This window comes from Paenibacillus aurantius (assembly GCF_032268605.1).
Taxonomy (GTDB): domain Bacteria; phylum Bacillota; class Bacilli; order Paenibacillales; family NBRC-103111; genus Paenibacillus_AO; species Paenibacillus_AO aurantius.
In genome coordinates this window covers 4,663,038-4,893,723 of sequence record NZ_CP130318.1, presented here as the reverse complement: position 1 = coordinate 4,893,723, position 230,686 = coordinate 4,663,038, and the positions used below count along the sequence as shown (strand labels likewise).

193 protein-coding genes, 2 tRNA genes, 1 pseudogene and 2 riboswitches (2 of these 198 only partly in view) are annotated in these 230,686 nt (G+C 57.6%); of the genes and pseudogenes, 158 read left to right on the top strand and 38 right to left on the bottom strand.

The features are described from left to right. Positions 1-1,010 carry the 5' portion of a 3-isopropylmalate dehydrogenase gene (gene leuB, locus MJA45_RS22125; RefSeq protein ID WP_315604064.1) on the bottom strand. It extends 85 nt beyond the left edge of the window, so only the first 1,010 of its 1,095 coding nucleotides appear in the window; the start codon lies at positions 1,008-1,010; its stop codon lies off the left edge, out of view. Positions 1,011-1,274: 264 nt separating this feature from the next. Between leuB and MJA45_RS22120 the strand changes: the two genes are divergently transcribed. From MJA45_RS22120 to MJA45_RS22105, 4 genes are read left to right on the top strand one after another with little or no spacing between them, the layout of a single operon-like run. After that, positions 1,275-1,955 carry an ABC transporter ATP-binding protein gene (locus MJA45_RS22120; protein WP_315604063.1) on the top strand — a complete coding sequence of 227 codons (681 nt, stop codon included), beginning with the start codon at positions 1,275-1,277 and terminating at the stop codon, positions 1,953-1,955. Continuing rightward, positions 1,930-2,973: an efflux RND transporter periplasmic adaptor subunit gene (locus tag MJA45_RS22115; protein ID WP_315604062.1), complete on the top strand. Its 1,044-nt coding sequence runs from the start codon at positions 1,930-1,932 to the stop codon at positions 2,971-2,973. The genes MJA45_RS22120 and MJA45_RS22115 overlap by 26 nt, the downstream gene beginning before the upstream one ends. A gap of 17 nt (positions 2,974-2,990) precedes the next feature. Beyond that, positions 2,991-5,888 carry an ABC transporter permease gene (locus MJA45_RS22110; protein ID WP_315604061.1) on the top strand — a complete coding sequence of 966 codons (2,898 nt, stop codon included), beginning with the start codon at positions 2,991-2,993 and terminating at the stop codon, positions 5,886-5,888. A gap of 8 nt (positions 5,889-5,896) precedes the next feature. Then, positions 5,897-6,838 (top strand): ABC transporter ATP-binding protein, encoded by a 942-nt coding sequence (locus tag MJA45_RS22105; RefSeq protein WP_315608081.1) that lies wholly within the window; start codon positions 5,897-5,899, stop codon positions 6,836-6,838. 44 nt (positions 6,839-6,882) lie between these two features. Here the strand turns inward: MJA45_RS22105 and MJA45_RS22100 are convergent, their stop codons facing one another. Continuing rightward, complete coding sequence (locus MJA45_RS22100; protein WP_315604060.1) at positions 6,883-7,407, bottom strand: YfiT family bacillithiol transferase; 525 nt, start codon at positions 7,405-7,407, stop codon at positions 6,883-6,885. Positions 7,408-7,539: 132 nt separating this feature from the next. On the opposite strand from MJA45_RS22100, the gene MJA45_RS22095 reads away from it, so the two are divergent. The 12 genes from MJA45_RS22095 (at position 7,540) to MJA45_RS22040 (ending at position 18,220) form a co-directional block, all read left to right on the top strand. Beyond that, complete coding sequence (locus tag MJA45_RS22095; RefSeq protein WP_315604059.1) at positions 7,540-7,674, top strand: hypothetical protein; 135 nt, start codon at positions 7,540-7,542, stop codon at positions 7,672-7,674. 19 nt (positions 7,675-7,693) lie between these two features. Next, positions 7,694-8,491, top strand: a complete 798-nt coding sequence (locus MJA45_RS22090; RefSeq protein WP_315604058.1) for an alpha/beta hydrolase — start codon at positions 7,694-7,696, stop codon at positions 8,489-8,491. Between the two features lie 584 nt (positions 8,492-9,075). Next, complete coding sequence (locus MJA45_RS22085; protein WP_315604057.1) at positions 9,076-9,366, top strand: CD3324 family protein; 291 nt, start codon at positions 9,076-9,078, stop codon at positions 9,364-9,366. Between the two features lie 916 nt (positions 9,367-10,282). Beyond that, a complete protein-coding gene (locus MJA45_RS22080; protein ID WP_315604056.1) occupies positions 10,283-11,383 on the top strand; it encodes a sulfate ABC transporter substrate-binding protein in 1,101 nt (366 codons plus the stop codon). A gap of 15 nt (positions 11,384-11,398) precedes the next feature. Next, the gene (gene cysT, locus MJA45_RS22075; RefSeq protein ID WP_315604055.1) at positions 11,399-12,235 is read left to right on the top strand and encodes a sulfate ABC transporter permease subunit CysT; all 837 of its coding nucleotides are present in this window, start codon (positions 11,399-11,401) and stop codon (positions 12,233-12,235) included. Between the two features lie 59 nt (positions 12,236-12,294). Further along, positions 12,295-13,170, top strand: a complete 876-nt coding sequence (gene cysW, locus MJA45_RS22070) for a sulfate ABC transporter permease subunit CysW (RefSeq protein ID WP_315604054.1) — start codon at positions 12,295-12,297, stop codon at positions 13,168-13,170. A gap of 13 nt (positions 13,171-13,183) precedes the next feature. Beyond that, positions 13,184-14,245: an ABC transporter ATP-binding protein gene (locus MJA45_RS22065; protein WP_315604053.1), complete on the top strand. Its 1,062-nt coding sequence runs from the start codon at positions 13,184-13,186 to the stop codon at positions 14,243-14,245. Positions 14,246-14,272: 27 nt separating this feature from the next. Continuing rightward, positions 14,273-14,452 (top strand): YezD family protein, encoded by a 180-nt coding sequence (locus tag MJA45_RS22060; RefSeq protein ID WP_315604052.1) that lies wholly within the window; start codon positions 14,273-14,275, stop codon positions 14,450-14,452. A 402-nt stretch (positions 14,453-14,854) separates the two neighbouring features. Further along, the gene (locus MJA45_RS22055; protein WP_315604051.1) at positions 14,855-15,070 is read left to right on the top strand and encodes a hypothetical protein; all 216 of its coding nucleotides are present in this window, start codon (positions 14,855-14,857) and stop codon (positions 15,068-15,070) included. 62 nt (positions 15,071-15,132) lie between these two features. After that, positions 15,133-15,510, top strand: a complete 378-nt coding sequence (locus MJA45_RS22050) for a response regulator (protein ID WP_315604050.1) — start codon at positions 15,133-15,135, stop codon at positions 15,508-15,510. Between the two features lie 18 nt (positions 15,511-15,528). Continuing rightward, positions 15,529-17,262: a response regulator gene (locus MJA45_RS22045; RefSeq protein ID WP_315604049.1), complete on the top strand. Its 1,734-nt coding sequence runs from the start codon at positions 15,529-15,531 to the stop codon at positions 17,260-17,262. Positions 17,263-17,287: 25 nt separating this feature from the next. After that, a complete protein-coding gene (locus tag MJA45_RS22040; RefSeq protein WP_315604048.1) occupies positions 17,288-18,220 on the top strand; it encodes an NAD-dependent epimerase/dehydratase family protein in 933 nt (310 codons plus the stop codon). A 39-nt stretch (positions 18,221-18,259) separates the two neighbouring features. Here the strand turns inward: MJA45_RS22040 and MJA45_RS22035 are convergent, their stop codons facing one another. Beyond that, the gene (locus MJA45_RS22035) at positions 18,260-19,093 is read right to left on the bottom strand and encodes a glycoside hydrolase family 191 protein (RefSeq protein ID WP_315604047.1); all 834 of its coding nucleotides are present in this window, start codon (positions 19,091-19,093) and stop codon (positions 18,260-18,262) included. A 111-nt stretch (positions 19,094-19,204) separates the two neighbouring features. Between MJA45_RS22035 and MJA45_RS22030 the strand changes: the two genes are divergently transcribed. The 16 genes from MJA45_RS22030 (at position 19,205) to MJA45_RS21955 (ending at position 38,067) form a co-directional block, all read left to right on the top strand. After that, positions 19,205-19,606, top strand: coding sequence for a response regulator transcription factor (locus tag MJA45_RS22030; RefSeq protein ID WP_315604046.1), 402 nt, complete (start codon positions 19,205-19,207; stop codon positions 19,604-19,606). Between the two features lie 17 nt (positions 19,607-19,623). Then, a complete protein-coding gene (locus tag MJA45_RS22025) occupies positions 19,624-20,862 on the top strand; it encodes a hypothetical protein (protein WP_315604045.1) in 1,239 nt (412 codons plus the stop codon). Then, complete coding sequence (locus MJA45_RS22020; protein ID WP_315604044.1) at positions 20,859-21,947, top strand: hypothetical protein; 1,089 nt, start codon at positions 20,859-20,861, stop codon at positions 21,945-21,947. The genes MJA45_RS22025 and MJA45_RS22020 overlap by 4 nt, the downstream gene beginning before the upstream one ends. Beyond that, a complete protein-coding gene (locus MJA45_RS22015) occupies positions 21,907-23,754 on the top strand; it encodes a DUF2194 domain-containing protein (RefSeq protein WP_315604043.1) in 1,848 nt (615 codons plus the stop codon). The genes MJA45_RS22020 and MJA45_RS22015 overlap by 41 nt, the downstream gene beginning before the upstream one ends. Beyond that, positions 23,751-25,160 (top strand): GT4 family glycosyltransferase PelF, encoded by a 1,410-nt coding sequence (gene pelF / locus MJA45_RS22010; RefSeq protein WP_315604042.1) that lies wholly within the window; start codon positions 23,751-23,753, stop codon positions 25,158-25,160. The genes MJA45_RS22015 and pelF overlap by 4 nt, the downstream gene beginning before the upstream one ends. Next, positions 25,160-26,617 carry an exopolysaccharide Pel transporter PelG gene (gene pelG / locus MJA45_RS22005; protein WP_315604041.1) on the top strand — a complete coding sequence of 486 codons (1,458 nt, stop codon included), beginning with the start codon at positions 25,160-25,162 and terminating at the stop codon, positions 26,615-26,617. The genes pelF and pelG overlap by 1 nt, the downstream gene beginning before the upstream one ends. Positions 26,618-26,706: 89 nt before the next feature. Further along, positions 26,707-27,108: a DUF2203 domain-containing protein gene (locus MJA45_RS22000; RefSeq protein WP_315604040.1), complete on the top strand. Its 402-nt coding sequence runs from the start codon at positions 26,707-26,709 to the stop codon at positions 27,106-27,108. A 37-nt stretch (positions 27,109-27,145) separates the two neighbouring features. Further along, positions 27,146-28,771, top strand: coding sequence for a copper resistance CopC/CopD family protein (locus MJA45_RS21995; RefSeq protein ID WP_315604039.1), 1,626 nt, complete (start codon positions 27,146-27,148; stop codon positions 28,769-28,771). Positions 28,772-29,133: 362 nt separating this feature from the next. Then, positions 29,134-30,876 (top strand): glycerol-3-phosphate dehydrogenase/oxidase, encoded by a 1,743-nt coding sequence (locus MJA45_RS21990; protein WP_315604038.1) that lies wholly within the window; start codon positions 29,134-29,136, stop codon positions 30,874-30,876. Between the two features lie 370 nt (positions 30,877-31,246). Next, the gene (locus MJA45_RS21985) at positions 31,247-32,560 is read left to right on the top strand and encodes an ABC transporter substrate-binding protein (RefSeq protein WP_315604037.1); all 1,314 of its coding nucleotides are present in this window, start codon (positions 31,247-31,249) and stop codon (positions 32,558-32,560) included. Positions 32,561-32,578: 18 nt separating this feature from the next. Further along, positions 32,579-33,514, top strand: a complete 936-nt coding sequence (locus MJA45_RS21980) for a carbohydrate ABC transporter permease (protein ID WP_407083065.1) — start codon at positions 32,579-32,581, stop codon at positions 33,512-33,514. Positions 33,515-33,587: 73 nt separating this feature from the next. Then, positions 33,588-34,358, top strand: coding sequence for a carbohydrate ABC transporter permease (locus MJA45_RS21975; RefSeq protein ID WP_315608080.1), 771 nt, complete (start codon positions 33,588-33,590; stop codon positions 34,356-34,358). Between the two features lie 15 nt (positions 34,359-34,373). Then, a complete protein-coding gene (locus MJA45_RS21970) occupies positions 34,374-35,111 on the top strand; it encodes a glycerophosphodiester phosphodiesterase (protein ID WP_315604035.1) in 738 nt (245 codons plus the stop codon). Further along, positions 35,108-36,259 carry a YncE family protein gene (locus MJA45_RS21965; RefSeq protein ID WP_315604034.1) on the top strand — a complete coding sequence of 384 codons (1,152 nt, stop codon included), beginning with the start codon at positions 35,108-35,110 and terminating at the stop codon, positions 36,257-36,259. Before MJA45_RS21970 ends, MJA45_RS21965 begins: the two co-directional genes overlap by 4 nt. Positions 36,260-36,463: 204 nt before the next feature. Beyond that, positions 36,464-37,687, top strand: a complete 1,224-nt coding sequence (locus MJA45_RS21960; protein WP_315608079.1) for an ATP-binding protein — start codon at positions 36,464-36,466, stop codon at positions 37,685-37,687. Between the two features lie 188 nt (positions 37,688-37,875). Next, on the top strand, positions 37,876-38,067 hold the full coding sequence (locus MJA45_RS21955; protein ID WP_315604033.1) for a hypothetical protein: 192 nt from the start codon (positions 37,876-37,878) through the stop codon (positions 38,065-38,067). 50 nt (positions 38,068-38,117) lie between these two features. On the opposite strand, the pseudogene MJA45_RS21950 reads toward MJA45_RS21955, so the two are convergent. Together MJA45_RS21950 and MJA45_RS21945 are read right to left on the bottom strand one after the other, a co-directional pair. Next, positions 38,118-38,302 (bottom strand): annotated as a pseudogene (locus MJA45_RS21950) (DUF2935 domain-containing protein); the annotation flags it as partial. A gap of 96 nt (positions 38,303-38,398) precedes the next feature. Further along, positions 38,399-39,322: an aldo/keto reductase gene (locus tag MJA45_RS21945; RefSeq protein WP_315604032.1), complete on the bottom strand. Its 924-nt coding sequence runs from the start codon at positions 39,320-39,322 to the stop codon at positions 38,399-38,401. Between the two features lie 124 nt (positions 39,323-39,446). Here MJA45_RS21945 and MJA45_RS21940 point away from each other — a divergent pair, with 124 nt between their 5' ends. The 4 genes from MJA45_RS21940 (at position 39,447) to MJA45_RS21925 (ending at position 43,939) form a co-directional block, all read left to right on the top strand. Then, positions 39,447-39,746, top strand: a complete 300-nt coding sequence (locus tag MJA45_RS21940) for a DUF1294 domain-containing protein (RefSeq protein ID WP_315604031.1) — start codon at positions 39,447-39,449, stop codon at positions 39,744-39,746. 79 nt (positions 39,747-39,825) lie between these two features. After that, positions 39,826-39,902 (top strand) — tRNA-Pro (locus MJA45_RS21935). Positions 39,903-39,922: 20 nt separating this feature from the next. Then, a tRNA-Gly gene (locus MJA45_RS21930) sits at positions 39,923-39,996 on the top strand. A gap of 199 nt (positions 39,997-40,195) precedes the next feature. Further along, the gene (locus MJA45_RS21925; protein WP_315604030.1) at positions 40,196-43,939 is read left to right on the top strand and encodes a heparinase II/III domain-containing protein; all 3,744 of its coding nucleotides are present in this window, start codon (positions 40,196-40,198) and stop codon (positions 43,937-43,939) included. A gap of 377 nt (positions 43,940-44,316) precedes the next feature. On the opposite strand, the gene MJA45_RS28675 is transcribed toward MJA45_RS21925, so the two are convergent. Further along, positions 44,317-44,400, bottom strand: coding sequence for a putative holin-like toxin (locus tag MJA45_RS28675; protein ID WP_407083170.1), 84 nt, complete (start codon positions 44,398-44,400; stop codon positions 44,317-44,319). A gap of 653 nt (positions 44,401-45,053) precedes the next feature. On the opposite strand from MJA45_RS28675, the gene pheS reads away from it, so the two are divergent. From pheS to MJA45_RS21905, 4 genes are all read left to right on the top strand, one after another. Beyond that, positions 45,054-46,088: a phenylalanine--tRNA ligase subunit alpha gene (gene pheS, locus MJA45_RS21920; RefSeq protein ID WP_315604029.1), complete on the top strand. Its 1,035-nt coding sequence runs from the start codon at positions 45,054-45,056 to the stop codon at positions 46,086-46,088. Positions 46,089-46,120: 32 nt separating this feature from the next. Then, complete coding sequence (gene pheT, locus MJA45_RS21915; RefSeq protein WP_315604028.1) at positions 46,121-48,571, top strand: phenylalanine--tRNA ligase subunit beta; 2,451 nt, start codon at positions 46,121-46,123, stop codon at positions 48,569-48,571. Positions 48,572-48,759: 188 nt separating this feature from the next. Then, a complete protein-coding gene (zapA, locus tag MJA45_RS21910; RefSeq protein ID WP_315604027.1) occupies positions 48,760-51,474 on the top strand; it encodes a cell division protein ZapA in 2,715 nt (904 codons plus the stop codon). Continuing rightward, positions 51,475-52,026, top strand: a complete 552-nt coding sequence (locus MJA45_RS21905) for a CvpA family protein (RefSeq protein WP_315604026.1) — start codon at positions 51,475-51,477, stop codon at positions 52,024-52,026. 152 nt (positions 52,027-52,178) lie between these two features. On the opposite strand, the gene MJA45_RS21900 is transcribed toward MJA45_RS21905, so the two are convergent. The 3 genes from MJA45_RS21900 to MJA45_RS21890 all read right to left on the bottom strand — a co-directional run bounded on the left by MJA45_RS21900 (position 52,179) and on the right by MJA45_RS21890 (position 54,061). Continuing rightward, a complete protein-coding gene (locus MJA45_RS21900; RefSeq protein ID WP_315604025.1) occupies positions 52,179-52,865 on the bottom strand; it encodes an SDR family NAD(P)-dependent oxidoreductase in 687 nt (228 codons plus the stop codon). Between the two features lie 168 nt (positions 52,866-53,033). Next, on the bottom strand, positions 53,034-53,399 hold the full coding sequence (locus tag MJA45_RS21895; protein WP_315604024.1) for a cupredoxin domain-containing protein: 366 nt from the start codon (positions 53,397-53,399) through the stop codon (positions 53,034-53,036). Positions 53,400-53,689: 290 nt separating this feature from the next. Beyond that, complete coding sequence (locus tag MJA45_RS21890; protein WP_315604023.1) at positions 53,690-54,061, bottom strand: phage holin family protein; 372 nt, start codon at positions 54,059-54,061, stop codon at positions 53,690-53,692. Positions 54,062-54,365: 304 nt separating this feature from the next. Between MJA45_RS21890 and MJA45_RS21885 the strand changes: the two genes are divergently transcribed. The 6 genes from MJA45_RS21885 to MJA45_RS21860 all read left to right on the top strand — a co-directional run bounded on the left by MJA45_RS21885 (position 54,366) and on the right by MJA45_RS21860 (position 61,831). Further along, complete coding sequence (locus tag MJA45_RS21885) at positions 54,366-56,738, top strand: endonuclease MutS2 (protein ID WP_315604022.1); 2,373 nt, start codon at positions 54,366-54,368, stop codon at positions 56,736-56,738. A 164-nt stretch (positions 56,739-56,902) separates the two neighbouring features. After that, positions 56,903-57,583: a PspA/IM30 family protein gene (locus MJA45_RS21880; RefSeq protein ID WP_315604021.1), complete on the top strand. Its 681-nt coding sequence runs from the start codon at positions 56,903-56,905 to the stop codon at positions 57,581-57,583. 100 nt (positions 57,584-57,683) lie between these two features. Beyond that, positions 57,684-58,103, top strand: coding sequence for a DUF350 domain-containing protein (locus MJA45_RS21875; protein ID WP_315604020.1), 420 nt, complete (start codon positions 57,684-57,686; stop codon positions 58,101-58,103). Between the two features lie 95 nt (positions 58,104-58,198). Next, positions 58,199-58,684: a hypothetical protein gene (locus MJA45_RS21870; RefSeq protein WP_315604019.1), complete on the top strand. Its 486-nt coding sequence runs from the start codon at positions 58,199-58,201 to the stop codon at positions 58,682-58,684. Between the two features lie 221 nt (positions 58,685-58,905). Further along, positions 58,906-60,354, top strand: a complete 1,449-nt coding sequence (locus tag MJA45_RS21865; protein WP_315604018.1) for an amidase family protein — start codon at positions 58,906-58,908, stop codon at positions 60,352-60,354. A 148-nt stretch (positions 60,355-60,502) separates the two neighbouring features. Further along, the gene (locus MJA45_RS21860; protein ID WP_315604017.1) at positions 60,503-61,831 is read left to right on the top strand and encodes an MFS transporter; all 1,329 of its coding nucleotides are present in this window, start codon (positions 60,503-60,505) and stop codon (positions 61,829-61,831) included. 854 nt (positions 61,832-62,685) lie between these two features. Here MJA45_RS21860 and MJA45_RS21855 read toward each other — a convergent pair. Then, positions 62,686-67,038 (bottom strand): CehA/McbA family metallohydrolase, encoded by a 4,353-nt coding sequence (locus tag MJA45_RS21855; protein WP_315604016.1) that lies wholly within the window; start codon positions 67,036-67,038, stop codon positions 62,686-62,688. Between the two features lie 309 nt (positions 67,039-67,347). Between MJA45_RS21855 and cysK the strand changes: the two genes are divergently transcribed. The 20 genes from cysK (at position 67,348) to MJA45_RS21755 (ending at position 85,906) form a co-directional block, all read left to right on the top strand. Further along, positions 67,348-68,268: a cysteine synthase A gene (gene cysK, locus MJA45_RS21850; RefSeq protein ID WP_315604015.1), complete on the top strand. Its 921-nt coding sequence runs from the start codon at positions 67,348-67,350 to the stop codon at positions 68,266-68,268. Between the two features lie 218 nt (positions 68,269-68,486). Next, positions 68,487-68,822, top strand: a complete 336-nt coding sequence (locus tag MJA45_RS21845) for a hypothetical protein (RefSeq protein ID WP_315604014.1) — start codon at positions 68,487-68,489, stop codon at positions 68,820-68,822. Between the two features lie 266 nt (positions 68,823-69,088). Next, positions 69,089-69,577, top strand: coding sequence for an Lrp/AsnC family transcriptional regulator (locus MJA45_RS21840; RefSeq protein ID WP_315604013.1), 489 nt, complete (start codon positions 69,089-69,091; stop codon positions 69,575-69,577). A gap of 12 nt (positions 69,578-69,589) precedes the next feature. Then, positions 69,590-70,771, top strand: coding sequence for an aminotransferase class I/II-fold pyridoxal phosphate-dependent enzyme (locus MJA45_RS21835; protein WP_315604012.1), 1,182 nt, complete (start codon positions 69,590-69,592; stop codon positions 70,769-70,771). 137 nt (positions 70,772-70,908) lie between these two features. Continuing rightward, the gene (locus MJA45_RS21830) at positions 70,909-71,175 is read left to right on the top strand and encodes an aspartyl-phosphate phosphatase Spo0E family protein (protein WP_315604011.1); all 267 of its coding nucleotides are present in this window, start codon (positions 70,909-70,911) and stop codon (positions 71,173-71,175) included. A gap of 154 nt (positions 71,176-71,329) precedes the next feature. Continuing rightward, the gene (locus MJA45_RS21825) at positions 71,330-71,863 is read left to right on the top strand and encodes a hypothetical protein (protein ID WP_315604010.1); all 534 of its coding nucleotides are present in this window, start codon (positions 71,330-71,332) and stop codon (positions 71,861-71,863) included. Positions 71,864-71,960: 97 nt separating this feature from the next. Next, a riboswitch (cobalamin riboswitch) is annotated at positions 71,961-72,159 on the top strand. Between the two features lie 171 nt (positions 72,160-72,330). Then, on the top strand, positions 72,331-73,341 hold the full coding sequence (locus tag MJA45_RS21820) for an ABC transporter substrate-binding protein (RefSeq protein WP_315604009.1): 1,011 nt from the start codon (positions 72,331-72,333) through the stop codon (positions 73,339-73,341). Then, positions 73,342-74,376, top strand: coding sequence for a FecCD family ABC transporter permease (locus tag MJA45_RS21815; RefSeq protein WP_315604008.1), 1,035 nt, complete (start codon positions 73,342-73,344; stop codon positions 74,374-74,376). It begins immediately after the preceding gene. A 4-nt stretch (positions 74,377-74,380) separates the two neighbouring features. Continuing rightward, positions 74,381-75,151, top strand: coding sequence for an ABC transporter ATP-binding protein (locus MJA45_RS21810; RefSeq protein WP_315604007.1), 771 nt, complete (start codon positions 74,381-74,383; stop codon positions 75,149-75,151). A 49-nt stretch (positions 75,152-75,200) separates the two neighbouring features. Beyond that, entirely contained in the window at positions 75,201-76,250 is a 1,050-nt protein-coding gene (cobT, locus tag MJA45_RS21805) for a nicotinate-nucleotide--dimethylbenzimidazole phosphoribosyltransferase (RefSeq protein WP_315604006.1), read from the top strand. A 16-nt stretch (positions 76,251-76,266) separates the two neighbouring features. Then, positions 76,267-76,962 (top strand): bifunctional adenosylcobinamide kinase/adenosylcobinamide-phosphate guanylyltransferase, encoded by a 696-nt coding sequence (locus MJA45_RS21800; RefSeq protein ID WP_315604005.1) that lies wholly within the window; start codon positions 76,267-76,269, stop codon positions 76,960-76,962. A 117-nt stretch (positions 76,963-77,079) separates the two neighbouring features. Continuing rightward, positions 77,080-78,117: an adenosylcobinamide-phosphate synthase CbiB gene (gene cbiB / locus MJA45_RS21795; RefSeq protein ID WP_315604004.1), complete on the top strand. Its 1,038-nt coding sequence runs from the start codon at positions 77,080-77,082 to the stop codon at positions 78,115-78,117. Next, positions 78,087-78,905 (top strand): adenosylcobinamide-GDP ribazoletransferase, encoded by an 819-nt coding sequence (gene cobS, locus MJA45_RS21790; RefSeq protein WP_315604003.1) that lies wholly within the window; start codon positions 78,087-78,089, stop codon positions 78,903-78,905. The genes cbiB and cobS overlap by 31 nt, the downstream gene beginning before the upstream one ends. A 20-nt stretch (positions 78,906-78,925) precedes the next feature. Next, on the top strand, positions 78,926-80,005 hold the full coding sequence (gene cobD / locus MJA45_RS21785; RefSeq protein WP_315604002.1) for a threonine-phosphate decarboxylase CobD: 1,080 nt from the start codon (positions 78,926-78,928) through the stop codon (positions 80,003-80,005). 23 nt (positions 80,006-80,028) lie between these two features. Further along, positions 80,029-81,630: a cobyric acid synthase gene (locus MJA45_RS21780; protein WP_315604001.1), complete on the top strand. Its 1,602-nt coding sequence runs from the start codon at positions 80,029-80,031 to the stop codon at positions 81,628-81,630. Further along, entirely contained in the window at positions 81,627-82,196 is a 570-nt protein-coding gene (locus MJA45_RS21775) for a cob(I)yrinic acid a,c-diamide adenosyltransferase (RefSeq protein ID WP_315604000.1), read from the top strand. Before MJA45_RS21780 ends, MJA45_RS21775 begins: the two co-directional genes overlap by 4 nt. Further along, on the top strand, positions 82,193-83,233 hold the full coding sequence (locus MJA45_RS21770; protein ID WP_315603999.1) for an RluA family pseudouridine synthase: 1,041 nt from the start codon (positions 82,193-82,195) through the stop codon (positions 83,231-83,233). The genes MJA45_RS21775 and MJA45_RS21770 overlap by 4 nt, the downstream gene beginning before the upstream one ends. Before the next feature lie 21 nt (positions 83,234-83,254). Further along, positions 83,255-83,614: an arsenate reductase family protein gene (locus MJA45_RS21765; protein WP_315603998.1), complete on the top strand. Its 360-nt coding sequence runs from the start codon at positions 83,255-83,257 to the stop codon at positions 83,612-83,614. Next, the gene (locus MJA45_RS21760) at positions 83,611-84,681 is read left to right on the top strand and encodes a site-2 protease family protein (protein ID WP_315603997.1); all 1,071 of its coding nucleotides are present in this window, start codon (positions 83,611-83,613) and stop codon (positions 84,679-84,681) included. Before MJA45_RS21765 ends, MJA45_RS21760 begins: the two co-directional genes overlap by 4 nt. Positions 84,682-84,724: 43 nt before the next feature. Further along, positions 84,725-85,906 (top strand): aminotransferase class I/II-fold pyridoxal phosphate-dependent enzyme, encoded by a 1,182-nt coding sequence (locus MJA45_RS21755; protein WP_315603996.1) that lies wholly within the window; start codon positions 84,725-84,727, stop codon positions 85,904-85,906. 102 nt (positions 85,907-86,008) lie between these two features. Here MJA45_RS21755 and MJA45_RS21750 read toward each other — a convergent pair whose 3' ends face one another. Both MJA45_RS21750 and MJA45_RS21745 read right to left on the bottom strand, forming a co-directional pair. Then, positions 86,009-87,007, bottom strand: coding sequence for a helix-turn-helix domain-containing protein (locus tag MJA45_RS21750; RefSeq protein ID WP_315603995.1), 999 nt, complete (start codon positions 87,005-87,007; stop codon positions 86,009-86,011). A 30-nt stretch (positions 87,008-87,037) separates the two neighbouring features. Then, positions 87,038-88,042, bottom strand: a complete 1,005-nt coding sequence (locus tag MJA45_RS21745) for a Gfo/Idh/MocA family protein (protein ID WP_315603994.1) — start codon at positions 88,040-88,042, stop codon at positions 87,038-87,040. Between the two features lie 267 nt (positions 88,043-88,309). Here MJA45_RS21745 and MJA45_RS21740 point away from each other — a divergent pair, with 267 nt between their 5' ends. Further along, on the top strand, positions 88,310-89,182 hold the full coding sequence (locus MJA45_RS21740; RefSeq protein ID WP_315608078.1) for a 5'-3' exonuclease: 873 nt from the start codon (positions 88,310-88,312) through the stop codon (positions 89,180-89,182). Positions 89,183-89,287: 105 nt separating this feature from the next. Continuing rightward, on the top strand, positions 89,288-89,968 hold the full coding sequence (locus tag MJA45_RS21735; protein WP_315603993.1) for a hypothetical protein: 681 nt from the start codon (positions 89,288-89,290) through the stop codon (positions 89,966-89,968). A 131-nt stretch (positions 89,969-90,099) separates the two neighbouring features. Here the strand turns inward: MJA45_RS21735 and MJA45_RS21730 are convergent, their stop codons facing one another. The 3 genes from MJA45_RS21730 to MJA45_RS21720 form a co-directional block, all read right to left on the bottom strand. Further along, positions 90,100-91,692 carry an extracellular solute-binding protein gene (locus MJA45_RS21730; RefSeq protein ID WP_315603992.1) on the bottom strand — a complete coding sequence of 531 codons (1,593 nt, stop codon included), beginning with the start codon at positions 91,690-91,692 and terminating at the stop codon, positions 90,100-90,102. A gap of 61 nt (positions 91,693-91,753) precedes the next feature. Continuing rightward, the gene (locus tag MJA45_RS21725; protein WP_315603991.1) at positions 91,754-92,632 is read right to left on the bottom strand and encodes a carbohydrate ABC transporter permease; all 879 of its coding nucleotides are present in this window, start codon (positions 92,630-92,632) and stop codon (positions 91,754-91,756) included. A gap of 20 nt (positions 92,633-92,652) precedes the next feature. Further along, the gene (locus MJA45_RS21720; RefSeq protein ID WP_315603990.1) at positions 92,653-93,609 is read right to left on the bottom strand and encodes an ABC transporter permease; all 957 of its coding nucleotides are present in this window, start codon (positions 93,607-93,609) and stop codon (positions 92,653-92,655) included. A gap of 282 nt (positions 93,610-93,891) precedes the next feature. Here MJA45_RS21720 and ilvD point away from each other — a divergent pair, with 282 nt between their 5' ends. Beyond that, a complete protein-coding gene (gene ilvD / locus MJA45_RS21715; RefSeq protein WP_315603989.1) occupies positions 93,892-95,577 on the top strand; it encodes a dihydroxy-acid dehydratase in 1,686 nt (561 codons plus the stop codon). 175 nt (positions 95,578-95,752) lie between these two features. On the opposite strand, the gene MJA45_RS21710 is transcribed toward ilvD, so the two are convergent. The 3 genes from MJA45_RS21710 to MJA45_RS21700 form a co-directional block, all read right to left on the bottom strand. Further along, a complete protein-coding gene (locus MJA45_RS21710) occupies positions 95,753-96,535 on the bottom strand; it encodes an alpha/beta hydrolase (RefSeq protein ID WP_315603988.1) in 783 nt (260 codons plus the stop codon). A gap of 220 nt (positions 96,536-96,755) precedes the next feature. After that, positions 96,756-97,019 carry a hypothetical protein gene (locus tag MJA45_RS21705; RefSeq protein WP_315603987.1) on the bottom strand — a complete coding sequence of 88 codons (264 nt, stop codon included), beginning with the start codon at positions 97,017-97,019 and terminating at the stop codon, positions 96,756-96,758. Positions 97,020-97,172: 153 nt separating this feature from the next. After that, on the bottom strand, positions 97,173-97,472 hold the full coding sequence (locus tag MJA45_RS21700; protein ID WP_315603986.1) for a DUF3055 domain-containing protein: 300 nt from the start codon (positions 97,470-97,472) through the stop codon (positions 97,173-97,175). 217 nt (positions 97,473-97,689) lie between these two features. On the opposite strand from MJA45_RS21700, the gene MJA45_RS21695 reads away from it, so the two are divergent. From MJA45_RS21695 to MJA45_RS21660, 8 genes are all read left to right on the top strand, one after another. Next, positions 97,690-98,679 (top strand): HRDC domain-containing protein, encoded by a 990-nt coding sequence (locus MJA45_RS21695; RefSeq protein WP_315603985.1) that lies wholly within the window; start codon positions 97,690-97,692, stop codon positions 98,677-98,679. A gap of 290 nt (positions 98,680-98,969) precedes the next feature. Next, the gene (locus MJA45_RS21690; protein WP_315603984.1) at positions 98,970-99,893 is read left to right on the top strand and encodes an ABC transporter permease; all 924 of its coding nucleotides are present in this window, start codon (positions 98,970-98,972) and stop codon (positions 99,891-99,893) included. Positions 99,894-99,923: 30 nt separating this feature from the next. Beyond that, entirely contained in the window at positions 99,924-100,817 is an 894-nt protein-coding gene (locus MJA45_RS21685) for a carbohydrate ABC transporter permease (protein ID WP_315603983.1), read from the top strand. Between the two features lie 24 nt (positions 100,818-100,841). After that, the gene (locus MJA45_RS21680) at positions 100,842-102,491 is read left to right on the top strand and encodes an ABC transporter substrate-binding protein (RefSeq protein WP_315603982.1); all 1,650 of its coding nucleotides are present in this window, start codon (positions 100,842-100,844) and stop codon (positions 102,489-102,491) included. Between the two features lie 20 nt (positions 102,492-102,511). Continuing rightward, positions 102,512-106,339, top strand: a complete 3,828-nt coding sequence (locus MJA45_RS21675; protein WP_315603981.1) for a family 43 glycosylhydrolase — start codon at positions 102,512-102,514, stop codon at positions 106,337-106,339. A gap of 34 nt (positions 106,340-106,373) precedes the next feature. After that, positions 106,374-107,810, top strand: a complete 1,437-nt coding sequence (locus MJA45_RS21670; RefSeq protein WP_315603980.1) for a sulfatase family protein — start codon at positions 106,374-106,376, stop codon at positions 107,808-107,810. A 115-nt stretch (positions 107,811-107,925) separates the two neighbouring features. Then, complete coding sequence (locus MJA45_RS21665) at positions 107,926-109,368, top strand: sulfatase family protein (protein WP_315603979.1); 1,443 nt, start codon at positions 107,926-107,928, stop codon at positions 109,366-109,368. A gap of 117 nt (positions 109,369-109,485) precedes the next feature. Beyond that, positions 109,486-111,810, top strand: coding sequence for a helix-turn-helix domain-containing protein (locus tag MJA45_RS21660; protein ID WP_315603978.1), 2,325 nt, complete (start codon positions 109,486-109,488; stop codon positions 111,808-111,810). Between the two features lie 177 nt (positions 111,811-111,987). Here the strand turns inward: MJA45_RS21660 and corA are convergent, their stop codons facing one another. Beyond that, on the bottom strand, positions 111,988-112,923 hold the full coding sequence (corA, locus tag MJA45_RS21655) for a magnesium/cobalt transporter CorA (protein WP_315603977.1): 936 nt from the start codon (positions 112,921-112,923) through the stop codon (positions 111,988-111,990). Positions 112,924-113,418: 495 nt separating this feature from the next. Next, a riboswitch (SAM riboswitch) is annotated at positions 113,419-113,534 on the top strand. A gap of 138 nt (positions 113,535-113,672) precedes the next feature. Here corA and metA point away from each other — a divergent pair. The 4 genes from metA (at position 113,673) to mqnC (ending at position 118,256) form a co-directional block, all read left to right on the top strand. Continuing rightward, positions 113,673-114,584, top strand: a complete 912-nt coding sequence (gene metA / locus MJA45_RS21650; RefSeq protein ID WP_315608077.1) for a homoserine O-acetyltransferase MetA — start codon at positions 113,673-113,675, stop codon at positions 114,582-114,584. A 31-nt stretch (positions 114,585-114,615) separates the two neighbouring features. Next, a complete protein-coding gene (locus tag MJA45_RS21645; protein ID WP_315603976.1) occupies positions 114,616-115,782 on the top strand; it encodes an aminotransferase class I/II-fold pyridoxal phosphate-dependent enzyme in 1,167 nt (388 codons plus the stop codon). Continuing rightward, positions 115,782-116,966: an aminotransferase class I/II-fold pyridoxal phosphate-dependent enzyme gene (locus MJA45_RS21640; protein ID WP_315603975.1), complete on the top strand. Its 1,185-nt coding sequence runs from the start codon at positions 115,782-115,784 to the stop codon at positions 116,964-116,966. Before MJA45_RS21645 ends, MJA45_RS21640 begins: the two co-directional genes overlap by 1 nt. Positions 116,967-117,122: 156 nt before the next feature. Continuing rightward, complete coding sequence (gene mqnC, locus MJA45_RS21635; RefSeq protein WP_315603974.1) at positions 117,123-118,256, top strand: cyclic dehypoxanthinyl futalosine synthase; 1,134 nt, start codon at positions 117,123-117,125, stop codon at positions 118,254-118,256. A 286-nt stretch (positions 118,257-118,542) separates the two neighbouring features. On the opposite strand, the gene MJA45_RS21630 is transcribed toward mqnC, so the two are convergent. Further along, positions 118,543-119,529, bottom strand: coding sequence for a hypothetical protein (locus MJA45_RS21630; RefSeq protein WP_315603973.1), 987 nt, complete (start codon positions 119,527-119,529; stop codon positions 118,543-118,545). A gap of 195 nt (positions 119,530-119,724) precedes the next feature. On the opposite strand from MJA45_RS21630, the gene MJA45_RS21625 reads away from it, so the two are divergent. From MJA45_RS21625 to MJA45_RS21605, 5 genes are all read left to right on the top strand, one after another. Next, positions 119,725-120,024, top strand: a complete 300-nt coding sequence (locus tag MJA45_RS21625; protein WP_315603972.1) for a hypothetical protein — start codon at positions 119,725-119,727, stop codon at positions 120,022-120,024. A 215-nt stretch (positions 120,025-120,239) separates the two neighbouring features. Further along, positions 120,240-121,163, top strand: a complete 924-nt coding sequence (locus MJA45_RS21620) for a putative sporulation protein YtxC (RefSeq protein ID WP_315603971.1) — start codon at positions 120,240-120,242, stop codon at positions 121,161-121,163. 342 nt (positions 121,164-121,505) lie between these two features. Continuing rightward, complete coding sequence (thrS, locus tag MJA45_RS21615) at positions 121,506-123,443, top strand: threonine--tRNA ligase (protein WP_315603970.1); 1,938 nt, start codon at positions 121,506-121,508, stop codon at positions 123,441-123,443. Between the two features lie 125 nt (positions 123,444-123,568). After that, positions 123,569-124,168 carry a 3D domain-containing protein gene (locus MJA45_RS21610; protein ID WP_315603969.1) on the top strand — a complete coding sequence of 200 codons (600 nt, stop codon included), beginning with the start codon at positions 123,569-123,571 and terminating at the stop codon, positions 124,166-124,168. A 173-nt stretch (positions 124,169-124,341) separates the two neighbouring features. Further along, positions 124,342-124,683 carry a thioredoxin domain-containing protein gene (locus tag MJA45_RS21605; protein ID WP_315603968.1) on the top strand — a complete coding sequence of 114 codons (342 nt, stop codon included), beginning with the start codon at positions 124,342-124,344 and terminating at the stop codon, positions 124,681-124,683. A gap of 138 nt (positions 124,684-124,821) precedes the next feature. Here MJA45_RS21605 and MJA45_RS21600 read toward each other — a convergent pair whose 3' ends face one another. Further along, positions 124,822-126,123, bottom strand: a complete 1,302-nt coding sequence (locus tag MJA45_RS21600) for an ammonium transporter (protein ID WP_315603967.1) — start codon at positions 126,121-126,123, stop codon at positions 124,822-124,824. Positions 126,124-126,347: 224 nt separating this feature from the next. Between MJA45_RS21600 and MJA45_RS21595 the strand changes: the two genes are divergently transcribed. From MJA45_RS21595 to glnA, 9 genes are all read left to right on the top strand, one after another. After that, complete coding sequence (locus MJA45_RS21595) at positions 126,348-126,764, top strand: YugN family protein (protein WP_315603966.1); 417 nt, start codon at positions 126,348-126,350, stop codon at positions 126,762-126,764. 160 nt (positions 126,765-126,924) lie between these two features. Further along, positions 126,925-128,472 carry a S1C family serine protease gene (locus tag MJA45_RS21590; RefSeq protein ID WP_315603965.1) on the top strand — a complete coding sequence of 516 codons (1,548 nt, stop codon included), beginning with the start codon at positions 126,925-126,927 and terminating at the stop codon, positions 128,470-128,472. 239 nt (positions 128,473-128,711) lie between these two features. After that, complete coding sequence (locus MJA45_RS21585) at positions 128,712-129,401, top strand: response regulator transcription factor (protein ID WP_315603964.1); 690 nt, start codon at positions 128,712-128,714, stop codon at positions 129,399-129,401. 1 nt (position 129,402) lies between these two features. Then, the gene (locus MJA45_RS21580; protein WP_315603963.1) at positions 129,403-130,851 is read left to right on the top strand and encodes a sensor histidine kinase; all 1,449 of its coding nucleotides are present in this window, start codon (positions 129,403-129,405) and stop codon (positions 130,849-130,851) included. Positions 130,852-130,911: 60 nt separating this feature from the next. Then, entirely contained in the window at positions 130,912-131,856 is a 945-nt protein-coding gene (locus MJA45_RS21575; protein ID WP_315603962.1) for a 4-hydroxy-3-methylbut-2-enyl diphosphate reductase, read from the top strand. 15 nt (positions 131,857-131,871) lie between these two features. Next, on the top strand, positions 131,872-132,411 hold the full coding sequence (locus MJA45_RS21570) for a DUF2062 domain-containing protein (protein ID WP_315603961.1): 540 nt from the start codon (positions 131,872-131,874) through the stop codon (positions 132,409-132,411). 184 nt (positions 132,412-132,595) lie between these two features. Next, the gene (locus tag MJA45_RS21565; protein WP_315603960.1) at positions 132,596-134,197 is read left to right on the top strand and encodes a glycosyl hydrolase family 18 protein; all 1,602 of its coding nucleotides are present in this window, start codon (positions 132,596-132,598) and stop codon (positions 134,195-134,197) included. A gap of 292 nt (positions 134,198-134,489) precedes the next feature. Then, positions 134,490-135,548 carry a 3-deoxy-7-phosphoheptulonate synthase gene (gene aroF / locus MJA45_RS21560; RefSeq protein WP_315603959.1) on the top strand — a complete coding sequence of 353 codons (1,059 nt, stop codon included), beginning with the start codon at positions 134,490-134,492 and terminating at the stop codon, positions 135,546-135,548. 270 nt (positions 135,549-135,818) lie between these two features. After that, positions 135,819-137,243 carry a type I glutamate--ammonia ligase gene (glnA, locus tag MJA45_RS21555; protein ID WP_315603958.1) on the top strand — a complete coding sequence of 475 codons (1,425 nt, stop codon included), beginning with the start codon at positions 135,819-135,821 and terminating at the stop codon, positions 137,241-137,243. A gap of 48 nt (positions 137,244-137,291) precedes the next feature. Here the strand turns inward: glnA and thpR are convergent, their stop codons facing one another. Then, positions 137,292-137,837 carry an RNA 2',3'-cyclic phosphodiesterase gene (gene thpR / locus MJA45_RS21550; RefSeq protein WP_315603957.1) on the bottom strand — a complete coding sequence of 182 codons (546 nt, stop codon included), beginning with the start codon at positions 137,835-137,837 and terminating at the stop codon, positions 137,292-137,294. A gap of 85 nt (positions 137,838-137,922) precedes the next feature. On the opposite strand from thpR, the gene serC reads away from it, so the two are divergent. After that, positions 137,923-139,011: a 3-phosphoserine/phosphohydroxythreonine transaminase gene (gene serC, locus MJA45_RS21545; RefSeq protein WP_315603956.1), complete on the top strand. Its 1,089-nt coding sequence runs from the start codon at positions 137,923-137,925 to the stop codon at positions 139,009-139,011. Positions 139,012-139,311: 300 nt separating this feature from the next. Here the strand turns inward: serC and MJA45_RS21540 are convergent, their stop codons facing one another. Beyond that, entirely contained in the window at positions 139,312-140,031 is a 720-nt protein-coding gene (locus MJA45_RS21540) for a response regulator transcription factor (protein ID WP_315603955.1), read from the bottom strand. Positions 140,032-140,204: 173 nt separating this feature from the next. On the opposite strand from MJA45_RS21540, the gene trmL reads away from it, so the two are divergent. Then, entirely contained in the window at positions 140,205-140,669 is a 465-nt protein-coding gene (trmL, locus tag MJA45_RS21535; protein ID WP_315603954.1) for a tRNA (uridine(34)/cytosine(34)/5-carboxymethylaminomethyluridine(34)-2'-O)-methyltransferase TrmL, read from the top strand. A gap of 106 nt (positions 140,670-140,775) precedes the next feature. Continuing rightward, a complete protein-coding gene (locus MJA45_RS21530) occupies positions 140,776-141,024 on the top strand; it encodes an AbrB/MazE/SpoVT family DNA-binding domain-containing protein (RefSeq protein ID WP_315603953.1) in 249 nt (82 codons plus the stop codon). A gap of 446 nt (positions 141,025-141,470) precedes the next feature. On the opposite strand, the gene MJA45_RS21525 is transcribed toward MJA45_RS21530, so the two are convergent. After that, complete coding sequence (locus MJA45_RS21525; RefSeq protein ID WP_315603952.1) at positions 141,471-143,105, bottom strand: response regulator; 1,635 nt, start codon at positions 143,103-143,105, stop codon at positions 141,471-141,473. Continuing rightward, complete coding sequence (locus MJA45_RS21520; RefSeq protein WP_315603951.1) at positions 143,102-144,898, bottom strand: cache domain-containing sensor histidine kinase; 1,797 nt, start codon at positions 144,896-144,898, stop codon at positions 143,102-143,104. The genes MJA45_RS21525 and MJA45_RS21520 overlap by 4 nt, the downstream gene beginning before the upstream one ends. Before the next feature lie 170 nt (positions 144,899-145,068). Here MJA45_RS21520 and MJA45_RS21515 point away from each other — a divergent pair, with 170 nt between their 5' ends. The 3 genes from MJA45_RS21515 (at position 145,069) to MJA45_RS21505 (ending at position 148,242) form a co-directional block, all read left to right on the top strand. Then, positions 145,069-145,944: a carbohydrate ABC transporter permease gene (locus tag MJA45_RS21515; protein ID WP_315603950.1), complete on the top strand. Its 876-nt coding sequence runs from the start codon at positions 145,069-145,071 to the stop codon at positions 145,942-145,944. Beyond that, positions 145,944-146,780, top strand: a complete 837-nt coding sequence (locus MJA45_RS21510; RefSeq protein ID WP_315603949.1) for a carbohydrate ABC transporter permease — start codon at positions 145,944-145,946, stop codon at positions 146,778-146,780. Before MJA45_RS21515 ends, MJA45_RS21510 begins: the two co-directional genes overlap by 1 nt. 157 nt (positions 146,781-146,937) lie before the next feature. Continuing rightward, entirely contained in the window at positions 146,938-148,242 is a 1,305-nt protein-coding gene (locus MJA45_RS21505) for an ABC transporter substrate-binding protein (protein WP_315603948.1), read from the top strand. Between the two features lie 74 nt (positions 148,243-148,316). On the opposite strand, the gene MJA45_RS21500 is transcribed toward MJA45_RS21505, so the two are convergent. Both MJA45_RS21500 and MJA45_RS21495 read right to left on the bottom strand, forming a co-directional pair. Beyond that, a complete protein-coding gene (locus tag MJA45_RS21500; RefSeq protein ID WP_315603947.1) occupies positions 148,317-148,943 on the bottom strand; it encodes a hypothetical protein in 627 nt (208 codons plus the stop codon). Between the two features lie 69 nt (positions 148,944-149,012). Continuing rightward, positions 149,013-149,153, bottom strand: a complete 141-nt coding sequence (locus MJA45_RS21495) for a hypothetical protein (RefSeq protein ID WP_315603946.1) — start codon at positions 149,151-149,153, stop codon at positions 149,013-149,015. Between the two features lie 85 nt (positions 149,154-149,238). On the opposite strand from MJA45_RS21495, the gene MJA45_RS21490 reads away from it, so the two are divergent. From MJA45_RS21490 to MJA45_RS21475, 4 genes are all read left to right on the top strand, one after another. Continuing rightward, entirely contained in the window at positions 149,239-150,966 is a 1,728-nt protein-coding gene (locus MJA45_RS21490) for an ABC transporter ATP-binding protein (RefSeq protein WP_315603945.1), read from the top strand. A gap of 110 nt (positions 150,967-151,076) precedes the next feature. Further along, positions 151,077-152,885, top strand: coding sequence for an ABC transporter ATP-binding protein (locus MJA45_RS21485; RefSeq protein WP_315608076.1), 1,809 nt, complete (start codon positions 151,077-151,079; stop codon positions 152,883-152,885). A gap of 210 nt (positions 152,886-153,095) precedes the next feature. Next, positions 153,096-153,860, top strand: a complete 765-nt coding sequence (locus MJA45_RS21480; RefSeq protein ID WP_315603944.1) for a sulfite exporter TauE/SafE family protein — start codon at positions 153,096-153,098, stop codon at positions 153,858-153,860. A gap of 152 nt (positions 153,861-154,012) precedes the next feature. Then, on the top strand, positions 154,013-154,924 hold the full coding sequence (locus MJA45_RS21475; protein WP_315603943.1) for an NAD(P)/FAD-dependent oxidoreductase: 912 nt from the start codon (positions 154,013-154,015) through the stop codon (positions 154,922-154,924). Positions 154,925-154,975: 51 nt separating this feature from the next. Here the strand turns inward: MJA45_RS21475 and MJA45_RS21470 are convergent, their stop codons facing one another. Further along, the gene (locus MJA45_RS21470; protein WP_315603942.1) at positions 154,976-155,782 is read right to left on the bottom strand and encodes a DUF2161 domain-containing phosphodiesterase; all 807 of its coding nucleotides are present in this window, start codon (positions 155,780-155,782) and stop codon (positions 154,976-154,978) included. Positions 155,783-156,160: 378 nt separating this feature from the next. On the opposite strand from MJA45_RS21470, the gene MJA45_RS21465 reads away from it, so the two are divergent. Further along, entirely contained in the window at positions 156,161-158,056 is a 1,896-nt protein-coding gene (locus tag MJA45_RS21465; RefSeq protein ID WP_315603941.1) for a PrkA family serine protein kinase, read from the top strand. Between the two features lie 155 nt (positions 158,057-158,211). Here MJA45_RS21465 and MJA45_RS21460 read toward each other — a convergent pair whose 3' ends face one another. After that, a complete protein-coding gene (locus MJA45_RS21460; RefSeq protein WP_315603940.1) occupies positions 158,212-159,390 on the bottom strand; it encodes an AraC family transcriptional regulator in 1,179 nt (392 codons plus the stop codon). Positions 159,391-159,563: 173 nt separating this feature from the next. Between MJA45_RS21460 and MJA45_RS21455 the strand changes: the two genes are divergently transcribed. The 11 genes from MJA45_RS21455 (at position 159,564) to MJA45_RS21405 (ending at position 173,174) form a co-directional block, all read left to right on the top strand. Next, positions 159,564-160,667, top strand: coding sequence for a Gfo/Idh/MocA family protein (locus tag MJA45_RS21455; protein ID WP_315603939.1), 1,104 nt, complete (start codon positions 159,564-159,566; stop codon positions 160,665-160,667). Positions 160,668-160,684: 17 nt separating this feature from the next. After that, positions 160,685-161,557: a DUF6807 domain-containing protein gene (locus tag MJA45_RS21450; protein WP_315603938.1), complete on the top strand. Its 873-nt coding sequence runs from the start codon at positions 160,685-160,687 to the stop codon at positions 161,555-161,557. Beyond that, positions 161,554-162,585 (top strand): NAD(P)-dependent oxidoreductase, encoded by a 1,032-nt coding sequence (locus tag MJA45_RS21445; protein WP_315603937.1) that lies wholly within the window; start codon positions 161,554-161,556, stop codon positions 162,583-162,585. Before MJA45_RS21450 ends, MJA45_RS21445 begins: the two co-directional genes overlap by 4 nt. A gap of 270 nt (positions 162,586-162,855) precedes the next feature. Continuing rightward, positions 162,856-164,181, top strand: coding sequence for an extracellular solute-binding protein (locus MJA45_RS21440; protein ID WP_315603936.1), 1,326 nt, complete (start codon positions 162,856-162,858; stop codon positions 164,179-164,181). Positions 164,182-164,249: 68 nt separating this feature from the next. Continuing rightward, entirely contained in the window at positions 164,250-165,128 is an 879-nt protein-coding gene (locus tag MJA45_RS21435) for a carbohydrate ABC transporter permease (RefSeq protein ID WP_315603935.1), read from the top strand. Between the two features lie 16 nt (positions 165,129-165,144). Further along, complete coding sequence (locus MJA45_RS21430) at positions 165,145-166,023, top strand: carbohydrate ABC transporter permease (RefSeq protein ID WP_315603934.1); 879 nt, start codon at positions 165,145-165,147, stop codon at positions 166,021-166,023. A gap of 52 nt (positions 166,024-166,075) precedes the next feature. Continuing rightward, a complete protein-coding gene (locus MJA45_RS21425) occupies positions 166,076-167,878 on the top strand; it encodes a sensor histidine kinase (RefSeq protein WP_315603933.1) in 1,803 nt (600 codons plus the stop codon). Continuing rightward, the gene (locus MJA45_RS21420) at positions 167,856-169,424 is read left to right on the top strand and encodes a helix-turn-helix domain-containing protein (RefSeq protein ID WP_315603932.1); all 1,569 of its coding nucleotides are present in this window, start codon (positions 167,856-167,858) and stop codon (positions 169,422-169,424) included. Before MJA45_RS21425 ends, MJA45_RS21420 begins: the two co-directional genes overlap by 23 nt. A 36-nt stretch (positions 169,425-169,460) precedes the next feature. Further along, positions 169,461-171,968, top strand: a complete 2,508-nt coding sequence (locus MJA45_RS21415) for a beta-mannosidase (protein ID WP_315603931.1) — start codon at positions 169,461-169,463, stop codon at positions 171,966-171,968. A gap of 274 nt (positions 171,969-172,242) precedes the next feature. Beyond that, entirely contained in the window at positions 172,243-172,947 is a 705-nt protein-coding gene (locus tag MJA45_RS21410) for a gamma-glutamyl-gamma-aminobutyrate hydrolase family protein (protein ID WP_315603930.1), read from the top strand. A 35-nt stretch (positions 172,948-172,982) separates the two neighbouring features. Next, positions 172,983-173,174, top strand: coding sequence for a hypothetical protein (locus MJA45_RS21405; protein ID WP_315603929.1), 192 nt, complete (start codon positions 172,983-172,985; stop codon positions 173,172-173,174). A 144-nt stretch (positions 173,175-173,318) separates the two neighbouring features. Here the strand turns inward: MJA45_RS21405 and MJA45_RS21400 are convergent, their stop codons facing one another. Beyond that, the gene (locus MJA45_RS21400; RefSeq protein WP_315603928.1) at positions 173,319-173,570 is read right to left on the bottom strand and encodes a hypothetical protein; all 252 of its coding nucleotides are present in this window, start codon (positions 173,568-173,570) and stop codon (positions 173,319-173,321) included. Between the two features lie 523 nt (positions 173,571-174,093). On the opposite strand from MJA45_RS21400, the gene MJA45_RS21395 reads away from it, so the two are divergent. The 15 genes from MJA45_RS21395 (at position 174,094) to MJA45_RS21325 (ending at position 192,718) form a co-directional block, all read left to right on the top strand. Continuing rightward, positions 174,094-176,391: a helix-turn-helix domain-containing protein gene (locus MJA45_RS21395; RefSeq protein WP_315603927.1), complete on the top strand. Its 2,298-nt coding sequence runs from the start codon at positions 174,094-174,096 to the stop codon at positions 176,389-176,391. A gap of 265 nt (positions 176,392-176,656) precedes the next feature. After that, a complete protein-coding gene (locus MJA45_RS21390) occupies positions 176,657-177,544 on the top strand; it encodes an ABC transporter permease (protein ID WP_407083169.1) in 888 nt (295 codons plus the stop codon). Between the two features lie 15 nt (positions 177,545-177,559). After that, positions 177,560-178,420, top strand: coding sequence for a carbohydrate ABC transporter permease (locus MJA45_RS21385; protein ID WP_315603926.1), 861 nt, complete (start codon positions 177,560-177,562; stop codon positions 178,418-178,420). Between the two features lie 118 nt (positions 178,421-178,538). Beyond that, positions 178,539-180,083 carry an extracellular solute-binding protein gene (locus tag MJA45_RS21380; RefSeq protein WP_315608074.1) on the top strand — a complete coding sequence of 515 codons (1,545 nt, stop codon included), beginning with the start codon at positions 178,539-178,541 and terminating at the stop codon, positions 180,081-180,083. Positions 180,084-180,116: 33 nt separating this feature from the next. Next, on the top strand, positions 180,117-181,214 hold the full coding sequence (locus MJA45_RS21375; RefSeq protein WP_315603925.1) for an amidohydrolase family protein: 1,098 nt from the start codon (positions 180,117-180,119) through the stop codon (positions 181,212-181,214). Next, on the top strand, positions 181,205-181,564 hold the full coding sequence (locus tag MJA45_RS21370; RefSeq protein ID WP_315603924.1) for a Rieske (2Fe-2S) protein: 360 nt from the start codon (positions 181,205-181,207) through the stop codon (positions 181,562-181,564). Before MJA45_RS21375 ends, MJA45_RS21370 begins: the two co-directional genes overlap by 10 nt. A 304-nt stretch (positions 181,565-181,868) precedes the next feature. After that, on the top strand, positions 181,869-183,416 hold the full coding sequence (locus MJA45_RS21365) for a response regulator transcription factor (protein ID WP_315603923.1): 1,548 nt from the start codon (positions 181,869-181,871) through the stop codon (positions 183,414-183,416). Positions 183,417-183,422: 6 nt separating this feature from the next. Beyond that, positions 183,423-185,204: a cache domain-containing sensor histidine kinase gene (locus MJA45_RS21360; RefSeq protein WP_315603922.1), complete on the top strand. Its 1,782-nt coding sequence runs from the start codon at positions 183,423-183,425 to the stop codon at positions 185,202-185,204. Positions 185,205-185,438: 234 nt separating this feature from the next. Further along, positions 185,439-186,341 (top strand): ABC transporter permease, encoded by a 903-nt coding sequence (locus tag MJA45_RS21355; RefSeq protein WP_315608073.1) that lies wholly within the window; start codon positions 185,439-185,441, stop codon positions 186,339-186,341. Further along, positions 186,335-187,195 carry a carbohydrate ABC transporter permease gene (locus MJA45_RS21350; protein ID WP_315603921.1) on the top strand — a complete coding sequence of 287 codons (861 nt, stop codon included), beginning with the start codon at positions 186,335-186,337 and terminating at the stop codon, positions 187,193-187,195. The genes MJA45_RS21355 and MJA45_RS21350 overlap by 7 nt, the downstream gene beginning before the upstream one ends. An 89-nt stretch (positions 187,196-187,284) precedes the next feature. After that, positions 187,285-188,811: an extracellular solute-binding protein gene (locus tag MJA45_RS21345; RefSeq protein WP_315603920.1), complete on the top strand. Its 1,527-nt coding sequence runs from the start codon at positions 187,285-187,287 to the stop codon at positions 188,809-188,811. 124 nt (positions 188,812-188,935) lie between these two features. Next, positions 188,936-191,338 (top strand): putative bifunctional diguanylate cyclase/phosphodiesterase, encoded by a 2,403-nt coding sequence (locus MJA45_RS21340; protein WP_315603919.1) that lies wholly within the window; start codon positions 188,936-188,938, stop codon positions 191,336-191,338. Positions 191,339-191,552: 214 nt separating this feature from the next. Continuing rightward, positions 191,553-191,816, top strand: a complete 264-nt coding sequence (locus MJA45_RS21335) for an HPr family phosphocarrier protein (protein WP_315603918.1) — start codon at positions 191,553-191,555, stop codon at positions 191,814-191,816. Positions 191,817-191,900: 84 nt separating this feature from the next. After that, positions 191,901-192,143: a hypothetical protein gene (locus MJA45_RS21330; RefSeq protein WP_315603917.1), complete on the top strand. Its 243-nt coding sequence runs from the start codon at positions 191,901-191,903 to the stop codon at positions 192,141-192,143. 167 nt (positions 192,144-192,310) lie between these two features. Beyond that, a complete protein-coding gene (locus MJA45_RS21325; RefSeq protein ID WP_407083064.1) occupies positions 192,311-192,718 on the top strand; it encodes a VOC family protein in 408 nt (135 codons plus the stop codon). A 97-nt stretch (positions 192,719-192,815) separates the two neighbouring features. Here the strand turns inward: MJA45_RS21325 and MJA45_RS21320 are convergent, their stop codons facing one another. Together MJA45_RS21320 and MJA45_RS21315 are read right to left on the bottom strand one after the other, a co-directional pair. Beyond that, positions 192,816-193,748, bottom strand: a complete 933-nt coding sequence (locus MJA45_RS21320; protein ID WP_315603916.1) for a manganese-dependent inorganic pyrophosphatase — start codon at positions 193,746-193,748, stop codon at positions 192,816-192,818. A gap of 115 nt (positions 193,749-193,863) precedes the next feature. Next, the gene (locus tag MJA45_RS21315) at positions 193,864-194,874 is read right to left on the bottom strand and encodes a GNAT family N-acetyltransferase (RefSeq protein WP_315603915.1); all 1,011 of its coding nucleotides are present in this window, start codon (positions 194,872-194,874) and stop codon (positions 193,864-193,866) included. 134 nt (positions 194,875-195,008) lie between these two features. Here MJA45_RS21315 and MJA45_RS21310 point away from each other — a divergent pair, with 134 nt between their 5' ends. The 13 genes from MJA45_RS21310 to MJA45_RS21250 all read left to right on the top strand — a co-directional run bounded on the left by MJA45_RS21310 (position 195,009) and on the right by MJA45_RS21250 (position 211,917). Beyond that, positions 195,009-196,751: a methyl-accepting chemotaxis protein gene (locus tag MJA45_RS21310; RefSeq protein ID WP_315603914.1), complete on the top strand. Its 1,743-nt coding sequence runs from the start codon at positions 195,009-195,011 to the stop codon at positions 196,749-196,751. Between the two features lie 137 nt (positions 196,752-196,888). Beyond that, a complete protein-coding gene (locus tag MJA45_RS21305; protein WP_315603913.1) occupies positions 196,889-197,587 on the top strand; it encodes a pirin family protein in 699 nt (232 codons plus the stop codon). Between the two features lie 49 nt (positions 197,588-197,636). Continuing rightward, positions 197,637-197,969, top strand: a complete 333-nt coding sequence (locus MJA45_RS21300; protein ID WP_315603912.1) for a hypothetical protein — start codon at positions 197,637-197,639, stop codon at positions 197,967-197,969. A 206-nt stretch (positions 197,970-198,175) separates the two neighbouring features. Further along, on the top strand, positions 198,176-199,207 hold the full coding sequence (locus MJA45_RS21295; RefSeq protein ID WP_315603911.1) for a LacI family DNA-binding transcriptional regulator: 1,032 nt from the start codon (positions 198,176-198,178) through the stop codon (positions 199,205-199,207). A 100-nt stretch (positions 199,208-199,307) separates the two neighbouring features. After that, positions 199,308-200,432 (top strand): glycoside hydrolase family 88 protein, encoded by a 1,125-nt coding sequence (locus tag MJA45_RS21290; protein WP_315603910.1) that lies wholly within the window; start codon positions 199,308-199,310, stop codon positions 200,430-200,432. A gap of 157 nt (positions 200,433-200,589) precedes the next feature. Next, positions 200,590-200,802, top strand: a complete 213-nt coding sequence (locus MJA45_RS21285; RefSeq protein ID WP_315603909.1) for a hypothetical protein — start codon at positions 200,590-200,592, stop codon at positions 200,800-200,802. A 141-nt stretch (positions 200,803-200,943) separates the two neighbouring features. Then, positions 200,944-201,723, top strand: a complete 780-nt coding sequence (locus MJA45_RS21280) for a class I SAM-dependent methyltransferase (RefSeq protein ID WP_315603908.1) — start codon at positions 200,944-200,946, stop codon at positions 201,721-201,723. A gap of 289 nt (positions 201,724-202,012) precedes the next feature. Continuing rightward, positions 202,013-203,914, top strand: coding sequence for a DUF2334 domain-containing protein (locus MJA45_RS21275; protein ID WP_315603907.1), 1,902 nt, complete (start codon positions 202,013-202,015; stop codon positions 203,912-203,914). 169 nt (positions 203,915-204,083) lie between these two features. Then, complete coding sequence (locus MJA45_RS21270; RefSeq protein ID WP_315603906.1) at positions 204,084-207,896, top strand: glycosyltransferase family 39 protein; 3,813 nt, start codon at positions 204,084-204,086, stop codon at positions 207,894-207,896. Positions 207,897-207,950: 54 nt separating this feature from the next. Beyond that, complete coding sequence (locus MJA45_RS21265; RefSeq protein ID WP_315603905.1) at positions 207,951-208,934, top strand: glycosyltransferase family 2 protein; 984 nt, start codon at positions 207,951-207,953, stop codon at positions 208,932-208,934. After that, positions 208,924-209,337 carry a GtrA family protein gene (locus MJA45_RS21260; RefSeq protein ID WP_315603904.1) on the top strand — a complete coding sequence of 138 codons (414 nt, stop codon included), beginning with the start codon at positions 208,924-208,926 and terminating at the stop codon, positions 209,335-209,337. Before MJA45_RS21265 ends, MJA45_RS21260 begins: the two co-directional genes overlap by 11 nt. Before the next feature lie 445 nt (positions 209,338-209,782). Continuing rightward, on the top strand, positions 209,783-210,703 hold the full coding sequence (locus tag MJA45_RS21255; RefSeq protein WP_315603903.1) for an ABC transporter ATP-binding protein: 921 nt from the start codon (positions 209,783-209,785) through the stop codon (positions 210,701-210,703). Continuing rightward, positions 210,700-211,917 carry an ABC transporter permease subunit gene (locus MJA45_RS21250; RefSeq protein WP_315603902.1) on the top strand — a complete coding sequence of 406 codons (1,218 nt, stop codon included), beginning with the start codon at positions 210,700-210,702 and terminating at the stop codon, positions 211,915-211,917. Before MJA45_RS21255 ends, MJA45_RS21250 begins: the two co-directional genes overlap by 4 nt. An 83-nt stretch (positions 211,918-212,000) precedes the next feature. Here MJA45_RS21250 and MJA45_RS21245 read toward each other — a convergent pair whose 3' ends face one another. Then, a complete protein-coding gene (locus tag MJA45_RS21245) occupies positions 212,001-212,324 on the bottom strand; it encodes a hypothetical protein (protein ID WP_315603901.1) in 324 nt (107 codons plus the stop codon). A 152-nt stretch (positions 212,325-212,476) separates the two neighbouring features. Here MJA45_RS21245 and MJA45_RS21240 point away from each other — a divergent pair, with 152 nt between their 5' ends. The 8 genes from MJA45_RS21240 to MJA45_RS21205 all read left to right on the top strand — a co-directional run bounded on the left by MJA45_RS21240 (position 212,477) and on the right by MJA45_RS21205 (position 220,689). Further along, positions 212,477-213,040 carry an SLOG family protein gene (locus tag MJA45_RS21240; protein ID WP_315603900.1) on the top strand — a complete coding sequence of 188 codons (564 nt, stop codon included), beginning with the start codon at positions 212,477-212,479 and terminating at the stop codon, positions 213,038-213,040. A gap of 3 nt (positions 213,041-213,043) precedes the next feature. Then, complete coding sequence (locus MJA45_RS21235) at positions 213,044-214,324, top strand: MFS transporter (RefSeq protein ID WP_315603899.1); 1,281 nt, start codon at positions 213,044-213,046, stop codon at positions 214,322-214,324. A 382-nt stretch (positions 214,325-214,706) separates the two neighbouring features. Continuing rightward, positions 214,707-215,486: an SDR family NAD(P)-dependent oxidoreductase gene (locus MJA45_RS21230; protein ID WP_315603898.1), complete on the top strand. Its 780-nt coding sequence runs from the start codon at positions 214,707-214,709 to the stop codon at positions 215,484-215,486. A gap of 29 nt (positions 215,487-215,515) precedes the next feature. Then, positions 215,516-215,821 carry an ArsR/SmtB family transcription factor gene (locus MJA45_RS21225; protein ID WP_315603897.1) on the top strand — a complete coding sequence of 102 codons (306 nt, stop codon included), beginning with the start codon at positions 215,516-215,518 and terminating at the stop codon, positions 215,819-215,821. A gap of 390 nt (positions 215,822-216,211) precedes the next feature. Then, on the top strand, positions 216,212-216,907 hold the full coding sequence (locus tag MJA45_RS21220; RefSeq protein WP_315603896.1) for a response regulator transcription factor: 696 nt from the start codon (positions 216,212-216,214) through the stop codon (positions 216,905-216,907). Continuing rightward, positions 216,900-217,904: a sensor histidine kinase gene (locus MJA45_RS21215; RefSeq protein ID WP_315603895.1), complete on the top strand. Its 1,005-nt coding sequence runs from the start codon at positions 216,900-216,902 to the stop codon at positions 217,902-217,904. Before MJA45_RS21220 ends, MJA45_RS21215 begins: the two co-directional genes overlap by 8 nt. 102 nt (positions 217,905-218,006) lie before the next feature. Then, positions 218,007-218,771, top strand: a complete 765-nt coding sequence (locus MJA45_RS21210) for an ABC transporter ATP-binding protein (RefSeq protein ID WP_315603894.1) — start codon at positions 218,007-218,009, stop codon at positions 218,769-218,771. Further along, positions 218,758-220,689, top strand: a complete 1,932-nt coding sequence (locus tag MJA45_RS21205; protein ID WP_315603893.1) for an FtsX-like permease family protein — start codon at positions 218,758-218,760, stop codon at positions 220,687-220,689. Before MJA45_RS21210 ends, MJA45_RS21205 begins: the two co-directional genes overlap by 14 nt. Before the next feature lie 407 nt (positions 220,690-221,096). On the opposite strand, the gene MJA45_RS21200 is transcribed toward MJA45_RS21205, so the two are convergent. The 3 genes from MJA45_RS21200 to MJA45_RS21190 all read right to left on the bottom strand — a co-directional run bounded on the left by MJA45_RS21200 (position 221,097) and on the right by MJA45_RS21190 (position 225,986). Next, the gene (locus MJA45_RS21200) at positions 221,097-222,500 is read right to left on the bottom strand and encodes an extracellular solute-binding protein (protein ID WP_315603892.1); all 1,404 of its coding nucleotides are present in this window, start codon (positions 222,498-222,500) and stop codon (positions 221,097-221,099) included. 127 nt (positions 222,501-222,627) lie between these two features. Next, positions 222,628-224,244: an ATP-binding protein gene (locus MJA45_RS21195; protein WP_315603891.1), complete on the bottom strand. Its 1,617-nt coding sequence runs from the start codon at positions 224,242-224,244 to the stop codon at positions 222,628-222,630. Positions 224,245-224,648: 404 nt separating this feature from the next. Beyond that, on the bottom strand, positions 224,649-225,986 hold the full coding sequence (locus tag MJA45_RS21190; protein WP_315603890.1) for an LLM class flavin-dependent oxidoreductase: 1,338 nt from the start codon (positions 225,984-225,986) through the stop codon (positions 224,649-224,651). Between the two features lie 376 nt (positions 225,987-226,362). Here MJA45_RS21190 and MJA45_RS21185 point away from each other — a divergent pair, with 376 nt between their 5' ends. Further along, on the top strand, positions 226,363-227,196 hold the full coding sequence (locus MJA45_RS21185) for an alpha/beta hydrolase (RefSeq protein WP_315603889.1): 834 nt from the start codon (positions 226,363-226,365) through the stop codon (positions 227,194-227,196). A gap of 10 nt (positions 227,197-227,206) precedes the next feature. Here MJA45_RS21185 and MJA45_RS21180 read toward each other — a convergent pair whose 3' ends face one another. Further along, positions 227,207-227,830 carry a GrpB family protein gene (locus MJA45_RS21180; RefSeq protein WP_315603888.1) on the bottom strand — a complete coding sequence of 208 codons (624 nt, stop codon included), beginning with the start codon at positions 227,828-227,830 and terminating at the stop codon, positions 227,207-227,209. A 167-nt stretch (positions 227,831-227,997) separates the two neighbouring features. Between MJA45_RS21180 and MJA45_RS21175 the strand changes: the two genes are divergently transcribed. Next, positions 227,998-228,279: a hypothetical protein gene (locus MJA45_RS21175; RefSeq protein WP_315603887.1), complete on the top strand. Its 282-nt coding sequence runs from the start codon at positions 227,998-228,000 to the stop codon at positions 228,277-228,279. Positions 228,280-228,345: 66 nt separating this feature from the next. Here MJA45_RS21175 and MJA45_RS21170 read toward each other — a convergent pair whose 3' ends face one another. Further along, positions 228,346-228,546: a hypothetical protein gene (locus MJA45_RS21170; protein WP_315603886.1), complete on the bottom strand. Its 201-nt coding sequence runs from the start codon at positions 228,544-228,546 to the stop codon at positions 228,346-228,348. A gap of 190 nt (positions 228,547-228,736) precedes the next feature. Between MJA45_RS21170 and MJA45_RS21165 the strand changes: the two genes are divergently transcribed. The 3 genes from MJA45_RS21165 to MJA45_RS21155 form a co-directional block, all read left to right on the top strand. After that, positions 228,737-229,501, top strand: coding sequence for a MerR family transcriptional regulator (locus tag MJA45_RS21165; RefSeq protein ID WP_315603885.1), 765 nt, complete (start codon positions 228,737-228,739; stop codon positions 229,499-229,501). A 149-nt stretch (positions 229,502-229,650) separates the two neighbouring features. Next, on the top strand, positions 229,651-230,379 hold the full coding sequence (locus tag MJA45_RS21160; RefSeq protein ID WP_315603884.1) for an ABC transporter ATP-binding protein: 729 nt from the start codon (positions 229,651-229,653) through the stop codon (positions 230,377-230,379). Next, a protein-coding gene (locus MJA45_RS21155; protein WP_315603883.1) for an ABC transporter permease crosses the window boundary here: on the top strand, positions 230,376-230,686 show its start. 532 nt of this gene lie beyond the right edge of the window; 311 of the gene's 843 nt are visible here — the first part of the coding sequence; its start codon is at positions 230,376-230,378; its stop codon lies beyond the right edge, outside the window. The genes MJA45_RS21160 and MJA45_RS21155 overlap by 4 nt, the downstream gene beginning before the upstream one ends.

The window sequence follows — 230,686 nt, the reverse complement described above, 5'->3', positions numbered from 1 at the left end:
AGATCCTTCGTGCGGTAGCCTTCCGCTAGGGCTCGGGCCACAGCGGCTTCCACTTCGTCCGCCTGCTCGGGCTTGTCGAGCGAGAAGCGGAGAAGCAGGGCGATGCACAGAATGGAAGAGATCGGGTTCGCGATGTTCTGCCCGGCGATGCTTGGGGCGGACCCGTGAATAGGCTCGTACAGACCGAACTTCGACTCCCCGAGGCTCGCCGACGGCAGCAGCCCAATGGAGCCCAGCAGGACGGAAGCTTCGTCGGAGAGGATGTCGCCGAACATGTTGCTCGTCAGGATGACGTCGAACTGGCCCGGGTTGAGAATAAGCTGCATGGCCGCATTGTCCACGTGCATATAATCGAGCGTCACGCCCGGATAGTCCTTGGCTACCTTGTTGACCACTTCCCGCCACAGAACGCTGCTCTTCAGAACGTTCGATTTGGCGACCAGGGTCACTTTGTTTCTTCTTTGCTGGGCGTATTCGAAGGACTTGATGGCGATCCGCTCGATCTCCGATTCCTTGTACGCCTCCACATCGAAGTATTCGCGTTCTCCGTCAACGGTACGCTCGCCCTTCTCCCCGAAGTAAATACCGGAGGTCAGCTCGCGCACGATCAGGATATCGATGCCGGCTACGACTTCCTTCTTGATGGGGGACAGATGAATGAGCGAATCGAACACTTTGGATTCCCGCAGGTTGGTAAACAGGTTGAAGTGCTTGCGCAACGGAAGAATGGCTCCCTGCTCTACGCCGGACCATTTGGGATGGTTCAGCTCCTCGGGAGGTCCGCCAAAAGGACCCTTCAGAAGGGCTGCGCATTCCGCCGCCTTGCGGAGCGTTTCCTCCGGCAGGTGGACGCCGTATTTGTCATAAGCTTCCCCGCTTGCCTCCAGATGAACGATGTCGAACTGCCAATCGTATTTCTTCTCGAGTGCGTTCAGCACCTTCAACGCTTCTTTCGTAATTTCAGGGCCTATGTAATCGCCCGGAAGCACGCCGATCTTGATTTCTTTCATGGGTTCGTTCCTTCCTACATTGGTATAGAATAAAAGACTCCCACCATTATACATGGCACGCGTTAAAGGAGTAAAGTTGATCATCCAGTAAGAAGCATACCACCCCAGGCCTCTATCATTGAAATATATAAAAGCTATATAGCTAATAGCCCGTGACTATAAAACGATCCCAGCATAAGAAAACGCCAAAAGTAACTCTTTTCTAAACGACTGAAAAGGGTTACAGTAAAAAAGACAATTTACCATAAGTTGGGTGGATGAAAGATGGAATGCATGGTAAGGGCCCAGGAAGTAACGAGGACGTTCGGGAGCGGAAGCGGCGCCGTGCATGCGCTGAAGGGAACCGACCTGGCCGTTCCCAGCGGGAAGCTGGTTGCGCTGAAGGGCCGCTCCGGCTCGGGCAAGACAACCCTGATCAACCTGCTCGGCGCCCTGGATCGTCCTACCGGCGGCAAGGTGTTCTACCGGGACCAGGAGCTGTCCGCCTTATCCGATAAGGAGCGGAGCCGGCTGAGAAGCAGGGAGATGGGCCTGATCTTCCAGTCCTTCGCGCTGCTTCCGCTGATGTCGGCCTTCGAGAATGTGGAGTTCGGCCTCCGGATCGCGGGCGTTCCCCGGGCTCATTACCGGGACTATACGGAACGGGCGCTTGAAGCGGTCGGCATGAAGGCCCGGATGAAGCACCGTCCCTTCGAGCTGTCCGGCGGAGAGCAGCAGCGCGTGGCGATCGCCCGGGCGATTGCGCACCGGCCCTCTCTGATTCTCGCCGACGAACCCACCGCCGAGCTCGACAGCCGGATGGGGCTGCAGGTGATGAAGGTGTTTCGGGACTTGGTACAGGATTTCGGCATGACGGTCATTCTGACGACTCACGACCCGGCGATCATGGAGATCGTGGATAAGGTTTATGCATTGGAGGATGGAAGAATTGTGGAAGAGGCTTAAGCCCGTAAGGGCGGTATGGATTGCCGTTTGCGGCGGCACGGTGCTGTTAGCGGGATGCTCCCTGCTCCCGCAGGAGGAGGCTCCTTTGGCACCCCCGCTCGTCAAACCGGTTAAGGAGAGCATGGACCTTTACGAGGTCAAGCCGGGCACGATCGTCAAGTCCGTAAGCGGGGTGGCGACGTTTGCCTCCCAGCAGATCCAGTATTTGTTCTTTCGCGACTCCGGAGGACGGCTCCAGTCGGTGGATGTTAACCTGGGGGATACGATAAAGCGGGGCACCACCGTGGCCAAGCTCGAAAGAGGCGACCTGGAGACCAAGATCAAGCTGCAGAGGCTGGCCGTGGAGAAGGCGCAGATCGCTCTGGAGCAGACGAGGCAGGACAAAAGCGGCGATTCGGCGGCGATTCGGCTGAAGCAGATAGATGTCGAGACGGTTCAGATTCAGCTGAATCAACTGACGGAGCAGCTAAACAAAGCGAACCTGGTTTCGGACATTGAAGGGGTGGTTACCTATATCGACTCCATCAAGCAGGGAGACGTCGTAACGGCGTACAAGCCGGTGGTGACCGTGGCCGATCCGAAGCAGATGAAGCTGGTCTACGAATTCTCCAACCCTAACGATTTGACCGGGATTCAGGTCGGCATGGAGGTGGAGTTGAAGATCGCGTCCAAGCCGTATAAAGGAAAAATCGTGCAGACGCCGTCCTCCGTTCCTCCGACGACGGACAAGGCCCAGGCCGAGAAGAATGCCAAGACGATCGTCATCGTCCCCGACGAGCTTCCGGATAAAGTCGCCTTGGGCTCTACGGCGGATTTCGTGGTAACCACGGAGAAGAAGGAGAATGTTCTCGTCATTCCGCGGGCCGGCCTGCGTTCTTATTTGGGGCGCGAATACGTGCAGGTGCTCGAAGGGGAAAGCCGCAAAGAGGTGGATGTGGAGAAGGGTCTGGCTTCCTCCACCCAGGTGGAAATCCGCAAAGGGCTGAAGGAAGGCCAGAAGGTCATTCTTAATAACTAACCGGGAGGCTCGGCAGCGTGGCTTTGTTCGTCATGATTTTGCGCAAAATGGCAAAAAACCGCTGGCTGGAGCTCAGCCTGCTTGGTGGGCTGATCCTCTCGGTGGCTCTTGTGAGCTCCATGCCCGTCTACATCAATGCCGTCCTCCAGAGGATGCTGGTCAAGGACCTGGAGATCCGGCAGCAGGCGGCAGGGGAATACCAGGGGAAGCTGTGGTCCTCGGTTTACCTGACCGATGAAGGGAAACCGGAGGATGGGGGACGACTCCTGCAGGGGGTCGACTCCTATCTTGCAAAGAAGCAGGATGATTTTCGGCTGCCCGTTAAGGAGTATGTGAGGGAGAGGTATACCGAGACGTACCGCTTGCAGCCGGCGGACCCTATGAAAGCGGATCCCTCGGTGGAGCGCAACGCGGCGTTGACGGCGCTGAGCGGCATGGAGGATCACATCCGGCTGGTGGACGGGCGTCTCCCGTCCCAGGAGCCGGTCGACGGTGTGTACGAGACGCTGGTTACCGAGAAGACTCTGCTTAAGTTCAAGATGGTGCTGGGGGTGGAATTCCGGGTGACGGATGACAAGGACCGCACCATCCTCCGGATTAAGCCCGTCGGGGTATTTGACCGCAAGGATTACGCGGATCTGTACTGGGCGAGCAGCATGAGCAGCTACGAGTCCTCATTCTTTCTCCCGTTTTCCTTATTCGAGCGGGATTTAACGGAGGGGCGTAAGCTGGTCCTCCGGGGAGGCGTCTGGTATTACGCGCTTGATTATACCAAGCTTAAGCTTGGCAATATCGACGCATTTACCGGAACGGCGAAGGACGTGCAGGGCTACCTGGCCGGCCGTTTCTCCAGCCAATCGGTCAGTGCTCCCGCCCTCGGCATCATCGAAGGGTATTTCGAGAAAGAAAAAAGGCTGCGCCTGATGCTCTGGTCCCTTAACGTGCCGGTGATGCTGATGCTCGCCTTCTACCTGTATATGGTCGCGAACCTCATTACGGAGAGACAGAAGACGGAGATCGCGGTGCTTCGCAGCCGGGGGGCCGGCCGCTGGCAGATTATGGCCGGCGGCCTGATCGAAGGGCTCGTGCTCGGGGCGGTCGCGCTTGCCGCGGGTCCCTACGCGGGGCTCCTGCTGACCAAAGCGCTGGGAGCCTCGAACGGCTTCCTGGAATTCGTCCAACGGGCGCCTCTTGACGTAGAGCTGAACGCTTCCGCTTACCGGTATGCCCTGGGGACGGTGGCCTGCTCCATCCTCATGACCCTGATTCCGATGTTCCTGGCCACCCGGGCTTCCATTGTCGGGCATAAGCGTCAGATGAGCCGGCTGGATAAGCCGTCATTCTGGCACCGGTATTTCATCGACGTCTTTCTGATCGCCTTCTCCGTCTACCAGCTTCAGAGCTTCCGCAGGAGAATGGACGACTTGGCCTCGATGGGACTCGATTCCCTCGATTTCAAGGTTGATCCGCTTCTGTTCTTCGTGCCTGCGCTTTTCATGCTTGGAACCGGGCTGCTGCTGCTCCGCCTGTACCCGTGGTTTATCCGGGCCGTCTACTGGAGCGGCCGGACCTTCTGGTCGCCGGCGCTTTATTCCACGCTGATCCAGGTCGGACGCTCGTCCACCCAGTACCTGTTCATCATGGTCTTCCTGATCATGACGCTGGCGATGGGGGCCTTCAGCGCAAGCGCAGCCCGTACCATTAACCAGAATTCCGATAACCAGATCCGTTATGCGGCGGGGGCGGACGTGACCATGAAGACCAACTGGGAGAACGATGCCCCGCCGCCCGCTGCAACGGAGGCAGGCGGGGAGGGAGCGGCTCCGCCGGCACAGGCTCCCGCGCCGGCCAAACGGATCCAGTACACGGAGCCGCCTTTTGCTCCGTTCGGAGAGCTGGAGGGGGTGGCGCAAACGGCCAAGGTGTTCGTTAAGAAGAATGCATTCGCGAACGCCGGCAAAACCCAGGCCGGGGTCCAGCTCATGGGGATCGATACGGATGAATTTGGCCGGACGGCATGGCTGCGGGATAACCTGCTCGATCACTCCTTCTACGATTATCTTAATTTGATTGCGTCGGACCCTTCCGCCGTCCTTATCTCACGGTCGCTCGCCGAGGAGGCGAATCTCAAGCCGGGGGATACCCTCCGGGTCGGCTGGGCCGGTCTGGAAGGAGCATCCTTCCTTGTGTACGGCATCATTGACTATTGGCCGGGCTGGAATCCGAACGGGGCTTCCCAAGCCTCCGGCGGCACGACGGCCAAAGCGGGGAACGCCAAGAAGCGGGATTTGCCCAAGCTCGTCGTCGGGCACCTTTCTTATATCCAGAACAACCTGGCGCTGGAGCCTTATGAGGTATGGCTCAAGCTTAAGCCGGGAACGACCAGCGCGGAGCTCTACCGGCAGCTGGAGGAGAAGGAGCTTCATCCGGTCGAGCTGACCGATACCAAGCAGCTGCTTATCCGGCAGAAGAACGATCCCTTTCAGCTCGCGATCAACGGAGTGTTGACGCTGGGCTTCCTGATTTCAATACTTATCAGCTTCTTCGGCTTTTTGCTGTACTGGCTGCTTTCGCTCTCGGCGAGAACGCTGCAGATCGGGATATTGCGGGCCATGGGCTTGTCGTTTCCGCAGCTGGCGGGCATGCTGGCGGCCGAGCAGCTTCTGACCTCCGGTGCCGCCGTTCTGATCGGGCTGTTCACAGGAACGCTGGCGAGCCGCTTGTTCGTGCCTATTTTCAAAATCTCCTTCAACACCGCCCAGCAGATGCTTCCGTTCCAGGTGGTCTTTGATCCGCGGGATCAGCTCCAGCTGTATCTCATCACCGGCGCCATGATCCTGATCGGTCTTGTCCTGCTCGGGTATATGTTGTCCCGCATCAAGATCCACCAAGCCGTCAAACTCGGGGAGGATTGACCATGAGCATGATCGAATGCGAGAACCTCGTCAAAATCTACAAGGCCGCCGAGCTCGAGGTGGTCGCCCTGCAGGGACTGGACCTTCAGGTCGAGGAGGGGGAGCTCATGGCCATCATCGGCAACAGCGGAAGCGGCAAATCAACGCTTCTGAACATGCTGGGAGGCTTGGACCGCCCTTCGGCCGGGCGGCTCATGGTGGACGGGCGGGACCTGCTGAAATTCACCGAAAGGGACCTCGTCCGGTACAAAAGGGAAAGCGTGGGTTTCGTCTGGCAGAACAACGCGCGCAACCTGATCCCTTATTTGACGGCCCAGGAGAACGTTGAGCTGCCGATTCTGCTGCAGGGCAGACGCAAGCGCCAGCGGGCGCTGGAGCTGCTCGAAGCCGTCGGCTTGTCCCACCGGACGAAGAACCGGCTGAACGAGCTGTCGGGCGGGGAGCAGCAGCGGGTGGCCATCGCCATTGCCTTGGCGAACCGCCCGCGCCTTCTGCTGGCGGACGAACCGACCGGCTCCGTCGATTCCCGGATGGCCGACCAGATTCTAGACCTGTTCCGCGAGCTGAACCGGAGCATGGGGCTGACGGTAGTCATCGTTACCCATGACCCGAAGCTCGCACGGAAGGTGGACCGCGTGGTGGCGATCCGGGACGGACGAACCTCCTCCGAGATGATCCGGCGCAAATCGTACGCCGACGAGCTGGCGGAGCTGGAGCGGGGAGAAGCCGAGGCGGCGACCGGGGAAGAGGAATCCCATATCGAGTATGCCGTCATGGACAAGGCGGGCCGCCTGCAGATCCCGGCTTCCTACCTGGAAGCCTTGGGCATCGCCAAGGCCAACAAGGTCAAGGTGGCTCTGGAAGACGGCCGGATTGTGCTCCTGCCGCCGGATCATCCGAACGGAGCGGCGGGTAAGTCAAGCTCCAGCCCTCAGCGGATAGGCGAATAAAATCAAACCCCTGGAACGAGGCGTCCCAGGGGTGCTTTATGCGGTTACCAGCTCATTCTTTCGCGCAGGGCAGCAATATGCGCGGTATGATTGCGCCCGTGCCAGGCATAGAGGCCGGTAGTCCGGGCGAGAGTGAGCGGCCCCGAATCCGGATGCACGAAGAGGCGGGCATAGTCCCCTTCCGTCATCGAACGGAGGAGCAGAACCCACCGCTCGTGCAGCTGCTGCAGCAGCTCGAGCGAAAGCCCGATGGGAGCCCGCGAAGTGTCGGGAAGCTCCGCCCACCGTTCTTCCCGGTAAGGCTTGATGACCGGCTCCGGCTCGGTTAGGGCCAGCTTGAAGCGGATGAAGCTGTTCATGTGGCTGTCCGCGACATGATGGATGACTTGGCGGACCGTCCAGCCGCCCGGGCGGTAAGGCGTATCGAGCTGCTCCTCGCTCAAGCCGGCGGCCGCCTCTCTGAGCCGGTTGGGAAGGCTCTCGATGTCGGAGATCCAGGCTTGGAGCTGTTCCGGAGGAATAGGCTCCTCCTGCTGAAAACGGCCGATGGGATACCGCAAATCGCTCATGGTTCTCTCTCCTTAAGGGAGAAACTAGTTCTCCTCTGCTTGGTAGGGTTCCCGGAAGACGGGAACGCCGATTCTTTTTGCATTGTAAGGCTTTATCGGCAGAGCGGGAAGGACCAATTTTCCGGGAAACCGGTGGACCGCTTAACGGAGAGGGGAACGGAATCAGCGGGGAACATCGCAGCGGGGAAGGAGACGGGCCGGGAAGCGGCGAAGCAGATAGAAGCGAAGAAAGCGAACGCGAAGGAAGATTGGGCAATAGAAGAATAGCAGAATCGGAGGAGAAGACATGACGGAACCATTATGGCCGCAAGGGGCACCGCTTGGGGCAGGCAGTGACATAGAGGACAGGCCCCGGCTGACGCCCTATTTGATCGACGCACAAGGGCCATCCGCCGCCGTAGTCGTCCTGCCCGGCGGCGGCTATGCCCACCGCGCCGCCCATGAAGGGGAGCCCGTGGCCCGCTGGCTGAACACGCTCGGAATCCACGCCTTCGTGCTGGATTACCGCATCAAGCCGTACCGGCATCCGGCTCCCCTGCTCGATGCGCAGAGGGCCATCCGGACCGTGAGGGCCCGGGCGGAGGAGTGGAGAGTCGATCCGGACCGGGTCGGCATTCTCGGCTTCTCGGCCGGCGGGCACCTGGCGGCGAGCGCCGGCACCCATTACGATGCAGGGAACCGGGAAGCGGAGGACCCCATCGAGCGGCAGGGCTGCCGGCCCGATGCCATGATTTTATGCTACCCGGTCGTTACGATGGAGTCGTTCACCCATCAAGGCTCCAGGGAGAATCTGCTCGGGCCGTCCCCCGACCCGGCTCTTGTCTCCTCCTTGTCTATCGAGACCAGAGTGACGGAGGATACGCCTCCCGCCTTTGTCTGGCACACGTCCGACGATGCCGCGGTTCCGGTGGAGAACAGCCTGCAGCTGGCGGGGGCGTTAAGCCGCTGCCGGGTTCCTTTTGAGCTGCACAGCTTCGAAAGCGGGAGACATGGAATCGGGCTCGCCGAGGATCACCCGGAGGCCTATGCCTGGACCTCCCTATGCGCCCGCTGGCTCCGCCGCCGGGGGTTCTGTACGCTTTGACAAGAAAGAATGATTTAACCGATTCTTTCCCTGTACCCCCGTCCGGAAATATGAGTTAATATAGGAGCCGGCAAATCTTTCGGAAAGGAGCGTGATCGATTTGATTACTTTACCTGAGGTGGTTTCCGCCTAAAGCGGAAGCCGGAAGGTTACGGGAGGCCCCAGGAGGGGTCTCCCCATATTCCTTTCGGAAGAAGAAGAGGACCGGCCATTTTATGGAATCGAAGCTTGATAGGCCCTATCGGTATCGGGTATACTGGATGAGGGAGCAGAAACTGCCCTATACATATTATTCAGGAAGGAGTGTTTTACAATGTTGATGATTTCCGTTACTTTTGCCGAGGTGCCGAATAACTGAATAGCTTTGTAACTATCCGATCCCTGAGCTTTTTACAATCTAGAGCAACGAGCAGGCACGATCGCGATATCGTGTTTTTTTATTTCCCAAAAAGCCAAAATTAACCATTTATTCCCATAAGGGAGCCCATTAAACGAAAGGAGTGTGCGTAAGATGAACTTGCCATTTGCAGGAAAGTCGGCCGGCCAAATCAGAGAAATGAACACAAACAAGGAGGAACTCAAGAATGAGTTACAAAAACGGAAAGGATATTCTTCCCCCTAGCCTGCTGAAACAGCTGCAGGACTACATCCAGGGAGAAATCGTCTATATCCCCAAGAAGGAACAGAAGCGAGCGGGATGGGGAGAAAATAACGGAACCCGGCAGATTATGGAACGGAGAAACCGGGAGATTTACAATATGTACAAAAGCGGCTCTACGATGATGGAGCTGATTCAGAAATTCCACCTGTCCGAGGACAGCATCCGCAAAATCATTGTCAAAACGCGGGTACTCGTTTCGGAAGCGGCCCGGTAAGACCATGCGGTTTCCCGATAAGCTAGTCCGGCGGAAGCCCAAGATCCCCCTAAGCGGCGAAAGCAGGCTTAGCGGGGATTTTCTTTGCCCGCGCACAGCAAGACCCCGCTTATTTATCGTGAAATAAGCGGGGTCTAGTCTTCATTTGACCTATTCAATTTTTAGAATAACCTCCTGCCGATCACATGCTTCGCATGCTGATAATAAACCTTTTTGAAACCAATGGGCCTTCTAAGGCATGCGCTGCATGCTTGTCCAGCATATGTCCGGTTCCCCGCATGTCCGCCCCTTACAGAGAAAGCTGTCACTTACCTTCTCTAACCGTAACGAGTTTACAACATGCTTCGCTATCGCTGTTCCATCGGTCTATCCCCTTTCCTTCGTTAAGATGGGCCGTTTGGAAACCACATTTGGGAAATTTTCTTTTGGTTGGTGCGTGAGCCGCTGGGGGCTGCACTTTTAACACCCGAACTTCCCAAACCGTTCCAACCCGGCGGAGATAAAGGTTGAACCGGAAAGCTTACCATTTGTTGCGTTTGTTATCGCTTTCCTTGTCTTAAATAATAGCTTAATATTGGAATATTGTAAATGTTCTGATAATTCTAAATACTTTGATTTGGGCTTATTTTCCTTAGGAAATCGGTGGAAATCCCGTTGGCTCTGCTTTTTTGGGCTTTTTTCTCATTTTTAGAGGGTTTTCGACTTCAGTCGGGAAACGTTACCGTGGAAAAAATGCCTAAAAAAAGAGTTGACGGGGACAAATCCGGGATGCTATAGTCACTTTAATCCACACTAAAACAATCGGAATAATTAAATAAAAGTCGACCGGACCGCCGGAGACACTGAAAACCTGACGATGGGATTTCTGTGTCTTTTTTTATACTCACGATTAGCCTAAGGAAGGGGAAAGAGACAAATGGCACTATTTCTTAAGAAGGCGGCGGCCGGACGGCCTTACAAAAGGGGGGCGGCTCTGTTGACCGCATTGGCATTAGCCTGGAGCTTGGCGGGCTGCGGGAGCTCCGATACCACCACCAATGCCTCCGCCACCGGGGGCGGATCCTCCCAGGCTTCGGCTCCGAAAGACGTTAAGCTGACGAACGTTTCGTACGATCCCACCCGGGAGCTGTACGACGCCTACAACAAAGCGTTCGCCAAGTATTGGAAGGACAAAACGGGCCAGAACGTAACCGTGGAGCAGTCTCACGGAGGCTCGGGCGCTCAGGCGAGGGCGGTCATCGACGGTCTGGAGGCGGATGTTACGACGCTGGCTCTCGCTTACGACATCGATTCCATCAGCGATAAAGGGCTGATCAACAAGGACTGGCAGACGAAGCTGAAGGACAACAGCTCGCCTTACACCTCCACGATCGTGTTCCTCGTGCGCAAAGGCAATCCGAAGGGAATCAAGGATTGGGAGGATTTGATCAAGCCGGATGTGAAGGTCATCACCCCGAATCCAAAGACCTCGGGCGGCGCCCGCTGGAGCTACCTCGCGGCTTGGGGCTATGCGCTCAAGAAGAATAACAACGACGAGGCCAAAGCCAAGGAGTACGTAGGCAAGCTGTTCAAGAACGTGCCCGTCCTCGATACCGGGGCGCGCGGCTCCACGACCACCTTCGTCGAGAAGGGAATCGGCGACGTCCTGCTCTCCTGGGAGAACGAAGCCTACCTGTCCCTGAACCAGCTGGGCAAGGATAGATTCGAAATCATCAATCCGTCGGTCAGCATTCTGGCGGAGCCTCCGGTTGCCGTTGTTGACAAGGTAGCCGACAAGCGGGGGACGCGGGAAGTGGCGCAGGCTTATCTGGAATATCTCTATTCGGAAGAGGGCCAGAAAATCGCGGCCGAGAATTACTACCGCCCCCGTCTGCAGTCGATTGCCGACCAGTTCAAAGACAAATTCCCTAAGATCGAACTGTTCGACATCAGCCTGTTCGGCGGATGGGCGAAAGCGCAGCAGACGCATTTCAGTGACGGAGGCGTCTTTGACCAGATCTATATCCCATCCAAATAAGCGGGGGGCTTTCCGATGACTCGAGTCAGGAAAAAACGCAGCGTGCTGCCGGGGTTCGGCCTTTCCATGGGCTTCACCCTGCTTTATCTAAGCTTGATTGTACTGGTTCCTCTGTCGGCCGCCTTCCTTAAGACGTCGGCCCTTTCCTGGGACCAGTTCTGGAAAATCATTCTCAACCCCCGCGTTATCGCTTCCTATAAGCTGAGCTTCTACACCAGCTTTGCAGCAGCACTGATCAATGCGGTGTTCGGCCTGCTGATCGCTTGGGTTCTGGTTCGGTACCGGTTTCCGGGCCGGCGGATCATCGACGGGATGATCGACATTCCGTTCGCTCTCCCAACGGCTGTGGCGGGGATTGCGCTGACGACCATCTACGCGGAGAAAGGCTGGATGGGGGGCCTTCTGAAAGAGCTCGGCATCAAGGTGGCCTTTACCCCGCTTGGCATTATGGTCGCCCTCACGTTCATCGGCCTTCCCTTCGTCGTCCGGACGCTGCAGCCGGTCATCGAGGAGATGGAGAAGGATGTGGAGGAGGCCGCCGCGAGCCTGGGAGCCTACCGCTGGACGACTTTCCGGCGGGTCATTCTCCCGGAGCTGCTCCCGCCGCTGCTGACCGGGTTCGCGCTTGCCTTCGCCAGGGGAATCGGGGAATACGGCTCCGTCGTCTTCATTTCGGGGAACATGCCTATGAAGACGGAAATCGCCCCGCTTCTGATCATGACGAAGCTGGAGCAGTTCGATTATACGGGAGCGACCGCCATTGCCGTCGTCATGCTCCTCATTTCGTTCCTCCTGCTGCTCGCCATTAACTTCATTCAATGGAAATCCAGCCGGGGGCTGCTGCCCCGTTAGCTGCTGGCTCCTTGCTGCTGCGGCAGCCGATCCCACCCCATACAAGGAGGAATCCCTATATGTCCGCTAACGTGGCTGCCCCGGCCGCCGCTCCAGTTAAGGCTCGCCGGCCCCGCCATTTGACGGAGCCGGGCTGGGTCCGGTGGACGCTGATCGGTCTCACCCTGCTTTTTCTCGGCGTTGTCCTGGTTCTGCCGCTGGTCTCGGTCTTCCTCGAAGGCTTCAAGAAGGGGGCCGACGTCTACTTCGCTTCCCTGGTCAAAAAGGACGCCCTGGCCGCGATCCGGCTGACGCTTCAGATAGCCGCCATCGCCGTGCCGTGCAACCTTGTTTTCGGCATAGCGGCCGCCTGGGCGATAACGAAATTCACCTTCCGCGGGAAGAATGTGCTGATCACTCTGATCGACCTGCCCTTTGCCGTTTCCCCGGTTATTGCCGGTCTTGTATTCGTGCTGCTGTTCGGGGCCCGCGGCTGGTTCGGCCCGTTCCTTGCGGAGCATGACCTGAAGATCATCTTCGCCGTTCCGGGTATCGCGCTCTCCACCATCTTCGTCACCTTCCCGTTCATCGCCCGCGAGCTGATTCCGCTCATGCAGGCGCAGGGCACGGGGGAGGAGGAAGCGGCGGCCAGCCTGGGCGCGAACGGATGGCAAATGTTCCGCCGGATCACGCTTCCGAATATCAAGTGGGGTCTCTTGTACGGCGTCATTCTCTGCAACGCCCGCGCCATGGGGGAGTTCGGCGCCGTTTCGGTCGTCTCCGGTCACATCCGCGGGAAGACGAACACCCTTCCGCTGTATGTGGAGATTCTGTACAACGAATACAATTTTGCCGCTTCTTATGCCGCTGCTTCCCTGCTCGTTCTGCTCGCCTTCGTGACGCTCGTCGCGAAGAGCGCCATCGAATGGAAGCATCTCAAGAAGCATACTACGTGACGGAGGGAACGCGATGAACCATATAACCGTTAACCGGCTGACCCGGCACTTCGGCAGGCAGGCCGCGGTGGATGACGTGAGCTTTCAAATCGAATCCGGCAAGCTCATCGGCCTGCTCGGCCCAAGCGGCGGCGGTAAGACGACGATCCTGCGGATGCTGGCCGGCCTGGAGCAGCCCGATTCGGGCGAGATCCGGTTCCACGGCCGGCGGGTAAACGAGGCTCCGCCGCAGGAGCGGGGCATCGGCTTTGTTTTTCAGAACTATGCCCTGTTCAAGCACATGTCCGTCTATGACAACATCGCCTTCGGGCTGACCCTGCGCAAGAAAGCCCGCAAGGAGATAGCGGCGCGCGTCGAGGAGCTCATCGAGCTGACAGGGCTCAGCGGCCTCGGCAAGCGGCTGCCGCACCAGCTGTCGGGCGGCCAGCGGCAGCGGGTGGCCTTCGCCCGCGCGATCGCCCCCGAGCCTCAGCTTCTGCTGCTCGACGAGCCCTTCGCGGCGATCGACGCCAAGGTGCGCAAGGAGCTGCGCACGTGGCTGAAGGAGATGATCGACCGTGTCAAGATCACGACCATCTTCGTTACCCACGACCAGGAGGAAGCCGTGGAGGTGGCTGACGAGATCATGGTCATCAACCAGGGGAAGCTGGAGCAGAAGGGCACCCCCTGGGAGATCTACAAGGAGCCCCAGTCCCCGTTCGTGGCGGCCTTCATCGGCGAATCGAGCGTCGTGGACGACGTCAGCCGGCTGAAGGGCTTCGAGATGGGGGCTCCGGGCAGCAAGGGCATGATCCGACCGGAATTCATCGACATCACGAAGGAGGGAGAGCCGGCCTACTCCTCCGCCGCCGATCGGGGTCTGGTGCGCAGCCTCTATTTCCGGGGAACGTCCTGGCAGGTGGAGGTCGAGACCGGGTCCCACCGGCTGCTCGCTTACCGCTCCCTGGAGCAGCCGGCGGTTGCGGTAGGGGAAGAGGTGGGGGTGCTCATTCACCGCATCTATGTGTTTGACGGCGAGACCGGGGCCATGCTGGAGAATGCGCGGAAAGCCGACCCCATGCCCGTCTATATTTAATCACCACCCGTGGAGGAGGATGCCATTATGAGCAAAGCCTTGGAGCTTGACGAGCTGTGGATCAGCCGTCTCTTGGAGCAGCTGAACGGTTTGGAGTACGGATCGCTTAACGTCATTGTGCATGACGGCCGGATCGTGCAGCTGGAGAAGACCGAGCGCAAGCGGTTCGACCCCCCGCGCAGCGGGGGAAAAGGCACGCAGGACTAGGGTCTGTCCGGCCCCTTTGTGACGGGGATGCTGACGTGTATGCACGAAGCTCAATAGGAAATTGCAGCACGGGAGCCGGAGGGCACGAACCAAGCGGTCGGTACGGACAGCGGGATTCGGGCGGCCGCCGTCAATAAGAGACAAGAGCTTCGACAGGAAGCCTCAACACGAGGCTTTTTTGTCGTGGCGGCCGGGTGAGCCGTTCTGACAAATTTTACGTATACAAGAAAGAGATTCTACCCTACAATGAAATACTGAGAAATTCGTCGAATTTGTATATAAACGTAACCTTTTGTCTGCAAAAGCTGTCTACAAATTGTATCCTTCTTCGGGTGCAGGGCCGGAGTCTTATCCGGTCTCTGTCGTCAAGAAGGCACTGGACTAGAGAACAGGAGGAAAAGAATGGATACCATTGTCACGACAAGGACGCTGACACCGTCCCGTTACCTGCTGACCGTTAAACACGAAACCGACGATAACAGCTTTATCGGCCATATTCTGAAGCTGGAGGAGGGTGAGGGCGGAGAAGGGGAAACGATCTACACTTCTTACCCCAAGGAAACGCCGGAGGAGGCCGAGAAAGCGGCGATGGATTATTTCGCCCAGCTGCGCAAATAAAGAGAACCCGGCCGGCTGCGGACAAGCGGACGGAGGACGACCCTACGAAAGGCGGGTGAATCATGACTAAAATTTTGTTGGCGGACGATGAAGCGGCGCTTCGCTTTCTCCTGACGGAAACGCTGGCCGACGAAGGCTTTGAGCTGACGGAGGCGGCGGATGGGAACGAGGCGGTGCGGGAGCTGCAGGCCCAGGCGTTCGGGCTGGTTATTCTGGATTACATGATGCCGGAGAAAACGGGCGTCGAGGTGTGCGAATGGCTGCGGGGCTCCGAATCGGCCAACCGGGAGGCTCCGGTCGTTCTTCTGACGGCCAAAGCGCTCGATAAGGACAAGGAACGGGCCAAGGCGGCAGGCGTGACGGCTTACATCGTGAAGCCTTTCAGCCCCATGCATTTGATCGATGTGGTCAACGGGCTTCTGGAAAGCCGGGAAAGCTGAACAAAGTAGGTGGGTAAGTTGAACGGAACCAATGATCAGCGGGAAACGGAGCGCTCCCGCCGCAGCCGGAAGCTGATGGAGGAGGGCCGGAGGCTGTATTTGGACGATCTGGCCAAGCAGCTGGACAGGCTCGGGGAGCTTCTGAAGGAGGAGGGGGATGAAGAGGCCCCGGCGGAAATTTACCGCACCCTTCATACGATGAAGGGGAGTGCCCCGATTTTTGGCTTCCGCCAGGCGGGGAAGGTGGCCGAGGAATGGCTTCCCCTGTGGGAATGGGCGGCCCCTGACCCGGACGATCCCCTTCCTCCCGATAAGCCGCAGGAGCGGAGCCTGCCCTTTCTGGAGCGGCTCGGCCTGGAGCTTGCGTATCACCGCCAGCAGCTGGAGCTGGGACGGCTCGAGACGTCAAGCCCCCACCCGGCGCCCCCTTCCCAGGGCCGTCTGCTGGTTGTGGACGACGATCCGTTCCTTCGGTCCTATCTGGCCCGGAGGCTCCGTCTCAGCGGTTACGAGGTGGATGAAGCCGCCAATGTGGAAACGGCCACTAGGCTCCTCCGGGAGAGGGCCTATGACCTGATCACGCTTGACCTGATCATGGAGCCCCAATCCGGATACGAATTGTTTCATTACTTGAAAGCCGATCCGACCTTGAAGTGGATTCCCCTTATCGTGCTTTCGGGCCGGGGGGAGCTTGGCGACAAAGTCCGCTGCTTCGAGCTCGGAGCGGATGATTATATCACGAAGCCTTTTCAATTTGAGGAAATGGCCGCAAGGCTCTCCCGGCTGCTCGCGCGGACGAAGAGCTTCGAGCACCTGGCGTTTCGCGATCCGCTGACGGGCGTCTACAACCGGCGCTATTTCGAGAGCCGGCTGCACCAGGAGCTGCGCCGTCTGGAATCCGAGCCGGGCCCGCTTAGTCTGGCGTTTCTCGATCTGGACCGCTTTAAGAGCATCAATGACACCTACGGTCATTCCATCGGGGACTTGATCCTGCAGGGAATGGCTTACCTGCTCCAGCAGAACGGGGGCCCCGGCGACCTTGTCGCCCGCTTCGGCGGAGAGGAATTCGTCGTGCTCTTTCCGGGGCTCGGACGGAAGGAAGCCCATGAACGGATCGAAGCGGTCCGTCGGCGCGTCCATGGCCAGCCGGTTTACCGGGACAAGGAGGGCCGTTCCCATTCCGTCACCTTTTCCGCGGGAATTGCGGAATGGAAGCCCGGCATGGGGGGCGACCGGCTTGTCCGCCTGGCGGATGAAGCCATGTACCGGGCCAAGGAAACGGGGCGGGACCGGATTATCGAAGCCGGTGATGCCGAAAACGTGACCGAGGCCGCAGCGGAAGCCGTCCGGCGTCGTAAACGGATCCTGATCGCGGATGACGACGAGCTGCTGCGATCCATTATCCGTTCCGAGCTCGAGGAGCTGGGGGCGGATCTGATCGAGGCCCGGGACGGCGAGGAAGCGTTCGCCCTGCTGCGCGACGAGAGCCCGGATCTGTGCATCCTGGACGGGCTTATGCCGAGGCTGGACGGCTTCGGGCTCCTTGCCCGATTGAAGGCCGAGCTTCCCGTGCAGGCAGAGCGGACACGAATTCTGATGCTGACCGGCCGCTCCCATGAGAAAGACCGGGCGGGGGGGCTTCGGTTAGGCATCCATGATTACATGACGAAGCCGTTCTCCCTCGTAGAATTGGAAATGAGGGTGAAGAGGCTGCTCCAGCTCGAAGAAGGCCCTCTTTCGATTTGTCCATAACTGTATCCAACAGGAGGAGATCCGAATGAATGTTTTGGTAACCGGCGGTGCCGGCTTTATTGCTTCCCATCTTGTAGACGAGCTCATCGCGCTTGGGCACGCCGTCCATGTGGTGGACAACCTGTCGACCGGACGGGAAGAGAACCTGAACCCCCATGCTGTGCTTCATCGCATGGACATCCGGGACGACCGGCTGGCGGACGTCTTCCGTGAGGTAAAGCCGGAGGCGGTGTTCCATCACGCCGCTCAAATCGACGTCCAGACTTCGCTCAAGCAACCGCTCCTCGATGCCGAGATCAACATTCTCGGAACGATCGCGATTCTTGAGCAGTGCAGGGATTACGGGGTCCGCAAGCTGATCTATGCCTCCTCGGCCGCCGTCTACGGAACGCCGGATTATTTGGGGGTCGACGAGAAGCACCCGGTACGGCCTCTTTCCTTCTATGGCATTTCCAAGCATACGCCGGAGCATTACATCCAGGCCTTTGCCGCCCTTTGCGGTTTGGATTATACGATTTTGCGCTATGCCAATGTGTACGGAATCCGCCAGGATCCGAAGGGGGAGGGCGGCGTCATCTCCATCTTCGTGGACAAGCTTTTGCGGGGGGAACGCCCCCTTATCTTCGGAAACGGGGAGCAGACGAGGGATTTTATTTATGTAAAAGATATCGTGCGCGCCAATCTCGCGGCCTTAACCCAAGGAAGCGGCGGCCTGTACAACGTCAGCTGGAACGAGCAGACGAGCGTGAACCGGCTTCTCGACGTCATGTGCGGGCTGAGCGGGCGTGACTTTAATCCGGTTTACGGCCCGGCTCGTCCGGGGGACATCGAACACAGCCGCCTCGACAACCAGGCCGCCTTGGACGGCCTGGGCTGGAAACCGGTGTATCCGCTGGAGGAGGGACTCAAGGAAACCCTGGCTTACTACGAGCGCTTGTACTCCCGCCAGGCGATGTAAGACCCGCGCACTGAGAAGATACGTTTTGTAGCAAGTTGGTTAATTAATTTTATTGAGGTAACCGCCTGCGGCATCGAGGTGTACGTAGTTCAGCTGCGAGGCCGCCTTGGCCGCTCCGGCATCCTTGCGGGTGCTGACCGAGAACACCTTCAGGCCTCCCTGCTGGGCGAGCTGAAGCTGTTGAACCCGCTGCTTCATCCATTCGTTCTGCTTCCAGGTGGACCTCCAGTCCTCCCACAGGAAACCGTCCAGATAGGGCAGCGAGTATGGCAAGGTATCGAAGCCCCGGTTCTGGATCAGGGTAAGCGCGGGAAACTTCGTGGACGTCTCCTGGAGGAAGCCCCGGTAAGCCTGGCGGATTTCGGTCTGCACCTTTTGGTCAGTCAGGCGGTCGTCCATGTCCCCCACCGTATCGAGAAAAATCCCGTCCAAGCCTTTACCGGCGATCGAGCTCCGGATTTCCTCAAGCAGGACGGTGCGGTAATGGCGGCTTCGCAGGTCCATCAGATAGGAGTTCCACTCCGCGAATCGGATTTTTTGACCGTTGTTGAGCAAATAATCGCCGGCTTGGAGCTTGGTCATGCGGGCTTGGTTCCACACGGGGGACTCCATCACGGAAAGATAGCCGATCACGAGGGTGCCGGCCTTCCGGATTTCCTGGATTTGGCCGGCGGTAAATTGATGAGGCTCGATAATGACGAGATTTTTACGCTTTAACTGGGCCATTCGCTCCGGGGTAGCCTCGCCGTAGTAGATGGTATAGGAGTTCACCTGCTGAAAAGGGCCGGAGCCGTAGGTTTTGCCCTCTCCGAGGGCCAAGGCGGCAAGCAGGGAGGAGATCAACAGGGCCGTTTTTAATCGTCTTGGGGTCATCCTTTCACGGGCCTTTCGCAATAGTTTAAGAAACCTGTAAAGAGATTATCGGCATTCCGATACTTATCATGTAGTCCATTCGAACCGCGATCGAATAAAAGGAGGAACACCATGAAGCGACTGGCGATTGTAGACGACGACGTCATCCTCCTGACCTTTCTTCAAAGCCTTTTTGAAGAGAGAGGGTATGAGGTAACGGTCTTTAGCGATTCCGAAGAGGCTCTGCAGTCCTTGGAGGACAACTGTCCTGATGCGGTCCTGACCGATGTGCTCATGCCGAAGCTGAGCGGCTTCGAGCTCTGCCGGAAGCTGAGGGCGGCGGAAGCCTTCGGCAAGGTGCCCATCTTCCTGATGAGTGCCAAGCATTCCATAGGCGAGCTGTCCAAATCGATGATGGCGGGGGCGGACGAGTATATCATCAAGCCCTTTCAGCCGGAGGAGCTCTGCCTCAAGCTGGAACAGGTCTATAAGCGAAAGAACAACCCGATCAGAATCAAGCCGAACGAAGGATAAGAGGTGGAGGGAGTTCATTGATTTACCGGCAGAACCGCAAATGGCTGGCCTGGGTCGAGGCTGCCGTTATTTACGGGGCGGCAGCCTTCTGGCTGATTACGTACGACGTGCCCTGGCTGCTCTGGTCGCCCAATCCGTTTCTCTTCGTCGTCCTCTACTTTGCGCTTCGTTACGGGAACCGGGTCGGCATCGCCGCCGCCGCAGGAGCTTCCGCCCTGCACCTGGCCTCCTTTCTCCAGGAAAACGGGGACTGGTACGGCCTGTTCGACCGCTGGGAGAACAGCAAATGGTTCATCTCCTACTGGGGGATCGCCTTGTTCGTGGGACACGTAGCGTCCGATCTGAGGTTCCGCTATGCGGTCCTTGCCGACGAGCAGGAGGAAACCAAGGAGCACCTCGCCAAGGTGGAAGAGAGCTATGGAGACCTGATGAAGGTCAAAACGGCGCTCGAAAACAAGGTCGTCGGCGCCCAGGAAAGCTTGTTTACCCTTTACAAAATAGCCAGAGCCCTCGATTCCGACAACTCTGAGATTATTTTCACCGATGCGGTCCGGCTGTTCAAGGATTTGATCAAAGCCGGCTCGATCGTCATCTACCGCATGAGTCCTTCCGGAGATCTCCTGAGGCGTAAAGTATATTTTGGCGGTGAGATTACATATCCCGCCACCGTCTTCCTGGACCGTCCTTCCGTCTATGCCCGTGTATGCTCGGAGCGAACGATTCAGCTCCGCATGGAGAACGAGCCCGCCGATTCCCCTATGCTCGCCGGACCGCTTCTGGACGAAGAAGGGAAGGTGATTGCGGTGATCGGGCTGAACGGCCTCGATTTCGCGGCGATGAACCGGCATACCGTGGATTTGTTTCGCCTTATCCTGGTGTGGATGGGGGAAAGCTGCGTCAAAGCGTTCCGCCACGAGCAGCTGGGCCATGGCGACCGGTATTTCCCAGGTACTCATGTCATGAGGCCGGAAGCCTTCTATGCGAAGCTTAACGAGGAAACGCTCAGGGCCGAGGACTTTGATCAGGAGTTCCTGCTGCTGCAAATCCCGGTTGATTTCGGTGCCATGGAGGAAATAGCGGCGGTCCGGGAAGTGGACCACCTGATGAAGCAGACGCTTCGCAGCGGGGATGAAATGGCGTACGACGCCTTTCGCCGGGAGCTGCTTTATTTGCTGCCCGCCACTTCTCCCGAGCTCGCCTCGCGGATTGAGGAGCGGATCCGCAGCCGGTTCAGCGAAGGAGGGCTTGCCCCATGAGGAGCTCCCGAAGGGAACGCTACCGCGAGCTCCCGAAGCGGAAATGGGCTCTGCCGGCAGCCAGCCTCGCGCTCGGCCTGCTGGACGGAGGACAGCTGGTCTTTTTCCTGAACCACTGGGACGGGGGCGCCGGATTGGCATTCGGACTGGCCGTTCATTTTCTGCTCAGCGGGCTGCATATGGCGATCTATCGTTCTTTTAAGCTCAAGCTCGCCGACCGGATCAGCTCTTCCTGGCTGCATACGGCCGTACTGTTTCTCCCGGGTGCGGGATTTCTGGCCGCGGCTCTCATCCTTACTCTTCTGTTTCTTACCCGCTACCGGGAGGATTTCTACGAGGAATACAAGGAGTACGTCTACCAGGAGGCGCATTCTCTTGAGACTTATTCCATCAATGTCGAGAAGGAATCCAACCGGGTTCCGTTCCGGGAGATTCTAATGAGCGGGGAGCATACAGGGAAGAAAGAAGCCCTCTTCTCGCTGCTCCAATACGAGGGCGAGAACAAGGTGCAGCTGATTCAGGAAGCGCTTCGTGACGACGATGCCGAGGTGGTCCATTATGCCGCCACTGGCTTGAACTATATGAATGAACAATTTGTGCGCCGGATCAAAATCGGCATCCGGCAGGTTCAAGGACCGGGCGGAAGCTCCTTGGAAAGCTGGAGGGATCTTCTGCAGACGTATCGGCAGTATCTTGAAAGCCGGCTTCTGACGGAGGAGCTGGCGCTGGAGGTCCGCGAGGCTTACCGCCAATGGATCCGGCTCGCCCGGGAGAAATATCCGCAGGAGACTTCCTTCCTGGCGGAGCAGTGTTATCTGCACCGCTCGGAGGGGCGCTTCTCCGACGCAACCCGGGAAGCCGCCAAGCTCGCGGACTCCAAGGAATACAGCTACCTGGCCCAGCTGACTAAGGCCGAGCAGCTGTTTGCCGAGGGCCGGTGGGAGGCTTTGAGGGAATTCTGCGGCGGCTGGTGGGAGTCCGGAGCCTCCATTCCGGAGGAACACCGCTCCGCCGTGGAATTTTGGAAGGAGTTGACCGATCAAGGTGTCCCGCAAAACGATTACCTTCTTAAGCGTTACCGTTAGCTTTCTTCTGCTCGGCATCTTTCTGCAGGCCGCCCGCATCTCGGACCTTCCCCATCTTTCCAAGGCCAAGCTGGTCTACAAGGAGACGGCGTTCCCGGTAACGGATGCGGTTTATGGGAGCCTTCCGGCCGGAAGTCCGCTTGGCCTGTACTTATACGGAGATCCGTCCGATGCGGAAAGCAGGAAGGCGATGGCCAACCTGGAAACGGCGCTTTCCCTGGCCAAGCTGGACCACAAGGAGATCGGAGCGGAGGGAATCCGGGAACTGAAGCCGGACCCTTGGACGGTGCTTCTGCTTATGGGCGAAGACATTTCCCGGGTGGACCGGGCCGCGGTCGAGTCCTTTGTCCGGCAAGGGGGGCGTCTTGTGGTCGGCACCCGCTTCTATGCGCCGGAGTGGGACCGTATGCTCGGTATCGCGGATAACCGCGGATTCCGGGAGGGGGCCATGCACGGCATCCGGTTCGACAAGCCCCTGTTCCCCGGCTATTTGGACCTTCCGTCCAACAATGTCGTCTTCTCCAACAGCGTGCTGGATGTGCAGCTGGCGCCGGAGTCGGTTCCTTACCTCTCGTCCGAGGGGACTCCTCTTCTTTGGACGCACGTTTACGGACAGGGCAAGGTGGTCTTCTGGAACTGGACGAGCAGCACCCAGAAGCTGGGACGGGGGCTTCTCGTCCAGTCGATCGGCCTTGCGTCGGAGAGCTTTGTGTCGGCCCAGGTGGCTTCGCGCAGCTTGAACATCGACGACTTTCCTTCTCCGGTTCCGGACAGCGACAACCCTTTGGTCCGCCAGGAATACGGCCTGAGCACCCAGGATTTCTACGAACGGGTGTGGTGGGAGGACATGACCCGGTTTGCCAAAGTATACGGCTGGAAATACACGGGGCTGCTCATCGGCAACTACCAGAACCAGACGGACTCTCCGCTGCCTGCTCTAACGGATGATTACGCGGAAACCATTCCCTACTTCGGAACGAAGCTGATCGGAATGGGCGGGGAGCTCGGGCTGCACGGGTACAACCATCAATCCTTGGTTACCCGTGGGGAGCCGGTCGATCCCGACCTGGGCTACCGGCCCTGGCAGAGCGAGCCGGCCATGGAAGAGGGGCTCGTTCACTTGAACGACCTCGCCAAGAAGCTGTTCCCGGGGCACGAGCTCAAAACCTACGTTCCCCCCTCCAATGTCTTGAACCGGACCGGTAAGGAGGCGTTGGCCCATGCCGTGCCGTCGCTTGCCATTCTAAGCTCCCTGTACGATGCGGACGGTCAGCCGGGCTACCTGGAACAGGAGTTCGGAAGAGATGCCGAATTTCCCCAATTGTTCAACTTTCCCCGGGTATCCTCGGGATATGCCATGGACCCCGCCATCCGGTTCTATATTGCCGATGTGGTCGCGAATTTCGGACTGGTGAATCATTTCGTCCATCCGGATGACGTCCTCGATGCCCACCGTTCCCAAGGCAAAGGGTGGAAGGCCTTGAGCGAGCCGTTCGAAAAATGGATGGCCACGCTAAACCAGACCTATCCTTATTTGCAGCCGCTCACGGTGAGGGACGCGGTCAAGAAATTTTCCCTGTACCAGGATGGCCGCGTAGAGGTCCGGTACAGTAACGGCACCATCGCCATCCAGGCGCGTCAAGAGCTTGTCCCCATGCATTATACCGTCCGGATCCCGGAAGGAAAGCGTCCCGAGGTGGCCAAAGAAGACGGCGTGCTGACCCGGCTCGAAGCCGGCAACGGCCTGTGGCATCTCGAGGCCCGCAAGCCTGCCGTGACCATTGCCTTAAAGGAAGGAAAGCCATGAAAATCGTTTTGTTGGTCGAAGGAAGCTACCCTTACGTATCGGGAGGAGTCGCAAGCTGGATCCAGATGCTGGTCTCTTCCATGCCGGAGCATGAATTCGAAATCGTAGCCGTTTCTTCTTCCCGCAAAGAGGTCTCGGGCTACAAATACAAGCTGCCCGGTAACCTGACACGGATTCACGATATCTTCCTGATGGATTACCTGGAGCTGGAGGAAGGGAAGCGGCCCCGCCTGACCAAGGAGGAGGCGCGCGCCTGTCTGGACTGGTTCGCTTTCCGGGAGGGATCCGAGGCGGCGCTTCCCCTGATCGGGGATCCCTCCCGTCTGGGAAGCCCGATAGCTTTCATGAAGAGCGAGATTTTCTGGGAATTTCTCGTGGATTCCTATACGAAAGAGATGCCCGGCTATTCCTTCAACGCTTATTTCTGGGCGTGGCGGTCCATGTATCTGCCCGCCGTTTTTCTTCTGCAGCAGGTTTACCCGACGGCCGATCTGTACCACTCCGTTTCCACCGGCTATGCCGGGCTGATCGCGTCAAGCCTTAGGATGAAGCACGGCACTCCCTTTCTGCTTACCGAGCACGGGGTCTATGCGAGGGAGAGGGAGGAAGAAATTCTGCAGTCGGCCTGGGTCGACCCGCCGTTCAAAAAAAGATGGATCGACTACTTCTATCATCTGTCCAAAGGGGCTTACCGGGCCGCCGACCGGACCATCTCCCTGTATGGCGGAACCCACCGGATCCAAAGGGAGCTTGGCGTGCCGGAGGAGCGGGCTCTCGTCATCCCGAACGGCATCGATTACGACCGGCTCTTCCGGCTGCCCCGTGAGACCGGTGAGAGCGGGAGGATGATCTTCGGGGCTCTGGTGAGGCTGGTGCCGATCAAGGACATTAAGACGCTCTTGTATGCGGCCCGTCTCGCCTGCCAGGATATCCCGCATATGCAGCTGTGGATTATGGGGCCGACGGACGAGGATCCGGATTATTACCAGGAATGCCTGGCACTAACGAGGAATCTGGGCCTCGAAGGAGTGGTCACCTATACGGGGAAGGTTCCGATCGACGAGTACCTGCCGAAGATCGACGTCCTCATCCTGAGCAGCATCAGCGAAGGGCAGCCGCTTGCCGTGCTGGAAGGCATGGCGGCGGGTGTTCCGTGGATCTGCACGGATGTCGGCAGCTGCCGGGAGCTCCTCGAGGGACGGGACGAGCACGATGCGGGCATCGCCGGCTACGTCGTACCTCCCGTTAATCCCGAAGCGATGGCCCGCATGATGATCAAGATGGAGAAATATCCGCAGGAGCGCCTCTACATGGGGCAAGCGGGCCGCCGCCGGGTCTCGTCCTTCTACCGGATCGATCAATTTATTGAGGCATATCGAAAGCTGTACAGCGAGGTGGTGACCTGATGGCGGGGATCGGCTTTACCCTTCAGAAGCTTTTTCGGGAGGATTATTTGTCCCTCCGGGTTCGCGCATACGCGTATGCCTCCTTTATTGCGGCAGGCCCTTGGATTCTGTCCGTCGGAAGCATCGCCCTGATCAATTTCCTGCTGCAGCGGCTTGGAGGCGTGGACGATGCCGAGCGGCAGCTTTTTGTCGTCACGGTGTCGTATTGCTTTATCTTCTCCCAGATTCTGTCCGGGGGATGGCAGCTCAGCGTCATCCGGTATTTGGCGGATCATTTCTACCTCAACCGGCTGGAGGTGGTGACCCCGACTTTTACGGGCATCTCCCGGCTGGTACTGGCGTTGTCGGCCGTGGCTTCCGTAATTTTCTTCTGGAATTCTCCGCTGCCGATGCTGTATAAGTTGGGAAGCGCAGCTGTCTTTATGCTGATCGGGCAAATTTGGCTCGCGATGATCTTCCTGACGGCGGCCAAGAGCTACAAGATCATCTCCCTCGCCTTTCTGGCGGGAGGAGCGGTTTCCGTCGGAGGGGTGCTCCTGCTTCTTCATCATCCCCTTCCTTTTGCCAGTCATGGACAAGCCACGAATCTTCTTCTCGGCTTCGGTCTCGGAATTGGCGTAACGGCCACAATGCTGGCGTTGGTCCTGCTTCGTTCCTTTCCGGCTCGGGAGGAGTCCAATCCGTACGGCTTTCTGCATTATGTCGACAAGTACCCTTCCTTGCTCGCCGTCGGCTTCTTCTATAACCTGGGGGTTTGGATGCACAACTTGATCATCTGGCTTGGGCCGTCGGGCGTGCGGATCGAGCGGACGTTCACTTACAGTCCCCTGTACGACAGCTCCGTTTTCCTGGCGAACCTGACGATCATTCCGTCCCTTGTGCTGTTCGTCGTATCCGTGGAGACCCAATTTTACGACAAATACAAGGTGTTCTACGGCTACGTTACGAACGGAGGGACGCTCGACATGATCAAACGGGCCAAGACCCGCATGACCGAGGTGCTGTGGAGGGAACTGTACCGGGTGACCAAAATCCAGGGCATCCTCACGCTGTTTTTCCTCATCGCCTGCCAGGCGCTGCTGGAACGGCTCGGGCTGCAGAAAACGATGATCGACATCGTCCGGATGTCCGCCCTGGGGGCGCTGCTCGGCTCCCTGATGCTCATCAACATCCTCATCATGCTCTATTTTGAGGACCGCAAGGGAGCGGCCTGGACGGCCGGGATCTATTTCGCACTCATAACGGTCCTTACCATCACCCTGCTTCCGCTCGGCATCGATTATTACGGCTTCAGCTATTTCCTCGGCGGGGCCGGGGCGTACGCGTGGAGCGGACTCCGGCTCTTGCGCTTCCTCGAGCGGATTGAGGTGCACACCTTCATCTCCCAAAGCATCCTGTACCGGGAGGTCCGGGGGTGGTTCACCCGGCTCGGCGAGAAGGCTTACCGCTGGTTCTAGACTTGAAGAGGAGAGAAAGCGCCTTGTCCGTTACCGATTGGAAAACGGGGGCGCTTTTTAGTACACTTTGAGAAAAGGAGGGATGCCGCATGACCCGCAAATATTTTACGCCCGAAGAGGCCAACGCTCTGCTCCCGTCCGTCAAGCAGGATTTGGAGAAGCTTCAGCAGACGAAACGGGAGTTCGAGCTTAAATACCGCGAGCTGCAGCAGCTGAAGGAGAACACGACCTACGCTTCGGTGACCGGCGAGGATTCATTTTTCGAGCAGGAATGCGAGCTTGAGTTTATGCAGATCGAGGCGAAGAGCCTAATCGACAGCCTGGGGATGAAGGGGGCGGAGATCAAGGACATCGACCGCGGGTTGATTGATTTTCCGGCCCGGATCGGCGGAGAGGACGTCCTTCTGTGCTGGATGCAGGGAGAGGAAAGCATCCGCTATTATCATGGGGTAAGCGACGGATTCGCGGGGCGGAAGCGGCTTGATTCCTAGAAGCCGCAGTCGTTTGGACGGGAAAGGAAGTGCAGGGTTGTCTAGGAAATTCGGGATTCGGAGCCGGATCCTTGGTCTAGTTGTGCTGCTCTTAGGTATAACGTTGGGGGCGTTTGCGTCCGAAGTGTCCGCCCATGCCGGGCTCACCAAGGCGGTTCCCGAGGCCGACAGCCAGATGGAGGAATCGCCGCCCCGGGTAGAGCTTACCTTTAACGAACGAATCGAAGAGAAGCTGTTTACCCTGAAGGTGATTGACGAGATAGGGCGCTCGGTCACCCCGAACAAGCCGGTTATCAACTCCACGCATACCTCCCTTACGCTGGATCTGCCCCAGCTGCACAAGGGCATCTATGTGGTGAGCTATCACGTGATCTCGGCGGACGGGCACCCGGTGGACGGCAGCTACGTGATCACCGTCGGCCCGCCGCGGGGCGCTTCCTCTCCGGACCATGCGGCTCACGAAGCCCATGAATTGAGCTGGTCCATGTCCCCCGGCGAGTTCTTCAAGATGGCTTCGCGCTTCTTTTATTACGCCGCCTTGCTTGCGATGACCGGATTCGTGCTGTGGATGACTCGGTTCCGCGAAGGAAGCCGGGAAATCCGGGACCGGATGCGGCAGTGGTCGCTTGGCCTGCAGCGCGTTCATCTGATTTCGCTCATGCTGCTCATCTATACCCACTATGCCGATCTGCTTGGGGAGGATGGAGGGCTTCAGGATCTTACGGGTCTCTTTACCGGAACGACGGTAGGGCTGTCCTGGCTGGCCTCGCTTGCCCTGTCTCTTCTGGGATTCGTGCTTCTTCACCGGAAGCCTTGGCTGAATTTATTGTGGGTGGCCGCCCTCATCGGAGTCAAAAGCGTCAACGGCCACGCCATGGCGTTCGAGCCGCAAGGCGTACTGGTGCTTCTGGACGCGGTGCACCTGGCGGCGGCCGCTCTTTGGGCGGGCGGACTCGTGGTCACGGTGGCCTTCTGGAAGCAGAAGGGGTTCCTGCTTCTGTTTCTGAAGCGCTTCTCCCGGGCCGCGCTGGGATCCATTCTGCTGCTGGCCCTTACGGGCGTTCTGTCGACGTTCCTGTTCCTGCCGAAGATCAGCTACGTGCTTTACTCGCAGTGGGGCATCCTGCTGCTGGTCAAAGCAGGGCTCGTGGTGATGATTGCCGTTACCGGTGCGCTGATCCGTTCCTCTCTTCGCAAGAGAGGAGTGAATGGGGCGGGGGTCTTGCTGAAGGTGGATCTTTCCTTGATGGCCGTCATTCTGGGAGTGGTCGCCCTGCTGACGTATCTCGCCCCCGTGCCGCCCAATGAACCGTTAGCGTGGCACGTAATGGGCACGAAGCAGCACATGAGCGCCAAGATCACGCCTAATATCCCGGGCACCAACACCTTCACGGTGAAGGTATGGCTTCCCGAGCAGATGGGCCCGCCCAAGCAGGTTATCCTGAGAATGATCAACAACGACGATCCTTCCATCGCCCCGATTGTAGTGCCGGTAAAGCCCTATGACGACAAGGAAATCGACACCTCCTTCGATATGAAGCGTTACAGCTACAAAGCCGAAGGTCCCTATCTTCCCTTCCCGGGAAGCTGGACCGTGCAGGTCCGTGTGCTCGACAGCCAGGACGACGAAATCCCCTACGAGAAGATTATGAGGGTTTATTGATTGCCCCCATGGGATTGACAGAGTCACCAACGCGTTATATACTGCTAAGCAGGTAGAAGTGAATCGGTTAGGCGGAGCCCAAGAGAAAGCCCTTACCCGTACTCGCAATTCTCCTTACCTGGGAGAAGTGTGTTTACTGCGGTGGAGGGCTTTTTGTATTCCGTCCGGCCGGCGCTGGAGGAAGCCGGAAAGTGGAGCGGCGTTCTGCAGCGGCTATTGGGTGACGAATTATAATGTTGGAAGCAGGCGGAGACGAGGAGAGCTTGCTTTGAAGCGGGGGTCCCTTTGGATAAGGGGGGCTTCTGATTCAAGGCAGGCTTTTTCCTTTTTCATTTTAACTAGTGAAGGAAAGAGGGAGAATCATGACAGCAGCATTTTCAGCAGAAAGCCGGGCCGTTAAGCTAAGGGAGATGGCATCGGAGCCGCTTGACCTGTTGGTGATCGGCGGGGGAATTACCGGGGCGGGCATCGCCCTGGACGCGGCCGAGCGCGGACTCCGGATCGGGCTTATCGAGAAGAATGATTTCGGATCGGGCACGAGCAGCCGTTCCACGAAGCTGATTCACGGAGGATTGAGGTACCTGAAGCAGGGCGAGGTCAAGCTAGTCCAGGAGGTGGGACGGGAACGGACCATCCTCTATAAGAACGCCCCGCATCTTGTCATTCCCGCCCCGATGCTTCTTCCCATCTACAAAGGGGGAACCTACGGCTATTTTATGTCGTCCATCGGGCTGTACATTTATGACTGGCTGGCGGGAGTGGCCCGCAAGGAACGCCGCAAGATGCTTAACCGCAGCGAAACGATCAAGAGCGAGCCGCTTCTCAAAACGGAAGGGTTAAAGGGCGGCGGCCTGTACTTCGAGTACCGGACCGATGATGCCCGGCTTACTCTCGAAATCATGAAAACGGCAACCCGGCGCGGAGCCCAAGCCGTCAATCACACGGAAGCGGTCCAGTTCCTTTACAAGGACGGCAAGGTGGTGGGAGTTGAGGTGCGGGACCGCATCAGCGGGGAAACCTGCGAGCTTTATGCCAAGCATATCGTCAACGCCGCCGGTCCTTGGGTCGACGATGTCCGCCGGCTGGACGGCTCCATGCAGGGCAAACGCCTGTTCCTGACAAAAGGCGTCCATTTGGTCATCGATCAGGCCAAGCTTCCGGTTAAGCAGGCGGCCTACTTCGATACGCCGGACGGCCGGATGGTCTTTGTCATCCCTCGCGGGACAAGCACCTATGTGGGAACGACGGATACCGCTTATGACAAAACCATCGAAACCCCAAGAACGACCGAAGAAGACAGGGATTACCTGCTCCGCGCCGTCAACAGCATGTTCCCGTCCGTGAAGCTGACGGTTAAGGACGTCGTCTCGCACTGGGCCGGCCTGCGTCCGTTAATTTACGAGGAAGGCAAAGGCCCTTCGGAGCTTTCGCGCAAGGATGAGATCTTCCATTCGCCTACCGGGCTGATTACCATTGCGGGCGGGAAGCTGACCGGCTTCCGCAAGATGGCCGAGAAAGTGGTCGATCTGGTGGGAGAGAGATTGTATGCGGCCGAAGGGAAACGGCTGCCGGGCTGCTCCACCGATAAGATCGTTATCAGCGGAGGAGAGAACCAAGGGAAAGGAAGCTTTGCCGACTGGAAGAAAGAAATGCTGGCTGTCGGGACCGGGAAAGGCGTCAGCCGGGAGACGATGCAGGAATGGATCGATACTTACGGAACCGGTGCTATGACGATCGTCGACAACTTCACCGCGGATGCCCCGAACGCCCGGTCCCAGGCCCATCGCGAGCTGTACGCGCTGATCAAGTACGCCATTGAGTGCGAAATGACGGTTACGGCTGTTGATTTTGTCCGGCTGCGCACCGGCTGGTCCTACTTCAAGCTTCCTAAGGCACAGAAGCTGCGCGGGGAGGTAGTCGCCATCATGACGGAGCAGCTCGGCTGGAGTGAGGCTCAAGCGGCGGAGCAGGAGCAGGAGCTGGATACCCTTTTCGGGAATATTCAAGAGCTGCCGGGCAGTGATAAGGAATTGGAAATGCACCGCGTGCCGGAGGCCAAGCAAGCTGGAAGAAGGAAACCGGCTGCAGCGGCAAAAAGAGCTTAAATAAGACGAGAACGACCAAACCCAACCGTTATATGCATGGGATCCCTGTGTGTGTAACGGTACTTTGGTCGGAAATTGCATGAATTTGTAAAATAAGTTAACGATATGGTATAATTATTAATTTTTCTTGACAGAAAAAGGGTCATGTGTAATACTTGGAAGAAGAAAGCGCTTCATTTGCAACCATTGATATAGGCCAAGTACCGGGTGGAGACTATGAGAAAACCCTGGAACACGGCAAAGCATCGCCTCCTGTAGGCTTGTTTTGCTTACGTTTCTCGGCTTTTTCCTAGTCTCCTTTTTGATGTGCGCAGGCAAGGAATGGCAGGCGGATGAGCTGCTGGGGCTTACTAAGAGAGGGGAAAAGGAAATGGCAATGAAGAAATGGTTTGCCGGCATGACGGCGGCCGCACTAGTGATGGTAACGGCCGGCTGCGGCGGCGGAGGAACGAAGGATACGGCAGCGGAGCCGTCTGCGGCTCCCGTTGTAGAAGATACGACACCGGTTACCATCCAATATTGGCACGCGCATGCGGAAGCCCAAATGGCCGGACTGAACTACATGATTGACGAGTTCCAGAAGAAATATCCTTACATCAAGGTAGAGCCGGTGTTCCAGGGGGCCTATACCGATCTGCAGAAGAAGCTGCAAGCGGCTATCGCGGCTAAAGATGTTCCTGCGGTCACCAACGTCGAGGTTTCGGCGGTAGCGAATTTTGCGGACAGCGGAGCGTTTGAGGAACTCACGCCTTACATCAAGCGTGACAAAATCGATATGAACGACTTCTCCAAAGGAATGCTTCAAGCTTACGCTTATAACAACAAGCAGTACGGATTCCCGCTTATCGTGAGCACGAGTGTAATGGTTTACAACAAGACGCTCTTTGACAAGCTCGGCGTCAAGCCGCCGGAGAAATGGAGTGATATCGAAGATTTCAACAAGAAGGTAACGGTGAAGGAAGGCGGCAAAACGACTCGTTACGCATTCTCCGTTCCAGGCTGGGATACCTGGTACTACGATCCTTGGATTTCGAACGGCGGCGGAGCCATTCTTACGCCGGACGGCGAGAAGACCGCTCTTGACCAGCCGGACAGCCAGCGCTGGATCCAGAACTTCAAGAAGTGGATCGACGACGGTTCGCTTATGATGGGCTACGGCAAAGGGGCTTCGGACACGATGCGCCAAATGTTCCTCGAAGAGAAGATCGGAATGGTTCAGCATACTTCCGCCGTTATCAAAACCTATCTGGAAAATGCGAAATTCGAAGTCGGCGTCTCCTTCATTCCCGGCGACAAAGAACGCAAGTCCCACATCGGCGGAGCGGGAATTGTCATGATGAGCGGGGCCAAGAAAGAGCAGAAGGAAGCCGCTTGGAAGTTTATCCAGTTTATGACCGAAGCCAAGAACAACGTAAAATGGGCCGAATCGACCGGCTACCTGCCGACTCATAAGTCCGTCGTGACGTCCGAAGAGGGCAAAGCTTTCTTCCAGAAATATCCGCAGTACAAAGCCGTATTCGACAACTTCGATAACGTAGGTCCTCGTCCTCAGCATCCGGGTTATCCGGAAATGAGCGCCGTCTACAAGGAAGTTGTTGGGGAAATGGCTTTGAACGGCAAAGACCCGGTTCCGCTTCTTAAAGATTCCATCAAGAAGATGAACGATATTCTGTCCGAGTACTAATCTTTTGACCAAAGGAGAATGGGAATGAATCAACCTGCAGCCAAGACTATTCCGGCGGTACGGACCTCCGGGAGCCTGCGCCGCCGCCTCGAAGGTTTTAAGGACTTCGCATTCGCGCTGCCGGCTTTGGCCTTCCTGTTCGCGTTCGTGTATTATCCGCTTGTCTATTCCGGGTACCTCAGCTTTACCAACTGGAACATGACCAAACCGACGAAGAAATTCGTCGGTTTGGAGAATTACACGAAGCTTCTTACGGATGAGCTGTTTTACAAGGTTTTGCGCATCACCTTTACGTACACGATCCTGGATGTTGCCTTGACCCTGATTCTGGGGTTGGCGCTGGCCCTCTTGTTCAATGTGGCTAGCCGAACCTTCAACTTCATGAGAGCCGTTATTTTTATGCCTTATTACATCTCTATGGTTATCGTCTCGATGGTCTTTCTATGGATCTTTAACACCCGGTACGGGCTTCTGAACGTTTTAGTGACGAAACTCGGCTTCGAACCGGTGCAGTGGCTCCAAAATCCGAAAACCGCCATGTGGGCGCTTGTCGTAGTAGCCGTGTGGAAAGGACTCGGATTCGCCATGCTGATTTTCGTGGCCGGCCTTAGAAGCATTCCTCTTGAATATTACGAGGCGTCGAGTATTGACGGGGCGAGCAAGTTCCGCCAGTTCCTGCAAATCACCCTGCCGCTTCTTTCGCCGACTACGCTGTTCCTTGTGGTGACTCATTTCATTTCGTCCATGCAGGTGTTCCAGTCAGTCGACATTCTGACCAACGGCGGACCTCTCGAATCCACAAAAGCGATGGTTTACTGGATTTACGAAATGGCGTTCGTCAACTTCAAGACCGGCCGCGCTTCGGCGCTGGTTATCATTTTCTTCTTTATCATTGTCGTGCTTACGATGCTGCAGATGTACGTATCCAACAAGAAAGTTCATTACGAAGGGTAGGGGAGACCGGTTGAATGCAAAATCGTTAGGAAAATCGACCCGTCTGCTCGCAGCCGCCATCGTGACGCTCATCATGTTCTTCCCGGTTTATTGGATGCTGGTGACTTCACTGAAAACCTCGGCGGAGCTGAGGCTTGCGGTGCCTACGTTCTGGCCGGAACAATTCATGTGGGGCAACTATCTGGACGCCTTGAAGGCGGCTCCCTTCGGACGGTATGCCGTAAACACCATTGTCCAAACCGCAGGCATTCTTCTCCTGCAGATCAATATTGCGATTCTTGCGGCTTACGCTTTTGCGAAGGGCCAGTTCTGGGGCCGCGACAAGCTGTTCATTCTGGTTCTGGCCGCGCTCATTGTGCCGGACCAAGTGACCTTCGTTCCGATTTACGTCATGATGTCGAAGCTGGGCTGGATCGATTCGTTTTACGCCCTGATCATTCCTCACGCGGCTTCCGCCTATGGCATTTTTCTATTAAGGCAGACCTTCAAGTCGTTGAATAACGACGTGCTCGAGGCGGCCCGCGTGGATGGAGCCAACCGGCTTCAGTCGCTGTACCGCATTCTGGTGCCGATGGCCATGCCTACGGTATCCACTCTTGTCGTGCTGAGCTTCATTCACAGCTGGAATTCTTACTTCTGGCCGCTGATCATGACGAACTCGAACGACATGCGCGTCTTGACGGTCGGGATTGCCATGATGAGAGACTCGATGGCGGGCAACGAAGCCCTTAATTTCCATCTTCTGATGGCGGCCAGTGTCATGATCATCAGCCCGATCGTTCTGGTTTTCATTTTCGCCCAGAAATACATTGTTGCCGCTATGGCCAACTCGACGTTCAAATAGGAGGATTTACGGATCATGAGCAAGACGAAACCGCTCGTCATCGCCCACCGGGGTGCGGCCGGCGAAGCGCCGGAGAATACGCTGGCCTCCTTCAAGCTGGCGTTGGAGCAAGGATGCGACGGGTTTGAGCTGGATGTTCACTTGTCGAAGGACGGGCAGATCGTCGTGATCCACGACCCCACGATCAAGCGCACCACGAACGGCCAAGGAGCGGTAGCCTCCCTGACCTTGGAAGAACTCCGGCAGGTTGACGCAGGCTCCTGGTACGGAGAAGCGTTCACCGGAGAACGGATTCCTACCCTGGAAGAGGTCTTTGATCTGGCACCAAGCGATCTACTGATCAACGTAGAGATCAAAGGGGGAATCGGGGAGGGCATGGAGGAAGCTCTTATAGAGCTGATGCGTCGCAAGAACCGGGTGGAATCGGTTGTGGTATCCTCCTTTGATTTCAAGACGCTGGCCGCTCTTAAGCGGCTGGAGCCGGCGGTTCGGGTCGGGCTGCTGTACAACAACCGGCTGAGTCATCATTGGAAGCTTCCGGAAGCGGCCGGGGTCGAAACCTACTCTCTGCACATGCACCTGCGCGGGCTGGATGCCGAGGATGCGCGGGATGCCCAGGAGCATGGCTACGCGCTTTACCCATGGACCGTGAACGAGGAAGAGAAGATGCGCCAGGCGGTTTCCTACGGAGTGGACGCCATCATTACGGATTATCCGGGAAGGCTTCGTACCATTCTGGAGGAGCAGGGATGAGACAATCGGTGAGAAGAGTCCGGAGTCAGACCTTGGTGCTGACAGCCGCTTTGATGATGTTGGCAGCGGGATGCGCATCGCAACCCTCCGCTCCAGCGGGTTCTGCTGCACCATCCGCCAAGGCAGCGGCCGCCGCTCCATCGGCGGCGGCCGTCTCCCCAAGCCCGGGAAGCGACGCCATTACCCAGCAGGAGGCGGGCATCAAGATCCGGGTGGAGATGAAGGAGATTGCTTCCTTTCTCTCCATGAGCAAAGAAGGACCTATCATCCCGGGACTGATGCAGAATGCCGTTCCTCAAGGATTGGCATACGTGCCGGCCCAGAAATGGCTGGTCGTTTCGTATTACCGGGACAAATCTAAGGCGAGCTTCTTGTCTATTCTGGATGAGACGACCGGCAAGCTGGTTAAGTCCGTCATGCTCCAAACAGAGCCAGGCAAGGCTTATACCGGCCACGCCGGAGGGGTAACGTTCAGCGGGAAGCATCTTTGGATCTCCTCCGACGGGTATCTGTATCAGCTTAAGCTCGAGGACGTCGTTAACGCGAAGGACGGCGATGCCGTCGTGTTTGCGGGAACGGTCAAAACGGAAGTCCGTTCGTCCTTCTCCGCTTATTCGGACGGCATTCTCTGGGCGGGGGAGTTCGCTTACGGCAAGGATTACCCGACGAGCGAGACGCATTATATGGACAATCGGGAAGGCAAGCAGCATAAAGCCTGGGTCGTCGGTTACAAGCTCGATCCCGCCACAGACCTGCTCCCGGCAGGGAAGAAGGCGGAGGCGAACGGAGTGGTGACGCCCGACTACATTCTGTCGATCCCGGATGCGGTTCAGGGAATGGAGATCAACAAGGACCGCGTGATCCTCAGCAGCTCCTATAACCGGAATAACCCGGGGGTGCTGCTGAAGTACGCGAATCCGCTAAGCGGCACTCCGCAAAAGAAGGTCAAAATTGGATCCGCCGAGGTTCCCGTATGGTTGTTGGACGGCCAAGCGAAGCAGGCGGAGCTGATTTCCCCGCCGATGACGGAAGGAGTGGCCCATACTCCGGCCGGCCTCTATGTCTTGTTTGAGTCGGGGGCGGCCGCTTACCGGTCGAACGGGGCTTACCCGCTGGACCATCTGTATCTTGTGAACTGGAAACAATAGTAGGGATGGGGAGCCGGCGGCTCCCCTTTTTGCGTTTTATTGGAGCCCGTCGTGTAAACGACGGGTTTTTTGGTGCAGCTATCCCTTTAGCAAGCAGGATATCGAGAGTTGAGGTCGAATAGGATTTTATTTAACTATGACTTGCCCGGGGGAATTACATAAACGGTGGCGACATTAAAAGAACTCTTACTTCAGCTGTTTGTTATGCTAATACCTTATGTTGCTTTTAACATTTTTTATCTAAGTAGTAACCAAGCGGATTTACGAAGGTTTGTCACCGTGATAAGTGTTCTTTGCTTATTTCTGTCGATGAGCATGCACAGTACCATCGATGACGGCATCTATTTGGATGGAAGATATGTGCTCATGTATTTCGGTCTTGTTTTTGGCGGGATACCGACCGGATTCATTCTGCTTTTGGAATTTATGGTTTTTCGCTTTTCCCTTGGTGGATCAGGTTTGTTGTCCGCCTTAATCTCCACATCACTAACATTTCCGCTCTCGATCTATTCCAGCCATCTCTACCACAAGATAAAGAACAAAGCCATTATTACGGTTACCACGGGTATACTTTGTTGTTTTATACCTACTTGTGTTCTTATCTCCATTTACCCCACGGCTGTTAAAGAAAACTTTCTCATTAAAATAGTATTTGTTGCTGTTCAAAATGGAGTGGGAATCTGGCTTCTTACGAGTCTGTTTGCAAAGTCCATATCCGATAGGGAAATGTCCTTTCGGTACGCCCAGACCGAAAAGATTGAAGCGGTCAGCCAGGTTGCCGCATCTTTGGTTCATGAAGTTCGTAACCCGCTAACAGCGGTTAAAGGCTTTTTAAAATTAATCTATGAGGCACCTCTCCCGAGAGAGAAGGTGATGCAGTACATTGACATAAGCATGGAGGAGATTGCTCGTACGGAAGCTATTTTATCCGATTACCTTTCGTTATCGAAGCCTCTCTCCCAAAATGTAGAAAAGTTTGACCTCTCTTCCCATCTTCAATCGGTTGTCGAAGTGCTTATGCCTTTTGCCAATATGAATAATGTTGTTTTGAAAATGGAGATTCATGTAAATGGCGTATGGATAAACGCGAACGGGGATAAGGTCAAACAGGCACTTCTTAATTTAATTAAAAACGCCCTTGAAGCGTGTACACCTAATGAAGACGGATTGGTCACCACAAAACTTACCGTGCAAAACGGAGAAGCCATATTAATCGTTAGCGATAACGGAGTGGGAATGACAAAGGAAGCGGTAGAACGGCTAGGATCGATCTATTATTCCACCAAATCAAACGGTACGGGACTCGGCTTAACCTTCTCCTATCAGGTTATTCACGACCTCGAAGGTACCGTCAAGGTAAACAGCGTACTTGGCGTTGGCACGTCATTTATTATTACAATACCGCTTAATTCAGACATAAACGACTAAGCATTAAAACCATCGAAACCTTGGGGGAAACCATAGCTTTCGATGGTTTTGTTTTTGCCAAATCACGTATTCAAGACGGTGTCCCACATCAAATGGTGTAACGCCACCAAAACCATGATGCCGTTAGTGATTGTTGCTTGCCCAAAAGAGTATGATAAAATAGACAATACAATAAGGAGATGGTCAAGATGACGTTGGGAAAAGCATTCCGATGCATGGTTGTCGGGTTTCTCTTTGCGGTGCTTGCCTTGGGTTTATTGCCTTTCCTTGCGGCTTATGAATTGTTTCAGCCTATTGGGTTAGGGGAAGGATTTCACGAGTATGTGCTTTCGCCATTGTATCAATTTGCAATTAATTTCATTGAACAGAGTAAGAGCTGATGCCAATACAAAACGCCTGTAATCCTTAAACGGATTACAGGCGTTTGTCTTTATTGAGCCGGTTTTCCTGTTAATGCTTGCTCAAACATACTGATAATAAATAAAAACCGCACTACTGTTCGGTATACGTGGTCGGCTAAGAGGGGGGATGTGTTGTCTTATTAAAATCACGAAGGCTGGCAACCGAAACACGGTCTTGGCCTAGAAATTGATCGAGAAGAGGCAAGGTTTGCGATCCTCGAGTCCGGCAAGCCGTCGCCCGCTTCCTTCCGCCCGGAGTTGACCCCGTACCCTAGCACAAAAAACGCCGTCCGAACCGGACGGCGTTTTCCTATTCTTCCTTCCAAGCCTGCGGATGATTGTCGCTAAGAAGCTCTACGGCGCTGGCATTGGCCTCGACCTGCGCCTCGTCCTTGCAGCCTGGAATGACCGCGGTGACCGCGTCATGCTTCAGGCACCAGGCGAGCGCCCACTGCGCCATGTTCGTGCCCTCCGGCACTTCGTTGCGCTGGATGTCCTCGACCTCCCGAAGCTTCTTGTCCACCTGCTCCGGGTCATGCCGGTGGCGGACGTCGCCCTCGCCGAATTTGGCGCCCGGCTTATACTTGCCGCTCAAGTAGCCGCTTGCGAGAGGGACGCGGGCGAGAACCCCCAGATCCTGCTCGATGCAGGAAGGGAAGACCCGTTCCTCCGGCTTGCGGTCCAGCCGGTTGTAAACCACCTGAATGGCCTCGGAGCCGATCTTCGAGGAAGCGGCGGTTTGATGCAGGTTGTCGTTGCTGCCGATGGATGTGCCGAGGTGGCGGATTTTGCCCGCCTGCACCTGCTTGTCCAGCAGCGTCCACAGCTCGTCGTTGTCAAAGGCGGCGTCCGGCCCCGAATGGAACTGATAGAGGTCGATGTAATCGGTCTGCAGCGCTTTCAAGGAGCCGTCGAGCTGCTTCAGCACCTGCTCGGGGGAATATTCATCGGTTCGCTTGAATTTGTCGTGAAAGTGATGCCCGAACTTCGTGGCCACTACCCAATCCTCGCGCTTGTCCTTCTGAAGGAAACCGCCGATCAGCGATTCGGACAGATGGTCCCCGTAGCATTCCGCCGTATCGATCAGGTTGATCCCGAGTTCCTTGGCGCGCCGGAGCACCCGGTCCGCCTCCTCCTGGGTAAAGGCCTTGCCCCATTCTCCTCCGAACTGCCAGGTGCCTACGCCTACAACCGACACCTTCATACCCGTTTTGCCAAGCCTGCGGTATTTCATGGATAGTCCCTCCTAGAAATATGGTTATGGTGATGGCATTTCCCTTTAACTTTAAACCTCGCGTCCCACCGGTGTCAAAAGGACCCATAGCCTTGTCTTGCCGCCGCCAGGCGGATGCCTTACAATGAGCCTGAGGAGAGTGAGGGAAGTGGCGGTTTGGATATGGGGGTACTTGGGCATACTGAATGCCGTGGCCTTCCTTATGATGTACAGCGATAAAAAGCGGGCCAAGCGCAAGAGGCGCCGCATCCCCGAGGCGAGACTGTTTCTGACGGCGGCCGTGGGCGGGGCGCTCGGGATCCTGCTCGGCATGAAGCAGTTCCGGCACAAAACGCTCCATGCTTCTTTCACGATAGGGGTGCCCCTGCTGCTATTCGTGAACGGAGTCGTCTTCGGTTATCTGCTCATGAAGCTGGCGGGCTGAGCGGCAGAAATTTCCGTCCAAATAAAGATTGCTTTTATAAAGAGAACGTGATATATTATCACTTGTCGCTAAAAGCCGTCGGGACGTAGCTCAGCTTGGTAGAGCACCTGGTTTGGGACCAGGGGGTCGCATGTTCAAATCGTGTCGTCCCGACCATTTTCAAGCCCTAGGCACATGCGGGTGTAGTTCAATGGTAGAACTCCAGCCTTCCAAGCTGGTAGCGTGGGTTCGATTCCCATCACCCGCTCCACTTTAAACTTAATAGCTCTACTTACGGAAGCTTCCTTCAGGGAGCTTTTTTGCTGTTTCCGGATTAATCTCCCGAGGCTTAGGAAACGAAGAGACAGGCCCATGTACCCATTCAACGGCAGAAAAATACAACTATAATACAACTAGACGCCCATAATCTGCAAACGCTTACCAATAGACGATAAAGGAGGAAGAAGAGGGTGCGAAAAAAGATTGCTTGGCCGCTCGCGGCCAGCCTGGCAGCCGCCTTGCTTGTCCAGGGTCCGTTCGACGTGACTTATGCCGGTTTAACGGGAGCCCCCGCGATCCCGGCTCAGGGACAGGAGAGGGGCAGCGCGCCGGACATCCGCCACTGGCTCAACCGGACGGCGGTGGTGCCGGAGGTGTCCGGCCCCCCGCAGGTCGACGGAAGGCTCGAGGAAGCGGTTTGGCAAACGGCGCCGGCGCTGGGGGATTTCGTCACGTTCTATGACAACCGTCCTGCCGGTCCCACTACCCAGGTTCAGGTCGCTTACGATTCCGGGAATCTGTATCTCGCGATAAAGGGGCAGGTATCCACGGATTCCACTCCCACACTTCTCGAGGAGATAGACGTTGTGGTTAAGCCGAGCGGCGATTCGGCGGACCTCTATCAAATTCCCATTCGTTTGGAGACCCAGAACGGAAAAAGTTATTTGACGGAGCTCGGTCCAGGTATCACCGTTCTGAAAGAGGAGGCGTTCTCTTGGGCGAAGGGCCAATCCGAAAAAGAATGGAAGGTGGAGGCCCGGATTCCGCTTTCCTCGCTCGGCGCTCCCGCCATTCAGCCCGGGGACGAATGGGGGTTCAATGTCCTCCGGTACCGCCATGGCTCCGAACCGGCCAGCTCCTGGGTTCCCGTGCGGCAGTCCTTCTTCGATGACCTGCCGGCCCGTTTTAAGCTCCAAGCGGCCGTCGGTGGCGAGAACCGGCTCGGCAGCCTGTCCTTCCGGGAGCTTCCGAAGCCAACTTCCTTCCTGCCGGAGCGAAAGAACGGCCCCTGGAAAGTAAGCCCCTGGAAGATGAGCAGCCTCCGCGTCCAGTATGACGGCTTCGCGGAGAAAACCTTGACGCTGCGCAAGGAGGAGGGAATCACCCCGGATTCCCTGGTTAAGATTCTTTGGCAGACCCCGAGCGGGAAAAGGACTGTTCTGGATACGCAATCAGAATTTTCTCAAGGGGAATGGGCCGTGCATTTCATTCATCCCGGAATGCTCGAGGCCGGGTTGTACCGGCTCGAAATCTGGGGAATCAACGAGACAAGCGGGCAGCTGCGCCGCGCCGTCCTGCTGCTTGACCGGGAGGATGCGATTGCCGCCGGGGAGAAGGCGGCGCGCCAGCCGGAGCCCGATAAGCAGGTAACGGAGGTGGTCTACGCGCCGGCCTCCGAGCCGGTTCAGAAGCTGATCGACCTTATTCCGGATAAGGTCGGGTTTATTTGGGCGGGCCTGCCCGACCATCCGGAGCTCCGTCCCTACCAGCTGTTCAATTGGAGCCCGGATAAACCGGATCAGCTGACGAGTCCCAAGAGTCCCCTTACTTACCCGAATCCGCTGTATCCAGAGGACAAGGTGTTAACCGCGGTGAACGCCCTTGGGCAAACCGTCGAATATCCCTACTACGAGGATTCGGAAGGAAGAAGGTATTTTCACACGGCCCACGTCTGGTTCAAGCAGAAGGAATATACGATGGCCCAGACCAAGGTCGTCGCGGCCAGCGATCCGCTTGGAGCCGCGCGCATGCTGTACCGGTTCGCCCAGGTTTATCCCGGCTATGTGCCGGTTCAGGACTATACCTGGTACAACTACCCCCTCGATGCCAAAGCGGGTCCTCCGAATCCGTATTGGGGCGGGGTGTGGACCCGCTGGTTCTACAATGACCTGGCCGCTTTGAGCAGCCTTTCGAACGCCTTCGCGGCCGTGGACCAAACGAATGCGTTTGCCCTTCTGTCCAAGGAGGTGGGAACGGATGTCCGGAAGCTGATTGTGGACAGCGTCTTCAAGCCCTCGGTTGATTTCAACCGGTCTTATGCCGTTCTGAATTCCAACGTCGATTACAACGTCTGGAAAGGACTTATTCAGATCGGCAATGACATTGGAGAACCGGATTACGTTCACGACGCCATCGAGCGTCTTGAAACCTATACCGCCAACAACCATTTGTTTGACGGGTTCTGGAAGGAAGTGACGGTTTCCTACCATAACCAAAGCACGAACGGGCTTCTCGCCAACCTGCAGCTGCTCGACGGGTGGAGCGATCCCGCCGGGTATATTCCTCCGAGAACCGGAACCGCCCTAAGCGAACTGGACGAAGCTTCCCGCTTCCCTATCCTCAACCGGTCGCGGGAAATCCCGAGGCTGACCGCCTACCCGAATGGCAGCACGCTTCCGATCCAGGACACGTGGGCTTCGGAGAAGGTCGCGAATCCCAATACGGGAGCCGGCTCGTTCCTGCTTCCGGCCTCCGGAATAGCCAGGCTGACGGCTGGCGAGGGAGTGAAGCAGTCGCAGCTCTATATGATGTTCGAGCCGAAGTACGGGCACGTTCATCACGATCCGCTGAACCTGACTCTTTTCGCGAACGGGCAGGAGCTGCTCCCGGATCTGGGGTATACCCATACGAAGTACCGGCAGTGGGCCACGTCGACCCTGTCTCATAACACGGTGGTGGTCGATGGCAAGGACGCGGTTTCCACCGATGCGGCCAAGCACGGCGGCAGCATCCGGACCTTCGCGGATTCGAAGAACGGGGTTCAAGTGATGCAGGCCAGTCAGGAGCCGGCGTACACCGGAGTTTCGCAATACATGCGGGAGCCCTGGTTCATTCCTTTCGCGGATGCCCCTGACGGGCAGGGATACGTCCTCGACCTGTTCCGGGTAAAAGGCGGCTCCCGCCACGAATACACGCTTCAGGGGGATGCCACGCGGGATGGCGAATTTACCACCTCTTTGCCCTTGAAGCCGTACGGCCCGTATCTGCTGCCTCCGGGAACCCCGGTCGTCGAACCGGAGCTCGAAACGGACAAAGGCTCGGCAGGCGGCGAGTATTACGGCTATCTATACGTGCGGGACGTCCAGAGCGCCAAGGTAGAAGACGGCCGATACGAGGTGGCGCTGAAGACGACGGCCAGCGGGCAGGAGACCGGGAGCCTGTTTATTCACGGGCTGACCGAGCCCGGGGAGAATGAACTCTTCCTCGGCCGTTCTCCCGACATTCGGAGCACCCGGCTGGATACGAAGAAAGACAGCAACGACCTCGTGGATAAGACCACCATGCCGAAGCTCGTGCTTCGGCGCGAGGGAACGAATCTGACCAGCACCTTCATCACGGCGCTGGAGCCGGCGGCGGCAGGAGCCCAAGGACGCATTCAGAGCGTCGAACGCCTCCAGGCGTCTCCTTCCGCGGAAGGAGATACCGCGGTAGCCGTTCATTACGGCGACACCACGGATATTATCCTCAGCTCGCCTCTTAATAACGGGAAACCTTTTGTCGTCGGCGATATGGAACTGACCGGTAAGCTGGGCTTCGTCCGCCTGGTGAATGGAGCCGTTACCGAGATGAAGCTCTTGGCTGGAACCACGCTGAAGAAGGGCAGCCGGATCGTGGAAGGCCAAGCCGCCAGCGGAACGATAGATGATGTCTGGCGGGCGGTGGAAGGAAAGCCCTATGACGCCTTCGTGACGAAGGCTGCCGTTCCTTCCTCCTTGGCGGGACGCACGCTCATCGTGACCCATCCCGACGGCACGGCACACGGCTACCGAGTGAAGGGAATCCGTAAGGAAGGGGAGGATACGCATCTGGTGCTCGACAACACGGATCCTGGCTTTACGATCACCAGCGAATCGGCCTCCCGCATGGTGTTCTATCCCTTTACCTCCTGGTCCGGCGAAACCCGTTTTGCCTTAACCGGACCTGCCGCACCATAAGTGAAAGCGGCCGCTATTTGCGGCGTGGTGTCAACGCCAATTGGATCAGCTATATGATTATCGCTTTTTCCCAAGACGAGGGGCGTTCTTCCTCAAGCAGGCGGCGGGTACCCCCGCCGCTTTATGCTTGAAGAGTGGCGGGGGAATCCCGTTCCTCCCAACCGCCTCTTTTTTTCACCAAATTTTCAGAAGCGGACCCGGTCATATTCGGAGGCGTCTCTCCGTACAATACAGAAGAGTGCGGTTCACCGGTGAGGAAAACACCGAAAAAGACCGCAGAGGAAGGAAACCCGCGGTCACTCCGAAAAGGAACAGTGATCGGCAATACGGGTACCGACCAGATAGCCCTCCCGGCTCGGCCAAAAGCGCAGGGGAGGCTATTTCTGTTTAGGGAACGAAAGAATCATCAGCACCAATGTCGCGAAAGAGATCATCAGTGTCAGAGCGTCTTTCACTTCCATCGGGCATCACCTCCTAGCGGAGAGGCTGACCGATCACCGTTTGGGAAATAGAGGGAGTAGTATAGTATATCCGGGGGTTATGACGTATAGTATATATCTTTAGATATATATTTTGATGGATCTTGTCCGCTGATTAGTCTATTTTGCAGAAGGGACAAACCGTGGTTATTCGACAGAGAGCGCCCGTATTCGCAGCTCCTGAACGGAGAGGGAAGGGGGCGGCTTCGCTGTTTTCTTTGCGGAAGGGGAGTGCGTGTTGCATCCCGCGTCTATTTCTCCTATAATAACGGATAACAACCAAGCCTCATGCAAGCTGACAACCAGCCAAATGCTTAGACGGAGATAAGTAAGCAGTGCTTCCTTACAGGGAAGGGACGCCGGAGATTGAGAGCGTTCCTACGGAACCAGGCTGCCGAAGTTCCCTCCCGAGCAGTCCCTTGAACCCGCGTGGCATGGAGCCGCACGACAGTAGGGGGCACCGGTTATCGAACCGTTATTCGACAGAGTGAAGCCGGGCGTGTGACCTTTAGTCATGCGACTATAGGCTTAACAAGGGTGGTACCACGGCGCGTCTTCGTCCCTTACGGGGGATGGGAGGCGCCTTTTTTGGTTTCGGCTTGAAGCTTCGAGCACTTATAAACGGAGGGAAAACGATGAAAGAACGTTTGGAAGCATTGAAGGAAGAGGCCCTGCGCGAGTTGTCCCAGGTGGAGAGCAGCCAGCAGCTCAACGACCTCCGGGTCAAATACCTCGGCAAAAAAGGCCCTCTCACCGAAATTTTGCGCGGCATGGGAGCCCTGAGCGCCGAAGAGCGGCCGGTGATCGGGCAGGTGGCGAACGAGGTCCGGTCCGCCATCGAAGAGGTCATCGAGGCGAAGCAGGCCGACTACCAGCGGAAGGAAACGGAGGAGCGCCTGCGCGGGGAAACGATCGACGTGACGCTGCCCGGCCGCCCGTCTCCGCAAGGAGCGGTTCATCCGCTGAGCAAGGTCATCCAGGAGATCGAGGATATTTTTGTCGGCATGGGCTACACCGTTGAAGAGGGTCCGGAGGTCGAACAGGATTATTATAACTTCGAAGCGCTGAACCTGCCGAAGGACCACCCGGCGCGCGACATGCAGGATTCCTTCTACATTACGGACGAGATTCTCATGCGCACCCATACGTCGCCGGTTCAGGTCCGGACGATGCAGCGGATGAAGGGCGAGGTGCCGGTCAAGATCATTTGCCCGGGCAAGGTGTACCGCCGCGATGACGACGACGCCACCCATTCCCATCTGTTTACGCAGATTGAAGGCCTTGTCATCGACCGCAGTATCCGCATGAGCGACCTGAAGGGAACGCTGCTGCAATTTGTGCAGGAGATGTTCGGCAAGGAGACCGAGATCCGGCTTCGCCCGAGCTTCTTCCCGTTCACGGAGCCCAGTGCGGAGGTGGACGTCACGTGCGTCATGTGCGGCGGCAGCGGCTGCCGGGTGTGCAAGCAGACGGGCTGGCTCGAGATTCTCGGCTCCGGGATGGTGCATCCCCGGGTGCTGGAGATGGCCGGCTACGATCCGGAGGAGTACAGCGGGTTCGCCTTCGGAATGGGTGTGGAGCGCATCGCCATGCTGAAGTACGGCGTGGACGACATCCGGCATTTCTACACGAACGACCTCCGGTTCCTGAAGCAGTTCGTTCATATTTAAACCATAGACTAGTAAAAGGACGTGTAAAATAGATGAAAGTCTCTTACCAATGGCTGTCCGATTATGTGGACGTATCCGGCTTCAGCGCGGCCGATCTGGCGGAGAAGCTGACCCGGAGCGGCATCGAGGTCGACACTGTCGAGGACCGCAACAAAGGCGTGGAGAAGGTGGTCGCGGGCTACGTCAAGTCGAAGGAGAAGCACCCGGATGCGGATAAGCTGAACGTATGTATCGTGGATGCGGGACAGGGCGAAGACCTGCAAATCGTCTGCGGGGCCAAAAATGTGGCGGCCGGGCAAAAAGTTCCCGTCGCCCTCGTGGGCGCGAAGCTGCCGGACGGGCTCCAGATCAAGCGCGCGAAGCTGCGCGGCGTGGAGTCGCAGGGCATGATCTGCTCGGCGAAGGAGCTCGGCTTGAACGACCGCCTGCTGCCGAAGGAAATCCAGGAGGGCATTCTCGTCCTGCCGGAGGACGTTCAAGTGGGCGAAAGCATCCTGGACGTGCTCGCCATCGGCGACCGCGTGCTGGAGCTGGACCTGACGCCGAACCGCTCGGACGCCCTTAGCATGCTCGGAACGGCCTATGAGATCGCCGCTATTCTCGGCCGTGAGGTTAAGCTTCCCTCTCCGGAGGAGGGGCTTGTCTCCTCCTCCGAACCGGCCGTCGACCGGCTGAGCGTCTCGATCACCGCTCAAGAGCAATGCACGCACTACGCCTCCCGTGTGATCGAGAATGTGCAGATCGGCCCGGCGCCGCTCTGGATCCAGAACCGGCTTATGGCCGCCGGTATCCGGCCGATTAACAACATCGTCGACATAACGAACTATGTGATGCTCGAATACGGGCAGCCGCTGCACGCGTTCGACGCGGACCGCCTCGAAGGCGGGCGCATCGACGTGCGGCTCGCGAACGAGGGCGAGACCATCGTGACGCTCGACGATGTGGAGCGCAAGCTGGAGCCGCATATGCTGCTTGTCACAGACGGCGCGAAGCCGATCGCCATTGCCGGTGTCATGGGCGGCGCGAACTCGGAGGTAACCGCCGGGACGAAGCGGATCGTGCTCGAATCCGCCAAGTTCTCCGGTTCCTCCGTGCGGCGCACGTCCCGGCAGCTGGGGCTCCGCTCGGAGGCGAGCCTGCGCTTCGAAAAAGAGGTCAATCCCGAAGCGGTGATCGACGCTTTGAACCGGGCCGCCTCTCTCATCTGCCGTTATGCCGGCGGACGCTCGGCCGAAGGCATCGTGGAGGCCGTTACGGCGGGCCGCGAGCCGGTCGACATCCGGCTCACCCTCGCCAAGGTAAACGGCTATCTCGGCACGGAGCTTGCCCTGGACGAGGTGAAAGCGATCCTCGACCGGCTGCACTTCACCTACGGGGAAGCGTCCGATGCCGAGGAAGCGCTGGATGTGCGAGTGCCGAGCCGGCGCGGGGACATTACCCGCAGCGTCGACCTGATTGAAGAGATCGCCCGTCTGCACGGGTACGACAAAATTCCGACAACCCTGATGACAGGAATTACCACACCGGGGTCCTTGACCCGGGGGCAGCAAATCCGCCGCAGCCTTCGAACGTTATTAACGGGCAGTGGTTTGCACGAGGTCATCTCTTACTCCTTCACCCATCCCGGCCAAATCGCCGCCTTCCCGGGCGCTTATACGGACTCCCTGCCGGTGAAGCTGGCCATGCCGATGAGCGAGGAACGCAGCACGCTTCGCACGAGCCTTATTCCGCATCTGCTCGAAACGGCTGTCTACAACCGTAACCGCAGCAATGAGGACGTGGCGGTATTCGAGATCGGCAAGGTGTTCCTCACGAAGGAGGAGCAGCTGACGAAGCTTCCGGAGGAGAAGATGATGCTCGGGATGCTTCTTACCGGTTCAAAGCAGCCGATCCACTGGACGGGCAAGCCGGCGAAGGCCGATTTCTATGACCTGAAGGGTGTTTTTGAGAAGGTCACGTCCTTCCTGGGCATCCAGGAGGTCCGGTACGAAGCTTCCCAGCCGGAGGGCTTCCATCCGGGAAGAACCGCCGACATCACCTTGATCACGAAGGACGGGGAGAAGTGGGCCGGCCGAATCGGCCAGCTTCATCCGGAGCTGCAGCGGGAGCATGATCTCGAGGAGACTTACCTGCTCGAGGTTGAGCTCGATACGCTGGCGGGGGCTGCCGATTTGGCCATCGACTATGCCTCCCTGCCTCGTTACCCGGCCATGACCCGCGACATCGCGGTGGTGGTCCGCCAGGAAACCCCGGTAGGCGCTCTTCAGGCGAAGGTGCGCGAGGTGGCGGGTTCCCTTCTCGAGTCCATCCAGGTGTTCGACATCTACACCGGCGAGCGGCTGGGAGCCGGGCGCAAGAGTGCGGCACTGTCGCTCGTGTACCGTCATCCCGAGCGCACGCTTACGGATGAAGAGGTAACAGAGCTTCATGGCAAGGTTGTGACAGCGCTCGAACAAACTTTTGAGGCGGAATTAAGAAAATAGCAGGAAACCGGGCCGGTTTTGCCGAAGTGGATACGTAAGGCTTTTTCCGACTGCTTTCGAAGAGTGATTCTTCCTTCCTTCTGGACCGAACGGTCGGGGAGAGACGGGAAGCGGCTTAACGAATGGGCGGCAGGGCCGATGTGTGTCGGTGAAACCGGCCTTTACGCATGGGAAGGAGGCACAGTAGAGTGAACTCTGAAGAAAGAACACGTCTAACGGTTGACATATACGGAACGAGCTATCGCCTAATGGGCAATCACAGCATCGGCTATATGAAGCGGGTGGCGGCCCATGTGAACGATCATATGCACCAGATTGCGAACCGCGACGGGCGCCTGGACACGACGAAAATTGCGGTTCTGGCGGCCGTAAACATGGCGGACGACCATTTGAAAATAAAAAACGACCTGGATCAGGCCATCGACGAGCTGATTGCCCTCCGGGAAATGGAAGAAAAACATATCAAGCTTACCGAAGAGCAGGAAAAGCTCAAGGAAACGGCCCGGGGACTCCGCGAGGAGATTGAGAAGTACCGCAAGGAGCAGGGGCGCTGGGCCGAAGAGCGGAAGCTTCTGGAGCAGCAGACGCAGGCCAAGGAAGCGGAGCTGGACCGGTCGATCGAGCGCGAGAAGGAAACGGAGCGCAAGCTGCGGATGCAGCTCGACGAGCAGGCGAAGCTGAACCAGCAGCTGACCACCGTCCGGCAGGAGCTGACCCAGCTGCAGAACGCCCGCAAGGCCGAGCAGGCCCGCTGGACGGAGGAACGGGCGAAGCTCGAGAAGCAGCACGCGGAGGGCTTGTCGGAGCTCGAACGCCGTCACGCGGAAGTGCTGGCCGAGCGGGACAAGGTGATCCACGAGCGGACCGAAGAGATGGAAGTGCTGCGCGAGCTGGAGCAGGAGAAATCCCGCGAGTACTCCGAGCTGACGGAGGAGCTGCACCGGCTGCAGGCGGAAACGGCGACGGCGCGGGAGAAGCTCGAGCAGGAGCAGGTGCGCCTTGTGGAGGAGCTCGCGAAGGAGCGGGCGGCCAGGGAAGAGGAACGCCGAGCGGCCCTTGTCCGTCTGGACGAGCTGCATGCGGAAGCGAGAGCCCGCCTGGACGAGGCCGTCCGCCAGGAGCAGGAGCGGTCGCAGCAGCTGCGGCTCGAGGACCAGACGCGGTTCGAGGACGAGCTCGAGATGGAGCGTCTGCGTCTAGGTGAGGAGCAGGAGATGCAGCTGAAGCTGGCCGCCGAGGAGAAGGAGCGCATGCGCCTGCAGCTGACCGACGGCTTCGAGCAGCAGCAGGGTAAGCTGATGGAGCAGCTCATGCAGGCGGAAGCCCGCCTTAATGAGGTGCGCCGGGAGACGGAGGCCCGCATCGCCGAGCTGCAAAGCCAAGCGGCCGCCCGTCTCGAGGAAGCGCTGAAGGGGGAGCGGGCAAGCCTCGCCAAGGAGCAGGAAGAGAAGCTCCGCGAGGCGGAGACGGTCCGCCTCCAGGAGAAGAAGCGGCTTATGGGCGAGCGCGAGCATGCCCTTCAAGTGCTTCGGGAGGAGCAGGCCCAGACGTTGCAGCGTCTTAGCGACGAGCATGCCGAGGCCCTTCGCCGCGCCAGGGAGGGGCAGGAGGATGCTCTCCGCCGTCTGAAGGACGAGCAGGAGCTGGCCCAGCTCGCCCTCATGGAAGAGGCGGAGGAGGAGCAGAAGCGCCTCGTGGCCGAGAAGGAGCAGGCGCTGAAGGAACGGGAGGAGCAGCTGGCCCAAGCCAGGGCGGCGCTGGAGTCGAGACTGGCGCAGGCGACGGCGGACGGCGACCGTGCACGGCGGCTCCATCAAGAGCAGCTGGCCCAGGTGCAGGCGGAGGCGGAGGATGCCCGCAAGGCTCTCGAAGCGAGGCTGTCGCAAGTCACAGCGGAGGGAGAAAAGGCCCGGGAGGCCTACGAGAAGCAGCTGGCTCTCGTGGAGGCCGAAGGGGAACAGACCCGCCGGGCTCTGCAGGACAAGCTGTCCCGCGTAGAAGCGGAAGCCGCCGAGCGGTCCGCCCGGGAGGCGGCAGCTTCGGCCGAGGCGCTGCGTGGGGCGGAAGCGAAGGCGACCGAGCGGATCACTCAGCTTGAAGCGGCCGCTGCCCGGGAGCTGGAGCAGGTGAAGGCCGAAGCGGCGGAGAAGGTCGCGCAGGCCGAGGCGGCCGCGACCGAGATGCTGACGCTCGCCGAGGAAGAAGCGGACGGCCGGCTGGCGGAGGAGGAAGCCCGCCGCCGTGCCGAGCTGGACCGCGTGAATGCGGAGCTCGAGCGCCGGGAGGAGCAGCTGCGTGAGGAGAAGCGTCGCTGGACGGAGGAGAAGGAGAGCATGGAATACGTCCTGCTCTCCCTCCGTTCCGAACGTGACCAGGCGCTGCAGCGGGAAGCGGCATCCGCTTCCCGTCTAGCCGAGGCGGCCGAGAAGGAAGAGACGCACGTGGCTCTTCTTACGGAGGCCGCTCAGCGGGAGCGCGCACACGCCGAGGAAAGCCGAAAGCTCCAAGCGCTCGAGCGGAGTCTTAAGGAAGAGCGGGAGAAGAACGAACGCCTCGCCCGGGAGCGGGAGGAAGAGCTCCGGACGGCGAAGCACCGGCTCAGCGAGCTGTCCGGTCAGCTGGAAGCCGCAGCCGGCCGCGCGGATTCGCTGGACAGCGAGTACCGCACCCTGCAGGAGCTGTACAGCGAACAGCAGGAGGAGCTGGAACGGCGGGAGCGTGAGGCCGAGCGGCTGGAGCTTGCGCTTCACCAGGAGAAGGAACGGTTCGATAGCCGGGAGCAGGCGGAGATGGGACTGGCGGAGAAATACAGCCGGCTGCAGAACGAGTATGAGCTTCTGAAGAAGGAATATAACGAATGGATCGAGCTTGTCATGGAAAGCGAAGAGCCGAGCCCCAAATAGATGCCGGCGATGACTACTCTTGATGTAGCCGTGACAGCGGGCTTCCTGTTCGCCCTCGTTGTCGGCTACAGGCGGGGACTGATCGGCCAGCTCGTTTCGCTGGCCGGTCTGATCCTGGCCTATTTGGCCGCCTACAAGTACGCCGGGGCCCTGGCGCCGGTGCTGGCGAAGTGGCTTCCTCTCGAAGCCTTCTTCTCCTACAAGAAGTATGAGTATGCCGTTCAGAGCCTGCGGCTCGAAGATTACATTCTGCGGGCGCTGGCCTTCGCCCTTATCTTCTTTGCGGTCAAAATCGCCCTGTCCGTCATAGGCCACGTCCTGAACGTGATAGCTCAGGTGCCGGGTTTGAACAGCTTAAACCGCTGGGGAGGCGCCGCGCTTTCCTTTCTGGAAGCCGCCCTGCTGTTCTGGGTGCTGGTGCACGTCTTGTCGGTCGTGCCCTCGGACCCGATCCAGCAGGCCATGACCCGCTCCCGCTTGGCCACGTTCGTGATGGAGAGCCTGCCGGGCCTGCTGGATACCCTTCCCATCTGGCCGGGAAGGAACCCTTGACCGAACTGCAATGCGAAAGATCGTCTGCAAGCCAAACGCCCCCTCTCTCGATAGGCATCTGGTGCCATGTCGGGAGAAGGGGCGTTTTTTGGATTCCGCGAAAAGCCCTCAAGTCGGCTGGTGCCTTATTCGTTAGAGCATTCGCATCCCTTTTAGGGGATCCTTACGGCGGCGTCCACCAGCCGGCCGGTGAAGCTGCGATCCGGCAGGTCGGCAAGACTGGCAAATTCTCCGACAACGGAATAGGGGTCCCGGCCGGTGGCGTGCATTTCCGTCTTGATGGTGCCGGGATTAAACAGATTAACCAGGATGTTGGAGCCGCTTTCCTCGTCGGCCGTTGTCCGGGTCAAGGACTCCAAGCCGGCCTTGCTGGCGCTGTAGGCCGCAAAGCCCCCGGCTCCGTTCTGGGCCATTCCCGAGGTGACGTTGATGATTCGTCCGTAGCCTTGGTTACGCATGAGGGGCAGGCAGGCCCGGGTCATCAGGAAAGCACCCGTCAGGTTCGTGAAGAGCTGCTCGTTCCAGTCCTCGAGTGTCGTTTCCGCGACCGAGCCGGGCCGGAAGACGGCGGCGTTATTGATCAGGACATCCACCCGTCCGCAGAGCCGCTCGGCTTCCCGGAACAGCCGGGTCACCTCGGCTTCCGAGGAGACGTCTGCGGCAAGTACATGCGCTCGTCCGCCTTGCTTTTCGATCCGGTCCCGGACCGCCTCCAGCCGGTCTTTTCTTCGTCCGCACAGCAGGACAACCGCTCCTTTGGCCGCCAGGGTTACCGCCGCCGCTTCCCCAAGCCCGCTTCCCGCTCCGCTGATCAATACCACTTTATCGAAAAGACCCATCATTCCTACCCCCTTGCTAAGATTATCTTCAGCATACCAAATCCAGGGAAGCAGCGGAACCCGCCGGCCCATAACACTATTTGAAGGTCCTTCCAAGAAATCCTTATAATAGCCCCCAAAGACAAAAGCCCTCCGGAAAAGCCGGAAGGCTAATCAATCCCCGTGGTCTTATTCCACGATAATTTTTGAGACCATGTTCCCATGGCCGGCTCCGCATATGATGGAGCACTTCAGGTTGAACGTTCCCGTTTTGTCGGCGGTAATGGTTTGACTCGATCCGCCCTTCACGTTCAGGCCGAGCTCCTTGGCCTCCATGCCGTGCATCCCTTCCTTGTTCTCCAGGGTGAATTTAACCGTTTCGCCCTTCTTGATGCGGATTTCCTTCTGGTCAAAATCGAAATTTTGAGCGGTGATTTTGATCTCCCGCGCGTTGGCGCTTGCCGCCGTATCCACCGCTTTCGGCTCTTCCTTGCCGCATGCCGCCAATGCGAGCATAAGCATGATCGCGGCCATGGCCAATCCCACTTTACGCATACCTTTTTCCCTCCAGCTGGTTAATGGTTCCGTTTCCGACGGCGGTAACTATCATGATGCTTCGGCCGTCTGCGGACCTCTTTGATTACCATTCTAAGGGAAAAAGGGCGTGCCGTGTGGTGACAATCCGGTGAAGGATTTTGGACCTATTCTCGGAGAAAAAAGCATCCCCGCTGCTGAAAAAGCACCGGGGGTGTGAGGATGATCATAGACGCCTGCGGTCGTCAGGACACCTGCCTTTTTAAGGGCCGTGTCAAGCCTGATTTTCGGTTGCGGCAGCATGAGCTTTCTTAAGTGCGGGCGTGCTCTTCGCCTTCCCCGTTCCGCCGTCCTATTCCCGATACCGGGATGAAAAGGTCAATGATTCCGATAACGAGAGCGGCCAGAATGGCCCCGATCAGCGTGGCGCGGACTCCGCCTACAATGAACTGGGACAGCCAGATAATAAAAGCACTGGAGAGAAAGCCGATAATTCCACGGCCGAAAGGAGTGATCCTTCTTCCGAAAATGCCTTCCAGGATCCAGCCGAGCACCGCAATGACAAGGGCGAGAAGAAGGGCGCTGCCGAAGCCTCCCACTCTAAAGCCCGGTACGAGCCATCCGGTAACCAGAAGCACCAGGGCGGAAACGATAAAGCGGACGATATGACCCAGAATGTGCACGTTTGATCCTCCTAAACGGTATTTTGGCCACGCCAGTACGAATTAGGTTGCCCCTCGGTCAAAGTTATATGAGGGAAGGGGAGGTGGAATTTTTAGGTATAACCCAACTCGCCGAATAGCGTATCCTGCAGGGGTTAGCTATAATAGAGGTAGCCTGCCCTATACACGCCCCCGGTCTGCAGGACCGAGGAGGCTTTGACCGATTCGGCTGGACAGGGCTTGTCGTAACCTGGAGAAGATTGCCGGGTGCCGCTTTCATCAGGAATGAACGAAGGCGGACTAAAGCTGGGAGAAGGTTGGAACGTTGGACGCGAAACTGTTGAAAACTTTGGAATTCACGAAAATTTTAAATACATTGGAAGGCTTGGCCGAAACCTCCCTTGGCAAAAGGAGAGCGGCCGCTCTCCAGCCTCATAGCGACCTCGAGGAAGTCAAGCGGAGGCTTCAGGCTACGGATGAAGCCTTTAAGGTCGACCGGCTGAAGGGAGGGGCTCCCTTCGGAGGAATCCGCGATGTGGAACCGGGGCTCCGACGCTCCAAAATCGGGGGGATGCTGAATCCGGCGGAGCTTCTGGACATCGCCAACACGATGTACGGGGCCCGAAGGCTGAAGCGCTTTCTTCTCGTCCTACACGAGGATGAGCCGATTCCGCTGCTGGCCGCTCTGGCCGAGGGATTGAACGAGGAACGCCAGACCGAGGAAAGAATCAAAGCCTGCATCGACGATAACGGCATGGTCGTGGACCAGGCGAGTCCGGAGCTGGGGCGGATCCGCCAGGAATTGAGAACCGGTGAAGCGCGCGTGAGGGAACGGCTCGAGCAGATGATCCGCAATCCTTCCACTCAGAAGATGCTCCAGGATAACCTGATTACGATCCGCAACGACCGGTATGTCATCCCGGTTAAGCAGGAGTACCGGTCGCACTTCGGCGGGATGATCCACGACCAATCCACCTCCGGGGCCACGCTCTTCATCGAGCCGGAGGTGATCGTGCAGATGAACAACCGGCTCCGGGAGCTGAAGCTGAAGGAAGAAACGGAGATCGAGAAAATTCTTCGGGAATTAACGGCGCTGGTGGCGGAAATCGCGGATTTCCTTCTGAGCGACCTGGATATTCTGGGCGAACTGGATTTTGCCTTTGCCAAGGCGGGGCTCGCCCGGGAATGGAAGGGAACCCTGCCGATGATGAACGACCGCGGGTTCCTCAAGCTGAAGAAGGGGCGTCATCCCCTCATTCCCCGGGACAAAGTGGTTCCCCTTGACGTGGAGCTCGGCAACTCATTCAGCAGCATCATCGTGACCGGACCGAACACCGGAGGAAAAACGGTTTCGCTCAAAACCATCGGGCTGCTCAGCCTGATGGCGATGTCCGGCTTGTTCGTGCCGGCTGAGGAAGGCAGCCAGCTTTGCGTGTTTGATTCCATCTACGCGGACATCGGCGACGAGCAGAGCATCGAGCAGAACCTCAGTACCTTCTCGAGCCATATGACAAACATCATCCGCATTCTCCGGAACATGACGCCGAAGAGCCTGGTCCTTCTGGATGAAGTGGGGGCGGGGACGGATCCGGCCGAAGGCTCGGCTCTGGCCATTGCCATTCTCGAGCATATTCACGCCAAAGGCTGCCGCATGGTGGCGACCACCCACTACAGCGAGCTGAAGGCGTACGCCTATGAGCGGAGCGGCGTCATCAACGCCAGCATGGAGTTCGACGTGAATACGCTCAGCCCGACCTACCGGCTGCTCGTCGGGGTGCCGGGGCGAAGCAACGCGTTCGCCATCGCCGAGCGGCTCGGGTTAGCTAAGCCGATCATCGAGCACGCGCGCGGCCAGGTCACCGAAGAGGACCAGCGCGTGGAAACGATGATCGCGACGCTCGAGGAGAACCGGCTCACGGCGGAGGCGGAGCGCCAGAGCGCCGAGCAGCTGCACCGCGAGGTCGAAGCGCTGAAGCGGCAGCTCGACGACCAGCAGCGGCGCTTCGAGGAGCAGCGCGGGCGGCTCCTGGCGAAGGCGGAGCAGGAGGCGGCCGACGCGGTGGCGAAGGCCCGCCGCGAAGCCGATGCGATCGTCGCCGACCTGCGACGGATGGCGCTCGAGGAGCGTTCGTCGATCAAGGAGCATCAGCTGATCGACGCGAAGCGCCGGCTGGACGAGGCGGCGCCGAAGCTGCGCAAGCCGGGAACCGGCGCCTCCCGCCAGCTTCCGCCGAAGAAGGAGCGGGCGATCCGTGCGGGCGATGAGGTTCGCGTAGGCAGTCTCGGCCAGAAAGGCCACGTCGTCGACTTGGCCGGAACCGAGGCCACCGTCCAGCTCGGGATCCTGAAGATGAAGGTCCCCGTGAGCGACCTGGAGCTGCTGAAATCGGCTCCCGAGAACCAGAAGCCTCAGCAGCAGGTCGTTACGGGCGTCAAGCGTTCGCGGGACGAGAACGCGCGGACGGAGCTGGATCTCCGCGGCTCCAACATTGAAGAAGCGATTATCGAGATCGACCGGTTCTTGGACGAATCCTTCCTCGCCAACTTCAGCCAGGTTTATTTGATCCATGGCAAGGGAACCGGGGCGCTCCGGACCGGCGTACAGGATTTTCTGCGCCGGCACAAGCACGTAAAGAGCTACCGGATCGGCAATTACGGGGAAGGCGGAACCGGGGTTACCGTTGTGGAACTGAAATAAGACAGGCGGGGTTTCAGAACCCGAAAGAAACGGGTAATTTCCCGGATAAAGAATTTTTTGCGGAAAGTGAAACTCTGTCTATCATGGCACGTAGAAATAGGTGTGAAACGCTCGAGCCAATCCAACCCAACCAAATAAATTACCTTTCCAGGAGGAACCAATCAATGGGAATTTTTAAAAGACTGCGTGACCTGACGGCGGCTTCGATTAACGATCTGCTCGACAAAGCGGAAGACCCGGTTAAGATGCTGAACCAGTTCCTGAGGGATATGGAGCAGGACATTATGGATGCCGAAGCGGCTGTCGCCAAGCAGATTGCCGTAGAGAAGAAGTTCAAGCAGCAGTATGAAGAAGCCGAAGAGATGGTGCAGAAGCGTCAGACCCAAGCCGAGAAGGCTCTGGAGCAGGGCAACGAAGATCTGGCCCGCCGCGCCCTGCAGGACAAGAAAGAGCACCAGACCCGCTATGATGAAATGAAGAACCAATACGCCATCGCGAAGGAGAACGCCGACCGTCTTCGCAGCCAGCTGTCTGAGATGAAGGACGAGTTCAACAAGATGAAGAACAAGAAGGATCTTCTGGTGGCCCGCGCCGAGGCGGCCAAAGCCCAGAAGTCCATCAACCAGGCGATGTCCGGCTTCGGGACCGACAACGCGGCCCGCGGCTTCGACCGCATGAGCGATAAGGTGGCCCAGCTGGAAGCGGAAGCCCAGGCGAGCAACGAGCTCCGCAGCTCCAACCGCTCCCTCGACGACGAGCTTTCCAAGCTGGATCAGAACGACGGGGTCGAAGATGAGCTCGCTGCGCTGAAAGCCAAAGTCGCGAACAAGAATCAGCAGCAGTAAACATTTTTGTGGTAAACTCACCATAAAGGACCGAAGAGACTGGAGGTAGCTTCAGTCTCTTCCAACGTTCATACATACCTTTTGAAGGGCGTGTATTTCTATGAATGAAGAGGTGGATCAATTAATGGCTAACCCGTACCTGGAAACACTCGCGTTCTTCTCGGTCGCGGCCGTGGCACTCATCGTGTTTATGGTTATCTTCAACTATGTCACCCGCTATAACGACTGGGAGGAAATCAAGAATGGAAACGTCGCCGTGGCGATGGCCACCGGGGGCAAAATTTTTGGAATCTGCAACATTTTTCGCTTTGCCATTCTGAATAACGATACATTGCTCGAATCGGTGATCTGGTCCTGCTATGGGTTTGTCCTGCTCTTGGTCGCTTATTTCGTCTTTGAAATGCTTACCCCGTATTTTAAAATCGACGAGCAGGTCAAGAATGATAATAAAGCGGTCGGCCTCATATCGATGATCATCTCGATTTCCGTCTCGTACGTCATTGGAGCGAGCGTGACATGAAGTATTTGTGGGGAACGCTGTTTGCGGTGGCTTTTGTCTTTCTGGCCATCGGCCTATATTATTTATCGACAACCTGGTAACGGGGGGGACAGACATTGGAATCGGAAGAGAAGCAAGTATGCCCGTGGTGCCATACGGAGATTGTCTGGGATCCCGAGCTTGGACCCGAAGAAGAGTGCCCGCACTGCTTCAATGAGCTGGGGGCCTACCGCAGCGTAACGTTCGGAGCGCCTGCGGAGGAGGAAGACGAGGAGGAGCTGGATGCCGCCCCGGTCGGGGAGCTGGACGATCTGGATGAGCTCGAGGAAGAGTACCGGGACGAATACAGCGAGAAGGTGGAGCAGGTGATCGACGGCCAGGAGGAAGCCCCGGAATGCACGAACTGCCGCGAGCTGATGCTGTTGGCCGGACAGAGGACCACCGGGAAGGAAGCCTGGAGCCCGCTTGTGCCGGAGGCTGTCGGAAAGCCTTTGCTCGCCGCGCTGGAAGAGAACGTCTATGTATGCCCTTCCTGCTTCAAGACGGAAAGCTATTTGACGGAGAAAGCCCGCCTCGCCCTCCTCAAGGCGGTTAAGGATTAAGGCGGCGGAAGAACCCCAGGCCCCGGGCCCGGGGTTCTTTGCCGTTGTCTTACTTTTTGAGTATAACGATTGTGTCCGTGGTGGAGCGGGCTTGTTTCCGTTAGGATGGAAGAAAGCCCTAGCCGGTAACTTGTTTGGCGGTAAGCCGCGTATGCACGGTTGGGTGATGGATTAAAGATATAACATGGGCGGATAAGACTGGGGAAGCAGGTAGAGAATTCATGACAAAAGGGCATTGGGAAGAAGCGGGCGTTACCGAGATCCATGCGGCCTACCGGGACGGTTCGCTGACGGCGGTAAAGCTGGTGATGTATTATTTGGACCGGATCGCCCGGCTCGATAAGGACGGGCCCGGTATTCAGTCGGTCCTGGAGGTGAACCCGGACGCGCTGTTTCAAGCGGAGGCGCTTGACCGGGCTTATCGAGACAGGGGCTTAACGGGGCCTCTTCACGGAATTCCTCTTCTCTTGAAGGACAATATCGATACCGGGGACCGTATGCCCACCAGCGCCGGATCGCTTGCGCTTAAGCACTCGTTCGCGTTGGAAGATGCCGCCTTGGTCGCCCGGCTGAGAAAGGCGGGCGCCATCCTGCTCGGCAAAGCCAACATGACCGAATTCGCCAACTTCATGACGGAAGGAATGCCGGCAGGCTACAGCTCGCGGGGAGGCCAGGTTCAGAATCCGTACAAGAGGGGGGCGCATCCGGGAGGTTCCAGCACCGGTTCGGCGGCCGCCGCGGCATCCGGCTTCTGCACGGCGGCCGTCGGTACGGAAACCTCCGGATCGATTCTCAGTCCGGCCAGCAAGCAGGCGTTGGTGGGCATCAAGCCGACAGTGGGGCTGATCAGCCGAAGGGGCATCATCCCCATCACCTATTCCCAGGACACGGCCGGTCCATTGGCCCGTTCGGTGGAGGATGCCGCCATTCTGCTCGGGGTTATGGCGGGCGAGGATGAGCGCGATCCGGCCACCCTCCACGTCGAACGCCCCGCCGATTACAACTCGTTTCTGGACCGGGACGGAATAAAGGGAGTCCGCCTCGGCATTCCGCGCCTGTCCTTCTGCGAAGGACTGACGGAGGAACAGCTCAACCTGTTCGAGCAGGCGATTGAGGAGCTGCGCCGCCAAGGGGCCGTTATCGTCGATCCGGCCGACCTGCCGTCCGCGGCGGAGATTGGACACTCTTCCGTCCTTATGCATGAGTTTAAATCGGCGCTTCAGAGCTACCTGGCGGGTCTTGGTCCCGGGGCTCCCGTCCGGACCCTGGCGGAGATCATTGCCTTCAACCAGGCGCATCCGGACGAAACGTTGCGGTACGGGCAGACGCTTCTGGAGCATGCCGAAGAGAGGACGAGCGGCACCTTAACGGAACCGGCTTATTTGGCCGACCGGGCCCGGGATCTGCGCCTTTGCCGGGAGGAAGGAATCGATGCCGTGTTGAAGGAGCACGGCCTGGATGCCATCCTATTTCCGGGAGACGAGGGAGAAGCCGTCGGGGCAAGAGCCGGGTATCCGTCCATCACGGTCCCGGGCGGTTTTACCTCAGAAGGGCTGCCTTACGGAATCACCTTCACGTCGACCGCCTTTAGTGAGCCTATTCTGCTGAAGCTGGCCTATGCCTTCGAACAGGCAACGCGGCACCGGAAGCCGCCTCGTCTTAGCAGGTGATGGCTGCCTTCAAGCGGGCGTCCCCCGGCAAGATGGGGAGATGGACCGGGGAAGGACGAATGTTTCCTTTTCCGGATAATCCGGTAAGGGGAGGGGAAAGGTAAACAGGCTGTTTTCTATTTCCCTTAACGGGTAACCGGGTGAGTGAATGAACGAATCGATACAAGACCGCAAAGCCCGGCGCATTGTCTTTGTGCCGGGCTTTGGCCGCCATCGGGAACATTCGTCCGAGGACGAAGAAGAACGGGAAGGACGGGAAGGGGCCGGTCTAACTCCCCAGACGCGTCTTCTGCTTCTCGTGAATGCTTTGTTCGGAACGGCCAATGCCTTGTCCGGCACGTTCGTGAGCATCTATTTGTGGAAGGCTCGAAACGATTTTGCCATGATTGCCTGGTTTGCCGTTTATCAGCAGGTGTTCATGGCGCTGACCTTCTGGATTGCAGGAAAGTGGGTCAAGGAACGCAACAAAATGAATTCGCTCCGCCTCGGCATCGCCCTCTCCGCCTTGTTCTACGTGCTGGTGCTCCTTCTTGGCGTACGCTCGGTGGATTACATTTTTTGGCTGGGGAGTGTGCAGGGCTTGGCCTCGGGATTCTTCTGGCTGGCCTTCAATGTCGTTTATTTCGAAGTCACCAATCCGGACAACCGGGACCGCTTTAACGGCTGGGCGGGCTTATGGGGATCGGTAGCCGGGATGGTGGCTCCCTGGGTTTCGGGCTTTCTTATCACGCACTGGAAAGGGACAGGAGGTTACCGTCTGATCTTTACGCTGTCGCTGGTGATCTTCCTGGTCGGCGTGGTCCTGAGCTTCTGGCTTCGCAAGCGTAAAGTTCAAACGTGCTATGACTGGTGGTTCCCCTTCCGCAAAATGGCCGACCGGAGCAGCCGGCGCGTCTTGTGGGGGCTAGCTGCTCAAGGAATCCGGGAAGGGGTATACTCGTTCCTTATCGGCCTTCTGGTCTACCTTGCGACGAAGAACGAAATGAAGCTCGGGAGCTTCTCCCTGATCACCTCAGGGGTTGCCCTCGTCAGCTTCTGGGCGGCGGGCCGCTGGTTTCGGCCCCGCTTCCGGAAATGGGGCATGCTGCTCGGCATCCTTGCCATGATGGGGGTTGTTCTTCCGCTCTTCTGGCGGGTCAGCTATGGAACCCTCCTCTTGTTCGGCATCGGCACCGCTCTGTTCATTCCGCTCTATACCCTGCCGGGAACCTCCGTGGTGTTCGATTGGATCGGCCGCCAGGAGGACGGGGGGAGCCGACGGGTGGAGTACGTGGCGACCCGGGAAATGGCGATCAACGCCGGGCGTCTGTTCGGGACGCTGCTCTTTATTGCGGTAATCTCCTGGAGCCGCTCGCCCCTCGTGATCAACAGCCTCCTCCTGTTTATCGGCAGCACCCCGCTGATCATGTGGGCATGTCTTCTGCCGCTTCTGGAGCGGCAGGCGCACACGGGGTCGGGTGGCGGCGGTAAGTCCTAGCCGCCGGGATAGGGCGGCCTCCCTCGCCCAATGCATCCGGACCTGCCAGACAGATCCGGATGAGTTGAACCATGGACGCATTCGAGAATACAGCAGGCAGCCAAGAACAAGGACCGGACAAGGATGGCCCCCCGTTTGGTAGAAACCCCTAACGTGGGGGTGCCGTCCAACAACCGGTCCTTTGTCATGGAGGCTCCAATTTTCCTGGAAAAGACCGATTTGCTTCAGTGGGAACCGTTTTGACTGCTCCCCTCGGGTGCCGAAAAAAATAGCGGAACGGAGGTGCGTTAATGCCCCTTTTTTCGATATTCCTCAAATAATAGAGGAATGCAGGTTCGCTATTTTTCGCGCCAACCATCTAAAGCGGCCTATCTTCGCCGCTCTGACGTATAATAGAGGAGTATAGTTCCTGTATCAAAACGTGAGAGCTCGAATTCTGACGAATAAGGTATCTCCGTTCCGCTAATTTTGGGGACTCCCCGGCTTCCCCGCGATTTCCACCGGATGTCTATGTCTAGGTGTCCAGAGGCGTTCAATGGGTAAGCGTCGGGTTCTAAGGTGTCCCACGGCGTCCGTTGGGTAACCGTTGGGTTCTCAGGTATCCCTGGGCGTTTCGTTATGTAATCGTCGGGTTCTAAGCTTTCCCGCGGCGTTTCGTCAGCTGGTGGTTCCCATCGGTCTTCCTGCCGATCCTGTTGAGGCTGCAGTCTCTCCTCCAGAGGAGAAGGGAGCCCACCGCGGCTAACCTTCCGCGATGGCGGTTCCACAGGGATTCAGTGCGATGGATGAGTAAAGGAAAAGGGAGGCCCGAGGGCCTCCCTTTTTCTGAACCGCGAATCTGATCCTGGACAGCCTTACACCGGAAGGCGCACGATCCGGAGGGTGTACGTGCTGCCGGCCCGGCCATCATCCTCGTTCACCGCGACTAGGATGGTGTTCAAGCCTGGTGCCAGGCTGACTTCGAACGGCTTCCCGCTAGCGGCTGCCGTCCCGTTGACCGTTAGGCTCGCCCGGCTGTCCGCTGCGACAGGGGTGATCTCCAGCCGGGATACGTCCTGGCGGACCGTTCCGGCATACGAGGTCTTTTCGGGCCGAAACGCCGGGACCAGCGAGGCCTCGCTCACCAGCAGGCTGGTGAGTTGGCCGGTGTCAGGGACCCGGCCCCCGGTATAGACCAGGTAGCGGAAGGTGCGCTCCGAGTCGTCTGCAGCCGTTACGGTCAGGTCCAGGATGCCCGCAGCCGTGGTGCTTCCAGCCAACGCGGTATATCGCTTGCCGGTAACCGAAGCTCCTTGGCTTACGACGGCATTCAGCTTATCCGGTTCAAACGTCTTCGGATGAACCGTAATCGTTCCGATCCCGAACCGTCCCGCTGTGTCGGCTAAGGGCACCTGGTTGTAGGACAGAGACTCGATGGCGGCGGCATTGCTCTTACCTGTCCCGGCGACCTCTACCCAGACCGGGTTAGAGAAAGCGAAGCCCGTGCCGGTTAACGGTCCGATGCCGGAGCTGTTCGGGTTCGATTTCTCGCTCATGACTTCCATCCGGTAAAATTCCTTGCCGCCTACCGGCAGGTTCAAGGTTCTGCTGTAGCGGCTGATGCCTTGGCCTGCCAGATTCTCATCCAGGACTACTTCGCGGCGCGAATAATCCGCCATATTGCCTGTGACGTAGTATTTGACGACCCGAACGCGGGTCAAAGCGGAATTGGGATCGTAAGCTTCGACCTGAACCGGGACCTTCCCGGCCTTTTCCAGCCTCAGCGTTCCACCCATCTCCACCCCGCCGACGCGAAAACGGAGATCGGGGCCGTTGGAGCCGTAATAGCCCCCGGTTTGGAGAAGCTCCAGCACGTTCCCTTCGGTCAGGCTTTTCATCCAGCCTTTGCTGTACGTGTCACCAACCTTGTCTTTCGTGTGACCGTCCGTGTTGGTGAGGCCATAATACTTGCCGTCCCCGCGGATGTTGATTTCGTCCCAGAAGCGGAAAGCGCGTTCGTTGACGTTGTTGTCGAGGGCATGCCACGTTCCGTTCCACACCTCGACACCGGTGAAGCCGGTCCATTCATAAGGCGTCTGGAAAGCATAGGTGCTCTCGAAGGGATGAGCGATGTACAAAAGACCGCCTTGGCCCGTCACCTCGTTGATGCTGTTCTGCCAGGTATAAGGAGTCCCGATATCGTACCGGGGAACATTATCGAGACCGTATACGAGTGCGTGGCCAACCGGGGTGGTGATCTCCGTACCCGACAAGCTGAGAAAACGTCCTCCGTAGCCCGCGGTTACGGCATCGGCGTCGGCCTGCTGGGAGTTCTTGTTATGCTCCTCGCTCCATACCCAAGAGAGCATCCGGCGGGTGTAAGCGCTGCCCGAGTTTTCCGCTACCGTATTAACTCCGTCGCTGTGCTTCGTATGGGAATGATTGTCTCCGGCATAATGACCCTGTCCTTGGACATCGAAGCTTACACTGGTAGCGAGCCGGAACTGGCGGGACGAAGCCGTGGCTTTGATTGCCGAGCGGCCCCCTTCAAGGGCGACGGCTTTGAACGTCAGCACCTTTTGCGTGTTCGCCTCGAGCTCGGGAAGAACGAAGGAGGATTCGCCCAACAGCTGGATGAGGGGAGGAGGGCTCACTTCAACCGCCACATCCCTTATCGGGCTGCCGGTGACATTCCGCATGGTAACCGTCAGGTCAAAAGGCGTATCCGCCGTCAGTCCGGAGGGAAGGGCGGCTTCCAACTCCGCATATTTCTTCATGACGAAAACGGCCGTTTGCCGGTCCCCACCCGCCACCGTCACGGAACGGGCTTCTACGGAGTAGGCGTCGTTAACCGGGGCTAGGGTATAGTCGCCTTTTGGCAGGTAGAGCTGGTACTTCCCATCAGGGGTCGTGGCGGCTCTCGCCCGGACGGCTCCGCTCCCGTCCTTAACGACCACTTCCGTTTGGGGCAGGGCTTTGCCGGCTTCATCCTTCACCGAGCCGGTCAGGCTGCCGTAATCTTTTGCCTCGGCATGGGTTTTGACGAAATTGGCCCATAACTCCGCATTGGCATAAGGCTGATCCGCCGGTCCGGCGACATGGGGAAGATGATACAGAACATAGCTGCGGCTCTGTCCGCTTGGAATCGACGCGTCGAACCAGGCTCCAGCAAAAATGCCTTCGTGAATAAGACTCTTCGGCTGCTGCTCTTCGGGCCAGATGATGGCATGAGCGGTTTTGCCCGTAAAAGTGTTGTTGACGCCGGTGAACAGGTAATTGTCCGTCCAGCCTTCCCGGATTGGGTTCTTCTCCTGGCTGTAGACCCAGTTTCGGCCCGGCAGGTACGTATGCTGCTCGCCCGGCTGGTCCGAGTCGATAATATAACCGAAGCTGCCGTTGAAATCGGCTCCCGTTCCATTGTTCAGCGTGATGTCCATGCGGATGAGAGGGGTTCCTTCCACGATCGAATAGCGGACGGAGGACTTCATTCTCTCGTTGCGGTCCCATTCTCCGGCCGCGGCTATCGTGTCCCCCTCCAGTTGGATGGATGGGAACTTCAGCTTATCCAGCGGATGAAACCACGACCACTCCATAGGCATGCCCGCCGCTTCGTCCTCGGGCGTTACCCCCAGGTTATCGCTCAGCACGAATTCCGAAAAATCGAGGTTCTCCTCCATCGTCAGCTTGGGGGCGGCGTCCATGATATGGCCCGGTGTCAAAGTTCCCCATTTGTTGTTGCCGGAGGCGTCGTTGCTCCAGTTAATCGGATCCTTGCCTGCCGTCCGGACCGTGCCTACCGTGAATTTGATGTCCGGGCTCTCCAGATAGTAATAGTCATTGGCGGGCCACCAGTCCCGGGATGTCCCTTCGTAAACATAGCCGGGATCTCCCTTCGTGACACCGGAGGTCACGGCTTTCGGAGGAGGCGGATCGAGGGTGAAATTCACCACCGTCTCCCTGTCCGGAGGCTCAGGCGGAAGGGCCTGTTCATACCTTTCCGTTCCATTGTTGGCTGTCAATCCATATACCGATCCGGTAACGGAATCCAGGCTGTAGCGGCCTCTGCTGTCTGTAGTGGCTTTCGCAACGGAGCCGCCGGAGGAAGAGGCCAGCTCCACTTCGATTCCGCCGGCAGGCTGGCCGGCGGAATCGGTCACGGTTCCGGACACCGTCCGAATGGACGTCACGTCCGTTCCGTTTCGAATCACCCCCGCCCAGAATTCCGAAGTCCGGTACGCTTCGTTAGCCGGACCCGGCTGATGGGGAAGATGGTACAGGATCAGCTCCTTGGTTCCTCCCGGAGCAAGGGCTACGGGAAACCACGCTCCGGTTATGTATCCTTCGGGAATAAGAGCGGAAGGCTTCTGGGCCTCGGGCCAGATGAGGGCATGGGCCGTATTCCCCGTGAACTTATCCTGGATTCCGTTGAAGATATAGTTCCGGTTCCAGCCGGAAGTAATGTACTCGCTGACTTGTCCGCCTCTCCAGCCCCAGCCGGGGACGTAGCTCTGCTGCTCGAGCGTCTCCTCCGGATCGATGACGTAAGCCAGGTTGCCGGTGAAGCTGGCCGTTCCCTCATTCTTCAGCTTCACCTTCATTTTAATAAGAGGGGAATTCTCCACAATCGAATAGGTCACCTGGGCCTTGATGCTGCCGTCCTTGTCCCAAGCTCCCTTGGCGGTAATGGTGCGGTCGCCGGGCTGAATGTCGGGCAGGCTCAGCTTCTCGGTCGGATACCACCAGGTTCGGCCCAAGCCCTTGCTCAGCACGAATTCCGTATAATCGAGGTTGTCCCGCATCGTCGTCTTCGGCACCGCATCCATGATATGGCCCGGCGTCAGCGACCCGGGCTTGTTGTTGCCGGAGGCGTTGTCGCCGTAATCGGACGTGCTGCCGGTCTCGAGCCTCGTGGTGCCGATGGTCAAGCTGACCTTGTCGTTCTCCATGGAATAATAAGGGGTCCCGCTGACCCAGTCCCTTGATGCGGGGGCATAGGTGTACCCCGGATCCCCGGTTCTTGCGGCTATCGTAACCGCCGAATCGGGGGGCTCCGGCTGTGCGGCCGCAAGGGACGTTTCCACCCTCGTCCCCAATGATAAGCTGGAATCCGGCCCTGCTGCTGCTTCCTCCGCCACTGCAACCGCACCCGCCCGCTGCCCGGGACCACCGGTCCATCCCCCGAGAAGCACAACGGCTGCGGCGGCTATCCGCCACCATCGTTTACCCATCGCTTTCCCTCCCTGCTCCTAGTCAGACAGGGTCCGTCAGACGATAGTTGGCCCTGTTGCTCTTATGATAAGCGAGGCGCTGGACGGGTAAAAGGATGCTTTGTTAACCTTCCGATAGCGTTTTGTTAACATGACCGGTCTTTTTGTAAGGGGAGAGGGATAATAAACGGGAGCCGATGGAGGGCTCCTGATTGTCCGCTTCCAGAAGGGAACACACCGGTTGGGGGACGAGCCTGCACGCCGGCGGGTTGACGTTAATTCCCATATACCGATAAAATAAATAGGTATAGACGGAAAGGGGAATGCAGCATGACGGCTAGACTGGTAAACAGCATAACCGAATTGATAGGGAATACGCCCGCTGTTAAAATAAACCGCCTGACGAGGGCAGGGGACGCAGAGGTTTATGTCAAGCTCGAATACTTCAATCCGAGCGGCAGCGTGAAGGACCGCGCCGCCTATAATCTCATTGCCCAGGCGGAGAAGGACGGAGTGCTTCAGCCGGGAGCTACGATCATTGAGCCGACCAGCGGCAACACGGGGATCGGACTTGCCATGAACGCCGCCGCCAAAGGCTACCGCGCGATTATGGTCATGCCCGACAACATGACCAAGGAACGAATTAATATTCTTAAAGCGTACGGGGCGGAGGTGGTCTTGACCCCTGCGGCCGAACGGATGCCGGGAGCCATCCGCAAGGCGAAGGAGCTGCAGGAGCAGATTCCGGGCAGCTTCATCCCTCAGCAGTTCGAGAACCACGCCAATCCGGATATCCACCGCGTGACGACCGCACTGGAAATCGTGGAGCAGACAGGCGGCCGGCTGGATGCGTTCGTGGCTTCCTCGGGAACCGGAGGAACGATTACCGGGACCGGCGAGGTGCTCCGGAAGAAAATCCCGGGCATCGAAATTCTCGTCGTGGAGCCGAAGGGCTCTCCGGTGCTGTCCGGCGGGCAGCCGGGTCCCCATAAGCTGGTGGGGACAAGCCCTGGCTTCGTTCCGCCCATTCTGAACACCGGTGTATACGACCGGATCGTTCAGGTGGCGGACGAGGACGCCATCCGGACGACCCGGGAACTGGCGGCCCGCGAAGGCATTCTCGTCGGCCCGTCGGCCGGAGCGACCGTTTGGGCCGCTCTGCAGGAGGCCCGCCGTCTCGGGGAAGGCAGGCGCGTGCTGTGCATTGCCCCCGATACCGGGGAGCGCTACCTCAGCATGGACATTTTTTAAGCTTTGCTCATAAGGAAATAGGGGGACAGTATCCGCCCCCCCTCCGCTCCAAAACCCTCAGGTACGTCCCTTTGGACGGACCCGGGGGTTTTTTTTTGCTTCTGATAAGCACATTGGATGAACGGCCCGTTGGACAGGTTGCCGTTAAATTGATTTGAATAATTATACACAATGCTGTATAATTATAATCATCAAATGAATCAAGCGGAGGGATAGCGATGAAAGTGGCGTTTCAGCTCGGCATGCCCGAGGCGCATATGCTGGAAGGGTTTTGGAAGACGGCGGGCCTTTCGGGGGAGACGGCTGTTCCCATCCGGGAAGGCGCGGGCCGTGTGGGGCTGCTGGATCAAGTGGTCGGGGTCTACGACCGTGACAGGCTGGTGGGCCTGGGAAGCCGCGTTGGCCTGGAGGCGGAGAATCCCTCCGCCTATGCCATCCTGCTCGATCCCGGCTACGAGAGCAAGGAAATCCGGGAGAATATTTGCAAGCTGCTTAAGCCAAGCGCAAGAGCCTCCGACATCAGCCGGATCTATACCCGGCAGCCGTCTGTCTAAATAAAGTTAGGAAGTGCTGTCTTAAGAGGAGAAGCCAGACCCTTGGCCGGCCTCCTGAATACCGGAAACGGCAGGCAGCCCCCATACGGGGAAGTTCCATCCCGCCGTTCGCAGATCACATACTCGATAACCGTCCCGCCTCAGGCGGGTTTTTTGCTGCTTGTGCCGGGTCTTTACCGCTTCGCATCTTTGCAGGATGCTTGTATTCGTTGTATAGTGGAATTATCGTGTTCTGCGATGCCAATCATCCCTTAGGAGGTTCTCCCATGAGTGAACTGAAGTTAAAAATCCTTGATCTGCTGAAGGAAGACGCCAGAAGAAGCGCGGAATTGATCGCGACGATGGTAGGCGCGGCCCAGGCGGAGGTGGAAGCGGCGATCGCGGAGCTGGAAGCGGACCATATCATTGTGAAGTATGCGACGGTGGTGAACTGGAGCAAGGTGGACGACAAGGTGACGGCGCTGATCGAGGTGCAGATTACCCCTGAGCGCGTGCACGGCTTCGACGCCATTGCCGAGCGCATTTATTTATATCCCGAAGTGAAATCGGTGTATCTGATGTCCGGTGCCTATGACCTGCTAGTTGAGATCGAAGGGCGTACCTTGAAGGAAGTCGCCTCTTTCGTCTCCAACAAGCTCTCCTCGATTGACCGGGTGCTTTCGACCAAGACCCATTTTATTCTCAAAAAATACAAGCAGGACGGCATCATCTTCGAAGAGCATGAAGAAGACCACCGCCTCCTGATTTCTCCGTAAGAGGTGGCGGCCATGATTAACCAGAAAACGATGCAGGATTACTTGTCGCCGCGGGTGCGCTCCATTCCCCCTTCGGGCATCCGCAAGTTTTTTGATTTGGTGAGCGGAAGCAAGGATGTCATTTCCCTCGGGGTGGGGGAACCGGATTTCGTCACGCCGTGGCACGTCCGCGAAGCTTGCGTTTATTCGCTGGAGCGGGGGCACACGCAGTATACGTCCAATGCGGGTCTTCCGGAGCTGCGGGAGGAAATCGGCGCTTATTTGAGCCGCAGCTTCCGCACCGACTACGATCCGGCTAACGAGATCCTGGTCACGGTCGGAGGCAGCGAAGCCATCGACCTGGCCCTGCGTGCCTTGATCGAGCCGGGCGATGAAATTCTCATTCCCGAGCCGTGCTATATCTCGTATTCCCCGATCGCCTCCATCGGAGGAGGCGTTCCGGTAGGCATCGAAACCTTCGCGAAAGATCAATTCAAGCTGACGGCCGAAGCGCTTAAGAGCAAGATCACGCCGAAATCGAAGATCCTCATTCTCTGCTACCCGAGCAACCCTACGGGCGGAATTATGACGTATGAGGACTGGCTGCCCATTGCCAAGCTGGTCGAAGAGAACGACCTGATCGTCATTTCCGACGAGATTTATGCCGAGCTGACTTATGGAAGCAAGCATGTCAGTTTTCCGTCGCTGCCGAAGATGAAGGACCGGACCATTCTGGTGAGCGGCTTCTCCAAGGCTTTTGCCATGACGGGTTGGAGAATGGGCTATGCGTGCGGGCACCGGGAGCTGATTTCGGCCATGCTCAAGATCCACCAATATACGGTAATGTGCGCACCTGTCATGGGCCAGATCGCGGCTCTGGAGGCTCTTAAGAACGGCATGGAAGAGAAGGACCGGATGATGGAGTCTTACAATCAGCGCCGCCGCCTGGTCGTGAAGGGCTTCCGGGAGATCGGACTGGATTGTCATGAGCCTCAAGGCGCATTTTATGCGTTCCCCTCCATCACGTCGACCGGGATGACTTCGGAGGAATTTGCCCAGGGGCTGCTGACCGAAGGCAAGGTGGCCGCCGTCCCCGGAAACGTATTCGGGCTGGGCGGAGAGGGCTTTATCCGGTGCTCCTACGCTACCTCGGTAGCCCAGCTGAATGAGGCGCTGGACCGGATCGGCAAATTCGTTTTGGCCCGGAAGGGTTGATAGCGCAAGGGACTTTTCTATCAATCTAGCAAAAAAAAGATTTCTTTTTATGTAAAATAATGTTATTGTATTATTAAGGTACTGTAAGGTTTACCCATTAGTCATTTTTTTACCTTTTAACTGAGGGAGGGATGGACGTGGCACTGGGGCACTTCGCTTTAGCTTCAACAGGCAAAAAGCTTATGCTTCGCGAGAAGGAATCGGGCAAGCGGTGGAAGTATCAGACGGCCAAGAACACCAGCCCTGCCGGCGGTTCCCTGGAAGAGGAAATCCGAATGCTGCGCATGCGGATGGAGCAGCTCTTCATCAAAGAACAGTCGTTAACGTCCCCCCCGGTTATCGAAGCCAGCTCCCTGCTGGACCTCAAAATAAACGAATATATGCTAATGATCAAGGGCCGCTGATGCGGCCCTTTTTTTCGGAGCGGTCATATTAGGAGGGAACTCGAAAAAAGCTGTCGGAATCGGGTGAATGGTCACGAAGGTTTCACTTCACTTTCGACCGATTTTTTTGCTATAGTGGAACAGACAAGAGAGCGAGAAAGGAACGGTTGGAGAGATGAAATGGAAGTGGCTGCTGTCCCTCGTCGTGCTGGTGGTTTTAGCGGGCTGCGGCGGAGGGCCCAAGAAGGATGTGTCGATCTTTATCCTGCCGTCGACCGGTCTGCCTCAGAATATAACCGAGAAGATGGAGACGGATCTGCAAGCGAAGGTGGGCGAAAGTCCTACCGTGGCTGTACACAGCTCGCCTATCTATAATGATGAGAAGCTGCTCGTGGAGATAGCGGCGGGCGATCACAGCCTTGTGATTCTGCCGAAGAAGAATTTTGAGGCCTTCGCCAGGCAGGGAAGCTTCGTGAGCCTGGACGATCTGTTTAAACCGGAGGATTATCCGAGCGGGGTGGTGGAAGCGCCGGTTGGCGACGAGAAGAACCCCAAGATGGAAAAGCATCTCTACGGCATTCCGCTCGGAGAGTCGAAATGGCTGAAGGACAGCGGCTACAAAGGAGAAGAGCTGTATGCCTTCGTGCATCCGCGGGCTCCGCAGATGGACAAGGCTAAGCAGGTTCTCCAAGTCCTTGCCTCCAAATAGGAAAACAGGGGAGCGGACCGGGCTCGGACGAAATTCCTTGTCAACCGCTTGGAATTGCCCTATAATCATGTGAGAGATTGGCAGCTTGATAGAATTGAATAGCCTTCTACCGATAGGTGCCCGCTGGCCGAATTCGTTCGCGCCCGGGTTAAAAGGGAAGCCGGTGCAAGTCCGGCACGGTCCCGCCACTGTAAATTGGGGAGCGCCTCATACGCCACTGTTCGTCCGACGAATGGGAAGGCGAGGCGGTCAGTCAACCCATAAGTCAGGAGACCTGCCTAACGGAAGTAGCTGACGAAATCCTTCGCGGAAAAGGATCCGGCTGATCGGGACGGTACCCCCCTGTGTGTGCCTATCACCCTGTATGCTGTACCCTCTGTCCGTTCTATAGGACAGGGGGTTTTTCGTTTGTGGCGTTCGAGAGGTCAAGCTCCATTCCGAAGCTACCTTAAAAGGAGAGAATGGAATTGGCAAAGACAGCGAAGTGGTTTAAGAGAATGGGAACGGGAGCGTTGGGACTGGTTCTGGCGGCCAGCCTGGCGGCTTGCGGATCAGGCAAGGAAGGAACGGGAGCGGCCACTTCAAGTACCCAGCCGACGGCGCAAAGCTCGGCCTCTCCGGGTGCATCAAGCCCGGCGGCTTCTCCGAAGACCGGCCAGACGGCTTACCCGCTGACGATCAAGGATGCGACCGGAACGGACGTCGTGTTCGAGAAAGCCCCGGAGAGGGTGACGACGCTGGTTCCGAGCGAAACCGAGATCGTATTTGCCATCGGAGCCGGGGATAAAATTGCGGGCGTCGACAAATTCAGCGATTATCCCGCCGAAGCTAAGAGCAAGCCGCAGATCGGCGACATGAACGCCAATCTGGAGGCGCTTCTCGCCACGAAGCCGGATCTCGTGCTCGCCTCAGCCTCCATGAACAAGAAGACGGTCGATCAGCTTCGGGAGCTGAAGATCAAAGTCTTCGCGAGTGATCCCAAGACGGTGGACGAGGTCATGGATAAGATCACGACGGTAGGCAAAATCATGAACATGGCCGACGGCGCCAAGAAGGTAACCGATAAGATGCGCGAGGAGAAGCAGAAGGTAACGGACGCCGTGAAGAACGCTCCGAAGAAGAAGGTTTACATGGAATTCTCTCCGGGCTGGACGGTAGGCAAGGGAGAATTCATGGATGAGCTTGTGTCGCTGGCGGGCGGAGACAACGTGGCCCATGAGCAGGCGGGCTGGAACAAGATCGACCCGGAGAAGATCATCAAATCGAATCCCGAGGTCATTCTGTACGCCAAAGGGGAGTCCGGCATGAGCTCCATTCTGGACGAGATCAAGAAGCGTCCGGGCTTTGAGGCGATCGATGCCATGAAGAACAACAAAGTCTATGCCATTGATTCGAACAAAGTGGCCCGCGTGGGCCCCCGGTTGACGGAAGCCCTGACCGACATGGCCAAGGCGATCCACCCGGATCTGGTCAAATAAATGAAACGGAAGCTGATTCTATACGGAGGAGGAGCCCTGCTGCTCCTTCTTTTTTCCATCGTGGTCAGCCTGTCGCTTGGAGCCGGGGCCGTGGCGCTGCCGGACGTCTGGCGGATTCTGCTCCATCATGTTCCCGGTTTGGGCGGGTTCGTAACCCCGGACTGGGCGCCGGCGGAGGAAGTTATCGTATGGAAGGTCCGCTTCTCCCGGGTCGTGCTGGCCATTCTCGTAGGGGCATCTCTCGCTCTCGCGGGAGCGGGCTTTCAAGGAGTGCTCCGCAATCCGCTGGCTGATCCCTACACGCTTGGGGTTGCCTCGGGGGCGTCGGTCGGAGCCGCCTTCCTTATTCTGTTCGGGCTGCAAATGGCTATCGGCGCGTTCACCGTACCGGCGGTTGCTTTCTTAACGGGGATTCTGACCTTGGCCGTGGTCTACCGGCTCGCGAGCCGGGAAGGGAAAGCCCAGACGGAAACCTTGATCCTGGCGGGGGTAGTGGTCCAGTCCTTTCTTGGGGCTTTCGTGTCGTTCATGGTTTCTCTATCCGAGAAGGTCATCAACGAGATTGTGTACTGGTTGATGGGAAGCTTGTCGATGAGGGGCTGGGATTACTCTCTCATTCTGACTCCGTATCTTCTCGTTGGCGCGGTGGTGCTGATCGGCTACGGGCGGTCTCTCAATTTGTTTGCGCTCGGCGAAAGGCAGGCTTCGCACATGGGAGTCCACGTGGAGCGGACGAAGCTGATCGTGCTGTCGGTCTCCACCCTGCTGACGGCGGCGGCCGTCTCCGTCTCCGGTGTCATCGGTTTCGTGGGATTGGTGGTTCCCCATCTCGTACGGCTCGTGGTCGGTCCGGATTACCGGCTGATCCTCCCCATTTCGGTTCTGACGGGCGGCATTTACGTGCTGTGGGCGGATACGATTGCGCGTCTGGCGCTCAGCCCAAAGGAGATTCCCCTTGGCGTGGTAACGGCTTTAATCGGGGCGCCGTTCTTTGCTTACTTACTGAACAAACGCAAGAAAGTGGGGAGGGGCTGAAGGCATGATCCAGGTGGAAGAGGCAAGCAAAGCGTACCAGGGCCAAGTCGTGCTTGACCGCGTAAACCTGCACGTGGAAGCCGGATGCTTCTACGGCATCATCGGCCCGAACGGCAGCGGCAAATCGACGCTTCTCAAGCTCATTTCCGGCGTGGAAAAGGCGGACGGCGGAAGCCTGCGGCTGGATGGCCGCGAACCGGGCGCCTACTCGCGCAAGGAGCTGGCCCGCTGGATGGCCGTGCTGCAGCAGGATGCGCCGGCTCCAGCCGGCTTTACGGTACGGGAGGTCATCGAAATGGGACGCTACCCTTACCAGAACTGGCTTGGCGAGGAGACCCGGGATGCGGCTCCGCTCATCGACCGGATTATGAGCCGGCTCGAGCTGGAGCCGTTCGCCGACCGGCCGGTGGAACATCTGAGCGGCGGGGAAAGGCAGCGGGTCGCGCTCGGCAAAACGATGGCCCAGGAGCCGCGGCTCCTGCTTTTGGATGAGCCGACGACCTTCCTCGACATCGGCCATCAAATCCAGATGATGAATTTCGTCCGCACCTGGCAGCAGGAGTGCGGCCTGACGGTCGTAGCCGTGCTGCACGACCTCAATCTGGCGGCCCAGTACTGCGAGCGGCTGCTCGTTCTTCACGAGGGAAGGATGGCGGGCACCGGATCGCCCGCGGAGATACTGACGGGCGAGCTCGTGGCCCGGGTGTACGGCACGGAGCCGATCGTGCTGCCGCATCCGGTCAGCGGAGTGCCGCAGATCCTGCTTCAGCCTTGAGCAAGCGGCTTGCCTGCCGCCATAACGTATTAGACGAGGAGAGATCAGCATGAAGCAGATAACCGAGACCATCCGCCGCATTAGACCGCTCGATCAAGAAGCGGTAGAAGCGGCGGAGAGGCATCTCGACCGCCTCACGAAGCCCCCGGGCAGCCTGGGCCGGCTCGAGGAGATCGCGAAGCAGGCCGCCGGCATAACCGGGGAGACGATTCCCGATCTTACGCGGAAGGCCGTCCTGGTCATGGCCGGCGATCATGGCGTGTGCGAGGAAGGAATCAGCGCCTTTCCGGCGGAGGTGACGCCGCAGATGGTGATGAACTTCCTGCAGGGAGGCGCTGCCGTGAATGTGCTGGCCCGGCAGGCCGGGGCCGACGTCATCTGCGTCGACATGGGCGTAAACGCCGAGCTGGCCCATCCCGGCCTCGTGTCGCGCAAGGTGCGGTACGGCACCGGCAACATCGCCAAAGGGCCGGCCATGACGCGGCAGGAAGCCGAGGCGGCGGTGCTGGCCGGCATCGCGCTGGTGGAGGAGTTCGCGGCCGAAGGCTGCCGCGTGTTCGCCACCGGCGAGATGGGCATCGGCAACACGACGCCGAGCGCCGCGCTCGCCGTCGCGCTGGCCGGGCTCGACGCCGAGGAGGCGGTCGGCCGCGGCACCGGCATCGACGAGGCCCGCCGGCTCCACAAGGTCGGCGTCGTGCGCCGGGCCATCGAGGCGAATGCGCCGGATGCGCTTGACCCGCTCGGCGTGCTGGCGAAGCTCGGCGGCCTGGAGATCGCGGGCCTCGCCGGCGTCATTCTCGGCGCTGCCGCGTGCCGCTGCCTCGTCGTCATCGACGGCTTCATCTCAACCGCCGCCGCGCTCGTCGCCGTTCGCCTTGCCCCGGAAAGCGCCGGGTTTCTCGTCGCTTCCCATCTATCGCAGGAGAAGGGGCATGCAGCGCTGCTCGAAGCGCTTCGCTTGAAGCCGGTCATCCAGCTTGACATGAGGCTTGGAGAAGGAACCGGCGCGGTGCTTGCGTTTCATTTTATCGATGCGGCGCTTAACGTGATGAAGGAAATGGCTACGTTTGAGAGCGCGGGAGTTTCCCGCGGGTAGACCGGGAGGGAACGGAATGCGGATCATGATAACCGGAGGAGCAAGGAGCGGCAAAAGCTCCTTCGCGGAGCAATATGCCGCCGCCCTGGGACAGGAGGGGGTGTACGTCGCCACCTCCCAGCTGTACGACGAGGAGATGAGGGAGCGGGCGGCCCTGCACCGGGAGCAGCGGGAAGCCTCCGGCTTCCGCTGGACCACAGTGGAGGAGCCTTACGATTTGGCCGGTGTGTTGAGCCGCTGGAGCCGTCCCGAGGCGGAGCCGCTTGCCACGTCAGCAGACGGCCATGCTCCGGCGAACCCGCCAAGCCGCCCGATGAGCCCGATTAGCCAGCCCGGCGGGCCCGATGAGGATCGCGCCAGCCGGCCCCCCGTTATTCTGGTGGACTGCCTGACCCTCTGGCTGTCCAACCAGATGCTTAAGGCGGGCGCCCCGGAGCCGGGCTGGGAGGACGCGGTCCGCCAGGAAACGGAGGGGCTGCTGGACGCCCTCTCCGCCTGCCGGGGGACGGTCCTCCTCGTGACCAACGAAGTCGGCGGCGGAATCGTCCCGGTCTACCCGCTCGGCCGGCGATTCCGGGATGAAGCGGGAAGGCTGAACCGGCAGGTGGCCGAGCGGTGCGACCAGGTGTTCCTGGTCACCGCGGGCATTCCGGTGGAGCTGAAGAGCCTTGCTTTCCGGCTCCCCGGTCCGGATGGGCCTACCGCCCGGTGAAGCCCCGGTCCTTCGGGCAGCTGACAAGCTGAACGGTGCCAACCAGGCGGTTCAAGTGCTTATCCGGTAACCGTACAACACTCACGGATAAAGCACCAGAGAGGAAGGAAGCGGAAAGTGCTGTTCTACACGTGGCAGGAAACGTTGGCGATGCTTATAGCCGCCATCTTGCTTGATCTGGTGATCGGGGACCCCCGCCGGCCGGTCCATCCGGTCATCCGCATCGGCGGCTTGATCCGGCGGCTGGAGGCCAGGCTGTATCCTTTGCCGCTGGCTGAGGAAAACGGCCCGGGCCATCATGGGCTTCCCGCTTCATCATCCGCCCCTATGCCCCAGGCCGTTCTAAGAAGGCGCGGGGTGCTGCTGACGCTGGTGACCTTGGCGGTATCTTTTCTGATTATGCTGGCGCTGCTGGCGGTCAGCCGCTGGGTGCACCCTTGGCTCGGGTATGCGGTGAATACCTGGTTCATCTCCACCACCATCGCCATCAAAGGCTTGAAGGACGCCGCCCTGCAGGTATACCGCCCGCTTACGGAAGGCAACCTGCCGGAAGCCCGCCGCTACACCGGCTACATTGTCGGCCGGGATACGGCCGGGCTGGAGGAGCCGGAGCTTACCCGCGCGGCGGTGGAGACGGTGGCGGAGAATACGGTGGACGCCGTGGTCTCCCCGCTTTTTTACGCCCTGCTGGGAGGGGCCCCCTTGGCCATGCTGTACCGGGCGGCCAATACGCTGGATTCGATGGTAGGCTACCGGAACGAGCGGTATGCCTACTTCGGCTGGGCCTCGGCCCGTCTGGACGACGGGCTGAACTGGCTACCGGCCCGCCTCACGGGGCTGCTGCTCATAGCGGCGGCGGCCTTATCGCCCGGTCTTTCCGGCCGGAGGGCGTTCCGCTCCATGATGGCCTTTGCTCACAAGCACCCGAGCCCGAACAGCGGCATCCCGGAATCGGCTGCCGCTGGAGCGATGGGCATCGAGCTCGGGGGACGCAACGTCTATGGAGGAACGGTGAGCGAACGGGCGCGGATGGGCTGGCCGCTGCGGCCTCTTCAGGCCGGAGATATCCAAACGACGGTGGGTCTTCTTTATAAGGCAAGCCTGGGACTAGGAGGAATCATGCTGTGCGTGCTCATACTGTTCGGGAGCAGTTGACCGGGGGCGTCCGGTCGTTGGCCGCCGCCTTCCAGTTTCTGACCCGCTTTCCGGTTCCTTATTCCTTCGAGTATACGGAACGGATCTTCCGGGGCAGCACCGTGTTCTACCCGATGGCCGGAGCGGCCATCGGGTTCGTGCTGTATGCGGGCGGCCTCTGGCTGCCGTCCGTCCTGCCGGGCCTTCCGGCCGCCGCGCTTCTGCTGGCCCTATGGGTGGCGCTCACGGGAGCGCTCCACCTCGACGGGCTGATGGACACGGCCGACGGCGTGCTGAGCGGCCGGCCCCGGGAGCAGATGCTGGACATTATGAAAGACAGCCGCGTAGGAGCGATGGGCGTCCTGGTCTGTGTGATCGCCATGCTCCTTAAATTTGCCCTGCTGGACAGCCTGCTCGGGCAGTGGGCAGCCGGCGGGAGCTTTCTGCTCTTTATTCCCGTTTGGAGCCGCTGGTTCATGACGGCCGCCATAGCCGGCTGGCCGTATGCCCGCCCGGGCCCCGGACTCGGCGCTTATTTTCGGGGAGTGGGGCCCCGGCATGCCGCCGGAGGCTGGCTCCTGGCCGGCTTCCTAACGGTCTCCGCCGCCCTTCTAACCGGCTCGTCCTGGACGGGAGCCGTCGGGCTCTTCGGCACCTTCACGATCGGGACGGCCGCCGCCGGCTGGGCGGGGGCCGCGTACTTGAACCGGAAGCTGGGCGGCCTCACGGGGGACACGTACGGAGCTTTAAATGAAGGAATCGAGCTGATCGGGCTCTTGGCTGTCATCATTTGGCTTAAGATCGGTTAAATAAGAGAGGAGGACATCTTATGCTGGAGCGCTACGGACATGGAGGAGATCTCCTTACCGCGGAGGAAACGTTCGGACGGGAGGCGGATACGTTTTTGGATTTCAGCTCGAATATGAATCCATTTGGCCCCCCCGAAGCGGTGAAAGTCTGCTGCTCCCGGTTTGCGGAGCAAATTCACCGCTACCCGGACCCGGCGGTCCGCAGGCTGAGGCGAAAGCTCTCGGACCTGCACCGCATTCCGGAGGAAAGCCTGCTGGTCGGCAATGGGGCGGCCGAGCTGATCGAGCTCGCCGTCCGTGTCCTCCAGCCGGAAAGGACGGCGCTTGCCCGGCCCTCCTTCTCGGAATATGAGGAGGCGGTAGAGAAAGCGGGGGGGCGCCTCCTCGAGCTCCCCCTGCGGGCGGATCGGGGATTCGTTCTGAGCCGTGAGGAAGCGGAGGCGGCCTTGCCTCATGCCGACGTTTTTTTCTTCGGGCATCCCAACAACCCGACAGGCCGTCTGCTCGATCCGGGCGTCATCCGGAGCTTACTGGACGGGGGCGCCACGGTCATCCTGGATGAAGCCTTTATCGATTTTCATCCGCGGCAGGAGGAGCTGACCTGGATCCGGGAAGCGGCGGAGTCCCGGAACCTCCTCGTCATCCGTTCGATGACGAAATTTTATGCCATTCCGGGCATCCGGCTCGGCTATATCGCTGCCCATCCGGATCGGATAACCGCCATGAAGCGCCTGCAGGTGCAGTGGAGCGTCAACGGGCTCGCCCAGGACATCGGAGAGGCGGTGCTTGAGGACCGGGAGTACGCCAGCAGAACCCTCGCCTGGCTGGCCGAGGAGCGCCCGCGGTTTATCCGCCGGCTGGAGGAAACCGGCCTCTCGGTCATCCCGAGCGATACCAATTTTGTGCTCTTTTCCCTCGGGCGGGGGCCGGGATGGCCGGACATTAAAGAGCTGCAAGGCCGTTTAGGGAAGGAAGGGATTCTCATCCGGGATGCCTCGCTGTTCCCAGGGCTGGACCGTTCTTACGGCCGTCTGGCCGTGAGGCGCAAGGAAGACAATGACCGGCTGGCCGACGCGCTGCAGCGCTGTCTATTACACTGACTATCCGGAAAGGAGATAGGCTTATGGCCCAACAACCGTACCACCCGGATTTGGCTCCGGCACCGGCCCGGACGCTCATGCTGCAAGGAACCGCCTCCGATGTGGGCAAAAGCCTCCTGACCGCCGCCCTGTGCCGCATCTTCATGCAGGACGGGCGGCGGGTGGCGCCTTTTAAATCGCAGAACATGTCCCTTAACTCTTATGTGACCCCGGACGGGAAGGAAATCGGACGCGCCCAGGGGATGCAGGCCGATGCGTGCCGCATTCCGGCGACGACGAACATGAATCCCATCCTCCTGAAGCCGAGCCGGGATATGGAAGCGCAGGTGGTCGTGCACGGCAAGCCGTTTCGCACCCTCGATGCCCGGACCTACCGCGAAAGCTATCTTCCGAAGGCGGAGCAAATCGTCAAGGAAGCCCTGCATCAGCTGAGAAGCGAATACGAGCTGGTTGTGCTCGAAGGGGCGGGCAGCCCGGCGGAGGTAAACCTGAAAGACCGCGATATCGTGAACATGCGGCTCGCCGGCTGGGCGGATGCTCCCGTACTGCTGGTCGCGGATATCGACCGGGGCGGGGTGTTCGCCTCCCTGGTCGGGACGATGGAGATTCTAACTCCCGAAGAAAGGGACCGGGTGGCGGGCTTCATCATCAACAAATTCCGCGGAGACGTTTCTCTTCTTCAGCCGGGCCTAGACTGGCTCGAGGAACGGACGGGCAAACCTGTGCTCGGCGTCATCCCTTTTCTTCCCAACCTGGCCCTGGAAGACGAAGATTCCGCTTCCCTTGACGCGATCCGAAGCCGCGGACGCAGCGGCCGGAAGGGAGACCCGGCCTTGGAGCTTGCCGTGATCCGGCTGCCGAGAATTTCGAACTTCACGGACTTCGACCCGCTCTGGGAGGAAGAGGACGTCCAGGTCCGATACATAAGCCGGGCAGAGGAATTCGGTTCGCCGGATGCCGTTCTGCTGCCCGGCAGCAAGAATACGGCCGAGGACCTCCGGTTTCTGAGGGAATCGGGTCTTGAGGAAGAGCTGCGCCGCTATGTGGCCGACGGGGGACGGCTCACCGGCCTATGCGGCGGATACCAGATGATGGGCACACGGCTGGTCGATACCGACTTCGTCGAATCGGAACACCGGGAAACCGAGGGACTCGGCTATTTTCCGATGGAGACCCATTTTGCCCTGGAGAAGAGAACCGAACGGGTCGTGGGCTTCGCCGAATGCTGGGACAGCGAGGCGGCTCTTCCAGTGGAAGGCTACGAGATTCATATGGGGGTTTCCCGGTTTATGGAAGCGGTGGAGCATCCTTTTATGATCCGCAACGAGCGCAACGGGGTGCTGCAGGATGATTTCTACCCCGAGGGGGCGATAACGCCTGACGGCAAGCTGTGGGGAACCTACATCCACGGCATTCTGCACAATGACGAATTCCGCCGCTGCTGGCTGAACGGCATCCGGGAGGAGAAGGGCTGGGTGCGCCGGGAGGGCACGCTGTTCTTCCGGCACCGCCGCGAATCGGCCTTCGACCGTCTGGCGGACCATGTCCGCGCGCACTTGGATATGCAAAGAATCTATGAGATGATAGGAACGACGAAACCAGAGGCAAGGAGAATGCCCTTATGAAAATCTATACGAGAACCGGAGACGCCGGTCAGACGGGAGTCATCGGCGGCCGCGTGGATAAAGACGATGCCCGGGTCGAGGCTTACGGTACCGTGGACGAGCTTAACTGCTTTGTGGGTCAGGCCATGAGCTTCCTGAACGGAGAAAGAGATAAGGACCTGCTCGCGGATCTGCTTCAGGTGCAGCACGAGCTGTTTGACTGCGGGCATGACCTGGCCATTCACAAGCCGGGCATCCGCGAGTTCAAGGTGACGGCGGACATGGCCGTCAACCTGGAGACGTGGATTGACAAGTACGACGCGGAAACCCCCGACTTGACGCGGTTCATTCTACCGGGAGGAAGCGCCGCCTCCGCCGCTCTGCATGTGTGCCGGACGGTATGCCGCCGTGCCGAGCGCCGGGTCGTGACGCTGGCCCGGTCCCAGGAGATCAACGAAGAGGTGCGCAAGTACTTAAATCGTTTGTCCGATCTGTTCTTCACCGTCGCCCGAACCGCCAATCACCGGGAAGGGATCCCGGATGTGGAGTACGTGCGCAGTGCCGAGGTATTCCGCAACCGCAAATGAGCTACTACGATCCGCTGGTTTATGTGGTCCCTCCCGAAGAGGAGGGAATGCTTCTGAAGACGATTCTCCAGAATCGTCTTCAGGTTTCCCGCAAGCTGCTTTCCCGTCTCAAGCTGACGGAGGAGGGCATAACGGTCAACGGCCGCCGGGAGTACATCAGCATCAAGGTCCGGGCCGGCGACCGGGTGGAGGTAAGGATGGCGCAGGAGGAGTCCGACGATATTCTTCCCGAGAAGCTTCCGCTCGCCATTCTCCACGAGGATGCCCATGTTCTCGTCGTCAACAAGCCGGCGGGGATGATCGTGCATCCTACCCACGGGCATTACACGGGAACGCTCGCTAATGCCGTCGTCCACCATTGGAAAGAGTTGGGGGAAACCGTCCGGTTTCGTCCCGTCCACCGGCTCGATCAGGAGACGTCGGGCGTACTCTGCATTGCCAAAAATCCGTACGTCCATCAGAACATCTCCGAGCAGATGAAGGCCAACCAGGTCAAAAAAGAATACCTCGCCCTCGTCTACGGCCTTATGAAAAAGGACGAGGGGACGGTGGACGCGCCGATTGACCGGAATCCGGAAGCCCCTCACATCCGCATCGTAACGCCGGCCGGCTACCGGGCGGTCACCCATTACCGGACGGAGCGGAGGTATGCGGGGGCTTCCTTGGTCCGTTTGTGGCTGGAGACCGGCCGGACGCATCAGATCCGCGTGCACATGAAGCATATCGGGCACGCGCTGCTCGGTGACAAAATGTATCTTCCGGGACCGGCCCTGGACAAGAGGGACCGTCGGGGAGCTTGCTCGGGCGAAGCCGCGGGGGGCGAGGCGTCCCAAGCGGGGCTCTCGGAAGCCTTCCCGGCACAGCGGGCCGGCTTGGCCGTCCCGGCAAGCCTGCCGGAGCTGCCTCTGGCGCGGCAGGCGCTGCACGCCGCCAAGCTGGGCTTCTATCACCCGGGCACCCGCCAATGGGTGGAATATGAAGCGCCCCTGCCCGAAGACATGACGGAAACGATCCGCCTCTTGGAGCGGCAAACATAGAATTAGGGGGAAGAAATCACCATGGGGCTGACCTTGTATGGATATGCCAAATGCGGCACGTGCCGCGAGGCCAAAAAGGAGCTGGAAGCGAAGGGGTACGACGTTCATTTCCACGATATCGTGGAAAGCCCGCCTCCGGTTGAAGAAATCCGCCGGCTGGTGGAGACGAGCGGCCTTCCGCTCTCGAAGTTTTTCAATGTTTCCGGCGAGGTTTACCGGGAATGGAAGCTGAAGGACCGGCTTCCCGGGATGAACGAGGAGGAGAAGCTGGAGCTCCTCGCCTCGAACGGCAAGCTGATCAAGCGCCCGATCGTTACGGACGGCAAGCGGGTGACCGTCGGCTTCAAGAAGCCCGACTTCGGGCAAGCCTGGGCCCCATGAAGCCTTCCGGCGCAGCCGGCCGCAAGGGCCCTTGGTGGATCGTGGGCGCCGCAGGCGCCTTCTTTCTGACGAAGCTTAAAGCGCTGTTCCCTCTTCTTAAGATGGGATCCGTCGGCGGAGCCGTTCTTACGATGCTCGTCTCCGTCTGGGCCTACGCCCTGGTCGCCCCGCTGGAGCTTGCGGTCGGGGTCGTAATTCTCGTGCTCGTTCACGAGATGGGGCATGTGGCGGCAGCCCGGATCAAGAAGCTGCCTACGTCGGCGCCTATTTTCATCCCTCTCGTAGGCGCGATCGTGAACATGAAGCGCCATCCCCGGGACGCGGCGACCGAGGCGTATATCGCCCTTGGGGGACCACTCCTCGGGTCCGCCGGTGCCGCCTTGGTTTTCCTGCTTGGGGAGAAGACGGGAAGTCCTCTGCTTCTGGCGGTGGCCTACATCGGCTTTCTGTTTAACCTGGTTAACCTGCTTCCCGTTTTTCCACTGGACGGAGGCAAAATTACAGGCGCTCTCAGCCGAAAGCTGTGGCCGGCGGGCCTGCTGCTCAGCCTGCTGCTGATCGTGCTTTTCCGCTGGTACTGGTTTCTAGCCCCTTGGGGATGGCTGGCCTGGGACTGGTACAGCAAGTGGCGGGCTTCTAAAGGGAACAGGCCGATCCGTTCCACTTGGGCGACCTTTGAGGTGCCGGTTCCCGAAGGAGCTTCATTCGCGCCGGGAAGCGAGGAGGGGGCTTCCGGACGTCCGCTGAACTACACGACCTATTCCGAGCTGGACGGCAAGCAGAAGGTGTACCTGCAGTGGGCGGAGGTCGGCTTGAAAGGACGGATGGCTCTTCCCGGACAGGGGCTGATCGCCGGCGTTCAAATTGTCCGAATGGACCGGCTCCGGAAATTCACCGGCTTGTATCGGGTTATCCGCTGCCGGGTGGATTATACGGAATACGAGAACGATGAGTATTACACCATTCCGGCCCGTTCCCGGCGGGGGATCTCGATCCTCTACGCCCTGTTGGTCCTATGTCTGGCTTTGCTGGTCTATACCTCTTCGCGGCAAGGGCTGTCCGGGTAGAGTTCCATAAATGAACATTCTTATCAACACGGGGGAAGCAAACATGAAGATTCAAGCATCGTCCCGCCTTCAACGCATGGGATCGGCCATTTTTTCCGAGGTGGCCGAGTGGAAGGAGGAGGCGCGCCGGAGGGGAAAGGACCTCATCGATCTGGGCATCGGAAGCCCGGATCGTCCGCCCTCTCCCGTGATTCTGGAGGCTATAAGCCGGGCCGTCGCCAACCCCTCCCATTACGCCTATCCATCCTCGGAAGGAACCCCTGCTTTTCGCGGGGCGGTAGCCCGCTGGTACAAGCACCGGTTCGGCGTGGAGCTTGATCCGGACCGTGAGGTGCTCGCCTTGATGGGCTCCCAGGATGGGCTGGCCCATCTGGCGCTCGCTCTCACCGATCCGGGGGACCTCGCGCTCGTTCCCGATCCCGGCTATCCGATCTACGCCGCCGGGCTGGTGCTCGCCGGGGTAGAGGCCTATCCGATGCCTCTTACTGCCGGCAACGGCTTCCTGCCCGATCTGACGGCCATCCCGGAAGACATCGCCAAGCGGGCGAAGTTCATGCTGTTGAACTTTCCCAGCAACCCGATGGCGTCCACCGCCGATGAAGGCTTCCTCCGGGAAGCCGTCGAATTTGCGAAGCAGCACGACCTGCTGCTGGTGCATGATTTTGCCTATTCGGAAATGGCGTTTGACGGCTACCGTCCGGTCAGCATTCTGCAGATTCCGGGAGCGAAGGAAACGGCCGTGGAGTTTCACTCCTTGTCGAAGAGCTTTAACATGGCCGGCTGCCGGATTGCCTTTCTGGTCGGCCATGAAGAAGCGGTGGGGGCGCTGCGCACCTTGAAGGCCAACATCGACTACGGGGTTTTCCTCGCCGTCCAGGAAGCCGGAACAGCAGCTCTGGAGGAGGACATCCGGAACCCGAACTCAACGGGCGACCTGTATGAGAGGCGCAGGGATGTCTTCCTGGGAGCGCTGGAGCGGTTCGGCTGGAACGTTCCCAAACCGAAAGCCACAATGTTTCTATGGGCGCCCATTCCGCAGGGGTGGACGTCTCGACAAATTTCCCGGGAAATTTTGCTAGAAACGGGAGTCGTGGTTATACCTGGTGACGCCTTCGGACGTCAGGGGGAAGGGTATGTGCGTATCGCGCTGGTCCAGGAGGAGGACCGCCTGGTGGAAGCGGCGGAACGGATCGGACGCTTCCTGAAGCAAGCGGGTGTACGCTGAAGGAACCGCCCAAGAGAATGGCCAAAAGGACTTCGGAAGCCGACACGGGTAAGTGTCGGAGCCGGAGTCCTTTTTTTATTGATCTATGCCGCCTCCAAGAGACTAAGTGGGCCGTGCTTTCAGGGAGTGCTCCTCCGCTTGCCGCCGGAACTGCATCAAGGTCACGCCCATCCGCTTCTTGAATACATAGTGCAGGTAATTGGGGCTCGAGAAGCCGTGCCGGCCGGCAATCTGCTCGATGGTCCGGGTTCCCTGCTTCAGCTCCGTACAGACCTGGGCCAGCCGGCAGTTCTCCACATATTCACTGAAGGAGACCCCCGCCTGATCGAGGAAGATACGCTGAAGGTGCCGGCCGCTGATGGACAGCCTTGCCGCCACTTCCTCCAGGGTCAGCGAGCGGGAGTAATTGTCCTGGATGTATTGGGCCGCCAGTGTGAACCGGTAATGGTTCATATTCCGGGCGGGCAGCGGGGTCGGCAGGCTGTCGGTCGAATAGGTGCGTGAGGCGCGCAGCAGAATCTGGATGATCGCCTGCTTGATGGACGAGTATTGGCCAAGCTGGTTCTCGGACCAGGACCGGTAAGCGGTCAGAAACCAGCTCATGGCGTTGAACCGGTCCAGCGCCGGAACCGCCGGCATCTCCTCGAGACGCTTGACGCACTGCTCCGCCTCCGCATCTTCCCACGAACCGCCCCATTGGTCTCCTTCCGGCGCTTCCTTCAGATTGACGATGTCGATATGGAGACAGAGCTCGTCCATTCCTTCTTCACCATCGGACGTCTGCTGATGAATGACCTGGGGACCGGTCAGGTAGAACATCCCCTCGCTGACTTCATAATCCCCGTCCTCAAGCGAGAGGATGCCTTTGCCGCGGGGGATAAAATGAAACTCAAATTCGGAATGCTTATGAAACCCGACCACCTTCCCCGGAGAGAAGCTTGTCCAATGACAGCGGAGGACCCGGAACCCGTATCCGCCCCAGCGGAATTTCAGATCGAGCCGGTCCAGGGCGTGCGGATTGACTTTCATGGCTTCAAAGGCGAAGGCCTTCTTAACCGGCTTAGGGGAAGCCGGAAAGAGGCCGCTTGAATCGCCGCTCATTCGGACTCCCCCTTGAGAAAAAGGATTAGATTAAGACGTAAGCTGGCTCAGTCGAACGGCCTGTCCGCGCGCCGCGGAGAGGTTCGAGGCCTCCATCAGCTTCGTCAGGTCGACGGCCAGCTGGATGTTTTCCGTCGCCACAGTGTCGTTCTTGATGTGGTCGACCCATTGGGAGAACGCGGAAGGGCGATTTTCGGACAGCTCGGTGTCCACCTGCCACTCCTTCGCTTTCTCTTCCCCGAGCTTCTTGGTACGCAGGAAAATTTTGCTTTCCGGCGTTCCGTAGAGCAGGCTTCCTTCCGTTCCGTGAATTTCGATGGTGAACGGGGAGAAGGAATTAACGAAGCCGGCTTCCACGACACCGATGGCACCGTTCGAATAATTCAGGACGGATACCGCATTGTCCTCCACTTCCTTGCCGGTCACATAGCCGAAGGTGGCTTGCACGCTCTCCGGAAGCCCGAGGAACAGGCGGGCGAGGTACATCGGATGGCAGCCCAGGTCAATCAGCGCTCCGCCGCCGCACTGCTCCTTGTTGAAGAAATGCCCGGGCAGCCAGCCGGCCGTCGCCCCGTTATGGGACAGGCGGGTTCTAACCAGCGTAAGGTCGCCGAGCAGGCCTTCCTTCAGGATCTTCTGGATGGCCAGCGTATAGCCGTCGTTCAGTCGCGGCAGGGAGACGGTCAGCTTAACGCCTGCTTCCTCCACCGCGCGGATAATTTCATTCACTTCCGCAAGGGTGGGAGCGATTACTTTTTCGGTGAAGATGTGTTTGCCCGCGCGCGCGGCCGCTACCATGACGTCGCGGTGCTGGTTCGTCGGCGTGTCGATGATAACGCCTTCAATCTCTTGGTCGGCAAGAAGCTCGTCCAGGTTGTCATAAAAACGGACATTGCGCTCTTCGGCTTCCTTCTTCCCGCGCTCGGGAATTTCGTCCCACACGGCCACGATTTCGGTGTCGGGGTGCTCGGTTGCCTGCTTCGCATAATCTCTTGCATGGACGTGCCAAAAGCTGATCATCGCTACTTTAATCATCAAGGATTCATCCCTTCGATATGAAATGGGGAAAAGCCGTCACGTACCATCTTAACACTTCGTCTCCTCTTTTGTAATCCAATTTAACGACATGGGAGGTATGAAATGACGACATTCATGCAAGGAAACGAAAGAGCCCGGCCGGTCTACGGAAGGTCTCCCCAAGATTCTCCATAGGAGGGGGCTCCGACCTATTTCATGTTTCTATGGTATAATGGAAGAGATAAATTATAGATTTGGGAGAGATTTCTTTTGATAGAAGATTGGATGGAAGAGAAGAAGGAAAGCGTCCTGCTGGTGGACGGGATGGCTCTTTTGTTCCGGGCCTACTACGCGTCCGCCGTCACCGGCTACATCAAACGGACCAGCGCGGGAGTACCGGTCAACGCGGTTTACGGCTTCGTCCGTTATTTCTGGGACGCGGTCCAAACCTTCGGACCGTCTCACGTCATCTGCTGCTGGGACATGGGAAGCCGGACGTTCCGGACGGAGCAGTTCGTCCACTACAAAGCCAACCGTTCGGAGCCGCCGCTCGAGATGCTTCCCCAGTTCGACCTCGTCAAGGAAGTGGTGAGCTCCTTCGGCGTGCCGAATGTGGGCATTCCCGGCTATGAGGCGGATGATTGCATCGGAACGCTGGCCCGCACCTTCAGCCCGGAACTAGACGTCTATGTGCTGACCGGGGACCACGATCTGCTGCAGCTGGTGGACGAACGGGTGAAGGTCGTCATTCTTAAGAAGGGCCACGGAAACTATGCCGTCTACGACGGTGCCCTGCTCCTGGAAGAGAAGAAGCTTACGCCAAAGCAGATCATCGACTTGAAGGGGCTGATCGGGGATACGAGCGACAATTACCCTGGCGTCAAGGGAATAGGTGAGAAGACGGCGGTTAAGCTGCTCAGCGAGTACGGATCGATCGAAGGCATTCTCGAGAATCTGGACAAGCTTCCGAAGGGCGTACGGGCGAAGATTGAGCAGGATCTCGAGATGCTGCACTTGTGCCGGGACCTCGCCACCATCCGCTGCGACGTTCCGCTTTCCTGTCTCCTGGAGGAATGCGTATGGGTCCCGGACCCGCATCTGGTCCGCAGCAAATTCGAGGAGCTCGAGTTCAAGGGCTTGATGAAGCTGATCGGCTGAGAAAGATTGGCAGCTGATTCAGCGGGGAATGCTAAGGGGAAGTAAGGGAGAGAGGAACCTTAGGAGATGATCCCCATCGGATTTCTATTTATATGCATTTATTTCGTGATTATTTTCATCGTCCTGGAAATCATGGTCACGCTCCTGATTATCACGGGCCTGGACAAAGAGATCGCCCGCTTTCAGGTCGTTTCCATGCTCACAGGGACCGGGTTCACCACGAAGGAATCGGAGCTTATCCTCCGGCACCCGGTTCGCCGCAAAATAGGGGTATTCCTTATTCTGTTCGGCGCCTTCTCTCTCGCCGTTATCATTTCGTCTATGTCCAACATCCTGGCGGAGAGCTTCCGGATTAAGCAGCTGTCCATCACGACCGGCGTTCTTGCGCTTATTCTGCTGGTGGTCAAATATCCCGGCTTCTCCCGAAGGATGTCCGCGAGGTATGAAGATCACCTGCAGAAGGAATTCGAGCTTCATGAGCTTCCCATCCAGGAAGTGCTTTACCTGGAGGAAGGAGATCTCATCACAGCCGTCGAAATTTTTGATGATTCGGAGTACCTCGGGCACAAGGTGTGCGATGTCTTTGAGTCCGAGGAGGACATCAACCTTCTCTTTCTCCACCGGGGAGATATCAAAATCCGCGGAAAGCGCTGGGACTGTGAAGTCCAGGAAGGCGATATCCTTTACCTCTATGGCAGCAAGGAAGCGATCGAAAAGAAGTTCGCCAAGGAGCTCGAAAGGCTTCAGGAAATCACAATCGACGAGAAGAACGCGGCTGCGCTCTAAGCACGGAAAGATCCTGCTGCCCTTTTGATTGAAGGGGGGCGGCTGGGGAAAGAGGACAGCCACATCCATAAACAGCCCGGAGCATCGAGAGATGCCCGGGCTTTTTCTGATGCACCCGCCTTAACCGAGGGTTACTGCCAGCCTTCCTTGGCATCCTTGATTTTGATGCCGGCGTTCGTTTCCTTGATGAGGGCTTCTCCGCCCTTCGCTTTCCATTCATCCACCATCTTATCCCAATCGGTAATCGGGCGCTGCCCGGCGATCATTTTGCTCTGCTCGTCAAGCAGGTACTTCTTCAGCTCGGCTCCTTTGGCGAGCTCCGTGTCGGAGACGACCGCATAATTCGGATTGCTGTAATATTTTATCGTAGAGTAGGTCTTGGAGATGCGGTCCGCGAGCTGAACCAGCTTCGGCAGGCTGTAATTCTTCGTGTAATCCACGTCGGAGTCCTTCTCCGGCCAGGCGGTCGTGTCGGTCAGATAGGTGCCGGGGGCGACGCCCAGCTGGGCGGCGTTGGATTTCAGCACCCCGATCCCATCCTTGATGTCGTACCCTTGGTTAACATTGCCGTTCAGCCAGTCGAAGTCCGGGTTCTTGTCATTCTTCTGGTCGTTCGGGAAGAACTTGCGGCCGTAATCCAGCAGGTCGAGGATCCGCTTCACCTTGGCCGGATCCTTGCCCGCCTCCGCCGAGATGGCCGTCATGCCGAGAAAGCCTCTTCCGGCCGTCATGCCTTGGGACCCGTCGGGCGCCTTGAACGGCTCCAGATGAACGAACTCGGCGTTCGGGTTAATCTGAAGCAGGCCTTCCATGTACAGCTGCGACATTCCCCTCGGGGTGCCGATGAAGATACCGGCCTTGCCGGAATAGAACTCTTTGTTCGTGGCCGTCCAGTCCAGGGAGGCGAAATCCCGGGTCAGGGCGCCTTCCTTATACAGATCGGCGAACCACTGGATCATTTCCTTCCGGGCGTTCGATACGATGCCGGGGATGAAACGTCCCTGGCCATCCTTGTGGTACCAGGCATCGGGGTCCCAGTAACTTCCCATCGGAATGGGATGGTTGATGTCCTTGCCGATGGCGAGTCCGTACGTATCGTTCTTGCCGTTGCGGTCGGGGTCGTTCTTCGTAAACGCAAGCGCCACCTGCTTCAGCTCGTCGTAGCTGGTTGGAACCTTCAGCCCGAGGGCGTCCAGCCAATCCTTTCGGAGGATGACCGTGAAGCCGAATTTCGGATAATAGCCGGGAATGGCATAGAGCTTGCCGTTAACTTTGAACTGGTCGAGCACGTAGGAAGGGATACGCTGGAAGGACGGATACTGCTTGACGTAATCGTCGAGCGGAAAGAAGGCTCCCTGCTTCGCGAATTTGTTGTAACGGTTCGTCAGGTCGCCGGACTGGAACATCACCATATCCGGGATTTTGCCGGAAGCGAGCACCGCGGTCAGCTTCTCGTCGTAAGTGGCCTGGGGAACGATGTTGACCGAATAGTCCACGTTGAACTTCTCGTTGATCATCTTGAGCCCGCGTCCGTCGGGTGGCGGAACGTCTCCGTAGATATACTTCATCGCCGAGATGCTGACCTTCTTGTTGGCGTCCGCCGTCTTATCTCCTCCTGCCGACGGAGCGGCGGAAGGCGAGCCTTCCTTGGTACTCGAGCATCCGACCGCGCTTCCCGCCAGCACGCCGGTCAACAGAATGTTCACCATTAGCTTTTTCTTCATGGGATCCCCTCTTTTCTTAGAAATGGACTTCTGCTTTCCCCTGCCATCAGCGAATAACCGGTTATCCTTTGACCGAGCCGACCATCACCCCTTTCACAAAATGCTTTTGCAGAAAAGGATAGACAAGAAGAATCGGCAGCGTGGCCAGGAGAATAGCGGCCATCTGAACCGTTTCCGGAGGAGGCGGATTCTCGAGCATCGCCATGACGTCGGAGGAACCGAACGCTTTGGAATCGTTCTGGACGACGATCTGACGCAGGATGACCTGGATCGGCCACATGCGCGGATCGTTCAGATAGAGAATGCCGGCAAAATAAGTATTCCAATGACCGACGGCATAGAAGAGGGCAAAGGCGGCGAGCACCGGCTTCGAGAGCGGCAGAATGAGCTTCCAGAAAATGACCAGGTCGTTAGCTCCGTCGACAATGGCCGCTTCGTACAGCTCTCCAGGGATATTCATGAAGAACTGCCGGACGATGATCAGGTTAAACGGGGCGATGGCAACGGGCAGGATTAGCGCCCAGATGGAATCGATCAGGCCCGTAGCTTGAACGATCAGGTAGGTCGGGACCATACCGGCGGAGAACAGCAGCGTGAACAGCACCGCAAACAGCAGGATCCGGGTTCCGTAGATCCGGCGGGAGAGCGAGAAGGCGAAGGTCGTCGTGAAGAAGAGATTGACGAGTGTGCCGGCCACCGTCAAATAAACGGTCATTCCCATGGACCGGAGAAAGGTCGGGGAACCGAGAATATACAGGTAGGCGTCGGCAACCCATTTCTTCGGCCAGAGCAGAAGTTCGCTGTGGAGAAATTCGTCGAGTGTCGTGAACGAGACCGCAAAGATATACAGGAAAGGAAAGAGCATCGAGGCCGCCAGCAGCGCGAGCAGAATGGCATTCGTCCAATCGAACCACCGGTCGGACGCCGTTTTATATTTCATGGGAGGTTCCTCCTTTGAACTCAATAAATGCCTTCTTCTCCGAAGCGCTTCGCGAGCCGGTTTGCCCCTAGGACGAGGACCAGGCCGATCAGCCCTTTAAAAAGCCCCACCGCCGTCGCAAAGCTGAAGTCCGACTGTTCGATGCCCATGTAGTAGACGTAGGTATCCAGGACGTTCGAGATTTCCTTGTTGAAGGAGTTCTGCATGAGGAAAATATGCTCGAAGCCGCTGTCCAGCACGTTCCCGAGGCGCAGAATGAGCAGGATGACGATGGTGCTGCGGATGCCCGGCAGGCTGACGTGCCAGATTTGTCGCCAGCGTCCGGCCCCATCAACAATCGAGGCTTCATACAGGTCCGGATTGATCCCGGCCAGGGCGGCAAGAAAGAGGATGGTTCCCCAGCCGACTTCCTTCCAGAGCACCTGAAGAATGATGAGCGGACGGAAGAAGGAGAGGTTAGTTAGAAAATCCACCGGCTGCCAGCCGAGCACGACCTCCAGGAAGTGGTTGATGAGTCCTTCTCCGCGCAGGAAGATGATGAAAATGCCGACCACAATGACCCACGACAGAAAGTGGGGGAGATAAACGACCGTTTGAATGAGCCGCTTGTACAGCTCGCTGCGGACTTCGTTGAGCATCAGGGCAAGCACGATGGGAGCGGGAAAGGCAAAGACGATTTGCAGGAAGGAAAGGTAAAGCGTGTTCCATAACACTTGAATGACTTCGGGAGCGGAGAGAATAGTCCGGAAATGCTTCCAGCCCACCCAGGGGCTGTCGCTGAAGCCCAGGAAGGGACTGTAATCCTGGAAGGCGATAACGGTGCCCAGCATGGGAATATACCGGTACACGAGGAAATAAAGAATACCGGGGATGGCCAGGAGGTACAGATACTTATCCCGGCTCAGCTTCATGGCGATTCGGCTGCTAACCTTGGCGGGGGCCCGAGAGACATTCGGATCGGCAGCGGTTTGGTTCATGCACATGCCTCCGTTTCTTAAAAGGGGGTTAAGTTAGTTTCATTATACATACAGGTCGTAGACATGTACATAATCGTATGTGCTTTTGAAAGCGTTGTCAATCCTTCTCTGTGATTTTTACCAAAGGGAGGGGAAGAGGGAAATGGTCTTTTTTGGCGGCATTTCAAGGAAAATATTATTTTTAGTGTGAATTCTCCCGTGAAAAATGATAGAATTTAATACATTGAGGCCCTAAAGCGTTCTGTAATTTGAACTTGTCTATATCTGGGAGGAGTAAGTGCAATGGCAAATGCAAAGAAGAGAAGCGACATGATCACGAAGGGCTTTGACCGAGCCCCTCACCGCAGTCTGCTGCGCGCGGCAGGCGTTAAGGAAGAAGATTTCGGCAAACCGTTCATCGCGGTCTGCAATTCTTATATCGATATCGTTCCGGGTCACGTGCACCTTCAGGAATTCGGTAAAATCGTCAAGGAAGCCATCCGCGAGGCGGGCGGCGTTCCGTTTGAGTTCAACACCATCGGCGTCGACGACGGAATCGCCATGGGACACATCGGCATGCGCTACTCATTGCCGAGCCGCGAAATCATCGCCGACTCGCTCGAGACGGTTGTTAATGCCCACTGGTTCGACGGCATGGTCTGCATCCCGAACTGCGACAAGATCACCCCGGGCATGATGATGGGCGCCCTGCGCGTCAACATCCCGACCATGTTCGTAAGCGGCGGGCCGATGAAAGCGGGCAAGGATAAGAACGGCCGCTCCATCTCCCTGACCTCCGTCTTCGAAGGCGTAGGCGCCTACCAAGCCGGCAAAATCGACGAGAAGAGCCTCGAGGAGCTGGAGCAGTACGGCTGCCCGACCTGCGGCTCGTGCTCCGGTATGTTCACCGCCAACTCGATGAACTGCCTCGCCGAGGTGCTCGGTCTGGCGATGCCGGGCAACGGAACGATTCTCGCGATCTGGGAAGAACGCAAGGAGTTCGTCCGCCAGTCCGCGAAGCAGCTGATGGAGCTGATCAAGGCCGACATCAAGCCGCGCGACATCGTGACGGCCGAAACGATCGACAACGCCTTCGCCCTCGACATGGCCATGGGCGGTTCGACGAATACCGTGCTTCACACGCTGGCTCTCGCCCATGAAGCGGAGATCGACTACCCGATCGAGCGCATCAACGAAGTGGCGAAGCGGGTGCCGTACCTAACGAAGCTCGCTCCGGCCTCCGACCACCATATCGAGGACCTTCATCATGCCGGCGGCGTCAGCGCCGTTATTAACGAGCTCTTCAAGAAAGAAGGAGCCCTTCACGGCGACCTGATCACGGTGACCGGCAAGACGCTCCGCGAGAACGTGGCGGGCCGCGAGATTCTTGACACGAACGTCATCCGTCCAATCGACAACCCGCACACCCCGGAGGGCGGCCTGTCCGTTCTGTTCGGCAACCTGGCGCCTAACGGAAGCATCATCAAGGTCGGCGCGGTCGACAAGGCCGTCGGCGACTTCTTCTCCGGTGAGGCGATCTGCTTTGATTCGCAGGAAGAGGCTCTGTCCGGCATCGCGAACGGCAAGGTCAAGGAAGGCCACGTGGTGGTTATCCGCTACGAAGGCCCGAAGGGCGGACCGGGGATGCCGGAAATGCTCGCCCCGACTTCGCAGATCGTGGGAATGGGCCTCGGCACGAAGGTCGGCCTGATCACCGACGGCCGTTTCTCGGGAGCTTCCCGCGGAATCAGCATCGGCCATATCTCGCCGGAAGCGGCGGAGGGCGGACCGATCGCCTTCGTTCAGAACGGCGACATCATCGAGCTGGATCTGAAGAACCGCACGATCGAGCTGAAGATCAGCGACGAGGAGATGGCGAAGCGCCGCTCTGAGTGGAAAGGCTTCGAGCCGAAGATCAAGACCGGCTACCTGGCCCGCTATTCCAAGCTGGTGACCTCGGCTAGCACCGGCGGGGTTATGAAAATCTAACACGGCATGCCAAAAACCGCTTGTTCCCGAGCCTAAGCTTGGGAGCAAGCGGTTTTTGTGTTGGCGGAAGCATGGGGGCAATCGGCTGGTGCCATGCCGGTCTGCCGCTGACGCGGGGCCTGCTACGGCCGGAACACGTTCCGCAGCCCAGCTTCCCGGGCGGAACACGGCCCGGTTACACGCCGGCTTCTCGGGCCGGCAGCGGAAGCCATTCCAGCACGCGTTGAATTTTGCGGTCCCAGTAGCCCCATTCGTGGCTTCCGGGCTCTTCCTCGTACGTAACGGGCAGCTGAAGCTCCTTCAAGTGATCCCGGAGGCGAAGATTTTCCCGGTACAGGAAATCCTCGGTTCCGCAGCATTGGAAGAGCTGCGGGGAAGCCTGGGAGGACCCGGGCAACCCCGACGCCAGGGCAAACAGGTCGTGGCGGCTGCCTTCGACCGGCTCCGAGCCGAAGATCGCCTCGAAGTCTTGCGGGAACCGGGTCTTGCCTCCCGCCACATCGGCGACGCCGGACAGGCTGGCCGCGGCGGCGAACCGGTTCGGGCAGCTCAGCCCGAGCTTGAACGCGCCGTACCCGCCCATGGACAAGCCGGCGACGTAGTTGTCCTCGCGGCGGTCAGACAGCGGAAAGAACGAGCGGGCGAGCGCCGGAAGCTCCTCGCTGACGAACGTCCAGTATTTGCCGCCGTAGGCCATGTCCGTATAGAAGCTGCGGTGAACGGCCGGCATGACCACGGCCAGTCCGAGCGGCGCCACGTAGCGTTCGATGGAGGTGCGCCGCAGCCAGATCGTATGGTCGTCGGACAGCCCGTGAAGCAGATACAGCGTCGGATGCTTGCTTCCGCCGGATAAGGTGTCCATGCCGATCTGCGCCCGGGTGGTCTGGGGCAGGATAACGGTCATGGAAGTGGTAAGGCCAAGGGCCTCAGAGAAAAAATTGCAAGAGAACAATGCCAAAGAAAAACGCCTCCTGGAATCGGCCTGCGTTGACAGGCGCTTAGAGTGACCAGCTGTGGCCTTGCCCCAGTTTCCATTCCATGGAGAAACAGGGGCAGGCTTCCGTTCCCAGTATAGCATAACGCAGGCGGGCTCTTCGCTTCCGATGGCCGGCACTATGCCAGCACAAAAAAAGAGGCCGGGGGTAATCCCCCGCCCGTCTGGTGCTTCTCCGGTACGCTTACGTCAAATCGGCTTCATTCGGTTCATGATCCGGCGGATAAGCCCGGTTGATTCCGTCGTGCAGCTCGCGGTTCTCATACGAGAACCGGTTCTGCGGGCGCTGATCGACCCTCCACGGGGTGCTTTTGCCCAAGGATTCGACCGGCAGGCTGGACCCGTAAGGTCCTTCCGGAAACTCCTCGGGAATGAGATCGTTACGCTGGGACTCTACCGTGGCCACATCCGTGTACTTTCGACGCTTCTCCCTGATAAACCCAAACATGGCTCCGACCTCCTTGAGCGTTATCCCGGTCCGGGCCATCCAAGGCAAGCTCCGGCCGCGGCCGGGGCGGTTTTACCGTGAATCCGACACGGCAGCCGCTTCCCTAGCGTGTCCCGACAAGGGCTGAGCCATGCGCCGCGGAAGCCTTTTTGCCTAAATGTCCGTAAAGTTCACGCTGCCGATAATGTTGACGAGAAAAGAGCCAAGCTCTTCGGCTTCCTCTTCCGTGATCTTGTAAACATGCTCGAGGTATCCCTCGGCCTCCAGATCGTCCGGTCCGAGAATGGCGGTTTTGCCCCCTTGCAGATCGGTCACCAGCTTCTTGCCGTAAAACCGGTTGGAGGAAGTGATGGCGAGGTCAAAGCGCCTCATCGATTCCCCCACGAAACAAACGAAGCGGGTCGTCGTGTCCTCCGTCATATCGTATAAATAATCAAATTCCTGTGCAGACATTCGGTTCTTCCTTTCCCTCAAGGCATCGCGCCTCTTTCCTGCTAGTGTAACAAATCTCCCGGACCCTGTAAAAAAAGATGTTGCCCGTTCTCGGACGGGCATGGTAAACTATGGGTAATTTCAGGAAAAGACGGGGAAGCACCTCTCTTGCTGCGGCAGGAGAGGTGCTTTTTGCTTTTCCCGAAAGGCGAGTCCATTCAGAAGAAGGAGTGAGTTAATGAATTTGATTTTCTTGAACAGCCTGGAATGGAAGACCGGGGACAACCGGGTGCGCACCGCCCAAGTCATGATTTCCGAGGAGAAGGGAACATGGCGGGTAGCGTGGAACGATCCCGGAGAGGAAGGAAAGCCGCAGGTGCAGTCGTGGTACGAAGGGATGGACTGGAACGAAATGCTGGAGATATTCCGTCTGAACATCAAGGAGAAGCTCCGTGAAGGCTACGTTCCTTTAATCGAAGGGTTTACGGAGAAGGCCCGGCCGCTGGTGTCCCCAGGAGGGGCTACCCAGCTTCTGCATTATTACAGCGAAACGTCCGCCCACGCGGAGACGCTGAGCCGGCTGAAGCAGTGGAGAAGGGAGCAGGCCGCCCAAGAAGGGCGATCGGCCTTTATCCTGGCGTCCAACCGGATTTTGCAGATGATCAGCGCGTACCTGCCGCATACGCTGGAGGAGCTGGCCGAAATTCCGGGAATGGGCGAGAACCGCATTCGGGCTTACGGCGATAGTATTCTGGCCATCACCCGGGAGACGGAAAGGGAAACGCCATTCCCGTTGGAATGGGTGAAGGAAGCGGTCGACCGCGACGAATTCGAGCTCTGGCTTGTCCAGCAGCACCTGGCGAAGGAGCAGTCGGAGCAGGAGAAGCAGCTGGTCAAGCGCCGCGTGCTGGAAGCCATCCCGCAAACGGGCAGCCTTGAAGCGCTTCAGCAGCTTCTGTCCATTAACCGCAGGGAACTGGTCCTGACGCTGGAGGAGCTGGACCGGGAGGGCTATGACATGAATGCCCTCATTGACGCCGAGCTGAGCGGGGTAAACGCCGAGGAGCGCGAGGAGGTGGAGCGCTTGTTCAGGGAGCTCGGGGACCGCTACCTGAAGCCGGTCGTGAACAAGCTCTACAGCGAGGAGGAACTGAAGGAGAAGGACCTGAACCGAGTCTATGAGTGGCTTCGTCTCTACCGTCTGAAGTTCCGCCGGCAGGCGGGATAACTTTTTCGGATTTTGCCCCCTTTTAACGTGTATTAGAGACAACCGGTACCGAGCAGGTGCCGGTTTTTTTCTGTTTTTAAGCGGCAACGAAAGGGAAATGTCATCCGCTGCACAATCGGCTACAGCTGCACCATAGGTCTGATCAAGCAAGGGGGAGCCGAATCATGAATATCCCCTTTACCCCGCTCTGGCCCGGTTCTACTATAAAGAAGCGCAAAAGCAAATGATCAGGAATCCTGCGAACCTTACGAAAGACCGGCTGCCGATTCTTGAAGAAAGGAGCATAAAGGATGCAGACCTCTCTGGCTCTCGCCATGAGGCGAATCAGCAAAGGCTGGCAGTTGTACGTCTTGATCCTGCTGCCGCTTGTTTATCTCATTGTGTTTCGTTATGTCCCCATGTACGGAGCCCAGATCGCCTTCAAGAAATTTGTCCTGACCAAGGGAATATGGGAAAGCGACTGGGTCGGCCTTCGGCATTTCAAGCGCTTCTGGAATACACCCGGCTTCTGGAGCATTCTTCGGAATACCCTGTGGCTCAGCCTGTACCAGCTTATCGTTTCCTTTCCCTGTCCGATTCTCCTCGCCTTGGGGCTGAATTACGTCAGAGGGAGGACCTTCAAGAGGACCGTGCAGATGGTCACCTACGCCCCTCATTTTATATCCGTGGTGGTGGTGGCCGGGATCACCATGCAGATGCTGGCCCCCCGGACGGGGGCGGTGAATAACGTGCTGGCCCTTCTCGGGTTTGAACGCATTAATTTCATGGGAGAGCCCGGCTATTTCATGTCCATCTTTGTCTGGTCGGACGTTTGGCAAAATATCGGCTTCGGCTGCATCGTTTATTTGGCAGCGCTTGCAGGAATCGATCCGACCCTTCACGAAGCCGCTATGATCGACGGCGCCTCCAAAAGGCAGCGGATGCTGAATATCGACCTTCCGGGCATTATGCCGGTGGCCATGATCATCCTCATTCTGAACATGGGCCATATCCTCGACCTCGGCTTCGAGAAAGCGCTGCTGCTGCAGAACCCGCTCAATATCGGGACCTCCGAGATCATCGACACCTATGTTTACAAAATCGGGCTGCAGTCCCAGGTGCCGAACTTTGATTACGCGGCCGCTATCGGCTTGTTCAAAAACGGAATCGCCTTCGTGCTGCTGCTAACGGCCAACAAGCTGGCCAAAACCTTTACCCGATCCAGTCTTTGGTAAACCAACGACGAAAGAAAGGAGGAATCCGCCGTGGAAACTTCGCTGCTTTCCCGGTCGAAGGGAGACCGCGTGTTCGACGCGGTCAACTATACATTCCTGACGCTGGTTCTGCTCGCTTCCCTTTATCCTCTGGTCAACATCATAAGCTCGTCGTTCAGCTCCAGCGATGCGGTGATTGCCGGGCGGGTGTGGCTGCTGCCGGTCGATCCTACGCTGGAAGGTTATGCTGCCGTTTTCAAGAATAAGGAGATCTGGCGGGGCTTCTCCAACTCCTTGTTCTATATGATCGTCGGCACGGTTATCAATGTCATCATCACGCTGATGGCCGCTTACCCTTTGTCGCGGCCCGACTTCTACGGCCGGAATCCGCTTATGTTTCTGTTCGTGTTCACCATGATGTTCAGCGGGGGGCTTATCCCGACTTATCTGGTGGTCCGGGACTTGGGGCTGCTCGATTCCCGATGGGCGATGATTCTGCCCGGGGCGCTCAGCATCTGGAACATGATCATCACCCGCACCTACTTCCAGACGACGATTCCCCAAGAGCTGCTGGAAGCGGCCCAGATGGACGGAAGCGACGATTTCACCTTCGTGCGGAAAGTGGTCCTGCCCGTTTCCGGTCCCATTATCGCGGTCATCTCGCTCTTCTACGCCGTCGGCCACTGGAACTCTTTCTTCAACGCGCTCCTGTATTTGAAGAGCGAGGACTTGTTTCCGCTGCAGCTCGTGCTGCGCAAAATCCTGATTCAGAATGAGATCAGCGGGGAGATGATCGACGCCGAGCAGGCGGCCGCCCTGGTGGGGCTCCGGGACTTGCTGAAATACTCCCTGATCGTGGTGGCCATTACCCCGATGCTCGTGGTGTATCCTTTTGTTCAGAAGTACTTTGTCAAAGGCATGATGATCGGTTCCTTGAAAGGCTAAGCTTAAACATTCAGGAGGGGTACGATGAGAAAGGCATTAACGATCCAACTGACCGCTGTCCTCGCGGCAGCGGCCGTCCTTAACGGATGCTCCAAGGAGTCCGCGGATACGCCGGCGGCCAAACCCAAAGGTACGGAAGTCAGCGCAGCCGGCCAGTTGCCGATCACCAAGGAGAAGACCACCTTGCGCATCATGGTGGCGGCCAAGAACGGCGTCGAGGATTACAAGACGAACGAGTTCACCAAATGGCTCGAGGAGAAAACGAACGTTCATATCGAATGGGAGATCGTTCAGCCCAAGGAAGCGGCGGAGAAGCTCAATCTATCTCTCGCCAGCGGCACCTATCCCGATGTCTACATGGGTTTCGCGATTTCTCCGACGAAGCAGATGGTATACGGCAGCCAGGGGGTCTTTCTTCCCTTGAACGGGATGATTGATCAATACGGCAGCGGGGCCAAGTGGATGTTCGATAACGTGGAAGGCGTCAAAGCGAACATTACTGCGCCGGACGGGAAAATTTACGGCCTTCCCCAGGTCGACCTCAATCCGCATTCCCTGCTTCCGCAAAGAATGTGGATCTACCAGCCTTGGCTCGATAAGCTGGGGCTGAAGATGCCGACGACGACCGATGAGTTCTACCAGGTGCTGAAGGCCTTCAAAACCCAGGATCCGAACGGCAACGGCAAGCCTGACGAAATCCCGCTCGCCGGGGCGATTACGGGCTGGCATATGTCCATCGATAACTTCCTGATGAACTCCTTTATCTTGAATGATAAAGAGTCGGGCATCGATCATCTTATGCTGAAGGACGGCAAGATCGACGTGGCCTTCAACAAGCCGGAATGGAAGGAAGGCCTGAAGTATCTGAACAAGCTGTACAGCGAAGGGCTGATCGCCCCGGAAACCTTCACCCAGGACGTCAACCAGATGAAGCAGATGGGGGAGAATCCGGAGGTTCCGATTCTCGGAGCGGCGGCGGGCGGCGTCCCGACCGATTTTACGAACATTGCCGGCAAGCGTTGGAACCAGTATGTCGCCGTGCCTCCGCTGAAAGGGCCGAACGGTCTGCAGATTACGCCTTACAAGCCGTATAACCTGGGGCAGGGGCAGTATGTCGTCACGAGCGCGGCCAAGGATCCCGAGGTGGCATTCCGGCTGGGGGATTACCTGCTGACCGAGGAGGCGACCCTGCGCAACGTCAACGGCCGCCAGGATGTGGAGTGGCGTTTTGCTAAGGATGACGAGAAAGGTGTCGACGGCAACAAAGGCATCTGGGCCAAAATCGTCGTTCCTCCGGTCCCGCAGAACGTTCACTGGGGCCAGACGGGACCGTCCATCCAAACGGCCAAGCTCCGCGGAGGCCTGGTGGTTAAGCCCGGCGAGCTGGCGGACATTCTCTTCAAGGAAACCAAAACCAAATACGACCCTTACAAGCAGCCGCTTGACACGGTGATCCCGCCGTTATTCTTCTCGGAAGCGCAGGCAAGCGAGCTGGCCGACCTGCAGAAATCAATCTATGACTATGTCAAACAGTCCGTTGCCACCTTCACCATTAAGAACGGGGCCCTTAACACCGAGTGGGACGCCTACTTGAAGCAGCTCGACAACCTGAACCTCAAGCGCTTTATCCAGCTGAACCAGGAAGCGTACGATGCCAAGTACAAGAAGAAGTAAGAAGAATAGGGGGATAGGGAATGAACCGATGGCTTGGTAAGTCACTGTCTTTAGCTCTCGTCCTGTCCTGCCTGGCGGGGCCCTTTCCGGCTGCCGGTCCCGCGCACGCCTCCCCGAAGGAGGAGGTGCTGCTTCAGGAGAGCTTCGACAAGCTCCAATTTACGGCTTTGGAGAGGATCGGCCAGGATGCCGCCGATCCCTCCAACAGCAAGCAGATCAGCGTCACCCCGTCGAGTATCGCTCTGACCGACAGGCGGAGTGCCGGCAATCTGCCCAGCACCTATGTGCAGCTGAAGATGAATGACGCCGTCTCGTTCAAGCCCGCCATCCGGGCCAGCAACTATACCCTGAACGTGGATCTGGTGGACGACCCGGTCACCGCCTCCCGGCCCAATAAGGTGCTCTGGGTCCGCAGCTCCAATAACGATGTTAACCGTCTGGTCGGCTTTGTTTTCAAGGAGCCGCAGAAGGGACGCATCGTCTACGAAGCGGACGTGTACAACCCGGGGAAGCAGGAAGTGAAGCTGTATCTGGAGGCCAACAGCCCCATCGCCCTCAGGGACGATATCCAGCAGGTCATCAGCGGGGTGGAGCCCTCCCTGAGGATTCAGCCGAACGGTAATGTCCGGCTTCCTAATGATCAGAGCATCGGGCAGGTGGAAAGCAGCCGCTGGTACCGGGTAAGGCTGACCGTGAATACGGAAACGGGCCTGTTCAAGACCCAGGTGTACGACAAAGAGACCGAGGTGCTGACGGCAAGCTATGAGTACAATGTGCCCGGGAAGCTGAGGGTTGATTTTGCCGAGAACGGCTTGCTCCACGTGGGGCTGGCCAACAAAATCTACGGACCCGAGGGCTTGTACCTCGATAACGTCAAGATCTACAAGGATTTGTCCGAGTCGAGTACCTTGGCCGCCAAGGAAGCGAGCTTCTACCTGGATTCCCCGGAGGATACTCCTGTGGAATTTAATTCTAACGGCAACCGGGTGACCGCCATCCGGCATGGGAGCGAGAAGCTGCAGGAGGGAGTGGATTATACGTTCGAGGGCAGCCGGGTCGTTTTGCATAAGGAAGCCCTGCAGGCCATCGAGCAGGCCGTGAGCGGCGATGTCGAGGACCTTTTCTACTCCAACGCCCATCCCTCGAGCTTCTCGGCCGATCCCTCCGTTCTGAAAGCATCCGACGGACGATACTATCTGTATCCGACGTCCGGCTTCAAAGTGTGGTCCTCCACCGATCTCTTTCATTGGGAGCTCGCTGGAAGCGTCTGGCCGGAGGGCACCTGGGGGAAATCCGCCTATTGGGCGCCCGAGGTGGTGGAGCATGACGGCAAGTATTACATGTATTACACGGCCAGCATCGGAGATTCCGCAGATAAAAAGTACGTCGGCGTCGCCATAGGCGATTCCCCGACAGGGCCTTTTAAGGATATCGGGCATCCCATTCATCAGCAGTTTCCGCATATCGACGGCCATCTTTTCCAGGATGACGACGGCCGGAAGTACCTGTACTTCTCGAGGGCGGCCTCCCACAACGAAGTCGACGGCTTGAAGCAGAGCTGGACCTATGTGGCGGAGCTGAACGACGACATGATCTCGCTGAAGAGCGATCCCATCTTCCTGATCAAGGCGGAGCAGGACTGGGAGCTTCAGTCTCTGCCGGAGAACATGATCTGGAACGAAGGCCCGGAGATGATCAAGCACAACGGGCTCTACTACCTCATGTACTCCGCCAACAGCTACGCAAGGCCGCAATACTCCGTCGGGTATGCGACCTCCACGAACCCCATGGGGCCATTCGTGAAGTACGGGAACAACCCCATCCTGAGCCGCGAGGAATGGGTGGGGATCATCTCGGGACCGGGGCATCACCATTTTGCCAAATCGCCGGACGGTCAAGAGCTGATCATGGTGTACCACACGCATGTCGATCCCATCCTGGCCGGAGGGAACCGGCAGATCTACATCGACCGCATGGGCTTCCGGGAGGACGGGACGATCTATGTCAACGGACCGACGCTGACGAACCAGCCGATGCCCTCGGGAGTAAGGGGGATTGCCAACATTGCCCCGCAAGCGGCGGTAACGGTCAGCTCGACCCAGGCGCCGTACCGGCCGGACGCCTTGACGGACGGGGAAATCGGCATTTACCAGCGGTTCGAGCAGTACGAATGGGCAAGCGGGGAAGGGCCGGGCGCCTGGGCGAAGCTGGAGTGGCAGCAGGCCCAGCCAATTTACGGCGTCAGCGTGTATGACAGCGCCGTTCCCAACCGCCGGATTCGTTTGGGCCACCTGTTGTTCGACGACGGGCAGGTTCTTCCGCTCACCTTCCCTTCGGAGCCGGGAGCGGCGGCCATCGCCACCTTCCCGGAGAAGAAAGTGAAATGGGTGAAAGTGATCGCTGACGAGCTTGAGGAAGCGGGAGGGAGTGCGGGAATTTCGGAAATTATGGTTCTCTCCAAAAACCAGGACGCTCAGCTGAATACCCAAACGGCCCTCACGTTCGAATTTGATGCGGGGGACGATGCTATCCTGACGCTTAATCTCACGAAGACGAGACCCGCCGTCCGGCTGACGGGCAGCGGAACGGTGGACGAAGGGCAGCCGCTTGAGGTAGGGGTTCAGCTAAGCAACCCGACAACCGGCTCCAGTCAAAGCATCCAGTCGGCGGAGATGACGCTGCGGTATGACCCGGCATGGCTGGAATACGATTCCTTTCAGAATTTGCACGGCGATACGGTGAGCGCTGCGGTTTACCGCATGGCTCCGGGAGAGCTGCGGCTTCAGGCATCGAGCCCCACCGGCCTGCTGGGATTGTCCGATCTGCTGAAGCTTCGCTTCCGGGCCAAGGAGGTGGCCCACACCCAGTCCGGCTCGATCGGCCTGGAAGAAGCAAGGCTCGTGACGGCGCTGGGAACAGCCATCCATGCGGCAGACTTTCTCTTGCCGATGGAGGTAAGGAATGTACCGAAGCTCGTGCAGGCCATAACCGTGACAGGGGAGAATGGGGCCTCCGTGATCAGCGGCGAGCGAAGAACCCTGCAGATGCAGGCGGCGGTTCTGCCGGAGGAGGCGGACGACAAGCGGGTCGCCTGGAGCGTGAATGACCCTGATGGCGGAGAGACGGGCCTGGCGGTCATCGATGACGCGGGCCTTCTGACCGGGCTTCGAGACGGGAAAGTGAAGGTGACCGCCCGGGCGCTGGACGGCTCGGGAATAACCGGCACAGCGGAAGTGACGATCGACCGGACGCCGCCTGTTACCAGAGGGGCAACCAGCCCTTCGGAGCCTGACGGCAAGAATGGCTGGTACACGTCGGAGGTCACCGTTACCTTATCGGCCGAGGACGGCCTTTCCGGTGTGGCCAAGACCGAGTATCAGGTGAACGGCGGGGAATGGAAGGAATGGACCGGCTCTCTTCCGGCGTTCGGAGAAGGGCGGTATACGCTCCGTTACCGCAGCACCGACCTCGCCGGCAATGTGGAGCCGGAGCAGACTCTGGCCTTCCAGGTGGATCTAACGGCACCGACGCTTGCTCTTCAGCTGGACACCACCCGGCTGTGGCCGGCTAATCATAAGCTGGTCACCGTCCGTGCCGTGCCGGCTGCCGGAGATTCCCTGTCGGGAGTCGAGTCGGTTAAGCTGACCTCGATCACAAGCAGCGAGCCGGACAGCGGGGAGGGAGATATCCGGGCAGAGCTGGATACGCCGGCAACGGAATTCCAGCTTCGCGCAGAAAGGCAAGGCACGGGTACGGGACGAATCTATACCGTCACCTACACGGTCACCGATGCTGCCGGCCATTCCGCGACGGCGGAAGCGATTGTGACCGTCCCGCATAACCCGTAAAGCTCGTGCATGTGGGAGAGAAGGAGGAAAAAGGTTGAGCAGGAAACCGAACATACTATGGATTTGTACCGATCAGCAGCGCTTTGATACCTTGGGCTGCTATGGAAATGAGGCGGTCCGCACGCCGAATATCGACCGTCTCGCCCGGCAGGGCGTGCTGTTCGAGCAGGCTTACTGCCAATCCACCGTTTGCGCACCGAGCCGGGGAAGCTTCCTGACCGGCCGCTACCCGCGGACGGTGGGGCTGCGAAAGAACGGGGCCAATATTCCGGAGACGGAGGTGCTGGTCACCAAGCTTCTTCACGACGGAGGGTATACGTGCGGGCTGGCCGGCAAGCTTCACTTGTCGACCTGCTTTCCGAAACACTGCCACGGGACCGAACGGCGGATCGAGGACGGCTACGACCAGTTCCACTGGTCCCATCATCCCGCCGATGACTGGCCGACCAATGCCTACAGCCAATGGCTGCGGTCAAAAGGAAAGGCTTATTCGACCCGGCCGGTGGATGGCTGCGAATACGTGGTGTACGGGCCGGATGCAGAGGACCATCAGGCGGCATGGTGCGCGGAGAAGGCGATCGAGTTCATCGACGCCCATGAGGGGAAGGACCAGTCTTGGCTGTTCTCGGTCAATATCTTCGCTCCCCATCACCCGTTCGACCCGCCGGAAGCTTATCTCCGGAAATACTTGGATAAGCTCGATCAGCTTCCAGCTCCCCGTTACGAGGAGGGGGAGCTGGCCTCGAAGACGAGCTACCAGCGCCTCGACCATGAGGGGGCTTACGGCAATCCCAAGCTGTATCCGTTTGCCCGCATGGCCCCTTCCGACCACGCCTTCTTGACGGCGGCGTACTGGGCGATGGTGGAGTTAATCGACGACCAGGTCGGGCGCATGCTGGACGCCCTCGAACGCTCCGGGCAGCTGGAGGACACGATCGTCATTTTCATGTCCGATCACGGGGAGCTGCTAGGAGACCACGGCGTCTACCTGAAAGGACCGCATTTCTACGAACCTTCCGTCCGCGTTCCGCTCATCGTTTCCTGGCCCGGGCGTTTCCCGGCTTCGACACGGGCACAGACGATGGTGGAGCTGATCGATCTGGCTCCGACCCTGCTGGAGGCGGCCGGCCTTCCGGTCTACCCTGGCATGCAGGGAAAATCGATGCTCGACCTGCTTAGCGGCCGGACCGAGGAGCACCGCGAGGATGTTTACTGCGAAGCCTATGAAACCGTCAAGGATTTTGCGGGACGAGGGTACAGCCTGATGGTCCGCAGTTCCTCCGCCAAAATCGTGCTGTACGATGGGGCCGGGGAAGGGGAGCTGTACGACCTGGAGAACGATCCGTGCGAGTTCGTGAACCTGTGGCATTCCCCGGACCGAGTGGCCCTTAAGCTCGGCATGCTGGAGCGTTTGTGCCACCGGCTGGCCGAGACGATGGACCCGCTGCCGCCGCGGATCGCCCCGTGGTGACGTCTTCGGCTCTAGAATTCGGCAGCTCGGCGGGCGGTGGGAAAGCCCGCCGCTCTTACTTACAGCCAGCCCTGCCTCCGTCGGGAGCGGGGCTTGCTTCTTCCAGGAGGTACTTATGAAACAACCTAACATTCTTTGGATATGTACGGATCAGCAGCGGACCGATACGCTCGGCTGCTATGGGAATAAAGACATCTCCACGCCTAATATCGACGGGCTGGCGGAGAAGGGCGTGCGGATGGAGAACGCCTTCTGCCAGTCGCCCGTCTGTACCCCGAGCCGGGCATCGTTCCTGACCGGGCGTTATCCGCGAACGACGCGATGCCGCCAGAACGGCCAGAACATTCCCGAAGACGAGAAGCTGGTGACCCGCCTTCTGGCGGACGCGGGCTATGTCTGCGGGCTGGCGGGGAAGCTCCATCTCTCCGCGTGCCATCCTTCCGCCGCGCCGGTGACCGAGCGCCGGATCGACGACGGGTATGTCCGGTTTCACTGGTCGCACGACCCTTTTCCGCAGTGGCCGATGAATGAATACCAGGCCTGGCTGAAAGCAAAGGGAAGGAAGTACCGCACCGTTCCTTCCGACGAGTCCGCTTATGTCCATTACGGCATGGATGCCGAAGACCACCAGACGGCCTGGTGCGCGGACAAGACGATCGAATTTATCAAGACGATGCAGGACAGCGGCCGGCCTTGGCTGTTCTCGCTCAATCTGTTCGATCCTCACCATCCGTTCGACCCGCCGAAGGAGGCTATGAAGCGGTATGTCAACCGGCTGGAGGACATGCCGCTGCCGAATTACCGGGAAGGGGAGCTCGCGGAGAAGAGCTATTTTCAGCAGTACGATCACAAAGGCGCCTACGGCAATCCGAGGGAATATCCGTATGCGGAGATGAAGGCGGAGGACCACCGGGCGATACGGGCCGCGTATCGGGCGATGGTGGAGCTGATCGACGAGCAGGTCGGGCGCATCCTCGAGGCGCTGGAACAGACAGGTCAAGCCGAGGATACGCTGGTGATTTTCATGTCCGATCACGGGGAGCTGCTGGGGGATCACGGAATGTACCTGAAAGGGCCGCACTTCTATGAGCCGTCGGTGAAGGTTCCTCTTATCGTGTCCATGCCCGGTCTAGTCCGGGAGAACGTCCGCGTCCCCGCTTTGGCGGAGCTCGTCGATCTGGCCCCTACCTTAATGGAAGCGGCAGGCCTGCCGGTTTACCCGGGGATGCAGGGGCGGTCCTTATGGCCTCTATTGACCGGCCGGCAGGACGGGGAAGAGCACCGCAAGAGCGTTTATTGCGAATACTATAACGCCAATTTCAAGCAGGGCGGTATCGGGGCGTTCGCGACCATGGTCCGAACCGAAACCCATAAGCTCGTGAAGTACCACCGGCGCGGAGAAGGGGAGCTGTATGACCTGATCCGCGATCCGCAGGAAACGGTCAACCGCTGGAAGGACCCGGCTTACCGGGAGACCAAAACGGAGCTGCTGGATCTGCTGTGCGACCGCATGGCCGAAACGGTAGACCCTCTCCCGGAGCGGATAGCTCCCTGGTAAGAAGGTTAAGTTGTAGTAACCCGATCGTAATGATCGGGTTTTTTGTTGTTACCAATTGACACCCAAAAAATGGGCCATTACTATTAAGGTACCTGCAAGCGCTTAACGGAGGTTGGAATGGCACGTTTAATGGTACGCAAGGGGAATCCTTCCGAAAGAGTCCGTCTGCTTCTTTCCTTCTTTTTTCCTTATTTCCTCATTCTTCTTTTTTCCCTGCTTGTCGGCTCCTTTATCTACCACCAGACGGTCACCATGCTGGAGACCGATTCGCGCAAATCGAACATGAGGCTGCTGGAGCAGAGCAAAGCCACGCTGGATATGCGTCTTACGGAAGTGCTCTCCATCGTCCGGCAGCTCGAAGAAAACCCCGAGGTGGCCCGCTTTCAGCATCTAGACCATCCTCTTCAAGGGGAGGACACGCTGAAGACCATCGAGCTGCGCAACCAGCTCTACAGCTTCGGCATCACCAACAATTTCATCCTGGGGTACTACGTCTTCTTCCACAAAAGCGGCATCGTCATGAACAACCAGCTGACGGCCACGGTAAAGGATTTCTACGCTCATACGCTTACCTATTCGGGGCAGACGTTCGAGCAATGGGAAGCGGGCTACCTGCGGACTTTCCGCCAGCAGCAATTTCTTCCGGTCGCCGATGCTTTGTACAACGGAAGGTCCACCTCTGTCGTTACCTTGATGCATTCCCTCGGTTACCCGAGAAACAGTCTTGCTTCCTTAGCCATTATTATCGATCACACCGAATTTCAAAAAATTCTGTCCGCCTTCGATCTCTCCAACGGCGGCTATGCGTATATCTCCAATCCTTTCGGGGAGATCATCAGCTATGTATCCAACAGCGGGACGCGCCCCGACTCCACCTTGACCCTTCCGTCGCCGGAAGGCGTGATGGAACGGTTCATCGACGGCCAGCCGATGATGGTTACGTATACGACGTCCTCCCGGAACGGCTGGTCCTACGTGGTGATCCAGCCGGAGCGCACCGTTCTCGAGAAGGTCTATTACATCAAACGGATGCAGTACCTCGTGGCGGGCATCACCTTGCTGATCGGCTGCCTGATCTCCCTGTTCCTGGCCTACCGCAACGCCAGGCCGATCCGGAGGCTGGTGGCGACGATCACCGAACGCTTCGGATCATCGCGGCCCGAGGCCTCCGATGCCTTCAGCTTGATTCATACCTCCTTCGCGCGGCTGTTTGACCGCAATGAGGAGCTGCAGGTCAAGCTTCAGCAGCAGATCCCTTTTCTCCAAGCCTCTTTCTTCAGCCGGCTGCTTAAGGGGGAATTCCTTAGCCCGGAGGAAATCGAAAGCGTTATGGAGCCTATCGGCATCCGGTTATCCGGAGATACCTATGCCGTTGCCGTTCTCCAGTTTCAGGAGCCGGACAAGGATTCCGGCCGGGACCGGTATGAGAAGCTCGGCATGGAAAGCCTGATTACGACGGAAACGATGCGGGGTATGCTTAACGGCACGGGGCATGTCCACCAGCTCGATGAACGGCATATGGCAGTTCTGTTTGCCCTGCCGGGGCGGGAGCTGTCCGCCTGCAAGGACCGGTTAAGCTTCTTTGTCGTCCGTCTGCTGGTGGAACTGAACAAAACCTTCTCCATCCATCCGGTGGTCGGGATCGGCCAGTTCGCCGAATCGCTGATGGAGGCTGCCCGGTCACGGGAGGAAGCGATGCAGGCCCTGACTTACTATGCCTGGAATCCGAGCTCTCCGGTTATCTGGTTCGAGCAGGTGCCGAAGTCCAACGACAGCTTCTCTTATCCGGCCGAAACGGAGCTGCGCCTCATGAACCTCGTGAAAGCGGGAGGAGAGGAGCCGTTGAAGGAGCTGCTGAAGGAGCTGTACGAGGAGAATTTTCGCGGCCGCAAGCTGGCCCAGCCTATGCTGCGGCTGTTCGTCTATGAGCTCTGGAGCACGACGGTCAAAATCCGGGACCAGATCGCCGCCGTGGAAGAGGCGGACGGCTTCGAATTCATTCAGTTCGACCGGATCGAAGCCGCGGTTCAGCAAGATCTCAAAGGAAGCTACGCTCACCTGGAGGACACGCTGGGACGCATGGCCGCGGCGGTTAACAAGCGGAAGAAGAGCGGCAACAACGAGCTGATTCAGCTCATCCTCGAGCACATTCAGCAGGCTTATGTCCAGCCGGACTTGTCCCTCGCGGGCATCTCGGACCGGTTTGAGCTGTCGGAGGCTTACCTGTCCCGGTTTTTCAAAGAGCAGACCGGGGTGACCTTCTCCGAGTATCTGGAATCCCTCCGCATGCAGAAGGCCAAAGAGCTGCTGTGCGAAGGGGATATGCCGGTCAGCGATATCGTGCAGGCGATCGGCTACCATTCCGCCAATACGTTCGGCCGGGCGTTCAAGCGCGTTCACGGCATCAGCGCGACGGCCTACCGGAGCTCATTCCGTGCCTAATCCCGGACGCAAAAAAGCAGCCGGCCTCTCGGTGAGGCGGGCTGCTTCTATTGCCTTATCCGCAAATGAAGTTCTGCTTTCCTAGTGAAATTCGCGCGCATAAAGGGGGTTCTCACCAACAGAGTTGCCGGATAAGGCATTATATACACCGCGGCAAGGACCGCGTCTTCGCCATGGTCACAGCCACTCCTTCTTCTTGAAGAAGAAGTACATGGCCGCTCCGAGGAAGAGCATCCCGCCCAGCACGAGATAGTCGCCTCCGGGTAGATGCTTGCCGGGCAGGTCGTCGAAGTTCATTCCATAGATCCCGGTGATGAACGTCAAGGGCATGAAGATGGTGGTCAGCGCGGTAAAGATCCGCATGATTTCGTTCGCCCGGTTGGACAGGGAGGACTGGTAAGCCTCTCTAAGGTTCGCCATCAGATCGCGGAACGTATCGAAGGTTTCGGAGATCTTGACCGCATTCTCGTAAATGTCCCCGAAATACTTCTGGAGCTGATCGTGGATAAGCCGCAGCTCCTTGCGGTTCAAGGTCGCGATCAGCTCCCTTTGGGGGCCGAGCGACTTCTTCAGCCACAGAATTTCACTCCGCAGCCCGATGATCTCGTTCAAGTGGGACTTCTTCGTGTTCATGAGGATGTCTTCCTCGAGCTTCTCGATCCGCGCCTCAATCCGGTCGCCGACGATGAAGTAATTATCGACCACCAGATCCACCAGGTGGTACATGAAGCGGTCGGGCGAGTTGACTTCCTCTTCCCACAGAACGGGCTTCAGCTTGCGGATTTCATTTATTTTCTGCTTCGTTACCGTAATGATGAAATGCTTCCCGAGGAACATGTTAAGCGAGCGGAGAAAAATTTCCTCGTCGTCGAAGCGGATGCTGTTGATGACAATAAAATAGTGCGAGTCGTAGAGCTCGATCTTCGGCCGCTGCTCCTCTTCGGTCAGGCAGTCCTCGACCGCCAGGTCGTGAAGATGGAACAACGGCTGGAGCACCTCGAGGTCCTCCACTTCGGCATCGATCCAGTAAAACCCGTTCTCCGGCGGGGTGACCGCCACGGTTACATCGTCGATAACCGTAAAAATTCCGTTCTGTACCAAACGTGCCTTCATCTGTTTCACTCTCCTTTTGTGCACAAGGATAAAAGCGCCCTCAACTCCTAAGCGAGTGGGCGTTTACCGTTGGAATCGCGAAGAAAGACCCTTTCTTCAGTCATCAAAGGGAAGAAACAGCCGGCGCGCACGGGATTCTACAGCATGTGCGGGTACCGGCTGTATTCGGTTTCTCGGTGATGGCTTGCGGAGCAGGTACTCCTCGGTCGGTCCCCTTCCATGTGTTAGCACCCCTTTTTTGGCCAAGTTGTCAATACTGTCTAAGTATAACGTGCCTCCCTGTTCCCTGCAAGATGGGCCGCGGCGGGCCTTTATCGGTTCTCCAAGGGGAGGAAAACCGGCCAGAACGGTCCCCCAAAAAGTAGGACGGCCCTATACCATATGGCGAAACCTATCCGAACGTTACTCTTGACGTGTCTATATTTTTCTTATACAGTAAAGATATTATCCGGGATCCAGACTGCAGCTGGTCCCGCCAATTGAATACTACGACTTTTCTTATCAAGAGTAGGTGGAGGGACTGGCCCGATGACACCCGGCAACCGGCAAACCTTGTTCGCAAGGGGCGCACGGTGCTAATTCTTGCAGGATGATTTCCTGAGAGATGAGAGAGGACATCGCTTTGTTTGCTATGACCTTTCTCGTCCGGGAAAGGTCTTTTCTATATTTCCCCCCGCCAGGCAAGCCCTGGCCCAACTTAAACGACTCCCTCCGGCCTAAGCCCGCGAGGAGAATGGAGAGTGACTTCGATGCCGATCAAAATACCGGATTCCCTGCCGGCCAAAGAAATTCTGAACAACGAGAACATCTTCGTAATGGACGAAACCGTGGCGTTCCATCAGGACATCCGCCCGCTCAAAATAGCCATCATGAACCTCATGCCGACGAAGGAGACGACGGAAACGCAAATTTTGCGTCTGATCGGAAATACGCCCCTCCAGGTGGAATTCGTGCTGCTGCACCCGAAAACCCACACGTCCAAGAACACCTCTCCGGAGCATCTGGCCGCCTTCTACAAAACGTTCGACGACATCCGCGACCAGCATTTCGACGGGATGATCATTACCGGAGCGCCAGTAGAGACCTACGAATTCGAGGATGTAACCTACTGGGAAGAGCTGAAGGACATCATGAGCTGGTCCCGCAGCAACGTAACCTCGACGCTGCATATCTGTTGGGCGGCCCAGGCCGGACTTTATCACCATTTCGGAGTGCGGAAGCAGCTGCTTGATCATAAGGTTTTCGGGGTATTCCCGCATTCGGTGTCCAAAAATAATGTCAAGCTGCTGAGAGGCTTCGACGACGTGTTCTACGTTCCGCAGTCCCGCCATACGGACATTGTCCGCGAGGACCTCGAGAAGTGCGGGGACCTGGAGATTCTCTCCGAGTCCGAGGAGTCCGGCGTCTACCTGGTCGCCTCGAAGGACGGCCGGCAGATCTTCGCCACAGGGCATGCCGAATACGATCCGAACACGCTTAAATGGGAGTACGACCGCGACATCAACAAAGGCATGAACATCGCGATTCCCAAAAACTATTACCCGAACGACGATCCGTCCAAGTCGCCGATGACCCTATGGAGGGGGCATGGGAATCTGCTGTTCTCCAACTGGCTGAACTACTACGTCTACCAAGCTACGCCGTTTGACTGGAGCATCTAATTCAACCCACGTTCAGGAGGATCCCATCCCTATGAAAATCGAAAGCCGTTTAGCCCAGATCGGCTCCGTCTCGGAGCCGGTCACGGGAGCTGTAAGCTTCCCGGTCTACCAAGCCACCGCCTTCCGTCACCCGAAGCTCGGCCAAAGCACCGGCTTCGACTATGCCCGGACCAAAAGCCCGACCCGTGCGGTTCTCGAAGAGGCCGCTGCCGGGCTTGAATCGGGGGACGCGGGGTTTGCCTGCAGCACGGGAATGGCCGCCCTTCAGGTCATTTTCGCTCTGTTCTCGCAAGGAGACCATCTTATCGTTTCCCTCGATCTGTATGGGGGAACCTACCGCCTGCTGGAGAAAATCATGAGCCGGTTCGGGGTTACGGCTTCTTATGTGGACACGAACGATCTGGAAGGGCTGGAGGCCAAGCGCCAGCCGAACACCAAGGCGGTGCTGATTGAGACACCGACGAATCCCTTAATGATGATCACGGATATTGCGCAGACCGCGGAGTGGGCGAAGAAGCATAACCTTCTCACGATCGTGGACAATACCCTCCTCACGCCGTTCTTCCAGCGTCCGCTGGAGCTTGGGGCGGATATCGTCATTCACAGCGCCACCAAATATTTGGGAGGGCACAATGACGTCCTCGCGGGGCTTATTGTTACGAAGGGCAAGGAGCTGTCCGAGCAGATCGGCTTCCTGCACAACTCCATCGGTGCGGTGCTAGGTCCGCAGGATTCATGGCTCCTCATGAGAGGCATGAAGACCCTCGCTCTCCGCATGGAGCGCCACCAGGAGAACGCGCTTCGCATCGCGTCCCATCTGGAGTCGCACCCGCTTGTGGCCGAGGTTTTTTACCCCGGTCTTGAGAGTCATCCGGCCTACAGCATCCAGCGCAAGCAGTCCTCGGGAAATACCGGCATCTTTTCCTTCAAAATGAAAAAGGCCGAGTACATAGAGCCGATTCTGCGCCACATCCAGCTGATCGCGTTTGCCGAGAGCCTGGGCGGCGTGGAGTCGCTGATGACGTATCCGGCGGTGCAGACGCACGCGGATATTCCGGAGGAAATCCGCCGTGAAGTGGGCGTCGATGACCGGCTTCTCCGCTTCTCCGTCGGGATCGAGCATGCGGACGACCTTATTGCCGATCTGGAGCAGGCCTTCGAGGCGGCCCGTCAAGAGATCGACGGGGGGGAAGCGTAATGGCCGGAAACGAAAACGGAAGCGGGAACGGGGCAGGCCCCGGCAAGCACAGGAAATTCGCCACCCGTCTCCTTCACTTCGGAGGAGAGATCGACAAGACCACGGGGGCGGCCAGCGTGCCGATCTATCAGGCCTCGACGTTCCATCATTTCTCGCTCGACAACCCTCCGGAATATGACTATACCCGGTCGGGCAATCCGACCCGCCAGGCGCTGGAGGATTACATCGCCGAGCTGGAGGGCGGGGCGAGAGGGTTTGCTTTTGCCTCGGGCATGGCGGCCATTTCGGCGGCATTCATGCTCCTGTCGGCGGGCGATCATGTCATCTGCACGGAGGACGTCTATGGGGGCACCTACCGGCTGCTCACGACGATCATGAACCGGATGAACGTGGAGACCACGTTCGTGGACATGACGGACTTCGAGGCGGTGAAGGTGGCGCTTAAGCCTAACACCAAAGCGGTGTTCATGGAAACGCCGTCCAACCCGACTTTGAAAATAACGGATATCGCCGAGATCACGGAATGGGCGAAATCCCATCAGCTTCTCACGATGCTCGACAATACGTTCATGACTCCTTATCACCAGCGTCCGCTGGAGCTAGGGGTGGACCTCGTGCTGCACAGCGCCACCAAATTCCTCGGGGGGCACAGCGACGTGCTGGCGGGACTCGCCGTAACGGCGGACGACAGCCTCGGCCTCCGGATGAAGCAGATCCAGAACGGGCTGGGGAACGTCCTCGGCATGCAGGATTCCTGGCTACTCATCCGCGGGATGAAGACGCTGCAGGCCCGGATGGAATTCTCGGAGAAGGGAGCCCGCCGTTTGGCCGAGTGGCTGTCGTCGCATCCCGCTGTGGAGAAGGTTTATTATCCGGGACTCGAGGGACACCCCCGCCGCGAGATTCATGAGAAGCAGTCCCAGGGTTATGGGGCGGTCGTGTCCTTTGACGTTGGCTCCGAGGAAAGGGCGAAACAGCTGCTCGGCAAGGTAACCATCCCGCTGGTGGCGGTAAGCTTGGGAGCGGTGGAGAGCATTCTGTCTTACCCGGCCAAAATGTCCCACGCCGCCATGCCAAAGGAAGTGCGGCACGAGAGAGGCATTGGCGACGGCCTGCTCCGCTATTCCGTCGGCCTGGAGGATATCGAAGACATCATCGCCGACCTGGAGCAGGCGCTCCGTTAGGAGCCGGCTGGACGGGGAAACGGGGCACAAGGGGATCCTTGTGCCTTTTTTCGTTCGCAAAGATGACATGACGGCCGGCTTCATTCTATGATACGATGAGGAGAGAAGCTGCGGACTTGTAAACGTAAGAGGATTTATTGACAGGAGGGAACGCGTTTGAGTACGATCGACGGTATTTTGGAGAAAGCGCTAGCCGGCCGGCGGGTAGACCTGGAGGAAGGGATTCGCCTGCTGGAATCGGATGAGATTGAGAAAATGGGCGATACCGCCAACCGGATTATGCAGAAGTGGCACCCGGAGCCGGTCACGACCTTCGTCATTGGACGTAATATCAACTATACGAACGTGTGCGACGTGTACTGCCGGTTCTGCGCCTTTTACCGGGCACCCGGCTCCAAAGAGGGCTACGTTCTGGAAGATGAGGCCATCTTCCGCAAAATCCAGGAGACGCTGGACGTAGGCGGCACGGAGATTCTCATGCAGGGGGGAACGAATCCCGACCTGCCGTTCTCCTACTACACGAACCTGCTTCGCGAAATCAAGAAGCGCTTCGATATTATCATGCACTCCTTCTCTCCGGCGGAGATCATGAAGATGGTGGATGTGTCCGGCCTAACCCTTGAGGAAGTGGTGCGCCAGCTGCACGAAGCGGGGCTCGATTCCCTGCCGGGCGGCGGGGCCGAGATTCTCGACGACCGCACCCGCTTCAAGGTGAGCAAGCTGAAGGGCTCGTGGCGCCAGTGGATGGACGTCATGGAGACGGCCCACCGGGTCGGCATGAACACGACGGCGACCATGGTGTACGGCTTCGGCGAATCGATGGAGGAGCGGGCGCTGCATATGATCCGGGTGCGCGAGTCCCAGGACAAGTGCCTCGCGGCGGGTTACTCTTCGAAGGGCTTCCTGGCGAATGCCCTATGGCCGCTGCAGCCGGACAACACGAACATGCGCGTGGAGAAGACGGGGCCGGAGGAATACCTCAAGATGCTGGCCGTCAGCCGGATCATGCTCGACAACGTGCCGAACTTCCAGTCCTCGTGGGTCACGATGGGGCCGGAGATCGGCAAGCTCTCGCTGCAGTACGGCTGCAACGATTTCGGCAGCACGATGATCGAGGAGAACGTCGTCTCGGCCGCCGGCACCACTCATAAGGTCAACATCGGCACGACGCTCCAGATGATCCGTGAAGCCGGCAAAATCCCGGCCCAGCGGAACACGCGCTACGAAATTCTGCGGGTTTTCGACGACGAGTCGGAAGCCGTCGACAAGGATTTCGTCATGCAGAACTAGCAGAACCAGGCCATTCTCCGGATCCCGAATTTCGGGGTCCGGTTTTTTTGTGCTTAATTAATTGTCTTAGCGGCAAATGCACGAGAACATAAGCGAGGTCCAGTGAATTGCATTTCACTGTTGATACTGCTCACGATATCATTTGTTTTATGGAAATAGTATTTAAGTCCATGACTAAATCTTAAACGCAATAAAGCCCTTCTAGCTTCTTGTAGAAGCAAAAAGGGCTGAGAAAACTTATCTATTAATTATTTTCTATCAATTAGAGCAACTTTTAAAATCTGGTTTAGTACCACTGTCCAATAATATAGGAATTTCTCCAAGTCCACTTATCACCAGGGGCCGATTCAAATTGAAATCCCAAATTTTGTAATATTATGTCTATAAGGTTGTTTGTCCATGAATGGGCATAAGCTGAAGCGAATTGACCAGTTGTCCCTTCGTTTCCACCCACAGGAATTTTTACGTTATCCTGTAACCAACCGACATGCTGACCATCTAAATAAACTATATCAACAGTAGCGGTAGTTCCAGATACGCTGCTTCTGTCTACATCCTTTAATCCGTAATAATAAGTGCCCGTAGGGTTACCGCTACTTGAGAAAGTATTTACCTTATACTCCCCAATAGTGTTGGTGCTAGTTGTATTCCCCTGCCAAGTTTGTGCAATTTTATCTTCGAAATACCATGCGGGACGTGCACTCCATGTAAACATTGTTTTATAGCTATAATTATATTCAATTCCATTTGACGATTTTCCTAAATATGTAACATATCCTCTTGCCGAGAATGAACCTTCTTGTACTGAGCCAAGTCCCGTCTCAAATGTTGTAATTTCTCCGGATTGAGCAGCTAAGGTTTTCATATCATTGGCTTTAATTGCGTCGATTTCTTCTTGGTTATTATCAGTAACAATATGATCTTGTCCATTTAAGTCAGTGTAGGTATGGATTAAATCACTTGCTGTAGTTTCTACCTTAACCCCGCCTTCTTTGAGTAACTGATTTTGTAACTCATCAGGGATTTGTGCTACATCATCTTCAGTAAATCGAATTACCTTTAAAATTTCCGCTTTTTGCGTCTTGCTAAGTTTTTCTGGTTTGTCTAATCCCTTAATCCTTCCATCACTTAGAAGCGTAATTGAAACATCAGAGACGTTTACTATTTTAGATTTCTTCTGATCAAAAGGTGAGTCAGCCAGGCAAGTAGTTTGAAAAATTGAGAATAGAGCGACAGCAGTTACCAAAGATCTTGATATTTTACTTTTAAACATAAAATTTCATTCCTTTCCTTTAAATGGAATATATTCTTAGGTTTCAATCATATACTATAATTTGTAAATATGCAATGCTATAATTAACTATAAATCGATAGTCTTATATAAATATTTATTTCAAATAAAAGGAGGATAAATTAGGAGGAAAACTTACGTTTAGTTAACCAAATTGTATATTGGAGGTTATTTATTATGAAAAAGATACCTTTGCTATTAGTAATAATAATCGTAATTGCCTTTGTGTTGGTTAAAACAAATCCTTCCAACAAATATCACAGATATTTAAATGAAGTCCATGGCGTGATGTGTCAACCAAATACAAACAATAGTTGCTTTCATAGAACTAGTGATATGTATAACGAAGGGATAAAAGATTATGGTCTGTTTATGGTGGCAAAGACCAATATTTTTGACGAACCAAGCAATTATATTCGGGTATTAGGCATTCTAGGACATTTTTTTGTAATGGAAAATAATCTCAACGGTCATTAAAATAGGGGACTATTGTCTATACCGCAGCGGATGCCTGTCATCCCGTGAAGGTCTCGACATCCGCTCGGCATAAAAAACTACCGCTAACCGCGGTCGCACTTCCCGAATCCACCCCGATATGGTTTTTTTTACGTCGTATATCCTCCTATCCCCGGCCATATACTTTATAAGAATAAAGGAATGGGGCTTTATAACAAGGGAGAGGAGTGAGGGGCATGAAATCCATAACAATCGTCCAGATGGCCGGGTCCTACGACGCAGCCGATAGGCTTTATGAGAGACTGGAGGAGCAGGCCAAAGCCGAAGCTTCCGGGTTCTCGGTTATCCGGCGGCCCTATTCCCGGTACCGGGAGCTGGTTTGTTTCCAGCCGGAAGGCCTTACCTGGCCCCAGGGCGACAAAAGAAAAATTATAAAAGCGGTTAGCTCCAGCCTGGCCAAATACATAGTCCAAGAGAAGGAGGACGGGCTGCTGCGGACGATGCTCACCCGTCTGTACAAGTATAAGGAAGCGGACGAGCATGAGCGGATCGTGGCCTACTGCCGGGAAATCCCGGATTTTCAGCCGGAGCCGGCGAAGGGCAAGGCCGAAGCGGTGACCCGTCGGGAAAAAGCTCTTGCAGCCGAGCTGGAGAAGCATATGAAGAAGAATCCGGACTTCAACCTGGACGGCCTTCTTCTGTTCCGGCTGCCGGAGTACCGGGAAGAGCTTCAGGAAATGCTGGAGTATGCGGTCGATGAGTACATGATGGATAAGCAGTACCAGGAATTCATTTCGCTGTTGAAGTATTTTGTGTTCATCCAGCAGGCCAAAATCATGTCCGTTCACCTGGTGCATACGGAAGGCAATGAGTTTACCCTCTACAACGAAGAGATGGAGCCGATCCAGGCCGATCTCGAGGACTCGGGCATTACGATCGAGACGCCGGACCGGGAGTTCAATTTTGAAGACTTGATCGTCAGTACCCTAATCACGGTAGCCCCCCGCAGCATTTTGATCCATACCCTTAACCCGGACTTCCAGGTGATCCAGACGATCCTCCAAATTTTTGACGAGAAAGCCAAGGTTTGCGACCAATGTGCCGCGGGAAAGTCCTGCCTGGACAACCGGCCGGTAAAATCCGGAAAGCTATCCCCTTGACCGGAGCCAGCCGGATCATTATAATTAAACAAAATCCTTAATAACCTGACTATGGCGATGACCAAAGACATGGATCCCCTGTGAAACGGCCCAGAGAGAGGAGCACCCGGTGCAAGCTCCTTGCGGATAGCAGCGGATTTACCCCTTTGCAGCCGCGGTCTGAACCCCGCCCTTCGCGGGAAAGTAAGAACCGCCGGTTCATTCCCGATATCGAATGCCTGAGGATTCGTATGGTGTGCCCTGCGGATCGAACAAGGGTGGAACCACGAGCCGAACGCACTCGTCCCTTTGAGGAGAGATGCGTTTTTTTGCGTTCAATAAAACCTAACGGAGGTAAGGAATATGGTAATCAAAGTAACGCTGCCGGATGGAGCGGTAAGAGAGTACGCCCAAGGGACTTCCATCGACCGGGTGGCGGAGTCCATCTCCCCGGGACTGAAGAAGAACGCCGTAGCCGGTAAAGTTAACGGGAAAGTAGTCGACCTCAGCACGGAGCTTATGGAAGACGCCCAGGTGGCGATTGTGACCCTCGACAGCGACGAAGGCCTCGAGGTCTACCGCCACAGCACGGCTCACCTGATGGCGCAGGCCATCAAGCGCCTCTACGGAGAGAAGGCCGTCAAGCTCGGGATCGGACCGGTCATCGAGGACGGCTTCTACTATGACATTGATCTGGAAACGCCGGTGTCTTCCGAGGATCTGGCCAAGATCGAGAAGGAAATGGAGAAGATCACGCAGGAGAATCTCCCCATCACGCGCCGCGTGGTGAGCCGGGAGGAAGCGATCCGCATCTTCACGCATATGGAAGACCCGCTGAAGCTGGAGCTCATCCGGGACCTGCCGGAGGAGGCCGTCATCACGATCTACGACCAGGGCGAATTCTTCGACCTGTGCCGGGGGCCGCATCTTCCGTCGACGGGCCGCATCAAGGCGTTTAAGCTGCTTAGTGTCGCCGGCGCCTACTGGCGGGGAGACTCGAAGAACAAGATGCTGCAGCGTATTTACGGAACGGCTTTCCCTAAAAAAGCCCAGCTGGACGAGCACCTGCACCTGCTCGAGGAGGCGAAGAAGCGGGACCACCGCAAGCTGGGGCGTGAGCTCAAAATCTTCGCATTCTCCCGTGAAGTGGGCCAAGGCCTGCCGATCTGGCTGCCGGCCGGAGCGAAGCTCCGCCGCACGATGGAACGGTACATCGTCGACTTGGAAGAGAAGCTCGGCTACCACCACGTGTATACGCCGGTTCTCGCGAATGTCGACCTGTACAAAATTTCCGGCCACTGGGACCACTACCACGAGGACATGTTCCCCAAGATGGTGATGGACAATGAGGAGCTCGTGCTTCGCCCGATGAACTGCCCGCACCACATGATGGTGTACAAGAGCGACATGCGCAGCTACCGCGACCTGCCGCTGCGGATCGCCGAGCTCGGCCAGATGCACCGCTACGAGATGTCCGGCGCTCTGACGGGGCTTCACCGGGTACGGGCGATGACGCTGAACGACGCTCATATCTTCTGCCGACCGGATCAGATCAAGGAGGAGTTCAGCCGCGTTATTGCCCTGATCCGCAAGGTGTACGAGGACTTCGGCATCAAGGACTACCGGTTCCGCTTGTCCTACCGGGATCCTAAGGATACGGAGAAATACTTCCCGAACGACGAGATGTGGGAAATGTCCCAGCGCATGCTGCGTGAGGTAGTGGAAGAGCTCGGCCTGCCTTACTACGAAGCCGAAGGAGAAGCCGCATTCTATGGACCGAAGCTCGACGTTCAGATCAAGACGGCCCTGAAGAAAGAAGAGACGCTGTCCACGGCTCAGCTCGATTTCCTTCTGCCGGAGCGCTTCGAGCTCGAGTATGTCGGAGAAGACGGCCAGAAGCACCGTCCGGTTGTCATTCACCGCGGCATCATCTCCACGATGGAGCGCATGACGGCTTACCTGCTGGAGAACTTCGCCGGGGCTCTGCCGACTTGGCTCGCACCCGTTCAGGCTCGCGTCATCCCGGTTTCGACGGCGTTCGAGGAGTATGTCTCGAAGGTGACGGAGAAGCTTCAGGAGGCGGGAATCCGCGCCGAAGCGGATCAGCGCAACGAGAAGCTCGGCTATAAGATCCGCGAGGCCCAGCTCGAGAAAATCCCTTATATGCTGGTCGTGGGCGAGAATGAAGTGAAGGCGGAAGCCTTCTCGGTCCGCAAACGCGGCGAGGGTGACATCGGGGTGAAGAGCGTGGAGGACACGATCGCCTTGATCAGCGAGGATATTCGCAGCAAAAGCCATTAAACGGAGCAGCTTCCCGCCGTTTGCATGAAATGTGCCGGATTTGGAAACCTTACCCTGTAGAAGCGCCGGCCGGTGACCCCTAAGGCATCGGCGGCTCTACCTGCAAGGGGAGGTTATATCCGACAATGAAAAAAGCAACACGTCCGTCCCGACCGGGAAGGCATCTGCTTCTGGCTGCGGCCATAGGCGCGGCCGTTCTGGCCGGCTGGTACGGGAAGGACTCCCAGGACCGCCCGGTATGGGCCGTTCCCCAGGACCGTCCCCCGGCCGGAGAAGGGCAGCTGGACCCGGACATCTACGCGCTGCTTGACTTGAAGCAGCTCGATTCGGTCGAGGTGGTCGCGACCGGCTATTATGCGGGCAAGGAGTCGACAGGCAAATCCCCGGGTCATCCGGAGTACGGCATCACGTTCTCGGGCGTTAAGGTCCGGAAGGATCTGTTCTCGACGATTGCAGCCGATCCGAGAGTCTTCCCGCTGGGGACCGTTCTGTACATTCCCGGTTACGGCTACGGCGTTGTGGCGGATACGGGCAACCTGATCAAAGGCTACAAGATCGATCTCTACTTCGATACCAAGCAGCAGGTATACGACCTGTGGGGCAAGAAGAAGGTCAAGGTTTCCGTGCTGAAGCGGGGAGACGGCAAAGTGACCGAAGCGATGATGGACCGGCTGAATGCCGTCAAAAAAGTCGTGAAACCGGAAGGCAAAGCCTCTCCGCTGTAAGAAGAACCTTCGCTGGAGTTTATCTCCGGCGGAGGTTTTTTGATGCCAGACGGGCCTTTGGGGTTTTCAAGAGGGGGAAAGTGTAGTACACTTTTGTAGTGTGAATATAGATAACATTACAAGACAGGTGATGTGTCATGGAGTATGCATTTCTTGCCGGGGGTTCGATGCCAATGGGAAAGAGAAAGGCCGCCGACGTGTATCCCTTCTTGGAAGCCTACCTGGCCCGCAAAGAAGAGCAGATAACCGAAATTTTGCAGATTGTGGAACGCTACGAGAAGAAGCGGATGATGGAAGAGCGTGCTTACCAGACCATGTCGCCGATCAAGCGGCTGCTGTCCGGCAAGAAGCCGGATCATCATTTGGCGGTCGAATACATTCATTATGTGAAGAAGCCGATGGAGCAGGTCAAAAGGCTCCGCAGGGAAATGGAGGAAGCGCGGGCCGTGCTGCTCCGTTCCCGTACGGAGGATTGGGTCGAGCTGCCGGAGGACATCGAGAAGGAGCTCCCTTAGCGCCCAAAGGATAAAACAAGAAGGAAGGAGCCGCACCGGAACAGGCCGGGCTCCTGCCGCGAAGAAGGCCCCGATCAAAGGAATCGGGGCCTTCTTCGTTATTCTTGGAGGCAGGCTTCGGCGATCTTCCGGCCGCTGCTAGCCTTTTACATCCTTGCGGAACTCATGCACTTCAATAAAATCGTGCTCCTGGCTGTAGGCCGGCACCCCGTGAATGCCGACGTCAAGGCCGACCAGCTCCTCATCCCGGCTCACTCTCACCTTGACGATCCGGTTGATTCCCTTAAGGAACAGCCAGGTGACGGCAAAGCCCCATACGCAGACCACCGCCAGGCCAAGCGCTTGAACCCCAAGAAGCTGCCAGCCCCCTCCGTAGAACAAGCCGTAATAGCCCTGTCCCGTCTCCGAGGCCAGCTCCTTCGTCGCGAACAGCCCGACGGCTAATGTTCCCAGGCTGCCGCTAACCCCGTGAACGGCGAACGCTCCGACCGGATCATCCACTCCGCGGGCTTCCAGAAGCTCGGTGACGAGAACCATCACGATACCGCAAACCGCGCCAATCAGAATAGCGGCCACATCCGAGACGAAGGCGCATCCGGCCGTAATGCCCACGAGCCCTGCCAGCGAACCGTTAATGACCATAGGGGGGTCGGCCTTGTGGTAGCGGAACATGGTAAACAGGATGCAGGCCGCGCCTCCCGCCGCCGCGGACAGCATGGTGGTGACGGCTATGTGCCCGATCGAGCCGTTCGTAGCGCTTAGGGTGCTCCCCGAGTTGAAGCCGAACCAGCCGAACCAGAGCACGAAAGCGCCTACAGACGCGAGCGGCAGATTGGATGGGGGAACGATATTGGGTCTTCCGTCCGCTGAGAATTTGCCGATGCGGGGCCCGATGAACAGGGCGGCCGCCAGCGCCGCGAAGCCTCCCAGCCCGTGGATCGCGGCAGAGCCCGCAAAATCAATCATGCCAAGCTTGCCGAGCCATCCCCCGGTGCTCCAAATCCAATGGCCGGCAATGGGGTAAATGAGACCGGTCATGGCAATCGTGTACAAGATATAGGCCCGGAAATTGATCCGCTCGGCAACCGCTCCGGATACAATCGAAATGACGGCGATGACGAAGGCGCACTGAAAGAGCCAATACGTTTCGTGGGTAATGGAGAGCTCGATATGCCCGAGCCCGCCGCCCAGCATAAAGCCGGAGGTCCCGATCAAGCCGCCGGCATCCTTGCCGTACATAAGACCGAAGCCGATCAAATAGAATACAAGAGCGCCGAAGGCAATGTCGACGAATACCTTCATAATGATGCTTACCGCGTTCTTCTGCCGGACGAACCCGGCCTCCAGCAGCGCAAAGCCGCCTTCCATCAGCAGGATCATCGCCGCGGTCAGCACGACCCAAATGGTGTCCAATCCTTGAGAAAGCTGGTTAATGTCCACCTTTTCATCTCCTCCATGAGTAAGATTATAAGGATCCGGTGTCAACAATGTCAATCTTCTATGTCAGGTATTGTCACACATTTTAAGGGCCGAAAAAGCCGGAATCCCCCTTTCCTGCAATCGCTTTCAAGGTTTACCGCCGTCTGACTAAGGGTAATGTAAGGTATGTATTGTGGGGATTTAACCCAAACTAGCTTCTAACTATAGATGAGGAGTGACGGACCATGATTACCTTGACTTCTGCACTCGAGAACAAGCAAGCGGCTTATGTCAATATTCAAAGCTACCTGGAGGACTACGGTTTCACCATCGGGGGGAACTGGGAATACGATCACGGGTATTTTGACGCCAATCTGGATGAAGCCCAGAAGATTTGGGTCCGGATTCCTTTTACGGTTATCCACGGCACGTTCGACGGGGACACCAAGGAGTCGGACGCCGTCATCCGGCTTGGCAAGCCTTTTGCCCTTAAGCATCTTTATGAGGAAGGGCTCGACAACGAGGCGCGCCCTATGGTTTCCGCTGCTCTCGTCAACCAGTTCCAGGATCCCGTAGATAAAGATGCGGAAATCGAGCAGAAATGGCTGGATGAAGCGGAGAACCTGCTGAAGCGTGTCGAGCAGGGCTTTCCCCGGGAATAGGGGAAAGAGGACAAGTAAATGAATTTAGCTTCCTTTTAGCTGAAATTAAGGTTGATTTAAGGTTCGTGGTGCTAAATAGAGATAACGGGAATTACCCCAATGCCATGGAAGAATTCCATGAACCCGAATCTGTCAGCTAAACATAAGGAGGACTTTTCCTATGGACGATAATAAACGAGACTACGACGATTTCTTCCGTTCTTCCGACAACCGCAGCGAGCAGGACCGCAGCGAGCAGGACGGAGACCGCCGCGACGAAACGGCAGGCAAGGAGCAAGGCGGCGAAAAGCCGTCCTACTATTATTCGTACGGCCCTTATAAATCCCAGGAGAACACTTCGATTACCCCGTCCGACGGGGTCGAGATGACTCCGCCGCGGCCGGTTAGACCGCTGGACGGGCAGACGGACGCCAAGGTGCAGCAGCCGCTTGCCACTTGGTCGGCGAATCCCTCCAAGCCGCGCTCCCGCTTCCGCAGCACCTTCGCGGCTTTCATGGCTGGCGCCGTGCTGGTAGGCGGGTTGATGTTCGCTTCCGACAAGAGCAACCTCTTCACGGGCTCGCAAGGGGTTATGAGCGGAACCGGAGGAAGCTCCTCCGCGGCTGCCTCCAATAACAGCAGCGTGAAGGGAGCCGCTCTCGATATCGCGAGACCGAACAATATCGCGCAGATTGTGCAGAACTCGAGTCCCGCGGTCGTGAAGATTGAAACCTTCGTGAAGCCTAAGGCTTCCTCGGGACGGGGGCGGTCGCTTCTCGACGATCCTTTCTTCCGGCAGTTTTTCGGTGACGGCTCCGGCGGTTCGGAAAGCCAGCCGAATACCGCCCAGCCGGTCGGCATGGGGTCCGGGTTTATTTTTGAGAAATCGGGCTACATCCTGACCAACCAGCACGTGGTGGACGGAGCGGATGAAATCCAGGTGACCATCGAGGGGAACGACAAGCCTTACACCGCCAAGCTGCTTGGCAACAGCGCCGATCTCGACCTCGCCGTCATCAAAATCGAAGGCGACAATTTCCCTGTGCTGCCTATGGCCGCCAATACGGATCAGATTAACGTAGGCGACTGGGTAGTGGCGATCGGGAACCCTTACGGCTTCGACCATACGGTAACGGTGGGTGTATTGAGCGCGAAGGAAAGAGAAATTCCGATTTCGGAGGGCCAAACCTCCCGTACCTATAAGCATCTGATGCAGACGGACGCCTCGATTAACCCCGGCAACTCGGGCGGACCGCTTCTCAACCTGAACGGGGAAGTCGTCGGCATCAACACGGCCGTCAGTGCGCAGGCTCAGGGCATCGGCTTCGCCATTCCGATCAACACGATTCAGGAAGTGGTCGACAAGCTGAAGAACAACGTCAAAATTCCTAAGGAGCCCGCTCCTTACGTAGGGGTTTCCTTAGGCAACATCGACCAGAACGCCCAGAAGCAGCTTGGCCTGAGCAGCACGGACGGGGCGTATGCGGCGGACGTGGTTCTCGGAAGCCCGGCCTTCAAGGCGGGAATCAAGAAGTATGACGTCATTACGGGCATCAACGGCACGCCGGTGAAGAACAGCGAGGAGCTGGTCAAGAAGATCCAGGCCTCCAAGGTCGGCGACAAGATTACCCTTAACCTCATCCGGGACGGCAAGAAAGTCGACGTGGAAGTTACCGTCGGAGACCGGAACAACGATGAGAATCTTCAGCAGCAGCAACAGCAGCAGTAAGCCGGATAACCGGCTTGCCGGCTGGAGGAGCTTCGGGGTCCCTGTACCGGGGCCGGGCCGGATGTTCCTCCGCCGAGATGACCGGCGGAGGAAGAAGCGTAACGGGCAGAGACCGCCGTTCCGCTTCTTTTTTTGTGCCCCGGGCTTGATGGCGCCTAGGCTCGGTTCCGCTTGTCCGACAGTCGTTAATCCCAGCGGGATTTGATACACTATAACCAAAGAATGAAGGGGGAACGGCCATGAGAGAAGAGATCCTGGTGATCGATGACGATGAGAAAATCACCTCCATGCTGAGGAGGAGCCTGACCTTCGAAGGGTACTCGGTGACGACGGCGAACGACGGACTGGAAGGGCTTCGGCGCATTCTGGAGCAGGAGCCGCGTCTGATTGTCCTCGACGTCATGATGCCGAAGCTGGACGGCTGGGAAGTATGCCGGCGGATCCGCGAAAGCGGCATCGACGTGCCGGTGCTCATGCTGACGGCAAAGGACGAGGTGGCGGACCGGGTAAAGGGACTGGACATCGGCGCGGATGATTACCTCGTCAAGCCCTTTGCGCTGGAGGAACTGCTGGCAAGGGTCCGGGTGCTGCTGCGCCGCCGGGTGGAGAAGGCTCCCCAGCCCACCAGCCGGATCGAATACGAGGACATAGTGATGGACCACGATACGCGGGAAGTGTTCCGGAGCGGCAAAAGGATTGAGCTGACGACGAAGGAGTTCGAGCTGCTCAACCTTTTTATGCAGAATCCCAAGCGGGTGCTCTCCCGGGATCTCATCATGGAGAAAATTTGGGGCTACGACTACAGCGGAGAATCGAACGTTCTGGAGGTCTATATCGCCCTGCTCCGGCAGAAGACCGAGGAGCACGGGGGCAAACGGATCATTCAGACGGTCCGCGGAGCGGGCTACGTCCTGAGAGGGGATAGCTAGCATGTCCATCCGTACACGCCTGACCCTTTGGTACTCGGGGGTTCTGGGGGTGACTCTCCTTGTGTTCGGCATCGTGCTTTACGGCTTCTTGTATTTTCAGTTATTTGCCAACCAAAGGTCGGTTATGGAGGATCTCGTCCGGCAGGTGAATTCCCAGCTTTCCGACAGCACGTTTACGATCAACGGCGAGACCATCGTGCAGATTCCCCAGCTGTCGGATTTCCGTTCGGTCGGTTATTTCATTCAGATCACCACCGCCGGCGAGCTGTACTCTAAAAATTTCCCGAGCCAGCAAATTTCCCGCGAAATGCGCGTCCGGATTGCCAAGAACAAGCCGTACGTGGAGTTCGTCTACCAGGGCGTTCCCTTCTATCTCTATACCCAAAAGACCCAGCTGACGGACAAATACGGACAGCCGGTCTTCCTGCAAATCGGCGTCCTCGTCGATGATATCCGGAACCTGCTTCGCGCGGTTTCTTATTTCCTGATCGCTTTCTCCCTGCTTGTTATTCTGATCGCCGCTACGCTGGGCTGGTACCTGTCCCGGAAGGCTCTCCGGCCGATCGAGCAGGTGACGGAGGCGGCCGCCCAAATCCAGAAGGGCGTTGACCTGAACCGCCGTATCGGCTATGAAGGCCCGCCCGATGAAATCGGCAGGCTGACCAACACGGTGAACGAGATGCTGTCCCGCATTCAAGGAGCGTACGAGGAACTGGAGGAAACGAACCGGACCCAGCGGCGCTTCGTCTCGGATGCGTCCCACGAGCTGAGAACGCCGCTGACTACGATCCGGGGCAACGTCGACCTGCTCGAGAAGATGTGGAAGAGAACCGGGGGCGATTCGGGCTTCACCGAAGAGGAGAAGAAGGAAATGTCGCTCGAGGCGATGCAGGACATTGCGGGGGAAGCGGCCCGGATGAGCCGGCTCGTCAATGATCTGCTTGCCCTGGCCCGCGCCGATGCGGGCGTGGAGATGAGCAAGCAGATCGTGGAGCTGCGTCCGCTCGTGGAGGAAGTGATCCGCAAGGCGGGCCTGCTGCCGAAGACGGTGGAGTGGCGCACGGGCAATCTGTCTCCCCTGGAAGGGGCTTTTGTAAATGGAAGCCCGGACCATTTGCAGCAAATGCTGTTTATTTTTATCGAAAATGCGTTCAAGTACACCATGGAGGGTTATGTGCTTATTGATGCCATCCGGACCTCCGAGCAGATCGGAATCCGCATCAGCGATACGGGAATGGGCATGGACAGCAGAGAAATTCCGCATATTTTCGACCGATTTTACCGCGCCGATGTGTCTAGGGGCCAAACCTCCGGAACGGGCCTCGGGCTGTCCATCGCCAAATGGATCATCGACGAGCACCGGGGCTCCATCGAGGTCACCACGCGCGAAGGGGAAGGGTCGACTTTTGTCGTGTGGCTCCCGCTTTGCTTTCCACCGACTCTGGAATAGGCTATACTAGATAAGAAGGGCATTAAGGCCTATTTCAACGACACAAAGGATGGTTGCAGGATGGAAGTTGTCAAAATATCGCCCAGGGGCTATTGCTACGGGGTTGTGGATGCGATGGCGCTCGCGCGGTCTACCGCTGAGAATTTGAACCTGCCCCGTCCCGTCTATATATTAGGAATGATTGTGCATAATGCGCATGTGACGGACTTTTTCGAAAAGGAAGGAATCATTACGCTGGACGGAGCCAACCGTCTCGAGATTCTGGAGAAGATCGAGAAGGGCACCGTTATCTTCACCGCCCACGGGGTATCCCCCGAAGTCAGACGACGCGCTCGGGACAAGGGCTTGACGGTGGTCGACGCTACCTGTCCCGACGTAACGCGTACTCATGACCTGATCCGGGAGAAAACCGCGGAAGGCTATGAGATTATCTATATCGGCAAGAAGGGGCATCCGGAGCCGGAAGGGGCCATCGGAATCGCCCCCGGCCGCGTTCACCTCATTGAGAAGGTCGAAGAGATCGACCGTCTGAATATCGACCATTCCCGCATCGTGATCACCAATCAGACAACCATGAGCCAGTGGGACATCAAGGATATCGTCAACCGTCTCATCGAGAAGTTTCCGCAGGCGGAGATTCACAATGAAATCTGCCTGGCAACCCAGGTCCGGCAGGAGGCGGTGGCCGAGCAGGCGAAGGAAACGGACCTCGTGATCGTGGTCGGGGATCCGCGAAGCAACAATTCGAACCGGCTCGCTCAAGTGTCTGAGGAAATCGCCGGGGTGAAGGCTTACCGGATTGCGGACATTACGGAGCTTAACCTCGATTGGCTGAAGCATCCCCGGAAGGTGGGCGTCACCTCCGGCGCTTCCACGCCGACGCCGATTACGAAGGAAGTCATCACTTTCTTGGAGCAGTACGATCCGGTTGACCCTTCGACCTGGATTATCCAACGGACGATCAACATGAAGAAACTCATTCCGGCGGCGAAATCTAAAGGGTAAGATAGGAAGAGGATAATGGTACAAGGGACTTTCACCAAGCAAAGGCTGCAGCCGGGCCGGATCGAGAAGGCCAGGCGCTGGCTTAAACTTAAATATTTGCTGCTGCTAAGAGCCAAGGGCGGTCCCGCCAAGGTAGCGAAAGGGTTCGGAATCGGCTTGTTCGTCGAGATGTTCACCCTTCCCACCGGAGGGCTGGCGGCGGTTCTCATCCTGCCGCTGGTGTATTTGTTCCGGGCCAGTCTGCCGGGGGCCCTGATCGGTTTCCTGTTCGGCAAGATCATCTACGTGCCCATGATGTTCCTGAACAAAAAGGTAGGGAGTCTTGTGGTTCCCAAAGGTTTCGTTCATCATATCCATTTTCAGCCGCATTGGCTGGAGAAGCTCCTGAAGGGAGCCATGGATCTGATTGTCGGCGGGATGATTGTGGGAGCGGTGCTCGGGGTCCTCGTTTACTTCCCGATCAAGCTCCTGCTGGGATTGTATACGGCCCGGCGCAAAGAGAAGAGGCTGAAGCGCAAAGCCCAGCTTCTCTCGGTCGAGAAAGGCAAGCTCTAATTCTCCTAAATGGTCTCGGGATCTTCTGCCTGACCGGCAGGGGATTTTTTTTGTTTTCCGGGCCAGTACTTGGCGAGAGAAGGAGAAAGTGCAACCTTTTCCTCCTCCCTAACGTTCATAGTAGGGATGTACCCAATACAGAACGGCGGTCGAATGGCCGGTAATGGAAGGAGAATCACGACGGATGCTGAAGAAAATCGCGGTGTCGGCAGGTCTTCTGCTGGCTATGAGCGGGAGCCGGGACGCGCTGGCTTACGAGGTTCAGCTGGAGCCTTTTCAGGATGTAGGAGAGAAGGCCTGGTATGCGGATTATGTCTATACCCTGAATGCCTTGGGGGTAATTGACGGAGCGGGAGAAGGCATCTTCCTCCCCGAGGAGACGCTGACGCGCGAAGCCTTTATCAAAATGCTCGTGACCACAGCGGGGATCGAGGGAGAGGAGGGGGAAGCCGTCCTGCCCGCCGATGCGGCCGGCCGCTGGTCCACCCCCTATCTGGCTGTAGCGCTGAAGCGGGATTGGATCGACTTCCTGGTGGACGGTAAGGGAGACCTCAAGCCGGGGCAGCCCATCACCCGGGAAGAGGTGGCGTCGGTTATGGGGCGTTACCTTCTCGATCAGTCCGGGACGGAGGTGTCCTCTGCCTGGCTGCAGGGCGGATGGAACGCCGAGAAAACGAAGCATCCGTTCCCCGACGATTCAGCCATCGCCCCGTCGCTTGCTCCCACCGTTTACTATACGGTTAACCAGGGCGTAATGGAGGGAGATGACGGATTTCGTCCCCGGGCGCTTCTGAAGCGCAGCGAGGCCGCTGCGGTTGTCAACCGCATGATGGACAAGCGGGCGGGGCAGCATCCGCTTCAGATGACGGGCTTCTACGCCATCCAATCCTTTCAGGCGGCTAACCGCATGACGGCCTTGGATCAGGTCGTGTTCGGCTGGTCGAGCCTGAAATACGAAGGGGCCGGAAAGGGCGGCCTGGAGACGCGAACGGGAGACTACAAACTCCCGGACGGAGCGGAGCTTGCGGTACAGGCGGCGGACAAGGCCGGGCTCGCCAAGGACCTCATGGTCTATGCGGCCGACCGGACCAAGCTTTCCGCCTTCCTGAAGGATGCGGCCGCCAAGGAAAGCTTTCTTAAGGAGCTGAAGGCCCAGCTGGATGATCCCCGTTTCGGGTATACGGGAGTATGTATCGATTTTGAAGATATGAGAAACGGGGAGGAGGCACCCGGGTTCGTCCGCTTCCTGCAGGAGCTGAAGGCGGGCTTGCCCGGCAAGTCGCTCTCCGTGGCGGTTCCTCCCGGCTATTACTACAAAGGGTATGATCTGCAAGGGATCGGCGCTTCGGCGGATACGGTTATTCTGATGGCTTATGACTTCGATCACGAAGCCTCGGGTCTTCCGTCGGCTCCGCTGCCTCTGGTTAACGAAACCGTGCAAGAGGCGCTGAAGGCCGTTCCGGCGGGCAAGCTCGTGCTCGGGATTTCCAAGCAGGCCAACCAATGGCTTACGGAACAGGGAGTTACGCGGCTCTTGGAGCCGGCCATTGACGCCGTGGAGCGCCGGAAGGCCGATCCCGCTACGGTGAGCAGCTTCGCGCTTCCGTTCTTCCTGAACCGGCTGCACGACGAGACCGGAGGAAGGATCAGCGACATCTACTATGAAGACACGGCGAGCATCGCCAAAAAAATATGGCTGGCCAAGTACTACGGACTGAAGGGAGTCTCCCTGTGGTATATGGGGAGCTTAACCGAATCGGATTGGGAGCTGGTTTCCCGAAAGTAAAAAGGGCCTCATCTATTTCTTTCCTTTATAAGGATTCAGGACGGGTTGTCCGGTAAAAGGCCAGCCAGGCTCGCCAAGCACAGCGCCATCTCCGGCAGAGATGGCGCTTTTTATATAGGGGCTCATTCCAGACAGAAGGTAAGCCCCCTCATCCCGGCGGACTGGTAAGGCGTCCCATGCGGAAATCGCTATTGACGAAGAATTCGTCCATCCTGTATAGTTGCTTTAACGATTAAAAGCGTATAAGCGTTGAAGCGCGAAAATATCCAATCATTCGGAGGAGGAACCGATCATGATCGTCATCACATCCAATAAAATCGGGCAGGAACGGATTGCCGAGATCGTGGCCTATATAGAGAGGCACGAGGTGAAGGCTCATGTGTCGCGGGGAGAGGACCGGACGGTCATCGGCATTATCGGGAAGGCCGATCCTGTGCTGGCGGAGCATCTTCGCCAAATGTCGGGGGTGGAGCAGGTAATCAAGATCTCGAAATCCTACAAGCTGGCGAGCCGCGATTTCCATCCTTCCGACACGGTGATCAAGATCAAGGATGTCGAGATCGGGGGAGACCAGCTTGTCATCATGGGCGGCCCCTGCGCGGTGGAATCCCCCGGGCAGATCGATGAAATCGCCCGGCTGGTGAAGATGTCCGGCGGCCAAGTGCTGAGAGGCGGAGCGTTCAAGCCCCGCACGGGACCGTACAGCTTCCAGGGCGTCGGGGTGGAAGGACTCGAGATGATGGCGGAGGCGGGACGCAAGCACGGCCTGCTTACCATTACCGAGGTCATGACGCCGGAATACGTGGACATCTGCGCGGAGCATGCGGACATCCTGCAGGTCGGAACGCGCAACATGCAGAACTTCGATCTCCTGCGCAAGCTCGGGACGATCCAGACGCCGGTTCTGCTGAAGAGAGGCTTCAGCTCCACGTACGATGAATTTCTGAACGCGGCCGAATATATTCTGGCTGGGGGAAACCCGAACGTTATGCTCTGCGAACGCGGCATCCGAACGTTCGAAAGCTACACCCGCAACACGCTCGATCTTGCCGCCATTCCGGCCCTGCAGCAGCTCAGCCACCTGCCGGTCATTTCCGATCCGAGCCACGGGACCGGCCGGCGCGAGCTCGTGGAGCCCATGTGCAAAGCTTCGGTGGCGGCCGGAGCGAACGGTCTGATCGTCGAGATGCATACCGATCCCGATAATTCCATGACGGGAGACGGGGTGCAGTCTCTCTTCCCCGATCAGTTCGCCCGTCTGCTCCAGGATTTGGAAAAGCTCGCCCCCCTGTGCGGCAAGCGGTTCGAAACGCCGAAGGAGCCCGTTCCGGCGGGGTCTTGGAGAATCTGACCTGCACAAGGAAATGACAAAAGAACGGTGCCGTTATCCGACAAAGTTCGGGAAACGGCCCGTTTCTTTTTCGTGGAAAAGCGATTTATGTCCAAATTGTGACAACCCTCCGTCCATAGTGTGAGAATACCTCACACAAATCTAAAAAATAGCTGACATAAGTATTGACGACAAAAACCGAACGTTTTATAATTACAGCAAGATTATCATAAAACTTGAACAATGATCGCCTTAAGCACGATGAATGTTCGGAATTTGGGAGGGTTTTGCATGTCAGCTGCGAACGTAATGAGCATTATCAAAGAGAAAAACATCGAGTGGGTTGATTTCCGCTTCGTGGATCTTTCCGGTAAAGGCCACCACATTTCTCTTCCGGCTTCGGAAGTGGAAGAAGAAACGTTTGAGAACGGCGTTGCTTTTGACGGTTCCTCCATCCCGGGCTTCCGCGGAATCGAAGAGTCCGACATGGTTATGATGCCGGATACCGAAACGGTATATGTCGATCCTTTCACCGCTCATCCGACATTGATCGTTATGTGTAATATCCATACGCCGGACGGCGAGCGCTATGACCGCGACCCGCGCAGCATCGCCCAGAAGGCGGAAGAATTCCTGCAGCAATCCGGCGTGGGTACGGCTGCTTTCTTCGCACCGGAATCCGAATTCTTCATCTTCGACGATGTGCGTTATGAGAACGGCATGAACAAATCGTATTTCGAAGTGGACTCCGAGGAAGCAGGCTGGAACTCCGGACGCAAGGAAGAAGGCGGCAACCTGGGCTTCAAGGTGCCGGTTAAAGGCGGATACGTGCCGGTTGCTCCTGTCGACACCCAGCAGGACATCCGCAGCGAAATGTGCCGTCTCATGCAGGAAGCCGGTCTTCGCATCGAGCGCCATCACCATGAAGTGGCAACGGCCGGACAAGGCGAAATCAACTTCCGCTTCGACACGCTGACCAAGACGGCCGACAACCTGATGAAATACAAATACATCGTGCACAACACCGCAAGACAATGGGGCAAGGTAGCGACCTTCATGCCTAAGCCGCTCTTCGGCGACAACGGAAGCGGAATGCACGTTCACCAGAGCATCTTCAACGGTGACAGCCCTATGTTCTATGAGAAGGGCGGATATGCCAATCTGAGCGAAACCGCTCTGCACTACATCGGCGGAATCCTGCATCACGCGCCGGCTCTGATCGCCTTGACGAACCCGAGCACGAACTCCTTCAAGCGTCTCGTTCCCGGCTACGAAGCACCGGTTAACCTGGTCTTCTCGAAAGGCAACCGTTCGGCAGCCGTCCGGATCCCGGTTGCGGCTGTTACGCCAAAAGGCTGCCGCATCGAGTTCCGTACGCCGGATTCTACGGCTAACCCTTACCTGGCCTTCGCGGCTATGCTGCTGGCCGGTCTCGACGGAATCGAGAAGAAGATCGATCCGCGTGAACTGGGCTACGGGCCTTTTGACAAGAACATCTACGAACTGCCAGAAGAAGAGCTTAGAGAAATCCGCAGCGTACCGGCTTCCCTGGACGAGGCGTTGGACGCTCTGGCGGCCGACAGCGAGTTCCTGACTCAAGGCGGCGTGTTCTCGCAGGACTTCATTACCAACTACATCGAATTCAAGCGCGGCGAAGCCAAATCGGTTGCTATCCGGATTCATCCGCAAGAGTACGCTTTGTACTTCGGCTGCTAATTCATCCGCTTTAATCCGTTTGACCCCCGGGCTCTGCCTGGGGGTTCTTTATATGAAGCGGAATTCCCCGATTTCTTCGTACATAGGGGACCTTCCCATATGGGTCTGGTAAAGGACGAACCGGGTTACCGTCCAATCGGCCGCGGCAAGAGGAACCTCCTCCAGACGGACGGGCCCTTCCGCCTTGCGGGCGAGGGTGATGTGCGGCTTGAACGGGCGGTCCTCCGGCGGGTAGCCGAAGGGCGTCATGAGGGTGGTGACCGTCTGCTGAAGGCGGGCTAGAGACGGTAAATCGCCCTGAAGCCCGGCCCATAGCACGCGGGGGGCGGAGGAGGCGCCGAAGGTCCCGAGCCGGCTCAGCGCGAGTCGGAACGGTTCACCCAAGGGCTCCCTGGCCAAGGCTTCCTTGATCGTCTCGATTTGGGAGGAGGGAACTCCTCCCAAAAACTGAAGCGTAATATGATAGTCCGCCGGATGCACCCATTTGCGGAAGGGAGCCGACGGCTTCAGGCGGGAGCAGGCTTCGCGGAGGGCGGCGCGGCTCTCGTCTCCGGCGGGAATGGCCAGGAACAGGCGGGGGAGGCTGGTTTCCATAAGCTTCTCTCCTTGTCATGGGGCTTGATGGCCCTAGGGAATATTGCTATCATTACCATATCAAAAGAAGGAGCAGGTGTGGAGGATGAATAAGAGAGCGTACAACTTTAATGCCGGTCCGGCGGCACTGCCTCTAGAGGTGCTGCAGCAGGCTCAGGAACAATTCGTGGACTACAAGGGAATCGGCATGTCGATCATGGAAATTTCCCACCGCAGCAAGGAATACGAGCAGGTAAACGACGAAACGCAGCAGCTGATGGCGGAGCTTCTTGGCCTGCCGGAGGGCTATAAGGTTCTCTTCCTTCAGGGAGGAGCGAGCACCCAATTCGCCATGATCCCGATGAACTTCGCGGCGGGCGGCCGTTCCGGAAGCTACGTGATGACGGGAAGCTGGTCGGAGAAGGCTTACCAGGAGGCTCAGCTTATGGGGGAGGCTTCCATTGCCGCTTCGACCGATAAGGAGAAGCCGCTGCGCATGCCGGCTCCTTCGGAGATTCAGGTTCCGGCGGATGCCGCCTATGTCCATCTGACCTCCAACGAAACAATCGCCGGCACGCAGTTCGCCGAGTTCCCGGATACCGGGGAGGTTCCGCTGATTGGGGACATGTCGAGCGACATCCTATCCCGGGAGTTCGACGCCTCGAAATTTGCCATGATTTATGCCGGCGCCCAGAAGAATCTCGGCCCGTCGGGGGTGACGGTTGTCATTCTTCGGGAAGACTTCGCCAAGCAGGCGGCGAAGGGCATTCCGACGATGCTTCGTTACGAAACGTACCTTAAGAACAATTCTCTCTATAATACCCCGCCGGTATACTCGGTCTATATGGTTAACCTGGTTCTGAAATGGATCAAAGAGAAGGGCGGACTCGCCGCCATGGAACGCAGCAACCGGGAGAAAACCGGGCTGATCTATTCCGCTATCGACAACAGCGGCGGCTTCTACGAAGGCCTGGCCGCCCGGGACAGCCGGTCGATCATGAACCTCACCTTCAAGCTCTCCAATGAAGAGCTGGAGAAAGCCTTCGTGGCTGAGGCCAAGGCGAACGGCTTCGTCGGATTGCCCGGTCACCGCAGCGTAGGCCACCTGCGCGCCTCGACCTATAATGCCGTTCCTTACGAAAGCTGCAAAGCCCTTGCCGAATTCATGGACGAGTTCCGCCGGAAGAACGGATAAGAGGCTGCAAGCCAATTAGGAAATTACAGGGGGAAAGGGATCATTCCGGTCAACCCTCTGAGACGACCATGCCCCGCTGGAGGAGAACCTCCGCGGGGCATGGTCGTTAACGGGCAAGAAAGGATGCCTGGAGCTGAAACTATCACAGGATAAGCCGGCCGCCTCATCCAAGAGGATCCGTGAGAGTGCATGGCCGCCACAGCCCGTTTCCTTGAAGGAAAGGGTTCGGCACGGTCCCTTCCCGCGGGGAGGCACTGTCTCAGCCTGATGCAGGCTGCATAGGCGGGTGAGGATGCTCCTCTAGGCGAGCGTCCGTCTCGCGGCCGTCCCGTCCGCAAGCTTATAGCCGACACTGCGAATCGTCATGATATATTCGGGAGTGCGGGGGTTTCGTTCCATTTTGTCGCGGAGATGAGAGATGTGGACATCCACGATGCGGGTGTCCCCGAGGAAATGATAGTCCCACACTCCGTGCAGAAGCTGCTGGCGGCTCAGCACCTTTCCTTTGTGCCGGCACAGGAAGAGAAGCAGGTCAAACTCCCGGGGAGTCAGGTCCACAGGCCGGTCCTCTACCGTGACCTCCCGCTGGGACGGATGGATGCGGATGCTGCCGATTTCGATCGATTCGGCTTCTTCCTCCTCCGGAAGACCCTGCATCCGCCTCAGGATGGCTTGAATCCGGGAGATAAGCTCCTGGGGGCTGAAAGGTTTGGTCATATAATCATCGGCTCCGTTATCAAGGCCGGCTATTTTGTCGTTAAGCTCCTGCATGGCCGTCAGCATGATAATTGGAACCCGGTTACCCATATCCCGGAGCCTGCGGCAAACCTGAATGCCGTCCATCTTGGGGAGCATGAGATCCAGGACGATCAGATCCGGCCGGAACGCGGGAATGGCCTCGAATACGGCTTCCCCGTCGTATACACAAAGAACGTCGAAGCCGACCAGCTTCAAATTGAAATCAAGCAGCATGGAGATGGAAGGCTCATCGTCGACAACGAGAATTTTTTTCTTCAGCATAACATGGATTCTCCTTTACCCGGAACTTGATGGAAACGTTGGTTTCTTTCGACTCTTCTATTATTTCGTTCCTGCGTCAGGGCGGTATTAAAAAGATGTAATCCCATTGTTAAAATTTTTGAACCATAGACAAGATGATGTATAATAGGTAATGTTGCGAGGTGAACTACATAATGGCTTTTCACATTGTCCTGGTAGAGCCCGAAATCCCAGCAAACACGGGGAATATCTCCCGTACGTGCGCCGCGACAGGGACGTTCCTCCATCTGGTTAAACCTCTAGGTTTTTCCACGGATGACAAAACCTTGAAACGGGCCGGGCTGGACTACTGGCCTTCCGTCAAACTGGAGTACCATGATTCCTTCGAGGAGCTTCAAAAGCTTTATCCGGCCGGCCGGTATTATTATGCGACGACCAAGGCGGAGCGGCGCTATACCGACTTCTCGTTTGCCGATGGGGATTTTTTTGTTTTTGGTAAAGAAACGAAAGGGCTTCCGGAGGAGCTGCTGCGGGCCCATCCGGAAACCTGCATGCGAATTCCTATGGGGGAGGCGGTCCGTTCCCTGAACTTGTCCAATTCCGCGGCGGTCGTTCTTTATGAAGGGCTGCGGCAGACGGGCTTTACCGGCCTGTTCTAAAGCAATATCCTTTGGGTAAGAGGCACGAAGCTGAATGTGGGAGGGCCATCACTAGCGCTAAAGGCAGCATGAAATCACATACTATGGGAAGAGTGAGGGGAAGATTATGAAACCGGCGGGAGTCGTGCGTAAGGTAGATCAGCTGGGCCGTATCGTACTGCCCAAGTCGCTGCGCAAGCGGTATCAGATGAACGAGGGGGATCCCATCGAAATCCTCGTTCAAGGGGATCAAATCCTTCTGGAGCGCTACCGCCCCAGATGCGTGTTCTGCACCTCGATGGAGGAAGTAACGGAGTTCAAGGACAAGTACGTTTGCGGGCAATGCCTGCGGGAAATGGACCAGATGAAGGGCTGACGGAAACCCGTCCGCCGCTGGCCGGAAGCATCCTCTCTCTTGGTAGAGAAGGGTGCTTTTTTTGTTTGGACCAAGCCAAGACCGGAACAACGCCGCTCCAATAAACAAAGCCGCCCCTTAAGGGACGGCTTTGGGTTCTTTGGACCCTCTCCTAAATCAGCGAACGGTCCAAAGCGGAGCTGCCTGGAAAAGGCTCAAGCCAGGCCTGTCCTGCCGGAATAGGCAGGGGAGGGAAGGCTTACAAGCCTTCGGTCTTGTCATCATTGTAAGCGGCGGTCAGCATCGCTGCGATAAAGAGCAGAAACACGACGATGGTGATCCAAAAGGTCGTGGACGTTAACATGAAGAGCACCTCCCGGGACTGGCGTCACGATACACAATTATTTTCTATTATACCTAAAAGCCCGGCAAATGAAAACGTCCGAATCTGTGAACAAATTGTCAGTTTACGGCTTCCGGGCCAGCTGCTTCCGGTAATCGTTCGGAGAAGAGCCGGTCAGCTTCTTGAACACCTTGCTGAAATATTTCTCATCCGAATAGCCGACCATCTCGGCCACCTGGGAAATGCGCAAACCGGGATCGCCCAGCAGCTGCTTCGCCTTCTCGATCCGGATCCGCCCCACGTAGTCGGACAGGTTCTCGTTGAACTCCTGCTTGAACTTGCGAGAAATGTATTCCCGGCTCAAGTGGTATTTATCCGCCATATCCTGCAGCGCGATATCCTGGTGATAGTGGGTCCGCAAATATTTCTCGATGTCGTAAATGACATGGTGCCCCTCCCGACCCTGGCTCTGCCGCACAAGACGGGCCAGCTCCAGAAGGCTGGCGGTGAGCTCCTGCTCCCATTTCTCCATGGAAAGGGTTCCGCTGTCGTTAAGAGGAACGATGTAGGGACGGGTCTCCTCCTGAAGCGGGCCCAGCTCGCTGTCCGTCATGCCGGGGAGCAGTTCTTTGATCCAGATGGCTTTCAGCACGTGATATTCGTCCCGCCAAAGCTCCGACTGCTCGGGGCTGATGTACGAGAGCTTGCGAACCTCCCGGAACCATTGGCCCAGTGCTTCCCGGATCTGCTCTTCGCTTCCGCTCCGGACGGCGAACCGGACCGGCTCCTCATAATCGGTAAAATGAAGCACCGGCCCGCGGAAGGCTTCCGCGCCCGGACGTTTCTCGTGGATCCAACTGCTCAGCTGCAGCAGGTTGCGCCTATCGAGAGCTTCGGCCGCCTCGCGGTAGGAATGCTGAAGGCCGGGAGGGAGAGGCTTTTCGGAGCCGAGGCCGAACTCGAACCGCCCGCCAAGCGTTCGAAAAATTCCTTCGTTGATATGGCCGAGGAGGGCGCTTGCCGTTGTCAAATCCCTCCACAAGATCAGAATGATCTCCCTTGTCGAATTCCAATGGCGGAAGGCGAAGCCCCGGTTGGTCCGCCGCAGGTACTCGTTGCAGATGTTGAGGAGCGAGAAGAAGAGCAGGTCCATCGCGGAAGCGAATTTGTCCCTCACCTTTCGATCCATGCGGTCCAGGCTCAGAATGGCCACCCGGCAGGTTTCATCCCCGGGGCGAAGGCCGAATTCCTGGTGGACGCTATCCCGGATAGAGTGATAATAAGAAGGGTCGTCAATGCATTGAGAGAACATTTTATCCCAGTATACGGGTTTGATCTGGTTGATTTCCATGCCCCTCTGCTGATTCCGCTTCCGTTCCTCGTCTTCCTTCGTCCTAGCCTCTACGGCACGCTTGACCGCCTCTTGAAGCTGATCCGGGTCCACCGGCTTCAGGATATAATCGAGCCCACCGAACTTTACCGTATTGCGGACAAAGTCGAAATCGTCGTGACCGCTGATGACAACGGCTTTGGTTCGCGGCGCGTTCGCCTGAATCCATTCCAAGAGACCGACTCCATTCATGCCCGGCATCATCATATCGGTAAACACGATCTCGGGGCTCTGCTCCTGCAGAAGCTCCACGGCCGCCTGGCCGTCGGAAGCCTCCAGAATGTCGGATATGCCATACCGTTCCCAGTCCACCAGCAGACGGATGGCATCCCGGACATGCAACTCATCATCAACAATCAAAATCTTCATATATCCTCCTCCTCGAGGGTCAGGGGAATTTCCATTTCAATACCCAAGCCTCCGCCTGCGGCCCCGGTCAGCCTCATGCCGGCCCCTTCCCCAAAAAACAGCTGGAGCCGGGAATTGACGTTAATGAAGCCGATGCTGTCCGGCGGATTCGCTCTTCCAAGAGCTCGGCCCAGCCTGTCGTTCCACGCTTCCAGCTCCTCCGGCGTCATGCCCGGTCCATTATCCGTTACCTCGATCCGCAGCCGGCTGCCTTCCCGGATCCCGCAGCGGATTCCGATCTTCTTGCCCGGGGCGGGAGAAGGGAAGCCGTGTTTGAAATAATTCTCGACAAGGGGCTGCAGGATCATTTTGGGAAGCCGCGCTTTCAGCGCCTCCGGCTCTACTTCAAAGGCCACTTGCAGGTCCTCCCCGAAGCGCTGCTGCTGCAGGTCGAGGTAAGCCTTCACGTAATCGATTTCCTGAGCCAAGGTGACGACGGACTCGCTTGTGTTCATGCTGTACCTCATCATCTTAGCCAGGGAATGGATGAGGGAGTACATCTTGCGGTCGCCGTTATGAAGCGCCAGGGTTCCGATCGACTGCAGGGCGTTGTTCAGGAAATGAGGATTGATCTGCGCCTGCAGGGCTTTCAGCTCATTCGTCTTGTTCGCGATCTCAAGCCGGTATTCCCGCAGGATCAGGTTGTTGATGGTTTCCATCATCGTACGGAAGCTTTGACCCATCCTCGCGATTTCATCCGTTCCCTGGATATCGATGTCAACCTGCAGCTGCCCGGTCTTGATCCGGTTCATATACGCCGTCAGCCGGCGGATCGGAGCGGTGAACCGGAAGGAAATGAGAATGGTGAAGGCTACGGCCACCACCAGGAACAAAACAAACACATAGGTATTGATTTGTGTTAACTGCCGTGCACTGCGGTTTAAATAGTCGTATGGGATTCTCTTCACAAGCGTCCAATGGAAATCGGGGGTCTGCATCTTCTCATAGATGACCATTCCCGAAAAGTCCCTGCTGCGGATGTCAAAGGACCCGGAGGGTGCCTCGGCCTGCTCGATCCGCTGTTCCCAATCCGGGCGGAGGATCTGGCCCTCCTGAGAGGAATCATGGCTGTAGAGCACCGTCCCCTGATCGTCCAGCAGGTACAGCTCCTCGCGGCCTTTCTCATAAAGCTGTCCGCATATTTGACGCAGCGCCTCCAGATCGAAATCGATGGCCAGGGTGCCGAGACGTTCCGCCGAAATGGCGTTGTAGATCGTCCGGTACAAGGTGATGACCTTCTGCTTCGGAATCTCAATATTAGGAGAGAGCCCGTAGCTGTGAAGCGGATGCGGGGCCTGCAGGTACACCTCCCGGCTCTGCTGGGGCATGGAATAGTCGGCCTTGCGAAAGGGGACGAAATTCTCGTTCAGCACGGCGAAGGACCACCGGTTTTTCTCCAGGAAGAGATAGACCTGGCGGATCTCCCGGCTCGAATGGGCCATCGTCTGCAGGGCGCGGTAAATTTCGTTGCGGGAGGTCAGGATGAGCTCATCGCTCTGGAGCCAGCTGTGATCGAGAATATCGAACAGCTCAAAATCGTTATAGACCGAAAGGGAGGACTGGTTCATTCTCTCCAAATAGTTTCCGATGTTCGTTCTCCCTTGGTAGAGCAGATGGGAGCTAGTCGCCACCGTTTCTTTGGAGACGGTCTCCCGGGTGTATAAATACGTAATCAGGATGGAAATCGTAATAGGGATCAACGTGGCGGCAAGCAGAAACACGATCAGCTTGCTGCGGATGCTGTTCTGGAACATGCTTTGGATCTTCCTTTGCGCGTAAGGTTTTAACCGTCTCTCCATCATAACAGGGGAGATCAATATATTCCACCTGTTACGTCACCATCGTCTGTGTCGGCGCCGCTCGGATCTTTCTATACTTGGGTAAGATAAAAGAATTGTCTAATTCACTTAAAAGGAGGGTTCCCATGAAAACCAAAAAATCTTGGATCCAGCAGTGGGTTTTTGTAGGACCTGCACTGCTGTTCTTTACCCTAATCGTAGTCATTCCGTTTCTGATGAGCATTTATTATTCTTTCACCGAATGGAACGGGGTAGCCGCGGAAGTCAAGTGGACGGGGCTCGACAACTTCAAGGCCATTATTTTTGACGATAAGGATTTTCACCGCTCCTTCTGGTTCACGGTCCGCTTCTCCGTGGCGGAAATCATCTTCACCAACCTGCTGGGCTTTCTGCTAGCTCTTCTCCTGACCCAGCACCTCAAAACGAGGAACGTTCTTCGTACCGTCTTCTTCATGCCGAACGTCATCGGGGGGCTGCTGCTCGGCTTTATTTGGCAGTTCGTGTTCGTCAAAGGCTTCGCCACGCTGGGCGAGCTGACGAATATCGGCTTCTTCCAGCTTCCATGGCTCGGGGATGAACCGACCGCCTTCTGGGGGATCGTCATCGTGTCCGTCTGGCAGGGGGCCGGGTACCTGATGGTCATCTACATCGCCGGTCTCGCCAACGTTCCGAAGGAACTGATCGAAGCGGCGAGAATCGACGGGGCGACCCGTTGGGACATGCTGAAGAGCGTCACCATTCCGCTCATTATGCCGTCGGTCACCGTCTGCTTGTTCCTGACCATCTCCTGGGCGTTCAAAATGTTCGACCTTAACCTGTCGCTTACCAAGGGCGGACCGTTCGGAGCGACCGAATCGGTGGCCATGAACATTTACCAGGAGGCGTTCCGCAACAACCGGTACGGGCTCGGAACGGCTAAAGCGCTGCTGTTCTTTATCATCGTCGCCCTCATTACCATTGTTCAAGTAAGCATCACGAAGAAGAGGGAGGTGGAGGTGTAATGGAAAACACCCGGTCCTATAACGGCCGCACTCTTCTGCTGGAGATTGTCGGCATTATCGTAGCCCTGTTGTTCCTGGTTCCTTTCTACTTCGTCATCGTGAACTCCATGAAGAACTTCGCGGAAATCGTGGCGAACACCGCCAACCTGCCGTCGTCGTTCTATCTGGACAACTACACGAAGGTATGGAAAATCATGAACTACCCGAAGGCGTTCACCAACTCGCTGCTCATTACGGTGTTTGCGAACATCGGGCTTGTGATCATCAGCTCCATGGCGGCTTACCGTCTGGTGCGGTCCCCGTCCAAGTTCAACAACCTGCTGTTTGCCGCCTTTGTCGCGGCGATGGTTATTCCGTTTCAGTCGATCATGATCCCGCTCGTCAAGGTGGCGGATAAGGCCGGTCTGATGGACAGCATCCCGGGCCTCGTCATCTGTTACTTCGGCTTCGGGGTATCGCTCAACCTGTTCCTGTACCACGGCTTCATCAAGTCGATTCCGCGTGAGATAGAGGAATCCGCCACAGTGGACGGCTCGTCTCCTTACGGAGTTTTCTGGAGAATCATTTTCCCTCTGCTGAAGCCGATGACCGTCACGATCATTCTGCTCAACACCCTGTGGATATGGAACGATTACCTGCTTCCGTCCCTCGTGCTGACCAGCCCGGGACACCGGACCATTCCGCTGTCGACCTTCTCCTTCTTCGGGCAGTACACGAAGCAGTGGGATTTGGCTCTGGCGGGTCTCGTGCTTGGGGTTATCCCGGTTGTCCTTTTCTTCCTGGCTCTGCAGCGCCATATTATTGAGGGTATTACGGCGGGGTCGGTTAAAGGCTAACAGAATTTGGGTAATAAAAAGACGACTGCGGGGGATACTACCCCCAGCCGTCAAAAAATTACACCTGAAGCATCAATATCTTCGGTGTAAGAGTAAGAAAACGTTTTCTACAATGTAGATAGCCTTAACAGGGTGATCACAAAAGGGAGGAACTACAATGAACAAAAAGCTTGGGTTGGTCGGAATGTCCCTCGTGCTGATGGGCGGGGTGCTGGCCGGCTGTGGAAACAAAGACAATGCGGGGCCTGCGAATACCGGCGGCGGGACGAATGCCGGGGGCGGCAAGAACGTTACCTTGAAGATGTTCCAGTTTAAAGTTGAAATCGCCGACCCGCTTAACAAACTGGTCGAAGAATACCAGAAGGAAACCGGCGTCAAAATTCAAGTGGAAACGGTTGGCGGCGGCTCCGACTACGGTGCGGCATTGAAGGCCAAGTTCAACTCGGGCGACAAGCCGGATATTTTCAACGTCGGGGGCTTCTCCGATCTTGATCTGTGGCAGGAGAACCTGGAGGATCTGTCCGGCGAGCCTTGGGTGAAGAACCTGGCGAAGGGCGCGGAAGAGCCGATGACCAAAGGCGGCAAGCTGTACGGCATGCCGGTCGGGATCGAAGGCTACGGCTTCCAGTACAACAAAGACCTGTTCGCCAAGGCCGGGATCACCGAGCTGCCTAAGACGTTGACCCAGCTTGAGGAAGCCGCCAAGAAGCTTCAAGCGGCCGGCATCACTCCATTCGAGAACGGCTACGGCGAGTGGTGGGTCCTTGGGAACCACTTCGTGAACCTGCCGTTTGCCTTCCAGCCGGATCCGAACAAATTTATCGAGGGCCTGAACAAAGGCACCGAGAAATTTGCCGGCAACGCCCAGTTCGAGAACTGGATGAAGCTGTTTGACCTGACCCTGAAGTACGGCAACAAGAACCCGCTGCAGACCGACTATAAGACTCAAGTCACCGAATTTGCCACCGGCAAAGCGGCTATGACGCAGCAGGGCAACTGGACGCAGCTGCAGCTCACGCAGACGAATCCGGATCTGAAAGTCGGCTTCCTGCCGATGCCGATCAGCGATGATCCTGCCGCCAATGACAAGCTGTTTGTCGGCGTACCGAACAACTGGGTCGTGAACAAGAATTCGGCAAACAAGGAAGAAGCGAAGAAGTTCCTGAACTGGCTCGCCACTTCCGAAACGGGTAAGAAATACATCACCAACGAATTCAAGTTCATTCCGGCCTTCACCAACATTCCGGTAGACGAGAAGGTTCTCGGACCGCTTGCCGCCGACATCAACAAATATGTGAAGGACGGCAAAGTCCTCAGCTGGAACTGGTTCAAGTTCCCTGGCGGCGAAGCTTCCAGTAAGAAATTCGGGGATTCCATGCAGGCTTATGTAGCCCAGAAGAAGAACAAGGACCAGCTCCTGGCGGATTTCCAAGCCACTTGGGACGGTCTTAAAAAGAAATAACGCTTGATGCCAAAAGCACCCGGGAAAACGGTCCCGGGTGCTTTTCTTTTGGGGAGCGGTTGGAAACGGGCGGGTCAAGAGAGAAGCCGGCGGAACCAGCCGGCTGCCGGCCGAAGAATCTTGCGGTGAGCCCACCGGAGGAGCGGCTGAATGAGAGTACGCCAGATCCAGCGGAGAGGGTAATAGACCCCATGAAGCCAGACCCACCGGATGGGGTAGTAGACCAAATGCAGCCACAGCCAGCGGATCCCGCGGAAAAGCTGAAGGACGACCGTCCGGCTGAACCGGGCTGCCGGCAGCAGCACTTCATAGTAAAGCCAGCGGAGGACGTGCTTCCACAGAAAACGCAGGGGAAGATACAGGCCGTAATACAGGAAAGGATAAAGCACCCGATCCCAAAGCCAAACCGCCAGGGGAACCGCAAGCTCTTTCCATACCCAAGAGAGGACGGGCTGTACGATATTACGCCAAACCCATTCGGCCGGCACGGCGAACCCATAATGCCAGATCGGTTTCAAGATATAACGGCCGATGAACTCCGCCACAGGAAGCAGGACGTTCCGGCCGAGCCAGGACAAGGGGACGGCCAGCAGATAAGTCAATAGAACAAGAAGAACTCGGTATATCAGATAGAAAGGAAAGTATACCAAGAAGAATAAGCCTCGGAACAAGTACTTGATGCCCGATTCGACTGTTATCACAAGGGAGGTCTCCTTTCGCTTGAAGTCCGTATCCTTCTATACCCTTCTTACCGGCAAAAGGTTTCATTTTCAGCCGTCCGACGGATGGACGAAGCCGCACCGGGCTGTGGTAAAATGAGGGAAAAGCTGGTGGGCGGAGCATGGTCCATGACCCAAAAGGAACCGCCAGATAAACCGGTTGGCCATCTCTTGACCCTTCCCTAAGGTCATGATTTATCTTGGAGAAAGAGAAGCGGTTTTCTTCTTTCCCGCCGGTTAAGCATCGCCATTCATTTAGTGGCAAGGAGTGATGAATTTGTTCAAGCTTTTTCGGTTTGCGGAGCCGTACCGGTATGGGATTGCCGTGACGGTTGTCCTGATGTTTCTCCAGTCGATCGCCCAGCTGTATCTGCCTACCCTTATGGCCGATATCGTGGATGTCGGGATCGTGAATGGCGACAGCGGCTATATATGGGGGACGGGCGCCTGGATGCTTCTCATCGCGGCTGCCGGAACCGCCTGCAATGTGACCGCGGGCCTGCTTTCAGCCAAGACGGCGACCGGGTTCGGGCAGATTGTCCGAAGCCGGGTTTTCGGTCAGGTCGAGCGGTTCTCCCTGCAGGAATTCGATACGTTCGGGACGGCCTCCCTGATTACCCGGACGACGAACGACATTACCCAGGTACAGCAGGTGCTGTTCATGATGCTTCGAATGTTTCTGAGCGCTCCGCTGATGATCGTGGGAGGCCTGGTCATGGCCTTCTCGAAGGACGCCAGACTGGCGCTTATCCTCGTCACCGTCATCCCTCTTCTCGTCGGGGTCATAGTCTTTGTGGCGGCCAAAGGAATTCCGTTATTCCGGGCCATGCAGCAGAAGCTGGATCGGCTGAATCTCGTTCTGAGGGAGAATCTGACGGGGATCCGCGTCATCCGCGCCTTCAACCGCACGGAGCAGGAGCGGGACCGCTTTGCCGCGGCGAATGCCGATCTGACGGCCACCGCCATGCGGGTGACGCGGATCATGTCGACGATTTTTCCGGTCATGCTCCTGCTGCTTAACCTGTCGATCGTGGCGATTATGTGGTTCGGGAGTATCCGGGTGGACAGCGGAAGCATCCAGGTCGGCGATCTGATTGCTTTTATTCAGTACGCTTCGCAAATCCTATTCTCGCTGACGATGGTTTCGATGATGTTCATGATGATTCCCCGCGCCTCCGCCTCCGCCGTCCGGATACAGGAGGTACTGGAGGTGAAACCGGCGATATTCGATGCTCCGGACGCCGGCTCCGCGGACGGGCTTGAAGGCCGGGTGGAATTCGAGGATGTCACCTTCCGTTATCCGGGAGCGGAGCAGCCCGCCGTCCGCGCCCTCTCCTTCACCGCACGGCCTGGTGAAGTGACCGCGATCATCGGAGGAACGGGCTCAGGCAAATCGACGATCCTTCACCTGCTCATGCGCTTCTATGAGACCGATGCCGGCACGATTAAGATCGGAGGAAGGGACATCCGCAAGCTGTCCCAGGAAGAGCTGAGAGGGATGATCGGCTTCGTTCCCCAGAAGGCGGTTCTGTTCTCGGGAACGGTGGAAGGCAACATCCGTTTCGGCCGGGAGAACGCCGGGCCGGATGAAATCGAACAGGCGGCGGAGGTGGCCCAGGCCCAAGAGTTCGTGGAGGGACTCGAGGGGCGGTTCGGGGCGGCCGTCTCGCAGGGGGGATCCAATTTATCGGGCGGCCAGAAGCAGCGGCTGTCGATAGCCCGCGCTTTGATCCGCAAGCCTTCCGTGTATGTCTTTGACGACAGTTTCTCGGCGCTTGACTTTCGCACGGACGCGAAGCTGAGAGCCGCCCTCCAGGAGGAGACGGCCGAGGCGGCGGTGATGATCGTTGCCCAGCGGGTGAGCACCATCATGAAGGCCGACCGCATTCTGGTGCTGGATGAGGGTGAGCTGGCCGGCTCCGGGACTCACGAGGAGCTCATGAGAACGTGCCGGGTTTACCGGGAGATCGTCCAATCCCAGCTGTCGGAGGAGGAGAGCGCATGAGCGGACATCCGCAGGGACAAGGAAGCCGGGGCCCCGGTTCAGGAGGCGGGCCGGCGCGGCCGGGTCAGCCGCAGGCGGGGGGCCCGGGGCCGGGCTTCGGACGGGGACCGATGGGCTTCGGCATGCCCGTGCAGAAGGCGAAGGACGCCAAAGGGGCGATGCGGCGGCTCATCGGGTATTTGAAGGAACGGCGGACCCAGCTGCTGATCGTTCTGGCCGCGGCTGTTCTGAGCACGGTCTTCGGCATTGTGAGCCCGAAGATTATGGGGAAGGTCACTACCCGGCTTTTTGAAGGGGCCATGCTTGGCCGGCTGGGGGCGGCGATCGATTTCCACTTCATTGCGAGTATTCTGCTGCTTCTCGTCGGTCTATACGCGCTGAGCGCCCTGTTTACCTTCGTTCAGCAATATCTGGTGGCGGGAATCGCCCAGAAGGTGGTTTTCGCCATGCGCCGCGATGTGCAGGAGAAGCTGGCCCGGCTGCCGCTGAATTATTTTGACAGCCGGACCCATGGGGAAATTCTCTCCCGGGCGACCAATGACGTGGATAACATCGGCAATACGCTCCAGCAGGTATTGTCGCAGTTCATCTCTTCCCTCGTGCTGCTGGTCGGGGTTCTGGTCATGATGCTGACGATCAGTCCGCTGCTCACCCTCATCACGCTCGTCACCCTTCCCCTCAGCGTGCTGGTGACGAAGAAAATCGCTTCCCGATCCCAGCGATATTTTGCCGAGCAGCAGAAGACGATCGGGGAATTGAACGGACACGTGGAAGAAATGTATTCCGGTCATACCATCGTCAAAGCCTTCGGCTATGAGAAGCGCTCGGTGGAGCGTTTCGACGCCATCAACGGGAAGCTGTACGACGCCGGCTGGCGGGCCCAATTTGTGTCCGGCATCATCATGCCGCTCATGATGTTCATCGGAAACATCGGCTATGTCCTTGTGGCGGTGGTCGGGGGAATCATGGTCACCCGGCAGGCGGTGGCGATCGGGGATGTGCAGGCCTTCATCCAGTACTCCCAGCAGTTCACGATGCCGATCACGCAGGTGGCGAACATTGCGAACCTGATCCAGTCGGCGCTTGCCTCGGCGGAGCGGGTGTTCGAGCTCCTGGACGAGAAGGAAGAGCGGCCGGAGCCGGCAGCGGCTCCATCCCTGCCGAAGCCGCAGGGCCGGGTCGTCTTCCGCAACGTATCCTTCGGCTACAAGGAAGACGCGCCCCTTATCGAAGGGATGAACCTTGAGATTGCTCCGGGCCAAACGGTGGCCATCGTCGGACCGACCGGAGCCGGCAAGACGACGCTCGTCAACCTGCTGATGCGCTTCTATGAGCTGGACGGGGGCTCGATCGCCATCGACGGCGTCGATATCCGCGAGCTTAAGCGCAGCCAGCTCCGCGGGCTGTTCGGCATGGTGCTGCAGGACACGTGGCTGTTCAACGGGACGATCCGGGACAACATCGCCTTCGGGCGGACCGGCTCGACCGAAAGCGAGGTCGTCTCGGCCGCGAAGGCGGCGTATGCGGATCATTTTATCCGCACGCTCCCGGACGGCTATGACACGGTGCTGAACGAGGAGGCGACCAACCTGTCCCAGGGCCAGAAGCAGCTGCTCACCATCGCGCGCGCCATTCTGGCCGACCCGGCCATCCTCATTCTCGATGAGGCGACGAGCAGTGTCGATACGCGGACCGAGGTACATATCCAGCAGGCGATGACCGAGCTTAGGAAGGGCCGCACGAGCTTCGTCATCGCCCACCGGCTGTCCACGATCCGGGATGCGGATCTCATCCTGGTGATGAACCATGGCCGGGTGATCGAGCGCGGGACCCATGAAGAGCTGCTGGCCCGCGGCGGGTTCTATACGGAGCTGTATGAAAGCCAGTTTACGGGAGGTAGACGGAACAAAGCCGTGTAAGCCTTTTGGTTCGTCCCTCTCCTTCCCTTCCCGATAAGCCGTCCGGCATTCCGCCGGACGGCTTTTTGCCAAGTGCAGACACCTATCCGCATGCCCGGCTATACACTATAAAGAAAACAAATGGAGTCCATAAGAAAAGACTTTACAAAACCTTTCCAATCGTCATATAATTCCTATATACTTACTCGGGATTATGGGGTGTTAACGTTTATGGAAATTCATATTGTCCTCATCGGTTTACTGGTTGGGCTTCTTGTCGGCTTAACCGGGGTAGGCGGCGCTTCTTTGTTAACTCCCATTCTGATTCTGGCCAACGTCAATCCAACCATCGCCGTAGGAACCGATCTCTTCTACAATTCGATCACGAAGCTGTTTGGAACCTACCAGCACTTCAAGCAGAAATCGGTCAATCTCCAACTGGTCAAATATTTGGCCATGGGCAGCATTCCCGGTGCCGTCATCGCCATTACCCTGCTTAAGGTGTTCGAATCGTTCTATCATAACCAGGAAAGCATCATCAAGCATGCCCTTGGCGTGGTCCTGATCATCGTCGCGCTGGCCACCATCTTCCGTCAGCTGTTCCAGCATAAAATCAAGGAAAGCTCCATCCAGACGAAGCCGATCGAGGAAAAAAAGCTGCTGACCATCCTTACCGGGGCGCTCCTCGGCTTTATCGTCGGCTTGACCTCCATCGGCTCGGGCTCCCTCTTCGCCATTCTAATGATCTACTTCTTCCGCATGACCGCAGCCGAAGTGGTAGGAACGGATATCGCTCACGCCTTTCTGCTTGTGACCGTGGCCGGGCTGCTTCATGCGGGACTGGGGCACGTCGACTACGGGCTCGCCATCAACCTTCTCGTCGGTTCCATCCCTGGCGTGCTGGCGGGCAGCTACTTCTCCGCCAAGGTCCCTCCCCGCCCGCTCCGAACGATTATGGCCGGACTGATCTTCATCAGCGGGCTGAAGCTCATTTAATAGAAACACCTCGAAAGCCGCTGAATCCGGGATTCAGCGGCTTTCGTTTGGGTATAGTATGATGTTGGGCAAAATAAGCTTACGCTTAAATAAGTGCGCAGAAAAAGAGACGCGCCCAAAAAGGCCGTGACCGCATAAGGGGGTTCAACTTCATGCAGTATGATTGCATCATTGTCGGCGGTGGGATTGCCGGGCTCCAGGCGGCGGTTCAGCTCGGGCGCTACACGAAGCACAAGGTGCTCGTCATTGACTCGGGCTACGGCCGCTCTACCTTGTGCCGCCGCTATCACAATGTGCTGGGCTGGCCGGATGGGGTTTCGGGAGAGCATCTGCGGGAAACCGGACGCAAGCAGGCAGGCAGTCTCGGGGTCCAGTTCGCGGAGGATACGGTCGTATCCGCCAGCCGCGAGGACACCGGCTTCTCCCTCGCCGGCCGCTCTGGCGGCGCCTACTCGGCCCGCACGCTCCTGCTCGCCACGGGCTTGCTGGACCGGTTCCCGGAACTGCCCGGACTCGTCCCCTGCTTCGGCCGGACGGTCTACGTCTGCCCGGACTGTGACAGCTTCGAGGTCCGCCACCGGAGGACCGTGGTGCTCGGGGCCGGAGACGTCGGGGCCAACATGGCGTTTACCCTGTCGGAGCGGACTAGCGAGCTGACCTACATCAACCATGACGGCACGCCGGTCTCCGAAGAAGCGCTCGGCCGCCTGAAGGAGCTCGGGATCGGGTACCGCGAGGAGCCGATCAGCCGAATCGAGACCAAGGGTGACGGCGAAATCACCGCGGCGGTGCTCGAATCGGGCGAACGGATCGAGGCGGAGCGCGGCTTCATAGCCTTCGGCGGCAACGAGGTCAAGTCGGAGCTCGCCAAGCAGCTCGGCGTCGAGAGGCTCGAGAACAAGCATGTTCCGGCTGATCCCCGCACGAAGATGACCAACGTGCCGAACGTATGGGTCGCGGGAGATTTGGGCGTCCATGCCGAGCAGCTCACCATCGCCATGGGCGAAGGGGCCCTGGCTGCGATCTGGATTCACAAAACCCTCTGCCAGATGGATGGGCGGTAGTGCCTTATCCGGTCACTTAATTACCGATAAGGCAGTGGGGAATCTATAAGTCTATTCTATGGGGGAAGGAAGCCTTTTATTCCTTCCTTTTTTGCTTTTCGCTAGAACCGGTTCGGTAAGAGCGGGAGGGGCGGGCAGGGCGGAAACCCCGCCTCTGCGCTGAAGCACCTGCCTAAGCACTTCCTCGTATTGCACCAGAGCTTCTTCTCCTAGTGGCGTCAGCTCATAGATTCCCCGGCTGACCCTCCGGAACCAAAGGTAGTAATTGTCCTGCAGCAGGAGGGTGATCTTGGGATTGCCCGTCCACTCCCGAAGAAGCTTCGTGGAGCTGGGACCGTTCACCTTCAGGTGATGGGCGCAGTGGAGTGCTTTTTCCCGGTACGCCGTCATCAGCTTGCGCCGGGTGCTGCCCCCTGTATTGTAATCCCCGCTGCGTTCCTTGAACTCGAGCAGCAGGCGTTCCGTGCTCTTCTTGCGGAGGGCGGGCGTATAAGGCACCGGGTCGCACAGCACCTCAACGGCCGGCTTCCGGCGGGTGTAGAACCGGACGGTGATCAGCCCGAGCCCGAGCATCCGGCACAGCCGCTGAAGGTCATTCCACTTAAGGTTATGAGGAGCCCGTCCCTTGGCGTTCTGCTCCACGGCCACATAGACGCGGGTGGACTGCTTCAGCCGGTCGATTCCCTGGATCAGCAGGGGAAGGGTGAAGGTGCGCTTCAGCTCCACCAGCACCGGCTCCTCCTCGCCCCGCAGAGCGACCAGATCGCAGTGCCGGACCTCGCTCTTGACCTCATAGCCCATCCGTTCGAAAAATTCCTTCACCGGTCCGTACAGCTCGGTTTCGCTCTTGATGGCCACTTACGGACTCTCCTTTCGTCATGTTTGTCCTTCCATTATAGCACAGGAACAGGAGTTCCCGGGCTGGCTCGCGGGACTCGGCCTTTCGGGTTCCGCCGATTCGTCCTCCTACCGCGTATTCCTCGAGCGGCTTGTCTGGCATTCCCGCTTGTCCGCGGGAACAAGGCGGCACGCACCTCAGCTTGTCCGCCTGGTTGGAGACAAGACTTTTTTCTGAAGGATGCCCAACCCCGCATCAGGCTTGGCTTTCGGGGGAAACCGGGAACAGCGGAAAGGGAAAAAGAAGGGCCCGGGCATGATTTAAGGTCAACATCTGCCTACGGGCTGCATAGGTATTAATACGTTGACTTATCTTGAGCAGGACGAGAGGAGGCTACCATGGACATTTTCCAGAAGATTGCCGAGCATCGGTCGGAAAATGCCAGGCTGGCGTGGAATGGGACCTTTGCGGAATATATCGAGAAGGTCAGAAAGCAGCCGGGTTTGGCAATGACCGCACATTCACGCGTTTATCAGATGATCGCTTCCCAAGGCTTGGAAGAGGAACATGGACAAACCAAATATAAGTTCTTCGAGAAGGAAATCTTTGGGCTTGACCGAGCCATCGAGAAGCTGGTCGAAGAATACTTCCACTCGGCGGCACGCCGGTTGGACGTCCGTAAACGCATCCTGCTGCTGATGGGTCCGGTCAGCGGGGGGAAATCCACCATTGTTACGCTGCTGAAGAGGGGGCTTGAGCAGTTTTCGCGTACCGACGAAGGGGCCGTCTATGCCATCCAGGGCTGCCCGATGCACGAGGAGCCGCTGCATCTTATTCCGGATGATCTGCGTCCCGAGATCGAGCGGGAGCTCGGGGTTAAGATCGAGGGAACACTATGCCCCTCCTGCCAGATGAGGCTCCGCACGGAGTACGACAACCGGATCGAGCTCGTGCCGGTCGAGAGAGTGGTCATTTCCGAAGGGAACCGCATCGGGATCGGTACCTTCAGCCCGTCGGACCCGAAATCCCAGGATATCGCCGACCTGACGGGAAGCATCGACTTCTCGACCATTACCGAATTCGGCTCGGAATCCGATCCGCGCGCTTACCGGTTCGATGGGGAGCTGAACAAGGCGAACCGGGGGATTATGGAGTTCCAGGAGATGCTGAAGTGCGACGAGAAGTTTCTGTGGAACCTGCTGTCTCTCACGCAGGAAGGCAACTTCAAGGCCGGGCGCTTTGCCCTGATTTCCGCCGACGAGCTCATTATCGCTCACACGAACGAATCCGAGTACAAGTCGTTTATTGCGAACAAGAAGAACGAAGCGCTGCAGTCCCGGATGATCGTTATGCCGATTCCGTACAACCTGAAGGTATCCGACGAAGAGAAGATTTACACGAAGCTGATCGGGCAGAGCGACATGGGGTACATTCATATGGCTCCGCATGCGCTTAAGGCGGCCTCCATCTTCTCCATTCTGACGAGGCTGAAGGAAACGAAGAAGCAGGGCATGGATCTGGTCAAAAAGATGCGCATGTACGACGGGGAAGCGATCGAGGGCTACAAGGAAGCGGACCTGAAGGAAATGCAGAACGAATACCTTGAGGAAGGCATGTCGGGCATCGACCCGCGGTATGTCATCAACCGCATCTCAAGCGCCCTGATCCGCCAGGACGTGGAGTGCATGAACGCCCTGGACGTCCTCCGCGCCATCAAGGACGGCCTTGACCAGCACCCGTCCATCACGAAAGACGAGCGCGAGCGGTACTTGAATTTCATCTCTATCGCCCGTAAGGAATACGACGAGCTCGCCAAGAAGGAAATCCAGAAGGCCTTCGTCTATTCCTTCGAAGAGTCGGCCAAAACATTGTTCGAGAACTACCTCGACAATATTGAGGCTTACTGCAACTGGGGCAAAATCAAGGACCCGCTCACCGGCGAAACCATGGACCCGGATGAGCGCCTCATGCGCTCGATCGAAGAGCAGATCGGCGTGTCGGAGAACGCCAAGAAGGCTTTCCGCGAAGAGATTCTCATCCGCATGTCCTCGTACTCCCGCAAGGGCAAGAAGTTCGACTACAGCACCCACGAGCGTCTGCGGGAGGCGATCGAGAAGAAGCTGTTCGCCGATCTAAAGGACATCGTGAAGATCACTACGTCCACGAAGACGCCGGATGAGCGGCAGTTGAAGCGGATCAACGAAGTGACCGCCCGCCTCATCGAGAATCACGGCTACTGCCCGGTATGCGCGAACGAGCTGCTGCGGTATGTGGGGAGTTTGTTGAACCGGTAAAACCGTAGTCGTCCTGTCCTCCCATTAAAGCATGCCGGAAGGGGAAACCCGGAAGGCATGCTTTTTTGCGTGCGGCCGATCCTGCTCCCGTAGGATTTCCCTTACCAAGCTTCAGCGCCATGGCCGACCGAGTGACCGGAAAGGGAGGGCTGAACTTATTTATCGCCCTGTACCTTCTTACGATAATCGTTTGGCGTCATGCCGGTTTCCCGCTTGAACAGAACGCTCATGTACTCCGCATGCTTAAAGCCGATCCTCTCGGCAATATAGGGGAGGGTAAGGTCCGTGTCGGTTAGAAATTGCTTGATCAGCTTGATCTTCATCTCCATGTGCATGCGATGCGGAGTTCGGCCCAGGGCACGCTGGAACCGCGCTTCCAAGGATCGGCGTGAGGCAGGCAGTTCCGTCAGCAGCTTGTCCATGCTTATGTTCTCGTAGAGGTGGCTGCGAATGAGCCGGACCGTATCCGCTACGAGCGGGTCCTTTACGGCAGTGACATCGGTAGAGACGCGCGGCGCCACATCCAGCGGCGGGATCGAGGTGATGCCAGGTTGGTGGGGTTCCCCCTTCATCATACGGTCCAGCAGAGCGGCTGCCTGATAACCTGTTGCCAGAGTGTCGGGAATAATACTGCTGAGTGGAGGAGCCGATAAGCTGCACAGAAGCTCATCGTTATCGACGCTGATCACCGCCGCCTGGTCAGGAACGAACACACGGGCCTGTCTGCATACGTCCAGCAGCTTCTGTCCTAACATGTCGTAACTGACGAAGATGCCGACCGGCTTAGGCAATTCCCGGATCCACGAGATCATCGCTTGATGCTCCTTATTCCAAGCCTCCTGGGCCTCCACCTCATAGACATAGCAAGGATAACCCGCACGCTGGGCCTCTTGGATAAAATGCTCTCTCCTATGGACAGACCAGGGGAACCGCGGATCTCCGCAAAAGGCGAATTGCTTAAACCCTCGTTCCTGCAGATGGGAGAAGGCCATCCTCGCAATGGCCAGATCATCCGTCTCCAGGCAGGGCAGCTCAGGCAGGAGACGGTGTGAGCTTAGATCGACCGTTGGCACAGCGGTTTGGCGTACGTATTCCGCCACGGCTTCATTCTCAATACGCGCGATGATCCCGTCGCCTTGCCAATGCGTTGCCCATGGCATGACGCCCTGTCCTCGGCTGTGCTCATTCAGGTACAGAGACCAGGAGTGATGCTCACCGATATAGGAGCGGATTCCCCGCAGCAGCCCCCGGGCGTATTCATTGGACGTCTCGATCAACAGGGCAACATGGCGCTTCGGCGTTCGCTTCCCTGGAGACTCATCTAATAAACGCAATAGAAACCCCCCACGCTTTCTAATGAAATCCATTACTGTGATTATAAACGGTAAATATTTTGACGAACAGCCATGGTGAAAAATCTCAATATGTTTGCAAGAATGCTCATTTTCAATCGGCAGCCGTTGCCTTATAGTGGGGCTAGTAGAGCAGCTGCAGGAGGTAGAAGGCCTTGAGCGATAAAATTAGAATAGCCCTTGTTGGACTCGGATTTGGAGCTGAATTCATTCCCATCTATCAGAATCATCCTCATACCGAGCTATATGCCATAGGCCAGCGATCCGCTGACAGCTTGCATCGGATCGGCGAGCACTTCGGCGTTCCCGTCCGCTATACAAGCTATGAAGAGCTCCTTCAGGATCCGAACATTGATGCGGTTCATCTTAACTCGCCTATCTCCCTTCATGCTGAACAATCGATCGCAGCGCTCCTTGCAGGCAAGCATGTAGCCTGTACCGTGCCCATGGCCACCTCTATCGAGGATTGCCGGAGTATCCTAGAGGCGCAGCAGGCATCAGGAAAGAAGTATATGATGATGGAAACGGCTGTATATACAAGGGAGTTTCTCTTCCTTAAGCACCTTCGCGACCATGGGGAATTGGGACGGATCCAGTTCATGCGGGGGGCCCATCAGCAGGAAATGGCCGGCTGGCCCGGGTACTGGGAAGGCTTGCCGCCTATGCACTACGCCACACATGCCGTAAGTCCGCTGCTCGCTCTTGCCAATAAGGAAGCGGAGCTGGTCTATTGTCTCGGCTCCGGCAGGATTGCCGAGCGGTTGGCTGCTAAGTATCAATCGCCCTTCGCCGTAGAGACGGCGCTGTTCCGGCTTCGGGATTCCGATCTCGCGGTAGAGGTAACCCGTTCCCTATTCGAGACATCGCGTGAATATATCGAGAGCTTCGATGTGTATGCCGATCAGGTCAGCTTCGAATGGCAGCAGCTTGAGGGGGAGCAGCCGGTTCTCTTCCATGGGGAAGAGGGGAAGCGCATTGTCATTCCCGACTTTGCGCACCTGCTCCCGGAAAACATCCGCCGATTCACAACCCAAGGGGTCTATGATGCGGATACTAACCAGCATCTGTCCTTTAAACAGGGCAGCGGCCATGGCGGCTCCCATCCGCATCTTGCCCATGAGTTTATCATGAGCATCGTGGAGGATAGGGCGCCTTTCCCGGATGTCTACACGTCCGCGAACTGGACCTGTGCGGGATTGTGTGCCCATGAATCGGCCTTAAGGAACGGCGAACCCGTCAGGCTTCCGGAATTCCGATAATAGAGAGGGGTAACCTGATGACTTCTATACAAGGGAAGACGGTAGAGAACCAGCACCTCGTGGTCCGCCATTCGCAGCACATGCTTTCGATTTACCGCCGGGGGGCCGAGGCACCTTTGCTTACCCAGCAGGCTCATCCTAACCGCCGTCCGTACCTTCACCCGATCGCGGCACCGGATGGAAGAGGAGTGCTCACAGAGGACGCGCCCGCTCACCATCCCTGGCAGCATGGCTTGTATGTGGGCCTAAATCAAGTCAATAACTGGGGCTTCTGGACAGAGGGATTAACGAATTCGCCGAATGACGGCACCTTTCACCCCGAGGGGATCTCGGATGTTCAGCTGGCTGACAACGAAGCCGGCTGGGTTGTGAAGACGGCGTGGTGTGAACCGGCGGGCGATCGGCTGCTTACCGAGCGCCAGAGCTGGAGCCTGCGAGATCGGAACACGGTATACGAGCTTGACCTCGAGTGGACTCTTACAGCGGAGAAAGCCATTACGTTTGGGTCCTATTCGTATGGAGGCTTATTCCTTCGGATGCCTTACCGGGAGGACCAAGGCGGAAGCTTCTTGAGCAGCAACGGATTGAGCAAGGAGGAAGCGGACGGTCAGCGTGCCAGATGGGCGGCTGTCAGCATGCGCGTGGAGGGGCGTGACGATTACGCTGGCATGGCCATCCTGGATCATGACGAGAATGAGGAACATCCTTCTCCCTGGAGAGTGGATGGGCAGCTGGGCATTTCCCCAAGCCGATGCATAGCGGGTGCCTGGAGCTTGGCAAAGGGAGAGAGCAAGCGGTCTCGATACCGGATCTATCTATTCTGCGGAGCTAGGGAAGCAGCGGAGATGGAAGCCAATTGGAGAAGGTATACAGGAGGAGAGCATAAATGAGAAGCGTAATCGTGGTTCATCCCGATTTTGACGGAACGTGGCCTTTCGTCGCGGATCATTTCCATAAGCTGCTGGTGCAGGACGGCGAGGCGGAGCTGATCCGATTGTCCGCAGACGAAACGAGGGGGATTGGGGAAATCATTCCGGATCCCGCCAGTGTAGTCCGGCTCATTTCGCTGAAGGCGCGGGTAGACCTGACTTGTCTGGAGGCGCTTACGGCGCTGGAGGAGGTCGTGTTCACGACCGAGTATAGCACCACGCCGGAACCGCAAATGAGCGAACGGCTGAAGGAACGGGGGATCCGGTGCTACAGCCAGCCCACGGAGGGCTTCTGGGGACAATCTGTCAGCGAATTTGCTCTGGCGCTTACCCTCTGCGGACTGCGAAGAATCCCTCAAACTCATCATGAGATCATCACGAGCTTGCAGCCGTGGGATTATGATCCGCCGGAGGGAGTGGGCAAGCCAGGGGCCAGGGGGGTACAGTTCGGAGACGATACCCGCTTCGCCAACGGCACCGTAGAGGGCAAGCGCATACGGATTGTTGGGGCGGGGAATATTGCAAGCCGTTACGCCAGCTTCGTCCATATGCTAGGTGCAGATGTCGCGATGTGGGATCCCTATGCAAGTGAGCCGTGCTTTCACCGGGCCGGCGCCCGCAAGGAGTGGCATCTGGACCGATTGGTCCGGGATGCGGAGATTTTTGTTCCCATGGTCCCGCTGACCGATCAGACGGGAGGACTGGTCACCGCGGAGCTGATCCGCGCGGTGCCGCAGGGAGCGTTGGTGGTGCTTGCGACCCGTGCGAAGATTTGCGATATGGAGGAGCTGCGCAGAAGGGTTCTTGCCGATGAGCTCAGTTTAGCGGCTGACGTTTTTGATATCGAGCCCCTGCCGCTGAATGACCCGCTGCTTGGCCGGCATAATGTGGTGCATACCCCCCATAATGCAGGCAGAACGAAGGAAGCCAATGAGCAGTTTGCCCTCAAGCTTTATGAGCAATTTTTGCCGCGACAGTCAACTAAATAGGTGACTATCGTCAAACAGCCCTCATCTTGTAATCAAGATGGGGGTTTTTTGGCGATTGCTGTGCAAGAAGCTTCCCATCCCACCCCAGCTGCGCCGTATACGGGTCGGAAGCTCCGCTTAGAGCTTCTCATCCGCCTGCTGGGGGCGGAAAGCCGATCTTTTTCTACCCTGCTCCAGATGGGATTCCCCTTACCGAAAGCGGTTGCTCCCGATAGAATGAAGACAGACCATACAAACAACACTAGAGACTAACCAGGGAGGTTACACCTTATGAATAAAGTGGTGAAATGGGGGGCGCCCGTCCTTCTTACCGCATCCTTGCTGACCGCCTGCGGCAGCGGAGCGGCCGACACGGAGCAGGGAGCTTCGGGTAACGGAGCCGGAGAGAAAGTAAAGCTTACCGTCTGGCATAACTGGACCGGACAAGACGCCAAGGCGATCGCCATGAGAGGCATCCTGGACGATTTCAAAGCCAAGCATCCCAACGTTGACCTGGAAGTGGAAGGACTGCCGACCGACGGCTTGAAGACAAGACTCCGCACGGTAGCCGCGGCGGATGAAATGCCGGACCTCTTCGTCATGTGGCCGGATGCGATGACCAAGGAGTTCGTCAGCGGCGGTCTGCTGCAGCCTATCGACGATTACCTGAACAGCAAGCCGGACTGGAAGAACAACTTCATTCCGAACGCGCTAGACGGCTACACGGTGGACGGCAAGACGTATTCCGTTCCGATGAACCTGGCTCCAAGCTCCTTCATTTATTACAACCAGGCCATTTTCGACAAATACGGGGTTAAGGTACCGAAGACATGGGACGAGCTTAAAGCCGCCATCGATACGTTCAACAAGAACAACGTCATTCCCGTGGCGCTCGGCAACAAAGCCAACTGGGTCGTGCAATCCACCATCTTCAGCACCATTGCCGACCGCGTGACCGGGACGGACTGGTTCCTGAAGGCCGCCAAGCAGGACGGGGCGAAATTCACCGATCCGGAATTCGTGAAGGCCCTCACGGTGCTTCAGGATCTCGGTAAGTCCAAAGCCTTCCAGGACGGCTTCAACAGCATCGACGAGAACCAGATGATCCAGCTCTACAACCAGGGCAAAGCCGCGATGTTCATGGACGGCGGCTGGGCTCTCGCGAACCTCGTGAAGACGGCGCCTAAGGAAGTGCTCGACACGACGCACATCACCATCCTGCCTGCCGTGGACGGCGGCAAAGGAAACGCGCAAAGCACCTCCGGCGTGGTCGGGACGGGGATGGGCATGAGCAAGAAGGTGAAGGGCGCCCAGAAGGAAGCCGCACAGGAATTGCTCTATGCCCTGGCCGGCCCGGACGGACAGAAGGCGACGCTCGACAGCTCCACGCTGGTCAGCTACAAAATCGACGTGGACAAAGCCAAAGCCAATCCTTTGTTCATCGAGCTGAACGAGCTCATGAAGAACACGAAGATCAGCCCGGTCTATGACTCCAAGCTGAGCTCCGCCGCGGTGGAGGTCACGAACAACAGCCTCCAGGAGCTGCTCATGGGCGGCAATCCGGAAGCGATCGCGAAGAAAATTCAGGATGCCCAGGCGGGGGCTATCGGCAAATAAGCCGGACCGCTTAACCCAAGGCCCTCCCGAGCGGAGGGCCGATTCATTAGCAGAGGAAGTGATTGGTTATGAACACGTTGCGCATCCGGCGATTTATCGTCCTCGGCCTGCTGCCGTCCGTCGTGATCTATGCTTTGTTTGTTTTCGTGCCGGTGATCTGGTCGGCTTACTACGGATTCTTCAACTGGAAAGGGATCGGGGCCGCCAAATTCATAGGCTTCGACAACTATGTGGAAGTGTTCAAGGATCCGATCTTCTGGCGGGCGCTCAAGAACAACATTATTTTCGTCTTGGCTTCGGTGCTCGGACAGGTTCCGCTGGCGCTGATTCTCGCCATCCTGCTGCACAAGAACAGCCTGCTTCAACGTTTTCTGCGCTCGGCCGTGTTTATGCCCATGGTCTTGTCCGCGGTCGTCATCGGCATGATCTGGCAGTACATTTACCATCCGCAGATCGGGATTCTTAACTTTCTTCTGGACCGTCTCGGGCTGGCCAGCTGGAAGCTTCAGTGGCTTTCCGATTCCAAGATTGCGATTTTCTCGCTTATTCCGCCTCTTATTTGGAGCTTTGTCGGGCTCTATCTCATTATTTTCATCTCCGCCTTTCAGAATATTCCCGGTGACATTCACGATGCCGCCAAGATCGACGGGGCAACCGGGGCGCGTAAAATGGTTTCGATTATTCTGCCTATGATCTGGAGCACGGTGCAGGTGGCCATTGTCCTCTGCATCTCGGGAAGCCTGAAATCCTTCGACCTGGTCTACATCATGACGAAGGGCGGGCCGGCCCATTCCACCGAGCTTCTGGCTACCTATATGTACAACTCGACCTTCACTTCCTACCGTTACGGGTACGGAAGCGCCATTTCCACTTCCATTATCGCCATCAGCCTGCTCTTTATCGGCGTCAGCCAATGGCTGATGAGCCGCAAAACCAAGACCGCCTAGAAAGGGGGAGGAACCCATGAGCAACACCGCCGCTGCTTATTCACCGGCTGCTTCACATAAAGCGGGGAGATCCGGGAGAAAATGGAGAGGAGCCATTTTTTGGACGGGCCTTACCGTGTATGGGGTGCTGACGCTGTATCCCCTCTTCTGGCTGTTCATCTCCGCATTCAAAACCAACATGGAATTCATCAACCGTCCGTTCTCCCTGCCGGAAACGTGGCAGTTTGAGAATTTTACCAGAGCCTGGACCAGCTCCCACATGGGGAGGGCCTTCGGAAATTCCGTTATCGTGTCCTTGACCTCGCTTGCTCTGACGCTGTTCATCTCGGCTCTGGCCTCCTTCGTGCTGGCCCGGTTCCGGTTCCGCTTCAAGGCTTGGATCATGGGCTTCTTCGTGGTCGGCATGCTTATTCCGATCCACAGTACGCTGGTGCCGCTGTTCATCCTGATGAAGCAGCTGTCTCTTCTGAACACGTATTGGGCGCTCATTCTGCCCTACGTGGCGTTCGCTCTGCCGACGGCCATCTTCGTGCTTACCGCCTACCTGGCTTCCATTCCGAAGGAAATGGAGGAGGCGGCCTTTATCGACGGCACCGGCTTGTGGGGCGTGTTCCTTCGCATCATGCTGCCGATTTCCCTGCCGGCGCTGTCGACGGTAACGATTCTCAGCTTCCTGCACTTCTGGAACGATTTCTCATTCGCTCTCGTGTTCATAAGCAAGTCGTCTCTCAAAACGCTCCCGCTCAGCATCGCGACGTTTGCCGACGGTTACCAGACGGATTACAGTCTGACGCTTGCGGCGATGTCCATCGCGGTCATCCCGACGATCGTGGTGTACCTTCTGTTCCAGGAGCAGGTCATGAAAGGGATGACCGCAGGGGCAGTCAAGGGCTGATCCGGCGGGCATGAGGTATACTGGATAGTAAAAAAGGAAGGGGGAGGACATCATGTGGCGTTGGCTGGCAGGTTCCCTGCGGCGCCGGCTGTCCTTCCTGCTGCTCGTTTCGATCCTAATCCCCCTATTGTTTCTGGGGGGATTCTCTTATGTCACCTCCTCGAGGGCGGCGGAGGCAAAAACGAAGCAGGCCGGAATCGATACCCTGCATCAAATGGAAGCCAAATTAAAGTTCATTCTGAGCGATGTGGAGAACATGTCGCTTTTTATGATCGGCCAGCGGGACATTCAGCAGTATTTGGCCAAGCCCGGGGAGGATCCGGTGGAACGGGACCGCGTTCTCGGGCTTATGACCAACCTGGCCGGCTACAAGGACTACCTGACGGCCATTACCCTTTATCCGTCAGGGACCAAAGCTCCGCTCTCCACGGCTACTATTTATGAATCGGACCTGACCCGCATCGCGGATATCCAGCGGTTGACGGGCAAACGCTGGACCGATCCGTACCGGATCGTGAATTACTCCGGAAGCCACACGGTCCTTTCCTTTATCCGGCCGATGCGGGGGATCGGCACTTACACGGATTTGGGGTCGATCTCCATCACCTTAAACGAACAGGCCCTTATCCGGCTCTGGAACGAGCCGCAGCTAGGTGATGGGCAAGGAAGTGTCATGCTGGTCAATGACAAGGGATTGGTCGTGTCGGCTGCGGACGAAAGCCGGGTGTCCCATCCCTTGGACGCCCTGTTTCCCGGTCTTTCTTCCTCGCTAACCGGCAAGGTGTCAGGCGCGGTGACCTACGGCAGCGGGCCGGATAAGAAAACCGTCCTGTACTACAAGGAGCCTATGGTTGGCTGGACGCTGGTCGGCCTGATTCCCTATGAGCTGTACAGCGCGTCCAGCCGCTATATCGTAACGCTTACGGCTGCCGCGGTCGCCCTGGCAGTTATCGCCGCTGCGGGACTCGTCCTCTTCCTCGTCCGGCGGGTGACGAATCCGCTGCAGACGCTGACCCGGCTTCTATCGAAGGTGGACCCGAACGAACCGCTTCCGCGTTATCCGGCGGGCTCCCCGGATGAGATCGGCCGCCTTGCGGAGAGCTACAACCGACTCGGCCGGCATATCGAAATGCTGAAGAAAGAGCTGATCCGCAACGAAACGCGCAAGAAGGAAGCGGACCTCCGGGCTCTTCAGGCGCAGATCAACCCGCATTTTCTGTATAACACCCTGTCCTCCATTCACTGGATCGCCTTGATGAACGAGGAGAAGAGGATTGCGGATATGGTGGGTGCCTTGAGCGATTTTCTGCGGTTCAGTCTGAACAAAGGAAAGGACTATTGCCCGGTTCACCAGGAAATCGCCCATATCCGCAACTATGCGCAGGTCCAGTCCATCCGGTTCCCGGACAAGTTTACGGTCGACTGCTCGGTGGATCCGGACTTAACGGAGAAGATCATGCTCAAGCTGCTGCTGCAGCCGCTCGTTGAGAACGCCATGCTCCACGGGGTTCAGAGGAAGGAAGGACGGGGGACGATTACCGTGATGGTCGAGAGGAAGCAGAGCCGGATGGCCTTTCTCGTCCTGGACGATGGAGTGGGAATGAGTGAGGAGCAGGTCAGCTCCTTGAGGGCCCGCCTGGAGCAGGCAGGCTCACCGGAAGGATACCCCGAGGAAGAGCTGCCGTTATCGCTCGAAGGGAGCTACGGGCTGAGGAATGTTCATGAACGGCTTCTGCTGCATTACGGGCCGGAGGCGGGGCTGAAGATCGAAAGCCGGCCTGGCGCGGGCACCCGCGTCGCGTTTAGCATTCCCATCCGAGAGGAGGTGCGTCATGAGAATCATGATCGTGGATGACGAGGTGATTATCCGTACGGGCCTTGCCCGTGTCATTAACTGGGAGGAGCTGGGGCTCACCCTGCTTGAACCCGCCGCTTCCGCGGAGGAGGCCTTAAGCCGGCTGCCGGAGGAGAGGCCGAACATTGTGCTGACCGACATCCGCATGACGGGCCAAACAGGGCTGCATCTCGCAAAGGAAACCAAGCGCCTCTTCCCCGATACGGAGGTGATCATCCTGTCGGGCTATGATGACTTTACCTATATGCAGCAGGCGATCCGGCAGGAGGTCAGCGATTATATTCTGAAGACCAGCCGGCCAGAGGAAATCATCCAGACGGTGCTGAGGGCGAAGGCCCGCATCGAGTCCAAATGGGCGGCCCACAGCCAGGACCGCTTCCGAAGCACGGAAGCCCGGAACCGGCTGCTGGAGAGGCTGTTTTCCGGCTCTACGGAAGGCGTGGAATGGGGAGCGATTTCCGACGACTTGCCCGGCCTGTTTCGGGAGAGGGGAGAATCGTCCCCGCTCCAGGTTGTTCTTTTCGGGGCGGAAGGCTGGGGGAAAACACCCTCATCGCGTTCCCTGCTCCTTTTTGCCGTGGAGAATACGCTGAAGGATTCCTTGAACGCGGAAACCCTGGTCGAGCCGGACCGGGTGGCGGCGGTGATCCGCCAGGATGGGGGAGGTAATCTGGAGACGGTCATGGGACGCATCGAGCGCCTTCTTAAGGCCAGGCTTTACGCGGGAGCGGGCCCAGTGGTACAGGGTCCGCGCGAGCTTTCGATATCATACGCAGGTGCCGTCAGCGCTTTCCGGTATCCCCTTCTGCTGGGCAGGAGGCTGGTGGAGGCCTCGGACATCCGGGACCGGAAAGGCGGACGGACGGTCTGCTCCCATGCGGAGGAGCTGTCGCTCTCGTCCATTCTGCTCGAGGACGATCCCGTCGCGCTTAAATCCTGGGTGCAGCAGTACGTCGAGGAGCGGATCGCGGATCCCGACATGACCGTCGAATCGCTGGAGGCGTCGGTCCGTTCGGCCGGCCTGTCCGCCCACCGCTGGCTGGAAAGGGTGATGGAAGCGACCGGCCGCGACGCAACGGGCAGCATGCCTCCTTCCCTGCCGGGAACGAGCGGCGCCGCGCCGAAGGAAGAGCTGTTCCAGTCGCTTTATACTTTAATGAAGCATTATCACAGCCGGCTCGCGGAGGGACAAGTGTCTCACGTCCAGCGGGCGATGGCTTATATCGAAGAGAACCTGGGGGGAGACGTCCGGCTTCAGCAGGTGGCGAAGCACGTGCACTTGAACCCGAGCCACCTAAGCGAGGTCTTCAAGAAAGAAACCGGCCAAACCTTCGGAGATTTCGTTACCGGCCAGAAAATCCGCCGGGCGATGGAAATATTGGCTGTTTCGCCGGCGAAAATCAGCGAGGTGGCGGGAATAGTCGGATATGAGGATGTCAAATATTTCAGCCAGCTGTTCAAGAAATACACGGGCCAAACGCCCAGCGAATACCGGGAGTCCCGCATCCCGGATCGTAACGGTTTAGGGCAGCAAAGAGAACGATAACGGCGCCGTGGAGCGCCTTCATGGGAGAGATCAACGATGGAATTGTCAGGATTATGGAGGCTGCAGTCTTCTGAAGTGGGAGACATTCGGCCGGTGGAGGCGGCGGCTCCGGGGCTCGACGACCGGTTCTGGATCACGGCCCGGGTGCCGGGCGACGTTCATTCCGCATTAATCGAGAGAAAGCTGATCGACGATCCTTATTTCGGGCATAACGACGCCAAGAGCCGCTGGATCGAGCGCAAGGAATGGTGGTACCGTTATACGTTTGACTATGCGCTTGGAGAGGACAAGGAAGAAAGGCACGAGCTTGTGTTCGAAGGGCTGGATACGTTCGCCGCCGTCTTCGTCAACGGCCACGAAATCGGCACGACCGCCAATATGCTGATGGCCCACCGCTTTGACGTGTCCCGGGTGCTGCGGAACGGAAAGAACACGATCGCCGTCCGTTTCGATCCGCTGTACCTGCACAACCGGGAGAAGGAACAGTTCCAATGGTCCTCCTATACGAAGGAACGGCCTTGGCTCCGAAAGGCGGCTATGAATTTCGGCTGGGACTGGGGGCCGCGGATGGTGACGACCGGCATTTGGGGAAAGGTTCGAATCGAGCGGAAGAGGCTTGCGAAGCTGGAGAGCGTCTTTGCCCGGACGGTGCAGAGGAACGGCACGGAAGCCGTCATTCGGGTGGACGCTGAAGCCGCCCGGATCCGCCGGGGGACGGCTCTCGAAGCCTCGGTACGGCTGTGGGATGCTGACGGCCGGGTGGCGGCGGAGGGGAGCTTCCCGCTGGGCGGGAGAACCGGTTCCCTCGAGCTTACGGTAGCCGATCCCCGGCTGTGGTGGACGCACGACCTCGGAGAGCCTTATCTGTACGAGCTTGAGGTTACGCTTCAAGCGGATGGGGAGCCGGTGGACCGGTACCGGAAGCCGTTCGGCATCCGGACGATCCAGCTGCAGCTCGAGGATGAGCAGGGACGGAAGGCGTTTGCCTTCGTGCTGAACGGCGTGAGGCTGTTCGCCAAGGGAGCGAACTGGATTCCCGTGGATCATTTTATCGGCGCGGCTCCCGATGACCGCTACCGAGATCTCATCACCCTCTCCGTGGAGGCGAACATGAACATGCTCCGGGTATGGGCCGGCGGCATCTATGAGAAGGACATCTTCTTTGAGGAATGCGACCGGCAGGGAGTGCTCGTGTGGCAGGATTTTGCCTTCGCGAATGCGTTGTTCCCGGATTTCAACCGCGATTTCATGGAAAATGTCCGCCAGGAAGTCGTCTACAACGTCAAGAGGCTGCGCAACCATGCCTCGCTCGCGCTCTGGTGCGGCAACAACGAGATTGACTGGCTCTATGACATGAAGACGGCGGGCGGAGACCTCACCTGCCCCTTCTACGGCGAGGCCATCTACCACGAGCTTATTCCCGAGGTGCTGGAGGAGCTGGACGACAGCCGGGCTTACTGGCCTTCCTCGCCTTACGGCGGAAATGACGCCAACGATCCCCAGGAGGGGGACCGCCATAACTGGCAGGTGTGGCACGGCTCCGTCTACCCGCGGAAATTCGGGGAGCCGCCGCTTCTCGAGTACAGCGTGGAGGGCGTGACCTTCAAAAACTACAAGAAAGATTTCACCCTCTTCAGCAGCGAGTTCGGCATGCATGCCTCCGCCAACCGGTACACGCTGGAGAAAAACATTCCTGAGGGCGAATTCTACTGGAACAGCGCCGAGATGGCGTACCGCAACAAGGACACGAACCACCAGAAGGGCATTCTGCTCATGGAAGGCTTCACCGGTGTTCCGAAGGATATCGAGGAGTACATGAACTTCTCCATGCTGACCCAGGCGGAGGGACTGAAATACGGCATCGAGCATTACCGCCGCCATAAGGAACGGACGAGCGGAGCGCTTGTCTGGCAGCTTAACGACAGCTGGCCCGGAACAAGCTGGTCGATGATCGACTATGAGCTGCTGCCCAAAGCTTCCTATCATTACGCTCGGAATTTCTATCATCCGCTGCTGCTCTCGCTCGACCATGAGCCGGGAGGGGAGCTCGCCGTTTGGGTGGTCAACGACACCCTTCAGGCCTATGAAGGACAAGTCCGGCTCACCGTTTATGATTTCCGGGGAGCGGAGGTTTCGTCCTTCCGGCTTGCGGCGAAGGTGCCGGCGAACGGGGCCGTCGAGCTCGGGCGCCTGCCGGAGGCGGAGGTACTGAACGGCAGGCCGGCGGAGGAGGTCGTCGTCGAGCTGATGGCCGAAGGCTGGGAGGCCCCGGCCAACCGGTACTTCCTCCGGGATCCGAAGGACCTGCGCCTGCCGGCGGCCGTCCTGAAGGTGGAGAAAGGCGGGGAGGACGGAACGGTGCGTATCACGGCGGACAGCGTCCTCGCGCGGATGGTGAAGCTGGAGCTTCCTCAAGGAAACGTCCGCTTCAGCGACAATTTCTTCGACCTGCTGCCGGGGGAAACCCGGACGGTCTCTGTCACGGATGCGGCGGGAAATCCGGTGCCGCTGGATAAGCTTATGGTTTCGGCCCTAAACGAATAGCTTCGATGCCTTTAACGGACAAGCCTCCGGAAAAGGAGCCTGTCTACTGTAAGCCCCGCCTTTATCGGCGGGGTTTTTTTGAGTGAGGAGAAGGAAAAAGGGAGATGGACGGGGAAAGCTTCTCCCAGACAATCAAGGCTTACTTGCGAGATGCGGATTAGCGGAAGGACGCCTGCCTGAATAAGCTGTGAGGAGATACCGAAAGGCAGGCGCTGTAGGATCGCAAGAGTCGGGAAAGCGGGGGGAGCCTATGAGGCCGGTAATCGGCTTGACCATGTATGAACAAGAGGATCGTTACGTTCTCCGGAGAACGTATACGGAAGCGGTGGAGCAGGCGGGAGGGATTCCTCTGCTGCTCCCCTATCCGAAGGACGCGGGAGAAGCGGCGGAGTTGGAAAAGCGGACCGACGGGCTCATCCTGAGCGGCGGAACGGACCTGGACCCCGCCTATTTCGGGGAGGAGCCTCACCCGAAGCTGGGGGAGGTGGTGCCGGACCGGGACCGGGCCGAGCTCCTGCTGCTGGACGCTTACATGCAGGCGGGCAAGCCGGTACTCGGGATTTGCCGGGGCTGCCAGGTGATGAACGCCGCGCTAGGAGGGACGCTCCTCCAGGATATCCCCTCCCAATGTCCCGATGCGCTGCAGCATACCCAGAAGGCCCCGCGTTCCCACGGCTCCCATCTGGTCCGGATCCGGGAGGGGTCCCGGCTGCACGGAATCCTAGGAGCGCTGGAAATCCGGGTCAACAGCTTTCACCACCAAGCCGTCCGACGGGCCGCCCCCGGCTTAAACGTAACGGCCCATGCGCTGGACGGGATCGTGGAGGCAGTCGAGCGGCCCGGGGATCCATTCTTCGTCGGGGTGCAGTGGCACCCGGAGGATATGGCCGGCGGGGACCGCTATGCCGCCGCATTGTTCCAGAGTCTTGTGAAGGCCTGCTTTTCCGATGCAAGAAACAAGAAGACGAGGGAAAGCTAATAGAGGCACGGAACAACAGGAGAAGGGGGAAAGGCATGGACCATCGAGAGCTTGCAGGCGGCATGGATGAAAGGCAGCCGGAGAACGGAAAGCGGGAAGAGAGCGATCTCATGCAGCTTGTGGAAATCATGAACAACCCTCAGCATGAGGCGGACTGGGGGCTTCCCGGTACGGAAACCGGTGCGGATGCGGAAGAAACCGGCCGGGAGGATAAGCATTCCTTTTAAGGAAAGCTGGGTGGAAGGACGCCCTTGATGCACGAGGGCAGCAAGAATCACACGGATCGCAAGGAAAAAAGGGACCTGCCGGAGCCAAGAACGATTGGCTTATGGCAGGTCTTTTTTTAGGCCGGGTCCACCAAGTTTCCTCATTTAGTAAGCTCCAGCGTCCTTAAGCAAGCTTAAGATGAGGGCTTTGCCGTCTTCCGTCAGTGTACAATAAAGATCGTTCACCTCCAGTATTCCCCTGCCACCCGTCCAGAGATGGACAGCCGTAAGCTCCTTTCCCACACGATCCACTGGGATCAGCTTGAAATCGGGAGCGATCGCTTTCGGTTGTCCTATCATAATTTCCGCCGTTCGCACGGCCTCTTCAAACCGGGCCAGCTGTTCGGCGTTAGTCAAGGGAATGCCGGACTCCTGCCAGATCAGGGAGCTTGCGGTAAGGGAGGATGTTCTTTTTTCTATCCGAATTTCATGAATATAAGGAAAAGACACCCGATTCCCGAGGGGAACTCCAGAATGCGGTTTAGGAACCGGACCGGGGGAGAGCGGGGCTAGGGCCTTCCCCTGAGTAACCACAGCCGCTATAAGAAACACGGTGAACCATAAAGCGATTTTCTTGATCCGTTGAGTCAAGGCGGGTCTCCTTTCCCTTCTCTTACCTCAATTGTAAACGACAGCAAGCCCTGCAAAGTTGCTCCCTGCCCCACAACGGCAAAGCCGGATCTCTCACCTTGTGTCAGCCCCAAAAGGGATAAGTCCCTATGGCCTGATAAGTACCGCCTGTCCAAACAACACCTCACGTTTTTTTTGGCCGCTGCTTTTCTCGCTCCAGGCAAATTTGTTTAGAAAAAACGTAAGGAGTGAAATGATCTTTCGTTAATAGGAATAAGCTTTGATATTCATTATGGGAACGGAGGCCGCCATGGAGAAGAAGATCCGAACGCACCGGACCGGACTATTCTGGACATTTTTCACGAAATACTTCGCGCTTATCCTCATTCCGGTTATAGCCGCGAGCCTATTGACGAATATTTTCATCGTAAAATTAATCGAGAGCGATGCGGAGAATATCAACAATATCGTCATGCAGGGCTACTCGGAGCAAACGGACAGCCTGTTTAGCTCACTGGAATCGGACATGGTGAACATGCTTTCGACCTCGAATATCAAGAGCATTCTCAACGATGGCACAAGCGATAGTACCCAAAGGCTCGAAGGGATCCATTCGTTGATGGGGCAGCTGGCCAAATTGCAGTCTCATCGGTTCGTCTACAATGCTTTCCTTTATTTTGCCAAAGCGGATCTTATTATCGATGGCCGTACGTATAAAAGCAAACGAGAATACTTTCAGGAAAATTATCCGCTTGACGATCAAGACCGGGCCGCTTATTTGGCGAATTTTACGGATAAAAAATCCATGCAGTTTACCGGACCGCATACCGTTATGGAAAAGCCGCCGTTCACGGAGGACGCCATCCAAGAGCACTCCAATTTATCCGTCCTTCTCAGTTATCCGTTCAACAGCAGCGACCCGGACGTCTATTTGGCCGTGAATGTGAGCCGGGACAAGACCAGTGAGCAGCTTGGCATTCCGAGAAAATGGGTGACGGATACGGCTCTTCTCGATTCGGGCGGCAACGTCCTGATCCATAACGGCTCCACGGAGCTGAAGCCCGGCCTATTCCTGCCGATGTTGGTATCGAGCCGGGAGCAGGAGCTATTGGTGAAGCAGCAAACGAAAGGATTCTCTTACCGGAAGTCCCGCTTTAACGATTCCTGGTCCTATGTGAGCATCATCGATATGCAGACCCTGCTCAAGCCGGCGCGCATGGTCCAAACGTTTACGATCGTGTTCCTCGGCTTGTTCGTGGTGGCGGGGACCCTGATTTCCTATTATTTGAGCCGCAGGCTGTATCATCCTATTCAGGAGATTAGAACGGGCTTGGAGGCCCATCGAATCGACGGTTTGCCGATCCAAGACGGCGGGAACGAATTCGATGTCATCAAACGATGCTCCCATACGATCGTTTCCAGGAACAAAGAGCTTTCCCAGAGGGTCGGGGGCATGTACCCGATTGTCGAAGAGCATTTTATTAGCAAAATCCTGCTTGGGGAATACCGCGACAGCCTGTCCATCGATTACTACGCCAAGGAAATCGACTTCCGCTACCGCCCGATCACTTCCGCAACGGTGCTTGTTATCGAATTCCAATTCTACTCGCACCCGGCGGAGCCCTTGTCCGAAACAACCAAATCCTTCATGCTCACCGAGCTTAAGGAAAAAATACATAAGCTGTCTTCCGGCGCCATCTGGGTATGTCTTACCCATGCCGAACGGCTGGCGTGCGTGCTTCTCCACGGCAGCGAGACGCCTCCTGATGCGCGCGAAACGGCGGAAACAATCAAGCAGCTGCTGCAGCAGCCGCACTATAAGGCGGCGATCGGACTCGGAACCACCGTTCAGGGGATTGAGCAGCTTCATTCCTCTTACCGTCAGGCTGCCGCCATGCTCAAGCATAAGAGCTTAGTGCCGGGAGTGGAAATATGCGGCATAAGCGGCAAACGCCCGGCCGGGGACGGCTTCCTGTCCGTCGACGAGGTAAATCGCATCTTCAACCGGTATAAGGCGAAGGATTACGACGGTCTGCTTCAGGCCGCCTGCGAATTGCTGGAAGCCGGGATGAGAAATAATACGAACGCCCATCAAATGAAGAATATGGGCGTGGATATGCTGAACACCTGGATACGCGCCGTTGAGAGCGAACGCGGGGAATTCAATATTTCCTTCTACTCGGAGCTCTTGGCTTCGTTAACCCGCTGTGTGACCTGGGAGGAGCTGCGGCACTGCTTCCACGACATTCATGCCATGCTGTTCCGCGCGATTCAGCCTTCCGACCGGAAGCAGCAGTTTGCGGAGATCCTTGCTTATATTCAGGAGCATTACCATGAGGAGCTTTCCATGGAGCTCTTTGCCGAAAGGATGAACATGTCGGTCGGGCATTTCAGCCGCCTGTTCAAAGAGGAGGTGGGCGAGAAGTACGTGGAATATATCGCCAAGCTGCGGATCCATAGATCGAAGACTTACTTGCTGCAGACCGATATGAAAATCGACGACATTGCCGGGCAAGTCGGCTATTGGGGCCGCAACTCGTTCATCCGCAATTTCCGCCGGTACGAAGGAATCACCCCCGCCAAATTCCGGGAGATCCATCAAGCCTGAGACTTCTTTCTTGTGAAGTCTCATTTTTTTCGCATCCGCAGCCGTCCTCCTTACCGATTTCGGTTATGCAAAAAGGGAGACATGCGGAAAAGACGATGCTTTACCAAGGGCAGCGTCATTCGTATAGTGGAGGCCAAGGCAGCTTTTGAGGCGCATCATGCTCGTTCAGGGAGGGAGACCATTGTCCATGCAGCAGCCGAATTTAATGAAGACGCATACCGCCGCCGTCGCGGGCAGAAAAGGGTTCCACCGCGTCCTCTATAGGATGAGAAAGCATAAGGTTCTGTATTTGCTTATGCTTCCCGGCATTCTGTACTACGTGATTTTTAAATACGTGCCGATGTACGGGATTATCATCGCCTTTCAGAACTTCTCGATCGGGCGCGGCATTACCGGAAGTAAATTTGTCGGCTTTAAGCATTTCGTGGATTTCTTCTACAATACCCCGGATGCCTGGAAGCTCATCCGTAACACGATATTGCTGAACGTATACGATCTGCTGTTTCGGTTCCCGGTGCCCATCCTTCTGGCTCTGCTGTTTCACGAAATCCGGAATCGAGCCTTTAAAGGATTCGTGCAGAGCGTAAGCTATATGCCCCATTTCCTCTCCACCGTCGTCATCGCCGGAATTATGGTCACCTTCCTGTCCCAGCAGACCGGAATTATCAATCACATGCTCGGATGGTTCGGGATCGAGCCCATTTTGTTCCTCGGGCTGCCGGAGTGGTTCCGTACCATCTATGTCGGCTCGGAAATCTGGCAGACGGCGGGCTGGGGCACGATTCTCTATTTGGCGGCGATCGCGGGCGTGGATCCGACTCTGTACGAAGCGGCCAAGATAGACGGGGCCAACCGGTTTCAGCAAATGCGGCACGTTACGCTCGTCGGCATGTATCCGGTTATGATCGTGCTGTTCGTGCTGACGCTGGGACATTTTATGGAAACGGGCTTTCAGAAAATCATCCTGCTCTACAATCCGATGACCTACGAGACAGCAGACGTCCTGAACACGTTCGTGTACCGCCGGGGCATCCTGTCCGCCGATTTCAGCTTCGCCACAGCCGTCGGCTTGTTCCAAGCGGCGATCGGGTTCCTGCTCGTCGTCACGGCCAACCGGATTGTCCGCAAATATTCGGAATCAAGCCTTTGGTAGGGGAGGGGTACCGTCATGAAGATAAAATCAAGCTTAGGCTCCAAGGTATTTGACGTTCTCAATACCGTTTTCATGCTGCTGCTTGTGGTGATCATGGTGTATCCGCTGGTCTACGTGTTCTCCGCCTCCATCAGCGATAATGCCATGGTGGTGAGCGGACAGGTCGTCTTGTGGCCGAAATCGATCAACCTGGAAGCGTACAACCGGCTTGTCGTCAATCCCGATATTTGGATCAGCTACTGGAATACGATCCGTTATACCGTGGTTCAGACATTCTTCTCGCTCCTCGTAACCGGCTGCATGGCGTATCCGCTGGCCAAAAGCTGGCTGCCCGGGCGCAAATGGATCCTCCTGATGGCCGCCTTCACGCTGTTGTTCAGCGGGGGGATGATCCCGACCTTTCTCGTGGTGCAGCATTTAGGCTTATTGAACTCGATCTGGGCGATCGTGCTTCCCTCGCTGGTCAGCACCTGGTATTTGTTCATCATGCGCACATTCTTCGCGGCGCTTCCGGCGGAGCTCGAGGATGCCGCCACCATCGACGGCTGCGGCTCGCTCCAGGTCTTCCTCCGCATTGTGCTGCCGCTATCGGTTCCGGTACTTGTTTCGATCGGTCTGTTCACGGCCGTCAACCAGTGGAATTCCTTCTTCGACGCTCTTATTTACTTGAACGACCGGAGCTTGTATCCGCTGCAAATTGTGATCCGCAACATTATCATTTCGAGCTCCAACGTCCAGGGGGAAGGCAATACGTCTTACATCGAAACGTTGAAGTACGCCATGATCATGATCGCCACCGTGCCGATTTTGTGCGTATACCCGTTTGTCCAGAAATATTTCGTGCAGGGCGCTATGATCGGGGGCATCAAAGGGTAGGCCAACAGGAAGGGATTGTCGGCGATAGGCTAGATCCTCCAAGGGTCTATTTCTATAAAAAGTCATCTAATTTGGTTCACGGGAGGGTACGCAGGTGAAGAACAGAACGAGAAGAACAATGGCCGTCTCCATGGCAGCCGTCCTTCTAGGCGGACTTGCGGCGGGCTGCAGCGGCAAGGACAATACGGAGGGGAAGGGAACGGATTCGGGTTCAGCGAAGCCGATTACCTTCACATGGCTCGTGTACGATCGTCCGGAAGGCAAGGTGAAGACGGACTGGGAAATTTTCAAGGAAATCGAAGCGAAGACGGGAGTCAAGGTGGATTGGCAGGTGGTCAGTCAGGAGGGACTTACGGAGAAGCGGCAAATTATGATTGCGACGAATACCGTAACCGATTTCATTCAGCCGACGAACCAGGAGGCGCGGGAGAACGGGCCCGAGAAGGTGTTCCTGAACCTGAAGGATTATTTGAACATCGCTCCCAATTTGAAAAAGTTTTACGACACGTATCCGGAAGCCAAGGCGCTCGCGACCGGAGCGGACGGGGGCCTTTACGACGTGCCCGTGCTGGAAGGAGATGCGGCCGGCAAAGGCTTCAACTATATTTGGATGGCGCGCAAGGATTTGATGGATAAATATAACCTGAAGGCGCCCGCCAATCTGGATGAATTCTACCAATTCCTGAAAGCGCTGAAGGCGAAGGAGCCGGACAGCTATCCGCTCAGCTTCAATACACCGGCCACCAGCGATGTGGGGATGTATACCGTTTTCGGTAAAATGTTTACCGGCATAGCCGGATTTTTCAACAAAAATCCTACGGCCGAGCAATACGAATTCGCCCCCTACCAGAAGGGCTACAAAGACGCGCTCGTCTATATGAACAAGCTGTACAGCGAGAAGCTGCTGGATCCTGAATTTTACCTGCTCACCGGCGCCCAATGGGAAGAACGGTTCTTGAAAGGCAAGTCTTCTGTCACCTACTGGTGGAAAGCGGAAGTAAATCCGCTGCTTGATAAAGCGAAGAAGGCCGGGGCGGCTCCCGATTTCAATCTGGATGCGCTGCCGGAGATCGCAGCAAGCGGCCTCAAGCCTTACCAGTTCTCGAGACCGGTCGTGGGCTCGTCGGGCCGCGCCATCTCGGCCAAGGTCAAGGACAAGGAAAGAGCCGTCAAGTTCCTGGATTACCTCGTAAGCGAAGAAGGGACCAACTATTTGTCTCTCGGCATCGAAGGCAAATCGTATACGGTAGAGAACGGCAAGCCTGCCTATAGGAAGGAGTTCGGAGCGAGCCCGTACGTCGCGCTGCGGCGGGACTTTGGCGTATGGTATGACAACATCTCCTTGAACAACGCACTGGCGAGGGAAACGTGGGAGAGAAGCCTGGACGACAAGAGCAAGGCGATCAATAAGAGCTACGAACCGTTCATTATTCCGGCTCCGAAAGCGATGGTCAAGACGACGGAGGAGTTGGATCTCGAGAAGTCGAAGCTGACACCGCTGACCAAATATCTGGAGCAGCAAATTACGGAATTTGTTGTAGGCAAAACCCCGATCAACGACACGACCTTCCAGCAATTTTTGGATCAGGCCAAGAAGCTCGGCGCCGACGATCTGCTCAAGATGTACAATACCGCCTATAAGCGCACCTATAATATCAAATAAAGAGCGGGCACCTTACGAAAGGAGGGCATCCGGATGCGGGCGGACCCATTCATTGTCGATGCCGACGTCCATAATACGCTGGGACGGCTGAAGGATTTGGTGCCGTACTTGCCGAAAGTATGGCACCAGCAGTGGCTGGAAAGCGGAATCGGCGTCCACGGCCAGTATTATTCGCCTGTCGGCGTGCTGCGGCAGGACGCCGTTCCCGATAGCGGCGGTCCGGCCGGCAGCGACCCCCGTTTTGTCCTGAAGCATTATATGGAGCCGAATGCCATCGACTTTGCCGTATTGACGGGGGGAGGAGAACAGGGCCTCTCGCTTCACGCCGACCCGGATTACGCCACGGCCGTAGCCGCCGCCTTCAACGATTGGCTGGCGGATACGTGGCTGAAGGCAAGTCCGAAATTCAAGGGCTCCATCCAAATTAATCATTCGGATCCGGCCGAGGCCGCCAAGGAGATCGACCGGATGGCCCGGCATCCGGATATGGTGCAGGTCGTCATGGGCAGCGGAGCCCGAATGCCTTACGGCAACCGCTTTTACCATCCGATCTATGAGGCGGCCGAACGGAACGGGTTACCCGTCGCCATACATCCGGGAACCGAAGGGAAGGGGATAGCCGGCGCCCCTACCCCTTCCGGCTATCCGACACGCTATATGGAGTGGCACAATATTTTGCCGGCTAATTTTATGGCCCATATCAATAGTCTGGTGTGCGAGGGCGTCTTCGAGAAATACCCGAAGCTGAAATTCGTTGCGATCGAAGGAGGGATCTCCTGGCTCCCCCATCTGATGTGGAGAATGAACAAAAACTACAAGGCGCTGCGGGACACGACACCGTGGCTCAAGAGACTGCCGTCCGAATACATTCTGGAGCATGTGCGGCTGACGACTCAGCCGATCGAGGAGCCGGATAAGCCGGAGCATCTGGTGCAGATTTTCGAAATGATGCAGGCGGAGCGGATCGCGATGTTCTCGTCCGATTACCCGCACTGGGACTTCGATAATCCGAAGATCGTGCTGAACGGCCTGCCCCGTGAGATGCGACGCCGTATTCTCGGTCTTAATGCGGCGGAGCTGTACCATCTCCCTCAGCCGGAGGGAAAGGGGGCGACCCCCGTATGCGAATAAAGGTAGCGGAACCGGATGCTTTGTCCGACGGCGGCAGGCTCATCGTGAAGGTAAAAGAAATGGAGCTCGGCCTGTTTAAGGTGAATGGGGTCTATTACGCTTGGCGCAACGTCTGCCCGCATGCGGCGGCTCCGGTATGTGCGGGTCCCATACGCGGGACCAAGCTGCCGTCCGCCGTATATGCTTATGAGTACGGCATGGAGGATCAGGTGCTCCGCTGCCCTTGGCACGGCTGGGAGTTCGATTTGGTGAGCGGGCGTCACCTGGCAGCCGGCAGCAATGCCAAGCTGCGGGGGTTCCCGGTCGAGACGGACGAGGAAGGAATCTATGTTCGGGTGGGAGACCAGTAAGCGGCGACCTGGATCCAGTCTTAAAGGAGCGGAATAATTGGGGCTGCGGCCAGTAAGAGGCGGGAGGAAAGAGGAAGGGGAGAACAGGCCGGAAGGCCTGTTTTTCTTTTCACCCGATTCCCGACGGGAATTCCGGAATGCGGGGCAACCCCCGAAAGGTTGGCCCTCTAGGTTCCATTAGCAGCAAATTTGGAACATTTTTGTAAATCCGGTGCATATTCCTGAACCCGCCTCCTGTGGTATGATGAAAGGTAAGCGCTTTCTTCAGTGGAGAGGCAAGCCCAAATGCAAAGGAGGAAGGACCATGGACCAGGATGTCCGGACGGTGCTGATCGTAGACGATGAGCTTCCCCTTCGGCAGGAGCTCCGGCTTTTTCCTTGGGAGGAGCACGGCATGGAGCTGATAGGGGAGGCGGAGAACGGAGAGGAAGCCCTTCGGTTCTGCCGGAGCTTCTCGCCGGATATCGTCCTGACGGATATTACCATGCCGGTCATGGACGGCTTGGAATTCTTCCGGGTTCTGCGCCGGGAGTTTCCGAACACCCAGGTCATTCTGCTTACCTGTCATTCCGAGTTTGCCTATGCCCGGGAGGCGGTAAAGCTCGGAGCCGTTGATTATTTGGTCAAGGTCATGATGGAGGATTCGGATCTCGAAAGGGCGCTGGGGCAGGCAAAGGAAGCCTGGCTCCGGAACCGGTCGCTGCAGCGCAAGGAGGCCGAGGACCGCAGGTGGGCGCAATCGGAGAAGCTTGCCCGGCTGCTTCATTCGGCCGACAGCCCAACCCAGGGGCTGGAAAGGCAGCTTCTTGAGCTGTATCCGGGAGGGCTTCCCCTCTGCCTAACGGTCCTGCATGTGGAAGCGGGACGCGACAACGCCGTGCTGGTCAAGAGAGAGACCGAGGAGGAGCTGTCGGAGCTGGAGCAGCGGCAGGCCCCCGCTCCGTTCACCTGGATCCCGGCCCGGGACGGCGTGTATGTGCTCTTGTTCGGGCAGGCCGGTCCGCTTCCGGCCGCCCAGCTGCGGAGCCGGCTTGACCAGCTCGCTTCCACGCTTCAGGATGCGATTGCCGCTAGGCTGCCTTTCCTGGGCGATCCGGTACGCTTCTACGGGTTGGTCAGCGAACCGGTCCGGACGGCCGAAGACTTCCTCGCGAGCTACCAGGCGATGCTGGCCGAGCCGGCCGGTCCCTTCTATGATCCCGCAAGCCGCGTCTTTATCGCGCAGCCGCCGGCTTTTCCGGAAGCCTGCGAAGCGGCTTCCCGGGAGATGGAGGAGAGGCTCCGCAAGACGAGCTGGAACCGGGAGAAGCTGATCGACTGCCTCCGCAGCGATTTTCCGCGGTGGGCGGCGAGGCACCGGCTCCCCCCGGATATGCTGAAGGGGCTTGCGGCCGAGTGGCGGAGGGAGTGGCTGAAGGAAGCCGCGGGCATGCAGCGGCTGTCCGGTACCGGCCGTTCTGTTCAGCAGGCGAGAACGTTGAACGAGCTGACGGCGGTGCTTGTGCTGGAGCTGGAGTCGGGAGAGGCCCGGCGTAAGCCGCGGAAGGAGATCAGCGACGCCATGGCTTACCTGGACACCCATCTGGATAAGCCCGTCACCCTCAGCCTGGTGGCGGCCCAGGTCGGCCTCAGCCCTTATTACCTGAGCCGGCTGTTCCGGGAGGAGGCAGGCGTAACCTTCCATGATTACATGACCCGCAAAAGAATGGAGAAAGCCGCCGAGCTTCTCCAGACCACAACGATGAGGGTATACGAGATTGCCGAAGCCGTCGGCATTCCGAGCTACCGTTATTTCACTTCCATGTTCCGCGAATGGACGGGCGTTTCCCCAACCGAATTCAAAAAAGGGTGAGACCGAATGAAGCTGCAACCCTACCGGAACTGGAGCCTGGCCACCCGGCAGTTCCTGTTTCTGTTTCTGGTAACCTCAGCCATGCTGGGGCTGCTGGCCTACAACAATTACACACGTGCCGCCGCCTTGTTCAAGGAGCAGATGCTGACGGATGCATGGAAACTGTCCGGCCGCACCAACCAGTTTCTCGATACCTATCTCGATAACAGCCAGAATATTCTTCAGTTGCTGTCCGAGAGCACGTCTTTGCTGTCCACCGGAAACACCGCGTCCATCGAGAAATATTTACGGAGCCTTACCGAGAGCAACAGCACCCTGGTGAAGCACCTGTATCTTCTGCGTCCGGATGGCCTGGTCTTCTGCGACTCCCAGCTTACCTATGACATTATCGGGAATCCGAAATTGAAGGAGCATGAGGAGATGGGGCGTCAGAATTGGGGGACAATCATCTCCCAGCCCTACGTGTCTCCGCTCTCCGGCCGTACCGTCGCCATCTTCCGGTCCATCCGTGATAAGCAGGGGGAGGCCGTAGGCGTAGCCGTTATCGAGCTCGATATGGACAAGCTGAACCGCAAAATCGCCGAGCTCACGGCGGACAGCTACCAAACCTTCGTGGTGCTCTCCGACAAAGGGGCGGTGGTCACCTTTGACCAGGAAAGCGAGATCCTCCCCCATAAGCCGCGGACCTACAGCCCCGAGCTGCCGGATGCCTTCGTAAGCAAATTGGCGGAGAGGTCTGCCGGTTATTCGGAGGAAACCGGGCCGGCGGGGGACATGACCGTGGTCACCTACCGCCAGAACCGGCTCGGCTGGTCGCTTTACGTGTTCATCAAGGAGCAATATTTCTACCAGAGCACGGGCAAGCTCTACAGCAATTACCAGACGATCGCGCTGATATGGATCGGGGTGCTGCTGTTTATTACGTTCACGATGTCCCGGTACATGACGCGTCCGATCCGGGTGCTCGCGGCCAAGATGGACCGGGTGAGAGACATGGAGGTCGTGCCTAACATCACCGTAACCCGGGGGGACGAAATCGGCCGGCTGACCCAAAGCTACAATGCGATGATGGAGCGCGTCCGCAATCTCCTGCTCGAGACGAAGCAGATGGAGGAACGGAAGAAGGAGCTGGAGCTGAAGATGCTCCAAAGCCAGATCGCCCCGCATTTTCTGTACAATACGCTGGCCTGCATCGGCAGCCTGGCCCGGCAGCACCGGACCGAGGAGGTGAAGGAAACCATCCGCTCCCTGGTGGGCGTTCTCTCCTTCTCCTTCGATAAATCGTCCGAGTTCGTCACGGTGGAAGAGGAGCTGGCCGGCCTTCACCAGTACATGCAGATTCAGAAAACAAGATATGGGGAAAAGTTCGAATTCGTCTCCGAAATTGACCCGGATGTCCTGTCCTCCCCGATTCTGAAGCTGACCCTGCAGCCGATCGTGGAGAATGCCATCTTCCATGGCATTGTGCCCAATACGCAGACGCCTAATGGCCGCATTACGCTTCGAGCATCGGTCCGGCGGGGGAGGCTGAGGTTCCTTATTCGGGATAACGGAGTGGGCATAGAGCCGGAGAGGCTTGCCCGGGTGCTGACGGAACGGACGGGAAGAGCCTCGAAGGAACGGTTTACCGGAATCGGGATGGCGAACGTGCATGACCGGCTCCGTTTGCACTACGGTGCCCCTTACGGACTTCGCATCGGAAGCGTCAAAGGGTGCGGTACGGTCGTAAGCATCACCATTCCCGCGGAAAGCCCGGCCGCTGAATCCCGGAAACAGCCTGCCTCCTGAGAAGGGAGGCTGTTTTTCGTCGTTCTGATTTTAAAGTTTCGGAATTTTCGTACAGATTCGCAAGCTTTGAGTATATTGTATGCGCTTCCAACTTTGCTATACTGCGGATACGCCGCGAAGAACGAGGAAGAGGGTCGGCCATCTACCATCCCAAAAGAAAGAGGTGTTACGCGCATGGAGCAGCCTACTGCCGTATCCGCCCGGCGGATTCCCCATAAGGTTCCCCTGCTTCTTATGCTGGCCAGGCGCATCTGGCTATACCGGGCCTTTTATCTCATGCTGCTGCCCGGGGTCTTGTACTATATCGTGTTCAAATATGTGCCGATGTACGGAGTCGTGATCGCCTTCAAAAATTTCAACATCAACGACGGCATCCTGGGAAGCCCGTGGGCGGATCCGTGGAACAAGCATTTTCTGCAATTTTTTCAATCGCCTTACTTCGGTCAGCTGCTTACCAATACCTTTCTGATCAGCCTCTACAAGCTGGCCTTCGGGGTCGTTCCTCCCATTGCCATGGCTCTTCTTTTGAACGAATGCCGGATCAAATGGTTCAAGTCTCTCATCCAGACGCTGACGTACATGCCGCATTTTCTGTCATGGGTGATCATCTACGGCATTCTGCTTGCCCTGCTCTCGCAAAATTCCGGGCTGGTCAACTACTGGATCAAGGACGCGGGGGGAGATACCGTGGCTTTCCTGACCTCCACCTCGTATTTCCGCTCCATCCTGGTGGGGTCGGAAATCTGGCAGAACCTCGGCTGGGGAGCCATCATCTACCTGGCGGCTATGGCGGGCATCGATCCGACGCTGTACGAGGCTTCGCGGGTGGACGGAGCGAACCGGCTGCGCATGATCTGGCACATTACCCTGCCCGGCATCCGGAACGTGATCGTCATGCTGCTTATTCTCCGCTTGGGGCATATGCTGGATGCCGGCTTCGAGCAGATCTACATCATGTACAACATTCAGGTTTATCCGGTGGCCGATATTATCGACACCTGGGTGTTCCGTACGGGGCTCCAGCAGCTTAACTTCAGTCTCGCGGCCGCCGTCGGCTTGTTCAAAGCGGGGATCGGGCTGATCCTGGTGCTTGCCTCGAACCGGATCGCCAAACGATGGGGGGAAGGGATATGGTAAGGGGAATCGAAGACCGTCTGTTTCATGGAATCGTTATCGCCATTCTGGTCCTGTGCGGAGCGGCGGCGGTCTTTCCGCTGCTGTACGTGCTGTCCGTCTCGCTGACGCCTTTTAGCGAAGTGCTGAAAAACGGGGGCTTTATCCTTATCCCGCGATCGATTACGTTCGACGCCTATCATAAGCTGCTGACCGAATCGAATCTCCCCCGGGCGTTCTGGGTCACGATCTACATCACCGTAGTGGGGACGGCGCTCAATCTGGCGGTTACCGTGCTCATGGCGTATCCGCTCAGCCGGAAGGTGCTTCCGGGCCGAAGCCTGTTTCTGTTCCTGGTCGTCTTCACGCTGCTGTTCGGAGGCGGGATTATCCCGACGTACCTGGTCGTCAAGTCCGTCGGCCTCCTGAATTCCACCTGGGCGCTCATCCTGCCCAATCTCGTGTGGAGCTTTAACGTGCTCATCATGAAAAGCTTCTTCGAAAGCCTTCCCGAGGAGCTGTTCGAATCCGCCCGGATGGACGGAGCCCGGGAGTTCCGCATCCTCTGGCAGATGGTGCTCCCCCTGTCGCTGCCCGTCACCATGACAATAGGCTTGTTCTACGCCGTCGGCCACTGGAATGAATTCTTCCAGGCCATTATGTACGTAACCGACCGCAGCCTGTTTCCGCTGCAGGTTATCGTCCGGGAGCTGCTCGTTCAGACCCAGGCCCCGCTCGAGAATGTCGAGAACATGACGCCGACCGAAACGCTGCAGATGGCCTCCGTCGTCATGGCAAGTCTGCCGATCATCATCGTCTATCCGTTTCTCCAGAAGCATTTCACGAAGGGCATGCTGCTCGGCTCCATCAAAGGGTAAGCCCGGCCCGTCCGCCGGAAGCGGCGGGGATCCGGTTCCTATACCGTTATAACGCTTCGCTCATTTATAAGAAGAAGGGGTTGGTTAGGATGCATTACCGTAAAATGTCCGCCGTACTTACCGCCGTGCTGGCGGCGGGAAGCCTGCTGTCCGCCTGCGGTTCGGGTAGCGGGGAGAAGCCCGCGGAAGGGGCAAGCTCGTCTCCGGCCGGGGATCCGAACAAAGTCATCAAGCTCGAAATCATCGAGACGGGGAACAACCTGCCTTCTCCGGACAAGGACTTCGTCAAGCAGGAGATCGATAAGGCCTTGAAGACGGATTTGAATCTGACGGTGTACGCCTCCGGCGATGACTACAAGAACCAGCTTAACGTGCGCATGGCGTCCGGCAATTTTCCGGATCTGTTCCAGGTGACCGACCGGTCCGCGCTGAAGCAGTACGCCCAGCAGGGGCTTCTTCTCGACCTGACCCCTTATATGGATAAGCTGGCCAAGACGAAAGCCTTCATCGGGGAGGAGAGCCTGAAGAAGACGACCATTGACGGCAAAATTTACGCCATCTCGAAGGCGCCGAATATCCCGTACAATACGTACTGGATTCGCAAGGACTGGCTCGATAAGCTCGGGCTGCAGCCGCCTAAGACTACCGATGAATTTCTGACGGTGATCAAAGCGTTCGCCGAACAGGATCCCGACGGCAACGGCAAGAAGGATACGATCGGTCTGACGGGCGGCAAGCTGGGCGCCTTCTACCCCATCTTTGGCGCTTACGGGGTCGGGGAACCCAATACGTTCTATGTGAAGGACGGCAAGGTCGTCAATTCGCTGTACGATCCGGCGATGAAGGATGCCCTTGGCTTTATTAACAAGCTGATCGCCTCGGGAGCGGTCGATCCGGAGATTATGGCCAACACGGGGCTGCAGCACCAGGAGAAGGCGATCAAGGGGCAGGCGGGAGTCATCTGGATCGACTGGCCGAACATTACCAAGGAGCAGTTTGCGGACCAGATCAAGAAGGTGAACCCGAATGCCGACTGGATTCAGCTGGCTCCTCCGAAGGGACCCGGGGGCCAGAACGACGGGGCTTACGACATCGGCGGCAGCTCCGGCATCTATGCCATCCCGAAATCGCTGGAGAAGGATAAGGAGAAGCTTCAGCGGGTGCTCGACCTGCTTAACTATGTCTCGGATAAGGAGACCGGCTCCAAGCTTGTCCAGTTCGGGGTGAAGGGCAAGCATTATAACGAAACGGACGGGAAAGTGGTTCCGACGGAGCTCATGGGCAAGGAAGCCAGCTTCACCTGGCTCTATCAGTTCACGGGCCGGCCGGAAATGGACTACCTGAAGGTGAAATTTGCTCCGCAGGCCAAGTTCATCGAGTTCGCGAACAACCAGCCCCGGATCAAAACGCTGGGAGGCTTCGTGATGGCGCCCGAAGGCTACAACCCGGCGGACGCGAGCCGGTTTATCGAGGAGGAGATCGTCAAATTCGTCTATGGCAAAAGGCCTCTGACGGAATACGATGCCTTCCTCAAAACACTGGAAACGTCGATGAACTTCAAGCCTTATCTGGATTCGGCCATGAAACAGCTGAACGAGCTGGGCTACGGCAAATAAGGATTCCGGAGTCAGTAGGGAAAGGGAGGCAGGCCGAAAGGCCTGTTTTTCTTTTGGGAAAGATCTAGTTAAAAAGTCCCATTTGCATTAAAATGGTAGCATATCCCAAGAAACGAGGCTTCGCATGCTATCCTTTTTCCCTTCCGCCTTTAATCCGGCCGGCTTCCTAGGAGCGGCTGCGTTTTCCGTCGCCAGCTGCATTCTGATCGCCCGCTTCTCCCGAATGAACCCGGCTCTGTCGGTCCGCCGCCGTCTGCTTGGCTCGCTGGGTCTCGGGCTCACCTTTTGGCTGACTCACCTTCTGATTACCATGTCCGTTCCGTTTCGCTTTTCCCTTTATGAGTACGGGCTTCATTTCGTATTCTCCCTTGTCACCAGCACGGCGGGCAGCTATTTGGCCGTCGGCTATGCCGCACGTCAATGGGTGAGCACGAGACGCTTTCTTATAGGCGGGGTGATCCTTGCGGCGATCATCCTGCTGTTTGATATCCTCAATGCCGTTCAGTTGTTCGGCAGGTTCCTGGAATGGAAGCCCGAGCTTCTGCTGCTTACGTTCGGTCTTACGCTCGGGGTTTCCTTCTCCGTCCTGAGAATGCTCACGATCGCGAGTCAGGATAAACCCGATCAATCGTTCCGCCTCCTGGTGATTCTCGGGGTGGGGACGGCGGGAGTCGCACTATCGGGCATTCCGGTGCTCAGTATGATGGCCGTTCTCCGCCTCGACGCCTTCTACCCGGCGGCCACCTCCCCTTACAGCTTTCTTGGGCTTTATGCGGTGGAGCTCGTGCTTCTTCTCGCCTTGTTCCTCATCCCCGACCGGTACGGGGAGAGCCGGCGGCTGGAGCAGACCGAGAGGCTTCTCGAGACGGAGCAGCAGTATGCCTCGCTCTACGAAGCCAACCCGGACGGGGTGTTCGCGGCCGATATTCACGGCTGCTTCACGCGGATCAACAAGCAGGCCGAAGCCTTGACCGGCTATACGTCCGAAGAGCTTAAAGGAATTCCGTTCACCTGCCTGTTTCCGGAACGGGTGCAGACGGCCGAGGGTATCTTCAGCCAGGTTATACAGGGCAAGCCGATTACGAAGGAAAGCCGGATCTGCCGCAAGGACGGAACGTACGCGGCGGTATTGATCACCGCCCTTCCCATCATCGTGAGGGACAAGCAGCTAGGGGTGTACGGCATCATCAAGGATATTACCGAGAAGACCAAAACCCAGGAGCTGATTCAGCATCTGGCCTACCATGATGAATTGACGGGCCTTCCCAACCGTCGGGCGTTTCACCTGCTTGTGGAGGAGCGTCTTGCCCAGGTCGGGCCGGCCTCTGCCTTTGCCCTGTTCTTTCTGGATCTCGACCGCTTCAAGAAAGTGAATGATTTGTTCGGGCACGGCTTCGGCGATCTCGTCATCCGGGAAGCGGCTGCGAAGCTGAGGGCTTGTGTGCCGGCGGCGTGCTCCATCTCCCGTATGGGAGGAGATGAATTTACCGTGTTCGTGCCGCTGGACGGCGGGGTGTCCTGGCAGGACATCGCCGCGGGAATTGCCTCCGAATTCTCCCGGCCTTTCCCGGTCCGCCGCCAGGAGATCAAGCTGACCACAAGCATCGGGATTTCCTTCTGGCCGAAGGACGGCGAGACCGCCGAAACCTTGATCCGGCATGCCGACATGGCCATGTACGAGGCGAAGGCGGACGGGGCGAACGGTTACCGTACCTATGAACGGAAGATGGAGAAGACGGATCTGGAGCAAATCCTTCTGGAGAATGACCTCCAGCAGGCGATTGAAGACGGGGAGCTGACGGTTTATTACCAGCCCAAGATGGATACGTCGCAGGGCATCCGAATCGGCTGGGAGGCGCTTGTCCGATGGAACCATCCGAAGAGGGGCTTGATCCCTCCTGGGAAATTCATCCCGCTTGCCGAGGAGACCGGACTGATCGTCGCTCTCGAGAGAGAGGTTCTCCGCCAGGTATGCCGGCAGCTGAGCCTCTGGTCGGACGGTGAGAAGCCTGTTCTTCCGGTCTCGATTAACTTCTCCCAGCTTCATCTGATCCAGTCGGACCTTTATGAATCCGTTATTTCCGTTGTGAAGGAGCATGGGGTGGATCCCCGGCTGCTCGAGATCGAAATTACGGAAAGTGCGGCCATGCACAAGGAAGAGGAAGTCATCCGGGTGCTGATGAGATTCAAGGAGGAAGGAATCGCGGTCAGCCTGGACGATTTCGGAACCGGCTACAGCTCGCTCAGCTATTTGAAGCGGCTGCCGGTCGACTGCCTCAAGATCGACTGTTCGTTCATCCGGGACATCGCCACCAACGCGGACAGCCGCGCGATCGTCCGGATGATGGTGACGCTGGCCGCCCAGCTCGGGTTTCAGGTGGTGGCCGAGGGAGTGGAGACGGAGGAGCAGGTCAAGCTGCTCGCCGAGCTCGACTGCGTCCGGGTGCAGGGCTATTTGTACGGAAAGCCGGCTCCGCCGGAGTTCTGGCAGCCCGGTCATGACGCGGAACGCCGGCAAGCGGGCTAGGAGGAGGGGCGCCGCGGCCGATGCGGTTGAAAGCGGCTCTTGGCTGCCCGTCCGGCCCGCTTATAAGGATGGGCCCTCGGATGGCAGGAGTAACCCGCGGCGGATGCCGGCGGGTTACTTTTTTTTGCCGGTTAGCGCGTTTGGCTGATTCTTCCCCCGCCCAGCCGTTTATATTAAATCTACCGACAGATATAGAACAACCGGAGGTGCGCGTATGCGGGTTCATGAATTCGAAATTCGTGCCGATGTCGACCACAAAGCTCTGCTGGCGGTTTCCTGTCAAACCTCTCGCTTCCTCTCCGACGTGAACTTTATAACGATGAGGGATGAAGACGAGCATACCATCGATGCCAAAAACCTGCTGGCCATCCTTAAGCTGTCCTGGAGGGCGGGAACCCGAATCCGCCTTATCTCAAGAGGCAAGGACGAGGAAGAGGCCTTGAACTATGTCTTCGGCTTCTTTGAGAGCTACGTTTAACCAATATAGGACGGATCTGAATAGAACCGGTCCTTTCCTACCATAGTAAAGAAGAATTTCCCAACAACCAAGGAGGAAAGAGACATGACGAATAATTTTCAATCCCCGACCCGGGACAAGCAGGCGATGAACTCCGTTCACTCCGCCCACGATGCCGTAGTGCAGGCGCAGTCCCATCCGGATGAGAACATGATCGGCCAGGCCGAGCGGGCCATCCGGCATGCGGACGCGGCGGTGGCTCAGGCGATGGACGGGGAGAATACACAGGGGGCGGAGCTTGCGGCCGAGCGTCTGGAGGAAGACCGCCGCGCGCTGGAGGAGCTGTAAGCAGCCTAACGGCGGAAATGGGCATCCGAAGGCGCGGACCCGCAGACGGCTGCGCCTCTCTCTGCCTGCAAGAAACGGATGGGCCGTTCCCCGCTGAAGAGCAGGAGGACGGCCTTCCTTCTTCTCCGGTATAATAGCGGGAGGGGCCTCACGGCCTCCTATATCGGATGGAGAGAGGGATGGATGTGGCGGTTAGACGAATCGAGCATGTGGGCATTATGGTGAAGGACCTGGAGACTTCGATCGCCTTCTATAAGGAAACAGCGGGTCTGGAGCTGAAAGGAACGCTGGAGCATACGAACGGCGTGATCCGGCTTGCCTTTCTCGGCTATGGGGAATCGGACGAGACCGAGCTGGAGCTGATCCAGGGCTACAACGACCGGCTGCCGGCGGAAGGCAAGGTTCACCATATCGCGTTTAACGTGGACCGGCTGGAGCCCGAGATCGAGAGGCTCCGCGCGCTCAACGTTAAATTTATCGATAAAGAAATCACGACCCTCCCGAACGGCTCGAGGTATATTTTCTTCGAGGGCCCGGACGGGGAATGGATCGAATTCTTCGAATCGACCCGTTGAAGGTCGAGCTTGCATGGAGAATAACATAAAAGCTGCTTGGCTAATGGCCAAGCAGCTTTTTTCAGGTAGAGGTAGTTCCTATCGGCAGACAGCCGGATTATTGGTTCTTGAACGCGTCCGTCAGAACCGGAACGATCTGGGACTTGCGGGAAACGACGCCCTTCAGTACGGCTTTGTTGTTCTCCAGCTTCACGTTGTACGCTTTCTCTACGGCGGAAGCGGATTGGCCGAGCGCGATTCCGACGGAATCGTTGTTAAGAATGTCCGTTACCACGAAGAGGAACAGGTCCAGCCCTTTCGTCGAGATGACATCGTTCAAGGCCGCTTCCACTTCGGATTGGCGGGACAGCACGTCGTTGACGTCGACGGCGTTAACCTGGGCGATTTCCACCTTCGCGCTGCCCATCTGGAATTCCTTCGAGTCAAGCGAGATAAGCTGGGCGACCGATTTGTCGCTGAGATCGGCACCGGCCTTCAGCATCTCCAAGCCGTAGCTGTCGGCATCGACGCCGGCGATTTCGGCCAGCTCGCGGGCCGCTTGAACGTCTTCCTCCGTGCAGGTGGGGGATTTGAACAGCAGGGAGTCGGAAATAATGGCGGAAAGCATCAGGCCGGCGATGTTAGGCTCGATGGAGACCCCGTTCTCCTTGTACATCTTCTTCAGGATGGTAGCGGTGCAGCCAACCGGCTCGGCACGGTAATAGAGCGGGCCGCTCGTCTCGAAGTTGGCGATGCGGTGATGGTCGATAACTTCCTTGACGGTCACTTGATCGATATCGGAAACGCTCTGCTGGCGCTCGTTATGGTCGACCAGAATCACGTTCTTGACTTCGTTCGCTACCGTTTCCACCAGGCGGGGAGCGGAGGCGCCAAAGCGGTCTAGGGCAAACTGGGTTTCCCCGTTCACGCTGCCGAGACGGACGGCTTCCACATCATAGCCCAGCTTGCTCTTCAGTTCGGCATATACCAGAGCGGAACAAATGGTATCCGTATCCGGGTTTTTGTGTCCGAAAATCAATGTTTTTTCCATGGTTTGTGCTCCTTTTTTCGATTTAGTGATCATCCATAAACGATTATAGCGCAAAAGCCTGTTCATTCCTACTCTTTTACTTGGTTTTGAAAAAGGGAGCTCCAGAACAAGTCCTTCAGCGGTTCAACGACGCTTCCCTCTCACGGATTTCGTGGGCCGCCCGGTACATGTCGGCAATGTCGGAGCGGCGCTGGCTCTCAAACCGGCGGACCGCTTCCTCGATCGGAACCGTCTCGACCAGAGCCACCTGCTCGCCGTCCGGAGGGTTCAAGGGACGTCCCGTCAGCCGGACTTCTCCATAACCGAGGAGACGGATAAAACGGGGATGGGGGATATGCGGCTTGTAAGGCCCAGCGGCCACCGACTCGCAATGAAACTGCCCGAAAATCCGGTACGTGACGAGCTCCGCTCCGAGCTCCTCCGCCATCTCCCGCCTTAAGGTCTGAAGATAGGTCTCTCCCGGCTCCATCGTCCCCCCGGGCAGCTCCCAGCGTCCGTTCTCCAGCTGAAACACGACATACCCCTCCGAAGTGTAGGGGATGATGCTCACATTGCTTACCAGAGCTTCGTCCAGGGAGGAAGCATCCGCCCACCCGAAGCGGCCTTTCACGGGTCCCCAGTCGATCAGGTTCGACAAGGCCCGGTAGCTCTCCAGTCCGGTTAAAGCCTTCTCGTAGCACAGGCTCGTTTCGAAGCCGGCGTAAGGCCCGAACGCCGCGATAGGATGGTAGCCGTGCTTCTCATAGAAGCGAAGCGATTCCGGCTGCTCCGGACCGGTCTCGAGCCGAAGCGACAGGGCTCCAAGCTCCCGCGCTCGGTCCTCCAAATAGGCGAGCAGGGCGGCCGCCATCCCCTGGCGGCGGAAGGGCCTGGCCACATAGAACCGCTTCAGCTCGGCGAAGGGGCCGGGCAGCCGGCGGATTCCCCCGCAAGCAGCCGGAACCCCGTCCGCAAACGCCACGGCGAACACCATCTCGCGCACCCCCGGATCGCCGAAATCCACTCCGTGAATGTCCTCGGCCGGGTATCTCTCCAGCAGCTCCTCATCGAGCTCCCCAATCAGCTTATGCAGGCTGCGGTCATTCGCCGGGACAGCCTGTATCTTCAAGTCCGGCAATACGATCACCTCGATTTTCTCTTTACCTGTACCTACATTCGACCCGGAATCGGTTATTTCCTTTTGCGGGCTTTTTCCTATTCAAAAAAGACCCGGATTTGTCGAATAAAAAAGGAGTGGGAACATAGAAGAGGGGGACTAACATGATCAGACGGTGGAAAGCCAGCATTATCGCCAAGCTGCTCAGCATTCTTTCGCTGTGCATCATCCTGTTGGCGGGGGTGCTGACAACAGGAGCTTACATTCAGGAGAAAGATCAGTTTTACAACCGTCTGGAATCCTTTCAGGATATAGCGAAGGATCTGGTGGATGACCAGGTTCCGTTTCTGGAGCTGATGAAGCCGGCGCTTCGCAAGGACCCTGCCGCCTGGAAGGGCAGCCAGGAATGGGTGAACCTGCAGGGAGTGTTCGACCGGTTAACCGAAAGCGACCTGATTTCCAATGTGTATTTGTTCTATCCGGATTCAGCGGACGCCGGGTCCCTGGATATGCTAATCGCGAACCAGGCGCTGTATGATGCGGGCCTCACGCCGACCAAGCCTTACAGCCTGACGCCGGAATTCCGTTCGGCGGTCGATACGGCCCGAGGGGGAAAACCGGGCACTACGGACGTATACCGCGACCAATCGGGGCAGTGGGTGAGCATTGTCAGCGCTATTCCGGGTCCCGACGGTAAAGAGAGCGTTCTCATAGGAATGGATTTCGACTATTCCAAGGTCGAGGCCTCGCTTATGGAGAAGCTCAGGGCCAATCTGTGGGTCGGGGGAATCGGCACGGCGGCTGCTCTTTTCGTGGTTTATTGGGCTCTTCGTGCCCTGCTGAGACCGGTGTCCGAGCTCGCCCGGATGACCCAGCGTGCGTCGCAGGGAGACCTCACCGTCCAGGCGGCCGTCAACCAAACCGATGAGCTCGGCCAGCTCGCCCATCACTTTAACGGCATGATCCGTAACCTCCGGGATGTAGTCGGCCGGGTAGCGGAATCGTCCGCTCAAGTCGCGTCTTCCTCCGAAGCGTTGAAGCTCGGAGCCCGTCAGACGACCGAGGCCACCCATCAAATCACCCAGTCGATTGAGCAGGTGGCCGCCGGAACGGAGCAGCAGATGCAGGGCTCGCTCGAGAGCAGCCGCGCCATGGAGGAGATGGCGTCCGGCATTCAGCGCATTGCCGAGTCCGCCAGCCTCGCGGCGGAGTCCTCGGGCGTCGCCGTGGAGCAGGCGGAGGCGGGCGCCCGCGAAATGTCCGTGAACCGGCAGCGGATGGAGACGATCCAGCAGACGGTGCAGGGAGCCGCCGGCAAGATCGAGCGGCTCGGGGAGCTGTCCAGCCGGATCAGCAGCATCACCGCCCTCATCTCGGACATCTCGGCGCAGACCAACCTGCTCGCCTTGAACGCCGCCATCGAAGCGGCCCGCGCGGGGGAACACGGACGGGGCTTCTCCGTCGTATCGGATCAGATCCGCAAGCTCGCGGAGCAGTCCCGGCAGTCGACCGGGGAGATCACGGAGCTTGTGGAGCAGATCCAGACGGAAACGCAGGCGGCCATCACCGCAATGAAGGACGGCTCGATCCGGGTGGAGGAGCTTTCCGAGGTCATCGAGGGGGCCAACTCCGCGTTCTCCACCATCGTGGACTCCGTGAAGGATGTCATGCAGCAGATGATGGAGGTATCCGCCTCGTCCGAGGAGATGTCCGCCGGGTCCGAACAGGTGAACGCCGCCATAGCGGAGCTCTCCACCATTTCCGCCCGGTCTTCGGACTATGCCCAGAGCGTGGCGGCCTCTTCCGAGGAGCAGCTCGCGTCCATGGAGGACATTTCCGGTTCCGCCGAATCCTTGAACGAAATGGCGACCCGGCTGAGAGCCCTGTTTGCCGATTTCAAGCTGTAAGACCACCGGACGCCTTCGGGCGTCCTTTTGTTTGGGGGCGAGGGAGACGGAGCTCTTTTCCGCCGGGGGAATTTGGAGCCGCGCTTGACTATCGGTATAATGGAGGGGAAAAGAACCGATGGAAAGGTGGAGGTAACGTGATCAATCTTTATCCCGCTTCATCCCGCTACAGTGCGGATCACGGATGGCTGAAGAGCAATTTCAGCTTTTCCTTTGCGGATTATTATGACCCGTCCAATACGGAGTTCGGGCCGATGAGGGTGCTGAACGACGACGAAATCGCGGGACACCGCGGCTTTGGGGCTCACCCTCACCGGGAGATGGAAATCGTCTCCATCGTGCTGCAGGGGAAGCTCAAGCATGAGGACAGCACCGGACGCACGGCCATAACCGGCTTCGGGGAGGTGCAGCGCATGTCCGCGGGAACGGGCATCATCCACTCCGAAACGAATCCGGGGGAGGAGGAGGTCCATCTTATGCAGATGTGGTTTACCCCGGAGGAGAAAGGACTGGAGCCCTCCTACGAAACGACCCGGTATGACGTGGAGGCGATGAAGAATGCGCTGCTTCCGGTCGTGTCCAAAAACCCCGGCGAAAACGTGGCCCGCATTCACCAGGACATGACGATCTATCTGTCCGATCTGGAGGCCCGCCAGTCGATCGGCTTCCAGCAGCCCGCCGGCCGGAGAATTTTCGTCTTTGTGATCGAAGGCACGCTCGCGATTAACGAGCAGCATGTGCTGGGCCGGCGGGATTCGGCGCGCATCACCGAGACGCCGGAGCTTACTCTGTCGAGTGAGGGCGGAGCCCGTTTTATGCTGATCGATCTGCCGTAATGGGGGAAGCGGCGGCTGCCGCATGCTTGAACGAACAGGGAGGATGGACATGGGAGGATCCCGCACGAAGAGACTGCTGATCAAGCAGGCAACCGGACGTCTGCTCCTGGAAGGGGAGAAGCTGGAGGGTGGCTTCGATCTGGAGGAAGGGGACAAGGGATGGAAGATAACGCTGCGCGGAGTGGAACCGGCCCTCGCCGGGGAAATCGGCCGGCTGCTCGATGAGCTGAACGTGTTTTATTTCGAGGAGGGCCCGGACGGACAGCTGAGCAAGTGGTGGCTCTACGACAAGGAGAGGCCGGACCTCCAGTACGCTCAGGAGGCCCGAACGCTCCAACTTTCCGTGGATTCCCGCCAGGCCTATACGAATCAGGGCGTCTAGCGAGAAGGCGGTAACTTTGAATTTGCAGCTAAACAGCATTTAAGAGGATGGCTGGCAAGGGAAGGTTCCTTGCCGGCTTTTTTATTTGCTTCAAGGAAGGAATGCTGCAAGAAAGGATGGCCCGCAACGAATGATTGACAAAAGGAAGGAAAGCGGATTATGATTGTTTTAGATTAATTTAAACGTTTCAATAGAGGGTGCACATGATGAATAACAAGCAGATCACCATTGTCGAGGTGGCCAGGGAAGCCGGGGTCTCCATTGCCACCGTGTCGAACGTGCTGAACAAGCGGAACGTTCCGATGGCTCCTGAAACCGCTGCCAAGGTCGAGGAGGCGGCGGCCCGCCTCGGCTACCGCCGCAATACGGTGGCAGCCAGCCTGAGCCGCCGGAAAACCAACGAGCTCGGCCTCCTTCTTCCGGGCTTCGGGGGCTATTACGGCCAGTTTGCGGAGGCCATGGAGCTTACCGCGCACCGCCACGGCTATCATCTTTCCGTCTATGCGACCGGCTCGGATCCCGAAAGAGAGCAGCGCCATCTGGAAACGCTGCTGGAACGCCGGGTGGACGGCCTGTTCTGCCACGGGATGGCGATGAAGCCCGAATCGGTGGGCCGGATCGTGCGGGGAGGCTCGCCGCTTGTTCTGTTCAACGCCTGGGAGTGGCCGGAGGATCTGGCGGTGGCGGCGGTCAACCTTGATTTTGCCGGCGCGAGCGCAGAGGCCGTCCGCCATCTGGTGGAGCGCGGCTGCCGGACGGTCTACTATGCCGGGACCTCCAAGGCTCTCATGATCGACAGGCAGCGCAGGTTGGGCTTCCGCCGGGAAGCGGACCGGCTCGGGGACCAGGTGCGGACCGGCATGATCCATAGCGAAGCCGGGGATCCGGAAGAGCAGGTGACTACCGCAGCGGCCGAGGCTCTCGCTGAGGGAGGCCCCGTCGGGATTCTCGCTTTTGATGACCGTATGGCCCTCCGGATTCTGGGCCGGCTTCTTCAAGCCGGTATCCGGGTTCCGGAAGAGGTCAAGCTTCTCGGAATCAATAACGAATGGTTCAGTGCCGCTGCCTATCCGACGCTGACGAGCATGAGCATCCCGTATGAGAAACAAGCGGAGCTGGCCATCCACCGGCTGCTGTCGCATTTGGGTGAGGCCGAGGACGGGAAGGACCTGCCGCAGGCAAAAGGAGAGGTTACCGTTCCTCTTGAGCTGACTCCAAGGCGCTCTACCGAAGCCTAAGCCAAGGCCCTTTGCCCACTCTGGCAGGAGAGGGGGCGTGTGATGAGGATTCACCCGGGTAACCGGATAATCTATACAGCCACAAAGGAGAGATTCGAGCATGTGGACAAAAGCGATTGAGCACGCGGTTGAGCAGACGAGGAAGAATATCGGCCGGTTCGGGGACCAGTTCCCGCATGTAAGCGAGAATGACAAGTACCGGCTGAACCCGAATACGGATTGGACGGACGGCTTCTGGTCAGGCATTCTCTGGCTGAGCTACGAGTATACGAAGGATGGGGTTTTCCGGGAAGCCGCCCTTCGTACCGTCCAAAGCTTCAAAGACCGGCTGGAGCAGAACCGGAATCTGGATCACCATGACATCGGCTTCCTTTATTCTCTTTCGACCAAGGCCCAGTGGATCATCGAGAAGGACGAGGAGGCCAAAAAGCTGACTCTGCAAGCGGCCGATGTCCTGATGAACCGGTGGCGCGAGAACCTTCAAATCATTCAAGCCTGGGGTCCCAAAGGAGACAAAGAGAACGGGGGCCGGATCATCATCGACTGCCTCATGAACCTTCCTCTTCTCTACTGGGCCTATGAGCAGACGGGAGACAGCCGGTACCGCGACGTGGCGGTGATCCATGCCGATCAGAGCCGACGGTTTCTGGTCCGCGGGGACGATTCCTCTTACCATACCTTTTATTTCGACCAGGAAACGGGCGATGCGCTTCGCGGGGGAACCGCTCAAGGGTATCGCGACGGGTCGACCTGGACTCGCGGACAAGCTTGGGGGATTTACGGCTTCGCGCTTTCCTACCACTACACGAAGAATCCTCTCTATCTGGAAACGTCGAAGCGCCTCGCCCGGTACTTCTTCGAAAGACTGCCGGAGGACAACGTTGTCTATTGGGATTTCAATGTGGAGGTCAATGCGGACACGAAGCGGGACAGCTCGGCCTCGGCTATCGTGGCGGCCGGGGTTCAGGAGCTTCTCCATCATCTGGATGTGAGCGATCCGGACCGGGCCTTCCTGCAAGACGGCCTTCAGCGATCGATGGAAGGGCTGGTGAACAGTTATGCCACACTGGAGGACCCGGAGGCGGAGGGCTTTCTGAAGCGGGGCTCTTACAGCGTGCGCGGCGGTGCCGCTCCGGATGATTATGTCATCTGGGGGGATTATTACTACCTGGAGGCCTTAATGCGCCTGGAGAAAGGAATCCCGGGTTACTGGTACGACCGATAAGGTTTTCCTTCGCAGGCTGGTCCGGATTTGAGTCCGTATCTGTTTAGGCTGTCCCATTCCGGGTTATTGGTATATAAGCGGACGAAAGAGTCAAAACCGCTTAAGAAAAGCCTCCGAATTCGAACGAGGTCCCGCCTGCACAAAGGAGGAATGGCCAATGACCTACACCGTGGTATGGCTGCTAAGCCTGATCCTGCTTGCTTTAGGCAACCTGCTTATCGTCCTTTCGCCTCAAATAGAGACCCACAGCTCCTTTATGAGCTCTTACAGCCGTTTTCTCGGGATGGTCATCAGCATCGTTTCGGGTATATTCCTGGTGGCGGCGGTTTTCCGGTACTTCGGGTTCTGGATGGATTCCTCGACGGGGTAATTGTACAGGGGCCGTTCCTTTAGGGGACGGTCCTTTTTAAGTTATTGATATAGTTATAACCTATTAAATAAATAGATTTTATATATTTCACCTATTGGATTAACAGGTGTATGCTTCTTTCAAAAGGAGGCGACGAATAGGATGGAAAGAAGCCAGGTATGGAATGCGGGTCATTATGACGAACGGCTGGGGTTTGTAAGCAAGCTTGGAGCGGGAGTGGTGGAGCTCTTGAATCCCCGCCCGGGAGAGCGGGTTCTGGATGTAGGCTGCGGAACGGGCGACTTGACGAAGAAGCTTGCGGACGAAGGGTGCCGGGTGGAGGGAATCGATCGGTCTCGGGAGATGATCGACCAGGCCCGGGTGAAATATCCGGAGCTGAGCTTTCGGGTTGAAGATGCAGAGGAACCGGCTTCCTATCCAAAAGAATGCTTCGACGCCGTCTTCTCCAACGCGGCCCTGCACTGGATGAAGCAGCCGTCCCGCGTCCTGGAGGGCGTCTGGTCCTCGCTTAAGCCGGGCGGGCGGTTCGCGGCCGAATTCGGCGGCCGGGGCAATGTAGCCGGCATCTATAAGGCGGTCGAGGATGCGCTCATATCCTTCGGAATCCGGGCCGAAGAACGGAATCCGTGGTATTTTCCCAGTCTCGGCGAATACGCCTGCCTGCTGGAGAGTCATGGCTTTCACGTGGAGGTGGCGGTTCACTTTGCCAGACCTACTCCGCTGAACGGCGGAGGGAAGGGGCTGGAGCACTGGCTCGAGATGTTCGCCGGACCGTTCTTTGAAGGGATGATGCCGGCCGAGAAGAAGAAGGTTTACCGGTTGATCGAAGAAATCGCCCGTCCCTCTCTTTACCGGGAGGAGACATCCGGCTGGGAGGGCGATTATGTGAGGCTGCGCCTGCTGGCGGTTAAGCCCCGGTAGCTTGGGGAACCTGCCTGGGGAATCGGACCGGACAAACAAGGGTTGTCCGGTTCTCCCGGGTAGTGCCTTATCCGCGAATGCCGTTCCGCTTCCGCCGTGCCCTTGCCAAGTAAACGCAGCCTCTTTTGCAAAGTTACCGGCTTAAAGATCAGGTCTAGTTCCCGCTGATCCTGCATAAAATTTTGTCGAATGCCTACTTTATGACTAGACGCCAGCATGCTATACTTGAGAAAAAATGTAAGCGTTTTATTGAAAAGGCTGAGTACATCATGAGGGGACGACAGGCTGGATGGGGCGTAGGAAGAAATGGGCAAGGTATCTGGCGGCGGGATTGATCGTCATGCTGATCTTGAGTCTGCACGAGAGGCTGACGGTTTTGGGGGAGCAGAGCGATCCTAAGTTCGTCCTGCTGCGTCTGGAAGACATTGGGCCCGGCGGGCAGTATGAATCGCTGGAAGGGCTTGGCAAGCTCCGCACGGTGATGGAATATTTGGAGGAGCGGCACATCCGTTTTCAGGTCGGGGTCATCCCCCGATGGATCAACTATTTGCCCGACGGGACCGTGTACAACCGGCAGCTCGATCAGCAGGAGGATCCTTATATACTCGCTTTTAACCGGATTCTGAAGAAAGCCGAGGCTTCGGGCGCCGTTCTGGGGATGCATGGATACACCCACCAGACGGGCGACAAGCGCCGGGAGGACGGTCATCAGGAGTCGGGGATCGGCAATGAATTCAACGTCCTGGGCTCTCCGGAGACGGCTACGCCCGAATTCGCCCGGTCCCGGGTGGAGGAAGGGCTCAAGGTGATGGGAGCGGCCCAGCTTCACCCGGATTTCTGGGAGGCTCCGCATTATCACATTAGCGCTGATCAGGAGGCCGTCTTCCGCTCCTACTTCGGTATCGTCTATGAGAATGCGTTCGGTGCCCCGGGGCAGTCCGATGCCTTGTACCGCAACCGCGAGAACACCGGCTACGGAAGCCCCAGCTGGGGAGCGGTGTACGTTCCGACTCCTTTTTCCTACATCCCTTACAACAAGGATGAGAAGCTGATTATGAACCAGCTCGCCAAAAGCAGCAAGCTGCCGTCCTTCTTCTACCATTCTTTCCTGGAGTTCAAGCATTTGATCCCGGTTATGGACGATCAGGGTGACCCGGTTTACCGGGACGGACTCCCGGAATACCGTTACCCGGAACGGGACCGGACCAACCTCCAGAAGCTCATTACCGCTCTGCGGAGCAAAGGCTATACCTTCTATTCGCTTCACGACTATGTGCCGTTTACCCCCGCTAACCGCGTTACGCTAAGTACGGTTAAGGATGGTGCGGTAAGAACGGGCGACGTGACCGGAGACGGGCAGGCCGATGCGGTGGTGTGGGATGACCGGACCGGGCAGGTGACGGTAACGGAAGGCCGCTTCCGCGGGATGCGCAACGAGGCCCAGCCGGCCTCCGATGCCTGGGCCACCATCAGCCGGCGCAAGGGCGACCAGTTCCTGCTGCACGATGATGACGGTGACCGGCGCCAGGATCTGTGGGTCATCCGCGCCTTGGGACGGCTGGAGCTGTACCGCTCAACCGGAAGCGCGTTCCGGTATGCCGGCGCTTGGAGCGTAAACACGGGAGGGGAGTGGGCGGAGGCTTATCCGGTCAAGCAGAGGAACGGCGAGTGGATCGCGGCCGGGACGTCCCCAGAGGGCAACCGCTTGTTCGGTCTCTCCATTTCCTCTAACGGAGTCCGGGCGATGGAGCCCCTCAAGTGGAAAACGAATACGCTCAAAGGATTGGCGGTCCGGGTCAACCCGGATGAGTCCGAGAGCTTGTGGCTCTCCCGCGGTCATTCCTTAAGCGGCGTCCGGATTGGCTGCGAAACGGGCCAGTACAAATGGAAGACGGGGAAGGAGACGGTCGACCTTTCCTCCAATGAGGGCTCTCTGCGTTTCGGGGACTTCAACGGCGACAAGCGCGAGGATGTTCTCCAGTGGAACGAGGAGGAGAACCGGTACACCGTCTATCTGCAGGACCCGGACGGCCGGTATCGCCTTCTTTCGGCCTTCGGTCCGTGGGGTCGGCCAAACGCCCGCCTTCTGATCGGGGACTTTGACGGAAGCGGCACGTCCGACCTCGGCCTCCTCGGCGGCACGTCGTCTTCTCTCGACTTGGCGTTGTCTTACCAGCGTCCTTCGTTCTAGGCGGATGCCGTTTTCCTCCCGCTGTGGGAAGAAGGGGCAGTCCTTCCCGATGGAGTAAAGACCATGACCCGCACAACCCGCCCTCCAGGCGGGTTTTTGCTAGGGTCATTTCTTTTGCCGGCATTCTTTGGCATAATGAAGAAAACATCGACAGGCAGGTGGAAACCCGTTGGTTAAGAAATGGACCGCCCTGCTCCTGGTGAGCCTCTGGCTGTGCCTGGCAGGAGCCGTGCTTCCGTGCGCGGCGGCAGAAAACCTTCTTCAGAACAGGGGGTTCGAAGAAAATAGCGGGGGGCAGCCCGGCGGCTGGCAGCAGGATGTATGGACGCCGGGCTCGGAAGCGACCCAATTCTCCATAGAGACAAGCCAAGCCCATACAGGGTCCGGCGCCGTCAAAATCGAGAACAAGCAGCCGAACGACGCGAAGCTTGTCCAGACGGTGGCCGTGAAGCCGAATACAACCTACCGGCTGTCAGGCTTCATCAGGGCCGAGCAGGCCGACCCGTCCTCCAAGGGGGCGAACCTGTCGGTCATGGGCCCGCTGGAGACGTCCGCCGATTACAAGGACACGAAAGGGGAATGGCAGTACGTCGAGCTATACGGACGGACGGGACCCGAGCAGAACGAGCTCAAGGTGGCCGTCCGCCTCGGGGGCTACGGCAGCCTGACCAAGGGCACCGCCTACTTCGATGACATTGCGTTCGAAGAGGTAAGCCAGGTGCCGGCAGGCGTGAAGGCCATCTCCTTTCTTCCCCAGCAGGCGGCACCCGCCGGGGATCCGGCCACCTCGGGGGATCCGGTGTCTCCGATGAAGGTGATGCTGTTCACGGTTCTTTTCGGGGCTCTCTTCGTAGTGGTTTACCAGAGCCTGATCCGCTCCCCTCTGCAGGCAAGAGGGGAATCCCGGTACGGTCCCGCGGCCATGGCAAGTGTGCTGGGGCTTGGTCTTCTTCTCCGCCTCTACATAGGCCAGCACATCGTCGGGCACCCGACGGACGTCAATACGTTCACCGCCTGGGCGAAGCACGCGGCGGAAGCCGGCCTGATGCGGTTCTACGACGGCATCTGGGCGGACTACCCGCCCGGCTACATTTATGTGCTCTATGCCATCGGCAAGCTCGCCGGATGGATGCACCTCGAGGCTTCCTCGAAGGCCTTCCTGGTGCTGCTTAAGCTTCCCGCGATTCTAGCCGATTTGGCGGCGGCATGGCTAGTATACCGCCTGGCTCAGCCGAGATTCGGGGACCGAGCGGCGCTCGGCTTGTCCCTGCTGTATGCGTTCAACCCGGCCGTTATAGCCGATTCGGCGGCATGGGGGCAGGTGGATTCCTTCTTTACCCTTCTTCTCCTCGCCACACTGCTTCAGGTGGTGCGCGGCCGGATCGAATGGGCGTGTGTTCTGTTCGCCTTGACCGTGCTTATCAAGCCGCAGGCGCTTATCTTTACTCCTGCCCTGCTGTATGCGTTCATCCGGGCCGGAAGCTGGAAGCGGTTCGGCGTAGGGGCCTTGTGGGGCTTGGCCGGATTGGTGATTCCCCTTGTGCCTTTTTCCTTGAACCAGGGAAGTCTGCTTTGGGTGGTTGACCTGTATAAAACGACTCTGAAATCCTATCCTTATGCCACCTTGAACGCGTTCAACCTGTATTCGCTTGTGGGGGCCAACTGGAAGCCTACCACCGAGAAGCTGCTGTTCCTTCCTTATTCGGTTTGGGGGAACCTGTTCATTGTGGCGGCTGTCGGCCTATCCGCATACTTGTTCTTCCGCCGGAAGGAGGATTCGCCGGCCAAGGTGCTGTACACGGCTCTTATCTTAATTGCGGTGGTCTTCCTCCTCGCGGCCAAAATGCACGAGCGTTACCTATATCCCGCCGTGGCGCTGGTTCTGGTAGCTTATGTCTACGCCCGGGACCGCAGGCTCTTGTGGCTCTTCCTCGGCTTCAGCCTGACGGCTTTTATTAACATCGGTTATGTGCTGGCCTTCAGCCTGAAGGGGATCACGAATGTCCCGGCCTTTGACGGGATCATGCTCATCACGTCACTCGTCAATCTGGTCCTGCTCGGCTGGCTTATCCAGGTGGGAGTCGATCTGTTCGTGCGGGGCCGTATCCAGCCGGTGGAGCCGGTGACTCCTCTCACGGCCGTTCCGGCGGAGGCGGAGGCTTCGGGCCTTCTGCACAGCACCGAATCGGCAGCCAAGGGGAGGAAATTCACCCGTCGCGATTGGATCGGCATGGGCGCCGTCACCGCCATCTATGCCGTGATCGCCTTGTACAACCTGGGCTCGTTCAGCGCCCCGCAGACGTTCTGGCAGCCGGCGCGAACCGGCGACAGCTTCTATGTGGATCTGGGGGAGAGCCGGACGATCGAGCGGATCAACACGTTCAGCGAGATCGGGGAGGGCAAGTTCAAGCTGGAGTTCGGCGACACGCCGACCGCCTGGACGAACCCGCTTATCGTGGACAACACCTACGTGAAGGTATTCCTGTGGAACGTCCAGCCGGTTAACGTGAAGGCCCGGTATGTGAAGGTGACCGTGGACTCGCCGGGCTTCACCCTCGACGAGATGGCGCTGTTCGAGAAGGATAATGCGGAGCCTCTTCCGCTCAAGGTAGCGGCGGTGGAGGCGGCGGACCCCGTCAGGGGAACGGTGGCGAATCTGTTCGACGAGCAGGATAAGGCCAAATACAAGCCGACCTATCTGGACGGCACGTATTTCGATGAGATTTACCATGCCCGGACCGCCTATGAGCATCTTCATCTCATGAAGCCTTACGAGAACACGCACCCGCCGCTCGGCAAAGAGCTGATCCTGATCGGGATCAAGCTGTTCGGCATGACTCCGTTCGGCTGGAGAATCGTCGGCACGCTGTTCGGCATCGGCATGATTCCGATTCTTTACGTTTTTGCCTTGAGGCTGTTCGGAAAGTCCGAGTATGCGCTGTTCGCCGCTTTCCTGATGGCGGTGGATTTCATGCATTTTGCCCAGACGCGCATCGCGACCATCGATGTGTACGGGGTCTTTTTCATCATGCTGATGTATTATTTCATGTACCGCTACTACAGCCTGAGCTTCTATCAGGTTCCGCTCAAGAAAACGCTCGTTCCTCTGTTCCTGTCCGGGCTCTTCTTCGGAATCGGGGCGGCGAGCAAGTGGATTGTGCTGTACGGCGGGGCGGGGCTGGCGCTTCTCTTCTTCCTGTCCCTGTACGAAAGGTACCGGCAGTATGCCGCGGCGGGGCAGATGCTCGCACTGGAGAAGGGCAAGCCTGGTCCGGAGCTGACCGCCTATCTGGTTAAGGTACGACGCGTGTTCGTGAAATACACGGCCCAGACGGTCGCCTGGTGTACGCTCTTCTTCGTCGTTATTCCGGCCGTCATCTACAGCCTGTCCTTCGTTCCGATCATGAGCGTGCCCGGCGAGAAGCATACGGTCGAGCAGCTTGTCCAATACCAAAAGGACATGTACAATTACCACAGCAAGCTGAAGGCCACCCATTCGTTCGGCTCCCCTTGGTACGAGTGGCCGTTCCTGGTGAGGCCGATCTGGTATTACACCGGCCAGTCGCAGCTTCCGCCCGATCAGGTGTCGAGCATCGTATCCATGGGGAACCCGGCGGTCTGGTGGGTAGGCCTGCTCGCGTTTCTCGCCACGCTGGTGCTGGCCCGCAGGCAGAGGCACCGGGGAATGCTCGTGGTCATCGTGGCGTTCTTCTCGCAGTATGTTCCGTGGATGCTGGTCACGCGGCTCACGTTTATTTATCATTATTTTGCAATGGTCCCGTTTCTCATCTTGAGCATTGTCTATGCGAGCAAGCTTCTCGTGGAAGCCAGGCCCGCGTGGCGCAAGGCCGTTTATGCGTATTCGGCCGTGTGTCTCCTATTGTTCATCATGTTCTATCCGGTTCTGTCCGGTGCGGTGGTCAGCAAGTCTTATGTAGAACAGTTCCTGCGCTGGTTCCCGACCTGGTATTTCAACAGCTAAGCCCCCGGTGCCTTATCTGTGAGGGTTGGCACTAGATTCATCAAGGAGGATAATATGCACGAGCACAGCAAGTATTCCATAGTAGTTCCGATGTACAACGAAGAAGCGGTCATCGAGGAGACCTACCGGAGGCTGAAGGAAGTGATGGACAGCCAGCCGGAGACGTACGAGCTCGTCTTCGTCAACGACGGGAGCCGGGACCGGACGGTCGAGATCGTGGAAGGCCTGTGCCGGCGGGACGGAAACGTGCGGCTCGTCAACTTCTCGCGCAATTTCGGGCATCAGATTGCGATCAGCGCCGGCATGGATTATGCGTCCGGAGACGCGGTCGTCGTCATTGATGCCGATCTGCAGGATCCGCCCCAGGTGATTCTGGCGATGATCGACAAATGGCGGCAGGGCTACGACGTCGTGTACGGCAAGCGGTTGAAGCGCAAGGGGGAAACCCTGTTCAAAAAAGTGACCGCTCTGATGTTCTACCGTTTGCTGCGAAGCATGACAAATGTGGAGATCCCCGTGGATACGGGGGATTTCCGTCTGATCGACCGGAAGGTGTGCGAAGTGCTCCGGAACCTCAAGGAGAAAAACCGCTTCGTCCGCGGCCTCGTCTCCTGGGTCGGCTTCAAGCAGACCTCGGTGGAGTACGTTAGGGACGAGCGGTGGGCGGGAGAGACGAAGTATCCGCTGAAGAAGATGATCCGGTTCGCCCTCGACGGCATCACCTCCTTCTCGTACAAGCCGCTTAAGCTGGCCACCTACATTGGGTTTGCCATGTCGGCGGCGAGCTTCCTCTACCTGCTGGTTGTATTGTACGAGAAGCTTTTCACAGAGGCATACGTCGTTCCGGGATGGTCCTCGCTTCTCGCCACCAACCTGTTCTTCAACGGCATCATGCTCATCCTGCTCGGCATCATCGGAGAGTACATCGGCCGGATCTACGACGAGTCCAAAGGGCGTCCGCTGTACATCGTGAAGGAGACGAAGGGCTTCCAGGCGGAGGGAGCCGCCGAGCCGGGAGAGAAGCAATATGTCCGCTAAAGCCCTGCTCGCCCGCTACGGCCAGTTCATCAAGTTCAACCTTGTGGGTCTGTTGAATACGGCCATCGATTTCGTGGTCTTCTCCCTCTTGGTCGGGCTGGGCGTTCCCTATTTGGCGTCCCAGTGCGTGTCCTACGGTGCGGGCATCGTGAACAGCTTCCTGCTCAACCGCAGCTGGACGTTCCGGGAGCGGCAGGGGGCGAGAGGGGCCCAGGCGGTCCGCTTCCTGCTGCTGAACGCCGTCACCCTTGGGCTTTCCCTTCTTCTGCTGTACGCGTTCAAATCCGGCCTAGGGCTTCACCCGATCGCCGCGAAGGTCATCGTGACCATCTTCACGACGCTCGTGAACTTTGCGGGCAGCAAGCTCTGGGTTTTCCGTGCGGAGGGCAAGAGGGGCGGGTAAACGCGGCCCTGCCAGCAGATGCGGCCGGCCTCGGCTGTTTGCCTGCAAACGGACCGTCGTTTAGTTCATGACCGCATGAAGCTGCGATTTCCTGGCGGATAAGGCATCATCAAGACATATCGACATAGGGCCGAAAGGCCCTATTTTTTATTGTCCTACGAATTCGGACCTCGCTCCCCCGGAGACCTCCCAGGCTCCCTTTTTTCCTTGCAGGGAGTGCCCTTTTTAGGTTCTCATCCTTTCCTTCTCCGTCCTTGCTTCTCTTTTTCTCGTAAACAGGTGCAGGGGATCCGCCTCCAAGGCCCGTCTATTGAAAAAGAATAGAAGAAAGGCAACTTATCGGGGGCGGCGATCGTTTAGGGATAGACAGGAAGTTGAAGTTGTTCTTAGCGTCCATCCTAACGCCTGTTAACAGGTTCCAGTCCATAGCCAGGAGGTAGCTATTATGAATGCCGTGCTGTCAGTCCGTGGAATCAGCAAAACCATTGGCGGAAAAACGCTGGTGGAGGGGATTTCCTTTGAAATAGGAAAGGGAGAAATATTCGGTCTGCTGGGTCCGAACGGGGCGGGGAAGACGACGACGATCCGCATGCTGGTCGGCCTGATCGAACCGACGTCGGGAAGCATTGCCGTCTGCGGGCATGATGTCCGCAAAGCCCGTCGCGAGGCGATGCGCGGTGTGGGCGCCATCGTCGAGAACCCGGAGCTCTACGGCTACTTGAGCGGAGAAGAGAACCTGAGGCAGTTTGCCCGGCTGTCCCGCTTGGAGGGAGCCGACGAACGCATCCGCGAGGTGGCCCGACTGGTCGGCCTGGAGGAGCGCCTGCAGGAGAAGGTCAAGCGCTATTCACTAGGGATGCGTCAGCGGCTGGGGCTTGCCCAAGCCCTTCTTCACAGGCCTTCCCTGCTCATCCTGGACGAACCGACGAACGGGCTGGATCCGGCCGGCATGAGGGAGTTCCGCCAGCTGCTCCGGACGCTGGCTTCCGAGGGAACGGCCATCCTCCTCTCGTCCCACCTGCTGGGCGAGATCGAGCAGGTGTGCGACCGGGTCGGCGTCATTCAGAACGGGCGCTGGGTGCTCACCTCCGCGGTTGGAGAACTCGGCGACCCGTCGCAGGGGCGGCGCCTGCTGATCCACGTGGATTCGGCCGAGAAAGCGTTGGCCTGCCTGGATGCGGAAGGGATCGAGGTGCGGGCCCGGTTTGTGAGCCCTGCCGTGATTTCTCTGGTGCCGCCCGCGGAATCGATGAATCCGCTGCTTAAGACCCTGCTGAACGGGGGCATCACGATTCACCGGCTGGAAGAGCAGAATACGTCCCTCGAGGACAAGTTTCTGGAAATTACCGGAGGGAACCAAGGATGAGCGAATGCCTGGATGTGATCCGCAACGAATGGATCAAGCTTCTCAGAAGAAAGAGATTTCTTGTCGTGCTTCTGCTTGGGCTCGGTATAGCCGCCTTCTTCCTGGCGGTGGAATACAAGCACGCGAAACAGCTCAGCCTCTATAACAGCCCGGATTACCAGAGGCAGCAGCTGGAACGATGGATTCAAGACACGGAGCGGGCATTGGCCGATGATAAGAAGCTGGCGGGAGCAGAACGTCAAGCGATGGAAGAGTCCGTTCAATCCATGAAGAAGGAGCTGGAGGAGCTCGAGCAGCATTCTGGCGTGCCTGCGCCTTTCGATGAGGAGAAAGCGAAAAGCCGGGTCGCCGGGTTAAAAGAATCCCTTGCTTCCCTGCCGCCCGAGCATAAGAATTCCCGCGGAAGCCTGGAGATTGAGCTCATGAAGGCTGAGTACCTCCTCGACAACCGGGTAGCGGTTAACGATAAGCGATTCGGGGAAGGGATGACGATGTGGAGAGCCATGAAGGATTTCATGGAGATCGGCCCGCTCCTGTTCATCCCCATGCTCTGCGTACTGCTCGTATCCGATATCATTTCCGGGGAAATGACCGCCGGGACCGTGAAGCTGCTTCTGATCCGGCCCGTTTCCAGAGGGAGGATTTACCTGGGCAAATTCCTCACCTCGATAACGGCGTCCGTCGTTGTCGTGACAATCCTGCTCGCCGTCATTGCGGGGTTCTCGTACGTCTTGTTTGGCGCAGACGGAGCGGACAATCCCGAAGCGGTAGGGGTCAGCTATTACAAGGCCCAGGAGATGATGGAAGGCCGTATGACGGAGGTAACGGTGGTTGACCCAAGCGATGCCCATATCGTGTCCGCCGGCACCTACTTCCTGGTCAGCCTGCTGCTCACCGTTCTGGCGACAGTCGTGATGACCGGACTCGGCTTCTTCGCCTCGGTGCTCGTCCGGTCGGCAGCCGTCAGTACCGGACTGGCCATGAGCGTTGTCGTCATGGGACTGGCCATCCAGGGCACAGCCCGGGGGATGGGCTTCCTGAAGGGACTGGCGACCACTCATTTTAACCTCGGCCGGGTCTGGTCCGGAGAGGTATACCAGAGCTTCGGCGTTTCGACGACTCTTCCCGAAAGCCTGCTCATCCTTCTGGCCTGGTCAGCGGGGATGTATCTGCTCGGGTATGTTTTATTCACTCGGAGGGACATTCTGGCTTAACCACCCGGATTCGGTTCCTGCCGCCAAACGACAACGAAGCCGTACCCAATGGAGGGTCGGCTTCGTTTTAATGGGAAAGGGCTCTAACGATTGTTGGAGGACGCTCGGCGTGCCCGTCTCCGGTCGATCTCCTCGGTGACGACGAAGGCCAGGTCCTCGTTGCCGAACAGGCCGATGACGCTGAGCACCGTGTCATCTTCGAGCACGCCGGCCTCTTCCTTGGGAACGGTCAGGGAAAGGGCATGCTGCAGGGCGGGATTCGCTCCCTGGTCCGGGTAGGCGCGGAGGTAGAGCTCCTCCGGGTCCAGGCCGTGGTTGACGCACCATTGGGCGAAGACCAGGATCATCATTTCCTCGTCCTGCCGGTAGCTGCGGATAATGGCTTCTTCTCTTTCTTTGGGGTTCATGGGTCCAACTCCTCTATCCATCTCTCGCTGCCCATTATAACGGAAGGAAGCGGGGCGGACAAATCGGTCCGGTCGGCCATTTTTTATACCCAAACCTGCTCTTGCAAAACGCCGCCGCTGTGCTACCCTGTAAAGAGACAGGAGGGACGGACTTGAAAACGGTACTGGTAACCGGGTATAAGGCGGCGGAGCTCGGCATTTATTCGCTCAAGCACGAAGGCATCCCCATTATCAAAAAAGCTCTGCGCAAGCGCATCGAAGCCCTGCTCGACGAAGGCTTGGAATGGGTGATCGTAAGCGGGCAGTGGGGAGTGGAGCTGTGGGCGGCGGAGGCGGCTCTTGAGCTTAAGGAGGACCATCCTCAGCTCCGGCTCGCCGTCATTACGCCTTTCCTGGAGCAGGAGGAAAGATGGAAGGATGACAAAAAGGAGTGCTACCAGGAAGTGTTGAGAAAGGCTGATTACGTGAACAGCGTTTCCCATAAGAAATACGAAGGGCCGTGGCAGTTCAAGGAAACGAATAAATTTCTCCTCCGGAACTCCGACGGGCTTCTGCTTGTGTATGACGAAGACATGGAAGGGTCCCCGCGCTTCCTGAAGGAGCTCGCCCGGTCGCATGCCGAGCATTATGAATACCCGATTCTTACGATCACGGCGGAGGACTTGCAGAGTACGGCGGAGGAGCAGCTCCCCGATTTCGACGGACAGGAAGGTTAGCTTATGTGGAGAAACCGCAACGTATGGATTATATGGTCGGGCGAAATGGTGGCTGGCCTCGGGTTATGGATGTCCATCATCGCCAATTTGGAATTTATGCAGCGGTATGTGCCGTCGGATTTTATGAAGTCCCTTATTTTGTTTGCCGGGCTGCTGGCGGGGGTGCTGGTCGGGCCTCTGGCGGGAAGAGTGATTGATGCGAGCCGAAAAAAAACGGTGCTCCTCTATGCCGGATTCGGCCGGATGCTGAGCGTGGCGTTCATGTTTCTGGCGCTTCACTATTCCTCCGTAGGCTGGATGGTGGTCTTTGCGGTTGTTCTGCAAATCTCGGCGGCCTTCTATTTTCCGGCCCTGCAGGCACTGGTGCCGATGGTCGTGAAGGAGGAAGAGCTTCTGGCCATGAACGGCGTCCACATGAACGTCGGCACCGTTTCGCGGATTCTCGGCACGGCTCTCGGAGGGGCGATGCTTGCCGTGATGAGCCTGTATACGCTGTACATGGCTTCCCTGGTGGCCTACGTTCTGCTTCAGATCGCCACCTGGTTCCTAAGCGTACAGGAATCGGCTTCGGTTTCCGGGACCGGGATCCTTTCCGGTGAAAAGGCAGGTGATAAGCTCGAGGAGCCGGCAAACGGCCGGACGGCCGGGGAAGGTAAGCGCAGAACGGGCGGCTTCGCCGAGATCTTGCCGCTGTTAAAGACGATGCCTGTCGTGAAGTCGGCTCTCCTGCTGACGATCGTGCCCACCTTGTTCATCGGGGGCTTTAACCTGATGGTTATCAACATCAGCGAGCTGCAGAACAACGTGCAGATCAAAGGCCTGCTGTATACGGTGGAGGGGACCAGCTTTATCCTGGGGGCCCTGCTAGTTAAGCGTTTCTTCAGCAAGGGTGTCATGCTCCGCAGGCTGCTCGCTTTCTCCCTTCTGATCGCCGTCGCCCAGTCCTCTCTCTTCTACGGGGATCACCGGATTATGTCGATGGTTTCCTTCGGCTTGTTCGGGCTTTGTGCAGGCGGGTTCTTCCCGGTGGTCGCAACCATCTTTCAGACGGGAATCCCGAAGGAGTACCATGGCCGATTCTTCTCGTTCCGGGCGATGTTCGACCGGGTCCTGTTCCAGGTGGTGCTGCTCGGCACCGGGTTTCTGCTCGATACCATCGGGTTCAAGCGGATGGTCCTCGTCTTCGGCGGGCTGTCTCTGCTGCTGACGGCCTACTATACCGTGCAGGAAAGACGGATGGCGGCGGGAACGCGTCCGGTCAAAGGGCTGGGGGAGCCGGTATAGCCGGCGGAAGAGGACCCGCTTCTATGGCCATAAGCGGCCGTCTGATTCGTTCGTATGGTGCGAAAGCAACGGTACGAGCCGATGAGACGGCCTTTTGGCATGCCCTGGTTCGGAATGGCAGCGGAGGACATCTCCCTTTTCGGTTGGGAAACGCCGGGTGGGGACGCGCCTGGTGTCGAATGTTCTGCTTCCTTAGGGAGGATCAGGCGCCATCGGAGGTTTGCTTGCCAACCAAAGTACCGGCTGAGGCACTGGAAGGACCAGGGATTGACGGCGTTCCAGGAAATAGGCCTGGTTTTTTGACGTCGGCTTCGCTATGATAGGTTTAAATACTTAAACGTTTGAACCTTTAAACCTATTGACATAGAGGAGTGTGGGCAGCATGAACGAAACCGTCCTGGTTACCGGGGCGTCCGGGGGGATAGGACTGGAGCTGGCGGGCCTTTTTGCGAAGGATGGGTACGACCTGGTCCTGGCGGCAAGAAGCGCAGACAAGCTGGAAGAGATCAAGCGCGAGCTGGAGAAGCGGCACGGAATCTCGGTTACGGTGCTGCCGCAAAATGTGTCGGGCCGGGAGAACGTCGAGGCTTTGTGGAGTGCGGTGGAAGCCCGCGGCTTGACCATCGACATTCTCGTCAATAACGCGGGATACGGGCTGTACGGCCCCTTCGCCGAGACGGACCTGACCGACGAGCTGAATATGATCGACTTAAATGTCTCGGCCTTGACTCATCTGACGAAGCTGGCCGTCCGCGGGATGGTTTCGCGGGGGAAGGGACGCATTCTTAACGTCGCGTCTCTCGCGGCTTTTCAGCCGGGCCCTCTCATGGCCGTTTACTATGCCACGAAAGCTTACGTGCTGTCCTTCAGCGAAGCGCTGGCCCATGAGCTTCAGGGAACCGGCGTGACCGTCACCGCTCTTTGTCCGGGAGCGACGGCTACGGGGTTCGAGAAGCGAGCGAAGCTGGAATCCTCCCGGCTGTTCAAGATGGGAGTCATGGATGTCGGCACCGTCTCCCGGGCCGGCTACCGGGGGCTCCTGAAGGGCAAACGGATCGTCGTTCCCGGCTTCAAGAATGTCCTGATGGTGAACGCGTCCCGGTTCCTGCCGAGACGCGTCGTCACGGCCTTCGTCCGCCGGATCCAAGGAGAAAGCCGGTAGCTCCGCGTTAAGGAAAGGAGGCGACCGCTATGGGCCAAAGGGCCATGGAGACGTTCCGCTCCTGCATTCCTCTGTTCCAGGCGCTGAGCGACCCGGCCCGGCAGGACATTATCCTGCTTCTGGCGGAGAAGGAGCGGCTCAGCGTGAACGAAATCGCGGAGCATTCCCGCCTGTCCCGTCCGGCGATCTCCCATCATCTCAAGATCATGAGGGAGACCGGCCTGGTGGCCTTGGAGCGGCAGGGCACCCAGCGCTACTATTTCCTGTCGCTGGTTCCTTCCCTGGAGAAGATGAAGGAGCTGATCCGCCTGGTGGAGGAAGAGTGTCTTTCTTAAGCGTTACCGGTGAAATCCGGGGGCAAGGAAGTCAAACCCGCGGCCGAGAGCGGCAAACCGGTAAAAAGCCAGCCAGACGGAATTTAGGGTGCATCCCTTATAATGGACATTGGAATAACCCCATGGGGTCGTACCGGCGGAACCGCCGGCGCGGATGCTTCCCCTGCTTCCCACACAGAAGCCCGGGGCTCTTCGGAGCCGTCGGGTTTCCTTTGTTCCAGGATGAAAAGGCGAAGCGAAAGGGACCGTTCCATTACCCGTTCCCGTGAAGAGGATTTCCCTTTCGAAAACGCGGATGTTACACTTTAGTGGACCTGCCTTGCAAGATAAAAGGACCCGGGCAGGGAGGAAGTAGCGGTCCTTCAACCGAAAACAGGTGTGGTGATTTCTTTGTTCCAATTGCTGCTTATTGAAGACGATGCGACTTTGTTCGCCGAAATCCAAAAACGTCTCTCTCATTGGGAGTACGAAGTGCATGGCATTAAAGATTTCCGTACGGTCCTCCAGGAATTCTCAGCGGTCCAGCCGGATCTTGTCATCATCGACATCCAGCTTCCGAAGTTTGACGGCTTCCATTGGTGCCGGATGATCCGGTCGGTGTCGAATGTTCCGATCCTTTTCCTATCCTCCCGCGATCATCCGACCGACATTGTGATGTCCATGCAGCTCGGAGCGGACGATTACATCCAGAAGCCGTTCCATTTTGAGGTGCTGGTTGCAAAGATCCAAGCGACCCTGCGCCGTGTCTATAACTACAATACCGAACCCGTTCAACTCAAAACCTGGTGCGGGGCCGCCGTCGACTACGAAAAAAACACCGTTACCAACGATCGGGGATCCATTGAGCTGACCCGCAATGAAATCTTCATCCTGAAGCTCCTCCTGGAGCAGAAGAACCGGATCGTTTCGCGCGATCACCTCATTCACAGCCTGTGGGAGGATAAGCGGTTCATCAGCGACAATACGTTGACCGTGAACGTAAACCGGCTGCGCAAACGGCTGGAAGAGCTGGGACTGGAGTCTTTTATTGAAACCAAAATCGGTCAGGGCTATCGGGCGGTAGACCAGGAGACCTTGTATGATTAAACGATTCGTACGGGAAAGGCTCAGTTGGATCGCGTTAGTTCTGTCCGTTCAGCTTCTGTTTCTTTTCCTGGCTTATCTGGACCCAGCCGTCTCTCTTGCTTCCGCGGGCTACTTCGTATTCCTCTCCCTTCTCTTCTTCGCTGGCTTTCTCCTGCTCCGCTATCCCAAGGAGACCCGATTCTATCGAAGCTTGGCAGATCGGGAAAACAATTGGGATACTGCCACAATCGCAAAGCCGTCCAGTCCCTTTGAAGAACTTGCGGCCGGGACGATCACCGATCAGGCTGACCGCCTAAGACAGCTGGCTTCCCGCCACCTTACGGCCGTGGAACGGGAGAAGGACGAGCTGCTTTCCTGGATTCACGAGGTCAAAACCCCGCTGACGGCTATGCATCTCATGATCGGACGTATGGAATCCGGACCCTTAAAAAGCCAGCTGACCTATGAATGGCTGCGCATCCATTTGCTGCTCGACCAGCAGCTGCACCAGAAGCGGATCACGTTTATCGAGAACGATCTGTATATCGAGAAGGTCGACCTGGAAACGATTCTCCATCACGAGATCCGGACCCTGCAGGCATGGTGCATGGCGAAGGGAATCGGCTTCGACCTGCGGCTGGAGGTAACCGAGGTATGGAGCGACGCCAAATGGCTCTCCTTCATCCTCCGCCAGCTGCTGACGAACGCGGTCAAATACAGCGAAGCCTCGGACATTGTCATCCGAAGCTGCTGGAGGGATGAGCACCCGGTAATACAAATAACGGATCACGGAAGGGGAATCGACCCGAGGGACCTTACGCGTATCTTCGACAAGGGCTTCACCTCGACCTCCCGGCACGACGGGACCGCGGCCACGGGAATGGGCTTGTATTTGTCCCGCCAAGCGGCCGAGCCTCTCGGGATCACCCTTCAGGCCGCGTCCCGGCGGGGGGAAGGGTCCACCTTCACGCTGCTTTTTGCCCGCCGCAATGCTTACAGCGAAATCACCGGCATGTGACAACAATGTCACATGCTTTTCTTATTTGTTAGGCCGATCGAAGGAGATGGCCCCGCTCTCCCTCTATAATGGAGTTATATCAAGCCAAAGGAGTCGACAACCATGCCTATTCTCGAAGCCGTTAAGATTCATAAAAGCTTCGGCACCAAGTTCAACAAGCAGGAGGTTCTGAAGGGGATCGACCTGCGCATGGACGAAGGAGAGTTCGTGAGCATTATGGGGGCGTCCGGATCGGGCAAAACCACGCTGCTTAATGTCCTTTCCTCCATTGATAAGGCCAGCCTGGGAACCATTACGATACAAGGAACCGAAATGACGGCCATGAAGGAGAAGCAGCTCGCAGAATTCCGCAAGAGGCACCTCGGCTTCCTTTTTCAGGAATATCATCTGCTCGACACGCTGACCGTAAAGGAGAACGTGCTCCTGCCGCTCTCTCTCACGCGTTTGCCTAGAAAGCAGGCTCTTATGAAATTCGAGGAAATAGCGGAGGAGCTCGGTATTCTGGCGGTACAGGACAAATACCCGAACGAAATATCAGGCGGACAGAAGCAGCGGACGTCCGCGGCGCGCGCCTTCATTCATGAACCGAGTCTGATCTTCGCCGACGAGCCTACGGGAGCCCTCGATTCCAAGTCCGCCTCCGATTTGCTTCACAAGCTGAGCCTACTGAACCGGGACCGCCGCGCCACCATCGTCATGGTGACCCACGACCCCGTTGCGGCTTCCTACAGCGGGCGGGTTGTCTTCATTAAGGACGGGCTGGTGTATACGCAGCTGAACAAAGGAGATCAGACCCGGCAGCAATTTTTTCAGGATATCATGAAAACCCAGGGCGTGTTAGGCGGTGTTACAGTTGAACCGAACTGAATTCATCCTCCGGAGCCTGAAGAAGAATTTCTCCAGTTATTCTTTGTACGTTTTCGCGCTTGTCTTCAGTGCCGCCTTATATTTCGCCTTCGTCACGCTTCAGTATGACCCGGCTCTGGATATTACCGAGGGCTCTGTGAAAGGGACGGCTGCGATCCGTACGGGATCCGTGCTTCTGGTGGTGATTGTAAGTATTTTCCTGCTGTACGCTAACCGGTTGTTTATCAAAAGGCGAAGCAAGGAAATCGGACTGTTTCAGCTCATCGGCATGACCAAGAGCGACATTTTCCGAATGATCGGCCTGGAGAGCTTTCTCCTCTATTTCAGCTCGCTTCTAGCCGGGATCGGACTCGGCTTCGCCGTCTCCAAGCTGGTGCTCCTGCTTCTGTTCCGCATTTCGGGAATCGAGGGCGTCGCCGCCCTGCACTTCTCTGTTCCGGCCCTATACCAAACGGCCGCCGTCTTCAGCGGAATCTTTCTGTTGATGCTTCTGACGAACTACGTATTCATAAGGCGGCAGACGATTCTTTCCTTGTTCCGTGTCGTTTCTTCCACGGAGGACAGGGCAAGAAGGCTGTCCCGGCTGGAGATGGGCCTAGGACCGGCCGGTCTTGTTTTGATCATCTTCGGCTACTCCCTGTCGGACCGCCTATTCGACGGCGGCTTTACGACGATCAACACCCTGTTTATGGCCATGCTGGCCATACTCGGTTCCGTCATATTGGGCACCTATCTGTTCTACAAGACGTCGGTCAGCTTTCTGACCAATTTTCTGCGGAAGAGGAAAAAAGGGTACCTGACCCTTAACGAAGTGCTGTCGCTCTGCTCCATCATGTTCCGCATGAAATCGAACTCGCTTCTCCTGACGATCATTACCACCGTGTCGGCACTGGCTATCGGTCTGCTCTGTCTAAGCTACATTACGTACTATTCCGCCGAGAAAATCGGCATGCAGCAGTCGCCGGCGCACTTTTCATTTACCTCGCCGGAATCAGCGGAGACGTTCAAGAACACCTTGAAGGCAGCCGGCATCGCTTATGAAGAGAGAAGAATCGAGGTGATGACGACGGAATGGGACCTTCGGTCCATTCTCGATCTCAACATGCCCCGAACCGACGGGACATCGGAAACCATGATTCTATCGGTCATCAGCGACCGGTCCGTGAAGGGACCGGACCTTGCTCCGGATGAGCTTAAATTGAGCGGCTACAACGACCTTATGCAGAAATTTATGACCTTTCACAAGTCGGGCACCGCCCAAGTGAAGGACGGGACCTCCTCGATTCCATTAAGATACACCGGTCTGGAGCGAAATTTCTACATTCCCTATACCTTCATCGGCGGAGGGCTTCCAACCGCCATCATTGACGAGACGCTGTTCGCCAAGCTGAAGAGCTCCGACCGGAAGGTGGACTTGTCCATCGGACTGGATATTTTGGATGACGCCAAGCTTGATGAGGCCAATCGCTTCTTCCAAGCCACCTCCTTCAAGAAGGGAGAGACCGCCGAATCCCGGCTGGAAATTGTCCTCTCCCAGAGGAACCAGACCGGGCTCATCCTCTTCATTGTCGGTTTTCTCGGGCTCGCCTTTCTGGTCACCTCCGGCTGCATCCTTTATTTCAAGCAGATGGAAGAGAGCGAGAGCGAAGCCCCGAGCTACACGATTTTGCGAAAGCTTGGCTACACATCAGGCGATATGACTAAAGGCATTGCCATCAAGCAGCTGTACCAGTTCGGCATTCCTCTGGCCGTCGGCCTGCTTCACAGCTACTTCGCCGTTCAATCCGGTTGGTTTCTGTTCGGCGCGGAAATGTGGACGCCGATGCTTGTCGTAATGGCTCTCTACACGGCCTTGTATTCCGTCTTCGGCTTCCTGTCTCTGCGGTATTACGGGAAGGTGATCCGGCAGGCCTTGTAGGAAGGAATAGGGAGGAGAACATAGCCTTCTGTTTTCCGAACCGAAAAAAAACCGCTGTCTCCCGCGATAGAGCGCACCCCTTTTAAATGGACATTGGAACCCCCACGGGGAAACCGATGAATACATAGGGGTGCATTTTTTATGGCAATCCAAGGACAAACCTTTAAGCATTATCCGGAATCCCTAAAGGTGGAGGCAGTCCGCCTGCATGTAGAAGAGGGAGGGAGTACCGGGGTTTGCAGACAAGCGTGGGGGAATCCGTCAAAAGGGAGACGCAGCGGAGTGGACCGTGATCATGACCTTAAATGCAAATCATGTGGCGCCGAGGCAATTGTACTTCACTCACGGATAAGGCACGGGCTTCATCGGCGCTGAGGCCGGATGAAGCCGATCCGGGAGGCTAGGGGCTAGGACAATCCCGCCGCCTGCCCCACCTTCCGGTCGTACTGCTCCTTCAAGCGCTGCATGACCGGCTCGGGCTCCTCCAGGCCGGACCAGAACAGGTTCAGCTCGTTGCGGAGGCGGCTCAGCTCGGTTACGGGGAGATTCAAGTCCTCGAACCGGCTGAAGGTGGGGATGATCTCCCGGTACAGGTGAAAGCGGGAAGGCCGTTCGAATTCCTCCGGTCCCGTCCATTCCGCCGAAGCCTTGTGCGCCGGCAAGGTCATTGTATGCTTCCTAATGTCCAGCTGGGATTCCTCCGAGGTCAGGAAGTCCACGAGCAGACGGGCCGCGTCCTTATGAGCCGACTGCCGGCTGACCGCGAGCCCTGTTACCAGAAGCAGCGTCTTCGCATTCTTGTTATAGGGAAGAGGGGCGAGGTCATAGGCAAAGGGCAGGTCGCGCAAATACTTCAAGCCGTAGTAGGTCGTCATGATCATGGCGGCCTTCTCCCGGGCGAAGAGCTTCTCCGCATCCGCGTTCGTCTCGGACAGGAACGAAGGGAACAGCCCCTGGCTGTAAATCAGGTCGCGGAAGCCCCGCAGGCTTTCCCATAGACGGGGATCCTCGTAGGGGGATCCGGAGCCTGGAGAGGAGAACCGGAACTCCTCCTGCAGAAGGACGATCGGAAAGCGGTTGGTGGAGGAAATGTGGGCGTAGAAGCCGAACCGCTCCGTCTCGTGGCGTATGCGGGAGGAGGAGGCCCTCAGGTCGTCCCACGACCAGCTGCTGTCCGGCTCTGCGATCCCCAGCTGGCGGAGCAGGCTTTTGTTATAGCATAGGATGACGGGAGAGAAAATAAAGGGCTGGGCGTACATCCGGCCTCCCTCGGTAAAAACCGGGGGAAGAAACGGGTAATGGCCCGGTCTGGGCTCCTGGGGCTCAAAGTAGTCGAGGGCATCATTCTCCATCGTCTCAAGGAAATTCCAATTGTTGAGGGAGATCACATCCAGCCACTGGTTATCCAGGTAGCCCTTCACCGAATGGGGATAATGGGTATAAGGAAGCGCTACCGTTTCGACCTGAATATAGGGGTAGGCGGCCCGGAACCGGTCCAGCAGCTCGGAGATTCTCGTTTCTCCCTCGAGAGAAGGGTACAAGCCCAGCTTAAGCGAAACGGTCTGGCGGGAATCGGGAGGGGTGATCCGGTTGCCCACCCGGGGAACCTTGGTGATCAAGCCTTCCTCGACGAGAATATCCAAAGCCTTGCGTACGGACTTCTTGCTCAGCTTGTATTGGTCGGCTAAAGTCAGCTCAGAAGGAAGATAGTCTCCTTTGGGGCGGATACCGGTTACAATTTCCCGGCGCAGCTCGGCGACCATTTCCGTAAAGCGCGTTTGAAAGGTGATCCGATCAGGTTTATGGCTCATCTGGTTTCTCCTTGTTTAAGACCAAAAGGGATTTTGCTGGGATAAGTATAGCATACCCCCCGCCGCTTGAGAAAGGCAGGACGAAGGAATAGATACCAGATGGGTACCAGGTAGGACGGACTTGTGGCTATTCCTCGTCAACGGGAAGCGCGACAGCCGGAGATTCGCCGGGGATTTCCTGCAGCGTAACCAGCGGAAGCCGGATGATGAAGACCGAGCCTTCTCCCAGCTTGCTGCGCACGGTCAAGGAGCCTCCGTGATCCTGGATAATTTTGTAACAGACGGAGAGGCCGAGGCCGGTTCCATTTTCCTTGGTCGTATAGAACGGGGTAAAGATGTCGCCGAGCTCACTGTCCGGTATGCCGCTTCCCGTATCCTCGATGGCAATTACAATGTCGCTACCTTCGGCCCGTGCCTCCATATAAATATGACCGGGCTCGTCCATGGCCTCAAGGGCGTTGCGGATCAGGTTGAGCAGCACCTGGATGATTTTGTCCCGGTCCATGTGCACGAGGACGGTATCGTCGACGTTGGCAAGATGAATAAGGTGCCCCTTGGAAACAGCCTGCGATTCCGTCAGGAACCACGCCCGTTCCAGGCAGCCGTTCACCGCCTCCGGTTTCATGTTGCTGATATGGGGCTTCGAGAACTGCAGAAATTCCGCCGTCAGCTCGCTCATCCGGCGAATTTCGTTCATGATGATGTCGAACCAGGGCTGGATGTTATAATTCTGGCTTTTGGCAAGCTGAATGAAGCCCTTCATCGTCGTGAGGGGATTGCGGATTTCGTGGGCCATTCCCGCTGCGAGCTCACCCACAATCTTCAGCTTCTCCGTCCGGAACCGGTCTTCCTCCCGCTTCAGCCACAGCTTCCTTTTCTCCTGGAACAGGCGGTCCTCCGCAAGGGAAATCATTGACTGGGGAGACGACGCCTCCCGGGGGTAATGGGTTAGGCTGTACGTGACCTCGTAGCCGAGCGTTTTGGAATCCAGCAGCTCGCGGATCCAGACGGCTGTGTTCTCCTTCTCCGGCAGGACGAGCGCGAACCGGTCGCCGGCATAGCGGGAGATGGACACCGCGTTCGGAAAATAAGTCTGCAGCAGGAGCGCCGTATTCATCAAAAGCTCGTTCCCGCTGCTGATGCTGACGTGATTGACGCTGCGGAAATCCTGAAAGTCCAGCAGAAGAAGGATAAACGGGGAATTCTTTTTGCGGATGAGCTGGTTGACGGAATGCACGAAGCCGTCGTAATTGTAGAGCCGGGTGAGAGGGTCGTGATTGGTGAGAAACTGGTTTCTTTTCTGAAGCTGCCTCTTCTGCCATTCGGTATTGAAGACGTACTGGACGAACAGCACGATGATCACGAAGGACAGAATGTCATAGAAGGAGACGAGGAGATTGTACTTCGTCAGTGGAACGTAGGAGAGACGGATAAAAGTATACAGCAGAGCAAACCCGAGGGCATACGGAATCACCTTCAGGAAGGTCGGCTTCTTCTGCATGTTGAGGATAATGAGAAGAAAATAGAGGGACTCCGACCAGTTTAGCTTCGAGGCCCAATGAAAAAGAGCGAGAAACAGCAGCTGGAAGCAGAAAGCATAAGGAATCCGCTTGTGATAAATGACAGCCGTTGACAAAAGAACCACGGAGGCGGAGAGCAGCCACAGCCTCGGGCTCTTATCCAGAATTAAGGAAGCGAAGCTCACGAAGACGCAAATAAAGGGAATCAGTACGGTTCTTATCACTTTTATGTCCACAAAAACACTCCCGGCCGAGTCCTGATAAACTTACTTGTTCTTCCATTGTACGATGCTCTCCGTAAAAATAATATCGAAATCTGTCAGTTAGCTGGGAAGGTTAGGAAACGGCGTCAGGTCAGGGCAGCTAGTTCAGGGGGGAGGTAAGGGAAATCGGAGGCTTTACAGCTCGTGGAATGTCCCTGTTTCATTTCTACGACCCGGATGGAAACCGTTTCAATGTCAGCTGTTTTGTGTAATAAAAAAGCTTTCAAGCAGAGCCTCCTTCTCCATTATTCAGCGGCGGAGAGGCTTTTTCGGCTTGCCATCACCACAAAAAACTCCAGCCCCCTCCGGTAGAGAGGGCTGGAGTTGTAACACGCGCGAAGGCAAGCCTCTCGCTCCTTTCGCGGTCAGCCGGAGGCGGACCAATAGCCGTTCGCCGGCCGGCTCAAGCCTAGGTGGTCCCGCAGGGTCCGGCCTTCGTATTCCGTCCGGAACAGGCCGCGGCGCTGAAGCTCGGGCACGACCTTCTGAACGAAGTCGATCAGGCTTCCCGGCAGATGGGGAGGCATGATGTTGAAGCCGTCGGCCGCTCCGTTCGTGAACCATTCCTCGATCAGGTCGGCGGCCTGCCCGGCCGTTCCCGCGAAGGTCAGGTGGCCTCTTCCGCCGGCTGTGCGGAGAATCACTTCGCGGATGGTCAGGTTCTCCCGGGAGGCCATGTCCACGACGAGCTGGAACCGGCTTTTGTTCCCGTTGATGGAGTCGACGGTGGGGATCTTGTCGTACGGCAGCGGACCGTCCAGCGGGTACTCGAACAGGTCCACCTTCAGCAGCTCGGACAGGCGGGTCAAGCCGTATTCCGGGATGGTGAGCCGGTGCAGCTCGGCCTCCTTTTCCTGGGCTTCCCACTCGGAATCGGCAATGACTGGACTCAGCCCCGGCAGCACCTTGAGCTGCTCCGGCGACCGCCCGTACTGCAGCATCCGGGCCTTCACATCCGCGTAGAACGCCTGGGCGTCTTCGATCGTCTGCTGGGCGGTAAAGATGGCCTCGGCGACCCGGGCGGCAAAATCCTTGCCGTTCTCGGAGGAGCCGGCTTGAACGAGAACCGGGTACCCCTGCGGCGGCCTCGGGATGTTAAGCGGGCCCTTGACGGAGAAGGTGTCTCCTTTGAAGTGGATCGGCCGGACCTTCTCCGTATCCGCGAAAATGCCCGCCTGCCGGTCGATCACGAGGGCGTCGTCCGCCCAGCTGTCCCAGAGGCTGGTGGTGACGTCAAGGAACTCTCTCGCCCGGCGGTAGCGCGAGCTGTGTTCAGGGTGGGCCTCCAGGCTGAAGTTCTGGGCGGTGGCGTCTCCGGAGGACGTGACGATGTTCCACCCGGCTCTGCCGCCGCTGATATGGTCCAGGGAGGCGAACATGCGCGCGACGTGAAACGGCTCGTTATACGTCGTGGACACCGTGGCGATGAGCCCGATCCGTTCCGTTACGGAGGCGAGAGCCGACAGCATGGTGAACGGCTCGAGTCCCGCGGAGGCCCGGTATTTCACATTGCCCATCAGCACGTAGCCGTCCGCGAGAAACAGCGAGTCCAGCTTGGCATCCTCGGCGATGCGGGCGAGCTGCTGGTAGTAACGGATGTCCGTCGTACGCTGCGGCTCCGTTTCCGGATGGCGCCAGGAGGCCTCGTGGTGGCCCGTGTTCATCAGGAAGGCGTTCAGGTGTAGCTTTCTCGAACTGCTCATTGGTTGCACCTCTTTTCAAGTAATGGGGAAGAAGAAGCAGCGGATCGGAATCGGAAGGGGGGGTCTCGTATGCACCGGCCGGGCAAACAAAAAAGGAGACACAGCGCCGTCAGGCGAGGTCTCCGGTTGACCGGTAGATAGTATGTAATTCCGATGCGATTACTATGTATTTAGCATAACAGCGGCTTCCTTTCTTGTCAACACTGGAATTTTCCGGAGAAGGGCTGCAGGCTCTGACGGGCAGGGACAGATCACCAGGATTGTTCAATTTTTCCTTTAAGCCGGGAGTCAGACAAGGTATACTGGGGGATGGCGGTCTGGCTTTTCTGCTACACAGCAGGAAAGCAAAGAAGAGACTTGGAAAGGAAGACACGGCATGAGCATCAAGGAATGGAAGGATGTGGCCTACGGGCCTTATGAACGCAACGTGCTGGACGCTTATTTGGCGGACCGGGGAGGGGAGCGTACGCCTGTCCTGATCTATTTTCACGGGGGCGGGTATTTGGGCGGAGACAAGTCGGAGATTCTCTCCCATGACTACATGAGCGGAGCGCTGGAGGCGGGCATCTCCGTAATCACCTGCCACTACCGCTTCATCTCGCAGGAGCCGTACCCGGCGCCGATGAACGACGGGACCCGGGCCATTCAGTTCGTCCGTTACATGGCGGACGAATGGGGATTGGATCCCGACCGGGTCGCATCGGCCGGTACTTCCGCCGGCGGGCATATCGCGCTGTGGAACGCGCTTCGGGGCAATCTGGCCAATCCGGACAGCCCGGATCCGGTGGAGCGGATGTCGTCGCAGGTGTCGGCATTTCTGGGCAACGGCACCCAGGTGTCCAAGGACCAGCGCTTCTATGAAGGAATCTACGAAGGGCCGCATATTCAGCCTAACCTGCCTCTTTACTACGGGATTCCTTCGGTTGAAGACCTCAGCCGTCCGGACATCCTTAAGCTGGCGGAGGAGGCATCGGCCATTACGTACATGTCGGAGAACGCCCCGCCCGCTTTCATGGATTATGTGTTCCCCTTAACCGGAACGATGATTCCCGCCGATGCCCCGGTAGGAGAAGTCATTCATCATCCGATGCACGGGTACGTGCTCCAGAAAAGGTATGAGGAATACGGCATCCCTTATGTGCTGAGGCACAGCGGAGATCCGGCGAAGCCGGGGGAGAAGCTTCAGTTCCTTCTCGACCATATCGGATAAGAAGCCCGCTTCATCCGGTTGGCTCCTCGCTGTCCGAAGAGGAGGAGGGGGAGTCTGAATCGGGAGAAGCGCCGCTTGGCTTGGCCGGTTCCCAGACCTTGGAGATCCGCAGGCCGCGCTCCGTCCGCGCCCGGTCAACGACCTCCTGGATAAAGGCGGTTTTGGCAAGGGTGTAGGCTTCCGGGTCATCCGGGAACTCGGCGGCGAGCCTGCGCTTTACCTCCGCGTACTCCGGGACCCATTCGGGATGGGCCAGCAGGAAATCGCGGAAAAGCAGCTCGTTTCGCTCGTAGAACCCCTCGAAGGGCAGCAGGTGGAGGTGATGGGAGGGCGCCCCTTGGCTCGTCCTCCGGAACAAATGCCGGTTGGCCATTCCCGTGGAGACCGGACGGTAGCCGAGGGAGGCGAGGAGATCCCGGTAGAGGGCTTCCTCTCCGAACGGCAGAAGGGCGGCAAACAGATCAATAATCGGCTTGGCGGCGAGTCCGGGGATGGAGGTGCTTCCCCCGTGCTCGATCGTAACGAGATGAGGGAGAGGCAGGTTGATGAGCCGGACTCTCTCTTTTTCGTATTCGCGGGGCCATTCGTTTCGGTACGGAACCACGGTAACGGGATAAGGCTGATCGTCCGGCATGCCGGCCTCCTCCTTCATCATAAGTAGCTTGTTATTGTAAACTTGCTGCTTCCCATTATACGTCAATTGCTCCAGCCGGAAAAGCTGGGGCTTGGGCTGGGAGGCGGTCAGTTGGACTCGACAGACGGCAGCCGGGCTGCCCTAAATCAATAAGAGGGAGAAATCGAATGATTGGAATACTGTTTCTTCTGGTGCCCGTCACGGGAGCCATCACTTACGGGATAGCGAGAGGCTTTAGGCTTTCCAGCATCAAGACCATGCTCTTCGGCCTGGGGCTGATCGGCTTCGGGAATATACGGGAGCTGGACGGCGGCTTGCTCGCGTTAGCGGGGTTCGGGGTTGTGCTCGGCGGGGCGTTGTGGAAGGAGCGGCGCCCCGCCCACCCCGCCGATCAGGATACCACCCGGATGCCGGAAGCCGAGCCTCCGAGCTCCCCTTCGAATCGGTGAACCCAAAAAACCGGCCCTGGGCAGCTGCCCGGAAGCCGGTTTTTGTTTTGCCCGTGGGGCCGGGCGTTATTCGGTTTCCGACTTGTCCAATTCCTCGCCCGCTTGGTCCATCCGGGTCTTCACGTCCTCCTGGTTGACGAGGGCCTCGTCTCCGGAGGTTCCGTTTCCACCGTATAGAATCCCTTCGGTAGGGGTGTTCAAGTCCTTGGAGGACATTTTCGAAATAGGGGCGCTCGCTTTCGGCTTGCGGCTGCTCGGTTCGCTCATGATTTCCTGCCTCCTCTTGTGGTTACGACCGATTGCCCGTAGAAGGGCTGCTATTTTTTACCCATTTTCTAGTGTGGCTTACCATTCCGGTCTTTAACCCTCCCTGTGCTAAAATGGATTTTACGAAAATAGGGATTGACCTTTACGCAGCGTAAAGGTGTAGCGTAATAGATGTCGGGAGGGAAATCACATGGAATATACCGTACAGAAGCTGGGGCGGCTGGCAGGGGTAAGCACGAGAACGCTCCGGTACTACGACGAGATCGGCATTCTCAAGCCGGCGAGAATGAATTCGTCCGGGTACCGGATCTATGGAGGGGCCGAGGTGGATAAGCTGCAGCAGATTCTGTTTTACCGGGAGCTGGGCTTTCCCTTGGACCAAATCCAGGAGATTGTGAACGCCCCGTCGTTCGATGCGGCCGCAGCGTTAAGGGAACACCGTGAGCAGCTCCTCGACAGAAGAAAGCAGCTGGATCAACTCATCGCCAATGTTGACAAGACTCTAGCGCAGAAGGAAGGAAGAACGGTCATGAGCGACAAGGAAAAATTCGAGGGCTTCAAGCAGAAGCTGATTGACGACAACGAGAAAGCGTACGGCAGCGAAATCCGGGAAAAGTACGGGGACGACAAGGTCAACCGCTCCAACGAGAAGGTGAAGAACATGACGCAAGAGGAGAATGCCGAGCTAAACCGGCTCACGGAGGAGCTGAGAGAGACGCTGGCGGAAGCGGTAGCCGCCGGCGACCCGGCCGGTGAGAAGGCCCAGAAGGCCGCGGCCCTTCACAAGAAGTGGCTGACCTTCTACTGGCCCGAATACACGAAGGAAGCCCATGCCGGCGTTGCCCAGATGTATGTGGACGACGAGCGGTTCAAGACCTACTACGACCGGGACCAGCCGGGGACGGCGGAGTTTCTCCGCGATGCGGTTCATATTTTTACGGGAATCCGGCCCTAGAAAAGGGCAGCCCGCCAAGAACAGGCTTTCTGTCTTCGGACAGGCGCCTGTTTTTTTTGGGTTTCCGGGGGCAGCTCTTAAAAAATATTTTTGGAGGTTATAAATTGTTTAGAAATGCCCTCTACCATAAAGGACAGGAGGGATAAGACATGAACATACTGGAAGTAAACCACATTAGCAAAAAAGCCGGGCGGAGAACGCTGGTGAACGATATATCCTTTACGGTTGGGGAAGGTGACGTTTGCGGGTTCATAGGGCCGAACGGCGCCGGCAAAACGACCCTTATCCGCATGATGACGGGGCTGATCCGGCCGGATAACGGGACGATCCGCCTGAACGGCTTCGATATCCGGCGGGACCGGATCCAGGCGATGAACGGAGCGGGAGCGATTGTCGAATCCCCGATCTTCTTCCCCTATATGTCGGGGAGGGACAATCTGCTCAACCTGGCCAAGCTGCATGCCGACCTGCCGAAGGACAAGCGGGCCGCCCGTGTGGAAGAAGTGCTCGGTATCGTAGGCCTGGACGGGCGGGGCGGGGACAAGGTCAGGACCTACTCGCTCGGCATGAAGCAGCGCCTGGGGATCGCGCAGGCTCTTCTCGGGAACCCCAGGCTGATCCTGCTGGACGAACCGGCGAACGGGCTCGATCCGATGGGCATCCGCGAGCTTCGCCGGCTTATCTCCGAGCTGAACGAGAAACACGGCATCACCTTCTTCGTGTCGAGCCACTTGCTGGACGAGCTTCAGCGCGTCTGCACCCGCTTCGTCATGATCCGGGAAGGACGTCTCCTTTGGCAGGGAAGCCGGGAGGAGTGGCAGCGTGCGGCAGGCGAACGGAGCCTGGAGGATTACTTCGTGGAGATGATGACATCATGATGAGGCTTCTAAGCAGTGAATGGGAAAGGCTGTGGAAGAGGAAAACGTCCTGGCTCTTCCTGATCGGCATTCCCGTCATTCTTGCCGGTACGGCCAAATATTACCTGGGGCATAATGCAGTAGTGGCACCCGGCAGTCCGGAGTACACGACGGCGGAGAACTTCCCGGTGATGGCCATGGTCGAGCAGCTGATCCTGGTGTTCAATGTATGGGCGCTGGTTTTGCTGACCCTTTCGTTCACCGAGGAATACCGGTCAGGGCAGCTTCGGATGGTGATGCTGCGGGCTTACAGCCGAACGCAGCTGTT

Coding starts and splice junctions, on each gene's coding strand:
- MJA45_RS22120 (WP_315604063.1), top strand. CDS start 1,275: ATGGAATGCATGGTAAGGGCCCAGGAAGTAACGAGGACGTTCGGGAGC.
- MJA45_RS22115 (WP_315604062.1), top strand. CDS start 1,930: ATGGAAGAATTGTGGAAGAGGCTTAAGCCCGTAAGGGCGGTATGGATT.
- MJA45_RS22105 (WP_315608081.1), top strand. CDS start 5,897: ATGATCGAATGCGAGAACCTCGTCAAAATCTACAAGGCCGCCGAGCTC.
- MJA45_RS22100 (WP_315604060.1), bottom strand. CDS start 7,407: ATGAGCGATTTGCGGTATCCCATCGGCCGTTTTCAGCAGGAGGAGCCT.
- MJA45_RS22090 (WP_315604058.1), top strand. CDS start 7,694: ATGACGGAACCATTATGGCCGCAAGGGGCACCGCTTGGGGCAGGCAGT.
- MJA45_RS22085 (WP_315604057.1), top strand. CDS start 9,076: ATGAGTTACAAAAACGGAAAGGATATTCTTCCCCCTAGCCTGCTGAAA.
- MJA45_RS22080 (WP_315604056.1), top strand. CDS start 10,283: ATGGCACTATTTCTTAAGAAGGCGGCGGCCGGACGGCCTTACAAAAGG.
- cysT (WP_315604055.1), top strand. CDS start 11,399: ATGACTCGAGTCAGGAAAAAACGCAGCGTGCTGCCGGGGTTCGGCCTT.
- cysW (WP_315604054.1), top strand. CDS start 12,295: ATGTCCGCTAACGTGGCTGCCCCGGCCGCCGCTCCAGTTAAGGCTCGC.
- MJA45_RS22065 (WP_315604053.1), top strand. CDS start 13,184: ATGAACCATATAACCGTTAACCGGCTGACCCGGCACTTCGGCAGGCAG.
- MJA45_RS22060 (WP_315604052.1), top strand. CDS start 14,273: ATGAGCAAAGCCTTGGAGCTTGACGAGCTGTGGATCAGCCGTCTCTTG.
- MJA45_RS22055 (WP_315604051.1), top strand. CDS start 14,855: ATGGATACCATTGTCACGACAAGGACGCTGACACCGTCCCGTTACCTG.
- MJA45_RS22050 (WP_315604050.1), top strand. CDS start 15,133: ATGACTAAAATTTTGTTGGCGGACGATGAAGCGGCGCTTCGCTTTCTC.
- MJA45_RS22040 (WP_315604048.1), top strand. CDS start 17,288: ATGAATGTTTTGGTAACCGGCGGTGCCGGCTTTATTGCTTCCCATCTT.
- MJA45_RS22035 (WP_315604047.1), bottom strand. CDS start 19,093: ATGACCCCAAGACGATTAAAAACGGCCCTGTTGATCTCCTCCCTGCTT.
- MJA45_RS22030 (WP_315604046.1), top strand. CDS start 19,205: ATGAAGCGACTGGCGATTGTAGACGACGACGTCATCCTCCTGACCTTT.
- MJA45_RS22020 (WP_315604044.1), top strand. CDS start 20,859: ATGAGGAGCTCCCGAAGGGAACGCTACCGCGAGCTCCCGAAGCGGAAA.
- pelF (WP_315604042.1), top strand. CDS start 23,751: ATGAAAATCGTTTTGTTGGTCGAAGGAAGCTACCCTTACGTATCGGGA.
- pelG (WP_315604041.1), top strand. CDS start 25,160: ATGGCGGGGATCGGCTTTACCCTTCAGAAGCTTTTTCGGGAGGATTAT.
- MJA45_RS22000 (WP_315604040.1), top strand. CDS start 26,707: ATGACCCGCAAATATTTTACGCCCGAAGAGGCCAACGCTCTGCTCCCG.
- MJA45_RS21990 (WP_315604038.1), top strand. CDS start 29,134: ATGACAGCAGCATTTTCAGCAGAAAGCCGGGCCGTTAAGCTAAGGGAG.
- MJA45_RS21985 (WP_315604037.1), top strand. CDS start 31,247: ATGGCAATGAAGAAATGGTTTGCCGGCATGACGGCGGCCGCACTAGTG.
- MJA45_RS21980 (WP_407083065.1), top strand. CDS start 32,579: ATGGGAATGAATCAACCTGCAGCCAAGACTATTCCGGCGGTACGGACC.
- MJA45_RS21975 (WP_315608080.1), top strand. CDS start 33,588: ATGTTCTTCCCGGTTTATTGGATGCTGGTGACTTCACTGAAAACCTCG.
- MJA45_RS21970 (WP_315604035.1), top strand. CDS start 34,374: ATGAGCAAGACGAAACCGCTCGTCATCGCCCACCGGGGTGCGGCCGGC.
- MJA45_RS21965 (WP_315604034.1), top strand. CDS start 35,108: ATGAGACAATCGGTGAGAAGAGTCCGGAGTCAGACCTTGGTGCTGACA.
- MJA45_RS21960 (WP_315608079.1), top strand. CDS start 36,464: ATGCTAATACCTTATGTTGCTTTTAACATTTTTTATCTAAGTAGTAAC.
- MJA45_RS21955 (WP_315604033.1), top strand. CDS start 37,876: ATGACGTTGGGAAAAGCATTCCGATGCATGGTTGTCGGGTTTCTCTTT.
- MJA45_RS21945 (WP_315604032.1), bottom strand. CDS start 39,322: ATGAAATACCGCAGGCTTGGCAAAACGGGTATGAAGGTGTCGGTTGTA.
- MJA45_RS21940 (WP_315604031.1), top strand. CDS start 39,447: ATGAGCCTGAGGAGAGTGAGGGAAGTGGCGGTTTGGATATGGGGGTAC.
- MJA45_RS28675 (WP_407083170.1), bottom strand. CDS start 44,400: ATGGAAGTGAAAGACGCTCTGACACTGATGATCTCTTTCGCGACATTG.
- pheS (WP_315604029.1), top strand. CDS start 45,054: ATGAAAGAACGTTTGGAAGCATTGAAGGAAGAGGCCCTGCGCGAGTTG.
- pheT (WP_315604028.1), top strand. CDS start 46,121: ATGAAAGTCTCTTACCAATGGCTGTCCGATTATGTGGACGTATCCGGC.
- MJA45_RS21905 (WP_315604026.1), top strand. CDS start 51,475: ATGCCGGCGATGACTACTCTTGATGTAGCCGTGACAGCGGGCTTCCTG.
- MJA45_RS21900 (WP_315604025.1), bottom strand. CDS start 52,865: ATGGGTCTTTTCGATAAAGTGGTATTGATCAGCGGAGCGGGAAGCGGG.
- MJA45_RS21895 (WP_315604024.1), bottom strand. CDS start 53,399: ATGCGTAAAGTGGGATTGGCCATGGCCGCGATCATGCTTATGCTCGCA.
- MJA45_RS21880 (WP_315604021.1), top strand. CDS start 56,903: ATGGGAATTTTTAAAAGACTGCGTGACCTGACGGCGGCTTCGATTAAC.
- MJA45_RS21875 (WP_315604020.1), top strand. CDS start 57,684: ATGAATGAAGAGGTGGATCAATTAATGGCTAACCCGTACCTGGAAACA.
- MJA45_RS21865 (WP_315604018.1), top strand. CDS start 58,906: ATGACAAAAGGGCATTGGGAAGAAGCGGGCGTTACCGAGATCCATGCG.
- MJA45_RS21860 (WP_315604017.1), top strand. CDS start 60,503: ATGAACGAATCGATACAAGACCGCAAAGCCCGGCGCATTGTCTTTGTG.
- MJA45_RS21855 (WP_315604016.1), bottom strand. CDS start 67,038: ATGGGTAAACGATGGTGGCGGATAGCCGCCGCAGCCGTTGTGCTTCTC.
- cysK (WP_315604015.1), top strand. CDS start 67,348: ATGACGGCTAGACTGGTAAACAGCATAACCGAATTGATAGGGAATACG.
- MJA45_RS21845 (WP_315604014.1), top strand. CDS start 68,487: ATGAAAGTGGCGTTTCAGCTCGGCATGCCCGAGGCGCATATGCTGGAA.
- MJA45_RS21840 (WP_315604013.1), top strand. CDS start 69,089: ATGAGTGAACTGAAGTTAAAAATCCTTGATCTGCTGAAGGAAGACGCC.
- MJA45_RS21835 (WP_315604012.1), top strand. CDS start 69,590: ATGATTAACCAGAAAACGATGCAGGATTACTTGTCGCCGCGGGTGCGC.
- MJA45_RS21825 (WP_315604010.1), top strand. CDS start 71,330: ATGAAATGGAAGTGGCTGCTGTCCCTCGTCGTGCTGGTGGTTTTAGCG.
- MJA45_RS21815 (WP_315604008.1), top strand. CDS start 73,342: ATGAAACGGAAGCTGATTCTATACGGAGGAGGAGCCCTGCTGCTCCTT.
- MJA45_RS21810 (WP_315604007.1), top strand. CDS start 74,381: ATGATCCAGGTGGAAGAGGCAAGCAAAGCGTACCAGGGCCAAGTCGTG.
- cobT (WP_315604006.1), top strand. CDS start 75,201: ATGAAGCAGATAACCGAGACCATCCGCCGCATTAGACCGCTCGATCAA.
- MJA45_RS21800 (WP_315604005.1), top strand. CDS start 76,267: ATGCGGATCATGATAACCGGAGGAGCAAGGAGCGGCAAAAGCTCCTTC.
- cobD (WP_315604002.1), top strand. CDS start 78,926: ATGCTGGAGCGCTACGGACATGGAGGAGATCTCCTTACCGCGGAGGAA.
- MJA45_RS21780 (WP_315604001.1), top strand. CDS start 80,029: ATGGCCCAACAACCGTACCACCCGGATTTGGCTCCGGCACCGGCCCGG.
- MJA45_RS21775 (WP_315604000.1), top strand. CDS start 81,627: ATGAAAATCTATACGAGAACCGGAGACGCCGGTCAGACGGGAGTCATC.
- MJA45_RS21770 (WP_315603999.1), top strand. CDS start 82,193: ATGAGCTACTACGATCCGCTGGTTTATGTGGTCCCTCCCGAAGAGGAG.
- MJA45_RS21765 (WP_315603998.1), top strand. CDS start 83,255: ATGGGGCTGACCTTGTATGGATATGCCAAATGCGGCACGTGCCGCGAG.
- MJA45_RS21760 (WP_315603997.1), top strand. CDS start 83,611: ATGAAGCCTTCCGGCGCAGCCGGCCGCAAGGGCCCTTGGTGGATCGTG.
- MJA45_RS21755 (WP_315603996.1), top strand. CDS start 84,725: ATGAAGATTCAAGCATCGTCCCGCCTTCAACGCATGGGATCGGCCATT.
- MJA45_RS21750 (WP_315603995.1), bottom strand. CDS start 87,007: ATGAGCGGCGATTCAAGCGGCCTCTTTCCGGCTTCCCCTAAGCCGGTT.
- MJA45_RS21745 (WP_315603994.1), bottom strand. CDS start 88,042: ATGATTAAAGTAGCGATGATCAGCTTTTGGCACGTCCATGCAAGAGAT.
- MJA45_RS21740 (WP_315608078.1), top strand. CDS start 88,310: ATGGAAGAGAAGAAGGAAAGCGTCCTGCTGGTGGACGGGATGGCTCTT.
- MJA45_RS21730 (WP_315603992.1), bottom strand. CDS start 91,692: ATGAAGAAAAAGCTAATGGTGAACATTCTGTTGACCGGCGTGCTGGCG.
- MJA45_RS21725 (WP_315603991.1), bottom strand. CDS start 92,632: ATGAAATATAAAACGGCGTCCGACCGGTGGTTCGATTGGACGAATGCC.
- MJA45_RS21720 (WP_315603990.1), bottom strand. CDS start 93,609: ATGAACCAAACCGCTGCCGATCCGAATGTCTCTCGGGCCCCCGCCAAG.
- ilvD (WP_315603989.1), top strand. CDS start 93,892: ATGGCAAATGCAAAGAAGAGAAGCGACATGATCACGAAGGGCTTTGAC.
- MJA45_RS21705 (WP_315603987.1), bottom strand. CDS start 97,019: ATGTTTGGGTTTATCAGGGAGAAGCGTCGAAAGTACACGGATGTGGCC.
- MJA45_RS21700 (WP_315603986.1), bottom strand. CDS start 97,472: ATGTCTGCACAGGAATTTGATTATTTATACGATATGACGGAGGACACG.
- MJA45_RS21695 (WP_315603985.1), top strand. CDS start 97,690: ATGAATTTGATTTTCTTGAACAGCCTGGAATGGAAGACCGGGGACAAC.
- MJA45_RS21690 (WP_315603984.1), top strand. CDS start 98,970: ATGCAGACCTCTCTGGCTCTCGCCATGAGGCGAATCAGCAAAGGCTGG.
- MJA45_RS21680 (WP_315603982.1), top strand. CDS start 100,842: ATGAGAAAGGCATTAACGATCCAACTGACCGCTGTCCTCGCGGCAGCG.
- MJA45_RS21675 (WP_315603981.1), top strand. CDS start 102,512: ATGAACCGATGGCTTGGTAAGTCACTGTCTTTAGCTCTCGTCCTGTCC.
- MJA45_RS21665 (WP_315603979.1), top strand. CDS start 107,926: ATGAAACAACCTAACATTCTTTGGATATGTACGGATCAGCAGCGGACC.
- MJA45_RS21660 (WP_315603978.1), top strand. CDS start 109,486: ATGGCACGTTTAATGGTACGCAAGGGGAATCCTTCCGAAAGAGTCCGT.
- corA (WP_315603977.1), bottom strand. CDS start 112,923: ATGAAGGCACGTTTGGTACAGAACGGAATTTTTACGGTTATCGACGAT.
- metA (WP_315608077.1), top strand. CDS start 113,673: ATGCCGATCAAAATACCGGATTCCCTGCCGGCCAAAGAAATTCTGAAC.
- MJA45_RS21645 (WP_315603976.1), top strand. CDS start 114,616: ATGAAAATCGAAAGCCGTTTAGCCCAGATCGGCTCCGTCTCGGAGCCG.
- MJA45_RS21640 (WP_315603975.1), top strand. CDS start 115,782: ATGGCCGGAAACGAAAACGGAAGCGGGAACGGGGCAGGCCCCGGCAAG.
- MJA45_RS21630 (WP_315603973.1), bottom strand. CDS start 119,529: ATGTTTAAAAGTAAAATATCAAGATCTTTGGTAACTGCTGTCGCTCTA.
- MJA45_RS21625 (WP_315603972.1), top strand. CDS start 119,725: ATGAAAAAGATACCTTTGCTATTAGTAATAATAATCGTAATTGCCTTT.
- MJA45_RS21620 (WP_315603971.1), top strand. CDS start 120,240: ATGAAATCCATAACAATCGTCCAGATGGCCGGGTCCTACGACGCAGCC.
- thrS (WP_315603970.1), top strand. CDS start 121,506: ATGGTAATCAAAGTAACGCTGCCGGATGGAGCGGTAAGAGAGTACGCC.
- MJA45_RS21610 (WP_315603969.1), top strand. CDS start 123,569: ATGAAAAAAGCAACACGTCCGTCCCGACCGGGAAGGCATCTGCTTCTG.
- MJA45_RS21605 (WP_315603968.1), top strand. CDS start 124,342: ATGGGAAAGAGAAAGGCCGCCGACGTGTATCCCTTCTTGGAAGCCTAC.
- MJA45_RS21595 (WP_315603966.1), top strand. CDS start 126,348: ATGATTACCTTGACTTCTGCACTCGAGAACAAGCAAGCGGCTTATGTC.
- MJA45_RS21590 (WP_315603965.1), top strand. CDS start 126,925: ATGGACGATAATAAACGAGACTACGACGATTTCTTCCGTTCTTCCGAC.
- MJA45_RS21585 (WP_315603964.1), top strand. CDS start 128,712: ATGAGAGAAGAGATCCTGGTGATCGATGACGATGAGAAAATCACCTCC.
- MJA45_RS21580 (WP_315603963.1), top strand. CDS start 129,403: ATGTCCATCCGTACACGCCTGACCCTTTGGTACTCGGGGGTTCTGGGG.
- MJA45_RS21575 (WP_315603962.1), top strand. CDS start 130,912: ATGGAAGTTGTCAAAATATCGCCCAGGGGCTATTGCTACGGGGTTGTG.
- MJA45_RS21570 (WP_315603961.1), top strand. CDS start 131,872: ATGGTACAAGGGACTTTCACCAAGCAAAGGCTGCAGCCGGGCCGGATC.
- MJA45_RS21565 (WP_315603960.1), top strand. CDS start 132,596: ATGCTGAAGAAAATCGCGGTGTCGGCAGGTCTTCTGCTGGCTATGAGC.
- aroF (WP_315603959.1), top strand. CDS start 134,490: ATGATCGTCATCACATCCAATAAAATCGGGCAGGAACGGATTGCCGAG.
- glnA (WP_315603958.1), top strand. CDS start 135,819: ATGTCAGCTGCGAACGTAATGAGCATTATCAAAGAGAAAAACATCGAG.
- thpR (WP_315603957.1), bottom strand. CDS start 137,837: ATGGAAACCAGCCTCCCCCGCCTGTTCCTGGCCATTCCCGCCGGAGAC.
- serC (WP_315603956.1), top strand. CDS start 137,923: ATGAATAAGAGAGCGTACAACTTTAATGCCGGTCCGGCGGCACTGCCT.
- MJA45_RS21540 (WP_315603955.1), bottom strand. CDS start 140,031: ATGCTGAAGAAAAAAATTCTCGTTGTCGACGATGAGCCTTCCATCTCC.
- trmL (WP_315603954.1), top strand. CDS start 140,205: ATGGCTTTTCACATTGTCCTGGTAGAGCCCGAAATCCCAGCAAACACG.
- MJA45_RS21530 (WP_315603953.1), top strand. CDS start 140,776: ATGAAACCGGCGGGAGTCGTGCGTAAGGTAGATCAGCTGGGCCGTATC.
- MJA45_RS21525 (WP_315603952.1), bottom strand. CDS start 143,105: ATGAAGATTTTGATTGTTGATGATGAGTTGCATGTCCGGGATGCCATC.
- MJA45_RS21520 (WP_315603951.1), bottom strand. CDS start 144,898: ATGTTCCAGAACAGCATCCGCAGCAAGCTGATCGTGTTTCTGCTTGCC.
- MJA45_RS21515 (WP_315603950.1), top strand. CDS start 145,069: ATGAAAACCAAAAAATCTTGGATCCAGCAGTGGGTTTTTGTAGGACCT.
- MJA45_RS21510 (WP_315603949.1), top strand. CDS start 145,944: ATGGAAAACACCCGGTCCTATAACGGCCGCACTCTTCTGCTGGAGATT.
- MJA45_RS21505 (WP_315603948.1), top strand. CDS start 146,938: ATGAACAAAAAGCTTGGGTTGGTCGGAATGTCCCTCGTGCTGATGGGC.
- MJA45_RS21495 (WP_315603946.1), bottom strand. CDS start 149,153: ATGACCTTAGGGAAGGGTCAAGAGATGGCCAACCGGTTTATCTGGCGG.
- MJA45_RS21485 (WP_315608076.1), top strand. CDS start 151,077: ATGGGCTTCGGCATGCCCGTGCAGAAGGCGAAGGACGCCAAAGGGGCG.
- MJA45_RS21480 (WP_315603944.1), top strand. CDS start 153,096: ATGGAAATTCATATTGTCCTCATCGGTTTACTGGTTGGGCTTCTTGTC.
- MJA45_RS21475 (WP_315603943.1), top strand. CDS start 154,013: ATGCAGTATGATTGCATCATTGTCGGCGGTGGGATTGCCGGGCTCCAG.
- MJA45_RS21465 (WP_315603941.1), top strand. CDS start 156,161: ATGGACATTTTCCAGAAGATTGCCGAGCATCGGTCGGAAAATGCCAGG.
- MJA45_RS21450 (WP_315603938.1), top strand. CDS start 160,685: ATGACTTCTATACAAGGGAAGACGGTAGAGAACCAGCACCTCGTGGTC.
- MJA45_RS21445 (WP_315603937.1), top strand. CDS start 161,554: ATGAGAAGCGTAATCGTGGTTCATCCCGATTTTGACGGAACGTGGCCT.
- MJA45_RS21440 (WP_315603936.1), top strand. CDS start 162,856: ATGAATAAAGTGGTGAAATGGGGGGCGCCCGTCCTTCTTACCGCATCC.
- MJA45_RS21435 (WP_315603935.1), top strand. CDS start 164,250: ATGAACACGTTGCGCATCCGGCGATTTATCGTCCTCGGCCTGCTGCCG.
- MJA45_RS21430 (WP_315603934.1), top strand. CDS start 165,145: ATGAGCAACACCGCCGCTGCTTATTCACCGGCTGCTTCACATAAAGCG.
- MJA45_RS21425 (WP_315603933.1), top strand. CDS start 166,076: ATGTGGCGTTGGCTGGCAGGTTCCCTGCGGCGCCGGCTGTCCTTCCTG.
- MJA45_RS21420 (WP_315603932.1), top strand. CDS start 167,856: ATGAGAATCATGATCGTGGATGACGAGGTGATTATCCGTACGGGCCTT.
- MJA45_RS21415 (WP_315603931.1), top strand. CDS start 169,461: ATGGAATTGTCAGGATTATGGAGGCTGCAGTCTTCTGAAGTGGGAGAC.
- MJA45_RS21410 (WP_315603930.1), top strand. CDS start 172,243: ATGTATGAACAAGAGGATCGTTACGTTCTCCGGAGAACGTATACGGAA.
- MJA45_RS21405 (WP_315603929.1), top strand. CDS start 172,983: ATGGACCATCGAGAGCTTGCAGGCGGCATGGATGAAAGGCAGCCGGAG.
- MJA45_RS21395 (WP_315603927.1), top strand. CDS start 174,094: ATGGAGAAGAAGATCCGAACGCACCGGACCGGACTATTCTGGACATTT.
- MJA45_RS21390 (WP_407083169.1), top strand. CDS start 176,657: ATGAGAAAGCATAAGGTTCTGTATTTGCTTATGCTTCCCGGCATTCTG.
- MJA45_RS21385 (WP_315603926.1), top strand. CDS start 177,560: ATGAAGATAAAATCAAGCTTAGGCTCCAAGGTATTTGACGTTCTCAAT.
- MJA45_RS21380 (WP_315608074.1), top strand. CDS start 178,539: ATGGCCGTCTCCATGGCAGCCGTCCTTCTAGGCGGACTTGCGGCGGGC.
- MJA45_RS21375 (WP_315603925.1), top strand. CDS start 180,117: ATGCGGGCGGACCCATTCATTGTCGATGCCGACGTCCATAATACGCTG.
- MJA45_RS21370 (WP_315603924.1), top strand. CDS start 181,205: ATGCGAATAAAGGTAGCGGAACCGGATGCTTTGTCCGACGGCGGCAGG.
- MJA45_RS21365 (WP_315603923.1), top strand. CDS start 181,869: ATGGACCAGGATGTCCGGACGGTGCTGATCGTAGACGATGAGCTTCCC.
- MJA45_RS21360 (WP_315603922.1), top strand. CDS start 183,423: ATGAAGCTGCAACCCTACCGGAACTGGAGCCTGGCCACCCGGCAGTTC.
- MJA45_RS21355 (WP_315608073.1), top strand. CDS start 185,439: ATGCTGGCCAGGCGCATCTGGCTATACCGGGCCTTTTATCTCATGCTG.
- MJA45_RS21350 (WP_315603921.1), top strand. CDS start 186,335: ATGGTAAGGGGAATCGAAGACCGTCTGTTTCATGGAATCGTTATCGCC.
- MJA45_RS21345 (WP_315603920.1), top strand. CDS start 187,285: ATGCATTACCGTAAAATGTCCGCCGTACTTACCGCCGTGCTGGCGGCG.
- MJA45_RS21340 (WP_315603919.1), top strand. CDS start 188,936: ATGCTATCCTTTTTCCCTTCCGCCTTTAATCCGGCCGGCTTCCTAGGA.
- MJA45_RS21335 (WP_315603918.1), top strand. CDS start 191,553: ATGCGGGTTCATGAATTCGAAATTCGTGCCGATGTCGACCACAAAGCT.
- MJA45_RS21330 (WP_315603917.1), top strand. CDS start 191,901: ATGACGAATAATTTTCAATCCCCGACCCGGGACAAGCAGGCGATGAAC.
- MJA45_RS21325 (WP_407083064.1), top strand. CDS start 192,311: ATGGAGAGAGGGATGGATGTGGCGGTTAGACGAATCGAGCATGTGGGC.
- MJA45_RS21320 (WP_315603916.1), bottom strand. CDS start 193,748: ATGGAAAAAACATTGATTTTCGGACACAAAAACCCGGATACGGATACC.
- MJA45_RS21310 (WP_315603914.1), top strand. CDS start 195,009: ATGATCAGACGGTGGAAAGCCAGCATTATCGCCAAGCTGCTCAGCATT.
- MJA45_RS21300 (WP_315603912.1), top strand. CDS start 197,637: ATGGGAGGATCCCGCACGAAGAGACTGCTGATCAAGCAGGCAACCGGA.
- MJA45_RS21295 (WP_315603911.1), top strand. CDS start 198,176: ATGAATAACAAGCAGATCACCATTGTCGAGGTGGCCAGGGAAGCCGGG.
- MJA45_RS21290 (WP_315603910.1), top strand. CDS start 199,308: ATGTGGACAAAAGCGATTGAGCACGCGGTTGAGCAGACGAGGAAGAAT.
- MJA45_RS21285 (WP_315603909.1), top strand. CDS start 200,590: ATGACCTACACCGTGGTATGGCTGCTAAGCCTGATCCTGCTTGCTTTA.
- MJA45_RS21280 (WP_315603908.1), top strand. CDS start 200,944: ATGGAAAGAAGCCAGGTATGGAATGCGGGTCATTATGACGAACGGCTG.
- MJA45_RS21275 (WP_315603907.1), top strand. CDS start 202,013: ATGGGGCGTAGGAAGAAATGGGCAAGGTATCTGGCGGCGGGATTGATC.
- MJA45_RS21265 (WP_315603905.1), top strand. CDS start 207,951: ATGCACGAGCACAGCAAGTATTCCATAGTAGTTCCGATGTACAACGAA.
- MJA45_RS21260 (WP_315603904.1), top strand. CDS start 208,924: ATGTCCGCTAAAGCCCTGCTCGCCCGCTACGGCCAGTTCATCAAGTTC.
- MJA45_RS21255 (WP_315603903.1), top strand. CDS start 209,783: ATGAATGCCGTGCTGTCAGTCCGTGGAATCAGCAAAACCATTGGCGGA.
- MJA45_RS21250 (WP_315603902.1), top strand. CDS start 210,700: ATGAGCGAATGCCTGGATGTGATCCGCAACGAATGGATCAAGCTTCTC.
- MJA45_RS21245 (WP_315603901.1), bottom strand. CDS start 212,324: ATGAACCCCAAAGAAAGAGAAGAAGCCATTATCCGCAGCTACCGGCAG.
- MJA45_RS21235 (WP_315603899.1), top strand. CDS start 213,044: ATGTGGAGAAACCGCAACGTATGGATTATATGGTCGGGCGAAATGGTG.
- MJA45_RS21230 (WP_315603898.1), top strand. CDS start 214,707: ATGAACGAAACCGTCCTGGTTACCGGGGCGTCCGGGGGGATAGGACTG.
- MJA45_RS21225 (WP_315603897.1), top strand. CDS start 215,516: ATGGGCCAAAGGGCCATGGAGACGTTCCGCTCCTGCATTCCTCTGTTC.
- MJA45_RS21215 (WP_315603895.1), top strand. CDS start 216,900: ATGATTAAACGATTCGTACGGGAAAGGCTCAGTTGGATCGCGTTAGTT.
- MJA45_RS21210 (WP_315603894.1), top strand. CDS start 218,007: ATGCCTATTCTCGAAGCCGTTAAGATTCATAAAAGCTTCGGCACCAAG.
- MJA45_RS21200 (WP_315603892.1), bottom strand. CDS start 222,500: ATGAGCCATAAACCTGATCGGATCACCTTTCAAACGCGCTTTACGGAA.
- MJA45_RS21190 (WP_315603890.1), bottom strand. CDS start 225,986: ATGAGCAGTTCGAGAAAGCTACACCTGAACGCCTTCCTGATGAACACG.
- MJA45_RS21185 (WP_315603889.1), top strand. CDS start 226,363: ATGAGCATCAAGGAATGGAAGGATGTGGCCTACGGGCCTTATGAACGC.
- MJA45_RS21180 (WP_315603888.1), bottom strand. CDS start 227,830: ATGCCGGACGATCAGCCTTATCCCGTTACCGTGGTTCCGTACCGAAAC.
- MJA45_RS21175 (WP_315603887.1), top strand. CDS start 227,998: ATGATTGGAATACTGTTTCTTCTGGTGCCCGTCACGGGAGCCATCACT.
- MJA45_RS21170 (WP_315603886.1), bottom strand. CDS start 228,546: ATGAGCGAACCGAGCAGCCGCAAGCCGAAAGCGAGCGCCCCTATTTCG.
- MJA45_RS21165 (WP_315603885.1), top strand. CDS start 228,737: ATGGAATATACCGTACAGAAGCTGGGGCGGCTGGCAGGGGTAAGCACG.
- MJA45_RS21160 (WP_315603884.1), top strand. CDS start 229,651: ATGAACATACTGGAAGTAAACCACATTAGCAAAAAAGCCGGGCGGAGA.